The organism is Methylobacterium komagatae (genome assembly GCF_042661665.1).
Classification (GTDB): Bacteria; Pseudomonadota; Alphaproteobacteria; order Rhizobiales; family Beijerinckiaceae; genus Methylobacterium; species Methylobacterium komagatae.
In genome coordinates this window covers 1,809,283-2,034,002 of record NZ_JBHSWN010000001.1, presented here as the reverse complement: position 1 = coordinate 2,034,002, position 224,720 = coordinate 1,809,283, and the positions used below count along the sequence as shown (strand labels likewise).

Below are 224,720 nucleotides of genomic sequence, written 5' to 3'. Positions count from 1 at the left end.
CTGGTCAATTACGCCCGTAACCACCATCTCGACCTGATCGTGTTCACGATCCCGATCTCGGCCGAGGGACGCATTCTCCAGATGCTCGCCAAGCTCTGGGTGCTGCCGATCGACATTCGCCTCTCGGCCCATGCGACCAAGCTGCGTCTGCGGCCCCGGAGCTATTCCTATCTCGGCTCGGTGCCGGTGCTCGACGTGTTCGATAAGCCGATCGCCGATTGGGACGTGGTGGTGAAGGCGGCCTTCGACCGCATCGTCGCCTTCCTCGCGCTGGTGGCGCTGTCCCCCGTGATGCTGGCCATCGCCCTGACGGTGAAGCTCACCTCGCGCGGGCCGATCCTGTTCAAGCAGAAGCGCCTCGGCTTCAACAACGAGGTGATCGAGGTCTACAAGTTCCGCTCGATGTACACCGACCTGTGCGATGTCGCCGGGCAGCGCACCGTGTCGCGCGGCGACCCCCGCGTGACGCCGTTCGGCCGTCTCATCCGCAAATCGTCGATGGACGAACTGCCCCAGCTTCTCAACGTGCTGAAGGGCGACCTCTCCCTCGTCGGCCCGCGCCCGCATGTGCTCCACGCCAAGACGGCCGACACGCTCTATGATCAGGTGGTGGACGGCTACTTCGCCCGGCACCGGGTGAAGCCGGGCATGACCGGCTGGGCGCAGATCAACGGCTGGCGCGGCCAGACCGACACGGAGGAGAAGCTCCAGCGCCGCGTCGAGCACGATCTCTATTACATCGAGAACTGGTCCGTTTTGTTCGACATCCAGATCCTCGCGATGACACCCTTCGCCCTGCTGAAGGCCGAGAACGCGTTCTAGGGCATTTTCCGCCGAAGCGGACGCCGGTTCGGCGGAAGAAAATGCGCCAATAACAATGGCCTAGAACGCTTTCCGACGAGGCGGCCTATTGAGGCGCCGCCGCGAGGCCCGGCTTACCGAGAACCCTCGGAGCCGGGCTCACCACGCTCACGGCGTTGTTGCGGATCTCGTAGACGGCGAGCGCCCGGTCGCTGGTGCCCTCGGCGCCGAACCGGAACGTGCCGTCGATGCCCGCAAAGCCGGACGGGTTGGTCAGGGTCGGCTCGGCGAAGCGCTGCGCGCCGAATTGCCGGGCGAGCGTCGCCGAGAGCATCACCGCATCGTAGGCGAGCGAGGCGACGCGCGGCGGGATGGCGCCGAACCGCGCCTGATATCGCGCGCTGAAATTCGAGAAGCCGCTCCGGTCCGGTGCCGCGAAGCGCCCGCCCTGCAGCGCCGGAAGGGCGAACAGCGACGGCTCGTTCCAGGGCGCGGTGCCGACCGGCCTGACCCGCTCGGGCGAGAACTTCGCCGCGCTCAAAGCCGTCGCCACGGTGGTCAGCCCTTCGGACGTCTCCGGAATGAACAGCACGTCGGCCGTGGCACGGGGTCCGGTGATGACGCCTGCTAAGCGCTTGACAGCCGCGTCGGGCGCGCCGGCAGGGTAACGCTCGACCGCCGCGATGCGCGCACCCCGGTTCGCCACCGCCTCGCGGAACTGCGCCTCGACCGCGTTGCCGTAGGCGGTTTCCGGAATGAGCGCGGCGAAGGAGCGGCGGCCGGAGGCGATCTCCTCCTCGACGATCCGCGCGACCTCGGGCTGCGGCAGGAAGCTCAGGAGATAGACCCCGCGCGAGGCGACGCCGACATCCGTCGAGAAGGCGATGATCGGCTTGCCCGCCGCGCGGGCCGCCACCGAGGCAGAGCGGACATTGGCTGCGAAGAGCGGACCGAGCACGAGGTCCGCCCCCGCCTTCAGGCTGCGCTCGGTGGCCTCCGCCGCCCCGGCCGGGGTGCCGCGGTCATCCTCGACGAGGATCGTGAGGTCGGGCTGCTGCCCCTCATCGAAGGCGAGTTGGGCGGCGTTGCGCAGGGCCGCGCCGATCGACGCCCCCTGCCCCGTCAGCGGGACGACCAGAGCGACCTTCACGCTGCCCTGGCCGATGCGCTCGGCCGCTGCGGCAGGCAGGCCCCCGGATCGGCGGCCGGTTCGGCGGGAGCAGCTACGACGGGCGGCGGCCGGTTGCGGGCCGTGCGCTCGCTGGCGACACAGCCGGCCAGGGCCGTGGCGCCGATGAGCACGACCGGGAGAACGACACCCCGCGCGCGCGTCGTCTGCGCCATCGGAGATCCTTCCTGCAACGATTCCGGGGGAAGCCTGTCGGTCCTGCAACGGCTTGTAAATGCCGGTTGCCCCTCTTCCCCCATTCTCCACCTCCCCGGCGGCGACGTCGGGGCCTCCCTGTGGCAATCTCGTCAGCGATGAACCGTCGAATCGATCCCGCGCGGCCGGCTTCGGCCCGCAGCGCCACTTTCACCGCCTTCGGCCTCGCGAGCGAGGCGGAGCCCCTCTCCCCCGGATTGCATGTGGTGGCCACGCCCATCGGCAACCTGCGCGACGTGACCATCCGCGCCCTGGCGACGCTGGCCGCCGCCGATGCGGTGCTGGCCGAGGATACCCGTGTCACCCGCACGCTCCTCGCCCATTACGGGATCACCACGCCGCTCGTCGCCTACCACGAGCACTCGACCGATGCCGTGCGCGAGCGGATGGTGGCGCGCCTCAAGGCGGGGGAAGCCCTGGCCCTCGTGTCGGATGCGGGCACGCCCCTCGTCTCGGACCCCGGCTACAAGCTGGTGCAGGCGGCGATCGAGGCGGGGATCACCATCGTGCCGGTGCCCGGCCCCTCGGCGGTGACCACCGCCCTCGTTGCGGCCGGCCTGCCCACGGACCGTTTCTTCTTCGAGGGTTTCCTGCCGCAGAAGGCGGGCGCCCGGCGCAATCGGCTCGAGGCGCTGGTGCAGATGCCGGGCACGCTGGTCCTGTTCGAATCTCCGCACCGGCTCATCGAGATGTTGGCCGATGCCGCCGCGGTTCTCGGCGCCGATCGGGCCGCCGCCGTGACCCGCGAACTCACGAAGCTCTACGAGACCGTGCGGCGCGACAGCCTGGGCAGCCTCGCAGAACGCTTCGCCACGGAGGGACCGCCCAAGGGCGAGATCGTGGTGGTGATCGGCCCGGCCTCGGCGCAGGCGGCGGGACCGGAAGACGATGCCGCCCTCGATGCCGCCCTGCGCACCGCCCTTGCCCGGCATTCGATCAAGGATGCGGCGACCCTCGTAGCGGAGGAGACCGGCCAGCCGCGCCGACAGGTCTATGCCCGCGCGCTGGCGCTGTCGCGCGAGGAAGAGGCGTGAGGGCGGCAGCCCCGAGTCCGGAACGGCAGGCCGCCCACCGGCGGGGCCACCGAGCTGAATGGCTGGCGCTGCTGGCCTTGATGCTGCGCGGCTACTGGCCGCTGGCTCGTCGGGTCTCGCTCGCGGGCGGGGAGATCGATCTGATCGTCCGCCGGGGCGGCACGCTGGTCTTCGTGGAGGTGAAGGCGCGGGCGCGGCTGGACGATGCCCGCGAGGCGATCGGCGCGGCCAAGCGGCGGCGCTTCTCGAAGGCCGTGCGGGCCTGGGTGGCCCGCCATCCCTGCGCGGGGGAGCTGACCCTGAGGGCGGATGCGGTCTTCGTCGGACGTGGGCTGTGGCCGGAGCATTGCCCGGCCGCCTTCACCATCGAGGGCCTTTGACGAGCGGCTACCTCAAGTAGCGCCCTGCACCTTCCATACCGGAAGCGCCTCAGCCTTTGACGCTGCGCATGGCCCCGATGAGGGTGCGCTTGAGATCCGCCTGACTGAACGGCTTCTGGACCACCGGCCGGTCGCGGAAGGGCTCGCGGATGCCCGCACCACCGTAACCGGTGGAGAAGACCAATGGCCGGTCACGCGCGACGATGGCCTCGGCCACCGGATAGATCGGCTCGCCCGCCACGTTCACGTCGAGGATGGCGACGTCGAACGTCTCCTGCGCCGCCATTTCGAGGGCCGTCGACAGGCGCGCGGCAGGTCCCACGACCGTGCAGCCGAAGTCGAGCAGCATGTCCTCGAGCAGCATCGAGATCGCGGCTTCGTCCTCGACTACGAGAACACGGACGCCGTTGAGCAGTTCGTCGTTGAGGTCAGCACTCACGCCGGGCCGTCTTCCCTTCGCCGACCCCGACGGGGCCGCTTCCGTGCGATAACGTCGGTCCCCGGTGCGCGACTTGCCGTGGCACACCTTGCAGAACCAATGGGTGGGTCGCCCGTCCGGGCTGACGTGTCAAGCGACAGCACGCCACGCCCGGGCTCAGCCCTCCACCCTATGTTAAGCTCCGATACATTTTCGGCAAGATGCGTCTTGAATGCAACTTACAGGAAGGGCTCGCGAAATCCCGCGACGGGCTTTCTCGATGGCACCTCTGGTATAAGCGTACCACGCATTAGTTGTCGGTGAACGCAACCTTGGCGCCCCGAGCGACATGCTTCGCCAGATCACGTGCGGACCAGTTGGTCAGCCGGATGCAGCCATGCGACTCCGTCTTGCTCACCCGCTCGGGCTCGGGCGTGCCGTGGATGCCGTAGCTTGGGATGGCGAGGTCGATCCAGACGAGGCCAACGGGATTGTTCGGGCCGGGGCGAATGGAGAAGGCGCGCTTCGTCTTCACGCCCTTGAACGCGTATTTCGGGTTGTAGGTGTAGACCGGATCGAAGGCGACGCCCTTCACCGTGGTCTCGCCGCTCGGCGCGGGCTTCTCGCTGCTGCCGATGGATGCGGGATAATAGGCGATAAGCGCCCCGTCCGCCCCGAAGGCGCGGACGTCGCGGTTCGTCTTGTCGACGGCGATGCGCTCGACCTTCGGATCCTGCGGCAGGTCCTTGGCCTTCGGCTTGTCCGTGCCCATGGGCTCGACCCCCGTGACGAGGATCGTCGTGCCAGGCTTGTCGAACGCCTTGCCGGGGTTGAGGGCAATGAGGAGGTCGCGGCTCATGTGGAAGCGCTCGGCCAGCATCTCGCGGGCATTGGTGTAGCTCATCGCGTCGAGTTCGGCCTGTTCCTCCATCTTCGATGGAATGCGCCGCTCGAACGGGCCCTTCGCGTCGTCCTCGGTGATCGTATAGCTTTTGACGGCGGGGGTTGAATCACCGGCTTGCAGCGCGTCCCAGATCTCCTTGGTGAGGTGGTCGGCAGCCGGAAGCTTCCGCTCCGCGGCGAAAGCCGCGATGGCCCGGTGGTAATTGTCGCCCTCCCGTCCATCGATGGCGCCGGGCGAGAAGCGCGCACGGTCGAGGAGCACCTGCGCCCGCACGGTGATGGGCTCGATCGGGGCTCGGCCGCCTTGGCCCGCTTGCCCGTCTTACCTTTCTTGTCTTCGTCCTTGGTCTCGGCCGGTTTCGCGCCCTCGATGAAGGTCGCGGCATTGACGGCGTCTTCGGTCAAAACCGATGCCGCCTTGTCCTTACCTGGCTCCCGGCCCGGTTCCTTGCCCGGCGCGGCGGCGACCAATCCCGGCAAGGTTAAGCCCGCCAGGAGGACGGGCATCGTCAGCCAGGCACGCGTCATCGTCGGTCGCTCCCGGAGCGGAGGGCTCCGACGCCCTCAAGCGCTGGAGGCTCGCGCCCGTTCCGAGCCGATCTGTCGCACCTATTCGCAGAGGCGATGACCGGCTGTCCGCTCGCGCTCATCGAAGTGAAAATGGTTGGCGTGGGTGGCGCTGGATCCAGGTCCGAGGACGGTGCGAAAGACGGTGCAGGCCTTGGCCCGCGTCACCTTCAGGAACCCCGCCTCGGCGGGATCACTGACAGCCTCCCGTACGACAATAGGAGGGCGCCCGGTGAAGGTGAAGCTCATCACGTCAATCGCATCAGCGAAGGCGTGCTCGCTGAGCTTGGCATCGACATCGTGGTTCTGACCCCGGCAGACATAGGTGCCGCCGAGATCCAGGGCGGCCAGCGGTTTGCCGAAGCTTCGCTGCGCCTCGACCTGCACCTCGCTCGCCCAGCGTGCCAGACCCTCGGCTGCGCGGCAGGTCAGCGTCGCGGCGGGCCGCAGGGCGATGCCGTCGGCGAGCGCTGTGACCTTCAAGGGCAGCGGCGCGGTGCATTGGCCCTCGGCGATGGCGGGCAGCGGTTCGAAGCTCGCGCCGAGCCGCTTGAGGCGGACGCGGCACGCTTCGTCGTCGGGAGCTGCGACCTTCAGGGTGAGCGCGGCCTCGCCGGACAGGTCGGCCGGACGGCTCGGCGGAACCGGAGGTGGGATTGGCAGAGCGGGTGTCTCCGGTGCGCTGACATTGGCCGGGGGCGCGGGCGTCAATTCGGGCGGGCGCGGCGGCGGGACCGGGGCGGGCTCCGCCGGGGGCGGCGGCGTCAGTTCGGCCGGGCGCTCGGGCGGGCTCGGCACCACCTCGGGAGCGAGCGGCGCAGCCTGCACGGAGCCGAGCATGAGCCAGAGGGCGCAGCCTCCGGCCGCGCTCGCTAGATGCCTCGTCATAGCCCCTCTGTGCTTCCCCACCTGAGCCATAACGGCCGAGGCGGCGTTCGGATCGCCCGGCACGGTTGCCGCAGGCACCGGAACGGACCAGAACAGGGGCGACGGGCGACGGGCCCGAGATCGTTTCAAGACGGGGCGGGGCGCCCCGACCGAGGATGCGAATGCCGGACACTCTCGCCGCCGGGCTCGACAGCCTTCCGCAGGACAACCCCTTCGCTCCGGCGCAATGGGGCACGCCCTACGAGTTGCCGCCCTTCGAGCAGATCCGGCCGGAGCACTACCTGCCTGCCTTCGAGGCCGCCCTGGCCCAGCACGAGGGGGAAATCGCAGCCATCGCGGCCGATCCCTCCCCCCGAGCTTCACCAATACCGTGGCCGCGATGGAACGGGCGGGCCAGGCGCTCGATCGCGTAGCGGGCGTCTTCTACAACCTCACCGGTAGCCATACGAACGCCGAGCTTCAGGCGATCGAGCGGCAGGTCGGCCCCAGGCTCGCCCGGCACGGCAGCGCCATCTACCTGAACCCGCAGCTCTGGGCGCGCATCTCGGCCGTCGAGGCCGAGGTCGAGGGGCTTGGGCCGGAGGAACGGCGAGTGCTGGAGCGCTACCGCATCCGGTTCCGCCGGGCGGGCGCTGAACTCGCCCCCGAGGCGAAGGAGCGGATGGCGGCCATCGCGGAGCGCCTGTCCGAACTCGCGACCCAGTTCAGCCAGAACCTGCTGGCGGACGAGAGCGGCTTCACCCTTCCGTTGGAGAGCGAGGACGACCTCGCCGGGCTTCCGTCCTTCCTCCGCGCCGCCGCCGCGAGCGCAGCCAAGGAGCGGGGTCTCGACGGCCACGTCATCACGCTCTCGCGCTCGTTGATCGAGCCGTTCCTCGTCTTCTCCACACGCCGCGACCTGCGGGAGAAGGCCTACGAGGCCTGGATCCACCGGGGCGAATCAGGCGGACCGACCGACAACCGCGCCCTCATGGCCGAGATCGTGAAGCTCAGGGCCGAGCGGGCCAGACTGCTCGGCTACGAGAGCTTCGCGCATTTCAAGCTCGCGGACACGATGGCGGCGAGCCCCGACGCGGCGATGGAATTGCTGCGCGACGTGTGGACCCCGGCCCGCACCCGCGCCATCGAGGAGCGCGACCGGCTGCAAGCCATCGTGCAGCAGGAGGGGCACAACTTCGCCCTGCGGGCCCATGATTGGCGCCACTATGCCGAGAAGCTGCGCCGGGCCGAGCACGATCTCGATGAGGGTGAGATCAAGGCCTACCTGCCGCTGGAGCGGATGATCGAGGCCTCCTTCGACACCGCCACGCGCCTGTTCGGCCTGACCTTCGAAGAGTTGCACGAGGTGCCGCGCTACCACCCGGATGTCCGGGTGTGGCGGGTGAACGATGCGGACGGCCGCGAGGTCGGATTGTTCCTGGGCGATTACTTCGCCCGCGCCTCGAAGCGCTCCGGGGCCTGGATGAGCGCCTTCCGCTCGCAGGAGAAGCTGAGCGGGATCGTGACGCCGATCATCGTCAACGTGATGAATTTCGCCAAGGCCCCGGAGGGCCAGCCGACACTTCTTTCCTTCGACGACGCGCGCACCCTGTTCCACGAATTCGGACACGGCCTGCACGGCCTTCTCTCGGACGTGACCTATCCGCTGCTTGCGGGCACCTCCGTCTCGGGGGACTTCGTGGAACTGCCGTCGCAGCTCTACGAGCATTGGCTCGAACAGCCGGAGATCCTGCGCGCCCATGCGCGCCACCACGAGACCGGCGCGCCGATGCCGGAGGATCTGTTGGCCAAACTACTCGCCGCGCGGGCGTTCAACCAGGGTTTTGCCACGGTGGAATACACCGCCTCGGCGCTGGTCGACATGACGATGCACCTCTCCGCCGAGGGCGAGGCCGGGCTCGACGTGCCCGCCTTCGAGGCGGATGCCCTGCGGCGGATCGCGATTCCCGCCGAGATCGGCATGCGCCACCGCTCCCCGCACTTCGCGCACATCTTCGGTGGCGAGAGCTATGCGGCCGGCTACTACAGCTACCTCTGGTCGGAGGTGCTGGATGCGGACGCATTCGACGCGTTCCGCGAAGCGGGGAACATCTTCGATCCCGAGACGGCCAAACGCCTGCGCACCTACGTGTACGGGGCGGGCAACCTCAGGGACCCGCGCGAGGCTTACACCGCCTTCCGTGGGCGGATGCCGAGCATCGCGCCGCTGCTTAAGAAGCGGGGGCTGGCGGCTTGAGCCGCCTCTCCCAGCGGTAAGGATTTCGTAAAGAAACGTCCTTAACGACTGCTTACAGCACAGCCTGGAAGCGGGAGCGACGGACGATGACTGAAGCGAAGCCGACGACATCGACCGACGCGAAGCCGAAGATTGAAGTGGTCGAGAGGGCCCCGAAGAAGGGCCTCAAGGTCGAGATCATCACCGAGAAGCCGCCGTTCTTCTCGGCCCCGCGCCGGTTCGCGCAGACGATGATGCGGGCCGAGGCCCGCCTCGTCGCCGTGGCGGGCGGCGCCCTGGCGCTCGGCGCGATGCTGGGCTTCGGCGCGGCCTCACGGGATCAGGGCTCGGCCACAGCCATTGCCTCCCTCGCCACCGCCATCGAATCCGGGCGCAGCGACACGGCCAAGCTCGCCGCCTCCCTCGCCAAGCTGGATCAGAATGTCGGCGAGCTTCGCACCGTCGCCGACAGCGCCCGCAAGGAGAACGGCGGTAAGAGCCTCAACGAGAAGATCGCGCAGCTCGACCGCAGCCTGACCGCCAAGCTCGCGAGCCTGAACGAGAAGATCGAGCAGGCCGAGAAGGAGCACGCCGCCCGGATCGCGACCCTCACCGCACGCCCCGCCGCGCGGCCTGAGCCGACGCAGACCGGCAGCCTCGCGGAGCCGCGCGAGACCAAGGCCGCCGAACCGAAGGTCGTGGAAGCGAAGCCGACCGAGAAGGTCGCCGAGATTAAGCAGCCGGAGCCGGCAAAGGCGGCCGCGCCCGCGAAATCGCCTGTGCTCGAGCAATATGCCGTGCGCGACGTGTTCGACGGCGCGGCGATCATCGAGAATCGCAGTCGGCGACTGTTTCAGGTGATGCCCGGCGATACGCTGCCGGGGGCGGGCCGTGTCGAGGCGATCGAGCGTAAGGGACGCCAGTGGGTCGTCGTCACCCGTCAGGGCCTCGTCACTCCTCAGGAGTGGTAGAAACCCAACTTCAGGTTGAGGGGACGGTCATCGGTGTGAGGTCGTCCCCCGTCATGGGGAAGCGAGGCTCGATGGCGAAGGGGTCAGCCATCATCGCATTCCGCTCGGCGCGCCGACGCCCCAGGCGAAGGGCGCGCGTGCGGGCGCCGCGCGTCGGATGAAGGATCGCTCCGAGCAGAGCTTGCCCCTCGAATTCCCGATCCAGGTTCTTGGCTTCGAAAACGGGCATGGCGGGCCTGCGGGACGTCGCGGCAAGCTTCTCTCCGGTGAGCTCGACCGCACGTGTGAACAACGGGGATAACGCGGAACGGTTCCGTTAAGCTTTCGCCGTGGAACGTTTTTTCATTCTCCGCGCAACCAGCCCTGGCCGCAGTGCGAAAATGCACAATCTCCGCGGCGCGTTAACTTTTGCGCCGCGAAAACAGTGATCGTAATCAGACGAACTGATTCAAACCAGGAATTGAGCCTACGATCGGGCCCATGACATCTTCGCCGGCTTTTTCACGACCGACGGCGAACAATTCCTGCCCGAGCGGCTGCATCTGGCCCATCGGCACACCTGCCGCCATCAACTTCTGGCCGAGCGCCATGACGCCGCCCCCGCCGCCCAGCATTCCGCCGAGCATACCCATCAATCCACCGCCGCCGCTGCTGCCTTCGCCCGCGTCGGACTGCGCCGCCAGTTCCGCGGAGCCGGGTAGAGCCGCCATGAGCTGGCCAACCTGAGGCTGCGGCCCCTCCTTCTGGAGGAAGGCGAGGATGTGGCCGATCGCGGTCTGCGCCGTCGCGGCATCGAGACCGGTCCGAGTACAGACGCGGGCAAGCAGTTCTTCCATGGGTCAGGAGTCTCGTTTGGAGGAAGTCCAATCTGTCCTTCCCCCGTGGCATCGGGGAAATCAAGCGCGATGGGGAGAGCCCGGAAAAGCGGCGCACGTTCCCCAGCGCGTTCCAGTGGCAGCGCGGGCCGAACGTTGCTCCGTTGCGCAAAAGCCTGTCACATCGGCGATTTTTCGGGCATGGGCCTGCGGAACTGCGGCCAGCCGCCGCGCTTTGCCGAGGCTGGAAGCCACACCGTTCGAGACCATCCGATGCGCTACACGCTGGGTTGCAGCCTCTCCTATAATATCCTCGCGGACACCACGTTCATCTTCAACCTGGAGGTCGCCAAGCTTCAGAGTGTCGAGATTCTGCGCGAGACGCTGACGCTGAGCCCCGATCTGAAGCGGGAGATCTACATCCACCCGGACACGCAGAACCGCTATCTGGGCGTCAACGTGCCGACCGGCCCCTTCTCGCTGGAATACGAGGCCGAGGTTGATCTGACGGTCCACCGGGGAGATCCGGCGCAGATCGGCGAGACGCCGGTCGCCAAATTGCCGATCGACATCCTGCCCTACCTGCTGCCGAGCCGCTTCGTGTCCTCGGACCGGCTGACGCCCTTCGCCCAGGCCGAGTTCAGCGCCCTGCCCCAGGGGCACCAGCGGGTGAACGCGATCTGCAACTGGATCCACGAGCACCTCGCCTATCAGCCGGGCTCCAGCGACGAGCAGACGACGGCGCACGAGACGCTGCTGAAGCGGGCGGGCGTGTGCCGCGACTTCGCGCATCTGGGTACCGCGTTCTGCCGGGCGCTCGGCATCCCGGCGCGCTTCGTCAGTTGCTATGCCCACGGCCTCGTGCCGAGCGACTTCCACGCGGTGTTCGAAGCCTATCTCGACGGGCGCTGGTGGCTGTTCGATGCCACGCGACAGGCCGACCCGGACGGCCTCGTACGGATCGGCGTCGGGCGTGATGCGGCCGAGATCGCCTTCTCAACGCCCTTCGGCAACATGCAACCGGTGAACCAGCAGATCCGCATCCAGCGGTCGGACGGACAGGGCAGCCCGATGCCGCGGACCGTCGACGCCATCTCCACCGAGGTCCCGGCCCCTCATGCCGGGGCGGCGTGAGCCCTACGACCCCGCGTTTTGGCGCGGGGTCTCGTGGCCCTCTTCGAGCAGGCCGAGGATCCGGCGAGGAAGTCGCGGGTCTTGACCTTCAGGGGATCGTCCACGGGGAGAGTGACGACGGAATCGAACAGGCTGCGCAGGCTCGCGGCGAGCTCCGCGGGATCGTCGGATTTATCCGTGTCTCGCATGACCAGCTCTCGCGGGGTCAGTGTCTGCGGTACGCCCCCGCAAATGGACCTCGACCATCCCCAGTCGGGGAGTTGGAAAACCGCACACGATCGGCTCCTACGACCTTTAGCACCGGAGCGCCTGGACATGCGTCGCAGGCTCCCCGACCGCATGGTCGAGAAGAACGGAGCACAAGCCAGCGGGCTCCAAGCCGTCGTGTGAGGGGCTTCCACACCCCAGGGCGACGCGTACCGCCCCGAGGCGATCTAAGCGACGTTTAACCAGCACCGTCAAGGGCTTGGGCGGCCTCCTCGCGAGCCCACCCGCCACATTCAACTCATGCTCGTTTCCGCGCGTCGGGAGAGACAACCCCAGGATGAGATCCGCCGCCAAAGCGTGGCTGTGGCGAGGTCGCAACACCGCAAAAGCATCCCGGTACCGCCCCCGATCCTGCGCGAGCGCGCCGCGATCCCGCCATAGTCCAAGCCCACTTCGGCACCTGCGGTAAACGGCAGTCTTGCCAAAGATTTACCTGACAGAAACGAAAGCCTCGGAGTGAGCGGGCAAAGTATCGGCACATCGCCGTGGGCGACGTGCCGCTCCGCGTCGCACCCTCCGACGGACGAAGCAGGATCGCGGTGCTGGTCATGGACGGGCGTGTGAACGACAAGTCGAAGCTTCCGAGCCGTCACGTCACCGAGGGGCCGGATCGCGCGCCCCACCGTTCGTATCTCTATGCCATGGGCCTCACCCGTGAGCAGATTCACCAGCCGCTCGTGGGCGTCGCCTCGTGCTGGAACGAGGCCGCTCCCTGCAACATCTCGCTGATGCGCCAGGCGCAGGCGGTGAAGAAGGGCGTCGCCGCCGCCAATGGCACGCCGCGCGAATTCTGCACCATCACCGTCACGGACGGCATCGCCATGGGCCATGGCGGCATGCGCGCCTCGCTCCCGTCGCGCGAGGTCATCGCCGACTCGGTCGAGCTGACCATGCGTGGCCATTCCTACGATGCGCTCGTCGGCCTCGCGGGCTGCGACAAGTCCCTGCCCGGCATGATGATGGCCATGGTGCGCCTCAACGTGCCGTCGATCTTCATCTATGGTGGCTCGATCCTGCCCGGTTCGTTCCGGGGCAAGCCGGTTACCGTGCAGGACCTGTTCGAGGCGGTCGGCAAGGTCGCCGTCGGCGACATGAGCCTGGAAGACCTCGATGAGCTGGAGCAGGTCGCCTGCCCCTCCGCCGGTGCCTGCGGCGCGCAGTTCACCGCCAACACGATGGCGACCGTCTCCGAAGCGATCGGCCTCGCCCTGCCCTACTCGGCGGGCGCCCCGGCCCCCTACGAGATCCGCGACAAGTTCTGCGCCACGGCGGGCGAGAAGGTCATGGAGCTTCTCGCCAAGGGTATTCGCCCGCGGGACATCGTGACCCGCAAGGCGCTGGAGAACGCCGCCGCCACCGTGGCGGCCTCCGGCGGCTCGACCAACGCGGCCCTGCACCTGCCGGCCATCGCCCATGAATGCGGCATCGAGTTCACCCTGTTCGACGTGGCCGAGATCTTCCGGCGCACGCCCTACATCGCGGACCTCAAGCCGGGTGGGCGCTACGTCGCGAAGGACATGTTCGAGGTCGGCGGCATTCCGCTGCTGATGAAGACCCTGCTCGACCACGGCTACCTGCACGGCGACTGCCTGACCGTCACCGGCCGGACCATCGCCGAGAACCTTGAGAAGGTGACCTGGAACCCCGATCAGGACGTGGTGCGCCCGGCCAACCAGCCGATCACCCCGACCGGCGGCGTCGTCGGCCTGAAGGGCAACCTCGCCCCCGAGGGCGCCATCGTGAAGGTGGCAGGCATGCCGCCGGAGGCCCAGGTCTTCGCCGGCCCGGCCCGCGTGTTCGACGGTGAGGAAGCCTGCTTCGCCGCCGTGCAGTCGCGCTCCTACAAGGAAGGCGATGTGCTGGTCATCCGCTACGAGGGCCCGCGCGGCGGTCCCGGCATGCGCGAGATGTTGTCCACCACGGCCGCCCTCTACGGCCAGGGCATGGGCTCGAAGGTCGCGCTCATCACCGACGGGCGGTTCTCCGGCGCCACGCGCGGCTTCTGCGTCGGCCATGTCGGGCCCGAGGCTGCCGTGGGCGGGCCGATCGGCCTGGTCAAGGACGGCGACATGATCACCCTCAACGCGATCGACGGCACGCTGTCGGTGGCGGTGAGCGACGAGGAATTGGCCGAGCGCCGCAAGGCGTGGGCGCCGCGCCCCAACGCCGCCACCTCCGGCTACCTCTGGAAGTACGCGCAGGGCGTCGGCCCGGCGGTGTACGGCGCCGTGACCCATCCGGGCGGGGCTCAGGAGACGGAGAGCTATGCTGACGTCTAGGGCTGCACGGAGCCGGTGTGGACCGGCCGGTGCGTCCGCGCGCCGGCGTCGCGTGATCGCCCTGGTGGCCCTGACCGGTGCCCTGCTCCTGCAGGGTCCGGCGGCTCAGGCGCTCGACGCTCTCGTGCGCACCCCCGTTCCGGCCGCCGAGAAGAGCTACCGCTCCGCGCGGGATGCCCTTCGGGCGGGCGTTCGGGAATACAATGCGGGCGACAAGGAAGGCGCCGCCCGCGCGCTCGAATACGCCGCCGGGCAGGGCCACGCCCTGGCCCTGTGGAAGCTTGGGCGGATGTATGCCGAGGGTGACGGCGTCCCCCACGACGACCTGAAGGCGTTCGAGTTCTTCTCGCGCATCGCCGATGCCAGCACGGATGACGGCGGCGATGCGCAGAACGCAGCGGTAACGGGCAGCGCCTTTACGGCGCTGGGCTCGTACTTCCTCGACGGGATCAAGGGCACCTATGTGCGCCCGAATCCCGAGCGCGCCTACGACATGTTCAATTACGCCGCGTCCTACTACGGGGACCCGAACGCGCAGTACAATCTCGCCCGGCTCTATCTCGACGGTAACGGCGTCGAGGCAGATCCGCGGCAGGCGGCACGGTGGTTCAACCTCGCCGCGGAGAAGGGGCACCATCCGGCCCAGGCGTTGCTCGGCGACATGCTCGTCAACGGCGCGGGCGGCCTGCCGCAGCAACGCGTGAAGGGCCTCGTCTGGCTCTCCCTCGCCCGCGACGGCGTGCAGAGCCGCAAGGATGAGTGGATCGTCGCCCTCTACGAGAAGAACTGGGCCGCCGCCTCCCCCGACGACCGGAACGAGGCGCAGACCCAGCTCCAGACCGTCGGGTCGATCAAGCGGAAGAACTGACGGGGAACCCGCTCCCCGTCATCGCGAGCGATAGCGAAGCGACCCGGGCAGGGGGACAGCGACGACGGTGGCGTATCCCCGGCGTGCTTCGCTTCGCTCGCAGAGACGGCGCAGTCTCAGTTCTTCGCCGCCGCGATGGCCTTCACGAAGGAGGGCCGCTCCAGGGTACGGTTGACGAAAGCCGCGAGCTTGGGCCAGCGGCCAGCATCGATCTCGTACTTCGCCAGACGCAGGTTGTGGAAGTTCGTTGCCACGGCGATGTCGGCGATGCTGAACGCGTTCCCGACGAGGTATTCGCCCTCGATCTGGCTTTCGAGGTAGTCCAGCAGCGGCGGGAATTTTTCGTCGATCGTCTTCTGCGCCCGCGCCTCGTCACCTTCCTTGTTCATCAGCTTCGGCTTCAGGAAGCGCTCCACGAAGGGGATGATGAGCACCGGGAAGAGCTCGGTATCGCCATACTTGTCGAACCACACCGCCCGGCCGCGCGCCTTCGCCTCCGCGGGGATCAGCGCCGGCTCCGGGTGCTTGGCCTCAATGTAGTTCAGGATCGCGGTCGAATCGGGCAGCAGGAAGCCGTCATCGTCCAGCGCCGGGATCTTGCCCGTGGGGCTCGCCGCCTGGAAGCCGGGATCGTCCGCATGGAACGGGACGGGCTTGTGATCGAACGAGACGCCCTTCTCAAAGAGCGAAACGAGGACCTTCCGGACGTAGGGCGAAACGCTGGTACCGTAAACGATCATCGAGACCTCAAGTGTCGTATCAGGTGCGGGCGAGTTCGACGGTCACGGGCACATGGTCCGAGGGCTTGTCGAGCCCGCGCAGGTGCTTCTGCACCGAGGCGGAGATAAGTCGGTCGGCGGCCTGCGGCGAGAGCAGGAGATGATCGATGCGGATCCCCTGGTTCCTCGGCCAGCATCCGGCCTGATAGTCCCAGAACGTGTAGAGCCCGTCGCGCGGGTCGCAGGCGCGGATCGCGTCCGTGTAGCCCTCGGCCAGCAGGGCGCGGAAAGCAGCGCGGGAGGGCGCGAGGAACAGCGCGTCGCTGCGCCACGCCTCCGGGTCGGCAGCATCCTCTGGCTCGGGAATGACGTTGTAGTCACCGGCCAGCACGACCGGAATTTCTACCTCCGCCAGGGCGCGGGCATGACGCCGCAGCCGTTCGAGGAAGGCAAGCTTGTAGGGGTATTTCGGGCTGTCGACGGGGTTGCCGTTCGGCAGGTAAATCGAGGCGACGCGCACGGGCGCCAGATCCTCGCCTCCGATCAGCGCCTCGATGTAGCGCGCCTGCACATCCTCCTCGTCGCCGGGCAGCCCCCGGCGGATCTCGGACAGCGCGAGCGGCGAGCGCACCAGCAGGGCGACGCCGTTATAAGCCTTCTGCCCCAGGGTCTCGACGGCGTAGCCCGCCGCCTCGACCTCCGCCCGGGGGAAGGACTCGTCCTGGCATTTCAGCTCCTGCAGGCACACCACGTCGGGCTTCGCCTCGTCGAGGAAGCCGAGCAGGTGCGGCAGCCGCTGCTTGATCGAATTGACGTTCCAGGTGGTGATGCGCATCGGCCTCGTCCGGCAGGCGGCCCGTCATCGGGCCTTCGCGGCCGGGTGACAAGCCGTTTCCGGTCTCGACCGTCGCCTTCTCCCCCGCCGCACCACCCAAGGGACGAGGGTTCAACTCCTTGCGGGCGCGAGGGAAAGGTTGCAGAACTGCGCCGCACGGGCGATGAGCCCAGGATCGCGGGTGGCGCGGCACGGTGGCTGCGAACCGCGACTACGGAAGGTCCCATGTCGCAGTCTCTCCGCATCGGCGTCGCCGGTCTCGGCACCGTCGGCGCGTCCGTCGTCCGCATGATCGCCCGGCGCCGGGAGGCCATGCTCGCTTCGGGCCTCGATCTGACCGTCACGGCGGTCTGCGCCCGCGACCGCTCGCGCGACCGCGGCCTCGACCTTTCGGGCGTCGAGTGGTTCGAGGATCCGGTCGCCATGGCCCGCTCCAGCGCGGTCGACTGCGTCGTGGAGCTGATGGGCGGCGCCGAGGGCGCGGCGAAGGACACGGTCGAGGCGGCGCTCGCCGCCGGAAAGCCGGTCGTGACCGCCAACAAGGCGCTGCTGGCCAAGCACGGCGCGGCGCTCGCTGCCGCTGCGGAGAAGGCCGGCGTGGCCCTGACCTACGAGGCCGCCGTCGCGGGGGGCATTCCGGTCATCAAGGCGCTGCGCGAAGGGCTCGCGGGCAACAAGGTCGAGCGCGTCTACGGGATCCTCAACGGCACCTGCAATTACATCCTCAGCCGGATGGAGCGGGAGGGCCTGACCTTCGAGGCCTGCCTGAAGGACGCGCAGGCTCTGGGCTATGCCGAGGCGGACCCGACCTTCGACGTCGAGGGTTTCGACACGGCTCACAAACTCGCGATCCTCACGAGCCTCGCCTTCGGGACGCAGGTCGATGCCGAGGGCGTCTCGGTGGAAGGCATTTCGCGCGTCCAGCCCCTGGATCTGCGCATGGCCGACGAACTCGGCTACCGCATCAAGCTGCTCGGCGTCGCGCAGGCGACCGCGGCGGGGATCGAGCAGCGCGTCCATCCGACCATGGTGCCAAAATCCTCGGCCATCGCGCAGGTGATGGGCGTAACCAACGCCGTGACCATCGATGCGGACGCGGTGGGCGAGCTGACGTTGATCGGCCCCGGCGCGGGTGGCGAGGCCACCGCTTCGGCTGTGTTCGGCGACATCGCCGACGTGGCCCGCCGTATCCTGCGCCCGACCTTCGGCGTAGCCGCCGCGACCATGGCGCCGCCGCCCCGCGCCGAGATGCAGCGCCACGAGGGCGGCTATTACATCCGCCTCACCGTCCATGACCGGCCGGGCGTCGCGGCGGGCGTCGCGCAGCGCATGGCCGAGCGGGAGATCTCCATCGAGAGCATTCTCCAGCGGCGCGTCGAGGGCGCGGACAGCGATCCGCGCGGACGCTCCGGCCGCCCGGTGCCGCTGGTGCTGATTACCTATGCCGCCACGGAGGGCGCGATCCGCGAGGCCCTCGATGCCATCGCAAAGGATGGGCTGCTGGCGGAATCGCCGCAGTTGATCCGCATCGAGAGAGAGTAGAACGCCAAGCGTGTCGGACAGCGGATGTTCAGGTGTGCTGCGGCTAGCATAGTTTAGCACGCGGCAGGGGCGCCGACGTCATGATGGAACGCACCGGGATTCGGCGAAAAGACCGAGCCCGGGTGAGGGACAGGAAACGATGACCGAGACTGGACTCTCGCGTTCGCAGCCCGTGCCGCGGACGCTTGCCCTCGAACTCGCCCGTGTGACGGAGCGGGCCGCCGTGGCCGCCGCCCGGCTGCGCGGCAAGGGCGACGAGAAGGCGGCGGATCAAGCCGCCGTCGACGCCATGCGCGCCGAACTCGCTGGGTTGCCGATCAGCGGCACCGTCGTCATCGGCGAGGGTGAGCGCGACGAGGCGCCGATGCTGTTCATCGGCGAGAAACTCGGTTCCGGCGAGGGGCCGGAGGTCGATATCGCGGTCGATCCCCTGGAGGGCACCACCCTCTGCGCCAAGGACATGCCCGGCGCCATCGCCGTCATGGCCCTGGCGCAGCGCGGCTCGCTGCTCGCCGCGCCCGACGTCTACATGCAGAAGATCGCCATCGGGCCCGGCTACCCGTCCGGCCTCGTGGATCTCGATGTGAGCCCGATGCAAAACATCCGGGCGCTGGCCCGCGCCAAGGGCTGCCCGACCGACCAGATCACCGCGCTGATCCTCGATCGCCCGCGCCATGCCGCGCTGATCGCGGAGGTCCGCGAGGCGGGTGCCTCGGTGCGGCTGATCACCGATGGCGATGTCGCCGGGATCATCTTCACCGCGAGCCCGGAGGAGACCGGAGTCGATATCTATCTCGGCACCGGAGCGGCCCCCGAGGGCGTGCTTGCCGCCGCCGCCATGCGCTGCATGGGCGGGCAGATGCAGGGACGGCTGATCCTCGACACATCCGAGCGCCGCCGCCGGGCACAGGAGATGGGCATCCGCGACTTCGACAGGAAATACGAGCTGACTGACCTCGCGGGCGGAGACGTGATCGTGGCCGCGACCGGCGTTACCGATGGCTCGCTCCTGAAGGGGGTGCGTTTCCGCCAGGACAGGATCCAGACGGAGACGCTGGTTTTCCGCTCCGAGGCAGGGACGATCCGGCGGATCGTCGGCGAGCATCGGCGGGATTTCGGTCGGCCCTGAGGGCCGAACCGACCTTCGTCATCGAGAGCGAAAGCGAAGCGACCCAGGACTGCGTGACGCTTCCAAGCGTGGCGAATCCCTGGATTGCTTCGCGGCGCTCGCAAGAACGATGACGCTACGGCAGCGCGCCCGCCTTCTCCTTCGCCTTCATGATGGTCTGGCGGCACTCCTCCGCCTTGCCTGCCTTGTCCTCCTCGCGGGCCTGGGCGACGAGCTTCTTCGCCTCCTCGACGCCCGAAGCGGTGGGCTTCACGTCCTTGTCGCTGGGCGTCAGCTTCGGCGGGTTGGCGAGGGCCTTCGGGCTATCGGACGAGGTCGGGCCGCCGGGCGGGGTCGTGCCCGTCACTTCCGCCGCACCCGCGCTGTTGAGGCGGCGCTCCAGCGTGCTCACCTCATCGGCGCAGGGAGTGGCCAGGGCCGGTCCGGCGGTGGCGGTCGCCACGGCGGCGAGGGCGAGAACGAAGCGAAGCGTCATGAAGCATCTCCCATGGCGGCGCGGATCAGACCGGGCCGCCTTCGGGATGGCGACGCGAGACGCCGCGAACACGTTCCCGAGACAGGTCGCCGCGCCACGACACGAAAAAGGGCCGCGCCTCTTTCGAGTCGCGGCCCCCGGACTGATCTCGGTGACGATCAGTACTTGCGGATGATCGGCTCCGGCGACATCGGCACCGGGTCGGCGCCGAAGGCGTACTTGAAGCCGCCATAGACCGAGAACGGCTGCGACAGCGTCGTGGTGCGCGCGTTGTTGATCACGAGGTTCCCTGCTACCGGGCCCGGCTCGGCGAAGGTGCCGAACGTGGCGTAGCGGTTGTTCGTGAGGTTCGTGATCAGGCCGAATATCTCGAGGTTCTTCGTGACCTGATACTTCGTCTGGAAGTTCATCACGTAGTAGGGCGGCAGCTTGCGATTCAGGTTCGACTCGTCGCCACGGTAGAAGGACGAGGAGAAAGCCTGAAGGTAAAGGCCGACTTGCCATTCCGGCGTGATGTAATAGTCGAAGCCCGCCTTGATCTGGTGGTTCGGCACCAGCGGCACGGAGTTGCCCCGCGTCACCTGGATCGCCCCGTCCACCGCGAGCGGGTTGTTGGGCGAGGACAGCGTGCCGTTGAACTGGAAGGTCGCATCGACCAGGGCGTAGTTGGCGTAGACTCGCAGGTAATCGGCCGTGTACTCGCCGCCGACCTCGATGCCCTGCCGCTGGGTGGCGGGCACGTTCACGAAGTAGGCACGGGCCGCGTTGCCGGGGGTGGCGATCGACAGGATGTCGTTCGACAGGTCGGTGCGGAAGGCGCCGATCTTGTAGGTGATGATGCCGCCGTCATAGGTGTTCGGCAGCTGGCCGCGGAAGCCGACCTCGTAGGTCTTGCCCGTCACCTGCTTCAGCGGCGGATCGGCCACCAGGGAGTTCGGCAGCAGGCACGGCCGGTCGGGGTTCGCGCAGGCGAGTTCCAGCGGCGTCGGGGCGCGGTTCGATTCCGAGTAGCTGCCGTAGAGGTTCAGCGCATCGAAGAACCGGTAGGTCAGACCCGCCACCGGGTTGATCTTGTTGAAGTAATGCGTGCCCGTCACGTCCGGCGAGAAGCCGGTGAGATCCTCGCTCTGGATGCGTGCGAAGTTCAGGCGGGCGCCCGCCGTCACCGACAGGCGGTCGGTCAGGTCCAGCGTGTCCTGCGTGTAGAGGCCGAGATAGAGGTTCGAGCCGTTGACGGAGCTCGGTGCGATGCCGAGTGCCCCGGCCGTGCGGATGAACGACGTACCGAGGCCCGGAATTGTGCCGTAGAACGGGTTGTTCGGATCGGTGGTGATCGACAGGTTCGGGTTGATGACGCCGAGCGTGCTCGACGACTTGAACGAGTAATTCGCCGCGTCGATGCTGCCGCCGACGATGAAGGCGTTGTTGAAGCCGAACAGCGTGTCGCGGTTGGCCGCCTGGAGCGAGCCGCCGTAGCCGGTGGCCTGCGTGTTCGTGACGTCCAGGGTGCCGTAGGGGACATTCGCCGTGAACGGGACGGCCCGGTTCTGCTGGCCCAGGATCAGGAACTGGTTGCGGAAGGCGAGCTGCGTCTGGTTCGGCGCACGGGTGAAGCCGTCATCCTCGAAGCAGAGGAATCCGCGGAAGCTGCTCTGGCGGCTGCATTGCTCGAAGTTGCCGTCGTTGCCGTCCACGTAGGTCTGGTGGAAGCGCCGGAAATAGGCGTTGCCCGCGAGATCCCAGGTCGGGGAGATATCGACCCGGCCGGTAAGCTGGATGGTGCCGACCTCGGTCGTCGTGGTCTGCGGGTAGGTGAAGATCGCGCGTGGATCGTTACGGGTGAAGTCCACCGGGGTTGCGGCGGCGGCGCCGAAGTAGCTGCGCGCGGCCATGCCGATCAGGTGAAACTCGGCATCCTGCGAGCGGTAGCCGATGTCGCCGTACATGCGGCCGATCGTGCTCGGGCTCTCGTAGCGCCAGCCGCGATCGTTCAGGCCGTCGCCGGTGAAGTAGAAGCTCCACGGCCCGGAGACCTTGCCGTATTCGAGATAGCCCGCCGTGCGCGCATCCGAGCCGCCCCAGGCGCTGATCTCGGTGCCCTGCCACGTAAAGCCGTTCTTCATCTGGATGTTTACCGCGCCGCCGAGCGCGTTGAGGCCGAAGACCGGGTTGCCCGTCACCACGTCGATCCGCTGGATCGCCTGCGGCGGGATGAGGTCGAAGTTGACGATGTCGCCGAAGGCTTCGTTGATGCGCACGCCGTTCTGGTAGACGGCGAGCCCCTGCGGCACGCCCTGCACGGGCGAGGCGACGAAGCCGCGATAGGTCACGTCGGGGCGGTTCGAATTGCCCTGGCTGTCCGAAATGTTGAGGGCCGGAGTCCGTCGCGCGAGAGTCGCCACGACGTTGTTGGTGCCGAGATCGGCCTGAACGTCCTGGGCTGTCACCGTCTCGACGGTGCTGGGGATCTTGTAGAGCGGCTGCTCGCTGCCGCGCAGGCGCGGAGCGGCCACGACGGTCCCGGCGGGCGCCGTGCTGGCTGCGATGGGAGCCGCTTCGTTAAAGTTCTGCACGCGGCTGGAATTGCCGCCGCCCGAGCCGACCGGAGACGTGGCGACGACGCTGATCTCACCGAGGGTGACCGCCTGCTGGGCGTGGGCCGTGCCGACCGCCATCGAGCCTGCGAGAACCGACGCTGACGCCGTCAAACCCCTCCTGAGCGCCCGCAACGACATTCCCCACTCCCTCGACACTTAAACCGCAGACCCGATTCCGACGGGCTTGCGACCACTAGTGTCCGGGAGCCGGAACGACTTCAATCACCGGGCCGCGACCCGTGCAGGACTTTCGCGCCTCGCGGGTCATTCTAAGGCGCCGCGTGTCCACGCCGCCACAGTTTTGCTTTACAAAATCAAAGACTTAAGGCATTAACGGCAAGCGTAGCCGGGAGGAATCGGCAAGCCTAGAGGTGCGCTTGGATCCGCTTGCCGATTTCGCCGAGCCGCTGTTCGAGGATTTGCGGCACCTCGCAGACATAGGTCAGGGATTGGCTGCGCTCCTGGAAGATGCGCCGGTCCCAGGCGAACTTGGTCTCGAGATCGGTCTGGTCCTTGGGCAACTCGGTCTCGTCGCCCTTGCTCGGCGCGTCCTTGATTTGGCTGATCTTGTCGGCCTCGTCGCGGATGCGCTCGGCCATGCGGCGCTGGCCCTGCGCGTAGCGGGTGATACCGCTCATGATCTTGTTGCGCTCGCCGTTCAGCACCTCGAACACACCGGCATAGACGCGGGTCAGCGCCTTGTCCTTGGCATCCTTGTCGGATCCGAACTTGCCCGCGAACTCGTTGAGGAGCGGGTCGACCTGGGACAGCTCGGTGCGGCGGGAGGCGATCTTCTGCGCCAGCACGGCGGCGTCGTTGTCGCTGCCCCACTCGCCTGCGGCGGCGATGTCGGGCCCGGTCCAGAACTGGCCGGGGCTCAGGGTCTCGACCTTACGTTGCACGCAGGGCCAATCCGGGTCGGGACGAGGCTGCGCCGCGGCGGCGGTCGCGGACAGGAGGAGGATGAGAGCGGACGTTCTGATCATGAGGCTTCTCCGGCCGGCCCGCCGCGCCGGGCCATGAGGCCCCGGCCCGGATCGTAGGCGATCACGGCCATCGCGAAAAAGACGAGGGTCGTCCCGATGACAACGGCACAGGACAGGGGCTCCAGCTGCTCGTAGAGGGCGAAGCGCACCAGTTGCACCGCATGGGTGAAGGGGTTGAGTTCACAGATCCAGTACAGCGTCTCGGACGATTCCCGGATCCGCCAGAGTGGATAGAGAGCCGATGAGGCGAAGAACATCGGGAAGATCACGAAGTTCATCACGCTCGCGAAATTCTCCAGTTGCCGCACCAGCGACGACAGGAACAGGCCGATGGCGCCGAGCATCAGTCCCGAGGCGAGGAAGGCAGGCAAGGCGGCGAGATAACCGAGCGTCGGAATGTCGCTTTCCCAGAAATACGCCACGGCCAGGAAGGCATAGGCCTGGACGATCGACACCGAAACACCGGCGAAAAGCTTGGCGAGCAGCAGCATCCAGCGCGGATAGGGCGAGGTAAGCAACACTTTCATCGATCCGACCTCGCGGTCGTAGACCATCGAAAGCGAAGATTGCATGCCGTTGAACAGCTGGATCATCACCGCCAGCCCCGGCACCACGTAGACCTCGTAGAGCACGTAGGTCTGGTACGGCGGCTCGATGGAGACGCCCAGCGTGTTGCGGAAGCCCGCAGCGAAGATGAACAGCCACACGAGGGGCCGCACCAGCGCCGAGAAGAACCGCTCCTTCTGGTTGAAGAAGCGCAGCAATTCTCGGCGGACGATGCCGCCGAGGCAGATCAGATAGCCGACGGCATCGAGCCGTCCGAGCTCGACGCGAGGGCGTGTGGGTCTTTGCGTCGAGTTCGGCGACGCGGGACGACGAGGTCATGGCTGGTCCACCTTCACGCCGCTTGCCTCCCGCGCTCGGCCACGAGGCGGCGGAAGGCTTCCTCCAAGCTCTCGGACCCTTGAGCGATCGTGCCTGCCGTGCCGCGCGCGACGATGCGGCCGAGATGAAGCACCACGGCGTCGTCCTCAGGCCGGATTTCCTCGAAGATATGCGTGGCCCAGAGGACCGACAGGCCCTCCTCGCGCACCAGCGCGCGGACGATGGCGACGATCCCGGCGCGGGATTCGAGATCGAGCCCCACCGTCGGCTCGTCGAGAAGCAGCAGGTCCGGCCGATGGACGAGGGAGCGGGCGATCTCGATGCGCCGGGATTGGCCGCCCGAAAGGGTGCGCACCTTGTCCCCGCGCCGGTCGGCGAGGCCGACCCGGTCGAGCAACTCGCCGATCCGGATCTTAGCGGCCTTGCGCGGGATACCGTGCAGGCTCGCATGGTAGAGCAGGTTCTGCTCCACGGTGAGGTCGGTATCGAGGGTGCGGGCCTGGAACACCACCCCGAGGCGGGCCAGGGCCCGCGACGGCTCCCGGTCGAGCCCGTGGCCGAAGATCGCGACCCGGCCGCTCTGGTTGTTGTAGAGCCGGGTGATCACGGAGAAGAGCGTGGTCTTGCCCGCACCGTTAGGGCCGAGCAAGGCGGTGAAGCGGCCGTTCTCGACGCGCATCGACACGTCGTCCAGCGCCGCGCGGGCGCCGAAGCGATGGCCGACATTGGCGACCAGGAGGGCGGGCGTGTCCCCGCTCATTGGCCGAGCGCCTTGCGGGCATCCGCGACCGCGTCGAGGCACTCATCGAACTCACCCTCGCGCTGTTCACGCTCAGCGTTCTTCAGCGCCTTCTTGAGCTTCGTCACGGCGGCTTCGGGCGGGTTGTTGGCCATGGCGTCGCGGATCATCGTGATCCCCTCCGCGCAGGACGAGGCGTCGTCCGCCGCGAAGGCAGGCGACGTCAGGCCGATGGTCACGAGGGCGAATGCGATGGCCCTCATCACTTCACCGTCAGGGTGCCGGTCATGCCCTTCGATTCAAGGCCGCGCGCCTCCCACTTGTAGGCGCCGGGCTTGATCGCGACGAACTCGATGGCAATCTCGCCGGGCTCGTCGAACTCCAGGTGATCGGGCGGGCCGCCGCCATGGATCTCCTTGTGCTCGATCACGATCTGGTTGAGCCAGATGTAACGGAAGAACTCGGGCGCGTAGAACTTGTACTCCTGCCCACCCTTGGCAACGATCCGCAGGCGGTAGGCCTTGCCGGATTCGAGTTCGATATCCTTGTTCTCGACCACGAAGTCGTTGCCCTGGTCGTTGCCAAGCACGAGATCGGGGAGGTTCTCCCGCTTCTTGGTGAGGTCGAGGGCCGAGGCCGGGGCGACCAATGCCGTGACTGTGGCGGCGAGCACCGCCATGCGAAACAAACCTGTCATCCGCACTCCGTCGATCGCGAGCGGTGGAAGTCTCAAGAAATCAGTTCGGCGAGATCGCGACGCCCCAGGGCAGAAGACCCACGGGGATGCTCTTCACGACCTTCTCCGCCTCGACATCGATCACCGACACGTCGTTGGAGGTGCCGTTGGTGGTGAAGAGCTGCTTCTGGTCCGGGGTGAAGGCGAGCTGCCAGACCCGCTGGCCGACCGGCAGGTACTTCTGAACCTCGTAGGACTTGGCATCGATCACCGCGACGCGGTTCGCGGGCCCGAGCGCTACGAACGCCTTCGTCCCGTCCTTGGTGATGCGGATGCCGACCGGCTGGATCGCCTCGTCGTTCACGCTCGGGATCTTGAAGGTGATCTTCTTCACCACCCGGCGGGTGGCGACGTCGATCACGCTCACCGTCCCGCCGACCTCGGCCGATACCCAGAGGAACTTGCCGTCGGCCGTGAACTCCGCGAAGCGCGGACGGGCATCGACCAGCACGTTGTCGATCACCTGGAAGGTCTTGGTGTCGATGAAATGGGCCATGTTGGTGGTTTCGGAGGTGTTCACGAGAATCTTCCCGTCAGGCGACAGGCCCATTCCCTCCGGCTCGACGCCCACCGGCACCTCGGCGAGCACCTTGTTTTTCTCGATGTCGATGATCGTGACTTGGCTGTCGTCTTCGTTGGCGACGTAGAGGGGATTGCCCGAGGCATCGAGGATGAACTGCTCCGGATCGGGCCCGGAGCGGAGCGAGCGCACGACCTTACCGTTCGAGGTGTCGAGCACGTCGATGCGGTCGTCGTCGCTGGCGCAGACGAAGAGTTCCTTGCCGTCCTTCGAGACGGTGACGCCGCGCGGTCGCCGCCCGACCTTCCACGTCGCGGTGACGGCGAGCGTGTTGCTGTCGATGACGCTGACCGTATTGGCCTTTTCGTTGGTCACGTAGGCCGTGAAGGCGAAAGCCGGAACGCTCGATGCGAGCCACAGACCGAGGGCGGCGCTGCCCCATCCTGCCAGTTGCTGGCGGCCCATCCGTTCTCCTCCCTTGGGCGCCCTCGTGGGGCGCTTCTCGCGCATGATGATAGTGTCTCCGCCGCCGGATGCGAGACCGGACAGCGCCGCAGGTCAGCCCTTCACGGGAACTTGCAGGTGGTCTCGGGCAGATCGATTCCCAATGTGTCGAGGGGTGTGCGCTGGTGCAGGAAGCCCTGCTCCGGCGCCACCGAGACCATCGATTTCGGCTGCACGACGATGATCGGCTGCCGCATCTGGTGATCCCAGGGGCGGAAGCTCAACTGCACGCCCTTGTAAGCCGGCAGGCCGAAGGCGGGATCAGTGAGAAACGGGGCGATGGTCGCCGGATCGTTGGCCTTCTTGGCCGTCACGGCGTCGCCCACCGTGCGCACCGCCATCCACGCCTGATAATCGAGAGGGCGCATCAGCCGCCCGGCCATGCGCCGGAAGCGATTCTGAGCCTGGGCCGCCCCCCACGTTTCCAGCACGGGAGACCACGTGGTCGGGGTGAGCCCCTGCGTGCCGCCGACAGGGCGGGGATCGACGGTGCGATACGGGACATAATCGCCCCAATCGCCTTCCTCGTCGGCCACCACGGCCATGTCGTAATCGAGCCCCCGCGTGAACACCATCGCCTCGGCGCGGGTCGGCGTGTCGCCGCGCGCCTTGGCCAGCGGGCCGAAGGTCCAGGGTTTGTCGGCCGTGACCTTCAGGGCGAATTTCCGCGCGGAATTGCGCATGGCGTCGGCGTAGGCCTTGTCGGCCTCGGTCGGGCCGACGATGAGGAACACCTTCCGCCAGCGCATCACGGTCAGGTATTGCGCCAGGGCGTCGGTCATCATCGCCCGTGAGGGCAGGACGTGGAACACGTTGGCCCGGCAATCGGCCCCGCGCAGGCGGTCGTCCGGCGCGCCCGCGTTGAACACCACGGCGCCCGTGTCCTTCACCGCGTCGGCGACCTTGAGAACCTGATCCGCCGGAAGGGTCAGGACGAGGTAGCGGATACCCTTGCCGACCAACTCCTTCGCCGCCGCGACCGGGTCAGCGGCGTCATCGGAGAGAGCCTTCTCCTCCAGCACGTAGGTCTGTTTGGTGAAGCGACCGGTGGTGTTGTCGTCGGCGATGCCCATCCGGGCCCCCGCCACGCCCTCATCTTCCGGCACGGCCTCGGCATCGTAGGAGGCGGGTGCCGATTGCGGACGGTAGATCAGGCCGATCTTGGTCTCGATGGGCGCGGGCGCGGGCTGCTGCGCCAGGGCCGGGCTCACGAAGCCGGTGGCGAGCATCAGGGCGGCGAGGGCCGCAGCGGGACCGGAGTGATCTGCACGATCTTGCATGCACGCGGCCTGTATCAGCAACGGAGGGGTCCGCTCAACCTGTCCGGGCAGGAAGGCCGAGGGGAAAAACGCTCACGGATCCGGGAGTTGGGGCGTCCGGGGCCATCCGTCCATTGCCAAAACGTCCCAGCGACCGAATTGTTTGTCATCACGACACGGCCCCCGAGGGCCGGCGACCGGAGGAGACGCAGCATGCGAGCGACGACCCGCCCACCGGCCCTTCCCCGCGCGATCATCGCGGCGGTGGCGGCCTGCGCCTGGATCGGCGCCGCCGAGGCGGGTGCGGAGAAGGCGGCCGTCTTCCCGATCGAAATGAACGATCCCGGTGCCACCTATGGGGCGCGCACCCGCCCGGCGGATGCGAAAAAGCTGACCCTCGTCACCGACGAGTTGCGCAGCGCCCTGAAGGCCCAGAGCGGCGTGGAGGTGATCGACACCGCCCCCGCCGCGAAGGAGGTCGAGCAGAAGGGACCGCTTTACAAGTGCAACGGCTGCGCGGACGACATCGCCAAGGGTCTCGGCGCGGATCTGACGGTGACGGGCTACGCCCAGCGCGGCGCCAACCAGATCTTCAACCTCAACGTCACGATCGCGGAGGCCGCGACGGGCAAGCTCATCCGGGGCGGGCAGGTCACGGTCCGCGCCGACGACGACAACACCTGGGCGCATGCCATGCGCTGGCTGGTGAAGAACCGGCTGCTGGCCGAACCCCTGCCCGCCAAACCGTGAGAAGGGAGTTTTCGCGAAACGTGTTCCCCTCGGGCGGAGTCTGGGCTAGCCCAGGAGCGTGATCCCAGAATGCGTTTCATCGTGAGCCCTGTTTCCCCTCCCCGCCTCCTCGTGAGCGTACGCGACCCGGCCGAGGCCGAAGCCGCCCTGCTCGCGGGCGCCGACCTGATCGACGCCAAGGATCCGGAGCGCGGCGCGCTGGGCGCCCTCGCCCCGGAGACGGTAGCCGAGATCATGGCGCGCCTGCCCGGCGAGGGCGTCGAGACGAGCGCCGTGGCGGATTCGGCCGAGAGCCTCGCGGCCATGGCGGCAAGCGGCGCACGCTGGGTTAAGCACGGCATCACCCGCGCGGAATGGGACGATGCCGCGCGGCTCGCGCAGATCGCCCGCTCGGTCCCCGGACGGGTGATTGCGGTGCTGTTCGCGGAGGACGAGCCGGGGGCCCATTGCGTGCCCGCTCTCGCCGAGGCCGGTTTCGCCGGGGCCATGATCGACACGGCGGGCAAGAGCGGCGGGCGCCTGCCCGACCTGCTGGGCCCCAAGGACTTGGCCGAGTTCGTCGCGGCCTGCCGCGGTGCGTCACTCCTTTGCGGCCTCGCGGGCTCGCTGCGCATCGGCGACATCCCCACTCTGTCGGCCGCCGGGCCGGATTATCTCGGTTTCCGGGGCGGCCTGTGCCGGGGCTTCGACCGGACCAACGGCATCGACCCCCTGCGCATCGCCGAGGCGGTTCGTGCGCTTCGTCCGCAGACGCAGGATGCCGCGTGAGGGTTGTGGTCAAGGTCGGCGGTAGCCTCCTCGGAGACGGCACTCGCCTGCGCGGCGTGCTCGCGGGTCTCGCCGACGGCGACGAAGGGCCCTGCATCGTGGTGCCGGGCGGAGGCCCCGATGCCGATGCCGTCCGCGCGGCTCAACGCGATGAGGGCTTCTCCGACGCGGAGGCGCATCGCCGGGCGCTCGATGCGATGAGCAGCACCGCGTCCCGCTTCCGCGCCATAGAGCCGCGCCTCGCCCCGACGCGATCACCCTGGGACGGCGTGGCCACCGAAACCGCGCTGGTCTGGGACCCTGCCGCCCTGAGAGGGGGACATCCCGACATCCCCGAGACCTGGGACGTCACCTCCGACAGCCTCGCCCTGTGGCTCGCCGCCCGTATGCGGGCCCCCGCCTGCCTCGTGGTGAAATCGGTCGATGCCGCGCCAGGTCTCGATGCCGAGGCTCTGTCATCGAGCGGCCTCGTCGATGCCGCCTTCCCCGCTTTCGCGCGTTGCTTCCCGGGGAGCATCGCGATCCGGGGACCGGGGCGCACCGTCCCGATCCAGCGCAGGAGGGCCGCATGAGCGCCCCTGAGACTGGCACAGCCGAGCATATCGTCTTCATCACCGGCCGCCTCGCCCGGCCGCGCCTGGAGAAGATCGCGGCGAGCCTGCCCGCGCATCTCCGCTGGAGCATCGCGGATGCCGGGGTGAAGGTCGCCGCGCTGATGACCGAGGAGATCATCAAGCGCCGGGTCGAGATCCCGGAGGGCGCGACGCGGATCGTGTTGCCCGGCCGCTGCCGGGCGAACCCGGAGGCGCTGGCTGCCCATTTCGGCTTGCCCGTCGAACGGGGACCGGATGAGATCGTGGATCTCCCCGCTTGGCTCGGCCTCGCCGGGCGCAGCCTCGACCTGTCGGGCCACGACGTGCGGATCTTCTCCGAAATCGTCGATGCCTCGAAGATGACGCCCGATGAGATCCTGGCGCGCGGCCTCGACCTCGCCCGGCGCGGCGCCGACGTGATCGACCTCGGCGGACTGCCGGATACGCCGTTTCCCCATCTCGAAGCCTCGGTGAAGGCCCTGAAGGGCGCGGGGCTGAAGGTCAGCGTCGATTCCTTCTCTCGTGACGAGCTCTCGCGGGGCGCGATGGCCGGGGCCGACTTCCTGCTCAGCCTCAACGAGGACACCCTCGACCTCGCCTTCGAGACCGATGCGGTGCCGATCCTCGTGCCGACCCGGCCCGACGATCTGGACTCCCTCGACCGGGCGATCGAGCGGATGCTCGCGGCGGGCAAGCCGTTCATTGCCGACGCCATCCTAGAGCCGATCCACCACGGGCTCGTCGATTCGGTGGCCCGCTACCGCGACACCCGCGCCCGCTGGCCCGACATCGAGATGATGATGGGCACCGGCAACCTCACCGAACTCACCGAGGCCGACAGCCTCGGCGTCACTGCCCTCCTTATGGGGATGTGCTCCGAACTGGCGATCCGCAACGTGCTGATCGTCCACGTCTCGAACCACACCCGCCGCACGGTGGAGGAGCACGACGCCGCCCGGCGGGTCATGTACGCAGCCAAGGCCGATGCCGCCCTGCCGAAGGGCTATGGCCGGGCACTTCTGGCACTTCACGACAAGCGCCCGTTCGTGCAGAGCCCTGAGGAGATCGCCCAGGCTGCGTCCGAGGTCCGCGACCCGAATTACCGGATCGCCGTGGCCGAGGACGGCATCCACGTCTACAACCGCGACATCCACAAGGTCGGCACCGACGCGATGGCCTTCTTCCCCGATCTCGACGTGAGAAGCGACGGGGCGCACGCCTTCTATCTCGGCGGCGAACTCGCCAAGGCCGAGACGGCTTGGCGGCTCGGCAAGCGCTACGTTCAGGACGAGCCCCTCGATTGGGGTGCTTCGGCCGACAGGCCGGACGAGGATACGACCGCCTTCAAGAAGGCTGGGCACACCAAGCATTCCGGACCCGGCGCCCCTCCACCGGGTACCCGCGACGCACGGCCCGAGGCCGATGCCGAACAGCCGGAAACGGTCTCCGGCACCGGCTCGGAGCCGGGTCGAACGGGCGAGAGGATCGTCTGCGGCCGCCTCGTTCCGTCGGACGAAGCCTGAGCCGATGCCGCTGATCATCGAAACAATCGTCACGACGGTCTCCCCCGAGGGGAAGCTCCACCTCGTGCCGTTCGGGCTGATCCGGGAAGACGACGCGCCGGAGGCGGAAGCCTACGTGCTCGCGCCGTTCCGCCCTTCGCCGACCATCGAGAACCTGCAGGCCCGCCCGTATTTCGCGGCGTCGAGCCCGCGCGACATCCGGGTGATCGCGGGTGCCGTCACCGGTCGCCGCGATTGGCCGACCGAGCCCTGTGAGGCCATTCCCGGCCGACGGCTCGCGGACAGCTTCGGCCATGCCGAATTCGAAGTGGCCTCCGTGCAGGACGACGACCAGCGCCCGCGTTTCCGGGGGCGCATCCGGCACATGGCGGCCCACGCGCCGTTCATCGGCTATAACCGGGCGCAGGCGGCGGTGCTGGAGGCAGCGGTGCTGTCGACGCGGCTGCACATGCTGGAGCCCGCTAAAATTCTCAGCGAGATGACCTACCTCGCCATCGCCATCGCCAAAACGGCGGGGCCGCGCGAGCGTGAGGCCTGGGGTTGGATCGAGGACAAGATCGCGGCGGCCCTCGGGCCGGACGCCCGCATCCTCGGCCGGGAGGACCGCTAAAGGCGGCAGGAGAGAGTAACGATGAAGAAAATCACCCTGGCGACGGCGGCGATGGCCGCCCTCGTCGCCTTTACCGCCCAGGCGCACGGCCCGACCCGGCGGAAGGTCTCGGAGTCGATCGAGATCAACGCTCCGGCCGACAAGGTCTGGGCTGTCGTCGGCAATTGGAAGGACGCGAACTGGCTCGAGAACGTCACCAAGACCGAGACCCTGGGCGACGATCCCGCCAAGTCCAAGCGGACCCTGACGCTCAAGAGCGGCAACACGATGAGCGAGACCGGCGGCAAGTATAAGCCGGAAGACAAGCTGTTCATGTTCTACATCGACAAGGTCGATGTGAAGGACCTGCCGGCCAACGACTATTCCGGCACCATCACCGTCGAACCCGCCGGCGACAGCAAGTCGAAGGTCGAGTGGAAGTCGGCCTTCTACCGCGGCTACATGAACAACGATCCGCCGCCGGACCTGAACGACGAAGCCTCCGAGAAGGGCGTCGGCAACTGGGTCAAGGCGAGCCTTCAGAACCTGAAGAACAAGGTCGAGAAGGGCTCTTGAGCCACCTCAAACTCGGCCCGGCGCTCGTCGCCGGGTTCGCGGCTTTGTGGCTCACCCTCGTGCCGGCCCAGGCCGGGCCGGCGCGGGAGGCGATCGTCACGGCGCAGCTCGCCAACGCGGTGGAGGTGATCGACCTCGCCTCCGGTAAGGTGGTGCGCCGCATCGCCGTCGATGGCGCCCCTGCGGGCATCGCCCTCTCGCCGGATCGTCGCCTCGCCTATGTCACACGCCCGGAAGGCCACGGCCTCGCCGTGCTCGACCTCGATGCCGGGACGGTACGCGCGGAGATCCCCCTTCCCGGCGGGCCGCTCGGCGTCGCGGCCGACCCGCGCGGCGACCGGGTCTATGTGGCCGATTGGTACGGCAGCCGGATCTTCGTCCTTTCCGGGCGGGATGGAGCCTTGAGCCTCGACGGGGAGATCGCGGTCGGAAAATCCCCCTCCGGCATCGCCGTCAGCCCGGATGGGGCGACGCTCTATGTCGCCAACCGCGAGGCGGATACCGTCTCCGTCGTAGATGCAGCGGCGCGGCGGGAGACCGCCGTGATCCCGGTGGGCCAGCATCCCTTCGGCATCACCCTCGATGCGCAAGCCGGGCGCGCCTACACCGCCAACGTCACGGGTGACGACGTGTCGGTGATCGACCTCGCGGCGAACAAAGAGGTCGGCCGCATCCCGACCGGGCGGCGCCCCTACGTCATCGCGCTCCTTAACGGGCGCGGCTTCGTCACGAACCAATACGCAAACAGCGTGACGGCCTTCGACCTGAAGACGCTCAAGCCGATCGACGAGATCGATGTCGGCGATCACCCAGAGGGCATCGCCGCCGATCCCGCGACCGGGCGGCTCTATGTGGCCGATTGGGGCGACAACCGCCTCAGCGTAATCGATGCGAGCACCCTGAAGGCAGCCTCGCCCATCGCCACCGGCAATGGCCCGAGGGCGTTCGGCGACTTCCTGCGATAGAGCATTTTCCGCCGAAGTGGACGCCGGTTCGGCCCAAGAAAATGCGTCAATAACAATGGTTCAGAGCGTTTTCTGTGATCCAAAGATTACAGAAAACGCTCTAGCCAAGTCGCCGCTGCGGCGCCCGGCGATAGGTTGCGCGAGCGGCGACCAAGGCGCCGCCATATTGCAGGAAGCCGTTCTCGCAGAAATCCTGCGGGCCGAGATGCGCTTGCAGGAGAAGCCGCGTCGCGGCGTTGAGCACGAGCAGGGTGAAGCAGAAGGCGGCGGCTGCGAGCAGCGTAGCGACGAATTCCGGCATGGCGCGTCCCCTTGGTTCGGGTCCGCATGGACGGCTCTCGCCGCCATGCCGGCTAAGCTTAGCAAAGCCTGCGCCAGTGGCCAGAGGCGATCAGCGGCGGCCGGTCTCGGCCCCGTTCGCCACGGCGGGCGCCTTGGTCGGCTTCGGGACCTCGACCGAGAGGCGCTTCACCGGCCAACCGTCGCTCCACCGCTCCATGTCGGCGAGCCGGGGATTGGCCTTCAGCGACACCGCGTCGGCGCCTGAGAAGGCAGCGGCAGCGGCGAGGTCGAAGGTCTTCCAGAAGCCGAGATAATCGAGGGCATCGGACCGGGCGAGATTGATCTGCGAGACCAGGGTCTGCTGCTCACCGGTCAGGGCCATCTCCGCCGACCAGCGGAAAGGCGGCGGCTTGGGCGCGTCCTTCGGCTCCGGCGGTAGCTTGATGGCACCCGAATCGTAGGCCGTATCGAGCCCGGCGGGGGAGGCGAGCGTTGCGGTCAAAGCCGGAAAGCCGTGATCGTCCGAGAGCGCGCGCACGAACAGCTTGCGCTCCGGCGGCACGGCGCTGGCCTCACGCAACAGGCGGCGGGACGCCATATCGGCGGCGCGTGCATCCTTGTCACCAACCATGGTGACGATGAGCGTCTCGGGAGCGATCTTCTCCAGATCGTGCAGGGCGATGCCGCGGGACTTCGGGCCGCTAGCGATGCCGCCGGGCGTCACCGCGAAGATCAGCTTCGGAACGGGAAGGCCGTCCTTCACCGCGTCGGCGGCGAGATCCATGGCGAGCGGCGCACCCGCGAGATGACCGATCATCGCGACCCGCGACCGGTCCGGCTTGGCCTCCTTGTCCGAGGCGACCTCGTCCAGGGCAGCCTTCACCAGCGCCCCGGCGATGGCAGGGGCGTCGGACGGCTTGGTGCGGTTCACTTCCTGGAAGCGCGGGAAAAGAATCAGCCAGCCCTGCCGGGCGAGGTGATCGATCCAGGCACCATAGGCCTGTGGGTTCGTTGCACCCCAACCATGCAGGAACACGGCGACAGGGCGCCCAGCCTCTGGGGCAGGACCGGCGGCATGGAAGGCGAAGGTCGGCGCGCTCGGGCGGCCGAGGGCACGCTTGACGATGGTGGCCTTGCGATCCCCGACGCCGCCCGGTCCCTCGTTGGGCTGGCTCGGCGGCGCCGCCGCCTGGGCGGTGGCGGCCACGGCGAGCAGCCCGGCGGCAAGCGTGGCGCGAAGGATCTTCAGACGCATGGCGGTCTCGGGCACGGGTACTTCCAGGCCGGCTCAAACCGGTGGTGGTCCCCATAACAGATTCGGCGCCGATGGCGATGGAGCGACGCCTGACTTCGTCAAGAGATTGCCGCGTGATCCGTCGCCTGATCCCTTCTGACCCTATCGAGGGACAGAACGAGAGCCTTGAGGCTATCCGGCAATTCGATCGGCTCGTGGCCGTAATTCTCTCGCAAGCCCTCGCCGATCACGGCCGCGATCAACGCATCCGAGGAGAGGCATCCCGGTCGTCGCAGTCGTTCGGCGTGATTTTCGGCAACGATCTTCATGGGGAATAATCTGGCAGCGAGGGAGCCTGCTCACGGCAGCGCGATGTGGTGGAGAGCCACGAACGCGAGATCAGATCGAAAGTTTCACCGCTGCCAGGCGTTTCCGGCAGGTCAGGCCTGCTGCTGAAGCTTGCCGTTGGAGCCGATCACCTCGGTTCCGCCTGCCGCAGGAGGCTTGCCCGCCGCCTCCTGAACCCATTCCAGGATGTCCTCGGCGCGCCAGGGCTTGGGGATGAAGGTGGCGGAGACGCGCAAATCGCTCGGCTGGTCACCGGCATCGCCGGAGGTGAGCAGCACGCGGACCTTCGGCCAGGTGACGCCGATGATGCGGGCCAGTTCGAAGCCACCGATCGGGCCGGGGGTCCGGACGTCGGAGAAGACGACGCTCACTTCGTCCGCCCGGTCATTCAGGATGGCGAGGGCCCGGTCGGCCGTCTCGGCTTCGATGACGGTGAAGCCCGTGTCTTCCAGGAGGGTGGCCGCGAGGAATCGCTCGTCGGGCTGGTCCTCCACGACGAGGATGACAGGCTTCCGTCCAGGCTGTCGCGCGTCGCTCATAGAGCCGCCAATCCACTAGGTCTGAACGGCGGACGCGTCGATCGGTTCACGTGAAAGCGTCGTCGCACCCCGCCGGACCCGCGCACCCACAGATCCTGTCTGTTTCATCGCACAACCGGCAGCAAAGGGCCGTGTCATTCCGAACACAGCGCCCGTCTAACGACGGAACAACTTCTGCAGCCGATCAGTGCTCCATGGGTCTGAGCCAGGATAAAAGCAAAGCTTGTGCGCTTGGTCAGACTCCGTGTGCCTTGAGGAACGCTAGCGCGCGGCTCCATCCATCCTCGGCCGCCTCCTTGCGATAGCTCGGCCGGTAATCGGCGTGGAAACCGTGCGGCGCTTCCGGGTAGATCACCAGTTCCACCTCCTTGCCCGCCGCCTTGGCCGCGTCGCGAGCCGCCTCCACGGAGGCAACGGGGATGCCGGTATCGGCTCCGCCATAAAGGGCGAGCAGGGGAGCGTGGATCTCGCCTGCCACGTCACCCGCCGTGCGCGGCTGGATGCCTGTGCGCTCGCCGCCGAGCGGGCCGTACCAAGCCACTGCGGCCTTCAGGTCGGTGCGGTGTGCGTCGTAGAGCCACGCCGCCCGGCCGCCCCGGCACCAGCCCATCACCGCAAGGCGCTTGCCGTCGCCCTTGGCCGCGGAGGTCGCCCAGGCCACCGTCGCGTCGAGGTCGCCGATCCACTGCGCGTCCGGCGTCTTTGAGATCACCTCGGCGATGATCTGCTTCACGTCGGTCATCTTCGAAAGGTCGCCCTGGCGAGCGTAGAGTTCCGGCGCCACGGCGCAGTATCCGGCCTTGGCGAGCCTGCGGCAGATGTCCTTGATGTAATCGTGGACGCCGAAGATCTCCTCGACCACGAGGACCACCGGGAACGGGCCCTCGCCCTTCGGCACCGCCCTGTAGGCGGGCATCGGCCCGTCGGCGGCCGGAATCGCCACCTCGCCCGCCTCGATCCCCTCGGCATCGGTCTTGATCGCCTGCGCCTCGACCCGCGTGGTCGCGAGGGTCAGGCCGCTCATCAGGCTGGTCATCACGAAACCCCGCCGCGACAGGGGGAGGTCACGAGACCGTCGAGACCGGCATTGGCGTCATCGCTCATATCAACTCTCGGTTGTCTTCTTGCGAAAGGGCTAACCGTCTTGGCCGGTGATGGTCAAACCGGCATTCAGCCGCTCTCGGCCTGGCGCTGCGCCTCCAGCGCGGCTGCCTGCCGGGCGCGCATCCGGGCCTGGAGCTGGCTACGGCGGGCGGCGATGGCGGTGCCGTTGATCTCGCCGCCGAACAGGAACATCGCAGCGAGCCAGTAGAGGAAGACGAGGAACACCATCGCCGTCGCGAGACCCCGTAGGTCGAGGCGTAGGCGTTGGAAAAACGCTCCAAATAGAAGCCGAAACCGAGCCCGGCGAGGAACCACAGGACCAGCGTCACGGCGATGCCCGGCAGGACCGAGACGATGGAGCGCCGCCCCGCCGCAACGAACTTGTGAGCGATGACCAGCACGAAGGCGAGGAGCAGCGCCGTGATGCCGATCCGCGCGATGGCGACGGTGAGTCCGAGCGGTTCGAGCCCCGGCGCCACGAGGATCAGGCGGCTCCAGATCAACGGCCCGAGCACGACGAGGAGTGCGAAGGCGAGGATCGCGAAGGCGCCGCAGATGACGTAGCCGATGGATTCGAGGCGGGTCAGCCACCACGGCCTGCTCTCGCGCAGGCCGTAGGCGCGGTTCAGTCCGACCCGCAGGCTCTCGACCCCCGACGAGGAAAAGTAGAGGGCAAAGAGGGCGCCGAGGGTCAGGACGCCGCCCCGCTGGGTGGTGAGCACCCGGTGGACCTCGGACACGATGGGCATCGCGATCTCGCGGGGCCACGCCTCGAAGATCAGCGTGCCAGCTTCGTCGGCGAGGGACGCCGTGCCGAACAGGCCCGCCAGGGCTGCCAGCAGAATCAGGAACGGGAAGAGCGACGTGAGGATCGACAGGGCGATGTGACTCGCGATCGCCCAGCCGTCATGCGAGACGAATCGCTGGGCGGCCAGACCCGCGACGCCGAACCCTTTGCGAAGGAAACTCAACGGTCCGGTCCGTCCTCGCCGTGTCATGCGCCACCGTCGATGACGGCCCGGCGGCCCCCGCGTCAACGCCACCCGTCCAGAGCGGTGCCATTCGCGCCGGCGTGACGCCTTCCGGCAACGCCGGGAGGTGAGAACATGGTTGCCGGAATTGTTGAGCCATGCTTGGCCTTGCGCTTGGTCTGCGTATTCTGAGCACCCGTGAGCCCGTCGCGTTCCCCCTCCCCGTCGCCGGTCGCGACCGCCCTCATCCCGGGACTGTTCGTCCTGATCTGGTCGACGGGATTCATCAGCGCGCGCGGGGCGGTGCCCCATGCCGATCCGCTGGCGTTCACCGCCGTGCGGTTCAGCGCCGTCGCGATCATCCTCGGACTCATCGCCCTGGTGGTGGGCGCGCGGTTCCCCAGCGGCTGGAAGGCGTGGCGCGGTCCGCTCGTCGCGGGCTTCCTGATGCAGGGGGTCTATCTCTCAGGAACGTTCGAAGCGATCAGCCACGGCCTGCCCGCCGGAATCGCGGCCCTGGTCGGGAGCCTCCAGCCCCTGCTGACCGCCTCCCTCGCCGGGCCGCTCCTCGGGGAGCGGGTCAGCCCGCGCCGGGCGGCGGGCATCGCGGTGGGCTTCCTGGGGGCCGGGCTGGTGCTGATGCCGAAGCTCGGCGCCACCGATCCGGCGGGCATCCCGCCCATGGCGCTGGCGATCTCCCTGTGCAGCGTCGTCGCGCTGACGCTCGGCACCCTCTGGCAGAAGCGCACGGGCGGCGGGGGCGATCTGCTCGCGAGTGCCGTGCTGCAATTCCTCGGCGGCACCGCCTGCGCCGTCCCCCTGGCGCTGGCCTTCGGCAGCGGACAATTCGATGCGGTCGCGCCGCTCTGGTTCAGCCTCGGCTGGGCGGTGCTCGTGAACTCCGTGACCGGGGTGCTGCTGTTCCTGTTCCTGATCCGGCGTGGGGCAGTGGCCGGGGTAGCCGCGCTGTTCTTCCTTGTGCCGCCGGTCTCGGCGGGGATGGGCTACCTGCTGTTCGGCGAAACCCTCACGCTGGTGCAGATCGCGGGAATGGCTGTGGCGGCCATCGGCGTCGCTGTGGCGAATCGCGGCTGAGGACGCGACGACTCGGCCCGCAACCGGATCGGCTTCCGCGACTTGTCCGGCGGGCGGATCGGCGCCCGCGAGGAGCCAGCCGCCATGCCCGCCACGGAAATCCGCCTTGCCCTCGACGCGATCCCCATGGGGGGCATGGCCGAGGGCGCGGCCGGGGACGACAAGGCCCTTTTCGTGCGCGACGCCTCGGGCGTGCGGGCCTTCCAGGCCAAGTGCCCGCATCTCGGCGCACCGCTCGCCAAGGGCGAGATCTGCGGCGACCGGATTTACTGCCCCTGGCACAAGGCGGCCTTCGCACTCTCGAACGGCAGCGTGCTGGAGCCCCCGGCCCTCGACGGCCTGACCCGCTATCCCGTGCGGATCGAGGGATCCGAGGCGGTGGCGACCCTCTCGCCCGAACCCGCCGAGACGGCCAAGGCCGAGACCTCCGTCAAAAGTGTGCTGATCGTCGGGGCTGGCGCGGCGGCGGTCGCCTGCGTGAAGACACTCCGCCGGGAGGGTTATGCCGGGGCCATCATCATGGTCGGTCGCGAGGCGCACCCGCCCTACGACCGCACCAAGCTGTCGAAGCAGTTCCTGGCGAAGCCGACCCCGCCGGAGAAGGTGCTGATCGAACCGGATTTCGAGACATCCAACGGCGTCGAGCGGATCACCGGTGAGGTCGAGCGGGTCGATCCGGCTCAGCGGCAGGTCACGCTGAAAGGGGGCCGGACGCTCACCGCCGATGCCGTCCTCATCGCGACCGGGAGCCGGGCGGCGATGCCCGACTTTCCCGGCAAGGACCTGGACGGTGTGCACACCCTCCGCAGCCTAGACGACGCGGTGCGCGTGAGCGAGGCCGCGGGCGAGGCCAAGCATGTCGTGGTGATCGGTGCGGGCTTCATTGGCATGGAGGCCGCCGCGTTCCTGACGAAGCGAGGCCTGTCCGTGACCGTGCTGGCGCGGGAGGAGGTGCCCTTCGCCAAGCGCTTCGGCGAGGCGGTGGGCGCAGCCCTGAAACAGTACCACGCGGGCAACGGCGTCGCGTTCTCGCAGGGCTCCGTCGCCCGGATCGCGGGCGGGTCCCGTGTCGAGGCGATCGAGACCAAGGAAGGACGGCGCCTGCCCGCCGATCTCGTCCTCGTCGGTGCGGGTGCGGAGCCCGAGACGGGGATCGTGGCGGGCGTCGAGCCCGACGAGAGCGGCGGGCTACCGGTCGGCGGCGACCTGCGCCTCGCCGATCGCGTCTGGATCGCAGGCGACATCGCCGCCTTCCCGGAGCGGGCGAGCGGCGAGACGGCGCGGATCGAGCATTGGCGGCTGGCGCAGCAGCACGGCACGCATGTGGCCCGGGCTATCCTGGGCTACGGCGGCGACTTTTCGGGCGCGCCGTTCTTCTGGAGCAACCAGGGGGACAAGCGCCTCGATTATGGCGGCTACGCCAAGGGCTTCGACCGCATCATCATGCAAGGCGATCCGGCCGCACTGGATTTCATCGCGTTCTACGTGAAGGGCGAGCGTGTGACCGCCGCATGCAGCATCGGACGCAACGCGGCCTTCACCGCCTTCCTGCACCTGCTCGATCACGGAAGGCTGCCCTCCGCAGCCGAGATCGAGGCGGGAGCGGACCTTCCCGCATTGGCTAAAAACGCCGCATAACGGAGACGCAGCGGTCCCTGCTGCGTCAGCGAGACGCGGAACCGGCATCCAGGAATAGTGCTTCTCTGCACTCGCGCCGCTCCGGCGCAGGGGAAGCGCCATGAATACCATCATCGTCGTCGCGCTGATCTGCGGCGCGTCTGTTCAAGGGCCGGATTGCTCGCGCGAGACCGCCCTCGACGTCATCACCGCTCCGGCCCACACGCTCCAGGAATGCCTGATGCAGGGGCCGGTTCTGGCCGCGAATTCCGGATTTCGCGGCGAGGACGGTGCCTATGTGAAGACCCGTTGCGAGCGGAAGAAGTGAACGCGTCTTGAACTTTGGTTCAAGCGTGGAGCAATCGAATCTATTTCGACGCACGCCGCGGAGCGGTTAGAAGGGCGTCACAACAAACGCCAGACGCGAGAGAATGCCATGTCCGCATCCCCCGCCATCCAGACCGAGCCTTTCGACACGGTCGCCACGACGAAGGCCGCCGGCCAAGCCGCCAAGCGGCTGAGCGATGAAGCGATTCGCCGGATCCGCGCCCGCGTCATCGGCGCCGACGGCAAGATCGACGCCGCCAAGCTCGAAGCGCAGCAACATGCCGCCCACGGCATCGCGTGGCTCGCCACCTACGCCGAAGCCGTGCGTGAACTCGGCGACTATGCCGAGCGCCTGACCGAATCCGGCCAATTCGGTGAGACCGAGGATCTGCTCGTGCGCATCGGCGCGGGCGAGTACCTCGACCAGATGTTCTCCGGCATCCCGATGAGCCAGGGCGAGATGGTTCGCCCGATCGGCTCGCTGGGCATGACCGCGAAGGAGGTCGCCGAATTCCGCACCGAGGCGGTCGAGACCTTGATCGCCGAGGGCAACACGCCCGAGAATCGGGCCGCCCTGGTGACCCATATGCGCGACGGCAGCGGTGGCGCCACCGTCGGCGCGTCGGGCCTCGACGAGGACATGGAGGCGATCCGCTCCGAGATGCGCCGCTTCGGCAAGGCCGAGGTCGCCGACCATGCCCATGAGTGGCACCTGCAGAACGCCTACATTCCGATGGAGGTCATCGCGAAGATGGCCGAACTCGGCGTGTTCGGCCTGACGATCCCCGAGGAATACGGCGGCATGGGCATGCCGAAGGCCGCCATGTGCGTGGTCTCGGAGGAACTGTCCCGCGCCTATATCGGCGTCGGCTCGCTCGGTACCCGCTCCGAGATCGCCGCCGAGCTGATCCTGTGCGGCGGCACCGAGGAGCAGAAGCACCGCTTCCTGCCGAAGATCGCCAGCGGCGACATTCTGCCGACCGCCGTCTTCACCGAGCCGAACACGGGCTCCGACCTCGCCAGCTTGCGCACCCGCGCGGTGAAGGAGGGCGACACGTGGAAGATCACCGGTAACAAGACCTGGATCACCCACCCGGTCCGCGCCGACATCATGACCGTGCTGGTGCGCACCAAGCCGGAAGAGAAGGGCCACAAGGGCCTCTCGCTCCTCATCGCCGAGAAGCCGCGCGGAACCGACGAGGATCCCTTCCCCGTCGAGGGCCTGTCCGGTGGCGAGATCGAGGTGCTCGGCTATCGCGGCATGAAGGAATACGAGCTCGCCTTCGAGAACTTCTCCGTTCCGGCGGCGAACCTGCTCGGCGAGGTCGAGGGCAAGGGCTTCGCCCAGTTGATGCAGACCTTCGAATCGGCCCGCATCCAGACAGCCGCCCGCGCCATCGGTGTCGCCCAAGCGGCCCTCGACGTCGGCCTGCGCTACGCCGAGGAGCGCGTGCAGTTCGGCAAGGCGCTGGTGAACTTCCCCCGCGTCTCCGACAAGCTCGCGATGATGGCGGTGGAAATCAACATGGCCCGCCAGCTCACCTACTTCTCCGCCCGGCGGAAGGATGAGGACCGGCGCTGCGACCTCGAAGCCGGCATGGCGAAGCTTCTAGGCGCCCGCGTCGCCTGGGCGGCGGCGGACAACGCCCTGCAGATCCACGGCGGCAACGGCTTCGCTCTGGAATACCCGGTGAGCCGCATTCTCTGCGACGCGCGCATCCTCTCGATCTTCGAGGGCGCGGCCGAGATCCAGGCCCAGGTCATTGCTCGCCGTCTGCTCGACGCAGCATAACCGCAAAGTGCCCTTCACCGTCGGGAGGGGCGCCTATACCGAGATAACTGAAACAAAGAAGCGATCCGGGCAGCCCCCGGATCGCTTTTTTCGTTTCCGGAAGCCCTTAGGCCGTGATCACTTCGTGATCTTCACCGAGACCGGATCGCTCGACGGGAACGTCTCCTCAAGGGCTTCGTCGAGACGCTCGTTCATCTTCTCCTGCTTGTTCTCCGGATTGTGCTTGTCGCCGGCCTTGGCGCTGTCCTGCTGGAAACCGGCCTTGTCCTGATTCTTCTGTGCGTCGCCCATCATTCGGGTCCTCTCGTAGTCCGGGCGCACCGCTAAGGGTGCGAGTGCCGGTCAACGCGAGGCGCTGCCGGTGTTTCCGAAATTGCCCCGACTTTGTGAGTCGTCCCGTCGCCGAGAAGTTGAACCGCACAGACCCACTCTCTGGTGCGCCGCACAATAGCAATGGGGCCCCGCCGCACGAATCAGTTGCGCCGAGCGCACCCCATTACTCGGAGCCCGACCAGTCATTCTTTGTGGCCAAGCTTGCAACGCCGTTGCCTGACGGCGTACAGGCGACCTTCGCCTCAGCTTGAATAGAGAATACTGCTTCATGCTGCTTGGGGTCGTTTCGGCATGAACCGCGCCGTGAAGGCCTGAGGTCTGGGGAGGCGCATGAATTCGACGGCCTGGGCTTGCATGAATTCGGCCGAGGTGGCACAATAATTTTGTTCAATAAGCCAATTGACATTTATTGCACCGCAACATAAATCGGTTGCGTCAACGGCGGAGCCCGAGTGCTCCCGCCTGATGTCATTCTGGCTGGAGACTGCCATGCAGACCCCGAACTTCGAGATCCCGAACGAGATGCGCGATTTCGCTGAGAAGAGCGTTGATCAGGCCCGCACCGCCGTCGGCACCATGATGGCCAACGCCATCAAGGCCAGCGAGCAGATGCAGACGGCCGGTCAGACCTTCCAGTCGACCTTCACCGCGGCTGTCTCGAAGGGTTTCGATCACGCCCAGAACAACGCGAACGCCGCGTTCGACTACGCCCAGAAGCTGGTCCGCACCCGCGACATGCGTGAAGCTTTCGAGCTGCAGTCCGAGTTCGTCCGCAGCCAGTTCGCCGCGCTCCAGTCGCAGGCGAAGGATTTCGGCTCGCTGGCACAGAACGTCGCCCGCTAAGTCGGCCGATCCCGGTGCGCCGCTCCTGGGCGGCGCATCCCCTTGCCGTCCGGCTTTTCCAACCGGGAGCCGGACCTGGCGGGCGCGCTGACGCGCAATGTCGCTGAGCGAGCCTGTGACGAGGAGCCCCGCGATGTCCAAGCCGCGTCGACCAAAATATCAGAGACCAGTGGCCAAGCCCGTGACGGTGCAGGACGCGCCTCCGGCCTCTCCCATGACCGAAACGCCTGCTGCCGAGGCGACCCTTGTCGAGCACGTTCTCGACCAAGCCGACGAGCCCGCACCGGCGTTCGAGCAGGCTCCGGAGACCGCCTTCCAGGAAGCCGGCCTTCTGGGAGCCGCTTATGACGAGGTCGCATCCGACGAGGCCGCTCCGGCCATCGAGAGCCTTCCCGCCCCGGTCGCCGACATCATGCCCCCGACGCATGTTCCTGCCGTGTCTTTCGCGGCAACATCCCCCCGCGTCCTGAGCGCCGAGTCCATCGGCACCACGGTGATGAACTACTTCATCGGCGAGGGAGAGGCGTTCGCTGCCCATATGCGGGCACTCGCCGGTGCGCGGACCATGGCCGATTATGTCCGCATCCAGATCGGCGAATTCCAGCGCGCGGCGGATTCGACGCTGACCTGCTGGGGTCTGCTCACCGTGTCGGCGAGCCGGACCTTCTCCGCTCGCTGAAGCGGATTCGGAGCGGGTGGCGCAACCTTGGGTTGCGTACACCTGTCGCATCGCTGCAACGGTTCCAGGCCGATCGAACCTGTGGTGGAAAGCTTCGGTTAACCATCCCGCTCCTATTGCCTATCGAGGCGCATGGGAAACGACATGGTCCGATGCTTGGCCGCGTTCAGCTGATCCGTTCTGCCCTTTTCGGGCTTGCCGCCACCCTGGCCCTCGCCCTGCCGCTCCGCGCGCAGGACAGCGAGCGCGGCTCGGCGGTGGCGATTGCGGCTGACCTGTCGAGCCAGGGCGCCCAGAGCAAGCTGACGCTGACCCTGTCGAAGGTCGTGGAGGCCCGCGCCTTCATCATGGAGCGGCCCGACCGCGTCGTGATCGACCTTCCCGAGGTCAACTTCCAACTGGATTCCGACAGCGGCCGCCGCCGTGACGGCGTGGTGCAATCCTTCCGATACGGATTGTTCGCGCCGGGCCGCTCGCGCATCGTCATCGATCTCGCCTCGCCCGCGACCGTGGGCCGGATCGACACCGTGACCCGCCCCCGCGACGGGGCCGTACTGATGACGATCCCGCTCCAACGCGTCGACCGGGACACCTTCCGCAAGGCGGCGGCCTCGTCCGATCCCCGGCCCGCTCCCGCGCAGGCGGCCAAGACCTCGAACACCGATCCGCGCCCGCTCATCGTCATCGATGCCGGACATGGCGGCACCGATCCCGGCGCCATCGCCAGCACGGGCGTATTCGAGAAGGACATCGTGTTCGGCTTCGCGCAGGATCTCGCCGAGAAGCTCAATGCCGCCGGGCGCTACCGGGTGCAGATGACGCGAGACCGGGATGTGTTCGTGCCCCTGAACGAGCGGGTGCGCATCGCCCGCGAGGCCAAGGCCGACCTTTTCATCTCGATCCACGCGGATTCGATTTCCTCGGCACCGCAGGTGCGCGGCGCGACGATCTACACCGGCTCCGAGAAGGCGACCGACGCCGAATCGGCCAAGCTCGCCGAACGCGAGAACCGGGCCGATGCCGCCGCCGGAGCCGAGGCGGCCGAGGCCACGCCCGACATCGCCGACATCCTTCAGGAACTGACGTTACGCGAAACCCGCGGCTTTTCGTCGAGCTTCGCGCGCAACCTCATGGGGCAGCTCGCCCCCGTGATGGAGATGAGCACCAAGCCCCACCGCGAGGCCCGTTTCGTGGTTCTGCGCTCCCCCGACGTGCCGAGCGTGCTGGTGGAACTCGGCTACCTGTCGAGTAAGCGCGACCTCGAGAAGTTGCAGGCCCCCGAGTGGCGTGCCGGGGTGACGGGTTCGATGGCCAAGGCGGTCGAGCAATTCTTTGCAACCCGCACGAGTATCGGCAAGCCGGGCTCGGGGACGCGCCGCTCGGCGGCCATCGCCCCAGTTTCACCATAGATCCGGTGTGGATACGGGGCGTTCGGACGCCCCGGCACGCGTGGTTGCAAAGTGGCTCCCCGTGGGGCTCCTGAGGGCAGCGTCCGGGAGCCGATTGCGCCGCGATTCGGTGCGGCTCCGGGCTGGCGGCGAGCGGAAAACCGGATGCGTCTGATCCTTCGTTTCTTCGGGATTCTGTTCAGTGCCGGCGCGGTGCTGTTTTGCGTCGGCGCCGTCGTCGCGGGCTATTTCTACTGGAAGTACAGCCAGGATCTTCCGGACCACGCCGCGCTCGCCAATTATGAGCCGCCGGTGATGACCCGCGTCCACGCCGCGGATGGCTCGCTGCTCGCCGAATATGCCCGCGAGCGGCGCCTCTACCTGCCGATCCAGGCCATGCCAAAGATCGTGGTGGCGGCCTTCCTCTCGGCCGAGGACAAGAACTTCTACAAGCATGGCGGCATCGATCCCGAGGGCATCGTGCGCGCCGCCCTGACCAACGCCAAGAGCGGCAAGCGCCAGGGCGCCTCGACCATCACGCAGCAGGTGGCCAAGAACTTCCTGCTCTCCTCCGAGCAGACCTTCGACCGTAAGATCCGCGAGGCGCTGGTCGCGCTGCGCATCGAGGCGGCCTACTCGAAGGACAAGATCCTCGAGCTCTACCTGAACGAGATCTTCCTCGGCACCATCGTCCCGGGCCGCAACCTCCATGGTGTGGCTGCTGCCGCGCTCGATTATTTCGGCAAGTCCGTCCACGAATTGACGATCAACGAGGCGGCTTATCTCGCGGCGCTGCCGAAGGGTCCGAACAACTACCACCCCTATCGCAAGACCCAGGCGGCGCTGGACCGGCGCAACGAGATTATCCGCCTGATGCGGGAGAACGGCTACATCACTCGCGAGGAGGAGGAGAACGCCAAGAAGCAGCCGCTCGGCGTGAACCCCCGCGTGGCCTTCCCGAACGGCACCATCGCCAACTACTTCACCGAGGAGGTCCGCCGCGAGATCTCCGAGCGATACGGCGAGAAGAAGCTCTACGAGGGCGGTCTCTCCGTGCGTACCACCCTCGATCCGAAGATGCAGGCCTGGGCGCGCAAGGCGCTGGTGGACGGCCTCGTACGCTACGATCAGGCGCGCGGCTGGCACGGTCCTGTCAGCCATGTCGAACTGGCCGGGCGTGATTGGGGGCAGGCCGCCTCTGAGGTCCCTGCCCTCGGCGACGTGGCACCCTGGCGGCTTGCGGTAGTGCTCGGCAACACGGCGGGTGGCATCCAGGTCGGGCTTCAGCCCCGTCGCGAAGCCTCCGGCCAGTTCTCCAAGGACCGCGATACCGGCGTGATCCCGCCGGAGGGCATGCGTTGGGCCGGGCGCCCGAACCTCCGGCAGGGCGACATGATCTATGTCGAGTCCATGGAGGGCACGCGCGGCCAGTTCCGCCTGCGCCAGCGTCCCGAGGTGTCTGGCGCCATCGTCGCGATGGACCCCAATACCGGCCGCGTCCACGCGATGGTCGGTGGCTTCTCGTACGACGAATCCGAGTTCAACCGCGCCACCCAGGCGATGCGCCAGCCCGGCTCGTCGTTCAAGCCGATCGTTTATTCGGCGGCGCTGGACAACGGCTACACCCCGTCCTCCATCGTGCTCGATACGCCGATCACCATCGAGGCCGGCCCCGGCCAGGAGGCGTGGACGCCCTCGAACTACGACGGCAAGTCCGGTGGCCCGCACACCCTGCGCTACGGGATCGAGCATTCGAAGAACCTGATGACGGTGCGGCTGGCCAAGGATGTCGGCATGCCGCTCATCGCCGAGTATGCCCGCCGCTTCGGCGTCTACGACGACCTGCTGCCGGTGCTGCCGATGTCCCTCGGCGCGGGTGAGACCACGGTCATGCGCATGACCACGGCCTACTCGATGCTCGCCAACGGCGGACGCCGCATCCGCCCGACGCTGATCGACCGCATCCAGGACCGGATCGGTGAGACGATCTACCGGCACGACAACCGCAAGTGCATCGGCTGCGACGCGGAGAAGTGGTCGGGCCAGGACGAGCCGAAGCTGGTCGACGATTCCGAGCAGGTGCTCGACCCGCTGACCGCCTACCAGATGGTCTCGATCATGGAAGGCGTCGTCCAGCGCGGCACCGCCACGATCCTGAAGCAGCTCAACAAGCCGCTGGCTGGTAAGACCGGCACGACCAACGACGCGAAGGATGCGTGGTTCGTCGGCTTCTCCCCCGATCTCGCGGTGGGCATCTATGTCGGCTACGACAAGCCGCGCTCGCTGGGCGACCGGGCGACTGGTGGCGGCCTCGCCGCGCCCATCGCCCTCGACTTCCTGCGCCAGGCGCTGAAGGACAAGCCGCCGACGCCGTTCCGCGTGCCGGCGGGGATCAAGCTGATCCGCGTGAACCTCGCCTCCGGCACCCGCGCAGGGTCGGGCGAAGGCGCGGGCACGATCCTGGAGGCGTTCAAGCCGGGCACCGCCCCGCCGGATGCCTATGTCGCCCCGGCCACTCCCGCCGCTGCGCCGCAGCCCGCCGCCGACAGCGCGGCCCAGGCCGGAGGGTTGTACTGACGAGTTGACGGGTCGGCGGCGCGCATCGCCGACCCGGTCACGCTTTTCCGAGCACCGTGAGCCAGAACAGCGCCGAGAGCGGCGCCATCAGCGTCGACACAAGCACCGAGGCCGCGATCATGCCCGTCTCGGTCTTGTAGCGTGAGGCCAGCAGGTAGGCGTTGATGCCGACGGGCATGGCCGCGAACAGAGTCGCTACACCCGCATAGGCCGTCGGCATCGCGAAGACGTGGAAAGCGAGCAGCCACACCGCGAGGGGATGCAGCATGTTCTTCAGGAGCGCGATGACCACCGCGCCCTTCAGATCGAACAGCACCCGGTAGCGCTTCAACCCCGCGCCGAGAGCGACGAGGGCGCAGGTCGAGGCGGTGCCCGCGAAGGCATCGATCAGCGCCTTCGGGATGCCGGACGGGGTGATCCCCGCCCCCCTCAGCGCCATGCCGATGATGAGCGCGACGAAGATCGGGTTCTTCAGGAGAACCAGGGCAAGGCCACGCAGCCGCGCGAGGATCGGCTTGTCGGAATCGGATTCGATGAGGAACGTCGCGCTGCCCATCATCAGCGGCAGGTGGACCGCCAGCAGCATGAACAGGGGAAAGGCGCCCTCGTCACCATAGGCCTGCAAGATCATCGGCACACCGACGAACACAGTGTTCGACTGGCTTGCCGCGAAGCCATGCAGGATCGCCCCCCGCCGCTCCACGCCGGCCCGTCGCTTGGCAATCAGCGTCCCCGTCAACCACGACACGGCGGCGCCGCCGAAATACGAGATCCAGTACGACCACGCGATCTCGCCGCTCATGCCCGGCCGGGTCAGCGTCGCGAGGATGAGTGCTGGCACCGCCACCGCGAAGACATATTCCGAAAGTCCGTCGCTCACCTTCTCGGAGAGAAGACCCGCCAGAGCGGCACCCCAGCCGATCAGGACGATCCCGAAGATCGGGGCGATGATGAAGAGGGCGTTCACGGATCCGGCAATCTTGCACGTGGTTCGGCGACGAGCTTTGCCGGCGCATAGCACGGACAGACGTGGCACGGGCGCACGAAGACGCGGGAAAGACTTGGAAAGACGGCCGGGCGAGGTCTTGACCGGCCTCCGGGACCGGCCTCATATTTGCGGAGCGGGCCGAGGCGGCTTTCGCCACCCCGACCCTTCTTGATGTTGTTATCCGAGCTTAACGCGGAGGATCAGGTGCCAACTGGTCCTCCGCACTCGTTTAACAACCACAAGAACGCTGATCCGTGGCAGGAGCCTTATGTCGGCGTCTCCGTATGACCGAGCGATGCCGTCGCCCGCAGGCACCCGGCGGCTCACCGGGCACGGGGTCTGGACACCCTGGCGTTTCCGCTCAATCACGCCGCCCGTCTTGCACGGGAAAGTAATTCTCTCAAGATCGCATGGCCTTTGAGCGGATTTCTCGGTAATTTTTCAAATTCATCTTGTATTGGCGCGCGCAACTCCACTTGGAAGTTGCGCGGCTGCCCAAGCCCTCAGTCCTTGTTGAGAACCTTGATCGGGTCAGTGCGCTGGCTCGGGCTCGGCTCCTTGGTCAGGCTCTGCGACTTTTCCTGCTGAACGCGGGCGGCCTTCGGCGTGCCCTCTCCGCCCACGGCGGTATCGCCCGGGTTCTGGTTCGGGACGACGCCGGTGGCGAGTTCGAGACAGGTGATCATCTCGACATAGGACGGATAACCACCAGCCTTGAATTGCGCCTCGCACTGCTTCTTGGCCGCGGGCGTGAACTTGCCCCAATTCTCCTCGGCCTGACGCTTGGCATCCTTCTCGGAGCGCAGGCAGCCGTCATAGCTCGCCCGGTCATTCACGCTCGACCCGGCGACCTGGGCCGACCGGCAGGTCTTTTCCACGTCGAGGGTGGGTACGGTGTCGGCCAGGGCGGCACCGGCGCCGAGAACGATCAAGAGGGCGGAGGCGGGCAGAAGCGGTCTCATGGGAACTCTCGCGGATGTCGGAGGCATGCCTCGAACGGGATTGTGCGCGACAACGCGCCAGCCCCGCTTTCGGCACCAGCGAGAGTTCTGCTGCCCTACTTCGCGTGTGCGGCCGTCAAGGCGGCATCGAGATCGCGGTAGAGATCGTCCGTGGACTCGATGCCGGTGGACAGGCGCAGCAGGTCGGGCGGACAAGGGCTGTCCGGCCCCTCCACCGAGGCGCGGTGTTCGATGAGGCTCTCGACCCCGCCGAGGGAGGTGGCCCGCTTCCACAATCTGACCCGAGCGGCGGTGGCGATGGCCGCCGCCTCACCGCCCGCGACGCGCAGCGACAGCATGAAGCCGAACCCGTCCTGCATCTGACGGGCGGCGACAGCGTGGCCGGGATCGCCGGGCAGGCCCGGATAGAGCACCTGCGCGACATGCGGATGCCCGTCGAAGCGCTCGGCGAGACGGTGCGCCCCGGCCGATTGCGCCGCCGCGCGCAGAGGGAACGTGCGCAGCGAGCGCAGCAGCAGATAGGCCTCGAACGGCCCGAGGATACCGCCGCTTCCCGCACGGATGCCGCCGATCCGCTCCCAGAACGCATCGGCCTTGGCTGCGGCGAGAGCGCCCGCCACCACGTCGGAATGGCCGTTCAGGATCTTGGTCGCCGAATGCATCACGATGTCGGCGCCGAGCCCAGGGGCCGCGTATGGAAGGGCGAGGCGGCGGTGGAATCGACCGCGAGGCGCGCGCCGGCGGCATGGGCGATCTCCGCTGCGGCGGCGATGTCCGTGACGGTCCAGAGCGGATTGCCGGGCGTCTCGATCCAGACGAGCTTCGTCGCGCCGGGGCGGATCGCGGCCTTCAGGGCGGCGAGATCGTCGGTGCCGACGAAATCGACCGTGACGCCGCGCCGTGGCAGTTCAGCACGCAGCCAGCGCTTGAGCGCCCAGTACATGACCGCCCCGGCCACCACGTGGTCGCCGGGCTCGAGGGCGCCGAACACAGCGGTCGCGGCCGCCATGCCGGATCCGAACAGCATCGCCCCGGCCTGGGCGCCTTCCAGCATCGCCAGCACGGCCTCCGCCTCGCGGACGGTGGCGTTGTCGGGCCGGGCGTAGGAATAGCCGGAGCTATAGCCATTGTCCGGATCGCGAATGAAGGTCGTCGCGACGTGGAGGGGCATCACCACACCGCGCGTAGTGGGATCGATATGACCCATGGCCTGCGCGGCGAGGCTCGTGCGCGAGAAATCCACCGGAGACGTCTCGTCCGGCATGCTACCGGTCCCATCTGGTGCGTTAGTTCCTGACATTCACACGTCCCTCGCCGAACCGCGCCTGCGCTGCCACGGTGGCGGGACGGCCGCAACCCACCGAGCCGACGAGCCGCCATGCCAGCCGCCACTCACGTCCCCGAAGGCCCGGCCCTGAGGCCCTGGCTGCGTCTCGCCTGCGCCATCCTGCCCGTCGCCGCGACGGCGATGATCGGCTCGCTCTCGACCCAAGCCGAGATCGACGGGTGGTATGCCGGGCTTAACAAGCCCTGGTTCAACCCGCCGAACTGGGTGTTCCCCGTCGCCTGGACGCTTCTCTATGCGATGATTGCCGTGTCGCTATGGCGGCTCCTGGGCGCGCGCCCCGTGACGGGGCCGAGCCGCGAGGGCTGGCGGCTCGCCCTCGGCGCCTTCCTCGTTCAACTGGCGCTGAATGCGGCCTGGACACCGGTCTTCTTCAGCGCGCACGCCATCGGCCTCGGGTTGGTCGTGGTCGCGGCGTTGCTGGTGATGGTGTTGTGGACGATCCGTCTGACATGGCGGTTCGACCGGGCCGCCGCGTGGCTGCTCGTGCCCTATGCGGCCTGGGTCGCCTTCGCGACGATCCTCAACGCGGCGGTACTGCGCTTAAACTAGAGGCTTAGCCGCCCGCATGCTCGTCCTTCTCCTCGCCCGCGGGCTTTCCGTCGTCGCGGGCGCGGTGGAGCATGAAGATCGCCGCGACCATGACGATGATCAGTCCGGCGAGGACGCCGAGCTCGATCATCGCCGCCTGGAACAGGGCGTATTTCTCGGGCGGCAGGTCCTTGGCGTGGGTCAGTTCCGAGGATTGCAGGGTGATGACTAACACCCGCCGGATCGAGGCGATGAGCCCGACGATCAGGAACGGCTCGCAGGTCAGTTTGCCCGACCGCATCGAGACCCGCACCGTGTGCAGGATCTCGATGATCATGAGCAGGAACAGCAGCCGGTCCACCACCTCCAGGATCTGGTCCGCGCCGCCGAGTGAGCGCAGGGCCTCCCAGGTGAGGACCACAGCCTCGGTCAGCGCAGCCAGCGCCGTGAGGGCAAGGAGCAGACCGAGCGCCGCGTAGATCGCGTGCTCGGTATGCAGGAAGATGAAGCTTGCGACCCGCGTAAGCCGGCCCTGATCCTCTTGTTCTTGCTCAGCCATGACGTTCCCCCGTTCCAAGACGGTGTAGAGCGCGGCTGAAGGAAGGGAATACCGGTCGCCCGGTCCCGCTGACCTAATGCAGGAACGGGAGAGCGTGCGGTGCGAGGTAGCCGAAGCCCAGCAGCGCCGCTCCCGCGATGCCCAGCGCCCCACCCGCGATGACGAGGGCGGCGATGCCGGTGATCACCTCGGCCGAGGCGAGCACAATACCGATCTGGAAGGCGGCCGAAGCCAGTTCGTAATGGTGGTAGCGCAGCAGCGAGAGATCGCGGCGATCCTCGGCGAGCTTGGCCTTGGCGGCGAGCTCCTTGCGGCCCTCGCCCGTGGCGGGTTCGGAATCGTAGCGCGCGATGGTCTTCGCCCAATCGGCGCGCTTGGCCTGGATGGCGTCCTGGCTGGTGCCCGGCGGCAGCAGGGCGACGGCCTCATCGGCCGTGCGGATGACCGTCATGCGGATCGTCCGCGCCTGGAAGAAGGCCCAAAGATTCGAGGCCTCGACATTGGCGCCGAGCGCCTCTGTCTGCGAGGCTTTGCCCAGGGTCTCGCTGAAGGCCAGGAAGAGCGCCAGCACCGAGATGAGCAGCGCCACGCGCTTGTTCGAACTTCCCCCTGCCCCGTGTCCACCCGACATCGCTCACCGCTCCCCTCGTGAATCCCGCCGGGGAGACACCCTATCCCGGCGGGAAGCGCAAGGGTCCCGCGCGCGCTCCTACTCCGCAGCCACGCGGGGCGGCGGGCGGTGTCCGTCGTTGGAGGCGGACGGATGGGCGTAATCGGGCGCGTCGAGCGGATCGTCGCGCTCGCCCACGAAGCGGCCGAGCAGGCGGCCGATGAAGCGCGAGAGATCGTCCATCAGCACGAAGATCGCGGGCACGAAGACCAGCGACAGGCCGGTGGATACGATGAGGCCGCCGATCACCGCGATGGCCATGGGCGAGCGGAACTCGCCGCCGATGCCGAGCGCCATGGCCGAGGGCACCATGCCCGCCGCCATGGCGATGGTGGTCATCACGATGGGGCGGGCGCGCTTGCGGCCCGCATCGACGATGGCCGTCGTGCGGTCGACGCCCTCGCGGATCTGCTCGACGGCGAAATCCACGAGCATGATCGCGTTCTTCGTCACCACGCCCATCAGCATCAGGATACCGATGACGACGGGCATCGAGATCGGCTTCTGCACGATGAGCAGCGCCAGGATCGCGCCGCCGATGGAGAGCGGTAGCGAGAACAGGATGGTCAGCGGCTGAAGGAAGTTGCCAAACAGCAGGATCAGGACGCCGAACACCATCATCAGGCCCGCGCCCATGGCGAGCGCGAAGCCTTCGAACACTTCGCCCATCACCTCGGCGTCGCCGGTCTGCTTGATGGTGACGCCGGGCGGCAGGTTCGTCGCCGCAGGCAGCTTCATCACCTGCGAGATGAGTTCTCCGAGGGCATCCGAGCCCTGCATGTCGCCTTCGATGGCGACGCGCACGGCGCGGTCGTAGCGGTCGATGGCGGTCGGCCCCTGGCCGAGGCTGATATCGGCGACGGTGGCGAGCGGCACGGCCTGCCCGCCCTTCACCGGAACCTTCATGGCGCCGATCTCCGCGAGGTCGCCGCGCAGGCGCTCGGGCAGTTGCACGCGAATCGGGATCTGCCGGTCCGTGGCGTTGAACTTCGCGAGGTTCAGGCCGATGTCGCCGATCGTGCCGACGCGCACCGTCTCGGCGATGGTGTCGGTCGAGACGCCGAGATCGGCGGCCACCGCCGGCTTGGGGCGAATGCGGATCTCGGTGCGGTCGAGGGGCGCCGTCGACATCACGTTGACGAGGTGGGGCACCTGCGCCGCCTCGCGCTGGAGCCGCGCCGCGACATCGGCCACCACCGCCTTGTCCGGCCCGGCGACGATGAGCGCGAGATCACGCTGGCCGCCCTCGCGCAGGGCCCAGAACCGGATATCCGGCTCCTGACGCAGGATCGCAGCGACCTCGGCATCCACTTGCTTCTGCGTGCGGTGGCGGGTGTTCTTCGGCGTGAGGTTGATCGTGAGGCTCGCGAGCCGCACCTCCTTCTTGCCGGGTAATTGCCGTCCGCCATCGACGAAGACGCTCTTCACCTCCGGCAGGGTCCGGATCCGGTCGACCAGCCGGTCGCTCACCGAGATCGTGTCGTTGAGGCGCGCACCGGGGGGCAGTTCCACCACGAACAAGGTGCGGGCCTGATCCTCGGCGGGCAGGAAGCCTGCGGGCAGCAGGCCCGTCGACATGATCGAGGCGACGAAGCAGGCGAGGCCGAGCACCAGTGTGATGTACTTGTGCCGCACCGACCAGCGCACGAGGCGGGTATAGCCCCGCATCACAGGCCCTTCGTGGCTGTGGTCCGGCCCGTGGTCGCGCAGGAAATAGGCGGCGAGCAGCGGCGTGATGAGCCGCGCCACGAGCAGCGACATGAACACGGCCGCCGCGATGGTGAGGCCGAACTGCTTGAAATACTGCCCGGCGATGCCGCCCATGAAGGAGACGGGCGCGAAGATCGCCATGATCGTCGCGGTGATGGCGATGACGGCGAGGCCGATCTCGTCGGCGGCTTCGAGCGAGGCGCGATAGGGCGATTTGCCCATGCGCATGTGGCGAACGATGTTTTCGATCTCGACGATGGCATCGTCCACGAGGATGCCGGTGACGAGCGTGATGGCCAGCAGGCTGACGGCGTTGAGCGAAAAGCCCATTGCCCCCATCGCCCAGAAGGTCGGGATGACCGAGAGCGGCAGGGCCAGGGCGGCGATCACCGTCGCGCGCCAGTCGCGCAGGAACAGCAGCACCACGACGACCGCGAGCGCCGCGCCCTCGATGAGGCCCAGCATCGCGGAATGGTAGTTGCCGATCGTGTTGGTAACGCTCGTGTCGATCAGGTCGAAGCGCACGTCGGGATTGGCCGCGTGCAGCGCCTCGATCTTCCTGGCGACGCCGACCGAGACGTCCGCGTCGCTCGCACCCGTCGCGCGGGAGATGGCGAAGGCCACCACCGGCTCGCCGTTGAACCGCGCGAAGGTGCGCGGCTCCTCGGCCGTGTCCGAGAGAGTGGCCAGTTCGTCCAGCCGCACCTTGCGGTTGCCCGGCACGACGATCGACGTCGCGGCCAGGGTGTCGAGGCTCGCGGAGGCGGCGAGCGTGCGGATCGATTGCTCCTGCCCGCCGACCTCGGCGCGCCCGCCCGCCATGTCGGCGGAGGTGAGGCGCAGCTCGACGGTTCACGTCGGCTGCCGTGATGCCAAGCGACAGCAACCGGTCGGGCTTGAGGGTGACGCGGACCTCGCGGGCGACGCCGCCGAGGCGCTCGACGCCGCCGACGCCCTTTACGCTCTGGAGCCCGCGCGCGACGACGTCGTCCACGAACCACGACAGGTCCTCGGGCGTCATGGCGGGCGCCGAGGCGCCATAGATCATGATCGGCAGGCCTGCGATCTCCACGCGGGAGATGATCGGCTCATCGATCGTGCGCGGCAGGTTGATGCGAATCTTCGAGATCGCATCCTTCACGTCGTTGACGGCGCGGTCCTGGTTGATCTCCAGCCGGAACTCGATGGTCGTGGTGGAGATGCCCTCGGTGATGGTCGAGAGGACGTGCTTCACGCCTTTCACGCCCGCCACCGAATCCTCGACCCATTTCGTCACCTGGGTCTGCAGTTCGGAGGGCGCCGCACCAGACTGGGTGATCGTCACGGCGACGATCGGGATGTCGATGTTTGGGAAGCGGGTGATCGGCAGCGACCGGAAGGTCACGAGCCCCAGCACCATCAGCACCAGGAACAGCACGATGGAGGGAAGCGGCTTGCGGATCGCCCAGGCGGAAACGTTGAGGCGCATCGTTCGTCCTCAGCGCGCCGCGACCGAGGCGGCGTCGACCGCCCGCACCCGGTCGCCGTCGCGCAGGAAGCTGCCCGCGCGGGCGACGACCCGCTCCCCGGCGGCGACACCGTCGCGGATCTCGGTGAACCCCTCGGCCGAGAGGCCGGGCACGACAATCCGTGCCTCGACGCGGCCGTCCTTCACGATGAGCAGGCTCGCCCGCCCGTCGGCGGCGTAGAGCAGGCTCGAGACGGGGACAGCGATGCCCTCGCGCCGGGCGATCTCGACGCTGCCCCGGGCGAAGGCGCCGATGCGCAGGGCCGGATCGTCCGCAAGGCGGATGCGCACCTTGCCGAGACGCGTCATGCGGTCGACCTCCGGATAGACCCGGCGGACCTTGCCTTCGACGACGCGCCCCTGATCGAGGGTGAGCCGCGCAGGATCGCCCGCCTTCATCCGGGCGAGCCAAGTTTCCGGCACCTCGCCCTCCAACTCGATCTCGCCGCGGGCGATGAGGCGGAACAGAGGTTCCCCGATGGCGGTGGCCGTGGCGCCGATACGGGCGGTGCGGCGATTCACGATGCCCGCCTCCGGCGCCCGGATATCGGTGCGGGCGCGCCGCAGCGCGATCTCGGCGCTTGCCGCCTTCGCCGTGGCGAGGTCGGCCTTGGCCGCCTGCAAGCCGCCGCGGGCGGCAGCAAGGCGGCCGGTGGCGGCTTGTGACGCGGAGGCGCGCTGCTCCAAGACGGCCGCCGTCGCGTTGCCGGTCTTGCTCAGGGTCTGGGCGCGTTCGAGGGAGAGCCGCGCTTCAGTCTCGGCCGCCTCGGCCTGGACGATCTGGCTCTGAGCCTGGACGATGGCCGCCTCGGCCCGGGCGATGGCCGCGACGTTGGAGGCTTCCTGCGTCGCGATCATCTCGCTCGACAGCCGGGCCAGCACCTGCCCCTGGGCAACGCGATCGCCCTCCTCCACCAGCAATTCGGTGATGCGCAGGCCCTCGACCTCCGGCGCGACAAGGATTTCGTCGCGCGGCACCAGAGTGCCGGTGACGACGGCGCGCTCCACGATCTCCCGCCGTGCCGCACTCACTACGGTGACCGCCGGGGCAAGCGCGGCGGGATCCGGCACGGAGGCGGGCTCGACGGCCAGAGCGGGGGCGTTGAGGGCCGGGACGCCGAGCACCGTCAGGGCCAGGATGCACACGGCGTGCGAAGGGCGGATCGTCACGATGAAAGCTCGCTGGCGCCGGGCTGAGGTCACGGGAAGCGTCCTTGCCGATTAGCCCGGCGTTTTGAAGGCAGTGTCTCGCCGCGGCACGACAGTATGGCCAAGCTGCAACCGGGGCCGTCACACCGCGTTGACGGAACAAGAAGCGCGCCCCGCAGGGAGAACACGATGAGCATCTTCCAGATCAGACAGAAGGACAATGGTGCCGTTCTCTGGACCGGCTCTGCCCCGAGCGAAGAGGCTGCTCTCGACGCCATGGCCCGCGAGGCCGGATACCGCGATTTCGCAGCCCTTCCGGACACCCTGCGTGGACTGGGCGTCCAGGCCGACAAGCTCGACCTGATTTCGTAAGTCTTCGATTTCCTTGAACGGCGGTCGCCCGCTTGTCAGCGCGACCGCCGCGTGTCCCCGCTCTCAGCCAGATCATCGAGGAAGCGAGCGCATCGCGCCAAGCCTTCAGGATCGTGCAGGCCCACGATGATCGCCGGGTCCAGTCCCAGAACCTCCTGCAGCAGACCCGGCCAGTCCTCCGCCACAGGCCATTCGGTGCGCACGATGGCCGCACCGAGACGGCGTAGCGCCTCCGCCTTCTCCGTCTGTTCGCCATAGGCCCGAGGCTCGGGCAGGCACAGGAAGCGCTTGCCGTGCGAGGCTGCGAGCGCGACCAGACCGTCCCCCCGCCACCGACGAGAATCGCCCCACCGGGCATGAAGGCGCCAACATCGGTGACCCAGCCGTGCAGCCGAAGGTTCGGCGGGCATTCCGCCTCATCCGTGACGGGGCCGAGCACATGCCACGTCCGCTCAGGGACGGCGCGGGCTGCCGCCGCGAGGGCCGCCTGGGAACCGCCCTCCCCGCCCCGGCCGAACACCACGACGATGTCCTGCCCGTCTCGCGTCGGCGCTGGCGCAGTGCCGCCGAGGAAGCCCGCATAGAAGGTCTTGTCGCGCACCCAGCCCGGCGTGCCCGGCGCATCGAGCACCGCCGGGAACGGAGCCAGCACGCGAGTCGCGCTGCGGAAGGCTTCGAGGTGCGGCTGATCGTTCCGTTCGCCCGCGAGCCGCATGACTACGGTCGGCACCGAGAGGAGGCGCGCGAACAGAGCCACCTCGACGGAGACATCGACGACGATCAGCGCGGGGTCCGTCCGCTCCACCCAGGCGGCGATGCGGGCCATGCGCTGGCGCAGGCGGGGATGGCGCAGGGGCGCGTAATGGAACGCGTCCGGCCGCTCGGCCTCACCGTCCTGCCCGTCGAAGCCCGCGCCCTGCGCAAGGGGCCGGTCGTCCGGCAGGTCGAGGATGTCGAGGCCGCCGGTGTCGAACCCGGCCAGGGTGCCGATGATCGTGCAGGGTCGCCCGAGATGCGCGGCGACGGCGCGGGCGCGCTGAAGATGGCCCGCGCCCTGGTGATGGACGTACCAGCCGATGCCGCGCGTCACGCGGCCTTCCTCGCGGATTTCTTTGTGGCCTTGTCGCGCCGTTCGATCTCCGCCGCGAGCGACGCGAGATCTTCCAGGGCCTTGTCGATGTCGCAGACCGGAGCCGGTGGCGTGCGCGTTCCGATGAGGCGGTCGGCGCGCTCCACGAAGGCGATGACGTTGGGGCATCCTGTGGCGAGCACCGCCGCGAGGTCGCCCGCCCCGAGCCCGATCTCGGCGCAGGCCGCCTCGCGCTCCGCATCGGGAAGCGTGAAGGCCCGGCGCAGCGCCGCCCGACGCAGCACAAGGGCTTCCCAGAAGGCAGCCTCCGGCAGCAGGTAGGCCTCGCCGTCGGCGGCGCGGGCGCGACGTTCCATCTCGGTGGCCATGCCGCCCGAGACCCGGCCATCGCGACGGGCCGAGACCAGCACGCTCACCTCCGGGCAATGGCGTAGCCGGGCACCGCCATCGCGCATCAGGCCAACGAGGGCATTGTCCTCGCCGCAGGGCAGCGGCGGCAGGCCGCCCACCGCGCGGTAGAGCGAGACCGGGAAGGCGAGGCTCGCTCCGGTGTGGTCGCCGTGGCGCGGCGCCGGATCGTGAGGCGCCGGATCAAGCAGTTCCTCAAGCCGTCTCACGCCCGCCCAATAGCGCTCGACGCGCGCATTCAGGTCGGCCACGGCCGGGGCGATCGCCTCGTCGCCGTCGATGATGAGACGGCCGCCGACGATCTCGGCCTTCTCCAGGGCCCGCAGGTTGGCGGAGAGCCAATGGGCCGGAAGGCGCGCATCCGCATCGGTGGTCAGCAGGATGCCGTCCTCACCGCTCTGTTCGAGCCACGTCGCACCCTCATCGAGCGCCATGCGCCGGGCCGTGCCGACATGGGCGTCGGCGCCTTCCAGAACGGCCTCGACGATCCGCAAGTTCAGCCGATCGAGGCGACCGGCCTCCTGGGCGGCGCGTACGGCCTCGACCGTCCCGTCGGTGCAGTTGTTGGCCAGCACGACCACACGAACCTGCCCCTCGACATCCTGACTCGCCAGGGTTTCGAGGAGGAGCGGCAGGCGCGCGGCCTCGTTACGGGCCGGCACGCAGACGACGCAGGGACGCATCATTGTGGGCTCCCCTCAGCCGCGCCCGCCAGCCACCCGGCGCAGGCTCGGCCGGGCGCGCTCGGCGGCCTGGGCAACCACCTCTTCGTAGATCTCGAAATACCGGCCGAACATCTCCTCGGCGTCGTAAAGCGCCTCGGCCCGGTCGCGGCAGGCGCGGCGGGACAGGCCCGCAGCGCCCCGGATCGCCTCGGCGAGGCTCTGCGCGTCGTCGGGCTCGGCGAGACGGCCGCAGGTCTCGTCAAGGATGTCGGGCATGGCGCCCCGGCGGAAGGCGGCGACGGGTGTGCCGCAGGCCAAAGCCTCAGCGACGACGAGGCCGAAGGGCTCCTCCCAGCGCGGCGACACGATCGCCACCCGCGCCCGGCCGAGATGGCGGGCGAGATCGCGGTGAGTGAGATGGCCGAGATGGGTAAGGTCGGGCCCGAGACGGGGGGCGATCTCCTGCTCCCAGTAGCCGGGATTCATTTTCGGCCCGGCGAAGACCAGCGGCAGACCAGCGGCGCGGGCCGCGTCGATGGCGAGGTGCAGGCCCTTTTCCGGCACGATCCGGCCCGACCAGAACGCGTAGGCCGGATCATCCGGCGTGGCGCCATAGGCGAAGGTCGACAGGTCGACGCCGTTGCCGACCACCTGGGCGTGGGGGACGATTTCCCCCATTCCTGGGCCAGCGAGGCGGAGACGGCGAGGAAGGCCATGTCCGGGTCGGCCTCGACAACGCCCTTGGTCAGGCTCTCGAAGGGCGGTGTGTGCAGCACGGTGACCCACGGAATCCCGAGGCGCGCGCTCTCCTGCAGCGGCAGGGCGTGCAGCGAGTTGTTATGGACGAGGTCGAACCCGCCCGCCGCGACCCTATCCATCATCTCGCGGTAGGCCTCGGCCTCGGCGCGGTCGATCTCGTCCTCACGCTCGGGATTGGCGACGGCGCAGCCGGTCGGCTCGCACAGCATTACCGGATCGAGAGCAGGATCAGAACCCTTGCTCGCAAACAGAACGACCTCATGTCCGCGCCGACGCAGGGCGGCCGTGAGGAGATGCGTGTGCATCTCGAGGCCACCGGCATGCGGTTGACCGATCGGATACTTGAGATGGGCGAGGACAGCGATCTTCACGCGCGCACCGATACGGTTGTGGGAGATGACGACGGGCCTGCCGGACGTACGAGACGAGAGGTAGGTCTGTGGCGGGTTCGGCGGTTATCACGCACATGTTGTTATGGACAAACCCGCCAAGCCCGGAGCCGAAGCTCCGCACAGGGCAAGCATGCCGGAACGGTCTAGCCGCCCGGGTCTGAACGATCGATGATCGTACCGGTAAAGCGAACGTTCAGGTGTGGGCGCTGCCACGCCACATCGCCAAATGAGAAAAACCTCGGGCGATCCCAGACCTTGCCGTCATGGCGCGCAACACGAAGCAAGGTCGCCGGAGCACTACCCGAACGCCCCCACCTCATGCTGGATCATCCCCGAAATCTCCCGCACCTGCGCGAACATCCGCCGGATGGGCTGGAACAGGGTGGCGTGCTCGGTCTCGTAGGTACCAGTATCGCGTGGGCCGGCGGGCTCACCGAAGTTGAGGCCTAGCGTCGGATCGGGCTCGTTGGGGAAGATCGCGTCGAGCATCGTCAGGCACCCGTCGATGTCGAGGCGCAGGAACCGCTCCAGCATCTGCTCGCGGGAAAGGCCCGCCTGCGGCCGGAAACCGGGGATGTGCACCGCCAGGAACCAGATCCGGTGGATCAAGGCGAGCCGCAGGGCGTGAAGCAGGGTCAGCCGGGCCGACATGCCGTTCAGGTCCGGTGCGGCGGCACGCAGCGCCAGCCAATCGCGGGTGAGACGCCCGAACAGGCGGCGCAGGTCCGGCGCGAGATCGAGCCGTTCCAGGGCGCCCGCGATCACCACCAGTTCGTCCCGGCGGAAATCCTTCTGGGTCCGGCGGGCGCGCTCCAGCCAGACGGCCGGATCGAGCGTGTCGATATAGGCGCGCAGCACGTCGAGGTCGCCGACGGAAGCGGCATATTGCACGAGCCGGAAGGCGCGGGAGAACCGCAGCGAATCCCGCCGCATCTCGCGGAACAGGTCCGGCCCCCTGCCTGCCGCCCGGCCGAGCCCGTGCAGTGAATTCGCCAGGAAGCCGAGCTGGTGCAGGATTGCGTTGTTGGGAATCGCCCTCATCTGGCGGGGATGGGTGATCCGCGCCGGGCCACCCGAATCGGTCTGGCGGGCCACCGGGCGCGAGCCGGTCCGGTCGAGGAGGCTCGGGCCGAAGGTGCCGAGCAGCGCTGCGTAGCCCGGCTCATCGACCAGCGCCTCCATGTCCTGGCGAACGACGGTGAAGAACTCGAGGGCGAAATCGGGCTCGGAATAGATCGGATCGTCGGCCGGGTCGCCGCCCTCCTTCGCATCGTCCAGGGCATAGCCAGCGAAGGCGTCGTCCTCCGACACATCGAGGGCGTAGACGTGCTCGGCGATGCGCGCGACACTGGCCTGGGCGAGTTCGCGCGTGCCGAACAGCAGATAGCCGTCCGTTCCCTGGAAGCTCGATTCGAGCCGCACCTTCAGCCCCGCCTTGCGAGCGCGGTCGCGGGCATCCTCTGGGGCGAGATAGGCGAGACGGTCGCGCAGCGAGGTCGGGTGCGCGCCCCGGCCGATCGATTCGCCGTGCGTGTCGAAGATCGCGAGCTCGACATCCGACAGGCCGTTCTGCACCAGCATCTCGGTGATGCGCAGGCGCAGGCGCTCGATCCAGAAGGTCGCCGCGAGCTGGCCGACATAGCGGCCCGAATCCGAATAGCCGAACTGCACGGTGAGGCGGCCGATACGCTTGAGATAGGCCCGCCAATGCGGGTTACGCAGAGCATCGTCGAGGACGCGGATCCCCTGCTCCAGGGCGCTCGCCGTCTCGAAGAGCGGCGTGATCTCGACCTTGTCCGCGATGCCGTAATGACGAGCGAGCCAGAGGGCGGCCAGGAGGGTGTAGCCGGTCTCCGTCTCCGCGATGAGGAAGCGCACCGGGTGGGTGCCGTCCACGTGCTTGAGGATCTGCGTGATCGTCATCATCAGCCGGGCGGCGGAGGCTCGCTCGGCGGCGAGCGCGCCGAAATCCACCGCGACGGGCGTCACATCGTTCAGCAGCGTGTGGATCGTGGCGAGGTGCGAACGGCGCTGGGCGGAATCGGTCGGCTCGCCCTCCAGCTCGATCACCCGGCGCACGGCGTTGTGGATCTGCGAGGCGTTCAGCCGGAAATGCGGCAGGGCGTTCGACAGGCCATGGGTCTCGACCCCCGCCCGCAGAACCGCGATGGCCCGCCTGTCGGCCTCGTCCTCCGCACCGGAGAGGGCCGCGTCGAGGGCGGCGACCAGCGGGGCGGCGTCGGTCTGCGCCCGCTCGCGCTCGATGATGAGGGCCAGGGCGAAGCGATGCACTGCTTCGAGGGACGGCTTGTCCCCCAGCCGCGGCGCGACGGCGAGTTGCCGGTTCACCGCGCTCAGAGCGCCCTCCGCGAGACTTCGCGCCTCGTGGGCGGAGAGGATGGCGGGCAGGTCCCGCAGCACCCGGTCGAACTGCATGCGCTTCGAGATCAGGCGGTAGCGCACCGTGTCCCACCAGCCGATATCGGTACGCCCGTCGGTGTCGCAGCCGACCCAACTCGCCACCGCGAAGGGGCGCGGACGAAGGTCGGACCAGCGATCGGGCCAGCGGGCGCGAGCGGCATCAAACAGGGCGGCGTTGAACGCATCGAGGGCGAGGCGCGCATTGTTGGCGGCGGCGCAGGCCTGATCGAATTCGAGATCGAGGCTGACCGGCGAATCCGGTCGCGTGGACAGGGCGGCGGCCTTGGCGATCGGCTCGGCCCGTGCCGTCGCGCCGGGCAGGCACGCTGCCTGCGCGAGCAGTTCTGCCACGGCGCGGGGCATGCCGAAGGTTGGGTGAGCGGTGAACACCACGGCGAAGGCGGTGCGGTGGATGAAGGCCGCGAAGTCCTCGAAGGCGCCGGTCTTGTCGGGCACCGCGGAGACGAGGGCGGCGGCGACACCGGTGTCGGCCCGCTGGCTCAGGCCGACATAGTCACGAAGGCGCTGCGCCCGCGCATCCAGCGCCTCGGCGCGGAGCCGCTCGAACAACCCGTCGAGATCTCCTTCCGCGATCTCTCCCCGGTCGAAGGATCGCGTGATGGCGAGCGTCACGGCCAGGACCGGATTGCGGAACGGATCCTCGCTCGCCTGCTCCCGCGCCGACTCGATCAGTCCGAGCAGATGCGCCTCAAGCTCTTCGGGACCGCGACCGACCTGCTGCATGTTCCGCCCTCGTTGCGCGTCCGCCACCCGGCACCGGTTACGCAAGGAGCGTTCCGGCGTCGTTGTCGGGTGACGGGCACCCCGCATGGCGTTATCACTGGCGCCCTGATGGAGCGACTGCTGATCTTCCTCGCCGTCCTTGTTCTCATCGCGGTGGGGGCGATGGTGGCCGTGATGGCCGCCCGTGGCCGCCGTGCGCCGCTGCAGATGGATAGCGAGTTCCACCATGACGATACGGACCTGCTGATCGGCCCTCTCAGCCGACGCCGGGCGAGTCCGATCGACCGCAATGCGGAGGTCATCGACATCACACCGGAACCGCGCCCCACCGAGCCCGCATCGCGCGGAGGCGAACGGTGAGGGCTGGCATCGGGTCGATCCTGCTCCTCGTGGCAGCGGCGAACGCCGCGCAGGCCGCGCCGGGCGGAGCCGTGCAAGCCTGCGGCACTCAGGCGGCGCGCTACGAGAATGGCCAGGGCTTCACCCTGTCCGTGATCCGTTCGGGCGAGGTGCGGATCGTCAATCCCCTGCGCCCGCTCACGCCCGAGGTCACGCAGGTGCTGGAGGTCGCGATCGGGGGCAAGCGCGCCACCGCCTACGGGCCGGACTTCACCAGCCTGCGCCGGGGCGGGTCGCCCGGGGCGATGCAGGGCAGCCTCGGCGGGCCCATCACCTGGGAGACGAAGCTTCCGCCGCTGCCCGACACCCTCGGCATCGTGGCCGAGGACGGGGCCCCGCTGGCGGACCTGTCGTTCAAGCTGTGCGAGACGCCGCCGGTCCTCGCGCCGGAGCCGCAGGTGGCCAAGAAGAGCGGCAAGACGCAGAAGGCGTCCGGCGAGGGCGGCAAGAAGACCCAGACGAAGGAAGCTCAAGGCAAGAAAGCTCCGGCAAAGCCGGAGAAGACGCCCCAGGGGTTCACCATCCCCCAGGGCGCCGTCAACGAATAGACGTCGCGGTTACTTCTGCTTGGCGATGATCTTGTCCTTGATCCCGTCATAGACACTCTGCGGGATGATCTTCTTCTGCAGGAGCTCGTCCTTGCCCTTGTAGGGCCGCCCCTTGATGATCGCGGCGGAGCGTGCGGCACCGATGCCGGGGAGCTTGTCGAGCTCTTCCGCACTGGCGCTGTTCAGATCGAGCAGGGGCGCCTTGGCGGCGTTCGGCGCACCGGCGACCGGGGCGCTCGGCGCCATCGGCTTGGCGGGAGCGGTCGGCGCGGTGGTGGGGGCGGGCGCAGGCGCCTGGGCCAAGGCTGGCGCGGCCAGCAGTCCCGAGAGCAAGGCGAAGGCGCGGAGGGTGGACGACGTCTTGGAGGAAGCCATGGGGTTACTCCTGGCAGTGACGGCCCGCCCTGCGGAACCGTTGCTCCGCTTGTCGGCCTTTCGATTTGAACCCTCGCTTAACAGATTTGTCGACTTCACCCGTCAGCCGGGCCCTCATCCTACCAAATGATGACGACCGCCATTGCTTGCACTTGTAGAGAGATGGCTCGCTTGTTCGGTAAGGAGGCGGGGCGACGGCATACGCCTCGATCAAAACAGGGAATCGGGAGGATGGTCTACGTCACCGACGCCAAAGGGCACCTCACCCATCTGGGGCGGCATTGGCGCCAACTGACAGGCCAGACCCTGGCCGAGGCACGCAATTTCGGTTGGGTGAGCGCCCTGCACCCGGAGGATCGCGACCCCGTACGAAGCCTCGTCGAGGAGGCAATCAGCACCCTCAGCGGTTTCTGCGTGCGGTTCCGCCTGCGCCGCCCGGATGGCGAATTCCGCTGGGTGATGTCCGGGGCGGTGCCCTCCTTCGGACCGCCGGGCCGGACCTTCCTCGGCTTTCTCGGCTCGCTGACGCCCCTGGACGAACCGCCCGGCGACATCACCAAAGCGGAGGGCCAGCTGCGCCCGCCGGAGCCCCCTGGCAGGATGGCTCGCCCCTGGAACAGGCCGCCGATTATCTGTTGGCTGCCCATAGCCTGATCGCCCGATCGGGTCGCCCGGCGACGCTGCAGGCCGTCGAATCCGCCCTGCGGCGCCTGGGCGAGGATCTGGCCGAGGAAACGCTGACCGACGCCTCGGCCCATGCGGATCTGCATTGACGCATCCGCCGGTGTGCGGCAGCGCCGAGTGCTCTAGCCAGGCGGGGGCGTCATCGCTATAAGCGCCCCCTCATCCGTATCCTGCGGTGTGCATGGCGGCTCCCCGAGGCGGGACTCGCCCGCGCACCGCTTTGTCCGCCGGCATATCTGAAGGATCCCCGCCATGGCCGTTCCGAAGCGAAAGACTTCCCCCTCCCGCCGCGGCATGCGCCGCTCGGCCGACGCCCTCAAGGCGCCGACCTATGTCGAGGACAAGGATTCCGGCGAGCTGCGCCGTCCGCACCACATCGACCTGAAGACCGGCATGTACCGTGGCCGTCAGGTGCTGAAGGTGAAGTCGGCCGAAGCCTGAAACGGCGCTTCGGACACGTTTACGGACGAAGGTTCGAGAAGAATGGGCGCGGCCGACGAGGCCAGCGCCCTTTTTCGTTGTGCGATGCCTTCAGGCCCGGCCGAGAAGGGCTCAAGATAGGGTGGCGCTGGGACCGAGGGCGTTCCGGCCGCCTTCTTAGGCGAGGCGGCGGGCCATCTCGGCGTAGCGGGTCGCGGCGATCTGCGCCCGTGCGCTGCGTGACGGCTGAAGGGTGGGATCCGCCCCGACCAGAAGCTGCGTGACGAAGGCGGATTCGGTACGCCCGTCACGGAAAACGGCCGAGGCGCGCGGGGCCTCCTCTGGGCGCCCGCCCGCGATGAGTGTCAGCGCCCGCGATGGCGGCGTGTCCGCGGCGGACGTGGATGAGACCGGTCGAATCGTCTCGACCCGTCCCATTCTGGCACTTCCGACCGGCCCGATTCGTTCCATCGCAGCACCCTCGCCATCGTCGATGGCTCAAGGAGCAAGCGTGGGGCCGCCGGTAACGTTTCGTCAACCTTTCGAGGTTAACGGCCGCACCCTCATTTGCGGGCGAGCTGTTCGAGGCGCGCCTGCATCTCCAGCATCTGCCGCTTCAGATCGTCGAGTTCGGCGCCCGGCACGGGGGCGGGATTGGTGGCGGGCGGCGTCGGGATGACGCCGGGGGGCCGAAGCCCGTGAACATCTTCATGGCATCGCCGAAGAAGTTCATGTTGGTGCGCACCTGCTGCTCGATGGCATGCTGGAACGCCGAGGGACCGAAGCTCTGCGAGAACTTCTCGCGCAGGCCGTCCTGGTCCTTGGCGAAATTCGCCATCGAGAATTCGAGGAAGCTCGGCACCATGGCGCGCATGCTGTCGCCATAGAATCGGATCAGTTGCCGCAGGAAGGCCACCGGCAGGAGGTTCTCGGCGCCTGCCTTGTTCTCCTGCTCGAAGATGATCTGCGTGAGCACCGAGCGGGTGATGTCGTCGCCGGTGCGGGCGTCGTAGACCACGAAATCCTCGCCGTTCTGGACCATCGTGGCGAGGTCTTCCAGCGTGACGTAGGTCGACGTTCCGGTGTGATAGAGCCGCCGGTTCGCGTATTTCTTGATGACGGTCTGAGGCGTCTTCACAGTATCCGCCATCGCAGAACGGCCTTTCTGAACTCGAACAACTCAGGCGGCGCGGGGCGCGCCGCCGGTTCACATCGCAGTCGCGATATCGCGCCCGCACACAAGCATAAGACCTTCCATAAGCGCAGAAAACAGCAAAGTGCCTCCGTCCAGTGCAGAATATTGCACCTGCGCGAGAACGGGAGCCTCCGCGGTGCCGCATGCACGGTATCGCAGTTGACGAACACCGCCAGGGGCGGGCCTCACCCGGATGACCTGCTTGACTTCAACCGCACGGCGCACTTCATCGCTGGAACGGCTTTCGAAAAGCGCGCGCGAGTGAAGGCGACGCGTGGCCGCGAGAGGAGAACGTCATGGCAGGCAGCGAAGAGATCGTCATCGTCGGGGCGGCACGCACCCCGGTCGGCTCGTTCGGCGGCGCGTTCGGCGCTGTACCGGCCCACGAGCTCGGCGCGACGGCGATCAAGGCCGCGCTGGAGCGCGCGAAGGTTTCGCCGGACGACGTCGATGAGGTAATCTTCGGGCAGGTGCTCACGGCGGGCGCGGGCCAGAACCCGGCGCGTCAGGCCGCCATCAAGGCGGGAATCCCCGAGAAGGCGACCGCCTGGGGCCTCAACCAAGTGTGCGGCTCCGGGCTGCGGACGGTCGCGGTCGGCATGCAGCAGATCCAGAACGGCGACGCCAAGGTGATCGTGGCGGGCGGCCAGGAATCGATGTCCCTCTCACCCCACTGCCAGTACCTGCGCGCTGGCCAGAAGATGGGCGACATCAAGCTCATCGATACGATGATCAAGGACGGCCTGTGGGACGCGTTCAACGGCTACCACATGGGCACCACCGCCGAGAACGTCGCCCAGGCATTCCAGCTGACCCGCGAGCAGCAGGACGAGTTCGCGACCCGCTCGCAGAACAAGGCCGAGGCCGCTCGTAAGGAAGGCCGCTTCAAGGAAGAGATCGTCCCCGTCACCGTGCCGGGCCGCAAGGGCGACACGATCGTCGACACCGACGAGTACATCCGTGACGGCGCGACCATCGAGGCCATGGCCAAGCTGAAGCCCGCCTTCTCGAAGGACGGCACCGTCACCGCCGCCAATGCGTCGGGCCTCAACGACGGCGCCGCCGCCATCGTGCTGATGTCGGCCTCGGAGGCCGAGAAGCGCGGCCTCACCCCGATCGCCAAGATCAAGTCCTGGGCGACGGCGGGCGTCGACCCGAAGATCATGGGCACCGGCCCGATCCCGGCCTCGCGCAAGGCCCTCGACAAGGCGGGCTGGAAGCCCTCCGACCTCGATCTGATCGAGGCCAACGAGGCCTTCGCCGCCCAGGCGCTGGCCGTGAATAAGGACATGGGCTGGGACGACGCGAAGGTGAACGTGAATGGCGGCGCCATCGCCATTGGTCACCCGATCGGCGCCTCCGGCGCCCGCGTGCTCGTCACCCTGCTCCACGAGATGAAGCGCCGCGACGCCAAGAAGGGCCTCGCGACGCTGTGCATCGGCGGCGGCATGGGTGTGGCCATGTGCATCGAGCGGCCCTGATCGTTTTGTAACGGGGCACGCTCGACAGCGTTCGAGCGTGCCCCAAAAGTTGTCTTGAAGATCGGTGCGAAAAAAATGACGTGCGGTTGTCATCCGCACGCAGCACAGATTGTGCGGTTATAGGAGGAAACACATGGCTCAAGGACGCGTCGCCCTCGTCACCGGCGGCACCCGCGGCATCGGCGCGGCGATCTCGAAGCGCCTGAAGGACAAGGGCTACAAGGTGGCCGCCAATTATGGTGGCAATGACGAGGCCGCCCAGAAGTTCAAGGACGAGACCGGCATTCCGGTGTTCAAGTTCGACGTCGGCGACATGGCGAGCTGCGAAGCCGGCATCAAGGCGATCGAGGCCGAAGTCGGGCCGATCGACGTCCTCGTGAACAACGCCGGCATCACCCGCGACGGCGCCTTCCACAAGATGACCTTCGAGAAGTGGCAGGCGGTCATCAAGACCAACCTCGACTCGATGTTCACCTGCACCCGTCCGCTCATCGACGGCATGCGCAGCCGCAACTTCGGCCGCATCATCATCATCTCGTCGATCAACGGCCAGAAGGGTCAGGCCGGGCAGACCAACTACTCCGCCGCGAAGGCGGGCGTGGTCGGCTTCGCCAAGGCGCTGGCGCAGGAAAGCGCCTCGAAGGGCATCACCGTCAACGTCGTGGCGCCGGGCTACATCGCCACCGAGATGGTGATGGCGGTGCCGGAGGACATCCGGAACAAGATCATCTCCACCATCCCGACCGGCCGCCTCGGCGAGGCGGACGAGATCGCCCACGCGGTCGAGTATCTCGCCAGCGACGAGGCGGGCTTCGTCACCGGCTCGACGCTCACGATCAACGGCGGCCAGCACTTCGTGTGAGGCCGATGGGGCGGGGGCGACACGCCTCCGCCCACCCCGGCTGCTACGGCGCTCCGACGCAATTTGCGTAGAAGGTGGCCGTCGCCGGCCAATCCGAGAAGACGCCCATCACGCCGACCTTCCCGTGCAGCGCATCGAGCAGCCGCAGGATGTCGCCGTCGCCCTTCACCAGGGGCTTGATGGACTTGTAGTAATAGCCGCCGCCATCGGCCAGCGTGCCTGAACGCTCCAGCGACCACGCGATGAGCCCGAGCCCGGCCGCCTTCGCCTCCCGCGCGTAGGCTGAGGGCTCGATCTCCCCATCCGGCCCCGGCCGCACCAGCATCCAGAGCGGCGGCGCGAGGATCTTCACGCCCTTGGCGGCCAGCTCCGCCATGCCCGGCTTCCACGTCTCGGGCTTCTCGGAATCGAACGCCTTGTCGCGCTCGTCGCGGTCATCGAGGAAGACCGCCTGCTTTCCGAAAGCAGGCTCCTTTTCCAGCCAATACAGAATGTCGCGAAGCTGGAAACTCTGCGGATAGACGTCGGCGGCCGGGATGCCAGCCTGCTTGTACTCGTCGATCAGCTGCTGGGCGTAGGAATCCTGCGTGTAGGTGCCATCGAAGGGCATCGGCACCTGCGGCGCCTTCAGTTCAGGAGTGAACTTCCGCCCGAGCGACTTCACCAGCGCGATATACTCCTTGTGCGACATCAGCGTGCCGGTGGTGGCATAAAGATCGGTGCGCCAGCGCGGCGTCGCGTCGAGATAGGCTGTGAGGCTCGTGGCGTCCGGATTGGCCGCATCCATCTTGCCGTTGAGGGATTTGAACTCGGCGAGAGTCAGGTCGCTGGTGCAGCACTTGGCCGAGGCCTTGCGGCCGGTCGCGGGATCGGCGGGCTCGAAACCCTTGGTGCATTTGGCCGCGAGATCGGGACGGGTGAGAATGTCCGTCGTCGTGTGCAGATCGCATTGGCTATGACGGCAGACGAGTTGCCGGTCCTTCGTGAAGGCGACATCGCACTCGATGATACCCGCTCCCATCCGGTCGGCGGCCATGATCCCCTCGCGCGTGTGCTCGGGGAACATGAGGGGCGCGCCCCGGTGCGAGATCGAGAAGCTGCGCGGCGTATAGGGCCGGTCGATGCCGCAGGCGGACAGCTTGTCCTTCAGCGGGCCGGGCGCGAGCCGGTCCACGAGGTAGAACGGACGCGGCCCGAGCTGTGCCGTGTCGGCCGCGTGGGCCCATCCCCCGAGCAGGAGGAGAAGGCCGGTCGCGAGGCCTGAGCTGCGCATGGTCGAACCTCCCATGAGGGGAATTGTCTAGCTAGCGGCCGTGACGATGAGGTGAAGGGGCGAGGACTCGGCCGCACATCCATCGCGCCGCCCTTGCATACGGCATCCCACCCGAGCACCATCGCCTTGGAACATTGCCTCAGGCCGTGAGGCCGATTGATCGCGCGAGACCGAGCTTGAGAGATTTTTCCCGCCCCGGCCGTTCCCCCGTCTTCGCGGCCAATGCGGCCGTGGCGACGTCCCATCCGCTCTCGACGCTCGCGGCGATCGAGATGCTGCGCGCGGGCGGCAACGCCGTCGATGCCGGGCTCGCGGCGGTGGCTGTGCAATGCGTGGTCGATCCGTTGATGACCGGGATCGGCGGCGATTGCTTCTGCCTCTATGCCCCGGCGGGCGCGTCCGTGCCGGTGGCGATCGACGGGTCGGGCCGGGCGCCCGCCGCCGCGACGCCGGACTGGTACGCTGAGCACCGCGTGGGCATCGCGCCGGATTCGCCCCATGCCGTCACCGTGCCCGGCGCCGTCGCAGCCTGGGACATGCTGGCGCGGGAGCACGGCACGAAATCCCTCGGCGAAATTCTGCAGCCCGCCATCCGCTACGCGGAGGACGGCTTCGTGGTGCAGCCGCGCGTCGGATGGGATTGGGCGCGCTGCGTGCCGCGCGTCGCGGGCGATGCGGATGCCGCTGCGGTCTATCTCCGTGACGGGCAGGCGCCCCTCGTCGGCAGCGTGATGCGCCTGCCGCGCCTCGCCGACACCCTCAGGCGGATCGCCGAGGAAGGGCCGAAGGGTTTCTATGAGGGACCGGTGGCCCGCGACATGGTCGCCAAGCTCAATCGCCTCGGCGGCCTGCACACGCTGGAGGATTTCGCTCGCGCACGCGCCGACACGGTCACGCCGGTCTCGACGCGCTATCGGGGTTACGACGTCTATGAATGCCCGCCCGCAGGCCAGGGGCTCGCGGCGCTGATGATGCTGAACGTGCTGACGCCCTACGATGTCGGCAGCCTGTCTGACCTCGACCGGATCCATCTCTTCGCCGAGGCGTGCAAGCAGGCCTACCACCACCGTGATGCGCTGTTCGGCGACGCCGACCTTGCCAAGGTGCCGATCTCGCACCTGCTCTCGGATGCGTGGCACGCGGCGGCACGAGGTGACATCGACCTGAGCCGCGCCCGCGAGCCTGTGCTCTACCCCGAAGCCGCCGAGACCGTCGCGCACAAGGACACGGTCTATCTCTGCGTGGTCGATCGCGACGGCAACGCGCTCTCGCTGATCAATTCGATCTTCCAGGGCTTCGGTTCGGGCATCCTGGCGCCGGAGAGCGGCGTGTTGCTGCACAATCGCGGCCTGTCCTTCCGCACCGATCCCGGCCACCCGAACAGCATCGGCCCTGGCAAGCGGCCGATGCACACGATCATCCCCGGCATGGTAATGAAGGAGGGCCAAGCGGTCGCGCCCTTCGGCGTGATGGGCGGCCATTACCAGGCCATGGGCCATGTCGAGCTGCTGAGCGGCCTCCTCGACCGGGGGCTCGACGTGCAGGAAGCCCTCGACGCTCCGCGGAGCTTCGCCTATGGCGGCGGCCTCGAACTGGAAAGCGCCATTCCCGACGCGGTGATGGCGGGGCTTGCGAAGCGCGGCCATCCGGTGCTCCGGGCGCCGCTTCCCCTGGGCGGAGGGCAGGTGATCTGGATCGACCGGCAGGCGGGCACGCTCTCGGCGGGCTCCGACCCGCGCAAGGACGGCAGCGCGCTGGGTTACTGAGACGGGAACTGCGAATGACCCCCTATTCCTCCCTCGAAGCACGTTTCGCCCGCCTCTCGGCCATCGAGGGCGCGGCGGGCATCCTCGGCTGGGACGCGCAGACCCTTATGCCCGAGGGCGCCGCCGAGACGCGTGGCGAGCAGCTGGCGGCCCTGCGCGGGCTCGCCCACGAAATCCTGACCGCCCCCGAGACCGCCGACACCCTGGCCGAAGCCGAGGGGGCGGGCGGGCTCGATGGCTGGCCGGCCGCCAACCTCGCGGAGATGCGCCGGTCCTATATCCACGCGGCGGCCGTGCCCCGCGAGCTGGTGGAAGCGGAATCGCGGGTGCGGTCCCGCTCGGAGATGGTCTGGCGCGAGGCGCGGCGGGATTCCGATTTCGCGCGGCTGGCTCCCCACCTCGCCGAATTGCTGCGGCTCGAGCGCGAGATCGGGCAGGCCAAGGGCGCGGTGCTCGGCCTCGATCCCTACGACGCGCTGCTCGACGGCTACGATCCCGGTATGCGCCGGTCGATCATCGATCCGCTGTTTGCGGACCTCACCTCCTGGCTCCCCGGGCTGATCGCCGAGGCGCGGGCACGGCAGGCGGCGGCGGGCGAACCCCTGCCCCTCGACGGTCCGTTCCCGGTCGAGACGCAACGGCAGCTCGGCCTGACGCTGATGCGGGCGCTCGGCTTCGATGAGGCGCGTGGGCGGCTCGATATCAGCCTGCACCCGTTCTGCGGCGGCGCCACGGACGATGTGCGCATCACGACCCGTTACGACGAGACGGATTTCTCCCGCGCCCTGATGGGCGTGCTGCACGAGACCGGCCACGCCCTCTACGAGCAGGGACGCCCGGCCGCGTGGCGCCACCAGCCGGTGGGCTCGGCGCGGGGCATGAGCCTGCACGAGAGCCAATCGCTGATCGTGGAGATGCAGGCCTGCCGCAGCCGCGAGTTCATGGCCTACCTCGCCCCGCTGCTGCGCGAGGCGTTCGGCCGGTCCGGCCCGGCCTGGGAGCCGGAGAACCTGTTCCGCCTTTATACCCGCGTCGAGCCGGGCTTCATCCGGGTCGATGCCGACGAGGCGACCTATCCGGCGCATATCCTGCTGCGCTACCGGCTGGAGACGGCGATGATCGCGGGCGATCTCGCCATCGCGGACCTGCCGGGCGCGTTCAACGATGGGATGCGGGAGTTGCTCGGGCTCACCGTTCCGGACGACCGTCGCGGTTGCCTCCAGGACATCCACTGGCCGAGCGGCGCCTTCGGATATTTCCCGACCTACACTCTCGGCGCCCTCTCGGCGGCCCAGCTCTTCAAGGCGGCGAAGGCTGCCGAACCTGCCCTGCCGGGCTGTCTGGCGGCGGGAGACTTCGCTCCGTTGCGGACGTGGCTGCGGACCCACATCCACGAGCGCGGGAGCTTGCGCTCCACCGACGCCCTGCTCAGCGATGCGACCGGCGCGCCGCTCGGGACGGCGGCATTCCGGTCGCATCTCCAGGCGCGCTACCTCGGGGCGTGAGCCCCGGCGCGCCCGCTGAATCAGTCGCAGCTCTCCTTGTGGACCGTCTTGCGGTCGCCGAGCTCGTTGGTCTTCGTCACGGTCTTCGAGGAGCAGCCATCGCCATCGTCACGGCGCACGACGGTCTTGCTCTCGGTGGCGGGACGGTCGACCACCACATCGGGGCGGTCGCGCTCGATCACGGTGGTCTGGGCGGCGGCGAAATGCGGGGTCAGGCCGGCCAGCAGGATCGCGGCGGCAGGGGCGATAAGGCGCATCGTGGGCTCCTTGCACTTACAGGTGCCCTGAAACGGGAAGTAACGCCTTACGGTTCCGCTTTATCGGCTTGATCCTTGTCGAAGTAAGTAGTCGATGAATGTCGCGGCCCCGACCTCGGGCGCGCCCGAATTATCGATGGTCAGATCGGGCACCACGCTCCCCCGCCGGGCGAGGCGGGCGGCGAGGTTTCCGTCCTCCGCCCTGGCTCGGGCGGCGAGCCGTTGCGCCAGCACCTCAGGCGGGGCGGTGATCTCCACGACCTGCGTCCGGGCGAAGCGCGAGCGGGCCTCACAGACGATGCGGCGGGACACGTTGCACACCACCACGCTCCCGCTGCGGGCGAGGCGGCCGAGCCGCTTCGGCACGGCATAACCGAGACCGTGCGCCCGCCAGGACAGGGCGAAGCGCCCTTCCGCCTCGGCGCGCGCGAAGGCGTCGGCGTCGATCGGCGCGTTGTCCTCGTCCGCCGAGGGCGGCCGGGTGACGAGGCGCTGCGCGAAGACGATGCCCACTTCGCCGGCGAGGCTGTCCCGCGCCATGCGGATCAGCGTGTCCTTGCCCGCTCCGCTTGGGCCGACGACGAGGACGAAGCCCATCAGACGACCCGGATCCCGGCGCGCCAGACCTCGCGCATCACCGGAACGCCGGAGGCGAGGCGCACGCGCGCCAGATCGGCACGCAGGCCCGGCCGCAACTCCCCACGGTCGGTAAGGCCGGTGGCACGGGCGGGGTTCGAGGTCACCGTAGCGATGGCGGCGGGCAGGCCGATGCCGGGCACCCGCTCTGGGATCATGAAGGCCGCCATGGCGAGGCTCGCGGGCACGTAATCCGAGGAGAGGATGTCGAGCAGCCCGGCCTCTGCCAGATCCTGCGCCGCGACGTTGCCGGAATGGGAGCCGCCGCGCAGCAGGTTCGGCGCTCCCATCATGACGGTAATGCCCTGCCCATGCGCCGCTTCGGCCGCCTCGCGGGTGGTGGGAAATTCGGCCAGGGCCACGCCCTCGTCCGAGGCGAGAGCGACATCGGCAAGCGTCGTGTCGTCATGGCTCGCGAGGGTTATGCCCCTGGACCGGGCGAGGTCCACCAAGGCCGGGCGGTTCACGGCGTTGAGTTCGGTACCCTTCGCGATCTTCCACGCGGTCGCCTCGCGGACTTGATCGATCGAGCGACCGCCCCGCGTGGCGTAGGTCTCGTACTTGCCGATATCGCGGAATTGCCGCTGTCCCGGCGTGTGGTCCATCAGCGAGATCAGGTCGATCGCGTAGCGGGCGGCGAAGGCCTCGACGGTGGGGATCACGTCCTCCGAGGGCAACTCGCAGCGCAGATGGGTGCGGTGTTCCGCTCGGAGCAGATCGCCCGCCCGCGCAGTCTCGATGGCCTCGGCGAGCGCATCGAGTTCGGAGCCGAGGCCGCTCCCATCCGGGTCGCTGCCCGCGCGCAGGGAGTCGAACACGGTGGTGATGCCCGAGGCCGCGATCTGCGAATCGTAGGCGAGCACGGCGCCGAGCGGATGCCAGCGCACCTTCGGCCGAGGCGCGTAGTGGCTTTCCAGATGGTCGGTGTGCAACTCGATCAGGCCGGGGATCAGGTGATCGCCGCCGAGGTCGAGCCCGCGCTCCGGCGCCTGCCCCTCACCGATCTCGGCGATGCGCCCGTCCACCACGGCGAGCCAGCCCTGCTGCACCCTGTCGGGCAGCACGAGGCTGGCATTCTCGATCACGAAATCCTTCATCGGGGTCTCACCCTCGCCTCGTCTTTTCATCACGCCGCCCGTGCCGTGCCGAACCGTGTCACGTCGATGATCCGCCCGCCGATCGCCTCGCGCATGGCGGCGTCGTGGACGATTCCAAGGATGGCGGCGCCCGCCTTGCGGCGCTCCTCCACCAGTTCCGCCACCACGGCGCGGTTCTGCGCGTCGAGCGAGGCGGTGGGTTCGTCCAGAAGCAGGATCGGGCGCGGGGCGATCAGCCCCTTGGCGATGTTCACGCGCTGCTGCTCGCCGCCTGAGAAGGTCGCGGGCGGCAGGCCCCACAGGCGTTCGGGCAGGTTGAGCCGGGCCAGGAGATCGCCCGCGCGCTGCCGCGCCTGATCCTCGCTGAGGCCGCCCTCGCGTCCCGCCACCTCGACCACGTCGCGGGACGAGACACGAGGGATCACCCGTAGGAATTGCGAGACATAGGACATGGTCCGCGCCCGGAGGGCCAGCACATCGCGGGGGGCGGCACGCGCTACGTCCACCACCCGCTCACCGTCGCGGACGATGATGTCGCCCGCATCGCAGCGGTAGTTGCCATAGGCCATGCGCAGGAGAGACGACTTGCCAGCGCCGGAGGGCCCCCAGAGGACGGCGCACTCGCCCGGTGCCACGGAGAAGCTCGCCCCCGCCACCACCGGCAGCACGGTGCCGCCGCGCAGGTGCAGGGTGAAGCTCTTGGCGACGTCGCGGAATTCGAGGGCGGCGATCATGCGGCAAGCACCGATGAGACAAGGAGTTGGGTGTAGGCGTCGGCGGGATCGTCGAGCACCTGATCGGTCAGGCCGGTCTCGACCACCCTCCCTGCCCGCATCACGGCGATGCGGTGGGACAGGAGCCGCGCCACGGCGAGATCGTGGGTGACGATGATCACCGCCAAGCCCAGTTCTCCCGTCAGCCGCCGGATCAAGTCGAGGAGCCGCGCCTGCACCGAGACGTCGAGGCCCGAGGTCGGCTCATCCATGAGGACGAGGCGCGGGGCGGTGACGAGGTTGCGGGCGATCTGCAACCGCTGCCGCATACCGCCGGAAAAGCGCGTCGGCGGATCGTCGATCCGGTCGGCGGCGATCTCGACCCGGCCGAGCCAGTCCAGGGCCTGGGAGCGGATGGTTCCGTAATGGCGCGCACCGAGGCCCATCAGCCGCTCGCCGACATTGCCGCCGGCCGAGACGGCCATGCGCAGGCCCTGAGCCGCGTCCTGGCGGACGAAGCCCCAATCGGTGCGGGCGAGCGCCCTGAGTTCCGCCGGGCCGATCTCGGCCAGCGGCCGTACGCGCCCCTCCCGGTCGCGGTAGCGCACCTCGCCGGAATCGGGGGCGAGTTCGCCCGCCAGCATCGAGAGCAGGGTCGACTTGCCCGATCCCGATTCCCCGACGATCGCAAGGACCTCGCCCTCGGTGACGTCGATATCGACACCCGCGCAGGCCGTGCGGGGGCCGTAGGTCTTGGTGAGCCCGTGGGCCGAGAGCAGCGGGGTCATCGCGCGTCCTCCCGGCGGGTCTCGCAGGCATCGGTGTCGGAGCATATGAACATCCGCCCGCCCGCATCGTCGGTCACCACCTCATCGAGGTAGTGGCCCTTCGCGCCGCAGAGTGCGCAGGGGTCGGTGAAGTGCTGCACCCGGAACGGATGATCCTCGAAATCGAGGCTGCGCACCGTCGTGTAGGGCGGCACGGCGTAGATCCGCCGCTCGCGGCCCGCACCGAAGAGTTGGAGCGCGGGGCAATCGTCCATCTTCGGGTTGTCAAATTTCGGCGTCGGCGACGGGTCCATCACGTAGCGGCCCGCGACCTCCACCGGGTAAGCGTAGGTCGTGGCGATGTGGCCGTGGCGGCTGATGTCCTCGTAGAGCTTCACATGCATCAGCCCGTACTCGGCGAGCGCGTGCATCTGGCGCGTCTCGGTCTCGCGCGGTTCGAGGAAGCGCAGGGGCTCCGGGATCGGGACCTGATAGACCAGAGTCTGGCCCTCGGTGAGCGGCGTCTCCGGGATGCGGTGGCGGGTCTGGATCACCGTGGCCTCGCCCGTTCGGGTCGTGGTGGCGATCCCGGCGGTCTTGGCGAAGAAACGGCGGATGGAGACGGCGTTGGTCGTGTCGTCCGCACCCTGGTCGATGACCTTGAGCACGTCCGACCGGCCGAGGATCGCTGCCGTCACCTGCACGCCACCCGTGCCCCAGCCATAGGGCATCGGCATCTCGCGGGAGGCAAACGGAACCTGATAACCCGGCACCGCCACCGCCTTGAGCAGCGCCCGGCGGATCATCCGCTTCGTGCCCTCGTCCAGATAGGCGAAGTTGTAGGCGTCGCTCATTCCGCAGCCTCCCGCCCAGCCTCGAACTCGGCGCGCATCCGCCGGACCAGTTCCAGCTCGGCCTGGAAATCGACGTAGTGGGGCAGTTTCAGGTGCTCGACGAAGCCCGTCGCCTGCAGGCTGTCGCAATGGGCGAGGACGAATTCCTGGTCCTGCGCCGGGCTCGCCAGCGGCTCGCCGAGTTCGCCCGCCCGGAGGGCCCGGTCCACCAGGGCCATGGCCATGGCCTTGCGCTCGCTCTGGCCAAAGACCAGCCCATAGCCACGGGTGAATTGCGGCGGCGCCTCCCGCGAGCCCTTGAACTGGTTGACCATCTGGCATTCCGTGACCTGCACGGTGCCGAGCGGCACGGGGAAGCCCAGTTCCTCCGGCACGAACTCGACCGCGACCGTGCCGACCCGGACCTCGCCCACGAAGGGATGGGTGCGCCCGTAGCCGCGCTGGGTCGAGTAGCCGAGCGCCAGGATGAAGCCCTCGTCGCCCCGCGCGAGCGCCTGGAGCCTCGTCGCCCGATCGCATGGATAATCGACCGGCTCGCGGGTGATGTCGGGTAACGGCGAGCCGTCATCCTGTGGCGAGGGCTCGATCAGCCCGTCGCGACCGAGGAGATCCGTGACGCGGGGCGTGGCGGCGGCATCCGCGCGGGGCTCGGCCTCGGCGGCAGGCTCAGCAGACCCCTCTTCCGCCAGGGTAAAATCTACGAGGCGGTGGGTGTAGTCGAAGGTCGGCCCGAGCACCTGTCCGCCCGGCAGGTCCTTGAAGGTCGCGGAGATGCGCCGCCGCAACGTCATGGCCCCGGTATCGAGGGGCTCGGAGGCCCCGAAGCGCGGCAGCGTCGTGCGGAAGGCCCGCACGAGAAACACCGCCTCCACCACGTCGCCCCGGGCCTGCTTGAGCGCCAGCGCCGCGAGATCGGGATCGTTGAGCGAGCCCTCCGCCATCACCCTGTCCACCAGCAAGGCCATCTGCTCGCGGATCTGCGCCACGGTCAGTTGCGGCACCGCCGGATCGCCCCGGCGCACCTCCGCAAGGAGCCGGTGGGCATTATCGATGGCGGCCTCGCCGCCCTTCACGGCCACGTACATCGGCTCAAGCCCCCAGGACGGTCGAGCGCGGTAAGCCGGCGAGGCGGCCGGGCGCGGTGAGGATCAGGTCCACCCCGAGGGGGAAGCCGTCGTGGTTCGCCCGCAGGTCCTGCGGCCAGGAGGGCGGCAGCGGCGAGATGGCGAGATCGGCCGTGCCGCGGATGCCCGGCCCGGCGAGGCGAAGGCCCGGCCCGGCCTCGATCGCGTCGAAGGCCAGAACCAGCGTGGTCGAGGTGTCGGGATAGGCGGGTGTTCCTTGCGCAAATTCTGCGAGGGGCGGGCAGCGACCAGCCTCCCGCACCAGGGCGAAAGCCGCCCGCGCGGGATCGTCGGTCAGGGGCGCCCCGGTATGGAAGCGCAGATAGGCGGCGACATCCGGTGCAGCGGCGAGTGCCGGATCGAACCAGACCGGCGTGTCCCCGTCGGTGAGGGCGAGGGCGACCGCCGCGAGTTCGGGCGTCAACGGCGCGGGCGGGTCGAGCTCGGCCGCTATGGATTGGATGGTCCCCGGCCGGGCCAGGGCATCGAGCACCGCGCGGAAGATCCCTTGTGCCTCGTGGACGGGATCGGTGAAGCCGGGACGCAGCATCTCAATCCTCCCCACGGGCGAGCGTCAGGAAATCGACCCGCGTCGCGGCCGTGCGCCGTGCCTCGGCGGCCGCCTCCTCGGCCTGTCGCCGGGCGACGGGGGCCAAGGCCGCCTCGACGCCGAGCCGGTCGCCCTGCCAGAGGGCATCGAGGATCGCGGCCTGCCGGGCGCGGCGGCGGTCGCGGCCGAGGTGGTAGGCGAAGCCCGTCCGCCCATCTGTGAGCCGCACGGCGGCGCGGGTGACGCTGACCTCGCCGAGGTTGAAGGGACGCCCGTCGCCGCCGATCCGGCCGGTCGCCATGACCAAGCCGATCTCCGGCGTGCGCAGATCTTCGGCCTCCGGAGCGCCGAGCCCGGTCAGGGCGCGGCTCAATTCGTCCGTCGTCGCAGCGGCGCAGAGGGCCATCATAGCCCTGCGTGCGTCCGTCTCCGTGTCCCGACTCGTCACCGGCATCGCGGCCTCCGATCTTGTCTATATGTTTAGACAACTGGCGCCAGCCGCGCAAATGAAGTTTGTATGACGCCTCACGAGATGGACGGGTTGGCGGGTGAGCGAGACGGTCGAGGCGTTGAGCCGTGGGGCAGGTCTGGCCGCGTGGCGGCAGATCGCGGATGCGCTGGAAGCGGAGATCGCGGCGGGCAAGCTGGCGCAGGGAACGCAGCTTCCGACCGAGGCGGCCCTGGCGGCACGCTTCGGCGTGAACCGGCACACGGTGCGCCGGGCGCTGGCGACGCTCGCCGAGCGCGGGCTGATCCGCGCGAGCCAGGGACGGGGTACCTTCGTAGAGGCCGCTCCCCTCGCCTACCCGATCGGGCGGCGTACGCGCTTCTCCGAGATCGTAACGGGCGCCGGGCGCGAGCCCTGGGGCGAACTCGTCGCGCAGACCGAGGTGACGGCCGACGCGAACGGCGCGGCGATGCTCGGGGTGAGCGAGGGTGCGCCGCTCCTCGAACTCGTCACCGTCCACCGGGCGGATGGCGTGCCGCTCTCCACCGCGCGGACGTGGCTGCCGCTGCCGCGCTTCTCCGGCTTCGCGGAGGCCTACGCGGCGTCCGGCTCGATCACGCGGGCGCTCTCGGCCTGCGGAGTGCCCGATTATACCCGCCTCTCGACGCGCATCCGCGCCCGCCCGGCCGACCCGGCCGAGGCCGCTCGGCTCGACCTGACGCCGGGGCGCGTGGTGATCGTGGTGTCGAGCGTCAACGTCGATGCGGCGGGCATTCCGATCCAGGCCAACCGCTCGGCCTTCGCCGCCGACCGGGTGGAACTGGTGGTGAGTCCCTAACGGGAGAACCCGGCGCCTCAATGCGCCGGGCCGCCGATGATCGCCCGGCGCAGCCGCCCCGAGATCCAATCGATGGCCGAGACGGTCACGAGGATCATCAGCACGAGGAAGGCGACCTGCTGGAGCTCCAGCACGCGGATCAACTCGGTGAGGTACTGCCCGATGCCGCCCGCGCCGACGATGCCGATGATCGTCGCGGAGCGGGTGTTCGATTCGAAGAAGTACAGTACCTGGCTCGCCAGCACCGGCAGCACGCCGGGGATGAGCCCGAAGCGGATGCGGTGGAGCGACGAGCCCCCCGAGGCGACGACGCCCTCGGAAGGCTTGCGGTCGCAGGTCTCGATCGCCTCGGAAAACAGCTTGCCGAGCGCGCCGATATCCGAGCACGCGATGGCGAGCGCCCCGGCGAAGGGGCCGAGCCCGACCACGTTGATCCAGATGAGCGCCCAGATCAGCACATCGACCGAGCGCATGACATCGAGCCCCCGGCGGACGGCGAAGCGCGCGAAGGGGTTCGGGACGACGTTGCGCGCGGCGAGGAAGGCGATCGGAAACGCGATCAGCGAAGCCGTGAGCGTGCCGAGGAAGGCGATGCCCAACGTCTCTGCCAGGGCATGGAGGAACAGGCTGAACCGCCCGCCTGCGCTCGGCGGCAGCATCTCCAGGGCGAAGCCCGCGAGCCGCCCAAGCCCGCCGAAAATCCGCGCCAACGAGAAATCGAGCGCCCACATTCCGTAGGCGGCCGAGCCGAAAAGGGCCGCGAGCAGCGCCAGCACCCGCAGACGGCCCGCGATGTCGGTGCGGAACTGCTCCGGATGCCGGGCGCGCAGGATGGCGAGTTCCGCGAGCGCCGTCCTGCGGAGGGATGACGGTTCGCGCGCGCTCATCGCCGCTCCTCGTGGCCGATCAGACGATGGCGCAGCTTTTCCGTGCCAAGATCGATGGCGAAGACCGTGAGCACGATCATCAGCAGGATCGCGCTGACATCCGAATAGTAGAAATTGCGGATCGCGATCAGCAATTCCTGCCCGATCCCGCCCGCGCCAACGAAGCCCATCACGCCCGCGCCGCGCACGTTGATCTCGAAGCGCAGCAGCGCATAGGAGGCGAAGTTCGACAGGACCTGTGGCAGCACCGCGAAGCGCACGGTCTCGACCCAGTTCGCCCCCGTGCCGGTGAGCCCCTCGACGGGCTTCATGTCGATATTCTCGACCACCTCGGAGAACAGCTTGCCGAGCGCCCCCGCCGTGTGGATCGACAGCGCCAGCACGCCGACCATCGGCCCGAGGCCGAAGGCGATGACGAAGATCAGCGCGAAGACGATCTCCGGCACGGTGCGGCAGATTTCGAGGAAGCGCTTGGCCCCGAAGCGCAAGGCGGCATTGCGGACGAGGTTTCCGGCGGCCACGAAGCACAGGACGAAGCCGCCGAGCGCCCCGAGCAAGGTGCCGAGATAGGCCATCAGCAGGGTCTCGCCGAGGAGCGCGAGCCATTTCGGCAGGCCCCAATACCATTCGGCGAGATCGCCTCCGAGATGGGCGGGGCGCAAAACCGGCACGATCTGGGCGATGTAGGCGGTGAACTTGTCGATATTCCCGATGAGCACCAGCGGGCGCACCTCGGCCGCGACGGCGGCGAGAACGACGAGCGCCGCCATCACCACAAGTCCGATGAGGATTCGCCGCCGGGTGCCCGCCCGCTCGGCGGCGTAGCGTCCGACGAGCCGGCGGCCCGCTGGGGCGGAAGGGGTGTCAGGCGCTGCAACGGTCGCTCGCCGTTTGGTGAGAAGAAACGCGAAAGTGTCAGACCGTCATTGCGAGCGCAGCGAAGCAATCCAGGGCAGCGGGACGTCTCGGAATGAGGCGTATCCCTGGATTGCTTCGCGTTGCTCGCAATGACGGGTTTGGACGGGGTCCGTTGGGCGCTACGACTTCCGGCGCTGCTCGTCGTTGAACTTCAGCATGTCGATGATCGGCTGGTAATCCTTCATCGTCACCGGGGTCAGGCCCTTGTCCTTCCCGTCGGAAAGACGGTCGAAGGCAGTCTTGTCCTTGGCCTGCAGCTCTTCGAAGGCGGCGCGGAGCTTCGCCTTCAGATCGGCGGGCAGGCTGTCCAGCATCGCGAAGGGGCCTTCGGGCAGGAAGTCCGACTTGAAGACCACGCGGAAATCCGATTGCTTCATCGGGGTGCCGTCGGCGTTCTTCAGAAGTCCCTTGGCCGCCATGCGGGTGACCATGGTGTCGGTCTCGGAGTTCCACAGGTTCGCCGCCGCGTCGGCGGTGCCCTGCGTCAGGGCGAGCACCGCGTTCTCGTGGCTGCCCGCGAAGACCGTCTTGCCGAAGAACTTGTCGACCTCGTAACCCGCCCGCTTCAGGAAGAAGCGCGGCGCTTGGTTGCCGGAGGTGGAGTTCGGATCGACCAGGGCGAGGTTCTTGCCCTTCAGATCCTCGATCGTCTTGTACGGGCTATCGGCCTTTACATAGATCACCGAGTAATAGCCCGAGACGCCGGTCTCGTGCTTCTGGTTGACGATCGGGTCGATCTTCACCCCCGTCAGCACGGCGCGGGCGAAGGAGGCCGGGCCGTAGAAGGCGATCTGGATGTTGCCCGCGCGCTGGCCCTCGATCACCGCCGCGTAATCGTTGGCGACGCGCAGCTTTACCGGCACGCCGAGGGACTTGGTCAGGTATTCGGTGAGCGGAGCATAGCGATCCGTCGTGCCGGAGGCGTTCTCGGCCGGGATCACGGCCAGGGTCAGCTCCGGATACTGCGCTTTCCAGGCTTCGTCCGCATGGGCCGCGCCACCGAAGAGCCCGAGCGCCAGGGCGGCGCCAGCCAGGGTGCGTCTCGTGATCATCGATCGTCTCCGTTCGCAGGTCATCGTTCCGGCTGGTGCCGGGCGAGAGTCGGGCGTTTCCTCAGGTCCGGTCTGTCAGGCGCCGATGGCCGCGTGGTGGGCCGGGCGCGCCGGAATCGTCATGCTCGGAGGCGGCATGGACGCTTCGTCGTCCAGCACCTCGCCAGCCTCCAGGCCGTAGAGGCGACGGGCCACATCCTCGGTGAGGTCGAAGCCGCGCCCGTCGAAGACGACCCGCCCGGCGACGAGACCGATGAGCCGGTCGCAATAGGCGCGGGCCAGATCGAGCGAGTGCAGGTTGCACATCACGGTGATCCCGTAGCGCCGGTTCACCTCGGCCAGGGCGTCCATCACGAGGCGCGTGTTGCGCGGATCGAGGGAGGCGACCGGCTCGTCCGCGAGGATGATCTCGGGCTCCTGTACCAGGGCGCGGGCGATGGCGACGCGCTGTTGCTGGCCGCCGGACAACTGGTCGGCCCGTACACCCGCGAACTGGCCCATATCGAACCCGTCGAGGGCGGCCAGCGCCATGGCCTTGTCCGCCTCCGACCACATCCGCAGGAGCGAGCGGTGGCTCGGCACGTGACTGAGGCGGCCCATCAGCACATTCGTCATCACGTCGAGACGCCCGACGAGATTGAACTGCTGGAAGATCATGGCGCAGCGCGCCCGCCAGTCCCGCAACTGATGGCCGCTCAGGGCAGTGACATCCGTCTCGCCGTGCAGGATGCGGCCGGAACTCGGCTCGGCGAGGCGGTTGATGAGGCGCAGAAGCGTCGACTTGCCCGCGCCGGACCGGCCGATCACCCCGACGAAGCTCCCCGGCTCGATGCGCAGGGACACACCGTCCAAAGCGCGACGGTCACCATAGTGGCGCGTCAGGTTGTCGATGACGAGCATTTACGAACCCACAACTTGTGTAGTTCCGTAGACAGATCTTGCACGACGATTAGATGACGATTGCCGGCGAAGTAATTTTTAGGAAAGCCAACGTCATGGCTGCATTGCGGAGCGATGACGCCGAACTTCTCTCCCGGATTTCCGGCTGGAGACACCCACTTGAGTTTGGCGGCCGTCATTCGAGCGGGGCGCGAACACTCACCTCATCCGAAGTCGCGACGACCTCGTGAAAGGAATGGTGTGGCTCAACCATGCCGCCCGCCGAACGGGATGCGCGCGAGGAGGCGGAACGGCGCCGTCCCGTCCTGGCGCAGGATGTCGATGGACCGGATCGTGAGCGCCTCCGCGCCGCTATCCCGATACGTCTCCGTCAGGCGGGCCTGCCACTCGGCCTGCGCCTCCGGCGGCAGCGCATCGGTGAGGGTCATGTGGAAGCGGAATTCCTCGAAGACGTGGGGATAGCCCCACCTGTCGAGGAGTGCGCGGGCGCGGGGGCTCAGCCGCTCCGGCTTCCGCTTGGCCCGCTCGGCCTCGGTGAGGGAGGCGCGGAGGGGCTCGAAGGACGCCACGCATTCGGCTGCGAGAAGTCCGAGGGCAGGTGGCGGCACTGCGGGGATCAGAGCAACGAATCGGCCGAGGGCGGCCACTTCGAGAGTGCCCACTTCGACCGGCGGGTGGGCGGCGGCAACGCGCGCGGCCTCGCCCAGCAGATCGTCCTCACGGATGCCGGGGGCGAGCCTCATCGGCGCCTTGAGCGTCCCGTGGAAGCCGTAGACGCGGGCTCCGGCCGTCACCTCCGCAAGACCCGGGCTTTGCGGCACGGCCTCGCCGGAGACGTTGTCATAACCGAGCACCGCCCGGCCGAAGGCTTCGAGCGCCGAGCCCGGCTCGGGTAGAGCGTAGATCGCGTAACGGGGTTGGTTCATCGGGAGGCTCCGGGGCTGAGAAGGAGCTGCTCGCCCATGCGCAGCCGCGCGCCCTCAGCCAAACCAGGCACGAGCGTATAACCGGGAGGCGCCAGCACGACGATGGTCGAGCCGTGCTCGAACCAGCCCATCTCCGCGCCCTTCGCCAGAGCGGCACCGCAGGGCAGCGTGCGCCCGCCCGTCTCGCGCAGAGCGTGGCCTTCCGGCAGGAAGCCGAGCTTCAGGCCGGCCACGAGGATCGCGGCCACTGGCACGAGTGTCATGGCCGCGCCATCGGTTAGGCTCACACGAATCACCGCGCGCTCGTTGCGGCAGAACAGGGCCTCGACCCGCTTCAGGGCGATGGGGTTCACGTTCCACGTATCGCCCCAGAGATGACGCACCGAATCGACCCGCAAATCGGCCGGTGCGTGGAAGCGATGGTACATCCCCGCCGTCAGGCGAAGCGTCGCGTAGGCGCAGCCCTCATGCGAGCGAGCCAGGGCTTCGTCCTGCACGAGGTCGGCGAGGCGGTAGGCACTGCCCTTCACCTGCAGAACCTGCCCGGCGGAGACAATGCCGTTCGCCCCGAGGATCGCATCCGAGGGGCTGACGAGCACGGATGGGTCAGGGTCGATTCGTCGGGCGCCGGGGCGAAGTTCGCGGATGAAGGCGTCGTGCAGGCTCCTGAAGCGGGTCTCCTTCGCATCGGACAGGTCGACATCACAGAACAGCCGCCACAGGCCGATGGAGGCGTCCCGTACCAGGGGTTGCTCGATCCGGCTCACCTTGCCCATCACCTGCGTGGCGAGGCGGCGGGGCAGCCGGTTGGTGAGGAGGAAGTTCAGATCCTCTTGCGCGCCGATGCGGCCGAGACCTTCGCGAAGCGTCATCATCCCGTGAACCGTTCCCGTTAGCCGCGATCCGTGATGGATCCGATTCTCACTTCCCTGTCGGCCGCCGCGGCGGTCGCCCTCGCTCTGCCGCCCGCCGTGCGGCGCCTGCAGCTCTCACGGGCGAAGCACCCGTCGCTGACCGGCCATGCCCGGATGGCCCGGCGAATCGCCCGTCAGATCCCCGCCTATGCCTACGATTCGCGACAGTTCTTCCGTGCCGACGATCCGCCGGAGACGGTGGCGCAGGCGCGCGAAGCCGCCTTCGCCCGGCTGTCGGACCTGTTCCGCACGCGATACGCGACGAGCCGGGCGGAGACGGAGGGCGTGCGCTCCGGCCTGTCGGACCTTCAGTTCACCGGTCTCTACCGGGTGCCGTTCCAGTTCGCGGAGCCCGTGCACCGAAACCTCGGCGCGGGCGCCTTCATGGCGGCCTCGGACGGGGTGACGATCACCGATCTCGACGGGAACGCCTTCTACGACCTCGCCGGGTCATACGGCGTGAACCTGTTCGGGGTCGATTTCTACCGCGCCTGCCTGGAGGAAGGCGCCGCCCGCGTCGCCGCCCTGGGGCCGGTGCTCGGGTCGCTCCATCCGGTGGTGGCGCACAACGTGGCCCGGCTGAAAGCGATCTCCGGCCTCGACGAAGTGTCGTTCCACATGTCCGGCACCGAGGCGGTGATGCAGGCCGTGCGGCTGGCCCGCTACCACACCGGCAAGCGGCGGATCATCCGCTTCTGCGGCGCCTATCACGGCTGGTGGGGCGATGTGCAGCCGGGCATCGGCAACCCCGTCGCGGCCAACGACACGCTGACGCTCGCCGAAATATCCGAGCGGACGCTGCACGTGCTCGCCACCCGCAAGGACATCGCCTGCGTTCTCGTGAACCCGCTTCAGGCGCTTCATCCGAATGCGGGCGCGCCGTCCGATTCGTCGCTCGTCGACAGCGCCCGGACAGCGCATTTCGACCGCGCCGCCTATACCGAATGGCTCGCCAAGCTCCGCGAGGTCTGTACGCAGCGGGGCATCGTGCTGATCCTCGATGAGGTCTTCCTGGGCTTTCGCCTCGCGAAGGGTGGCACGCAGGAGTATTTCGGCGTGAAGGCCGACCTCGTGACCTACGGCAAGACGCTGGGCGGCGGGTTGCCGGTCGGCGTGCTCTGCGGCCGTGCGGATCTGATGCGACGCTACCGCGAGGACCGGCCGGTCGACATCTGCTTCGCCCGTGGCACTTTCAACGCGCATCCGCAGGTGATGGGCTCCATGGCCGCCTTCCTCGACAGGCTGGAGACACCGGAGGTGACGGCGCTCTACGCCGATCTCGACACCACCTGGGATGAGCGTGCCGTCGCGCTCAACCGCCGCCTCGAGGGCGCAGGCCTACCGGTGCGGGTCGCCAACCTCTCGACCGTCTGGACCGTGCTCTACACGAAGCCCGCCCGCTACAATTGGATGCTGCAATTCTACCTGCGGGCGGCGGGACTTCACCTGTCCTGGGTCGGCACGGGACGGCTGATCTTCAGCCTCGCCTATGGGGAGGCGGAATTCGCCACGGTGGCAGAGCGGTTCACCGCCGCCTGCGCGGCGATGATGGCCGATGGCTGGTGGGACGGCCCCGAGACTACGAACAAGGCGATCCGCCGCTCGGTGCTGAAGGAAGCCGCGCGGGTGCGGCTTGGGTTGGCGCCGCGATAGGCCAACCCGGCATCGCGAGCGTAAGCGAAGCGATCCAGGGCGGCGCCACATTTGGCAAGCGCCCGCGTCCCTGAATTGCTTCGCTTACGCTCGCAAAGACGGGAAGGTCAGAGGCAAAGCAAAAGCCCTCCCCTTGCGGAGAGGGCTTCCGGTTTAAAGGCGTCGGTCGATCAGGCGTGGTGCTCGGCCTGCTCTTCCTCGTCGATCAACTTGCCCTGGAGCAGGCGCAGGGGCGCCTTGTGGTAGAGCTTGATGTCGTGGAACGGGTCCGTGAGGATCTTCGTCGCCCACACCACGCCGGTCTGCACGCTCTGCTGGATGCAGAGCTGGCCGACGCGGAACAGCAGGCCCGCCAGGGCCAGCCACAGCCAGATCCAGCCGACATTGTGGATGATGCCGCTCAGATCCTGCGCGGGGCTGAGCAGACCGAAGAAGCTCGGATCGAAATACAGCGGCAGCGGCGACAGAACCCAAATCGAGAGCAGCACGATCTTGCGCTGCAAGTTGTAGCCGACCTTGATCTCTTCCTTGTGCTCGTGGGTCGCCTGATTGACGTGGTCATAGCCCTTCGGCTCGAAGAACAGATGCCCCGCCTGACGGCTGGTCATCGCCAGGAGCCAGCCGACAAGGGCGGCCTTGGCCGGGTCCTTGAAGGCCAGCACATAGGCCACCAGGAAGCAGATCGCGCTGACGACATGCAGGCTCTGGTTGATCATGTTGTGGTGATAGTAGCGGTGGTCATCCCAGCGCTGGGTACGCAGCGCCTCCCGGAAGCTGGCCATGCCTCGTCACTCCGTTCAATCGTTGCCGTGGGGATGCTGAGGGCCGATCAGGCCGTCTTGCGCATGCGGATGAGGGAGAAGTGGCCGAGGGGCGGCAGGGCGCGCCGCTCGACGATCTCGATGCCAGGCGCGGTGGCGGCCCAGCTCGTGTATCGGGCGTAGGAAAACTCGGTCCGCCAGCCGAGGCGGCTGGTGATCGGCATCAAGGTGCGCTCGATGACCCGGCGCAGGCCGCGCTCGGCCCCGATGCGAGTCGTGATGATGATCTCGCCGCCGGGCCGGAGCACGCGAGCGAATTCATCAAGGGCGGCCTCGGGGTTGGGCACCGCCGTCACGACATACTGCGCCACCACCACGTCGAAGGATTCGTCAGGCAGTTCGAGACGCTCGGCATCCATCACCGCGAGGCGCTCGACGTTGCGCAGGCCGAGCCGCGCGACACGGGCACGGGCCTTGTCGAGCATCGGCGCCGAGATATCGATGCCGAAGACGCTGCGCGACTTGGCATAGGCCGGGAGCGACAGGCCGGTGCCGACGCCGACTTCCAGCACCCGGCCGCCGACCCGCTCGGCTGCCGAGGCGGCGAGGCTGCGGCCCCGCGCGAAGACCGGCCCGAAGACCAGATCATAGATGGGAGCCCAGCGCCCATAGGCCCGCGCCACGCCGTCACGGTTCAAGGCAGCGCCGAGCGCGCCCGGCCGGGAGGGATCCCGGCTGTCCAATCCGATGGCCAAGTGTCGAAACCTTCTCTCAGGCGGTGGCGTCAGGCTTCGAGCCCGCCCGCCTCGATGCGAAGCCGACAGCAGATGTATGGGTGATTTTTGTATGTTCTGTGACACCGTGCACGGCGAGCGCACTATTGGTCCGGCCGTTGCAAGTTTTGACTAGCCGGCTCATAGCCCAATAGAGTTGGATGAGCCGCTTAAGTCGGCAAACGACTTGCCTCGTTACAGCGTCAGGACATCCACGGCCGAGCCGAGACGGGCGGTAGCGATATCCGCGACGTGGCGGTGATGCGTGAACAGGATCGGCTGCACCGATCCACCAATCTCGGCCAAGGTTTCGAGACCATGGGCGGTGCGCGCATCGTCGAAGGTCGAGAACAGGTCGTCGCCCACGAAGGGCGCAGGCTCCGCCCGGCCCGCGTAATCCTCCAGATGGGCGAGGCGCAGGGCGAGATAGAGCTGGTCGCGCGTGCCCTCGCTCATGGCCTCGATGCCGACGGGCTCGCCCCCGGACGCCCGGCGGCCGACGAGGCGAGGCGTGTCGTCCTCGTCATAGCTCTGAGCGAGACCGGAGAAAGCGTCTCCGGTGAGGCGGCGGAACAGATCGCCCGCGCGGGCGATCATCGGATCCTGCTGGCCTGCCCGATGCTTGGCGACCGCCGCGCCGAGCATCAGCCCGGCAAGGCGCAGCACCGCCCAGGACCGCGCGGCTTCCTGCATCTCGGCCTCGGCGCCTTTGCGGGTGGCGAGCGCCAGTTCGGCGCCCGTGCCGCCTTCGAGTTCAAGCCGCCGGGCGAGGTCCCGTTCCCGGTCGGAATAGACCACACGACTGCGATCCTCGACCTCCTCGGCCTCGGCGGCGAGGGCGGCGAGACCGGCCTCGATCGCTTCCGGCGGCGTCTCCGCGAGACCGGCGCGCAGGTCGGCCTCCGGTACCCCGTCGCCCGCAGCGGCGAGGTCGCGCGACCGCAGCTTCGCGAGGTCCACCCGCAGGCGTTCCCGCGCATCGAGCCGCCCGTGCAGGGCGGCGATGCCGTCGAGGGAATCCGGTCCCGCCTCGGACAGACGCTCGGCCACGAGGGACGACAGACGATCCCGCGCCGCCTCGGCCCCTCGGGCTGCCTCGCCTGCGGCGTGCCCGGCCGCATCCTGCAACCGCGTCAGCTCGGTGCGGCGCACCGCTTCGGCCTGGGCGGCTTCGAGGCGGCCCTGCAGGGTCCGCAGGCCGGCGCCGGGCGACATCTCCGCCAGATCGGGGGAGAGGTCAGCGACGAGCCCGGCGGCGGCGGCGCGGAAGGCTTCCCTGTCGCGGGCGATGCCCGCCGCCCGGCGGGCCAGTTCAGCGTGGCGGTCCAGAGCATCCGGCACCTCGCGCCACGCCGAGAGGGCGCCCTCGGCCTCGTCGAGCCCTGCCCCGGAGGACAGCCCGAGGGCGGACAGGGCCTGTCCCCACGCCTCGCGCCACGCGGCGCGACGTGTCTGCGCCTCGTCCAGGGCGGCGGCAAAACGATCGGCGGCCTGCCGGGCGGCGTCGAGGCGGCCGATCTTCTCGCGCTCGGCCTCCCAGCGGGTCGCCAGGGCCGCGAGCCGCGCCTCGATCCGCTCAAGCACGCCGCCGATCTCAAGGCCGGACAACGGCTCCAGCCCCACACGCTCGCTCAAGGCGGCGAGCGGTGCCCGCGCGGCCTCGATCTGCGCCGTGAGCCTATCGCGGTTGATGCCCTGCTCCAGGATGTCCTGCTCGGCCTCGATGGCGACCTGCGCCTCCGCGAGCCAGCGCACCATCTCGGCGGGCGAAGCGGGAACGAGGCCCACCCCGGCCCATTCCGCGCGCCAAGCGGCCTCGCCCTCATCGAGTTCGTCGGCGATGGCGGTGAGCGCCCTCGCTTCCTCGTCTACCTCGGCCTCCGCCCCCGCGAGCCGGTGAAGGTCGGCGGCATGCGCCGCGACTCGCGCCGCGTCGGCGGCCCGCTCGTCGGCGAGGCGGTCGGCGGCCGCCACAGCCCGCTCATAGGCGCCGAGATCGGCCGGATTCGCGGTGCGGCCCGCAAGTAAGGCATCGCGCAGGGGCGCGAAGGCCTCCTCGCGGGCGGCGCGCAGGGCATCCAGCCGCTCCTGCGTCGCCACGGGGCGCTCGGCCTCGCGCTCGGCGAGGCGGGCGCGGATTTCGGTCACCCGGCGCAGGGCGGCGGCATGCCGGTCGGAGGCGCGCTCGCGCTCGCGTGCCTTGCCGTCGAGGAGCGCCTGATAGGTCGCGACGACCTCGCCCGAGGGAAGCGGGGCGCGGGCGAGAGTCGCCGCATCCGAGACCGGCGGCGAAAGGCGTCCGATGCGGTTGCGCTGAAGGGTGACGGACGTGCGCAGGCCGTCCTCGAACTCGTCGCGCCGGGCCAGAACCTCCCGCAGTCGCGCGAAGGGGCGCAGCATTTCGCGGAGGGGGGCCGGATCGAGGACGGCGCCTGCCGCCTCGCCCTCACGGGTCAGGCGCTCGCATTCGGCCCGGGCGGCGTCCGCCTGCCGGGCGGCCTGGGCTTCGGCGGCGTCGAGGTCGCGGCCCTCGCGCAGGAGTCGTTCGACCCGCGCGCGGGCGGCATCGGTCGGCAGGCTGGCGGCGAGCGCCTCGCGATCCGCGAGGCCGACGCGGGTGCAGAGCCGGTCGAGGATCTGCACCGCCCGGTCGGTATCGGCCGTGACGCGCGGCAGATCGGCCCCGTCCTTCTCGAAGCGACCGATGCCCCGGAACGCCTCAAGGATCTCCTCGGCCCGTTCCGCCAGCGGCGGCACCTGCGGCAGGGCCTCGACCTCGCTGCGCGCCCTGGCGAGGGCGGCGGCGGCGCGGGTCGCCTCGGCCTCCGCCGCGCGACACTCGGCCAGGGCTTCGCCGAGCCGCGCGATCCAGGCGCCATCCGCCTCGACGGTGAGGGGGTCCTCCGCGAGCCGGACTTCCAGCGCGTCGATCTCGGCCAAAACCGGTCCGGCGCGTTTCAGCCGCTCCAACCGGGCGCGGGCGGCGGCAAGGCGGCCCCGCTCGGCACGAAGCGCGTCGAGATCGGCCCCGGCGGCGTCGATGGCTTCGTTCAGTTGCCGCCAATCGGCGGTCGAGAGGCCATTCTCGCGCTCGGCCTTGCGCGAATCCTGCCAGCGATCGAGGGCTTGGTAGAAGGTGCGGTGCCCGGCCTTGCGTGGGGTGAAGATCGTCTCGGCCTGCCCGTCGAGCTCGGCCTGCAATTCGGTGAGACCACGCAGGCCGGACCCCGCCGCGAACAGGCTGGCGCCGACCTCGCCCTCGACAGCGACCATCTCCTTGCCGCCCTTCCGCAGGGCCTCGGCATCCAGGCCGAAGGCGCGGCAGAAGACCGGGCGGGTAAGGCCGCCGAGGAAGGGCGCCAAGGCGTCGTCGGGCAGGGCCGCATCGGCCGCATCGACCAGCGTGCGGGCATTGCCCTTGCGGCGCCGGAAGGCGAGGCGGCGCCCGTCCGCGGCCACGATCTCGGCACCGATCCGCAGCGTGGGCATGTCGTGCAGGAAGGCGTAGGGCGTCGCCTTGCCGAAGCCGAACAGCAGGTCCGTCACCGCGGACAAAGCCGTGCTCTTGCCCGCCTCGTTCGCGCCCAGCACCACGTGCAGCCGCGCATCCGGCCGGAACGTGAGCGTGCGGTCGGTGAAGGCGCCGTAGCGCTCGAAGCTCAGGTTCAACAGGCGCATGATCAGCAGGTCCGGCCGGACAGGCGTCCGAGGACGAGGGCCTGCGCCTCGGCGCAGAGGGCGTCGAACTCGGCCTCGATCCCGGCCTCCTCCGCGACGCCCGAGGGCATCTTGCGTACGATCTCCGCGAGGATGCCCTTCGCGCGCTCGCGGAAATCGGGATCGCGTTCGAGTTCGGCCATGAGTTCGCCGGGGTCCAACCCCGCCGCGAGGGCGGGCGCGGCGGCGCGGGGACGGCGCGTCTCGACCTTCAGGCGCTCCAGCCAGATCTCCTCGTGCACCCGGTGGGCGGCGGCCTGCACCTCGGCGGCGAGGTCGTCGCGGTCGGCGCAGAGCCGGTCATGGGCGGCACTCTCGCCGGTCAGGTGCACACGCACCAGCATCAAGCGCGAGGCGGCGACCGGCGCGAGCGGCCGGAGCGCCGCCTCCACCCGCTCATGCGCCGCCGAAGGCTCGGACACGCCGGAGAGATCGACCGACAGCCGCTCGAAGCGCGCCCGGTCGAAAACCAGCCGCTCGACCTCACGCACCCGCCCCTCCTCGACCGAGACGAGCACGGCGCCGCGCGGGCCGCATTCGCGCACGCTCCGGCCCTGGAGGTTGCCGGGGAAGACGATCCACGGATCGCGCGACAGTTCCTGATACTCGTGGATGTGGCCGAGTGCCCAGTAATCGTAGCCGCGCAGAGCGAGATCCTGCACCGAGCACGGCGCGTAGGTCGCGTGCTGGGTGCTGCCGGTGCAGGAGGTGTGCAACACGCCGAGGTTGAACCATCCCGGCAGAGCCGAGGGGTAGCCGAGGGCGATGTTCTCCTCTACTGCCCGGTTCGGGAAGCTGCGCCCATGCAGGGCGACCTTCCAGGTTTCGAGCTTGTGGGTCGTCGCGCGGTTCGCGGGAAAGACGTGGACCGATGTTGGCAGGGTGATCGAGCGGGTGATGACGCTCTCGGCATCGTGGTTGCCGCGCACCATCACGATGGGGATGCCCGCCCGGTCCAGCCGCCCGACCTGGCGGGCGAAGAACAGGCCGATCGAGGCATCCGCCCAATCGCCGTCGTAGATGTCGCCCGCCACAACGACGAAGGCGACCGCCTTCTCGATGGCGAAGGTCACGAGATCCTCGAACGCCCCCCGCCCCGCCGCCGAGAGCCGCCGCGCGAGGTCCGCGTCGCGCCCGGCAAGCCCAGTCAACGGGCTGCCGAGATGGAGGTCAGCGGCGTGGAGGAACTGAAAATTCGGCATCCGGGACCCGTATGGCGCGGATGTTCTTAGGACGTTCCGGTGCGGTGGCTCAAGGGAGCGAACACGTCGTCCACCGCCCTTCCCCGGCTACGGCACCACTGGCCGGGGGATGATCTCGGCCACCGGCACCTGCGCTGAATCCGGTGGACCGGGCGGGGTCGGCTGCGTCGGGAAGGTGCCCTCCCAGCCGCCGCCCAACGCCTTCGAGAGCGCGACGAAATCGGTCGAGAGCGCGGCATTGGCCTGAGACAGGTTCGTCTCGGCCTGCAACACGACCTGCGCGTTCTGGAGCACGGTGGTGAAGATCTCGACGCCTTGTGTGTAGCGCGCCCGGGCGAGGTCGAGGCCCCTGCGGGCATCGCCCACCTGCCGGGCGAGGCGGGCGCGGCGCCCGGCATCGCCCTGGAGCGAGGCCAGGGCGTTGACGACTTCGTGCCACCCCTGGAGCACCGCCTTCTGGTAAGCGATGGCCGCCTCCTGCTGCTGCGCCTGCCGCAGGACGAGGTTCGACCGGAGCCGCCCGCCCTCGAAGAGCGGGATCGAGATGGACGGGCCGATATTCATGTATTGCAGCGACGAGCCGCGGAAGATCTTGGCCGGATCGATGGCGTTGACCGTCGGGCTCGCGGTGAGCGTGACGCGCGGGAAGAACTCGGCCTCGGCCTCGCCGATCTCGGCGATGGCCGCGTGCAGGCTGGCCTCGGCCTGACGGATATCCGGCCTGCGGCGCAGGAGCCCGAGGGGATGCCCAAAGGTGCCTTCGGGGGCACGGGCGGGATGCCGCGTGCGCCCGTCAGGTCCTGCGCAAGGGCCAGCGGCGGCTCGCCCAGCAGCAGCGAGATCGCGTTGATCTGCTGGATTTCCTGCTGCTGCAAGGGGGGATCTGCGCCTGGATCGATTCGACCTGCGAGGCGGCGCTCGCCACGTCGAGCCCGGTGACGAGGCCCTTCTGCTGGCGGATGCGGACCACGTCGAGGATCTGCTGGTTCACCCGCACATAGGACTGATAGATGCGGATCAGATCCTGTGTGCCGCGCAACTGGATGTAGTCGCGGGCGAGTTCTCCCTGCGCCGAGACCAGGGAAGCCCGACGCCGCTCGGCCGAGGCCTCGGCCTGCGCCTGGGCGGATTCCACCGAGCGCCGCACCCGGCCCCACAGATCGAGCTCCCAGGAGGCGTCGAAACCCAGCGTGTAGCTCTCGAAGCCGTTGGTGAGCGGCGCCGTTGGATCGGTGCCGCCGGTCAGGCCGCCGAGGGAGCCTGAGAGCAGGCCGATCGTGCCGTTCTTGCTGAATTGCTGGCGATAGGCCGAACCCGTGCCGGAGAGCGTCGGCAGGGCGGCCGCCGCGCTGGTGCCGAGTTGCGCGCGGCTCTGGAGAAGCCGGGCGCCCGCCGTCTGCACGTCGAGGTTCTCGGCGGCGATCCGCGCTTCGAGCCCATTGAGGACGGGATCGCGGAAGGCGCGCCACCATTCCACGTCCGGCGGGGCCTCCGTCGTGCCGCGCAGAAGCGGGAGGGAGGTGTGGACCGGCCGCCCCGGCGAAGGCTCGACATAGGTCGCCGACGCCGCGACCGAGGGCACGGGGCGCACGAAATCCGGGCCTACGACGCAGCCGCCGAGGATGTCCGCGAGGCCCAGCGCCGTGACGCCCGCAAGAAGGGTATCGAGGAAGCGGATCGCCATGTCAGTGCCCTCCGCCACCGCCGCCCTGGGCGGTCTTGGCCGAGATCAGGAAGCAGAACGGCACCACGAGGAAGGCGATGATGGCCGTGTATTGGAAGACGTTACCGTAGGCGAGGATCGAGGCCTGCTTCATGTACGTCTGGTAGGTATAGGACACCGCCTGCTGGTGGACGGAATCGGCCGCGCGGCCGAGCGTGCGCAGGGTGTGTTCGCTCTCCTGAACGAAGGTGTTGTAGCCCTGACGCAGCGGCGTCATGAACGACGAGAGATGCGCCTGGTCGGCCTGCCGCCGCTCGGTCACGGCGGCGGTCGAGAGCGAGATTCCGAGCGATCCGAACACGTTGCGGAACATCGAGAACATGGCCGCCCCGTCGCTCCGGTATTTCTGCGGCAGCGTCAGGTAGGTGATCGTCGAGATCGGCACGAACAGGAAGCCAAGCGCCGCCGTCTGCAGCGAACGCATGATCACGAGGGTCTTGAAGTCGATGGTGGGGCTGAGCTTGCTCGAATACATGAGCGCCACGCCCATCAGCGAGAAGCCGAACATCACGATATAGCGGGTCTGGACGACCTTCATCAGTTGCCCGACGAGGGGGATCATCACGATCACCACCATGCCGCCGGGCGAGAGGATCAGGCCCGACTGCAGGGCCGGGTAGCCGAGCACGTTCTGCGCGAATTGCGGGATGATGACGGCGCTGGCGTAGAGGGCGAAACCCATCGCGCCGATCAATATGCAGCCGATGGAGAAGTTCTTGTCTCGAAAGACATCGAGGTCGATGATCGGCTTCTTCGCGATGAGCAGCCAGCAGATCGCGAAGAACACGCCGAGGCCGCCGATGATCGTCATCGTCACGATGAAGGGCGAGCCGAACCAGCCGTCGTCCTCGCCGCGATCCACGGCGATCTGCAGGCAGCCGATGCCGATCACGATGAGTGACAGGCCGATATAGTCGATCCCGCGCTTGCGGTTCTTCTTGGCCTGCTCGTGGGGTGGGTCCTGCACGAGGATGCCGTTCAGGATCACCGCGAGGATGCCCACCGGAACGTTCACGAAGAAGATCCAGCGCCAGTCGAGGTGTTCCACGAGGTAGCCGCCCAGCGTCGGCCCGAGCACGGGCGCGACGATGGTCGCCACCGCCGTCACGCCGAAGGCGGCGCCGCGCTTGGCGGGCGGGAAGGTGTCGAGGATGATCGCCTGCTGGCTCGGCTGGAGACCGCCGCCGAAGAAGCCCTGCATCAGCCGGAACAGGATGATCTGGCCCAGGCTCTGCGCGATGCCGCAGAGGAAGGACGAGACTGTGAACATCGCGATGCAGATCAGGAAGTAGCGCTTGCGCCCGATCGTGTCCGAGAGCCAGCCGGCGATGGTGAGCACGATGCCGTTGGCGACGAGGTAGGCGGTGAGCGTGTAGGTCGCCTCGTCGTTCGAGGCGGCCAGCGAACCGGCGATGTAGGGCAGCGCCACGTTGACGATGGTCGTGTCGAGGATCTCCATGAAGGCCGCCATCGTCACGACGATGGCGATCAACCAAGGATTGTGGGCAGGCTTCCAGGGCTGGTCCGCCGCCGCGCTCATTTGAGCATCACCGTGGGCTCCACGCTGATGCCGAGCGGCAGCGGCTCCTCGGGCTTCAGGCCGGAATCGATCACGATCTTCACCGGTACCCGTTGGACGATCTTGATGAAGTTGCCCGTGGCGTTCTCGGCCGGGAATGCGGAGAATTTCGAGCCGGACCCGCGCTGGATCGAATCCACGTGGCCGTGCAAGTCGAGATCGGGGAAGGCGTCGACGGTGATCGTGACCTTCTGGCCCGGCCGCATGCCGTCGAGTTCGGTTTCCTTGTAGTTCGCCGTCACCCAGACGTCGGTGGTCACGAGGGACATGACCTGCGTGCCCGACGAGACGTAATTGCCGGCATTGACGTTGCGGCGAGTCACCCAGCCATCCTGCGGCGCGCGCACCACCGTCCATTCGACGTTGAGCTTCGCCTGATCGAGGCGCCCCTGCGCCTGCTCGATCTGACCCTCGGTCTGGCTGACCTGCTCCTCGGATTGAGCGATGTTCTGCTTCACCGGCTCGGCCTGGATCAGGCGGGCCTGCGCCTGCTCCACCTGCGCCTTGGCTTGGGCGAAGTTGGCCGCCGTCGTGTCGATCTCCTGCTGTGTCGTGGCGAGCTTCGGCAGGCTCTTCTGCCGGTCGTAATTGGCCTGCTGCAATTGCAGGTTGGCCTTCGCCGCGTCGAGATTGGCCTTGGCCAGTTCGAAGGCGGCGGGGAAGTTCTTGCGGGCGATCTCAACGCCGAGCCGTTGGCTCACGGCCTGCGCCTTGGTGGTGTCGAGCTGGCCCTGCGCCTGCTCCTGGCTGAATTGGTATTGCCGGGGATCGATGTGGAACAGCGGATCGCCCTTGTGGACGAATTGATTGTCCGTGACGTCGAGGCTGACGACCTGTCCCGAGACCTGGGGCGCGATGGTGACGATGTTGCCGTCGGTATAGGCGTCGTCGGTGAAGGCCTTGCCGCGGTTCGCCAGCCAGTAATAGACGCCGCCACCCGCCAGCAGCAGGACCACGAGCGCTGCGATGCCGAGCACCAGCGGCCGACGCTTTTTACGCCGCGCCTGCCCCTCCTCCTCGTCGTCCTGAGCGGGGGAGGAAGCATCCTTCTCGGCAGACTTCTTGTTAGCGGATTCGCCGCCGCCCTTTCCATTCTTGTTGGCGGAAGGGCTCTCGTCGGACGAGGCGTCGCCATCGTCCTCGTCATCCGGGGCGGCACCGAGATCGAGATAGTCCCGACGCCGAGCAGCCGAGCGGCTACGCTCCCGGCGCTGAACACGCTCGTCGTCGTCGCTCTCACGCATGCCCGGAACTCGTCGTGGGATCGGTCCGCAGGCTGATTGCCGCGGCATATCCGAACCGTTAGGTACGCTTATAAGAGGGGCGTCGAAGAGAATGTCAATTGCGGACACGCCGCCTCCAGGGCGGCGCAAAAGCCCCGTGCCGAGGGGGCGGCGGCGGCGGGAAGAGATCCTAGCCGTGGCCGAGCGGCTGATCCTCGATCAGGGGTTTGCCGAGACGACGATGCAGCGCGTGGCGGAAGAAGCAGGCGCCTCGAAGGAGACCCTGTACCGCCACTTCAAGAGCAAGGACGACCTGCTCCTCGAGATCGTGCTCGCCCGCACCAGCGACCTGCGCAAGGCGCTCGATGCGAGTTTCGCGAGCGGGGCGCCCCTGTCGGTGGTGCTGCGCGAGACCGGTCGCAGGTTGCTGGAACGCATGGGCGGGGCGTCGGTGATCCCGCTCCTGCGCATCGTGATCACCGAGACCGTGCGCAATCCGGAACTGGGCCTCGCGCTGTTTACCGCGGGACCCGATCAGACGGCACGGCGGCTCGCGGACTGTCTCGCGGCGGCGAAAGGCCGCGGGGATTTCCACGGCGAAGATCCGGCGATGGCGGCGTCGTTCTACATCGGCTCGGTGATGGGCAACGCCACGCTCATGAACCTGCTGCGGCCTGTGGAACGGCCCATGACCCGGCAGCAGATCGACCAGCGGGTCGATGAGGCGGTCGCCCTGTTCCTGGCGCGCTACGGAAACCCGCCTCAGGGCCTGGGCGGCAAGTAGCCCTTGGCCGCGAGCCATTCGGACAGGCCACGCGTGATGGCCTCCTGCACGGACGGCCGGGGCTCAGGCTGGTCCGCGATCCAGGCGCGCAGACCCTCCGCCACCGAGGCGGGAAGCTCCGAAGCTTTGGCCTGAGCGCCCGCCTCGAGCAAAGCCTCCGCCGCAATCTGTGCGATACTTGCTGCAATCCTCTCCATAGCGCCAATACTAACAACAAACCGAGAACTTTTCATCTATCCGAAAGGCCCAAGTCTCCCTCTGGCCGGACGCGGCGAATCTGCGCACCCGCGAGAGAAAAGCCGCCACCTGACAAGCGCGGCCCGTTGCCCGGCTTGAAACCGCCTGCCGTTCCGGCGACACCCCTTCTCTGGACTTGATCCAAAAGACACGAAGGGCGGGAGACGATGGGCGGCACCGAGCCGGGTACCGAGGCGGAAGCGTGCGAGCGTGTGCGCGCGGCGGCCGCCCGGCCAGAGCGCCTGCGGATCGTCGGCAGCGGCACGAAGGCGGGCCTCGGGCGCCCACCACAGGACGAGGCCAGCCTGTCGGCGCGGGGCCTGACCGGCATCACCCTCTATGAGCCCGCCGAGATGGTGATCGGCGCCCGCGCGGGCACACCCCTCGCCGAAGTCGAGGCCCTGCTCGCCACGAAAGGCCAGATGCTGCCCTTCGAGCCCATGGATTATCGCGGCCTCTACGGCAGCACCGGCGAGCCGACGATCGGCGGCGTGGCGTCGATCAACAATTCCGGCCCCCGCCGCATCAACGCGGGCGCGGCCCGCGACAGCCTGATCGGCGTGCGCTTCGTCAACGGCAAGGGCGAGGCGATCAAGTCGGGCGGCCGGGTGATGAAGAACGTCACCGGGCTCGATCTCGTGAAGCTCATGGCGGGGGCACACGGCACCCTCGGGCTGCTGACCGAAGTGACCTTCAAGGTCTTGCCGGCCAACGAGCGGGTGGCGACCCTGGTCATCCCCGGCCTGGACGATGCCCGCGCGATCGAGGCCCTGGCATCGGCCCTGGGCTCGCCCTTCGAGCCGACCGGCGCGGCCCACCTGCCCGCCGGGATCGGCGGCAGCGAGGCGCGGACGCTCGTGCGGATCGAGGGCTTTTCGGATTCGATCACCTACCGGCTCGGGGAGCTGCGCCGTCTGCTGAGGCGGTTCGGCGCGCCGGAGACCCTCGATGGCGAGGCGGGCGCTGCCCTGTGGCGCGGGGTGCGAGACGCGTTGCCACTGGCCGAGCCGCGCGAGGACGCCCTGTGGCGGATCTCGACGGCGCCCTCGAAGGGCCCTGCCCTCACCGCCGCCATCGCCGCGAAGCGGGAGGCGCGGTGGTTCTTCGATTGGGGCGGCGGGCTCGTGTGGCTCTCGACGTCCGCTGCGGGCGATGCCGGGGCGGAGGCGATCCGCACTGCGGTGCGGGCGCAAGGGGGCCACGCGACGCTGGTTCGCGCCCCCGATGCGGTACGCGCCGCCGTGCCGGTCTTCGAGCCGCTGCCGGACGCCTTGATGCGCGTGACGGCGGGGATCAAGGCGGCGCACGACCCGCATGGCATCTTCAATCCGGGCCGGATGTACGCGGGCGTCTAGGCCGCCCTCCGACCCTCGCGACGACGCGGACGAGACGACGCAGGATCACACCGTGCAAACCAATTTCACCCTCGCCCGCTCGCCGACCCCGCCATGGCTGCGTCGGAGAAGATCCTGCGCACCTGCGTGCATTGCGGCTTCTGCACGGCGACCTGCCCGACCTACCTGCTGCTCGGTGACGAGCTCGATTCCCCGCGCGGCCGCATCTACCTGATCAAGGACATGCTGGAGGGCGGCAAGGCGGCGAGCGCGGAGGTGGTGCGCCATGTCGACCGCTGCCTCTCGTGCCTGTCGTGCATGACGACCTGCCCCTCGGGCGTCCACTACATGCACCTCGTCGATCATGCCCGCGCGCATATCGAGGAGACCTATCCCCGCCCCCTCGGCGACCGGCTCCTGCGAGCCCTGCTCGCCTTCGTGCTGCCCTACCCGGCGCGGTTCCGGGTCGCGCTGTATGCAGCCAAGCTCGGCCAGCCCTTCAAGGGCCTCGTCGCCCGCCTGCCGCAGGTCGGGCGGCGGCTTGCCGCGATGCTGGATCTCGCCCCGGCTGCGATGCCCGCCGCCAACGCCACGAACCGTCCCGGTACCTTCCCGGCACTGGGCGGCACGGCGAGCAAGCGCGTCGCCCTCCTGCGCGGTTGCGCCCAGAGCGTCCTGCGACCCGACTTCAACGAGGCGGCGATCCGCCTGCTGAATCGCCACGGCGTCGAGGTCGTGCACGCGCAGGAAGGCTGCTGCGGGGCGCTGACCCATCACATGGGCAAGGAGGATTCCTCCCACGCCCTCGCCAAGCAGGCGATCGACGCCTGGGACGCCGAGATCGCCAAGGGCCTCGATGCGATCCTGGTGACGGCCTCCGGCTGCGGCACGACGATCAAGGATTACGGCTTCATGTTCCGCGAGGACCCCGCCTATGCCGAGAAGGCGGCGCGGGTGTCGGCCCTGGCCAAGGACGTGACCGAGTTCTGCGCCACCCTGCCCCTGTCGGAGCCGGTGGTGGAGAGCGACCTCGTCGTCGCCTACCACTCGGCCTGCTCAATGCAACACGGCCAGGGTCTGCGCACCGAGCCGAAGGCGCTGCTGGCACGCGTGGGCTTCACGGTGAAGGATGTGCCGGAGGGCCACATCTGCTGCGGCTCGGCGGGCACCTACAACATCCTCCAGCCGGAGATCGCGGAAAAGCTGCGCGAGCGGAAGGTCGCCAATATCGAGCGGATCCGCCCTGATGTGATCGCCACCGGCAATATCGGCTGCGCGACGCAGATCGGGAAGGGAACCGCCATCCCGATCGTTCACACGGTGGAATTGCTCGATTGGGCGACCGGCGGTCCGAAGCCCGCCGCGCTCGTGGCTCACCGCCCGCATCTCGCGGCTGCGGAATGACAAACGCGTGACATGATCGCGCGGGCGGCCCTTGCCAAACCGCTGCCACGGTTTGTAATGGTATGGACCCCTTTCCGGTCTCGCCTGTCGCCAATGCGACCCGCGGACGCGGCCGAGTTTCGATGTGAAGACGGACGCGGCGTCGGGGTGGGCTTTAGCCCGCTCGGTCGATGGCGGACCTTTCAAAGTCCGGATGGGGTCGGACGATGCGGCGATGTTCGCCGCACAGGAATTCACGGCCGGGCACAAGACCGGCCGAGATGCTTTCGTGAGGTCGGGAGAGGATGGAGGGACGCACAGCACCGCTTGCCGCTGCTCGTGCTCCGCGCGCACGCACGTCGCGCCGCGCCGTCGTCTTCATCCACCCGGCCAGTTTCAACCCCAGGCGCCCAGGGCGCCAGAAGGCGGTTGACGGCACAATCCCATCCCTCCTCCCCGCGGCCTCGGTGACGAGGCCGGCACCATGCCGAGCGGCTTTGCCCGCTGGCGAGGCGCCGCCGGGGCTCCGGGCACGGAACGAGACGTCGGCCGCCATGCCGAGAGTTCGTCATGGCCAACAAGATGCTCATCGACGCGATGCACCCGGAAGAGACCCGGGTCGTCACGGTCCAAGGTTCTAAGGTCGAAGAGTTCGACTTCGAATCCGCCAGCCGCAGGCAGCTGCGGGGCAACATCTACCTCGCCAAGGTCACGCGCGTGGAGCCCTCGCTCCAGGCCGCCTTCGTGGAATACGGCGGCAACCGCCACGGCTTCCTGGCCTTCAACGAGATCCACCCCGACTATTACCAGATCCCCCTTGCCGACCGGCAGGCCCTCCTTGAGGAGGAGGCCCGCGAGGCCGAGGAATATCGTGAGCGCGAGGAGCGCCGCCGCCGTTCGCCCCGCCGCTCGCGCGGACGCCGCGCCGAGGCCCGTTCGCGCCGCGACGAGACCGTGAGCGCCGAGGACAACGCCGAGGCCGTTCCGGCCGTCGCGGGCGAGGAGATCCTGGCCGCCGGTCTGCCGGATGCCCTGGCCGACAACGCCGAGGCCGTGCGCGAGGAACTGGCGACCGAGGGTCAGCCGGTCGAGGGCACCGAAGCGCCTGCCGCCACTGAGGAGCCCGCACCGGGCGAGCCCGTGGCCGCCGCCACCGAACTCGATTCCGAGGTTCCCCCGGAGGCGGTGATCGCCGTCACCGAGGAGCTGACCGCTGCCGAGCCGGACGCCGTCGAGACCGACGAAGCGGACGAAGCCGCCGAGGATGAGGACGAGTCCGACGAGGACGACGACGAAGACGAGGCGGACGACGAGGACGAGGACGAGGAAGACGACGAGGAGGACGAGGGCGAGGAGGATTCCGACGATCCGGACGCCGAGCCCAAGATCGCCCAGGTCGGCGGCAACGGCGACGCGCTCGCGGAGATCCCCGAGCGTCCCCGTGCGCCCCGCCGCCATTACAAGATCCAGGAGGTCATCAAGCGCCGCCAGATCATCCTCGTGCAGGTTGTCAAGGAAGAGCGCGGCACCAAGGGCGCGGCCCTGACGACCTACCTGTCGCTCGCCGGGCGCTATTCCGTGCTGATGCCCAATACCGGGCGCGGCGGCGGCATTTCCCGCAAGATCACCTCCGCGGCGGATCGCAAGCGGCTGAAGGAGGTCGTGGCCGATCTCGACGTGCCGGAGGGGATGGGCGTCATCCTGCGCACGGCGGGCGCCTCGCGCTCCAAGCCGGAGATCGCGCGCGACTTCGAGTACCTGATGCGCCTGTGGGAATCGGTGCGGGAACTGACCCTCACCTCCATCGCGCCGACGCTGGTCTACGAGGAGGGCTCGCTGATCAAGCGGGCGATCCGCGACCTGTACAATAAGGAGTTGGACGAAGTCCTCGTCGCGGGCGACGACGCCTACCGCGAAGCCAAGGACTTCATGCGGATGCTGATGCCCGACCAGACGAAGGTCGTGAAGCCCTACCGCGACACCACGCCGATCTTCGCCCGTTTCGGGGTCGAGCAGCAGCTCGACGCGATGTTCTCGACCCACGTCTCCCTGCGCTCGGGCGGCTACCTCGTCATCAACCCGACCGAGGCGCTGGTCTCGATCGACGTGAACTCGGGCCGCGCGACCCGCGAGCACGACATCGAGGATACCGCCCTGAAGACGAACCTGGAGGCCGCCGAGGAGGTGGCCCGCCAGCTTCGCCTGCGCGACCTCGCGGGCCTCATCGTCATCGACTTCATCGACATGGAGGAGAAGCGGAACAACCGCGCCGTCGAGAAGAAGCTGAACGAGTGCCTGAAGAACGACCGCGCCCGCATCCAGGTCGGCCGGATCTCGCCCTTCGGCCTCATGGAAATGAGCCGCCAGCGTATCCGCACCGGCCTGCTCGAATCCTCCTCGATCCCCTGCCCGCATTGCGGCGGCTCGGGCTTCGTGCGCGCTACCGCTTCGGTCGCCCTCCACATCCTGCGCTCCATTGAGGAGGCTCTGCTCAAGTCCGCGAGCCACAACCTCATTCTGCGCACCCGGACCGAGGTGGCGCTCTACATCCTCAACCAGAAGCGCGCGCATCTGCGCGAGCTCGAGGTCCATTTCGGCGTCACGGTCACCATCGCCGCCGACGAGCGCCTGCCCGCGACCTCCGCCTTCCAGGCTCGACCGGGGCGATCCCGCCCAGCGGGCCGAGGGTCCGGTGACGGGCGTGCGTGCCACCGCGATCTCCCCGTCCATGGAGTTCGAGGACGAGATCGAGGCCGACGAGCCCGAGACCGCCGAGGCATCCGAAGCCGCCTCCGGTGAGGCCGGGACCGAGGAAGCGCGCGAGGATGGCGAGGGCCGCCGCCGCCGCCGTCGCCGTCGCCGCCGTGGTGGTCGCACCGATGGCCAGGAGGCCCGGGAAGCGGGCGCCGACGAGGGCGATGACGAGTCCGAGGACGAGGCCGCCTCCGCCGAGGGCGACGAGGAATCGGGCGAGGCATCCGAGGCTGCCGACGCGGCTCCCGCCGAGGGCGAGGAGTCGCATTCCGGGAACGGCGACAAGGGCCGCCGCCGCCGCCGGGGCCGCCGTGGCGGTCGCGGCCGGATGGATCGCAACGGCCAGCGCGAGGACGAGGCCGAGGGCGACAGCGAGTCGTCAGAAGGCTCGGACGAGCCGGTGGCCGCCGTCCTCGCGGCCGAGGAGCCTGTGAGCGCCGAGACCATCGAGGCCGTCGCGGATTCCGCGCCGCCCCGCCCGGCCGAGCAGCCTGTAAGCGCCGATGAGGTCGGGCAGGCCTCCGCCAAGTCGATCCCGGTCGAGGCCGCTCCGGTAGAAGCCGCCCCGGCAGAGCCTGCTCCGGCGGAAGCCGCTTCGGGCGAACCCGCCGCCCCGGCGCCCGTCGAGCCCCCGGCCGAGCCGGTGGCGGTGGTCCTCAGCGCACCTTCCGACCCCAACCGCCCGAAGCGGGCCGGCTGGTGGTCTCGGACGAAGGCCGCCCTCACGGGAGAGTGATCTCTCTGTCCACAAGGCGCCCCGTCCCGGATCAGTCCAGGGCGGGGCGCTCTCATTTGGGGGTGTCGGGCTCTATAGCCCGAGCACGACACGCCTTTCTTGAGCGAAAGCCTCCAACTGCGGTGGCTGGCGGCATGAATGCTTGGCATCCAGTCCACCAGAATGGGCCCCGCGGATTTCACGCGCCGTGAACATTTCCTTCACTGCCATCCAGCATTGTTTCGGGAGAAGCGTATAAATCTGAGGTGAGGCACCGGATGTTCGGTCTCCAGAGAAAATCTCGAACCGCCGAGCTGAGCCCGGTCACAGCACCTGGTTCGATCAGCGAGACCTCCGCCGCAGCCCCGGCCACCCTCGCGCCCGTTCCGGTTGCAGCCCCGGTCGCTGTCATCGTGGACAAGGAACTCGTGGCTCTCCCGGGCCTGCTGTCGGCGGCGGCCTCCGAGGCGGGAACGTCGCTCGGCTGGATGGCCTTCGATTCGTCGGGCATGGCGGAGCAGGCGCGCCTGATGGCCGCCGCGACGGAGGAACTGGCCGCGACGACCCGCGAGATTGCCGCTCGCTCGGCCGATGTGGCCAGCGGCGCCGAGGAGGCGAGCGGCGGCATCGCCGCGTGCGCCGACGATATCCATCGTGCCTCCGACGGCATGCGCCGGATCGAGGGTGGTGCCGACGAGATCGGCCGCCGCCTCGATGGCTTCTCGCAGGCCGCCGCGCGTATCGAGGAGATGGCCGGTGCCATTGCCGCGATCTCCGGCCAGACCAACCTGCTCGCCCTCAACGCGACGATCGAGGCCGCCCGCGCCGGGGCCGCCGGACGGGGCTTCGCCGTCGTCGCCGCCGAGGTGAAGGCTCTTTCGGCCCAGACCGCCCGCGCCACCGACGAGATCCACCAGCGCATCAAGAACCTGCGGGACGAGATGTCCGCCATGCGGGAGGCCGTCAGCGAGAGCCGCGAGGCGGTGAAGTCCGGCGCCCAGGCCATGTCGCAGGCGAGCGCCCGCGTGGAGACTGAAAGCGCCAAGGTCGCGGCTGTCTCGGGCGAGATGCGCGTCGCCGCGAGCCTTCTCGACCAGCAGATCCAGGCGACGAGCGAGATCGCCGAGAGCGTCGGGCGGGTCTCGGCCGGAGCCGAGAAGGCCCGCAAGGAGATCACTGACGCCATCGACCGGATCGACCGGATCGAGTCGCTGAGCCAAGCGCTCCTCGACAAGCAGACCGGCGACACGATGCAATTGCGGCGGGCGCGCCTGCCGGCGGATTGCGCCGCTTGGCGCCGCCGCCTTGCGACCGTGCTGATCGGCATGCGCCGGGCCGATCTCGACCAGGGCGAGATTGCCCCCCACCCAGCCTTCGAGGGCAAGGTGGAGACGGCCCTCGCCAAGGCCCGCACCGAGTGCCGCGCGATGATGTCCCACGTCCAGGGATCTCGCTGGGATCAGGCCAGCGCTGCCTTCCAAGCCTTCGAGGCCGCCCTCACCGAGGCCCAGGCCGCGGCGGCCTAAGCGTCAAAGACCCAAGACCGTCATTCCGGGGCCGCACAGCGGAACCCGGACTCAGAGCCTCGACCTTCACCGGTCGGGGCTCTGTGCTTTCGAAGCCCCCCGTCGCGGTTCAGGAGCCGGTGCTTCGGCCTCCGGCAAGCCCTGGAGCGACGAGCCTCCGCGATCAGCCTGCTTTGGCGTGATCCACAGGGAGGTAATCCTCCACCGGCTGCGCCGGGCCGCCGCGCATCAGCGTATAGAGGAACGGCACGAGCAGCAGGGTCGCGGGCGTCGCGAAGGCGATGCCGCCCATCACGGCGCGGGCGAGCGCCGCGTTCTGCTCGCCGCCCTCCCCCGTCCCAAGGGCCATCGGGATCAGCCCGAGGAACATGGCCGAGGCGGTCATCAGCACCGGCCGCAGCCGCGTCTCCCCCGCAGCGATCGCCGCCTCCCAGGCGCTGCACCCGGTCGCCTCTCGATGCTCCTTCGCGAAGGTGACGAGCAGGATCGAGTTCGCCGACGCAATGCCCACCGACATGATCGCCCCGAAGATCGACGGGATCGAGAAGGTCGTGCCTGTGACGAACAGGCCGGTGGTGATGCCGCAGAAGGCGATGGGCAGCGCAGCGATGACCACGAACGGATCGCCCCAACTCTGATAGTTCACGGCCATCAGCAGGTAGACGGCCACCAGCGCGATGCCTAGGCCGATGCCGAGCCGCAGGAAGGCCGAGCGCATGTTCTCGATCTGGCCGCGCACGGTGATCTTGTCGGGGGCCTGAAGGTTCTTCTGCTCCTCCTGCACGATCCGGTCGATCTCGCGGGCGACCGAACCGAGATCGCGGTCCTGGACCGAGGCGAAGATGTCGTAGGTCGGCTGGATGTTGACGTGGTTGATCACCGTTTGCGTCGGCACCCGGCGGAGATCCGCCACGCTCGACAGTAGGGTGAGTACCCCCGGCCCCGAGCCCGCCGTCACGCCCGCGCGTACGAAGAGCGGCGTGTTGCGCAGATCGGTGAGGGAGGCGTTGCGGTATTCCGGCGTCTGCACCCAGAGCTGGTAGGGAATACCGGTCTTCGGGTCGGGCCAGAAGTTCGGCGTGACCTGATAGCTGCCCGACAGCGAGATGTTCATGTTCTGCGCCACCGATTGCTCGGTGAGGCCCAGTTCCGAGGCGAGGCGGCGGTCGACGTCCACATAGAATTGCGGGACGTCGACGATCTGTTGGAGATGCACGTCCACGAGGCCCTTGGTGTCGCGCAGGCGGCGGACGATGTTCTGCGCCACCTCCAGATCCTTCTCCTTGTGGCGGCCTGAGACCTGCACATCGATCGGCGTGATCACGCCGAAGTTCAGGATCTGTGTGATGATGTCGGCGGGTTGAAAATAGACGATCAGGTCGGGGAAGCGCTGCATCAGCACCTCGCGCAGGCGCTTCTTGTAGCCCGCCACCGAGCCGTGCTCCTCCTTGAGGCTGATGAGCATCTGCCCATCGTTGTACGAGACGAACGACCCGTCCGAGAACGCGAAATTGTAGTTGATCGAGGGCACGCCGATATTGTCGAGGATCTGCTCCAGCTCGTGCTCGGGGATGATCTCGCGCACCACGTCCTCGACCTGCGCGAAGACCTGTTGCGTCGTCTCGATGCGCAGGCCCGCGCGGGCGCGCAGATGCATCGTCATCTGGCGCGATTCGATCTCCGGGAAGTAATCCTGCCCGGTGAAGACGAAGAGCGTCCCGCCGAGCGCCAGCACCACACCCGTCACCGCCAGGGTCGCGAGGCGATGGCGCAGGGTGGCATGAAGCAGCCCGACATAGCCGCGATGGAAACGGTCGAAGCGACGCTCGAAGCTGCGGTGGAAGGCGCCCGCGAAGCGGAGCACGGGGGCTCCCAGCACGCCGGCGACCCGGCCGATCCGCGTCCTGCGCGGTGGCTCGCCGCCGGTCTTGTGGTCCTTCGCGTGCTTGGCCGCGTATTCCGGCGCGACGATCACGTCGATCAGGAGAGGCACCAGGGTCCGCGACAGCAGGTAGGAGGTCAGCATCGCGAACACGACCGCGAGCGCCTGCGGCGTGAACAGGTATTTCGGCGTGTCGGTGAGGGCGAAGACGGCGGTGAAGGCGGCGCAGATCGACAGCGTCGAGATCAGCGCGGGCTTGGCGATGCCCGCCGCCCCGTGAACCACGCTCTCGCGGAACTCCTCGCCCTCCTCGAACAGGCGGTAGGTGTTCTCGATGGCGACCGTCGCGTCATCGACGAGGATGCCCACCGCCAGAGCGAGGCCGCCCAGCGTCATGATGTTGATGGTCTGGCCGAGCGCCGCCAGCACGGCCAGCGAGGTCATCACGCAGAGCGGGATCGAGATCAGCACGACCACCGTCGAGCGCCAGGAGCCGAGGAACAGCAGGATCGCGAGGCCGGTGAGCGCGGCGGCGATGGCCGCTTCATGCAGCACGCCCTCGATGGCGTTCGACACGAAGACCGACTGGTCGAACAGCAGCTTGATGTTCATGCCCTCGGGGGCGGCGGCGTGGATCGTCGGCATCGACGCCTTGACGTTGTTGACGACGCTTAGCGTCGAGGCGTTGCCGTTCTTGATCACCTGCATCAGCACGGCCTGGCTGCCGTCCGCGCGCACCACGTTGATCTGCGGCGGGCCGCCATCGCGGACGAAGGCCACGTCGCGCACCAGCACCGGCTGACCGGCCACCACCTTGATCGGCGCGACGTTCAGCGCCTCGATCGAGGGTGGGGTGGCGTTGAGCTGGATTGGGTATTGCTGCTCGCCGATCTTGGCGAGGCCTGAGGGCACGGTAAGGTTCTGCGCCGTCATGGCGTTGGTGACGTCGAGCGGCGTCAGCCCGAGCGCCTGAAGGGCGTTGAGGTCGAGATCGACCATGATCTGGCGCGGCGCACCGCCGAAGGGCGCGGGCAGCGTGGAGCCCGGCACCTGCGCCAGGGTCTGGCGGATGCGGTACTGCGCGTAATCGTAGATCTCGTTCAGGCTCTGACGCGCCGAGGACAGGGCGAGCTGGATGACCGGCACGGAGGAGGCCGAATAGCGCACGATCACCGGCGGCTGGATGCCAGGCGGCATCGCCGCCCGGATCGAATTCGTGGACGACACCACCTGCGCGATGGCGAGGTCGATGCTGACGCTCGGTTCGAAATAGATCCGCTGGACCGCCGTGCCCTGCAAGGTGGTCGATTCCATGCGGCGGATGTTGTTGACGTTGTTGGAGATGCCGAACTCGGCATAGGTCGTGACGCGGGTTTCCATCTCCGGCGTGGACAGGCCGTTATAGGTCCAGACCACCACGACCACGGGAATGTCGACGACGGGCAGCACGTCCTTTGGCATGACGACGACGGCCCCCAGGCCGCCGAGCATCATGAGCACCGCGAGCACGTAGGTCGTGATGCGGAACTTCAGGGCATAGAGGACGAGGCCCATGCGATCTCCGGGGCCGCCATCCGAACCGGCGCGACGACCAACAGGAGTGAGCTAGCGCAGCCTTTTCCGCAAGCACTGTCCCGCAATGCCGCAGGGATCTTTGAGTTGTTTCTGGCGGAAACACTGTATCGGAACGGCCATTGCCAGCAGCCCGAAGCAATGATGGCGAATGGTCAGCGCAGCAGCGCCGACTTCTCCACATCCAACGAGGTCGCGATCTCATCGAGCGCCGTGTGCTCCACCGCGCTGATGCCGCCGAGATCGGCGACGTCGGCGGCGATCAGGAACACGTCCTGCCGCTGCTCGATCGGCCGCCCGGCGATGGCCGAAGCGGCGCGTAAGTTCTCGATCCGCCCGGCGCGGGTCTTGGCGCGGGCGATGGCCTCGTACAATTCCTGTTCGACGCGCAGGGTGTCGTAGGATTTCTCGAGAATCGGGTTGGCGCGGATGCCGACGATCGCCGCCTCGACCTCTTCCTCGGCCACGTCGCCATCCGCGACGATGACATTGGCTGCCGCCGAGACCGCCGCCTGGAGGAACATCGCATCACCGGCATAGGACATGATCGTCCGGCCGAAGCGAAGGATGGCGTCCTGAAAAATACTCATGCCCCTCTCCCGTTGATTGAAGATGGCGGGAGAAGGGGCACCAGAGTCAAGCTTCCCCTCAGCAGCAGCGGAAGCCGGAGGTGTTGCCGACGCCGAAGCGGGCGTTCTCCCGGTTGCGGAAGAACTCCGTCTCGGTCATCGGCTCCCGGTCGGGATGGGTCCGGCGGATATGCTCGGCATAGGCGGTGTAATCGCCCTGCCCCACCATCAGCCGGGCTCCGTCGCAGACGCATTTCGACAGCGTCTTGAGACGGTCGCGAAATCCAAGCGCCTGCGCCATCGCCTTACTCCGCCGCCACCATGCGGGGCTCGGTCTCCAGCGCGGTCCAGCGGTCGGCCCGCAGGGCCTTCACGCAGGCCATGATGCCGAACACCCCGATCGCCACGACGAGCGCGATGAACAACGCGGCGAGCACCGCGTCGATCCGGTCGTTGAGGATGATCTGGCTCATCTGCCCTGCATTCTTGGCGGGCGGCAGCAGCTTGCCCTCGGCCGCGGCCGTGGCGTAGCGGTCGGCATGGGCCAGGAAGCCGATCTTCGGGTCGGCGGAGAAGATCTTCTGGTAGCCCGCCGTCAGGGTGCAGATGCACAGCCACACGGTCGGGATGATCGTGACGAAGGCGTATTTCTCGCGCTTCATCTTGAAGATCACCACGGTGCAGAGGGTCAGCGCCACGGCCGCGAGCATCTGGTTCGAGATGCCGAAGAGCGGCCACAGGGTGTTGATGCCGCCCAGCGGATCCGTGACGCCCTGATACAGGAAGTAGCCCCACGCGCCGACCGAGATGGCCGTGGCGAGGATGCTCGGCACCCAGGCATCCGTGCGTTTGAAGCCCGGCGCCATCAACCCCACGAGATCCTGCACCATGAAGCGGCAGGCACGGGTGCCCGCATCCACGGCGGTCAGGATGAACAGCGCCTCGAACAGGATGGCGAAGTGATACCAGAAGGCCATCATGGCCTTGCCGCCAATGGCGGAGGAGATGATGTGCGCCATGCCCACCGCCAGCGTCGGGCGCCGCCCGCGCGGGAGATGATGGTGTGCTCACCGACATCGGCGGCGGTCTGGGTGATGACTTCCGGCGTCGTCGCGAAGCCGAGCTTGGTGACGGCGGCGGCAGCGGTCTCCGGCGTGGTGCCGACGAGGGCGGCCGGGGAGTTCATGGTGAAGTAGACGCCCGGATCGATCACGCAGGCCGAGACCAGGGCCATGATCGCCACGAAGGATTCCATCAGCATCGCGCCATAGCCGACGAAGCGGGAATCCGCCTCGTTGGCGATGAGCTTCGGCGTGGTGCCCGATGAGATCAGCGAGTGGAAACCCGAGACCGAGCCACAGGCGATGGTGATGAACAGGAACGGGAACAGGCTGCCCGCCCAGACCGGGCCGGTGCCGTCCACGAACTTGGTCATGGCGGGCATCTGCATGTGCGGCGCGACGACGGCGATCCCCAGCGCGAGGCCGACGATGGTGCCGATCTTGAGGAAGGTCGAGAGGTAGTCGCGCGGGGCGAGCAGCAGCCACACCGGCAGGACCGAGGCGACGAAGCCGTAGCCGATCAGCATCCAGCACAGCTGCGTGCCGGTGAAGGTGAAGGCCGGGCCCCAATACGGGTCCGCCGCGACCTGCCCACCTCCGAAGATGGCGGCCATGAGCAGGACGAAGCCGAGGATCGAGACCTCCCCGATCTTACCGGGGCGGATGTAACGCGTGTACAGGCCCATGAAGATGGCGATCGGGATGGTCGACATGACCGTGAAGGTGCCCCACGGGCTCTCGGCCAATGCCTTCACGACGATCAGCGCCAGCACCGCCAGCAGGATCACCATGATCAGGAAGGTGCCGATGAGGGCGATGACGCCCGGGATCGGGCCGAGCCCGAGCGGATCAACTCGCCGAGCGAGCGCCCGTCCCGGCGCATGGACACGAACAGGACCACGAAATCCTGCACCGCGCCCGCGAGCACGACACCCGCCAGGATCCACAGCATGCCGGGCAGGTAGCCCATCTGCGCGGCGAGCACCGGGCCGACCAGCGGGCCCGCGCCCGCGATGGCCGCGAAGTGATGGCCGAACAGCACGCTCTTGTTGGTGGGCACGTAGTCGAGACCGTCGTTGTGGCGCAGCGCCGGGGTCTCGCGCTTCGGATCGAGGCGCATCACCTTGTCGGCGATGAACTTCGAGTAATAGCGATAGGCGATCAGGTAGACGCAGACCGCCGCGACGACGATCCAGAGGGCGTTGACCGCCTCGCCGCGCTCGGTGGCGACGATGGACAGGGCGGCGGCACCGAGCGCCCCCACGAGGGCCCATGGCCCGTGTTTCTGAATGGCGGTCATGGCGTGGCCTCCCCGGCCCACACTCGCTTGCCCCTGACAGGGCCCGTGATCTGGCCGCGTTCTGCCGGAAATTTTACGCCGTGCAAAGATTTTCACGCATCCCGCCACAGACAAACGGGGGCTCGTTGTTCGCCCGCGGCGGGCTGCTATAGGTCGATTACCCGCCGCCGACCGGCGGGATGGAGACGCGGGCCACTCCAATAAGGCCTGCGGCGTTCGGGTGGAGACGGATGATGGCCAAGGTCGCTTTCCTGGGGCTCGGCGTGATGGGCGGGCCGATGGCCGGGCATCTCGCGAAGAAGGGCCACGACGTCACGGTCTACAACCGCACGGGCGCCAAGGCGGAAGCCTGGGTGAAGGCCCATGGCGGCGCCCATGCCGCGACGCCGCGCGAGGCCGCCAAGGGCGCCTCGATCGTGTTCGCCTGCGTCGGCAACGACGACGACCTGCGCAGCGTCGTCCTGGGTGAGGATGGGGCGCTCGCCGGGATGGAGCCGGGCGCGGTCTTCGTGGACCACACGACCGCCTCGGCGGAAGTCGCCCGCGAACTCGCGGCCGCCGCGCAGGAGAAGGGGCTCGGCTTCATCGACGCCCCCGTCTCGGGCGGACAGGCCGGTGCCGAGAACGGCGTGCTGACGGTGATGTGCGGCGGCGAGCCCGAGACCTACGCGAAGGTCGAAGAGGCGATTTCGAGCTTCGCCCGCGCCTGCCGTCTCATGGGCCCGGCGGGCTCGGGCCAGCTTACCAAGATGGTCAACCAGATCTGCATCGCGGGTCTTGTTCAGGGCCTTTCGGAGGGCGTGCACTTCGCCAAGCGCGCAGGCCTCGACGTCGAGGCCGTGCTCGATGTCATCTCGAAGGGCGCCGCCGGCTCCTGGCAGATGGAGAACCGCGGCAAGACCATGAACCAGGGCAAGTTCGATTTCGGCTTCGCCGTGGACTGGATGCGCAAGGATCTCGGCATCCTGCTCGACGAGGCCCGGCGCAACGGCGCGAAGCTGCCGGTCTCGGCGCTGGTCGATCAGTTCTATTCCGAGGTGCAGTCCATGGGCGGCAACCGCTGGGATACGTCGAGCCTCGTCGCCCGCCTGGAGCGGTAACGGGACCGGGCTCGGCGGCTCAGCTGTCGCTGCCGAGCCCGAGACCGCGAATGATGTCGCCGATCGGGTCGATGCGCTGTTCCTTGGGCGCCGGAGCGGGGGCGGCGGCCACCGGCTGGGCCGGGCGCTCCAGGGCTGCCTGACGGACCGGGGCCGGGCGCTGCGAGACCTTGCGGCGGTGGGCGCCCGCCTTCCGGCGGGGGTCAGGCGAGGCTTCGGCAAGGCGAGCCGGAGCGGATGAAGAGGCGTCCGCCTTGGCCGAGGTCCAGGCCACGGGAGCCGGAGCCTCAACCTTCACAGGCGCCGGAAGCTCGGCCTGCTTGGCAACCGGCTGGAGGGCGGGCGGGTTGGTCCAGGACGTGGCCTGTGACGCCACCGTCGCGACGGGCCGCGACGGGTATGTCGTGCGCTCGAAGTTGCCCGGATGCAGGATATGCGCTGCGGCGACGAGGCCGAAAGCTGCAATCGCTGTCGTGGCGATGGTGGACTTGAAGTGTTCCATGGCGCTTCAACGAGCGGCCAAGCTAATGGTTCCGCTTCGCCCCCGTGAAGACTTGACAAGCTCAGTCTTGGGGAACGCCGGCCGCCGTTAACCTGTCGGGCGCGGGCTGCGGGGCTGTGCGATGGCACAGGTGTGGTCCATGATGTCCTCGGCGCTCGCCCGGCGGGCGCGATAGGCGAGGAGGATGACGCCGGGCTCCGGGTCGTCGGGCCGGGTCGCCACGGCCGCGAAGCTCGTGCGCGTCAGGTCCCGCCGCCCGGGCAGGCTCGCGATGGCGGCGAAGGGATTGAAGGTCTCGACCTCGGCGGCGCGCACCCGCATCGCCTGAAAGCGGTCGCCGGCCAGGGGCACGGGGAACGGCGCCCAGGCCTTGCGCACGTCGCGACCATGGGCACCGAGCGCTTCCAACACCTTCGGACGCAGGCAATCGAGATGGATGTGCAGCTGATCCTGGCTGCGCCCCCAGGCGGAATTCACCGCCAGACCGATATCGGCCACCGGCACGCGGTCCCCGAGGGAGTCGGATACGAGACGCCGGGCCGCCAGCGCCGCGCGCCAATAGGCCAATCCGGACGCTCCGCGCAGACGCGCGGATTCCAGGCCCGAGACCGTATCGGTGGGCATCAGGACGAGATGCGTCGGCTCTCCCGGCGCCCGCAGAACCGCCGTGCCCGGCCGATCTTCGCCCCCGAGATCGACCGAAAGGCAGGGGAAGGTGCGGTTGGCTACCTTCTTCGCCAGCACGCAGGTCTTCAGCGCCATCCAGAGGACATCGCGGGTCGGGTCGGGTCCCGCCGCGGCGGGGAAGGCGAGCACCAGCCCGATCAGCCCCGCCGAGAGTGCGATCCGCCGCCTGCGCGGCCCCTCAGTGCTCATGCCCGTGATGCTTGTGTCCGTGATCGTGCGCGTGATCGTGGTCGTGGCTGTGCGCGTGGCCATGCGAATGACCGTGATCGTGGTCATGGGAATGGCCGTGTGCATGATCGTGCGAATGCTCGTGCCCGTGATGGGCATGATCGTGGTCGTGGTCGTGATGGTGGTGGCCGTGATCGTGCGAATGATCGTGGCCACAGGTGCTGTGATCGTGAGCAGCCTTTTCCGGGCTGAAGGCGCGGCTCACCGGGGTCGCGACGCAGCCGCCGCCACGGACGAGTTCGGCATTGGCGGGCGAGGCGGGGATATAAAGTACATCGGCGCCGACTTCGGCCTGAACGTGGTTGCCGCCAAGCTGCCAGGCAAGTCGCATCAGCCGGGCCGGGTTCTCGGCGCGCACTTCGAGGAGGGGTTCGGCGGCCGCCTTCACGAGGACGAGGCGGCCGTCCTCCAGGCGCAGAGCATCGCCATCTTCCAGGGTTCCGGCCTTGGGCAGGGCCGGAGCGAAGGCGAGGCCGCCCATCGCCGTCAGCGTCTCCGGAAGGGCGGCGCGGGCGCCATGATCGAGTTCGACCGTGTCGGTCACGCGGTCGGCGCGCACGGCCGGGCGGCGGACGATCGTAGTGGCTTTCAGCATGGAGGCCTCGGAATCCGGCGGCGGCGCGGGCGGGCCGCTTCAGACCAGTGGCATAGGGCCGGAGGAACACGAGACGCAACTGCTCTCGCAAAGCGCCAAGCTTCGGCGGAACCTTGGCCTTAGGAAGGCGTTCGGTTCCTGCTAAGCTCGATTCGCATCCACAACGGCAAAACCCGAAAACGGGTGCATAGGGGAGTTGTAGAGATATGAAGAAGACCATTGCGGCCGCCCTCGCTGGGCTCGCGGCGCTCTCTCTCGGCGCCTGCAACACGCCTGAGGATCGCGCCCTCGGCGGCGCTGGCCTCGGCGCCCTCACCGGTGCGGCCATCGGCGCGGCGGCGACCGGCCGGGCCGGCGGCGCCCTCGCGGGTGCGGCCATCGGCGGCGCCGGCGGCGCCATCGTCGGCGCCTCGACCGCGCCGCGCTGCCCCTACGGCACCTACCGCGACGCCTACGGCAACGTGTACTGCCGCTAATCGGCATAGGGCCAGGCGCATCCCGGCCCTTCCACCCCGGACGCCGCCGGTTTATCCGGGGGCGGCCGGGGCATCCCGGCGGATGACCCCACAAGCCGCCCGATGATGCAAGACAGCCGGACGCTCTCGCCCCGCGCCTCCGGAATTTGGGGAAAGCTCGGCGGCGCCGGTATCGGTCTCGCGGTGGGCGGCCCCCTCGGCGCCCTGATCGGCGGCGTAGCCGGACATTTCCTCGTGGACCGGGTCGGCGCGCCCTTCGGCCCCACCCCGCGCGACGTGATCTTCACCACGGGCCTCGTGGCGCTCGCGGCCAAGATGGCCAAGTCGGACGGCGTGGTCGCCCCGTCCGAGGTCGATGCCTTCGCCCGTGTGGTCCATGTCGAGCCGGCCGCCCAGGCAGGCGTGACCCGCCTGTTCGACCTCGCCAAGCGCACCACGGACGGTTTCGAGGCCTATGCCCGGCAGCTTGCCGTGACCTTCGGCGACGAGCCGGGTCTGCTCGAGGATGTGCTCGACGGCCTGTTCCAGATCGCAGGGGCGGACGGCGCCATCCACGCGTCCGAGGAGCAGTATCTGCGCGCCGTCTCGGCCATCTTCGGTTTCGACGAGGCCGCGTTCCGGCGTATCGCCGCCCGGCACGTGCGGCTGCAGGACGATCCCTACGAAGTGCTGGGTCTCGACCGAGACGCCGACGATGCCGCGCTGAAGGCCCGCCACCGCAGCCTCGTCCTGGAGCACCACCCCGACCGCGCCCTCGCCCGGGGCTTGCCGCCCGAGGCGGTCGCCATCGCCAGCACGCGCCTCGCCGCGATCAATGCCGCCTACGACCTCATCGCGGCGGAGCGGGGCCTAAGGTAAGTCAGGCCCGGCACAGGACAGAAGCCGCACCGGATAGTGCACCATGCGCCGGTCGGCGGTCATGAACGCCGCATCCTCGGCGATGGCCTGCGCGACGAGCAGATGATCGAACGGATCGCGATGCGCGGAGTCGACCGGGAGCCGGTCGAGGGCGAGGAGATGATCGACCGCGAGGTCGAGGCGAGCAAACCCGCCCTCCGCCACTGCCGCCGCGATCGCGCGGATATCGGCCTGAAGCTTGCCGATCCGCGTCTTCACGACGATTTCCCACAGTGACACCGTGCTGACGAGCACGTCGTTGGCGGGATCGGCGATCAGGTCTCGCCCGCCGGGCCCGAGGGCCGCATCGTCGTTCAGCCACCAGAGCAGGGCGTGGGTGTCGAGGAGAAGGCGCATGCCCGCCCGATCACTCATCGCCTTCCATCGCGGCCAGCACGTCCGCCGGGAGTGCATCGAAATCGGGCGCAAGCACGATCCGGCCACGCAATGCCCCCGGCCGACGCGGTGGACGAACCTGAGCGGAGGGTGGGCGGATCTCGGCTAGAACCTCGCCGTTCGAGGTCACGAGGAAGGTCTCACCGTCACGGGCTTGGCGCAGATAGCCCGAGAGATGCTCGCGAAAGGCGCGGATCCCTACTTGCTGGGGTGCCATTCTGTTCCCCGTTCAGCCATGCCTCTCGTGTTCGGTGTACGCATGATGCGTACACCGAAGTATCATGTCAATCGCATTCCGGCTCCGACGTGCTAAGGGCTGCGGCACAGGACAGAAGCCACCCATGACCCTCACACCCGACACCCCCCTCGCCCGGAAGGTGGCGCCCTCCCCGAACCAGGGCGAGCGGCGCGGCGGGCTGCGGCCGGATATGCTGGTGCTGCACTACACCGGCATGCAGAGCGGGGCGGCGGCCTTGGCACGGTTGCGCGATCCGCTGAGCGAAGTCTCGGCCCATTACGTCGTGTTCGAGGATGGCGGCACGATGCAGCTCGTAGCCGAAGCCGCGCGGGCTTGGCACGCGGGGGCGGGGTCGTGGAGGGGCGCGGGCGACATCAACTCGCGCTCCATCGGCGTCGAGATCGTTCATCCCGGCCATGCCGGGGGATTGCCGCCCTATCCCGATGCCCAGATCGAGGCGGTCCTCGCGCTCGGCCTCGATATCGTGGGGCGTTGGGGCATCCCGAAGGAGCGGGTGCTCGCCCATTCCGACATCGCGCCGGATCGGAAGGAAGATCCCGGTGAGACCTTTCCGTGGCTGCGCCTCGCCCAAGCCGGACTAGGGCATTGCGTGCCGCCCGCCCCGTTGCGGGACGGACGCTTCTTTGCGGAGGGCGATTTCGGCCAGCCGGTCGAGGCACTCCAGGCCATGTTCGGCCTGTACGGCTACGACCTGAGAGTGAATGGCACCTTCGACGCCCAGACGAAGGCGGTGGTCACCGCCTTCCAGCGGCATTTTCGGCAGGCGAGGGTCGATGGCGTCGCCGATAGCTCCACCATCACCACCCTGCGCGACCTGTTGGCGGCTCTACCTGCCCACTAAGCCTCAGGCCCGGTGCGCGCTGGCCTCGCGTTCCGGCAGAGCCTTGTTCGGCTCCTTGTTCACTTCGCCGCGGGTCCGCCACAGGCTGTAGGCAACGCCGCCGAGGAGGAGCGCCAAGGTGACCACGAGCGACACCCACGGCGGCACCTTCAGGAGGCCGAACGTATCCGCCACCACGATCTTCGCGCCGATGAAGATCAGGATGAAGGCAAGCGCGGTCTTGAGGTAGGCGAAGCGGTCGACCATCGCCGCCAGGGCGAAATACAGGGCGCGCAGCCCCAGAATCGCGAAGATGTTCGAAGTGTAGACGACGAACGTGTCCGTGGTGATCGCGAAGATCGCGGGCACGCTGTCGACGGCGAAGATCACGTCGGCGCCGTTCACCAGAACCAGGGCGAGCGCCAGCGGCGTGAACCACAGGGCCTTGCGGCCGGTCTTCGGATCGGTCTTACGCACGGCGAACTTCTGGCCGTGCAGTTCTTCGGTCACGCGGAAACGGCGCCTGATCCAGCGCACCGTGGCGCTGTTGCCGAAATCGCTTTCTTCCTCTTCGCCGGAGAACAGGATCTTCAGCCCCGCATAGATGAGGAAGGCGGCGAAGAGCGACAGGATCCAGTGCACCTGATGCACCAGGGCCGCGCCGAGGCCGATCATCAGCCCGCGCAGGAGGACCGCCGCCAGGATGCCCCAAAGCAGCACCCGGTGCTGCGCCGTGCGCGGCACGCCGAGGCCGGTGAGGATCATGGCGATGACGAAGACGTTGTCCATGGACAGCGACTTCTCGACCACGAGGCCGGTCACGTATTCCTCGGCCGGTTGCCAGCCGAGTTGCCACCAGACGAAGCCGCCGAAGGCCAGCCCCAGGGTGAGATAGAAGGCGGTGAGCCCAAGGCTCTCGCGCACGCCGATCTCGTGCTCCTTGTCACGGTGCAGAAGCCCGAGATCAAAAGCCAGAAGCGCCGCGATCAAAACGTGGAAGCCGAGCCACATCCAGAGCGGTTTGCCGAGCCATTCGACGAATAGGAAATCGAGCATAGGCGGGACCTGATGTTCCTTCCGGGAGGAAAGCATCGACTCCGACATCACGGACGCTTCAAGGAACGTCCGCCAGAGGGGCCCGCAGTCGATGGCGGCGACCTAAGGAGCAGAAGGCGGCGAATCAAGGGCGCGCCTGCAGATGCCCACCGCAGAGCGCGCCCGCAGCGCCCCGGCTTGACAGGCGCGGACGCGGCGCGCCTCTCGGCGCCATGGTGCAAGGTGTCGATATCGCCGTAGTGGGTGGCGGCCCGTCCGGTCTGGCGGCGGCAGAGGTGCTCGCGGCATCCGGCCGCGCGGTGACGGTCTACGAGCGGATGCCCTCACTCGGCCGGAAATTCCTCATGGCCGGACGGGGCGGCCTGAACCTCACCCATAGCGAGCCCCTGCCCACCTTCCTCGGCCGCTACCATCCGGCCGGGAGTCTCGACGGCCCCATCAGCGCCTTCCCACCCACAGCCCTGAGGGAATGGTGCGATGGCCTCGGCCAGACGACCTTCGTGGGGTCGAGCGGCCGGGTCTTCCCGGAGAGCTTCAAGGCCTCGCCCCTGCTGCGCGCATGGCTCGCGCGCCTCGACGAACGCGGCGTCGCGATCCGCCCGCGCCACCGGCTCACGGGGATCGCCGGACAGGATCTGACCTTCGAGACTCCTGATGGCCCCAAAACCGTCCGCCCCGCCGCAACCTTGCTGGCGCTCGGCGGGGCGAGTTGGCCTCGCCTCGGCTCGGACGGCGCCTGGGTGACACTCCTCGAAGCCCTGGGTGTGACGGTCTCACCCCTGCGCCCGGCCAATGCCGGGTTCGCATGCCCCTGGTCGGCGCCCTTTCGAGAGCGGCACGCCGGCACGCCGCTGAAGCGCGTGGCACTGACCTTCGCCGGCCGTACGGTGCGCGGGGAGGCAATCGTCACGCAGGCGGGGCTCGAAGGCGGGGCTGTCTATGCCCTGTCGCGGGAACTGCGCGAGGCCGTTCTGGCGACGGGCGAGGCGCGTCTCGTCATCGACCTGCGGCCCGATCTCGACGCGGAGGCGCTGGCCAGCCGGCTTTCCGGTGGCCGGAAGGGCGATTCCCTCTCGGCCCGGTTGCGTAAGGCGGCGGGCCTGTCCCCCGTCGCCATCGGCCTCTTGCGCGAGGCGGCGGGCGCCGCCCTGCCGACCGAGCCCACCGCCCTCGCGAGATGGATCAAGGCCGCGCCGCTCACCCTGACCGGAACGATGGGGATGGACCGGGCCATCTCGACAGCGGGTGGCGTCGTCCTCGATTCCCTGGACGGCAACGCCATGCTGAAGGCGCAGCCTGGCCTGTTCCTGGCAGGGGAAATGCTCGATTGGGAGGCGCCGACCGGCGGCTACCTCCTGCAAGGCGCCATCTCCGGCGGCCGGGCGGCCGCCGAGGGCCTGCTGCGGTGGCTCGGGCCGGATCAGGGTTTCAGGCAGAAGCCCACGATGCCGACAGCCTCGGCTGGGCAGGATGCGCCCTCGCCATCATAGGCCGGAGCCCCCACACCGAGGCATCGGGCGGCGACCAGCGCCTCGCCCGGCTCGCAGGTGGCGATGCAGGGACCGTTGCAAGCGGTCTTCCGCAGCATCCTGATCGGAGATGAGGCCGACGTTCCCGGCTGTCCGGCTGGGCCGGTTGCACCCACGGCACCGCGGGGACCGGAAGAGCCCGTATCACCCTTCGGGCCAGGCAGGCCGGGGGTACCGGCCTCACCCTTCGGACCCGCCTCGCCCTTAGGACCAGCCTCTCCCTTGGGACCAGCCTCTCCCTTGGGACCGGCCTCGCCCTTCGCGCCCGTCTCTCCTTGAGGCCCGGCGGGACCCTGCTCGCCACGGGCGCCCGCTTCACCGCGCGGGCCTTGTTCTCCCTGCGGACCGGCTTCGCCCCGCGGACCGGTCTCGCCCTTCTCACCGGCCGGGCCTGGAATGCCCTGCGGACCGGCGGGACCGGGGGCGCCTTCCGGCGCGCAATTGGCTACGACCGCCTCGCGCTCGTCCTCGCCGCTCTTGAGCGTCACGACACAGGTCGAGGGCTTGTAGGGCAGCTTGAACACGAACCGGCCGCGCTTGTCGGCCTGGATCGAGATATCGCCGTCCATCTCCACGATGGCACCGGGCTTCCGCACCGAACCGGACAGGCGCAGGTCGCCGGCTTCGATGCGGGCGTCGTAGACCATGATCGGCTGGGATGGCGCCTGCGGCGGCTACGCGCTGCGCGGCGGGCGGACGTCTGGGCGGGTGCCGAAGGGGCCATGCTCGGATCGGGGGCCGCCTGCTGCGCGGCGGCCGGAGCCGCGAGACCAAACAGGATCGGCAGGACGAGGGCTGCGCGCATGCTCTATCCGGAAGAATGCCGCGCCGGTCGGGCGGCGGGGCGGACATTGGCGTCTCGCCCCGCGCATGGTCAATTGCAAAGTCAGTAGTTCTACCCGCACGAGTTGAAGTGAGCGCTCACTCCACCGTGACGGATTTGGCGAGGTTGCGGGGCTGATCGACGTCTTTCCCCATCACCACGGCGACATGGTAGGCGAGCAGTTGCACCGGCACCGCGTAGACGATGGGTGCGACGACGGGATCGAGGGCGGGCATGGTGAAGGTCGCCAGCGTTTCGAGCCCGTGCTCGGCCGCCCCCTTGGCATCGCCGATCAGCACGATGCGCCCGCCCCGCGCCGCGACCTCCTGCATGTTCGAGACGGTCTTTTCGAACACCGCGTCATGCGGCGCGATGACGATCACCGGAACGCTCTCGTCGATCAACGCGATCGGCCCATGCTTCAGTTCGCCCGCCGCGTAGCCCTCGGCGTGGATGTAGCTGATCTCCTTCAGCTTCAGGGCACCTTCCAGCGCCATCGGGTAGCTCGTCCCGCGCCCGAGGTAGAGCACGTCCCGCGCCTTCGCGACTTCGCGGGCGAGGCCCTCGATGGCGGGCTCGTGCGCCAGCGCGTCGGCCATCAGCCCAGGCGCCTTGATGAGGCTGTCGATCAGCCGCCGCTCGCCCTCGGCGTCGAGGGTGCCCCGCGCCCGGCCCGCCGCGATGGCGAGGCAGAGCAGCACGGTCGAGCTGGCAGGAGAACGCCTTGGTCGAGGCGACGCCGATCTCGGGCCCGGCGAGCGTCGGCATCACGACGGAGGATTCCCGCGCAATGGTCGAGGTCGGCACGTTCACCACGCTGAGCGTGTGCTGGCCCATCGACTTGGCGTAGCGCAGGGAGGCCAGGGTGTCGGCGGTCTCACCCGATTGCGAGATGACGAGGGTCAGCCCGTCCCTTTCCAAGGGCGCCTCGCGGTAGCGCGCCTCCGAGGCGACATCGATCTCCACCGGCAGGCGGGCGATCTGCTCGAACCAGTAGCGGGCGACGAGCCCGGCATAGAAGGCCGTGCCGCAGGCGGTGATGTAGACGCGGCTGAGCTTGGCGAAATCGAAGGGCAGTGCCTCCGGCAGGATCACCCGGCCCTCGGCCATGTCGACGTAATGGGCGAGCGTCCGGCCGACGACCTCCGGCTGCTCGTGGATCTCCTTCGCCATGAAGTGGCGGTACTCGCCCTTGTCGACCCGGAACGCCTGGGTGGCGATGGTCTGGCGGGCACGCTCGACCACGGCGCCGGAGGCGTCGCGGAATTCGACGCTGTCGCGGGTCAGGATCGCCCAGTCGCCCTCATCGAGATAGGCGATCGCATCGGTGAAGGGGGCGAGCGCCAAGGCGTCGGAGCCGAGATAATTCGCGCCATGCCCGTAGCCGACCGCCAGCGGCGCACCGTGCCGTGCGCCGATCAACAGGTTCTCTTCGCCAGAGAAGATGAAGCCCAGGGCGAAGGCACCGCGCAGGCGCGGCAGGGCGGCGGCCACGGCCTCGACTGGTCCCTTCCCGTGATCCATCAAACGGCTGACGAGTTGGACGACGACCTCGGTGTCGGTGTCGCTCTCGAAGCGGATGCCATCCGCCTCAAGCTCCTGCTTCAACTCGCGAAAATTCTCGATGATGCCGTTATGCACGACGGCGAGACGCGCCGTGGCATGGGGATGGGCGTTCACCTCGGTGGGGCGTCCGTGGGTCGCCCAACGGGTATGGCCGATGCCGATCGTGCCGGTAAGCGGCTGCTCGGCGAGCTTGGCTTCGAGGTTCACGAGCTTGCCCGAGGCGCGCCGACGCTGGAGGCTGCCATGCTCCAGGGTGGCGATGCCGGCGGAGTCGTAGCCGCGGTATTCGAGTCGCCGAAGCGCCTCGATCACCTGCCCCGCTACCGCGTCGCGCCCGACGATGCCGACGATGCCGCACATATTCCGACTTCCATTCGCAGGCCCGCCCGGCCGGGGCCCGGCCCTTATATGCGGTCGAGGTTACCGCATCGCACCAGATGGGGACAGTTCCGGCTACCGGACACGATCTGTCATGGCTTCGCTGACGCTCGCCATGACGAGAAAGAGAAACACATCCCTCAGGAGTCGAAGTCTTCCCCGTCGCTGGTGAGCACGCGCTTGATGCTGGCGAGGTGAAGGCGGGCGCTCTCAGGATCGCCCTCGCGCATCTGCGCGGCGGCGGCCTTGGCGATGGCCGGATCGACCGGCAGGAGCTTCCGGCCGGTGGAGAGCGCCTTCACCTGCACTTCGGCAGCGCGCTCGAGATAATAAAGGTCGTCCCAGGCCTCCGCGATCGTCGGGCCGGTGACCATCACCCCGTGGTTGCGCAGGAACACGATGTCGGCGTCGCCCAGGGTCGCGGCGATGCGGTCGCCCTCGGCCTCGTCCAGGGCCAGCCCGTTATAGGCGTCGTCCACCGCCGTGCGGCCGTAGAATTTCAGCGCCGTCTGCCCGGCATAGGCCAGGGGCTCGCCCTCGGTCATGCTGAGCGCCGTGGCATAGGGCATGTGCGTGTGGAACGCCGCCCGCGCGCGGGGCAGGTTCCGGTGCAGGCGGGCATGGATGAAGAAGGCGGTCGCCTCCGGCTGGCCCTCGCCCTCCACCACGCGCCCGTGGAAATCGCAGACGAGCAGGCTCGACGCCGTGACCTCGCAGAAGGCCAAGCCGTAGGGATTCACGAGGAACAGGTCGTTCCGCCCCGGCACCATGGCCGAAAAGTGATTGCAGATGCCCTCTTCCAGGCCGTAGCGCGCAGCCATGCGGAAGCAGGCGGCGAGGTCCACCCGGGCCTGCCAAAGAGCTTCCCGGTCGATGGCGTCGAGGTCGACCTTGCCGCCTTCGACCACGCGGAATTCATGAGCCATGTCGGATCTTCCCCTCGCTCTCCGCGATCACCGGCCCTTGCGGCGTTCCTTGAGCGCCTGAAGCTGCTCGCGCATCGCCACGGCCCGTCCGGGCTTCGTATCCTGCCGAGCGCGCGCCACCGCCAGCGCGCCGTCCGGCACGTCCTTGGTGATCACCGACCCGGCGCCGACCAGCGCGCCCGCTCCCACCGTGACGGGGGCGACGAGGGCCGAGTTCGACCCGATGAAGGCGCCCGCCCCGATCGAGGTGCGATGCTTGAACACGCCATCGTAATTGCAGGTGATGGTGCCCGCGCCGACATTGGCCTTCGCCCCCACCTCGGCATCCCCGAGATAGGTGAGGTGCGCGGCCTTGGCGCCCGGCCCCATGCGGGTGTTTTTGAGTTCCACGAAGTTGCCGATCTCGGCGCCCTGTTCCAGCACCGCGCCGCCGCGCATCCGCACGAACGGGCCGATCTTCACCCCCGCCTCCAGGCGGACATCGGCGAGATGGGCGAAGGCCCGCACCGTGCAGCCGTCAGCCACGCTCACGCCCGGGCCGAACACCACGTTCGGCTCCACGGTCACGTCGCGGCCGAGCACGGTGTCGTGGCTGAAGTACACCGTCTCGGGGGCGACCAGGGTCGCGCCGCCCAGCAGCGCCGCCCGGCGCAGGCGGGCCTGCACCACCGCCTCGGCGGCGGCGAGTTGCACCCGGTCGTTGACGCCCTGCGCCTCGGCCTCGTCTACCGGCACCACCGCGACCGAGAGCCCGTCCGCCACGGCCAGAGCCACGGCGTCGGGGAGATAATATTCGCCCGCCGCGTTGTCGTTGCCGATCCGGTCCAGCAGGGCGAGGGCCTGGGCGCCCGACAGGGCCATGAGCCCTGCATTGCACAGGCGCACCTGCCGCTCGGCCGGAGTCGCATCCTTCTCCTCGCGGATCGCCAGGACCCGATCCCCCTCGGTGAGCACCCGTCCGTATCCGGCCGGGCTTTCGGTCTCGAACGCCAGCACCGCGACGGAGGCGCCCGCCGCCAAGGGCGCGCGCAGGCGGGTGAAGGTCGCAGCGGTGACGAGCGGCGTATCGCCGAAGGCGACGATCACGTCGTCGTCGGCTTCCGCGAGCAGGGCGCGGGCGGCGAGCACCGCATGGGCGGTGCCGAGCCGCTCGGCCTGGGCGAAGACGCCCGCACCCGGCGCCTGCCGCTCGATCTCGGCAGCGACGTCGGCGCGTCCGGGCTCGGCCACGACGCCGACCCGCGTCGCCCCGGCGGCCTGCACGGCGGCGAGGACATGGCCGAGCATGGTCCGCCCGGCGACCTTATGGAGCACCTTCGGCAGGTCGGAGCGCATCCGCGTGCCCTTGCCAGCGGCGAGGACGATGGCGGTGAGGCTGCGCGGCGAGGAAGATGTCGTCATCACGAAGTCCGATCGAAGGCTCGGCCACGCATGGGCCGAACCGGCCGATCAGGCAAGCACCCGGACGGCTTGGGCGGACCGCTCGCGCCGCCGCTCGATGGAGCTGGGAATGCGCAGGGACTCGCGATACTTGGCCACCGTCCGGCGGGCGATGTCGACGCCCTCGTCCCGGAGCTTCTGAACCAGGGCATCGTCCGAGAGCACGTTGTCGGCGGTCTCGCCGTCCACCAGTTGCTTGATCCGGTGGCGCACGGCCTCCGAGGAATGGGCCGCCGCTCCCGCCGCGCCGGGAATGGCGGCGGTGAAGAAGTACTTCATTTCCAGCGTGCCCCGGCTGGTGCCGATGGCCTTGTTCGAGGTCACGCGCGAGACGGTCGATTCGTGCATGCCGATCGCCTCGGCCACCGTCTTCAGGTTGAGCGGGCGCAGATGCGCGACGCCATGGGCGAAGAATCCGTCCTGCTGGCGCACGATCTCGGTAGCGACCTTGAGGATAGTCCGCGCCCGCTGTTCGAGGCTGCGGGTGAGCCAGTTGGCGTTCTGCAACGCCTCCGACAGGAAGGCCTTGTCGCCCTCGGCACGGGCGGTGCGCGAGACGCGGGCGTAATAGCTCTGGTTCACGAGGACGCGGGGGAGCGCCTCGCCGTTGAGTTCGACGAGCCACGAACCGTCCGGCGCGGCGCGGACGAAGACATCCGGCACCAGCACCTCCACCGCGCTGGCCCCGAAGGCCCGGCCGGGCTTGGGATCGAGGCGCCGGATCTCGGCAAGCATGTCCACGAGGTCTTCGTCGTTGACGCCGCAGAGGCGGCGGAGCGCCGCGAAATCGCGTTTGGCCACGAGGTCGAGGCGGGAGACCAGAGCCTCCATCGCCGGATCGAACCGGTTGTTCTCGCGGAGCTGGATGGCAAGGCATTCCGCGAGATCGCGGGCGGCGACGCCCGCCGGGTCGAAGCTCTGAACGACGCCCAGCACCTTCGTGACGAGCGCCGGATCCGCCGCGAGACGCTCGGCCACGGCCTCCACCGTCTCGCGCAGATAGCCTGCCTCATCGACGGCATCGATGAGGAAGCCCCCGATCAGCCGCTCGATGGGATCGCGGGTGGCGAGGTCGAGCTGCGCGGCCAGATGCTCGCGCAGGCTCACTTCGGCGGTGAGCGTCGCCTCGAAATCCGGTGCTTCGGAATCGAAGCTGCCGCCCGTATTGCCGTAAGGGGCGGGCGTGAGGCTCAGCATGTCGCCCGCCTCCGACTCGCGGGTGCGGGTCGGGGTCTCGTCCTGAAAGACGTTGTCGAGCCGGACGTCGCTGTCGCGCTCGATCTCGCCGCGACTCGGGTTCAGCTCCTCCGGAGACCACGAATCGGCTTCCGCGCCGTCGAACCCTTCCTCTCCCGACGGACCGTCACGGGTATCGGGAGCCTCGGTGGCGTCCCGCTCGGCGGGAGCCTCGGCCTCGGCGCGCTCCAGCAGGGGATTCCGCTCAAGCTCCGCCTCGACATAGGCCGCGAGGTCGAGGTGGGAGAGCTGCAGGAGCTTGATCGCCTGCAGGAGCGAGGGGTCATGACCAGGGCCTGGCCCTGACGCACCTCCAGCCTTTGCAGCAGACTCATAACACCGCCCCGATCCGCACGTGCATCTGCATGAGCCAGGCGCGACGCCCCGGCACGGTTCTTGCTTCTATCTTATGCCTAATCTTTAGACCGAATGCCGCGGCGCGTCAAAGCCGGGCAACTGCGTGCGTGGTGCGCAACTTAAAAAGGCTTGCGGCCGAACTCTGGCCCTGTGCCCTTAAGGAAGCCTTGAGCGGACATGAGGCCCGGCCTGGGTGCTCACCGTCAAGTCTCTCAGCTTGTTGCCAAACCGCATCCGGTGTAAGACGCGCCCCATCCCGAAAGAATTCGTTCCGCGAAGGAGCCGTCAGGCATGGCGCGCGTCACCGTCGAAGATTGCATCGAAAAGGTCGAGAACCGCTTCGAGCTCGTCCTGCTGGCGAGCCACCGGGCGCGCCTCCTCGCCGCCGGCGCCCCGCTGACCGTGGACCGTGACCGCGACAAGAACCCGGTCGTCGCCCTGCGCGAGATCGGCGACGGCACCATCACCTCCGAGGATCTGAAGGAGCAGCTGATCCACTCGCTCCAGAAGTACGTCGAGGTGGACGAGCCCGAGGCCGAGGCTGTGCCGCTCCTGTCGAGCTCGCCGGCCGCCGCCGCCCACGCGCCGCAATCGTCCAGCGACGAGGGCGTTCAGTTCGACCGCATGAGCGAGGAAGACCTGCTTCGCGGCCTTGAGAACCTCGCCCCGCCGGTCGAGACCGACGAAGAGGCCGAGTGATCGCCTGAAGCGATTCGCTGAAGGCTTATCTCACACACATCATCGCGAGCGAGAGTGAAGCGATCCAGAGCAGCGTGCCGTCTCAGGGCGGGGCGCCGCCCTGGATCGCTTCGTTGTGTTCGCCCTCAGGCCGCAGCCTCAGAAAAAAGACGATTGGCAGGCCGATTGCGGCGCCTTGCCTCTGGTGTCGGCCACCGCATTGCGGGAGAATTTCCCGGCGGCCGAGGGGGCGTGCTGCGTTCAGGAGGCAACGATTTCCCGGCGGATCATGCGCCAGTACGAACTCGTCGAACGGGTCAAGCGCTATAACCCGGCGGCCGACGAGGATCTGCTGAACCGCGCCTACGTCTATGCGATGCAGGCTCACGGGACGCAGAAGCGGGCTTCCGGCGATCCGTTCTTCGCCCATCCCCTCGAAGTCGCGGCGATCCTCACCGACCTGCATCTCGACGACGCGACGATCATCGCCGCCGTCCTGCACGACACGGTCGAGGACACCGAGGCGACCCTCGATGAGATCCGCCGCCTGTTCGGCGACGAGATCGGCGCGCTGGTCGATGGGCTGACGAAGCTCAAGCGGCTCGACCTCGTGTCGAAGCAGGCCGCACAGGGCGAGAACTTCCGCAAGCTGCTGCTGGCCGTTGCGGCGGATGTGCGCGTGCTTCTCGTGAAGCTCGCCGACCGCCTGCACAACATGCGCACCCTTGAGCACATGCGCGACGACAAGCGCCGCCGCATCGCCAAGGAAACCCTCGACATCTACGCGCCGCTGGCGGCCCGCATGGGTATGCAGGAGTTGCGCGAGGAACTGGAAGATCTCGGCTTCCGCTACCTCGAACCGGAGATCTACGCGACCATTACCGAGCGCCTGTCGCGGCTCACCGCCAAATCCGGCCGGATGGTCGAGGATATCGAGCAGGTCCTGTCCGAAAAGCTCTCGGCACGGGGCATGGAGGCCGACGTCACCGGCCGGCAGAAGCGGCCCTACTCGATCTGGTCGAAGATGGAGCGGAAATCGCTCGCCTTCGAACAATTGTCGGACATCTTCGGCTTCCGGGTGATCGTGAGGACCCTGGAGGATTGCTACGCGGCGCTCGGCATCGTCCACACGAGCTGGCCGATGGTTCCCGGCCGGTACAAGGACTACATCTCGACCCCGAAGCAGAACGATTATCGCTCGATCCATACGACCGTGATCGGGCCGAAGAGCCAGCGCGTCGAACTGCAGATCCGCACCCAGGCGATGGACGACATCGCCGAATACGGCATCGCCGCCCACGCCCACTACAAGGATGTGAGCGGGCGCGATGTCGAGGGCAGTGTCCACCCGAAGCTCGCCACCGAGAGCGGCGCCTACCAATGGCTGCGCCGCACGATCGAACTGCTCGCAGAAGGCGATAGTCCGGAGGAATTCCTCGAGCACACCAAGCTCGAGCTTTTCCAGGATCAGGTGTTCTGCTTCACGCCGAAAGGGCGGCTCATCGCCCTGCCCCGCGGCGCGACACCGATCGACTTCGCTTATGCCGTGCACACCGATGTCGGCAACTCCGCCGTCGGCGCCAAGATCAACGGCCGAATGGTGCCGTTGCTGCACGAACTCTCGAACGGCGACGAGGTCGAAATCAGCCGTTCGGACGGCGCCTCGCCCCCGGCCGCCTGGGAATCGCTGGTGGTGACGGGCAAGGCGCGCTCGGCCATCCGCCGCGCTACCCGCGCGGCGGTGCGGCGGCAATATGCCGGTCTCGGCAAGCAGATCCTGGAACGCGCCTTCGAGCGCGCGGCCAAGAGCTTCTCCGAGGACAAGCTTCGCGGCGCCCTGCCCCGACTCGCCCGGTCGTCCGTCGAGGACGTCTTCGCCGCCGTGGGACGGGGGAGATGTTCTCCGGCGACGTGGTACGCGCGGTCTATCCCGACCACCGGGACGAGCGCCGCCCCACCCCCGGGCAGGCGCCGATCAACGGCGCGGGGCGGCTCGTCCGCTCCCCCGACCAGACCATGCGCCTGACCTTCAACGGGTCGGACGAGGCGTCGATGGATGCGATCCCGATCCGCGGTCTCGCGGGCGACCTGCCGGTGACCTTCGCCCCCAATGGCGGCGCCGTTCCCGGCGACCGGATCGTCGGCATCCTCACCCCCGGCGTCGGCGTGACGGTGTACCCGATCCAGTCGGCGGCACTCGCCGCCTTCGACAACGAGCCGGAGCGGTGGCTCGACGTGCGCTGGGATACGGAAGCCTCGAGCGGCGAGCGCTTCCCCGCGCGGCTCTCGCTGCAATCCATCAACGAGCCCGGCGTGTTCGCACAGATCGCTCAGGTCATCGCCGACCATGACGGCAACATCGACAACATCTCGATGAAGCGCCGGACGCAGGACTTCACCGACATCACCCTCGACCTGTCGGTCTGGGATCTCCAGCATCTCAACGCCATCGTCGCGGAGCTTCGCAGCAAGCGCCCGGTCAGCAGCGTCCAACGGGTGAACGGGTGAACAAAACCAATTCTCGAGGGGATCCTAGGTTGGTTTTAGAGCCAGCTTGACTCATAGGAAGCTGTCCGCGATCTTGAGAAGCGCGTGAACAGCGTGTCGTGCCTCTTATCGTATGTTTGTTCCTTCAATTGCGTGAGAGTCATTTAGCAATCGTTTAGCGATCAGTGAGAATACAAAACCGATCGCCAGATATTCATCATCTCGTTCTTTGGAAAGTTCTTCATGTCATCAGCACAAAGGTGCGCCGTCTTCATTGATGGCGCCAATCTCTATGCGACCACCAAAGCTCTTGGCTTCGATATCGATTACAAGAAGCTTCTTAAAGATTTCCAGACCCGCGAAAACCTGATCCGGGCCTTCTATTACACGGCAATGATCGAGGATCAGGAGTATTCCTCGATCCGGCCGCTGGTCGATTGGCTCGACTACAACGGCTACCGGGTCGTGACCAAGCCCGTGCGGGAATTCACGGATTCCGCAGGCCGCCGCCGCTTCAAGGGCAACATGGATATCGAGCTGGCGATCGACGCCCTCGAACTCGCCCCGCGCCTCGATCACATGGTGCTGTTCTCCGGCGACGGCGATTTTCGCTCGCTGGTGGAGGCGATGCAGCGGCGCGGCGTCCGCGTTACGGTGATCTCCACCATCCAGACGCAGCCCGCGATGATCTCCGACGAGTTGCGCCGTCAGGCCGACGAGTTCGTGGATCTTTCCTCCCTCGCCTCCCGGATCGGGCGCGAGCCGAGCGAGCGTCAGGCTCGCCCCGCCGGCGAGACCCCGACCCGCCACCGGGCGGAGCCGCGGGGCGCGACTCTCGAAAACCGCTACGGCATCCGTCAGCCGGACCAGGACGACGACTGACGAGCGGGGCGGGACCGGGAGAACCGGTTCCGCCTATTTCGCACCCCGGCGAAGGTCGCCGTCGATGAGCAGCGCGCTGCGGCTGTCGAGGCGGGTGCGGTAGACCTGAAGGTTCTCCATCACCCGCTGGACGTAGTTGCGCGTCTCCGTGAAGGGGATGCGCTCCACCCAGTCGATCACGTCGACCTCGCCCTTGCGCGGATCGCCGTAGGCGTCGATCCACTTCTTCACGTTGCCGCCGCCCGCATTGTAGGAGGCGAAGGCGAGGATGTAGGAGCCGCGCCAATCCTCCATCAGCTCGCCGAGATGGGCTTGACCCAGCTTGGCGCAGAAGGCCGGGTCGCTCGTCAGGCGGTCCGGGTCGAAGGCGGTGGAGACGCGCTTGGCCGTCCGCATGGCGGTAGCGGGCATCATCTGCATCAGCCCGCGCGCCCCAACGCCCGAGCGCGCCCGCGGATCGAACTGACTCTCCTGCCTCGCGATGGCATAGACCATCGCCCGCTCGACCTGCGGCACGGCGGTGAAGGTCTCGTAGGTCGGAATCCCGATGGTCGGGAAGGCATGCGCGTCGAGGGGCAGCCCCCGGTGCAGGGCGAGCTTGCCCACTGCCACCAGGGCACGGGCATCCTTGGTCTCGGTGGCGACATCTCCGAGCGCCTGCAACTCGCGGGGGTCGTTCAGGGCCCGCGCGGAATCGATGAAGAGCGGCAGCGCGAGGTCCGTGAGACCGGCCTGCTCCAGCAGGCGCAGGGCACGAACCGACAGCCTGTCTTCGAAGCCCTGCCGCTCGGCACCCTCCAGGGCGGGGGCGGCCCGCAGCGGAAGGCTCGTCTGCCCGAGCTTCGCCCGCGCCACCTGCCCGTAATAGGCGACGGGCTGCGCCGCAGCTTTCTCGAAGAACCGCCGCGCCTCGTCCGCCCGGCCCATCACCTCGGCGGCGCGACCCTGCCAGTAGGCGCCGCGCGCCAGGGAATTCGGGCTCTCGGCCAGGGCCGCGACCTGCGCGAAATGCCCCGACGCCCGCTCGGGATCGTTGAGGAAGCGCAGGGCGATCCAGCCCGCGTGGAACTCGGCCTCGATCTTCTTTTCCGGGGTGCGGGAGCCGTGGCCGCTCACCACCGCATAGGCGGTCTTGGCATCGCCCGCATCGAGCAGCTTGCGGGCGACGATGCGGCGCTCGACCCACCATTCATCGCCATCGACCAGCACGTCCGGATTGGTCGGGGCGGTGGCGAGCACGGCGGCGGCCTCCACCGGCTTGTCGGCCCGGCGGAAGAACTGCGCCTTCGAGAAGATGTAAGAGGTGTCGTTGCGTAGCGACGGCGGCACGGCGGCGAGCGCCGACGCGGCGCCGGAACTCTTGTCCTCCACCGCCCGGCGAGCCCGCACGAGGCTGGCATAGCCACCCCCGGCATAGCCCGCCGCACGGCCCGCCATCTCCCAATCCTCCTTCAGGAGCGCCCGCTCCATCCGGTAGCGATGGTCCTGCTTGGTGAGCACGGCGGGAAAGGCGTCCTGCACCTTCGCTTCGAGATTGCGGCCGAAACTCTCGCTCCGCCACAGGTCGCGCACGAGATCGGCGGCGTCGGCTTCGAGGCCATCGGCGCGCAGCGCCAGCGCCAGGGCGAACTTGCCCGGCGCGCTCGACGGCTTGGCCGTGGCGAAGAAGGCGCGCACGGTGGCAGGCGCCTTGCGCTCGCTGAGAAGGGTCTCCTCCGCCCGGCGGCGCAGGAGCGGGCCGCCCGGCCATTCCGGGTTGGCGCGGGTGAAGGCGACCGTGCGCTCGAAGCCGATTCCGGCGCCGGCGCGAATCGCCACCCATTGCAGCAGGGCGCGCACGGCGGGATCGGAGAAGCCTTCGCTCATCCGGTCGCCATCAGCGACCTTGCCCTTGCGGTAGAGGTCGATCGCGCCACGCAGGAGCGTCAGATCGGTCTCGCCGGATATCTTGGGCCGGGCGATGTCCGGCACGTCCGGCACCGGAGCGGCAGGCGCCACAGCCGCATCCGGCAGGGGGAAGGTGATCGGCGCATCGGGATCGGCGGAGGCATAGGCCGAGGCGGCGGCTGGCTTGTGCTCGGCCTCCTCCGCGACAGCCTTGGGCGTGTCGAGTGCCGACTCGGCGGCTTCCTGCGCGTGCAGGGCGGAGGCCTCCGGCCCCGCCGCCCCGGCGAGGTTCGGCCCTGTCAGGGCCGCCCCGGCTCCCGCCGCAAGGGCGAGAAGCGTGAGGTGTGGGCGCTTCCAGGCGATGGCTCGGATCACGACCTCACCCCTCCGCAACGGCAGCAAGAAGGACACAGCTTGGACAATCAGTGATTAAGAGCCCGTTAACCGTGTCCGGGATCCGTTTGCGAAGGCGCGCGCGAACCCCTATGTCTGCGCGCTCGCGCCGGATGGGCGCGGGTAAATCGCGGCGCCACGACCGCAAGACTCCCCTGGGACGCCTGAGATGACCGAGACGACCGCCCGCTTGCGGGGCTCGATGACCGCGTTGGTGACGCCTTTCCGCGATGGCGCCTTCGACGAGCAGGCTTTCCGAAAGTTCGTGCGCTGGCAGATCGAGCAGGGGACGCACGGCCTCGTACCCACCGGCACGACCGGCGAGAGCCCCACGCTCACCCATGCCGAGCATGACCGTGTGGTCGAGGCTTGCATCGACGAAGCCGGCGGGCGCGTGCCCGTGGTCGCGGGCGCGGGTTCCAATTCGACGGCCGAGGCCATCGAGCGGGCGCAGCACGCCGAGCGGGCGGGCGCCGATGCCGTCCTCGTGGTGACGCCGTACTACAACAAGCCGACGCAAGGCGGTCTCTACGCCCATTTCAAGGCGATCAACGATGCCATCGGCATTCCGATCATCATCTACAATATCCCGCCCAGATCCGTCATCGACATGAGCGTCGAGACGATGGCCCGGCTCTTCGAACTGAAGAACATCGTCGGCGTGAAGGATGCGACCGCGAAGATCGACCGCGTCAGTGCTCAGCGACAGGCCATGGGTGACAGCTTCGTCCAGCTTTCGGGCGAAGATGCGACGGCGCTCGGCTTCAATGCCCAGGGCGGTCATGGCTGCATTTCGGTGGTTTCGAACGTTGCCCCGCGCCTCTGCGCGGACTTGCAGGACGCCTCTCTCTCGGGCGACTACGCCAAGGCCCTGACCATCCAGGACCGGCTGTTCCCGCTCCAGACCAACCTGTTCGCCGAGGCCAATCCCGGTCCGGTCAAGTACGCGCTGTCGCGGCTCGGCTTCATGAGCGAGGAGCTTCGGCTTCCCCTCGTGGCGATCTCGGCGGAAACCCGCCGCGTTGTGGATGCCGCCCTGAGTCATGCCGGCCTGATCGAAGGCTGATCGAGACAGAGAAAGACCGCATCGCATGGCGCCGAAGACGGAGCCCGGACGGCGCGTGGTGGCCGACAACCGCGCCGCCCGCTACCACTATTCCATTGAGGACACGTTCGAGGCCGGCATCGCCCTGACCGGCACCGAGGTGAAATCCCTGCGTAGCGGCAAGGCGACGCTGGGAGAGGCTTATGCTGGCCCCTCCGGCACCGATCTGATGCTCTTCAACGTGTTCATTCCGGAGTATCTGGAGGCGAACCGCTTCAATCACGACACGAAGCGGCCCCGCCGCCTGCTGCTGCACCGCCGCCAGATCAACAAGCTGATCGGGGCCACGCAGCGCCAGGGCTACACGGTCGTCCCGCTGAAGATCTACTTCAACGAGCAGGGCCGGGCGAAGGTCGAACTCGGCCTCGGCAAGGGCAAGCAGGCCCACGACAAGCGCGAGGCGACGAAGGAGCGCGACTGGAAGCGGGATCAGGCCCGCCTGCTGCGCGACCGGGGCTAGCGCCGGGGAGAACGGGATGAGCGCCAATCCGAACACTCTGCCGGACAACCTACCGGTTCCGGAGGACGATGGCGCCGCCGCTCACCTGCGCGGCTCACGCCTGCCGGATGTCGCGCTCCGTGCCACCGATGGCAGCACCATCTCCCTGGCCAAGCTGAAGGGCCGCACGGTGGCCTACGCCTATCCGCGCACGGGTGAACCGGGGAAACCGACCTTCACCCCCGATTGGGACACGATCCCGGGCGCGCGGGGCTGCACCCCGCAATCCTGCGATTTTCGCGATCATTTCGACGAACTGAAGGGTCTTGGGGTCGATCACGTCTACGGGCTGTCGACGCAGACCAGCACCTACCAGGAGGAAGCGGTCGCGCGGCTGCACCTGCCCTTCGCGATCCTCTCCGATGCACACCGTGCCCTGACGATGGCGGCCCGGCTGCCGACCTTCGAGGCCGGCGGTGAGACCCTGCTCAAGCGCCTCACCCTCGTGATCGACGATGGCGTCGTCACGCACCTGTTCTATCCGGTCTTCCCGCCGGATCAGAGCGCCCGGCAGGTCATCGCGTGGCTTGAAGAGAGCCGCCAGGCCTGAGCGGACTCTCATCGGCGCGGTGGCGCCCCTCCTGGCTCAGCAGGAACACGCCCTGCGCGCCGAACAGGTTCCACACCCACCACGGCAGCGCGAAACGCATGGCGCGCCCGCGCGAATCAAGCGCCGCCGCCGTCTCGATCCGCGCGCCCAGCACCCGGCACAGGCCGACGAAGTCGCGGATGGTGCAATGGTGGATGTTGGCGGTCTCGTACCACGCGTCAGGCATGAGATCGGTGACCGGCATCCGCCCGCGCAGGGCGAGCTCGGTCCGCACGCGCCAATGCCCGAAATTCGGGAAGGAGATGATGACGTGCCGCCCGATGCGCAACAGGTGCTCCAGCACCTCGCGCGGCTGGCGCGTCGCCTGGATGGTCTGCGACATCACCACTACGTCGAAGGCACCGTCGGGGTAGTTCGCGAGGTCGGTATCCGCGTCGCCCTGGATCACTGGCAGGCCACGGGCGAGACAGGCATTCACGCCCTCCCGCGACAATTCGATGCCGCGCCCGTCGATGCCCCGCCGGTCGCGCAGCAGCGCGAGCAGGGCGCCGTCGCCGCAGCCGATATCGAGCACCCGCGCCCCGGCGGGCACGAGATCGAGCACCACGAGGTGATCGACGCGGGCGCCCGCGCCCTCGCGGGGCAGCTCCTCCGCCGCCTCCCAGGGGCGAGCCTTCGGTGTCCCGCCGCTCACAGGCCGCGCGCCCTGGCGGCGGCGTCGATGAAACCCTGCGCCGCGGCGAACATCGCCGGCTCATCGAGGAGGAAGGCGTCGTGGCCCTTGTCGGTCTCGACCTCCACGAAGGCGACGGGCGCCGCCGCCGCGTTGAGCGCGTGGACGATGACCCGCGAATCGGCCGTGGGGAACAGCCAGTCCGAGGTGAAAGAGATCACGCAGAAGCGGGTCGTCGTACCCCTGAAGGCGTTGGCGAGCACGCCGCCATGGTCCGCCGCGAGGTCGAAATAGTCCATCGCGCGGGTGAGGTAGAGATAGGCGTTGGCGTCGAACCGCTCCACGAAGCTCAGGCCCTGGTGGCGCAGGTAGCTCTCGATCTGGAAATCGGCGTTGAACGAGAAGGTCGGCGCCGAACCACCCTGGAAGCGGCGGCCGAACTTCCGGTGAAGCGCAGGCTCCGACAGATAGGTGATGTGCGCGCCCATGCGCGCGACGCCGAGCCCCTTGGAAGGCCGTGTGCCCTCTTCGAGGTATCGGCCATCCATCCAGGCGGGATCGGCCATGATCGCCTGCCGCCCGACCTCGTGGAAGGCGATGTTCTGCGCCGAATGGCGCGCGCCCGTGGCGATCGGCATGGCGGCGAACACGCGCTCGGGATAGAGCGCCGCCCATTGCAGGACCTGCATCCCGCCCATCGAGCCGCCGATGCACAGGAACAGCCGATCGATGCCGAGATGGTCGAGCAGCATGGCCTGCGCCCGGACCATGTCGCGGATCGTCACCAGGGGGAAACCAAGCCCGTAGGGCTTGCCGGTCGCGGGATCGATCGAGGCCGGGCCCGTCGTGCCCATGCAGGAGCCGATCACGTTCGAGCAGACGACGAAGTAGCGATCGGTATCGACCGGCTTACCGGGGCCGACCAGGGTTTCCCACCAGCCGGGCTTGCCCGTCACCGGGTGGGTATGCGCGAAATGCTGGTCGCCGGTCAGCGCGTGGCAGATCAGCACGGCGTTCGACCGGTCCGCGTTGAGGGTTCCTGCGGTCTGGTACGCGATCTGGAACGGCGCGAGGCGCACGCCCGCATCCGTCAGGAGCGGCCTGTCCGGACCGAAGCGCGCCACGAGGCTCTTCGGATCGAGGGATTGCGAGGCCTCCGCAGCGGGCGGGGCCATCCGTTCGGGGGCGTCCGGCCGGGGGGCCGTGTCCAATCGGGTATCCATGTCCGGGTCTTCGACGGCGCCGCCGTCAGCGGAACGCCCTGCGGCACAGGCCGGAGGTAATCGCCCACCCCCGCAGCGTCAACGCGCCGCCGCTCCGTCAGCGGATCGCCGTGGCGCAGGCCACGAAGACGAGCCCGACACCGGCCGCCGTGATGAAACCGTTCGACAAGGAGCCCTTGTCGCCCCGTCGCAGACGCAACTCAGCCGCCACGGAGACGAGAATTCCGAGAACGAAGAGCATGCTTGGAAGGCAATCGTCCAGCATCGTTGGCGCACCCCAGGCGGACCCGGCGCCCAACAGGCGAGCGGGAAAAGGGCATTACGGAAAGACAACAGGCCGAAACATGGCCGGTGCCCCGCGACATTTCTTCCGGGTCCCGTGAAGTCTCGCCCTCACAAGGATCCGTCGGAAGCGTCATCGCGGAACGGCCGAGCTTCACCGCCGGGCGAAATGCTGTACAGGGACCGCATCGTCGCATCCGAAACGCCGACCGGCCTCCTGCCATGTTCTCCGACCCGAAGCCCGCCTCCTTGAACCGCCCCGAGCCGCGCCCCGGCGTGATGGCGGTCGACCTCTACGTTCCCGGCAAGAGCGGGCGCCCAGGCCCGGGCAAGGTCTACAAGCTCTCCTCCAACGAGACGCCGCTCGGCCCGAGCCCGGCGGCCGTCGCCGCGCTGCACGACGCCACGACCAAGCTCGAAACCTACCCGGACGGGCAGGCCACCGTGTTGCGCACGGCCATCGGCAAGCGGTTCGGGCTCGACCCGGCGCGGATCGTCTGCGGCGCGGGCTCGGACGAGTTGCTGTCGCTGCTGGCCTACGCCTATTGCGGGCCGGGGGCCGAGGGCATCTACTCCGAGCACGGCTTCCTCGTGTACCGGATCGCGATCCTCGCCTCGGGCGGCACGCCCGTGGTCGCCCCCGAGCGCGACTTGACGGCCGATGTGGATGCGATCCTCGCCCGCGTCACGGAGCGCACGCGGATCGTCTACGTCACCAACCCGAACAACCCGACGGGCACCTACCTGCCCTTCGATGAGATCCGCCGCCTGCACGCGGCCCTGCCGCCGCACGTGCTGCTGGTGATCGATGGCGCCTATGCCGAATACGTGAAGGCGAACGACTACACGGCCGGGCTCGAACTCGCGCTCGAAGCCGAGAACGTCGTGATGACGCGGACCTTCTCGAAGATCTACGGCCTCGCCGCCGTGCGGATCGGCTGGATGCTCGCTCCCGCCCACGTGGCCGACGCGGTGAACCGCATCCGGGGCCCGTTCAACATGTCGAGCCTCGCCATCGCGGCGGGCGCGGCGGCCATCGCGGACGAGGGCCACATGGCCGCCGCCGCCGCCCACAATGCCGAATGGCTCCCCAAGCTCACGGAGGGCGCCCGGGCGCTCGGACTGACCGTGACGCCGAGCGTGGCGAACTTCGTGCTGATTCACTTCCCCGACGAGCCCGGCCGTTCCGCCGCCGATGCCGACGCGTTCCTGACCGAGCGCGGCCTGATCACCCGGCGCGTCACCGCCTACGGCCTGCCCAACGCCCTGCGCGTGACGGTGGCGGGCGCGGAGGCCAACGAAGCCTTCCTCGCCGCGCTCGGGGATTTCGTGCGAGGCGCTCGTGCCTGAGGCCGCGACCGCCACACCGATCTTCGGCCGGATCACCATTGTCGGCCTCGGACTGATCGGCTCCTCCATTGCCCGTGCGGCGCGGCGTTACGGCCTCGCCAGGGAGATCGTCGCCGTCGATGCCGACGAGGCCGTGCGGAACCGTGTCCGCGAACTCGCCATCGCCGATGTCGTCACGGGCGATCCGGCCGAGGGCGCGGCGGGCACCGACCTCGTCGTACTCTGCGTGCCCGTGGGCGCGATGGGCCCGGTCGCGGAGGCCATGGCGCCGCATCTGAAGCCAGGCGCCATCGTGTCCGATGTCGGCTCGGTGAAGGGCTCGGTGGTCGCCGCGATCCAGCCCCACCTGCCGGAAGGCGTCCATCTCGTGCCCGGCCATCCTATCGCGGGCACGGAATATTCCGGGCCGGATGCCGGTTTCTCGACCCTGTTTGCCGGACGTTGGTGCATCCTCACTCCGCCGGAGGGCACGCCCGAGGACGCGGCCGAGCGCGTGCGCGCCCTGTGGGAGGGGATGGGCGCGCTGGTCGAGACCATGAGCCCCGAGCACCACGACCTCGTGCTCGCCATCACCAGCCACGTGCCGCACCTGATCGCCTACAACATCGTCGGGACCGCCGCCGATCTGGAAGCGGTGACGCAATCCGAGGTAATCAAGTTCTCGGCCAGCGGCTTTCGCGACTTCACCCGCATCGCCGCCTCCGACCCGACGATGTGGCGCGACATCTTCCTCAACAACCGCGACGCGGTGCTCGAAATGCTCGGGCGGTTCAACGAGGATCTCGCGGCGCTGGCCAAGGCCGTGCGCTGGGGCGATGGCGAGGCCCTGCACGCCATGTTCACCCGCACCCGCGCCATCCGCCGCAGCATCGTCGCGCTGGGCCAGGACACGGCGGCCCCGGATTTCGGACGCCCACGCCCGGCGGAGGACGGCGCCAAGGCGTGACAATCCCTGAGCCCGATCTCAACCGACCTCGAAGCAGGGTTACGGAAGATACTCTGGGGTTACCGACACTACACTGAATCTCACTCAGTACAGCGGCGGCACCCGCACGTTCGGCAGCGGGAAGCCGCTAAACAGCACCTGTCCGCCCATGAGCTTCAGGGGCGGCAGCGGCTTCAGCGGCGGGCCGGAGCCCTGAGGAGCCTGATCCGGCCGCGCCGCGCCGCGGCCAAGCCCGAGAAGGCCGCCGACCAGTTGGCCCACCAGCGCGCCTTCCTTGGAGCCGAACCGCTGGCCGACCACGTTGCCGATCAGCGCATCGACACCCGCTGCCCGCAGATCGATCTGGCCGGTGGGCCGGTGCGCGTCGTCTAGGGCGATCTCACCCTTGGCTTGTACGCGCTGGTCGCCCTTGGCGAGGGCGAGGGAGGTCAGCTCCAAGACACCGCCGGCTTGGCGCCATGTCTCCAGTTCGCGCGGCACGGCGCGGGTACCGATCACCGTCGCGCGGGTGATCGTGGCATCGAGGGAGGCGTCGACTGGCGCGCTGCTGCCGGTGAGCACGTCGAGGGCCGGGACCGCGGCTTGTGACAGCTGGAGGTTCGTATCGACGGCGCCGTCCGACGCGTAGCGGGCGGGAGAGGGCCGGGCGTGAAGCTCGAGGTGCCGCCCCTGCACAGTGATCGGCTGAGGCTCGGCGCCGGCGACGCTCACCTTCGGTGCGTCGACCACCAGGGAGGCGCGGGTGAAGCCGTCGGCGGTGCCGTGGAAGCTGCCCTGAAGGGCGCTCCATGAGGCGTCACCGGTCAGGTCGCCCTGCTCGGCATGGAACGGTCCCTTGCTCTCGAACACAACGAGGCGGGGTTGATAGATCTGCGACACCACGGTCGTCGGGCCGAGGCGGAAGCTGCCATCCGAACGGCTGAGGGTCAGCCCGGCGCATCGCAGTTCGAGGCGAAAGGGGAAGCCGGTCAGGCTGCGGTCCTGGCATGTCCAGGTTCGGCCTGCCGACGCCTCGCGGGCCATCCAGGCGTCCATCTCGCCCTCGGCCTTTCCGCGGATCCAGAACCACGCCACCGACCACGCCGCCACGATGAGGGCGAGGAGGATGTAGGGTAGGAACAGCCCGAGCCGCCCCCGCCGCCGGGTGCGAGCCTGTAGCTGCGCGGTCCCGTTGCGGCCGTCCATCCCCTGCGTCATGCGCGCCGTCCCTCCCCAGGGCCGTCAGTCCAGGCCGGGGGCCTATCCCGCCAAGCCGCTGCGGCGCAAGGGGCCGTGACGAGCGACCGTGCGTCGCCGGATCAGACCGCCCAATCAGAACTGGCGCGGCTCGGCCGTCTCCGAGCGGAGGTCGTCCACGATGGCGCCGCGCTCACGCTCGTCCTCGGCGAGGCGGTGGATGTGAAGCTCGGTCGCCCCGCCCTTGCGCACACGGTCTAGCCAGACCCGCCGCAGGTGCTCGCGCGGGCTCTCGCCCGAACTCGCCACCGAGACCATCTGCGCGATGCCCGACCCGTCACGCCGCACGGCGATCGCCACCGAATCGGACATGTCCTCAGGGTCGAACTCGACCGCAGGATGCACACCCACGACATAGCGGCGGCCGGAGCGGCCACGCCAGGCTGAAAGGGCCAGGGCCGGAGAGCCCCGCAGGCCTTGAGCCGTCCTCAAGCGTTCCTCACGCACGTCCTGCCTCCGTAAGCGATCGTCCTTCAGGTCGCGGAGCGCGGCCGACCAGGACAGGGCCCGTCTGTTCGTCATTTGTTCTCAATTAGAACGAGTTTTCCCCAGGCGTCAAGGACGCTGAGGCGCTAACGGAGATGTGGTGTCGATAGGAGTTATCCACAAGGCTGGCGGGGGTAGTCCGGCGGGGTTTCAGCGGCGCGATGAGGCGGCCGGAGCCTCCTCTGCCGAGACCTCGTAACCGGCCCCCGAGAGGCCAGAGAGACCGTTCCCGACGAGGGCGTTCGAGGCAGTCTCGATCCGCTCCTGAACCAGCTCCTGGAACTCCATCCGGGGCAGGCCGGGGGCGATGGGCGGCAGGATGTCGATGATCGCCTTGCCCGGCCGACGCATGAAACCGTTGCGCGGCCAGAACAGGCCGGTGTTCAGGGCGATCGGCAGGCAAGGCACGTTCAGCGCCGTGTAGAGATGCGACAGGCCCTGCTTGTAGGCGGGCGGGGCACCCGGCGGACGGCGCGTGCCCTCGGGGAAGACGATGAGCTGCGCGCCCTCGCGGATGGCGTCGGCCGCGGCGGCGTTCATTAGGCTCATGGCCCGCGTGCCCTTCGAGCGGTCGATCGCCACCATGCCACCGCGCCGGAAGAACCAGCCGACCAGCGGGATCGCCAGAAGCTCCTTCTTCAGCACATAGGCGAAGTGCGGGAACACGATGCACAACGCCAGGGTCTCCAGCGCCGATTGGTGCTTGGCCGCCACGAGAATCGGGCCGGGCGGGACGTTCTCGAGCCCCCGGAACTCCACCTCGGTGCCAGCGACGACCCGCATGAACCACAGCGTGGTCCGCGCCCAGACCCGCGCGACGCGCAACACGCCCGGCCTCGACACGAGGAACGGCAGGCCCAGAATGGCGACCACCGTCGTCGTCAGGTAGAAGCAGAGATTGAAGGCGAGGGAGCGCAGGGCGAGCATTAGCTCCCTTTAGCGCGGGGCTTGCCCTGCTTCCAAGGGCGCGTTTCCGGCGCTGCGGCCTGCAATCATCCAATAGACCAGCCCGGCGCAGCCGCCGACCACGAACAGGATGAGCGTCAGCCGCGCCTCAGCCGCCGCGAGTCCGGACGCGGCGGGCCGGGGCGACCCGCGCATCAGCCAGGGCAGAGCCGCCGTGAGCAGGCCGCAGCCGCCGCCATACCAGACGAGACTCCGGGCTCCCGAGAGCCACCCCCCAGCCCCACCAGGGCGGGGGGAATGAACAGCAGCACGAACAGAGCCTTGGCGAGCCCCGCCACGAGGAGGAGGAAGCCTTCGGGCGGCAACCCGGCGGCGAGATCGCCGAGCGCGACATCGAGGCCCGCCAGCGCGCCTTTCGTCAGCCACGCATTCGCCCCCGGATCGAACAGGAGCGCTACACTCAGCGCGATGCCCCCCGCGGGGACCGCGAGGAGCAGGGCGAAGGCGCCGAGGAGGATGCGCCCGAGCAGGCGCATCAGGTGTGAGCGGGCGTGGCCCCTCCCCCACCGTGGTCGGACTTCTTGCGCCGGAAGCTGCCGAGCCAGATCGAGAAGTGGCGGATCACGACGTAGAAGACCGGGGTGAGGAACAGGCCGAAGAAGGTCGCGCCGATCATCCCGAAGAACACCGCCGTGCCCAGCGCCTGACGCATCTCGGCGCCCGGCCCCGTTGCGATCACCAGCGGCAAGGTGCCGAGGATGAAGGCGAAGGCGGTCATCAGGATCGGCCGGAGGCGCAGGCGGCAGGCTTCCACCGCCGCCTCGACCGGCCCTCGCCGCTCACGCTGCTCGATGTCGTGGGCGAATTCCACGATCAGGATCGCGTTCTTGGCCGCGAGGCCGATGAGCACGATCAGGCCGATCTGGGTGAGGATGTTGTTGTCCTGCCCCCGGAGTTGCACGCCGCCCAAGGCCGCGAGCACGCCCGTTGGAACCACCAGCAGAATCGCCAGCGGTAGCGCCCAGGATTCGTACTGCGCGGCCAGCACGAGGAAGACGAGGAGCACGCCAAGGGCGAAAACGAGGCCCGCCGTGCCGCTCGCCGCCTTCTGCTGATAGGCGATCTCGGTCCAATCGTAGGCAAAGCCGTCCGGCAGGGCCTTCTTGGCGATCTCCTCCATCGCCGTGAGCGCCTGGCCGGTCGAGACGCCGGGCTTGGCCACGCCCTGCACCGGCACCGAGTAGTATAGGTTGAAGCGCTGCACGATCTGCGGACCGGAGACGGTGCGCACGCTCGCGAGCGTCCCCATCGGCACCAGCGCCCCGGTCGAGGAGCGGACCTTGATCTGCGAGATGTCCTGTTCGGTGGAGCGGAACTGCGCGTCGCCCTGCAGGCGCACCTGATAGATGCGGCCGAGCGTGTTGAAGTCGTTCACGTAGGTGCCGCCGAGATCGGCCTGCAACGACGAGAAGACGTTGGCCAGCGGCACGTTCAGCATCCGCGCGATGGTGCGGTCGATGTCGAGGTAGAGCTGCGGCGTGTCGTTGCCGAAGGTCGTGAACACGCGGGTCACGTCCGGGCTCTGGTTCGCCTGGGCCAGCATCTCCCCGGTCGCGGCGAGCAACTGGTTGATGTCGGAGGATTGGCGGCTCTCCACCTGCATCTTGAAGCCGCCGCCCTGGCCGAGGCCGCGCACCGGAGGCGGCGGGATGACAATGACCCGCGCCTCCTCGATGTTGGCGGTGGCCTTGATCACGTCGCCGGTGATGACACCCGCGCTGCGCCCGTGCTCGGCCCGCTCCTTCGCGCCCTTCAGGGTGAGGAACATCACCGCCGAATTGGTCGTGTTGGTGAAGGTCGCGCCGTCGAACCCGGCGATGATGACGGCGTTGGTGACGCCGTCGACCTTGCGGGCCTCCGCCGCCGCCCGCAGCACCACCTTCGTGGTGCGGTCGAGGGAGGCACCGGCCGGCAATTGCACGACGCCGATGAGGTAGCCCTGGTCCTGATCCGGGATGAAACCCGTAGGCGTCGTCTGCGCGAGATGGAGCGTGCCCCAGATGACGCCGGCATAGACCAGCAGCATCACGCCGAGACCCACGATGCCTCCCGTGAGCCCGCGGATCACCCGGCCATAGGCATTCGAGGTCGCGTCGAAGGCGCGGTTGAAGCCGTTCGCCAGCCAGTTCACGAACCGCGTCAGGAAGAAGCGCGGCGGCTTATGTTCGTGGTGCGGCTTCAGCAGCAGCTTGCAGAGCGCGGGCGAGAGGGTGAGCGAGTTGAACGCGGAGATCAGCGTCGATGCGGCGATGGTCAGCGCGAACTGCTTGTAGAACTGGCCCGAGATGCCGGGGATGAAGGCGGTGGGGATGAACACCGCCGCCAGCACCAGCGCGATGGCGATGACCGCACCGCCCACCTCATCCATGGTCTTGTGCGCGGCATCGCCGGGGAGAGCCCCTCGGCCATGTTGCGCTCGACGTTCTCCACCACCACGATCGCGTCATCGACCACGATGCCGATGGCGAGCACCAGTCCGAACAGGGTGAGGTTGTTCAGCGAGAACCCGAAGGCCGCCATCGCCGCGAAGGTGCCGATGAGCGAGACCGGGATGGCGATGACCGGGATCAGCGCGGTCCGCCAGCTCTGGAGGAAGACTAGCACCACGATGACCACGAGGCCCACCGCCTCGTAGAGGGTCTTGTAGACCTCCTGGATCGATTCCTCGATGAACTCGGTCGGGTTGTAGGCGATGCGGTACTCGACGTCGGGCGGGAAGTTCTTCTTGACCTGCTCCATCACCTTCTTGACCGACGCGGCGGCGTCGAGGGCGTTGGTGCCGGGCCGCTGGAACGCGCCGATGCCGACGGCGGGCGTGTCGTTCAGGAACGAGTTGGTCGTGTAGTCCTTCTGGCCCATCTCGACGCGGGCGATGTCCTTCACCCGCACGAGGCGTCCATTCTGCGCCTTGATGATGACCTCGGCGAACTCCTCCGGCGTTTTGAATCTCGCCTGGGATTGCACCACGAGCTGGAACGCCGCCGATGATGCGGCAGGCGGCGAATTGAGCGCGCCGGCCGCGACCTGCACGTTCTGCTCCTGAAGCGCAGTGGTCACGTCGGTGACGGACAGGCCGTAGGCGGCGAGCTTGTTCGGATCGACCCAGATGCGCTCGGCGTATTCGTTGCCGCCGAAGATCGTGATGTCGCCCACGCCGTCGAGGCGCAGCAGCTCGTCGCGGATGTTCAGGTAGATGTAATTGGCGAGGTAGTTCTGGTCGTAGGTCTTGTTCGGCGAGAGCAAGTGCACGACCAGCATCAGATCGGGCGAAGCCTTGCGCACGGTGACGCCGAGGTTGCGCACGTCCGGCGGCAGGCGCGGCTGGGCCACCGACAGGCGGTTCTGCACCAGCACGTTCGCGATATCGAGGTTGGTGCCGACCTTGAAGGTCACGGTCAGCAGCATGTTGCCGTCGTTGGTCGACAACGACGTCATGTAGAGCATGTTGTCGACGCCGTTCACCTCCTGCTCGATCGGGGTCGCGATGGTCGCGGCCACGGTCTCGGCATTGGCGCCCGGATAGGAGGCACGCACCGTCACGGTCGGCGGCACGATCTCAGGATACTGAGAGACCGGCAGCGTCTCGTAGGCGACGAAGCCCAGGATCAGGAAGACGATCGACGTGACGGACGCGAAGATCGGCCGGTCGACGAAGAAATGGGCGAAACGCATCGGTCGAACCTCATGGAGTCGCGTCGGCCCTCATGGGCCGGAGGCGCCTCGTCCCGTTTCAGGTCTTGCTCGGCGGGAGTTCGGTGGTCTCAGGGCTGACCTTGACGCCGGGGCGGACGCGGGTCAGCCCGTTCACCACCACCACGTCCTCGGGCTTCACGCCCTCCTGGATCACCCGGTAGCCGTCGACCTTCGGCCCGAGCTTCACGTCCCGCTGCTGGATCACGTTGTCCTGCCCCACGACGTACACGATCCGCTTGTCCTGGTTGGCGGCCACCGCCTCGTCGGGCAGAAGGATGCCCTTGATCGGCTTGGTCGCGGGCATGGAGACGATGCCGAACAGGCCGGGCTTGATGAATTTGTCGGGGTTCTCGACCGTGGCCCGCAGCAGGACCGTGCCGGTCGCGTTGTCGACCCGGTTGTCCACGAAGTCGAGGGTGCCCTTGCGGGTCGGCTTCGCCTCGCCGGACAGGGCGATCAGGATAGGCGCGCCCTTGCCACGCTGGGTCTGACCCATGCCGATGCCCAGCGAGGCTCTGATACTTCAGGAACGACTTCTCATCGACGAAGTAGCTGAAATAGATCGGATCGAGCGAGACGATCGTCGTCAGCATGGTCTGGTCGGCGATGACGATGTTGCCCTCGGTGACGAGACGCTGGCTGATCCGCCCGTCGATCGGTGACTTCACCTCGGTGAAGTTGAAATTGAGCTGCGCGTTGTCGAGGGCGGCCTGGGCGCTGTCGACATCGGCCTGCGCGGTCTGCGACGCCTGCCGACGCTGATCGGTGACCTGCTCGGAGATGTTGCCGCTCTTCGAGAGCGTCTGAGCGCGCTCCAAGTCGGTGACGGAGAAGTTCTGGCGCGCCTTGGCCGAGGCCAGCGCCGCCTGGGCCTGCTCCAACGCAGCCTTGTAAGGCCGCCGGTCGATCACGAAGAGCACGTCGCCCTTCTTCACCGTCTGGCCATCGACGAAGTTGATCTTCTCCAGATATCCGGTGACGCGCGCCCGGACCTCGACATATTCGATCGGGTCGAACCGGCCGGTATACTGGTCCTTCTCCACGAACTCGCGGAACACAGGCTTGGCCACCGTCACCTTCGGCGGCGGACCGCCCGGAGCCTGGGCGTGAGCGGAAGTCGCTGCCGCGGCGAAGCCGACGAGGAGCGTGAGAGTGCGTGCGAGCCGGCTGCGCATCGTTCTTCTGGGGTCCCTTGGCAATAGCGCGCTACTCCCGCGCCGGCCAAAACGCTTGTGCGCGAACACACATGACGGCATTCGCAACACAACCGCTCAGGAAACTCTAGGCGATATCCTCGCCCGCTAAGTACCAATCCTTGAAACCACCCCGGTAGTGCTCGGAGAGATTGAGTCCTGCCCTCTGAGCAAGGGCGAGAGCCTGAACCGAGCGGACGCCGGCGGCACAAGAAAGAATAGGCCTGCGCCCATCCTTCTCGACCAGATCGCCGAGGGCGGCAGGGTCGAATTCCGAGAGGGGATGGGAGACAGCGCCGGGAATATGGCCCGCCTCGAATTCGTGCGCCTCGCGTACGTCGATCACGAGAACCGACCCATCCGCGAGACCTTGCTTGACCGTCTCGCGATCGAGGTCGACCACCTTCATCCGACGTCGCTCCCCCACACGGCCGATCCGTGGTGCTGACGCTTTTTCATATTCGTCAGCGCCGGGGGACGCAACTCACCGGATCACAGGGCCGCGAGGGTCGGCCCCACCGCCGCGAAATGACCAGCCCAGTCCGGCGGTCGGTAGCCGTCGAGACGCGAAGCGAGGTCCGCCCTTTGGGGCGAGCCCGATTCGGACAGCGCTTCGATCGCCGCGAGCCAGCCGGGCCCGTCGAGAGGATGACGGAACAGGGCCAGCCCCTCCGCAATCTCCCGGTGGGCCGGGATATCCGAAGCGACGACCGGAAGACCGGACGCGGCCGCCTCGACCACGGGGATCCCATAGCCCTCGGTGAAGGAGGGCATCAGCAGGGCGGTGCAGGAGCGCATCAAGGCCGCGAGCCCATGGGTCGAGAGACCGGAGGCCTCGACGACATGCGCCTTCACGCCGGGGCACCGCTCCAGCATGTCGATGGCGCTTTCGGCCTCCCAACCCCGTCGCCCGACGACAACGAGGATCGGCGTCGACGCCCCATGCCGCTCGGCCAGTTCCCGCCAGAGCTGGAACAGCAGCAGGTGGTTCTTGCGCGACTCGATGGTGCCGCAGGCGAGGAAGACCGGCCTAGGCGGGGCGAGACGCAAGCCCTCTCGCGCGAAGGCGGGCTCCACCCCCAGATGCCCCACGGCGACGGGCGGGCGCGGGAAACCCCAGGCTTCGAGGAGGCCGAGGGTGCGTCGCCCCGTATCCTGCGAATTGACCAGGATCGCCGCCGCATGCCGCCCTACCGTGCGCATCCGCGTCTCGTGGCGGGCGGCCTCGCCGTCGCGCCCGTATTCCGGATGGCTGATCGGGATGACGTCGTGGACGAAGAAGGCCGCGCGGACGTCGCGGCGGTCGTAGAGCCAGTCGAACCGGCCTGGAATATCGAGCCGTAGGTGCGACGTGTGCAGGTAGAGGCTGTCGCGCGGCAGCGCCGCGATGGGGCGCGAGCGAGCGAGGATGCGCGCCGCCGTCCGGGCCTGGATCAGGCGACGATTTCGTGCGGAGGAAGGAGGAGGCGAGTGGGTCACGCGCTCTCCGGTCAGCGGCGAGCCGAGGCGCGCAGCGAGCCGCTGGAACGTCGGATCCTGCTCGGCCGGGCGATCCTCGACCCACCCCGCCTCCACCGTCGCGACCACAGCCCGCGCTTCCTCGCGCGGAAGCACGCGCGGCCCGAGCACCGTCGAGACCACGCCGACGCTCTCACCCGGCCCGTCGAGGATCGCGTGGGCATAGGCGAGATCCACCCGATCGATCCCCGATGGGCTCGAATGCCGCAAGCGGGTGAGGAGGCGGGTGAGGTCGAAGGCTTTGGGACGCTGGATCGTGAGGGTCAGGGCGCGTGCCTCGCATGCCGGCCGAAGGAGCCTCCTGCCTAGCCGTCCCGGCGGGTCGGGGCCAGATGCACGCCGAGTTGCGTTTCAGGGCTTGCCTTGTGCGCTCCGGAGACGCTAAGAGCCGCGGACCCTTCGGGGCGTCGGAGTGTAGCGCAGCCCGGTTAGCGCACTAGTCTGGGGGACTAGGGGTCGTGGGTTCGAATCCCGCCACTCCGACCATTCTCTTCGAAGGGACAGGGCCCGAATAACCGGCGGGCCCGCCAATCCATCGAGAATCCGCCTGGACGCTTCCTCCGCCCTCTGAGCTTGGCTCGGGCGGGAGATTGGGCTCGGCGTTTCGCGCTGCCCTAAATCAATACAAGTTAGATTTCAGACATTTTGCCTTTCAGGCAATTGGATGCAATTCTATGTATTAACCCATGCGTCTTTTCAAAATGAACATCGGAATTTGCTTCACGTTAGCAGGCATCGCCATCTTCAAGAGGTGATCTCAATGCCGCATTCCATTTTCATTCGAGAGCGGAAGGCCGGGACGAGCCGTCCTCCGGAATTGATCGCCTACGACATCGACAGTGTAACCCTGGCAAACCGTCTGGTTCGTCAGATCGCGAAATCCTTCGGCACGAACGGGCACGACGCGAAAACCGGCGCTCGCTGGTTCAGGCTCAAACAGACCGTCTTCGACATTTACCGCTGGCAGCAATGAGGATCGCGACGCTGCGCGCCTCACCGCAGCCAGTAGCGGTCCGCCGCGACGGGCGGCGGCAGCGGGTCGCCGAGGGCGTCGAGCACAGTCCGCTCGACGGTGCGCAGCATCGCATCGAGGGGAGATCGTTCGGCGCGGTGCCGAACGGCTCCTCCAGTTCGTCGCCCAGGGCGTCGAGCCCGAAGAACGTGTAGGTGACGAGCGCCACGGCGAAGGGTGTCGCCCAGCCGAGCGAGCCCGAGAGCCCGACCGGCAGGAACAGGCAATAGAGCCACGCCGTGCGGTAGACGAGCAGCGTGTAGGCGAAGGGGACCGGGGTATGGCGGATCCGCTCGCAGGCGGTCTGGATCGCGCAGAGATCCGAGACCTTTCGCTCGAGTAGCCCGAACAGCACGTCGGTCAGCGCCCCCGCCTGCATCGCCGCCGCGAGATCCGCAAGCATCGGGCGGAGCGTGGCATCCACGGGGCTCGGCCGTTCACGCAGGGACGCGGCCTCTTTCTCCGGCAGCCATGGGGCGGCCGCCTCTGCCTCGTCGCCGCCGCGCAGGCAGGCATGCAGGGCGCTGGTGAAGGCGAGCACCCTCAGGAGGCAGGCACGGCGCAGGGCGGCATGTTCCTCGCCGGGCAGCAGCGCGGGGATCGTCCGGGCGAGGCCGCGCGTCTCGACGATGAGCGATCCCCAGACCTTCCGCGCCTCCCACCACCGGTCGTAGCAGGCGTTGTTGCGGAAGCTGAGGAAGATCGACAGAGCGAGGCCGATCAAGGTGAAGGGCCCGACCCCGGCGGTGACAGGGAAGGCCCAGGGCCAGCGCTGCTCGGCGGCGACCACCACCACAGAGAAGGCGGTGAGCGTGATCACCGTCGGCGCCACCTGCGGTAGGATGGAGCCGCGCAGGGCGAACATGACAGTGACGAGCGTGGGGCGCGGGCGAACGATCATCCCCGTTCTCTGACACGGGCGCGAGCGCTTGGCAGCCTCCGTGATCATCGCCTCGATTGTGCGCCGCGTTGTTGACAACGCGCCGCAACGGGTGCGACTGCGCCGCCTTCGTTAACGAAGGGGTCTCCGCCGCGCCGGGAGGGGCACCCAGGAGGGGGCGGCGCCGGGCGCCGCGGCAGCGATGCGCGCACTCATCTTTCCGGGTCAGGGTAGCCAAGCCGTCGGCATGGCCAAGGATCTTGCGGCGGAATTCCCGCAGGCACGGGCCGTGCTCGACGAGGTCGACGAGGCCCTGAACCAGAAGCTCTCCCATCTCATGGCCGAGGGTCCGGTGGAGGAGCTGACCCTCACCGCCAACGCCCAGCCCGCCCTGATGGCGGCGAGCCTCGCGGCGTTGCGCGTGCTGGAAGCCGAGAAGGGCCTCGACCTCGCCCGCGACGTCGCCTGCGTCGCCGGGCATTCGCTCGGCGAATACGCGGCGCTTGCCGCCGCAGGCAGCCTGTCCATCACCGACGCCGCGCGCCTGCTGCGCATCCGGGGCGAGGCCATGCAGGCGGCGATGCCCCCGGGTGCGGGCGCCATGGCCGCGCTGATCGGCACCGATCTGACCGGCGCCCACGCCCTGGCCGAAGAGGCCGCGCAGGGCGAGATCTGCGATGTCGCCAACGACAATGGCGGTGGGCAGGTGGTGCTCTCCGGCAGCCGCGCCGCAGTGGAGCGCGCCGTCGCCCTTGCCCCCTCGAAGGGCATCAAGCGCGCGGTGATGCTGAACGTCTCCGCGCCGTTCCATTGCCGCCTGATGGCGCCGGCCGCCATGCGGATGGCACAGGCGCTCGCGGCCGTGACCCTGAACCCCCCGCGCGTGCCGCTCTACGCCAACGTCACCGCTGCGTCGGTCTCCGGACCCGACGAGATTCGCACCACCCTGGTGGAGCAGGTCACCGGAACCGTCCGCTGGCGCGAGAGCATCGCCGCCATGGCCGCGACCGGGGTGGACAGCTTCGTCGAACTCGGCGCGGGCAAGGTCCTTGCGGGCCTCGTCAAGCGCATCGCCCCCGGCGCGACGGCCGTCTCGGTCGGAACTCCGGCCGACGTGGCCGCCTTCGCGCTCTGAACACGAACGGAACCCGACCCATGTTCGATCTGACCGGCCGCAAGGCCCTCGTCACCGGCGCGACCGGCGGCCTCGGCGGGGCCATCGCCCGTAGCCTCCACGCGGCGGGCGCCACCGTCGCCCTCTCGGGCACCCGCGCCGAGGCGCTGGAGGCCCTGGCCGCCGAACTCGGCGAGCGTACGGCGATCGTGCCCGCGAACCTCGCCGACACCGCCTCCGTGGAGGCGTTGGTGCCCTCCGCCGAGGAGGCGATCGGCCCGCTCGACATCCTCGTCAACAATGCGGGCATCACCCGCGACAACCTCTTCATGCGGATGAAGGACGAGGAGTGGGATTCGGTCATCGCCGTGAACCTCACCGCCGCCTTCCGCCTGTCGCGGGCCGCCGTGAAGGGCATGATGCGCCGCCGCTATGGCCGGATCATCGGCATCGGCTCGGTGGTCGGCACCACCGGCAACCCCGGCCAGGGCAACTACGCCGCCGCGAAGGCGGGACTTGTCGGCCTGACCAAGGCGCTGGCAGGCGAAGTGGCTTCGCGCGGAATCACCGTGAATTGCATCGCGCCGGGCTTCATTTCCTCGCCGATGACCGACGCTCTCAACGAGAAGCAGCGTGAGGGCATCCTGACTCGCGTGCCCGCCGGACGCCTCGGCGAGGGCGCGGAAGTGGCCGCCGCCGCGCTCTACCTGGCCTCGTCGGAGGCGGGCTATGTCACCGGTCAGACCCTGCATGTGAACGGCGGCATGGCAATGATCTGAGTGTAAACGGGGTCAAGGCACTGAAAAACCACACCTCTGAACGCTTTGTGAACGGGCTCTCGCCAGGGCCGGAACCCTGTGCTACCACCCGGTTCAGCCGTACAGGGGGTTGACGGTTCAGCGGGTTTTCAGTCCAAGGCCCCTGACTCGGGGATAACCCGGTTCAGCTCGAAACACGCGCGATCGAACACCGGCTCAGAAGCGCCCTCAGGCATGATGAGCCACGGCACACAAAAAGACGCGAACAGAGACCAGCAAGGACGAGGACGCAAGACCGATGAGCGATATCGCTGAGCGCGTGAAGAAGATCGTTGTCGAGCACCTGGGCGTGGAGCCCGAGAAGGTGGTCGAGAGCGCCAACTTCATCGACGACCTCGGTGCCGACAGCCTCGACACCGTCGAGCTGGTGATGGCCTTCGAGGAGGAGTTCAACGTCGAGATTCCGGACGACGCTGCCGAGACCATCCAGACGGTTGGGGACGCGGTGAAGTTCCTGGAGAAGAACTCGGCCGCCTGAGGGGTCGACGCGAGTTTTCACGCGGCGCGGTTGAGGCGGTTTCGCCCCCGCGCCGTTCTTCGTTTTTAAGGGTCAAAACGGGACGGACGCGATGCGGAGGGTTGTGGTCACGGGTCTAGGCATGGTCACGCCGCTCGGGAGCGGAGTGGAACACAGCTGGAGCCGCCTGATCGCGGGGGATAGCGGCGCCGGGACCATCCGGGGCTTCGAGTCCGCCGATCTGCCTTGCCGTATCGCCTGCCAGATCCCCTTCGGCGACGGGACGAACGGCACGTTCAACCCCGATTCCGCGATGGACCCGAAGGAGCAGCGTAAGGTCGATCCGTTCATCGTCTATGCGGTGGCGGCGGCCGACGAGGCCCTGGCCGATGCGAACTGGCACCCGCAGACCGAGGACGAGCGCTGCGCCACGGGCGTGCTGATTGGCTCCGGCATCGGCGGCATCGGCGGCATCTACGACGCCTCGGTGACCCTGCACGACAAGGGGCCGCGCCGCATTTCGCCGTTCTTCATCCCCGGCCGCATCATCAACCTCGCCTCGGGGCAGGTCTCGATCAAGCATGGGCTGAAGGGTCCGAACCATGCGGTGGTCACCGCCTGCTCGACCGGCGCGCACGCCATCGGCGATGCCAGCCGCCTGATCGCGCTGGGCGATGCCGACGTGATGGTCGCGGGCGGCGCCGAATCGCCGGTGAACCGCCTCTCCATCGCGGGCTTCTCGGCCTGCCGCGCCCTGTCCACCGGCTTCAACGACAGCCCGGAAAAGGCCTCCCGCCCCTACGACAAGGACCGCGACGGCTTCGTCATGGGCGAAGGTGCGGGCATCGTGGTGCTGGAAGAGTACGAGCACGCCAAGGCGCGCGGCGCGAAGATCTATGCCGAGGTGATCGGCTACGGCCTTTCGGGCGATGCCTATCACATCACCTCGCCCTCGCCGGATGGCGATGGCGCCTTCCGCTGCATGACGGCGGCCGTGAAGCGTGCCGGGATCAACCCGGCAGATATCGACTACATCAACGCCCACGGCACCTCGACGCCCATGGGCGACGAGTTGGAACTGAAGGCGGTGGAGCGCCTGCTGGGCGACGGGGCGGCCACGGCCACCATGTCCTCCACCAAGAGCTCGGTCGGCCACCTGCTCGGCGCGGCGGGCGCGGTGGAGGCGATCTTCTCCGTCCTGACGATCCGCGATGGCGTGATCCCGCCGACGCTGAACCTCGACAACCCGAGCGTCGAGACGAAGATCGACCTCGTTCCGCACGAGGCCAAGCGCAAGCGCGTGGACATCGCGCTGTCGAACTCGTTCGGCTTCGGCGGCACCAACGCCTCGCTGGTGATGCGGCGGGTCTGAGGCGTCCCCGACAGATCGCGGACAGGTCCGTCTCAGCGAGCGGAGCCATCCAGGGCTGCGGGACGTCTCAGGACATCGCGGGTCCCTGGTTGGCTTCGTTCCGTTCACAGAGACGTCGGAGGGTATGGAACGCCCGTCCGTCCGCGCCGCCCTTACATCCGTCGCGTCGGCCCCTCGGCGTGCCGGGCGAGCAGCGTCATGATGTGTGCCAGCATCAACCGCATGCGGCAGCGGGTCGGATCCTGCGGCCAGGAGGCAGGCAAGGCCTCGACGGCAGCGCGGAGCAGCGCGAGGCGTTGCGTGGATTCGATAAGATTCGTCATCCCCAGTATCCGAAAGGCCCGTGTCCGCGGTGCGCCCCCGCAAACGAGCCTCGAACCACCCATAGTCGGGGAGTGGGAAAACCGCACAAGACCGGCTCCTACGACCTTTAGCACCGGAGCGCCTGGACATGCGTCGCAGGCTCCCCGACCGTAAGGGTCAAGGACAACGGAACCCAAGCCAGCGGGCTCCAAGCCGTCTTGTGAGGGGCTTCCCAACCCCAGGGCGGCGCGTACCGCCCCACCCGCCAAGAGGCCCCCGGACCGGGGGACGGTCAAGGGGAAACGGGTATCCGTTCCCAAGGGGAGGCTGATGTCTCACGTCTGTAGGAGGGGCAAGGCACGCTGATCCCGCTCCTCACCCCAGAGACCGGCCGGAAAGGCGCGAGTTCCCCTCTCCCTGCAAGCGGGGCGAGGGGAATGCAGACCTTCTCGGCCAGCCCCTAGGTTAAGGTGGAGGACTGCAAGAGCGAACTTTATCCCGTGCGATGCATCTAGCGCGGCACCCGCCCGTCGGGCGTCAGGCGGTGCACCACTTCAGGCAGCACCTGCGCCAACTCGCTGAGTAGCGCGGAGCGATCCATGCCGGTTTCGCGCTCCAGGGTCGAGACCGTATCGCCGCCGAGCGCCTGTTCGAGTTGGTTGGGGTCGATCGCGTGGTTCGCGCCGTGGCCGATCCATGAGCCGATCACGTCGCCCAGGCCGGCATTGCGGAAGCGATCCACCAGGGGGCCGAGGCCGCCGACCTCCTCCGCCTGCGGCCGGCCGGGACCGTCGCCACCGAGCATGCCCGACAGGTCATCGAAGCCGCTGCCGGGCAGCGAATCGTCCTGAGGCGCCTGAGAGGCCGGGCCGGTGTCGCGGCGCCCGCCATATTGATCGAACCCGCCGATATCGCCCGAATCGTCTCGCGGCAGCGGCGCGCGCTGCGGTCCACCGGAACGGTCCGCCTCGGGGCCGGGCTCGCCGCCCTGGTGCCCACGGCCGAAAATATCGCCGAAGCCACCACTGGCGCCCTTCGCGAGGAGCAGCATCAGCAGCGCCTTCACCAGCGGCGACATCCCCCCGCCCTGGCGACTTCCGCCGAAGACTTGGCCGAGTACGCCGCCGATCACCGATTCCAGCATGCCCATGGCACTCTCCCGTTCCTGTGCGCGCGGAGCCTCTTCAACGGCCCGTGCCGGTGGTTCGGTTCCCCAGGGCGCCCAGGGCGCAGCCTGCGAGATAGAGCGGCATCATCAACGCCGCGCCTTCGAGCCAGAGCCCGACCGCCCCCGGCACGACCCGGAAGACAGCGAGCAGCATCAGCAACACAGTGAGGCTGAGAAGGCCGAGGGGCACCGTCTTGCCCGTGGGCCAGCCGGAGAGAAAGCCCACGAAGACGCCAAGCGCCGCTGCCCCGGCAAGGCCGGGCCAGAACGCGGAAAGGAGGAGCGTCACGGCGCCAGCGCCACCGTAGCGGGCCCCGCGCCTTTATCGGGTCCGGCTGCGATCTGGCCCGGCCGCATCCCCGCCTGAAGCAGGTATTCCACCAGGGCGAGCGCGCGCTGCCGGGCGAGACCGGACGTCTCGTCCTCCGGCGGCTTGGCCTCGGCGACGGGCTCGGCAGGCTTTTCCTTTTCCGCCTTGCCCTTCTCCGCCTTGGCTTTGGCAGCCGTCTTCTTCTCCGGCGGCTTCGGATCATCGGAGGGCGGCGGCTTGGCACCCGGCGGGTCGGCGGGGCCGGACACCGCCACCTTCAGGTCCGGGCAGGTCTTGGCCAGGGCGGCCAGGGCATCGAGGGCCGGGTAGAAGGCGGGCGTGAGGGCCGTGCTGCCGACGGGGAAGCGCAGATCCGCCGTAGCAGTGGCGGCGGCTACGCCCTGACGGCACGAATCTCCGTCGCGTCGCGCCTCCGGCTCCTTCGCATCGACGGCGACCTCACCCGTCCAGCCGGGCGGAAGGACGGCGGCGACCTTCTCGGGCGCGCGGGCGGCAGCCTCGGGGTAGAGGCTCTCACCCGACAAATTGAGGGTCCGGTCGATCACCGTCGCCTCGCCCGTGGCCAGCGTCGACAGCAGGCCGACGCCCGCTTCCAGCGCGGGAGCGAGCCCGGCGGGGGCGCCCTCCGCGATACGGGTCCGGTCGATCACAGGCTCGCGGAAGATCTTCTGGCGCAGGGCGGCGAGGACCCTCCGGCGGGTTTCCTCATCCGGCAGGTGGCCGCTCACCGTCACCGCCTCGGCCGTGCGGCGCAGGCTGACCCGGTATGGCGAGAGAGGCTTCGCCACCAGCGATACGGTGCCCGCGCCGATCCCGGCGGGGCGGGCCTCACGCATCAGCGCCTGTGCGTCGGGGATCGCCTGCGGGTCGATGGCATCGCCGCGCACGGAGACGGCGCCTCCCTCGTAGGCAACCTCGCCCGCCTGGATCAGCGCGGCGAACTTGCCCATGAAGTCGATCAACACCAGCGGATCGACCCCCGAGGGCAGGCCGCGTGCGGCCTGGAGACGATCCTCCACTCGGCCGCCCTCGGTCGTCAGACGAGCCAGGGCCAGGGCCGCCTGGCGGACGGCTTCGGACGGGACGAAACCGGAGAGCGTCACGCCCGCTCCCGTACGGGCCAGGGCAAAGCGGTACTCGGTGATGCGCGGCGGCAGGACGTCGATCCGGCCGAGGCTGAAACCCTCCGGTGGGCGTGCCAGGGCGCTGCGCAGGGCATCGTAGGCCGCGAGATCCAGGGCCTCGCCGGAGAGGCTGAGCACCGTGTCGGTGAGCACGGCCTTACCGCCGGGAGCGAGGCTCGGCAGGCGCGCGGCGAGGAAGGCGGCGGCGGCGGCGAAATCCGGCGGGGCGCCCTTGGCGGCGCGGGCGGCATCGCGCAACGGCGTGCCCGCGCCGATAGCTCCGGTCACTTCGACCTCCAGGGCGCGGCGGCCGATCTCCACAGGGCGGCTGCCCTCCAGGGTCACGCCGGTATGCCCGGTCCAGGTGGCGGCCCATTGGAACGGCGCGGCGGTCTCCACGAGGCCGATTTCGGGAACGATGCGGCGGGGGCTTTCGAGGGCATTGAGCCGGGCGAGCGCGATGGCGCGCGACGCCTCGTCGGGCGCCTCACCCAGGGCGACGAGGTCCCGTCCCCGCGCGGTGATGCGCAGCCAGGGCTCGCCGTTCCCCGCCGCCGTGGCGGCGGCGATCCCCTCGCCCTCGCCGGTGACCCGCGTGGCGATGCCGGGCGCGGCCCAGAAGGCGACACCGGCCCAGAGGCCGGCGAGCGGCACCAGGCCGACCAGCCAGCCGACGCGGCGCAGGGCTCGGGCGGACGTCTCGGTCTGCGGCACGGATGGGGTCCGACTGAAAGGCTCGCCCCTATAGCACAGACCGTTTCCGGCAGCATGAGGGCGAGCGCGGGTTTCACCCCTCGCGCAGCATTTCCAGTTCCAGCCAGCGGTCCTCGGCGGCGGCGAGTTCCGTCTCCGCCTGGGCGAGCATCGTACTCGCCTTCTCGAACCGCGCCGGGTCGCGGGCATAGAGGCCGGAATCGTCGAGGATGCCCTTAAGCTGCGTGATCGCGGCCTCGAGCTTGGCGATGCGGTCCGGCAGGGTCTTCAGCTCGTGCTGGTCCTTAAAGCCGAGCTTCGCCTTGCCCGCTGGCGGGGCGGCGCGCTCACGCGGCTCGCCCTTTTCGGCCTTCTCGGGTTTCTTGCCCGCCACGGCCCGCGCCTCGACGCCCTTGCCGCGCTGGGTGAGCATGTCCGTATAGCCGCCGGCATATTCGACCCACCGCCCCTCCCCTTCCGAGACGAGGACGCTGCCAACGACTCGGTCGAGGAAGTCGCGGTCGTGGCTCACGAGGAGCAGGGTGCCCTCGTAATCGTCCAGCATCTCCTGAAGCAGATCGAGGGTTTCGAGATCGAGATCGTTGGTCGGCTCATCGAGCACCAGCAGGTTCGACGGCTGCGCCAGGGCCTTGGCGATCAGCAGTCGGTTGCGCTCGCCGCCCGAGAGAACCGAGACCGGCGTGCGGGCCTGCTCCGGCGAGAACAGGAAGTCCTTCAGGTAGCCGATCACATGTCGGCTTCGACCGTTCACGACGACGCTGTCGCCCCGCCCCCCGTGAGCACATCGGTGACGGTCATGCCCGGTTCGAGGGCGGCGCGGCCCTGGTCGAGGATCACCGGCTTGAGGTTGGTGCCGAGCACGATGTCCCCCGAATCAGGGCTGGGCTCGCCGGTCAGCATCTTGATCAGGGTGGACTTGCCCGCGCCGTTCGCGCCCACGATGCCGAGGCGATCGCCGCGCATTACCCGGAGCGACAGGGTGTCGACGATTCGGCGCTCGCCATAGGATTTCGAGACACCCCGCCCCTCCATCACCAGCGCACCGGAGGATTCCGCCTCGCCCGCCTGCATGCTCACCGAGCCGACCGGACGGCGATGATCACGCCGGTCCTTGCGGAGGGCGTGGAGGTTGCCGAGACGCCGCACGTTGCGCTTGCGCCGGGCGGTGACGCCGTAGCGGAGCCAATGCTCCTCGTCGGCGATCTTGCGCTCGAGCTTGTGCTGATTGCGTTCCTCCTCCTCGAGGAAGGCATCGCGCCAAGCCTCGAAGCTGGAGAAGCCCTGCTCGATCCGCCGCGTCTCGCCCCGGTCGAGCCAGATCGTCGACCGCGACAGGGACGAGAGGAAGCGCCGGTCGTGGCTGATCAGGACGAGGGCGGCGCGGATGCCCCTCAACTCGGATTCGAGCCACTCGATGGCTGGGAGGTCGAGGTGGTTGGTCGGCTCATCAAGGAGCAGCACGTCGGGCTCGGGCGCGAGCGCACGGGCGAGCGCCACGCGGCGACCCTCGCCGCCCGAGAGTTTGGTGGGGTCCTCCTCGCCGGTCATGCCGAGGCTTTCGAGGAGATAGCGGGCACGGTGGACCGGATCGCCGGGCGCGAGGCCCGCTTCCACGAAGTCGAGGGTGGTGGAGAAGCCCGAAAAATCCGGCTCCTGCGCGAGGTAGCGGATCGTCGTGCCCGGCTGGACGAAGAGGTGCCCCTTGTCCGGCTCGACGAGCCCGGCGGCGATCTTCATCAGCGTCGACTTGCCCGAGCCGTTGCGGCCGACGAGGCAGGTCCGGTCGCCGGGGGCGATGGTGAGGTCGGCGCGGGTGATCAGCGGCGTACCGCCGAAGGTCAGCGCGGCATCCTGAAGGGTGAGAAGCGGGGGTGCGGCCATGGCGAGCTTATGGCAGCGCCGCGCTGGCTCTTCAAACACTCACCGTCATTGCGAGCCTCGCGAAGCCATCCAGGGGCGGAGGCGTCCTCACCCAACGGGGCGTCGCCCTGGATTGCTTCACTGCGTTCGCAATGACGGCGGGACTCACGCCGTCGGATTGGCCGGGCCGGGCGGGCTGATCGGCTGGCTGCCGGGATCGTTCACCGGAATCTCCGGCGGGTGGATGCCCGGTGCCTCGGCCGGGGTGTTGCCGGGGATTTCCGGCGCGGGGCTGGGCGTCGGCACCTGCGGCGGATCGTAGGGCGTGTCCGGCGCCGGGGTCGGCGCGGGCTGCGGCACCTCGGGGATGGTGCCGGGATTCGACGGATTCGCCATGGCGGGCCTCCTCGCTGCGGGCCCCTTCACGCGGGGCCGACTTGGACCAGCGAACGGCCCGCGAATGCCGGATGTTCCGCCTATTTCTTGGTGAGAAGCAGGTTTCCTTCCTTGCTCGCGACCTTCTGGATCTTCTCCGCGAACAGGGCGAGCAGGAACGGCAGCTTGACCTCCAGGCGGACGCTCTCGGGCCCGACATCGATGGTCCCCGCCACCTTCTGGGCGACGGCCGAGACGCCGAAATCGAGCCGGTCGCCGCTCCAGCCGAGCTGATCGATGGTAATACCGCTCTTATGGAGCATGGCACGGGCCTGTTCGGTACCTTCCACGAGGCGGCGCTTGGCCTCGGCCTGTCCGAGATCGTGCGGAATGTCGACGATGAGGGGCTTCGGCATCGGGGCAACCGGAGTTGGGCGCTGGGAGCGCGTGACGGGGAACGCGTCCCACACATGGGGTCGCCCCGCTTCCCCGGCAACGAAGGCGGCGAAAACGAAAAACGGGATGGCTCGCGCCACCCCGTTGAGTCGTGTTCCGTCGGGGCCTTCGGCCCAACCCTGAAACGCCCCGGGCGGAGCACCGCCCGGACCACGCTGTCACCCTCACGGGCGTCAGCGTGTCCTTGTTTTCCTCAGCATCGCTCAGCGAAAAACCGGATCCCGGTCTCTCGCGTCACGCCTTAACGGCCGAGGAAGATCGAAGCCAGCCGCTGGAGCAGACCCCGCGGTGCGGGCGGAGGTGCGCTCTGCCCAGGGCCGTCCCCGATCTAAGCGTTGGCGGCGAAGGGGTGCTTGGCCGAGTTGCGCTGCTCGGTGACCACGGAAGCCTTCGGCTCGCCGTTTACAGCGCGCTGGATCGACAGCTTGGTGGCCTCGTAGTTGTACTGCTGGATCTTGGCGTCGTCGGCCGCTTCCCAGTGGATGAACACGCCGACCAGCACGTACAGGTCGTCGGCCTCGTCCGCCGGGATGATGCCCTCGGCCACGCAATCCTGCACAGCCTTGGCAACGCCGTGCTGGGCCGGGCCGAACATCTGGACGGCCTGACGGGCGTCGTTGATGGTGACCTTGTTGAACATCAGCGTGTTCGGCTTGCACGGCAGGTTCGGCGCGATCACGGCGAGCAGGCTGGTGAAGCCGTGCTTGTTGTTGATCAGGCCGTTGCAGAAGGCCGTCTCGGCCGGCGAGTTGCGCGGTCCGATGATGAGGTCGATGTGGGCGACTTCGTTGCCATCGCCGACGAGAGCCTCGCCGACCAGGACCTTGTTGATCTTCGCCATTCGGTGTCTCTCCCTGAATCCGTTAAAGAGGCTGCGGCGCCGGGCTGAGCCGCTGCCGAAAAGCCATCCTTGTTATCGGCGCCCCGCAGGCCCCCGGGGGAGCTGGCTGGGCCGGTTGGGCCGGATAGCGCGGCGGACCCTACAGCGGGGCCCCTGCTGTCACAAGGCGCGCAACGCCCTGATTTTGAGGAATATCTTTATGCCGGCGTAGGAACGGCGCGAACCGGGAGGGGTTCAGGCCAGCCGAGCGCCTGCCTCGATCAGCGCCTGCCAGAACAGCGTGGCGACGGTGAAGTCGGCGCTGGTCCCCGGATTGATGCCTCGCTCCTTCAGAACCGCGTCGAATGCGAGCAGCTGCGCGACCGGCTTCGCCACCATGTCGATCCCCGCCTTGAGACGCTGGGCCTCGGCGCGAACCTCCTCGGCGATGGCCTCCCCGTGCTTCCGAAGGATGTGGCTGTCGGGGAAGGCGCTGACATAGTCGAGATGAACGGTGCTCGCGCGCCAGGACTCGTCGAGCCCCGCGGCTTCGGCTGCGGCCAAAGCCGGCAAACCGACGATTCGCACGTCTTCGTAGCCGGTGACGTAGGCGCGGGCGATCCGGTCGCGTGGGGCCGCCTCGGCCATGGCGGCGAGAAGCGGTGGCGTTTCGGCCGTCTCGGTGGTCACGTCGTAGCGCGCGGCCTGCCCGAGCCCTCCCGGCGAGGCGAGGCGGATGGCGGCGAAGACATCGCGCGCATCCTCCGACCCGAGCCTATCGAGGGCTTGGACCAGGGTCACGCCGTGCTCGGCAGCGAAAGCCAGAGGGGCGCAGAGAAGCAGGATACCGAGATTGGTGTTCTGCCCCACCGCTTCGCGTGTGGCGGCGACGCCCGCGAAAACCCGCGCTCCGATCCCAGCATCCGCCCGGGCGAGCGCCGGGGCCGAAACCTCGGCGCTGCGGGCGAAGTCGGCCACCTCCATCCGGTGCCCGGCGGCATAGGAATGGACGTTGCCGACCTTCAGCGCATCGAGCTCCGCAAGGCAGGCCGACCGGTAGAGATCGGCGATCCGGGCTGGATCCAAGTCTGATGGCAAGTCAGGCGACCTGTCAGGCAACCACGAGGCGCGGACGCATCTGCCCCCGCACCGCCGCGAGGAAGCCGCGCACCACGCTCGCCGCGATATCGGTCTCGCAGACGGTCTGGAGACCGGACCATGCGGGCATGGAGTTCACTTCGAGTACGGCATAGCCGCCCTCCCCGTCCTCCACGAGGTCGACGCCGGAATAGGCGACACCCACGGCGGCGGCGGCGGCCTCAGCCAGTTCGGCGGCGGCGGCGGGCATGGCCCAGGGCAGCGGGCGGCCGCCCCGGTGAACGTTGGTGATCCAGCCATCACCTTCGCGAATCATCCCCGCGATGGCCCGCCCGTCGCACACGAACACGCGGTAGTCGCGCCACAGCCCGTCCCGCCGGGGGACGTAGCGTTGCAGGTAATAGACCCGCGAGACCGCTTCTTCCTCCGGGAGATCCTCCGGCCGCTCGATCAAGGCGAGCCCTTCCCCCTGCGAGCCGAACAGCGGCTTGAGCACGAGGGGATTGCCGGGCCTTGCCTCCCGCGCGGCGACACCTGAGGCCGCCTCGCGGGTGGAAACCACCCAGGTCTGCGGCGTCGGCAGGCCCGCGCGGGCGATGAGCAGAGACGTCGCCGCCTTGTCCACCGAGCGTTCGATGGCGGAGGGCGAGTTCCACACCACGCAGCCCGCCGCAACCAGGGCGTGAAGCACCCCGAGCCGCATGGTCGTGGCCTCGAAGGTGCCCCCCGCAATGGTCCGCAGGAGTACCCCGTCCGGCAGGGCGCCGTCGAAGCCCGGCACCCGCAGGGGCTCTCCGGCGCCGGTCTCGATGGTGACGTCGGCCAGCGAGAACAACACCGGTTCGACGCCCTGCGCCCGCAGCGCCGCCAGGAGCCGGGACTTGTGCCAGTTGCCGTTATCGGCCGCGAGGGCGATCCTCATCGCGGCTCAGGCGAAGGACGCTTCGACCAGGGACGGCTCCAGGCGACCGCCGCGGAAGGTCGCGCCTGTGCGCACCGAGGTAACGATGGCCTCGGCCGGGGAGAACAGGGCGCCGTCGATCTTGTAGAAATCGCCGTTCACCCGCGAGAAAATCTCCGCGAAGGGCGCGCCGTGATCGGCCGAGCCGGTGGAGGGAAGCTGCTCGGCGAGTTGCTTCGCATCGGCATCGTCCGCATCCACGAAGAGCTGCACCCGCCCGCCATAGATGATGGCGTCGTTGGTGCGGCCCATGGCCTTGATGAAGTCCGGATGCGGGGGCGAGAGCGGCGCCGAGCCGATGCCGTCGAGGATGGCGTGCAGGTCGAACCCGACCGTGTGCGCCTTGTGCAGGGCCACTTCGAGCACGCGGGCGACGACCTGGGTGGAGCCCGCAAGGCTCTGGGTCGGGGCGAAGATGAAGGTCAGGTCCTCGGGGCGCACGTTCGACGCCTCGGCGACCTTGGCGACCACGCTCTCGGGCGGCCCACCGGCCGATTCGAGCACGAGGGCGGTCTTGGTGGCGGTGTCGCGGTAGCCGAGTTCGCCGTAAAGCTCCTCGACGGCGGCGACGGCGCGGCCGGGACCGGAGCCCAGGGCGAAGAAGCCCGTGCCGCCGGTCTCGTCCGCGAGGCTCCAACCCGCATACTGGCTCCCGAGGCAGGCGAGCACCGGATCGGCCGAGTGGACCGTGAGCGTGTAGGGCCAGGAAGCGACCGGGCCGGTGGGCACCACCGTGACGGTGCCGAGACCGCCCATGCAGATCTCCGCGATCCGCCGTCCGGCCTCGATCGAGCCTCGCGCGGTCGAACCCGCATCCACCATCCGCGCACCGCCCGGCGCCTGCGAGACGGCAAGCCGCAGGGCCTGCGCATCGGCGACAAGGCGCTCGACCAGGGGGCCGCTCAGGGCGTTGAGGCTCGGGTGGCTCTGGCTGTCGCTCATACTCGGGCTTCCTCGGTTCTCGTGTTCTCGTTCAGGGCCGACCGCAGCCGCTCCGTCCTCAGGGCGAGGGCGGCGCGGGCCGATTCGCCGTCGGCACCGGTGGCGAAGACGGTGCAGAGCGGCGTGTCTCGCCGCACGGTGCTTCCGGCGGCGGGCCGGTCGCGGATATGGGCGGGCCACGCGACGGCCGGGACCGGCGCATGGTCCGCGAGGGCGTAACAGATCGCTGAGGCTGCCGCATCCTCCGGCGGCGAGCCAATTGACAGCGGCGCGCCCTCGCAAACGCATGCCTCGACATGGGCGGCGAGCAGGGGCACGGCGCGGCGGTCGAGCAGGTCAAGGGTCGCACCCGGGCGCGGGTTGATCTCGGTGAGCCACCACGTGGCCCCGTTGCTGAGGAAATCCGCGCTGGCGAGGCCGGTCAAACCGGTCGCCCTAGCGATCCGCCGGGCTGCCTCGATCACCGAATCACGGAGAGGGCCCGGCAGCGGATGCGGCTCGCCCGCCGCGAAGGCCAGCGCGCCGCCGTAGCGGAACGGGCGATCCGGCGCGGGCGCGGCCCATTGTGCCGTCACCGCCAGCACCTCGATCCGTCCCACCCCGGCGAGAAAGTTCACCGCGTACGGCCGACCGGCGACGCGGGCCTGATGGTAATGGCCGGGCTCCGGCGGCGCCTCGCTCGCGGCGCGGATATGGCCGCCGCCCGAACCGCCCATGGCCTTCATCACCCAGTTCGCCGGATCCGCGACCGCCTCCGTGGTGACGGCGGGATGGGGGATGCCGAGCCGGGCGCAGAGGGCGGCCAAGGCGAAGGGGTCCTTCAGCAGCGCCACCGATTCGGCCGAAGCGCCGAGGAGACGGTGCCGCCGCGAGAGTTCCGCGATGAGGCCGGGATCGTCCTCGAAGCCACTCCCCAGAACGAGCCCGAGGCTCGCCCCCGCCTCGTCCGCCAGGGCGTCGATGGCGTGCAGCGCGGCCTCCGGCACCATGCCCCGGCCGAACCGGCCGGGCATCACCCGGACTGATTCGGCGAGTTCGCAGGTGTCGTCGTCCCCGAACAGATCGGCCACGTAGGGGCGCAGGCCCGCCCGCCGCGCCGCCTGAGCGAGGGCACGGCCGGACTGCGCCGCGATCAGGATCGCATCCCCCATCCGGGCCCGGATCAGCCGGCGATCTCGACGGCGAGAGGATAGGCGTCGCGGAAATCGAGGCAGAGCGGCGTGTCCGATTCGAGCATCCGCTGAAACAGGCGACGCTGCGTCTGGTACTTCACGTTGCCCACCGCCAGGGCGCCGATGCCAAAGCCGCGGCCGCCGGGCAGTTCGACATCCACCGCGTTCACGTCGATCCCGGCGATGCCGGCGGGCGGCACCGCGTTGACGTCCGAAGCGACGAGGAGCTTTGGCGCGTGGGCCAGATCGTCCGCCGTGAGGATCGGGATGCCGGCGGGACCGGCCGAGAGAATCACGTCGGCATCCTGGATCGCCTTGCGCCGGTCGGCCGGGGTGGTGCCGTCCACGGCGCCGACCTCGACCCCGAAACGCCACTTCATGGTGAAGGCGATCTTGGACACGCGCTCCTCGCCGTCATGCCCGACGAGGACGGTCTGGGCACCTTCCAGCGCGCCGATCACCGCCGCCACGTAGGCGACCACGCCCGCGCCGCCGAAGATCACGATCCGCTTGCCCTTCAGATCGGTGCCGAACTTCACACGGAGTGCGCGGGAGACCTGGGCCACCATGGCCGCGCCGGTGGTGAAGGACCCCGCCGGGTCGGCGAAGACGTGGTTCACGAAAGGCGGCACGAAGGCCTTCTTCGCGCGGTCGACCATGTCGAGGGCGTCCTCGGCGTTCTTGCCGCCGATGAAGATGCCGGTGCGGGTGCCGTCCTGCGGCGAGCGGGAGAAGATTGAATCCTGGGTCAGCGAGACCACGTCGGACAGGCTCACCTCGGTATAGGTGACCAGGGTCTCGAAGCCGGCATCGACGGCCATGTTCACGTCGAACGGGCTCATGTGCCGGAGCGGCGTGAGCATATGCAGGATCGAGCGGGCCATTCGACCTCTCCCTTTTGTCGTGCTTCAGCCCTTTTACAGGCGTTTCCCTCAAGGAAGTCTTCCACCGGCGCCCCGGTCAAGCGAAGCGGACCCGCGTCAGGCGCGGATCCCCCCGGCGACCGTTGCACCCGTGTTGCGACCGCGCGCGATGAGGAACCGCAACGGGCCGCCCCTGTCGAGGGAGGTGACGAGATGATGCGCCTCCTCCTCGGAGCGCGCCAGCAGGAAGCCCGTCGGGCCCCATGAACTCTGCCCGTAGCCCGCGACGCCCCGGCGCGCAGCCTCTTCCAGCACCCCGGCCACCGCCGCGCTGGCATAGCGTCCGCCCTGGTGCGGAGCGAAATGATCTCCCACCAGATCCTGCATCCGGGTGATGCCCGCGCCGAAGGCGTCGGCATCGCCGGTCACGCAGGCTGGAAGCACCTGCATCAGGACGATGCGGCAGATCTCGGCGGCCTGCGCCTCGGGGAAGCGCGGCAAATCGCGGAACGCCTCGACCTCCCGCGTGCCGTGGACGCCCGCCATCGAGGTGTCGAGAATCAGGACCAGCCGCCACGCCTCCGGGAAGGCCAAGCGCGCGATGACCGGCGGCGGAGCGGAATCGGCCCCGCGCCCGCCATCCACGATGAGCCCGCCCTCGGTGAAGGCCCGCAATCCCACGCCCGAGCGGTTGCCGCGATCGAGGGCGTTGGAGAAATCCTCCGGCGAGAACGGCTTTCCGGCGAGCCGCGCCAGGGCCGCCGCGACGGCCAGCGCGAGCTGCGTGCCCGAACCGAACCCCGCATGGGCGGGAATGGCGCGTTCGAGGCGCAGCGACACCTCCGTGCCGATGCCGAGATGGTCGGCTGCCGCGATGGCGTAGCGCCGGACGCGCTCGGCTTCCTCTCCCTCGACGTGAAGGGAGGCGGCACGGCGCGCCGTCAGCGACAGGGAGGGCGAATCGATGGCGAGCCCGACGCTGCCGAAGCGGCGGCCGAGGCCGCCATGCAGGTCGAGGAAGCCGAAATGCAGCCGCGCGGGCGCCTCGATGCGCACGGTGCCGGTATCGGGATCGGGGGCGTCGGTCACGGCGATCCCCTTCCTCCCGGTCCTCGCGGCGAATCCGGCGCGCTTCTCACACGGTAGCTCCGGCGGGGCAACCGCTCCCGGCGAGTGGGGGTTTCCCGGCGAAGAGCCCTTGCCGGATGCGTTCGATGAAGGCAAACCTACGGCCGCGACGGCGCGCCGAGTTTGCCGTTCGCCCCGCACCACGGGGCGGGCAGGCCATTCCGAGCCGGCGGGATTTCCCAAGGGAGCCCGCTCATCCGGTCTTACGGCCGTCGCCCGCCCGACAGACATTCACGATTCCTCGGGCCCTCCGGTCCCCGGATCGAAAGAAAGATCGAGCGAGGGGAGCTATGCCAGCCTGGGTCAAAGGCGCGGCGACAGATATCGAGGCCGCTATCGCAGCGGCCGCCGATCTGTTGGGCGCGGCCAGGACGCCGGTCATCGCCGGCCTCAACGCCGAAGTCTCCGCGATCCGCGCGGCCTTCGATCTCGCCGGGCGCGTGGGCGCCTCCCTCGACACCGATGGCGCGGCGGGCACCTATGCCGGGCTCGGCGCGCTGAGCCGCGTCGGCGCCATGACCTCGACCCCCGCCGAGGTGGTCGGACGGGCCGATGCCGTGCTGGTGCTCGGGACCTCCCCTGCGAAGAGCGAGCTTCTCGGCCGCATCGAGGCCACCGCACCGACGCGGGGCCGTGCTGCGGGCGCCGCTCGCCAGCTGCTGCGGCTGGACAGCACCAACGAAGGCGGCGTGCTCACCGAGCTGGCGCGCTTGCGGGCCTATCTCCGGGGGCATCTCGCCGAGGAATCGCCCATCGGCGCGCTGGCGGCCACGCTCGCCGCCGCGCAATACGTGGCGGTGCTCTACGACCCCGCCGAGATTGGCGAGATGGGCGTCGAGACCGTGCAGGGTCTCGTGGTCGATCTGAACGACAGGACGCGCGCCTTCTCCCTCGCTGTGTCCGGCGGGCGGAACCAGGATCGGGCCGTGGTGCCCGTGTCGGCCTGGACCACGGGTCAGGCGCCGCGCGTCGGCCTCGGCCGCCGTGTGCCCGAACACGATCCCTGGCGTTTCGACGCCGCGCGGCAGGTGGCCTCCGGCGAGGCCGATGCCGCCCTGTGGATCGCCTCCCTGCCCACCGACCGGCCGGATTGGTTGGGCCAGGTGCCGTCGATCGCGCTGGTGGGCGAAGCCAACCCCGATGCCGCCGAGGTGGTGATCGCAGTGGGCGTGCCCGGCCGCGACATCGGCGGGGTGCTGTGGAACGAGACCCGGGGCGCCCTGACCTACTGGCCGGCCCAGACGGGGGATCCGCCCCGGCGGACCTGCCCTCGGCCGCCTCCGTTCTGGGGCGGCTGAACGAGCGTCTTGCGGCGAGGAGTGGCACCGCATGCTGAGTGTGATCCGGGGCGGGCGCGTCGTCGATCCGACCGCGTCCCGCGACGCCGTCGGCGATGTCTGGATCGAGGACGGCACGGTGATCGATGCGCCGGGGCGCGAGCCCGACAGGGTGATCGACGCGGCGGGCTGCGTCGTGATGGCGGGCGGCGTCGAGGTGCATTCGCACATCGCAGGCGGCAACGTGATCACCTCGCGGCTGCTGCTGCCCGAGCTCTACGTGAGCGAGGCCGCGCCCGACGGGCATCCCTTCGCCCATGCGGGCGGGGCCGCCGCCTGGATCGGCTCGACCTATGCGCGGATGGGCTACACCACCGCCGTCGAGCCGGCCATGCCGCCGACCCATGCGCTCGCCACGCAGCTCGAACTGGCCGACATCCCGCTCCTCGACCGGGGCGCGCTCTCGGTGCTCGGCAACGACGATCAGTTGCTGCAGATCCTGCGCGAGGGCGAGGGCAGGAATGCCGTTCGCGACCTCGTGGCCCTCAACGTCGCGACCTCGCGCGGGCTCGGGGTGAAGTGCATCAATGCGGGCGGCGCCTCGGCCTTCAAGGACGGCGCGCTGAAGCTCTCCCTCGATGACGAGATTCCCTGCTACGGGCTCACGACCCGGAAGATCATGGGCGCGCTCCTCGACGCCGTGGAGGAGATCGGCGTGCCGCATCCGCTGCACGTCCACTGCAACAATCTCGGCCTGCCGGGCGCGGACGATTCGTTCATGGCGACGCTGGACGCCGCCGAGGGGCGGCGCATCCACTTCGCCCATGCGCAATTCTACGCCTACGGCGCCACCGATGACGGCAAGGGCTTCCGCTCGGCCGCCGAGCGGATTGCCCGAGCCATCGGCGACAACAAGCAGGCCACGCTCGATATCGGGCAGGTGGTGTTCGGCCAGACGGTGACGGTGTCCCTCGACATTCTGCGCCAGTTCGCAGGGAGGAAGGGTGCCAACCCGAAGAAGTGGGTGGTGAACGCGGGCGATGCCGAAGGCGGCGGCGTGGTGCCGTTCCTGTACCGGCCGAAGGGCCCGACCTCGTCGCTGCAATGGGCGATCGGCCTGGAGATCATGCTCCTGTCGCCGGATCCGGAGCGGACGATCCTGACCACGGACCATCCGAACGGTGGCCCGTTCACGCAGTATCCGCGCATCATCCATCTCCTGATGGACAAGGGCGAACGCGAGCGCGAGATCGCGGCACTTCCGGGCATCGTCGGCGAGCGCAGCGGGCTGCCGGGAATCGATCGGGAATACTCACTCTCCGAGATCGCGCAGCTGACCCGCTCGGGTCCGGCCAAGCTCCTCGGCCTGACCGATCGCGGCCACCTGCGGGCCGGGGCGCGGGCGGATGTGGCGGTCTACCGGGACGATCCGAACCGCACGGCGATGTTCACCGCCGCCAAGCTGGTGCTGAAGGACGGCGTGCCGATCATCGAGGACGGCGAGGTCGTGGAATGGCGGGCGGGTCGCACCCTCTCCCTCACGGTCGAGTCGGACAAGGCGATGGAAAAGCGCACCGACACCTACCTCACCGAACGATTCGGCACGGGGCTCGACAGCTTCACGGTGCCGGATGCCGCCTTCGACGGCCCGACTTTCGAGGCCGTGCCATGCCGGGCGTGATGCGCACGACCCTCCCCCTCCCCGTCAGTGCGAGCGCAGCGACGGCGGGGCTGTGGGGCCAAGGTATCGCCCCGCGGGGAACCGAAGTCTGATGTCCAGTGACCTCACCCTCAACGGCATCCGCGTCATCGACACCTTTGCCGAGGCGTTCGACGTAGCCGGCACGGCCATCGTCGTCACCAACGACACGGCGAAGTGGGCGATGATCGCCGCCACGACCATGACCGGCTTCGCCACTTCGGTGATCGGCTGCGGCGCCGAGGCGGGCATCGACGCCATCCTCTCGCCGGAGGACACGCCGGACGGTCGGCCGGGCGTGCGCATCCTGCTGTTCGGCTTCGAGCCGAACGGCCTGAAGGATCGAGCTCATCAAGCGGGTCGGGCAGTGCATCCTCACCTGCCCCGGCACGGCCTGCTACGCGGGCGTCGACGGTCCGAACAAGATCAAGCTCGGCGGCGCGATCCGCTATTTCGGCGACGGCTTCGCCATCGCCAAGCGCGTGCCCGACGCCACGGGCAAGGAGCGCCGCTATTGGCGCATCCCGGTGATGGACGGCGAATTCCTCTGCGAGGATTCGGTCCGCGCCGTCGAGGGCGCCGTGGGTGGCGGCAACCTGCTGTTCCTCGGCCGCACCCACGCGGAGACGCTGAAGGTGGCCGAGATCGCGGTGGAGGCAGCCTCGTCGATTCCCGGCGCGATCCTGCCCTTCCCCGGCGGCATCGTCCGCTCCGGCTCGAAGGTCGGCGGTCGCACCAAGGGGATGATGGCCTCCACCAACGACGCCTATTGCCCGACCCTGAAGGGCCGGGCCGGATCGGCGCTGCCGCCCGAATGCGGCGTGGTGCTGGAGATCGTCATCGACGCTCTGACCTCGCAAGCCGTATCCGATTCGATGCGCGCGGGGCTTCACGCCGCCACCGAAGTGGGCGAACGGCACGGGCTGATCGCCGTCACGGCGGGCAATTACGGCGGCAATCTCGGCCGCCACCACTACCATCTGCGCGATCTTCTCGCGCCGACCGGCGGCCAGGAGGGCTGAGCCTTGAGCACCCTCTCCTTACGTGAGGCGCCCCCGGAGCGCCTCGACTTCCTCTCCATCTCCCCCCTGTCGCTCAGCGGCCTGTCCCAGGCCGAGGCCGAGCGCCTCGAGATCGGAACCAGCCGCAAGAGCGTGAAGCTCGGCGACTGCTTCTCCGTCTCCCTCGACGGATCGGACAGCCTGACCATCGAGGGCGGTCATGAGCGGCTCGACCGTGTCGGCGCCTCCCTCTCGGGTGGCACGATCCGCGTCGTCGGCGATGTCGGCCAGCGCCTCGGCGCGGGCATGGCGAGCGGCACCCTCACCGTCACCGGCAATGCCGGTCCCTATGCGGGCTCGGGCGCCACGGGCGGCACCATCACCATCGAGGGTGACGCAGGCGATTATGCGGGCGGCGCGGTCTACGCCGCCAAGGCCGGGCTCGACGGGGCGACCCTCGTGATCCGGGGCCGGGCGGGCGCGCATCTGGGCGACCGGATGCGCCGGGGGCTGATCCTCGCGGGTCGGGCGGGCGCCCATGCCGGATCGCGCATGATCGCGGGTACGATCGCGGCTCTCGAAGTGGGCGATCTGCCGGGCTACGGCATGCGCCGGGGCACCCTGGTCGTCGGCAAGCACGGCGCCCTGTCGCCGACCTTCGTCGAGACCGGCAGCCATGACCTCGTGTTCCTGCGTCTCCTCGCCAAGCAGCTCGGCAGCCTCAGCGAGGCCCATGCGGCCCTGCTGGCCAAGCCCCTGCGGCGCTATTCCGGCGACCTCGCGACGATCGCCAAGGGCGAGATCTGGGCCTCGGCCTGAGGGCCCTCGTGGTGCCTGCGCCGCCGGAGCGCGGGCACCGGGCCTGTCCAGGACGGGACGGGCCGGATTATGCTGCGCCTCAAGCCGGCCCGAGACGATGGCCGGCATCCGGGAGGTCTCGCGTTGCTACTCTTGTTGTCCGCCTGCCTTATTGCCCAGCCTGCCACCTGCCGCGACGAGCAGATCCCGGTGGGCGGGGGTGCGGCGAACGCCTTCATCTGTCTCCGCAATTCGCAGAGCGTCCTCGCCCAATGGCAGGACGAGCATCCCTGCTGGCACGTCGAGAAGTGGCGCTGCGCGGCCCGCGGCGCACCCGCGCCGAAGCCGTGACCTCAGCCATGGCACCGTGACGCCATGGGCTCCCTGAAGGCCCGGTTCGCGATCCTGTTCGCCGGCAGCGCCGTCCTCGTGCTGCTGGCGGCGGCGGCCGTGCTGGCCTCGATCGGCGTGGCCGAGCGCACGGTCGACCGGACGCTCGCCGCCCAGGGACGCCTGGAACTCCTGGCCGAACTCTCCGGCCGCCTGACCCAGTTCGGCCTTGCCGCCGTGGAGACGGTGGGCAACCCGGACGGGCAGCCCGAGGCGATGGCCATTGCCCGCGTGAACGTCGACAAGGCGCTCGTCGCTGTCGATGAGGCCATGGCTCGCAGCTTTCCGCCGAGCGCCGATCCGAGTGACCGGATGCAATACGCCATGCGCTCGCGACCGATGTCGCAATTGCGCGGGGCACGGGCGGTGCTCGACCGGCAGGTGTCGCTGATCAGCCGCCAGACCGACCCCGAGAAGCGGCAGGACTCGATCAAGGGCGCCCTCAACGGTTTCGGCGCCATGACCGGACAGCCGCTCTCTTTCCTGATCGAGGCCGAGCGCCGGAGCATGACGCAGAGCTCCGAGGCCGCGCGGGACCTATCGAGCCGCCTGCGGCTCGCATCGGTGGTGGCCGTAGCGGTCGCCCTGGCCCTGCTGGTGATCCTCTACCGCACCCTCACGCGGCCGATCCTGGCGCGGATCAACGAGGTGCGGCTTGCCGCCAGCGCCATCGGGCGCGGCGCCCTCGACACGCGCCTGCCCGTGCAATCCCGCGACGAGCTCGGCCTCCTGATGGCCAACGTCAACCGCATGGCCGCCCGCCTGTCCCGGCGCGAAGACCATGTCGCCGCCGACCGGGCCGCCCTCGAATCGACCATCGCCGCCCGCACCGCCGACCTGCGGGCCGCCAATGCCCGCTTGGAGGCCGTGGATCAGTCCCGCCGCCGTTTCTTCGCCGATGTCAGTCACGAGTTGCGCACACCGCTCACCGTGATCCTGGGCGAATGCGACATCGCCATGCGCGGCGCCGCCCGCGCCAGCGATCCGGTTCCCGCCTTCACCACCATCCGCAAGCGCGCCCAGCGGCTGAAGCGCCGTGTGGAGGATCTGCTACGGGTCGCCCGCTCCGAATCGGGCGAGATCGAACTCGACCGCCGCCCGCTCAGCGTCGGCGCCGTACTGGCCGAGGCGGTCGACACGATGAGTTCGGAGGCGGCGCGGCGGCGCGTCGCCCTCACGTTGCTTCCCGGCGCAGAGGACGTGGAATGCGTCGCCGACGGAGAATGGTTGCGCCAGACGATCGAGAGCCTGATCGACAACGCCCTGCGCCACGCGACCGGGCTCACCCGCGTCGAGGTCGCGCTGGCGCGGGTGGAGGCGCGGACGGCGCGCATCACGATCAGCGACGACGGTCCCGGCTTCGGCGCGGACGAGGCGGAACTGACCGAGCGGTTCAAGCGGGGCAAGCGCGTGGACGGGGCGCCCACTCCCGACGAGACCGGCTTCGGCATCGGCCTCGCCCTGGCGCGCTGGGTGGTGGAACAGCATGGCGGCGCGATGCGGCTCGGTCAGGCCGAGACGGGACGGGGTGCGCGTGTCGACCTCGACATGCCCACCGCGGAGACTTCGTGGATGGAACACGCATCCGGGCACCCGGATATCCGTGGGCAGCTGAGGGAGCCGGCCGCATGACGCGGATCCTCATCGTCGAGGACGATATCGACATCCGGGGGCTTCTGGCCCGAGGGCTTGAGGCGGAGGGGTTCGAGGTCGGCACCGCCGACAGCGTCGGGGATGCGCTGAAGGCCGCGCGCGATCCCGCCCCGAGCGCCGTGCTGCTCGATGTCGGCCTGCCCGATGGGTCGGGCCACGATGTTTGCCGGTCCCTGCGCGAGGGCGGCTTCGCGGGGCCGATCCTGTTCCTGTCCGCCCGCGACGAGATCCGCGACCGGGCCGAGGGCCTGGCCATCGGCGCCGACGACTACATCGTGAAGCCGTTCGAGTTCGACGAGTTGGTGGCGCGGCTGCGCACGCACCTGATGCGTCGCCAGCAGGCGGAGGCGCCGCGCTCGCGCCTCGTCGCCGGAAAGCTGCATTTCGACCTCGACACCCGGCTCGTAACCTGCGGCGAGGCCAATGCCCGGCTGACCCCGCGCGAGGCCGAATTGCTGGCCATGCTCATGGAAAGCCTCGGCAAGCCGGTGTCCCGCGCCGAAATCTTCGACCGGCTCTGGGCCAGCCAGGGTGGGCTCTCGCTGAACGTGGTCGACGTCTATATCGGCTATCTCCGCTCGAAGATGTCCGACTTCGTCCGCTATGGCGGGCCGGTCCTCACCACCGTGCGCGGCAAGGGCTTCATGCTCGAGTCGAGGGGGCCGGATTTCCGGCAATGATGTCCCCATTCTCGAACTTTGGTCCAAGACGTGGCGGCCACGCAGAATTATGCCGATGGATCAAGCCTTTCCTGCCTTCCGTCACGAAAAATTTGGGATGATCCGGCAATTTGGTGCTTGAATACGACTGGCAAATGGACAATATCGGTCCTGCGCCTGAAACGAGAGCGCCATCAGTGTCTTAGGGTCTTCTTAGGAACGATCTTTCGATGGTGGTGAACTAATTACTAAGGAGAAACACCATGGCCTGGGCTGCCCCCGTCGTGTCCGAGATCTGCGTCGGCATGGAAGTGACGAGCTACGAGTCGGCCGAGATCGACACGTTCAACTGAGTTCAAGCGGACCGGGAACACGGGAGACGCATCATGCGCGTCGTAGTTCTCGGCTCCGCCGCGGGCGGCGGCCTTCCTCAATGGAATTGCCGCTGCCCCATCTGCTCCCTCGCCCGCAGCGAGCCTGAGCGCGTCCGGCCCCGGACACAGTCGAGCATCGCGGTCTCGGCCGATGGCGGCGATTGGCTGCTGATCAACGCTTCGCCCGATATCCGACAGCAATTGTTCGACAATCCGGCGATGCACCCGCGCGAGGGGCTTCGCCATTCTCCGATCCGTGCGGTTCTGCTGACGAATGGCGATGTGGACCACGTGGCCGGGCTCCTGACCCTGCGCGAGGGCCAGCCCTACACGCTCTACGCTACGTCCGGCATCCTTGAATCCGTGAACGCCAACCGCGTCTTCGACGTGATGGCGGAGGGCGTCGTCGCCCGCCGAAACGTGGCGTTGGAAACCCCCTTCGAACCTCTGCCCGGCCTCACGGTGACGTTGTTTGCCGTACCGGGCAAGGTGCCGCTCTGGCTCGAAGGGGCCGAAGTGGAGATCGGGGCGGCGACCGAGACGACGGTCGGGGCGATGATCGAGGCGGGCGGCAAGCGCCTCGCCTACGTGCCGGGCTGTGCCCTGGTGAACGACGAGCTGCGAGGCCGCCTGGCCGGCGTCGATGCCCTGCTGTTCGACGGGACGGTTCTGCACGACGACGACATGATCCGCGCCGGAGTCGGCACCAAGACCGGCTGGCGCATGGGCCATGTCCCGATGCGCGGCGGGAACGGCTCGATCGAGGCCCTGTCGGGCGTGGCGATCGGGCGGAGGGTGTTCGTCCACATCAACAACACCAACCCGGTCCTCGTGGAGGGCTCGGCCGAGCGGGCCGACGTGGAAGCCGCGGGTTGGACGGTCGCCCATGACGGGCTGAGCCTGGATCTGTAGCTCCCCTCGCGCGAGCGACGGGGTGAGTACGAAAGCCGCGCCGGTTTGAGTCTGCGCGAGGCATTCCTACATTGTGCAACAAGGCATCGGTGGTCCCGCAAGGGGCCGGACAAAGAACCTCATCGGGCACGAGCCGAGAACGGACGCCGGAAACGCCATGAACGCCATTTTCCCGACCCCGGATGCCGCCGAGAGCGAACGCCTCCTGACCCCGGAGGAACTGGAAGCGGCCCTGCGCGACATCGGCGCCCGGCGGTACCACATCCTCCATCCGTTCCACCGGCTGCTTCACGACGGCAAGCTGTCGAAGGATCAGGTCCGGGCATGGGCGCTCAACCGCTACTATTATCAGGCGATGATCCCGGTGAAGGACGCCGCCGTCCTCGCCCGGATGCACGATGCCGAGCTGCGCCGGATCTGGCGGCAGCGGATCGTGGACCATGACGGCGACGCCCCCGGCGACGGCGGAATCGAACGCTGGCTGAAGCTGGCGGAAGGCGTCGGCTTCTCGCGCGATTATGTGCTCTCCACGGACGGCATCCTGTCGGCGACGAAGTTCGCCGTGGAAGCCTACGTCCATTTCGTGTCCGAGCGGACGCTGCTCGAGGCGATCGCGTCCTCACTCACCGAGATGTTCTCGCCGACCATCATCTCCGAGCGCGTCGCCGGGATGCTGAAGAACTACGACTTCATTACGAAGGAGACGCTGGCTTATTTCGATAAGCGTCTCACCCAGGCGCCGCGGGATGCCGATTTCGCCCTCGACTACGTGAAGCGGCACGCGACGACGCCGGAATTGCAGCGCCAGGCGATGGCCGCGCTGACCTTCAAATGCAACGTGCTCTGGGTGCAGCTCGACGCGCTCTACTTCGCCTACGTGTCCCCCGGCATGATCCCGCCGGATGCGTGGCAGCCGGGCGTCGGCCTCGTGGCCGGGGCCGATGGCGCGCCGCAGCCCGCCGGGGCGAAGAAGACGCAGGGAACGGACGTCCCGCGCCTGCCGCGCGGCGTGCGCCTGCGCAACGACGAGACCCGCGGGAAATACGTGCTGCTCGCCCCCGAGCGCACCTTCGACCTCGATGACAACGCCGTTGCCGTCCTGAAGCTGGTGGACGGGTCGCGGAACGTGGCCCAGATCGCCGACGAGTTGGGCAAGATCTACGCCGCCGATCCGCGCGCGATCGAGGCGGATATCTGCACCATGCTCGACGGCCTCGCCGAGAAGCGAGTGTTGGAGCGATGAACGCAGACACGCCGATCCGCCCGGATGTGCCGGCACCGGTGGGGCTCCTCGCGGAGCTGACCCACCGCTGCCCCCTGCGCTGCCCCTATTGCTCGAACCCGCTCGAACTCGACCGGCGTTCTGGCGAGCTCGACACGGCGACGTGGCAACGGGTGCTGACGGAGGCGGCCGGGCTTGGCGTGCTGCACGTCCACCTGTCGGGCGGTGAGCCGACCGCCCGCAACGACATCGTCGAGATCACAAAGACCTGCGCCGATCTCGGCCTGTATTCGAACCTGATCACCTCCGGTGTCGGAGGGGCCCTGGAGAAGCTCCAGGCGCTCTACGATGTCGGGCTCGACCACGTCCAGCTCTCGGTGCAGGGCGTCGACGCGGCCAATGCCGAGAAGATCGGCGGGCTGAAGAACGCCCAGCCGCAGAAGATGATCTTCGCCGAGAAAGTGGTGCAACTCGGCCTGCCGCTGACGCTGAACTCGGTGATCCACCGGGGCAACATCCACGAGGTTCAGGGCTTCATCGACCTCGCGGTGAAGCTCGGCGCCAAGCGCCTCGAAGTGGCGCACACGCAGTATTACGGCTGGGCCTATGTGAACCGTGCCGCGCTGATGCCGAACAAGGCCCAGGTGGACGAGTCGATCCGGATCGTCGAAGCGGCGCGCGAACGGCTGAAGGGCCAGCTGGTCATCGACCTCGTGGTGCCGGATTACTACGCGAAATACCCGAAGGCCTGCGCAGGCGGCTGGGGCCGCAAGCTCATGAACGTCACGCCGCAGGGCAAGGTGCTGCCCTGCCATGCGGCGGAGACCATCCCCGGCCTCGAATTCTGGCACGTGACGGATCATTCCCTCGGGGAGATCTGGCGCGAGTCACCGGCCTTCACCGCCTATCGCGGGACGGACTGGATGAAGGAGCCCTGCCGCTCCTGTGATCGCCGGGAGAAGGATTGGGGCGGCTGCCGGTGCCAAGCGCTCGCGCTCGCGGGCGATGCGGCGGCGACCGATCCGGCCTGCTCCCTCTCCCCGCTGCACGCCAAGGTGCGTTCCCTCGCCGTCGAAGAGGCCGCCGAAACGCCTCCCGACTATGTCTACCGCACGATCGGCAGCAACATCCGCTCGCCGCTGAAAGAAGGTGCCCCTTCGTGAGACTGACGCACGTCGCGACCGCCCTCGCCGTGATCCTCTGCGCGCCGACCCTGGTCTCGGCCACGGAGACGGCCGCCCCGGCGCAAGCCAACGCCACGACACCGGCTGTGGTCAACGCGCCGAAGACGGGCTCGCCCAATGCCGGCGACCTGCTGTTCGAGCAACCGCAGATGAAGAACGCGCCTCCCGGCAGCACCATCACCTACGATTACCTGCGCCGCTCCGGCATCGCGAAGGGCCCCTTCGGCGCCCCGCTGCAGGACACGATCACGATCAAGGTCGAGAAGGGCAAGCAGCCCGACGCCCGAGACATGGACGTGACGATGTTCTCCGGCCTGAACCGCCGCCCGGCGGGTCCGTTCGAGGATATGACCGGCAACCCGATCGTGCCGCTCTTCCTCGAGAACCACATCATGGCGCTCTCGAAGGTGCTGGAAGCGAATCCGCGCTACCTGAAGCTCGCAATCCGTAAAGGACTGCGCGAGAAGGCCACCGTGACGCCGATCAAGGTGAGCTTCGGCGACAAGGACGTCGATGCTTGGCGCATCGAGATGAGGCCCTTCGAGGGCGATGCGCAGAGCCAGCGCATGCGCGGCCTCGACACCCTCACCTACACCTTCGTGACCTCGCCCTCCGTGCCGGGCGAGATCGTGTCCATGGAAGCCGCCTCGAAGAACGGCGAAGGCGGCGAGTTGCTGGAGGAGAAGCTCGGCTATGAGCAGAAGGCTGGCTAGTCTCGCGATCCTCGCCGCCCTTGGCTTCGGCGTCGCCGCCGTGCCGGGCCAGGCTGCCGAGGAGAACGATTACCCGACGAATGCGCGGGTGGATTACGTGTTCGGCTGCATGGCCGCCAACGGGCAGACCCGCGACAGCCTGGAGAAGTGCTCCTGCTCGGTCGATCAGCTCGCGGCGATCCTGCCTTACGACAAGTACGTCCAGGCGAGCACGATCCTGTCCATGCGCCAGGGCATCGGCCAGCGGGCGAACGAGTTCAAATCGACCAAGGTGTTCGACGACAAGGTCGCCGACCTGCGCCGCGCCCAGGCCGAGGCGGAGATCCGCTGCTACCGGGGCTGATGCGCCCTTCTTCGGGGGTGCCCGCCCGTTGCGCGGCGCCCCCGTTTCCCTCACACCGGTCCCGTGACCGACCCTACGCCCCGCTCCCCCGCCCTGCCCATGCTCCTGCCCGATCTGGGGCGGCGCAGCCTCGTAATGGGCATCCTCAACGTCACGCCCGATTCCTTCTCCGATGGCGGCCGCTTCACTGGAGAGGCGGAGGCTCTGGCCCAGGCCCAGCAACTGGCCGACGAGGGCGCGGCGATCCTCGATATCGGGGGTGAATCGACCCGGCCGGGCCATACGCCCGTTCCCGCCGAGGAGGAACAGGCGCGCGTCCTTCCGGTGATCCGCGCGCTCGACGGGCGCCTGCCGATCCCGATCTCCATCGACACCTACAAGGCCTCCACCGCCGAGCTCGCCCTCGCGGCCGGAGCCAAGATCGTCAACGACGTCTGGGGCCTTCAGCGCGAGCCGGACATCGCCACCGTCGCCGCCGCACACGGGGCGCCGGTCATGATCATGCATAACCGCGAGTCGATCGATCCCGCGATCGACATCGTCGCCGACATGCTCGCCTTCTTCGAGCGATCGCTGACCATCGCCCGGAAGGCGGGTATCCCCGACGGGGATATCGTGCTCGATCCAGGCGTCGGCTTCGGCAAGACCTGGGAGCAGCATCTCGAGGCCCTGCGCCGCCTTCCCGAGATCCGCGCCCTGGGCTTCCCACTGCTCGTGGGCGTCTCGCGGAAATCCCTTCTCGGGCGGCTGCACGACAAGGAGACCAAGCCCGCCGACCGGCTCTACGGCTCGCTCGCCGCCCATGCCGTGGCGGGAACGCTCGGCGCCGACATCGTGCGCGTCCATGACGTCGCTGCCCATGTCGATGCGATGCGCGTCGTCGATGCGGTGATGCGGCCGGAGAGCCGCCGATGAGCGATCATGTTCGCGTCGAGGGGATCGCCGTCTTCGGGCGGCATGGCGTGCTACCGGAGGAGGAGGTGCTGGGTCAGCGCTTCTATCTCGGCCTCGACGCCGAGCTCGACCTCGCCCCCGCCGGCCGGGCGGACGACGTGACCCTGACGGTGAGCTACGCCGACCTCACGGCCATCGCGGTGTCGGTGGCAACCGAGCGTCGGTTCAAGCTGATCGAAGCCCTGGCCGAGACCATCGCGCAGGAGATCCTGGCGGGCTTCCCCGCGATCACCGCAATTACGGTACGGGTCGACAAGCCGAGCGCGCCGATCCCGGCGATCCTGGACCGTGCGGGCGTCACCATCACCCGCCGCCGGGAGGGGGCGCGGTGAAGGCGTGGCTCGGGATCGGCAGCAATATCGGCGACATGGCCGCCACCCTCGGCAAGGCGGTCGAATTGCTCGCCTCTGTGCCCGGCATCCGGGTCGTGGCCCGTTCGCCGGATTACCGCACCCCGCCCTGGGGCAAGACAGATCAGCCGTGGTTCCTCAACGGCGCGGTCGCCATCGAGACCGACCTCCCTCCCCACGCCCTGCTCGACGCCTGCCAGACCATCGAGCGGGATCTGGGCCGGGTGCGCGAGGAGCGCTGGGGACCCCGGATCATCGACATCGACATCCTGGCCTATGAGGGTGCTTCGGTGGAGGACGAGCGCCTCGTCCTGCCGCATCGCTACGTGCGCGAGCGGGCCTTCGTGCTGGTGCCGCTCGCCGACCTCGCCCCCGACCTGACGATCGGCGGCGAGCAGGTGCGCGACGCGCTCGCCAAGCTCGACCGGACGGGGATCGAGCGGGCCTGAGGCGTTTGCTTTTGTGAGCGTCCCCTCGCCCCGCTTGCGGGGAGAGGGGTACAACCCCCTACCGGGTCGAGCTCAGCAGCAGGTCCGGCAGCCACATCGCGATGCCCGGCACGAGGCAGAGGATCAGGATCGCCACCGCCATCAGCAGCACGAAGGGCAGCGTGCCCCAGATGATGTCCGAGAGCGGGATGTCCGGCGCGATGTTCTTGATGACGAAGATGTTAAGGCCGACCGGCGGGTGGATGAGCCCCATCTCCATGGTGATGGTCATCACCACGCCGAACCACACCAGATCGAACCCGGCCGCCTTGAGCGGCGGAAGGATGATCGGGGCGGTCATCAGGATGATCGAGACCGGCGGCAGGAAGAAGCCGAGCACGATCACGAGGCCGAGGATCGTCACCAACAGCAGCCAGGGCGAGAGCTGCATCGCCACGATCGCGGCCGCCGCCGATTGCGAGATGTGCAGGTAGCTCATCACGTAGGCGTAGAGCAGCGACATGCCGATGATCAGCATCAGCATGGTGGATTCCCGCAGCGTCGCGGTCAGGATCGGGTTCACGTCCTTCGCCCGCCACACGCCGTAGATCGCCGCGATCAGGGCGAGCGCCAGCAGGCCGCCGAGACCCGCCGTCTCGGAGGGGTGGCGTAGCCGCCGTAGAGGGCGACCATGACGCCGGTCAGCAGGACGACGAAGGGCAGCACGCGCGGCAGCGTCGAGAAACGCTGGGCCATGCTGTAATTCTCGTCGGCCAGGATCGGCGAGGCCGGGCCGCCGCGCTCCAGCACCTCCTTGGCGGTCGCGTATTCCTTGCGGAAGCGGAACATCGCCCAGGTGGCGAACAGGGCGACGAGCAGGAGACCCGGCCCGATGCCCGCCAGGAACAGCCGCCCGAGGGATTGCTCAGCGGCGACCGCGTAGAGGATCATGGTGATCGAGGGCGGCAGCAGGATGCCGAGCGTACCGCCCGCCGCGATGATGCCCGCCGCGAAGCCCGGCGAGTAGCCGCGCTTCCTCATCTCCGGGATGCCCGCCGAGCCGATGGCGGAGCAGGTGGCCGGGCTCGAGCCCGCCATGGCCGCGAACAAGGCGCAGGCGAAGACGTTGGCAATGCCCAGCCCGCCGGGGATGCGGTGCATCCAGGCATGCATGGCCGAGTAGAGATCCTGCCCCGCTCGCGAGCGGCCGATCGCGGCGCCCTTCAGGATGAAGAGCGGGATCGAGAGCAGGGTGATGGAGGCCATCTCCTCGTAGACGTTCTGCGCCACCGTATCGAGGGAGGCGGCGGGCATGAAGGCCAGCATGAAGGCGAGGGCCACCGCGCCCAGCGCGAAGGCGATGGGGATGCCCGAGAGCATCGCCCCGAGGGTTGCCCCCGCGTAGAGGAAGCCGATCGTTGCGACGCTCACCGCTTCACTCCTGATTGGGTCCGGGCCTTGGCGGCCTGCGTGCCGGGGCGGACGGCGTTGCCCATCGGATCGGGACCGGCGGGCGTCACGTCGGGCCGCCCCTTCATATCGCGGTTGATGTCGGCGCCGAGGCCGACCTTCGGGCGGGCCCAACCCGCGCCGCTCGGGCCCAAGCGGATCGCCTCGGCGATCTGGAGCGCGAGCTGAAGGCAGAGCAGGCTCATGCCGAGCGCCATGAGGGTGTAAGGGATCCACAGCGGAGGACCCCAGGTCGATTGCGAAACCTGCCCATCGACCCAGGCCTCATGGTCGAGGGACCAGGCTCTTCCACGTGAAGAACAGGCAGAAGGCGAGGCTGACGCAATCCACGAGGATGAGGCGCACCCGGTTGACCGAGGCGGGCAGCAGCCCGGTCAGCGCCTCGATGGCAACGTGCCCGCGCTTGGCCTGCACCGCCGCCGCCGAGCCGAAGGTGGCGCCGACGATGAGGAACACCGCCATCTCGTCCTGCCACTCGGTGGGCTCGTGGAAGACGTAGCGGACGACGACGCTGTAGCTGAGGACGAGGCAGGCCCCGAACAGCGCCAGCCCGCCGAGCCCCATGATGAGACGGTTGATCCCCTTCGACGCGCGGTCGAGAACGCCGAGCGCCCCCGGAATGCGCGGCTCGGGCGCGGCATGGACCTCGGATGCGGCGGTGGCCGCGTCGAAACCGTGGCTCACGAAACCTGCTCCGCCAGTTTGAGGAGTTCGGCGCAACGCGCGCTCTTGCCCGCGAAGTCTTTCCAGGCCGTACCCCGGGCAAGGTCGCGCCACTTGTCGATGTTGGCGTCGGTGAGATCGTGGATCTGCACGCCACGCGCGCCGTAGATCTTCACGAGCTCCTCGTCGTCGGCCTTGGCGGCGGCGAAGGAGAAGGACTCCAGCTCCCGGCCCACGTCGCGGACCGCCTTCTGCTGCTCCGGGCTGAGGCTGTCGAAGACGATCTTCGACATGATCAGCGGCTCCAGCACGAACCAGAACGAGCGGCCACGGCCGGCGGTGAGATTCTTCGTCATCTCGTCCAGGCGGAACGAGATCAGGCTGGTGGAGGAGCTGATCGCCGCCTCCAGGGCGCCGGTCTGCATGCCGATATACATCTCGCTCGACGGCATGGTGGAGACGATGCCGCCCATCGCCTGGAACATCATGTCGATCTCGCGCCCGCCACCGCGGATCTTCACGCCCTTCACGTCCTCGGGCGCGAGGATCGGCTTCACCTTCGAGGCGACGGAGCCCGACTGCCAAACCCAGGTGATGATGACGACGCCCTTCTCGGCGAGCGTCTTCGAGAACTCCTCACCGATCTTGGCATCGCGCCACTTGGCGGCCTGACCATAGCTCGCCACGACGGCGGGCATGAGGGCGAGGTTGGTCTCGGGCACCTCGCCGCCCGCGTAGGAGAGCGGTACGAGGCTCATGTCCAGCGCGCCCTTCCGCACGGCGCTGAACTGCGCAAGCGTCTTCATCAGCGAGGAGGTCGGGTAGACCTGCACCTTGAGCCCGCCGCTGGTGCGCTTCTCGACCTCCGCGGCGAACCGGCGGGCGATGCGGTCGCGGGCATCGCCCTCTTCCAGCGTGCCGCCCGGAAACTGGTGCGACAGCTTCAGGACCTTCGCGTCCTGCGCGCGCAGAACCGCCGGGCAGGCGACGAGGCCGCCGACGGCCGAGGCCGCGCCAAGGATATGGCGTCGTGTGATCACCGGCTTCCCCCTGTATTGGACGCGACGCTATCTCGCCGTCGGCCGACGTTGCGGCAGACCCTCAAACGGCCACGCGACGGCGTTTCATCCCCGTTCGCGCGGCCGATCGCTGACAATGACGATCAGGCCACCTGTTCGGCGAGCTTCAGGAGTTCGGCGCAATTGGCGTTCTTGCCCGCGTAGTCCTTCCAGGCGGTGCTGCGGGCGAGGTCGCGCCATTTGCCGAGCGTCGCCTCGTCGAGCTGATCGACCTTGGCACCCGCCTTGCCGAACAGTTCCTCGACGCGGATGTCGTCCGCCTTGGCACCGGACTGGCCGAACGCCTCCAGCTCGGCGCCGGTCGCCATGATGGCGTCCTGCTGGTCCTTCGGAAGCCCGTCGAAGACGATCTTCGACATCATGATCGGCTCCAGCATGAACCAGTAGGAATGCTTCCGGCCCGAGGTGAGCGCCTTGGACAGCTCCTCCAGGCGGAAGGAGATCAGGCTGGTCGAGGAGGTGATCACCGCATCGCACGCGCCGGTCTGCATGGCGGCGTAGGATTCGTTCGACGGGATGGAGAGGGTGGCGGCGCCCGCCTCCTTCATCATCATGTCCATCTCGCGGGATCCGCCACGCACCTTCATGCCCTTGGCATCGGCAGGGCCGACCAGCGGACGCTCGCGGCTGGCGACGCCGCCCGCCTGCCACACCCAGGACACGAGCACGATGCCCTTGGCCGCCAGGATCTCCGTGAGCTTGCGGCCCACGGGGGCGTTCTTCCAGGCGACGGCCTGCTCGTAGGAGGTCACCAGCGCCGGCATCAGCCCGATATTCATCTCCGGCACTTCGCCGCCCGCGTAGGGCGCCGGGTAGAGCGACATGTCGAGGGCGCCCTTCCGCATGGCGCCGAACTGGGCGTTCGTCTTCATCAGCGACGAGCCGGGATAGACCTGCACGTCGAGCGCGCCCTTGGTCTTCTCACCGACCTGCTTGGCGAACATCCGGCACATGCGGTCGCGGAAATCGCCCTCGTCGATTGTGCCGCCGGGGAACTGGTGCGACAGCTTGAGGGTGGTGGCCGCCTGGGCGGCGCCGAGGCCGAACCGCAGGAGCGCGGGTGCGGCGAGGGTCGCGGCGACGAAGTTGCGTCGTGTCGGCGTCATCTGCATCTCCCGCGCCGCACAATATTGCGGCGATTATTTTTGCGGTGCGGTATTCATCTGTACCGCTCAAGTATGCAGAAAACGGGCTCTTGTATATTTTGTCAACCGGCTCGCATAATGCTGGAACGAATCCGGGCGTCGACGAACCCGGGCGAACGTACGGGAGGGAGATGAGCCGCGCTCGCGATCTCCGGCAGACGATCGAGGACGAGATCGTCGAGGGGCGGTTAGCCCTGGGGGCAAGGCTGGACGAGGTCCAGCTCGCCACGCGTTTCGGCGTCTCACGCACGCCGATCCGGGAGGCGTTGCTGCAACTCGCGGTCAGCGGCCTCGTGGAGACGAAGCCCCGGCGCGGCACGATCGTGAGCGCGCCGGAGCCGCATCATCTCATCGCGATGTTCGAGACCATGGCGGAGATCGAGGCCGCCTGCGGTCGGCTGGCAGCGAGGCGCCTCAGCGCGGCGGATCGGACGGCCCTGGAGGCGGCGCTCGCCGCCTGCGCGGCAGCCTCGGACGATTGCGAGACCTATTACGCCGAGAACTACGTGTTCCACAGCCTGATCTACCGGGCGAGCCACAACGCCTTCCTGGCCGAGCAGGCGCTGAGCCTGCACCGCCGCCTCGCGCCCTACCGGCGGCTGCAGTTGCGGGTGCGCCAGCGATTGCCGCAATCGCTGGCCGAGCACAGGGCCATCGTCGAGGCGATCCTGGCGGGCGACGACGCGACGGCGGCCGAGCGCCTGCGGACCCACGTCCTCGTGCAAGGCGACCGCTTCGCCGACCTGATCTCCGGCCTGCGGGCGTCAGACGCGGCGTGAGAGGCCCCCGAGAGACCTACACGGAAATGGGTATAGCCAACCCCTAAGCGGCGCTGTGGTCCACGTAATTGGCGGCAATCACGCGCTTCTTGCCGCGGATATGCTCGCGCAGCAGGCTGCCCAGGGCGACGCCGTCGCGGGCGCGCAGGAACACGATCATCTGCTCGTGCTCCGACATCGCCCTCTGCCATTGCTCCTCGGTCTGGTGGGCACGGTAGCGCGAGCGCTGCACCCGGCCCGACAGGCTCTGATAGACGTTCGAGAGTGTGGCGTTGCGCGCCGCCGCCATGATCGCCTCGTGGATCAGGCGGTTATGGGCGAAGTAGCCCGCCTCGTCGTTTCCGTTGAAGGCCGCGACCATGGCGTCGTGGTCCACTTGGATCGCGTCGATCTCGGAATCGGTGATCGTGCGGCATGCAAGGTCGCCCGCCGTCGCCTCGAGTCCGGCGATGACCTCGATGACGTCCTCCAGCTCGTCCTGCGAGATGCTCGCGACGCGTGCACCCCGGTTCGGGAGGAGTTCGAGCAGCCCCTCGGTGGCGAGGATCTTGATCGCCTCGCGGAGCGGCGTGCGCGAGATGCCGAACCGTTCGGTCAGTTCGCTCTCGTTGATCCGTTCCTTCGGCTCCATGTCGCCGGACTGGATCAATTCGCGCAGACGGTCCGCAACCTCGTCGTGCAGGTAGCGGCGGCTGATGCCGAAGCCGGATTCAATCTTGTTCATGCACACACACAGAACCGGCGGCCAGAAATGGCCGGGCAGGTAGAACAATATGTGTAGGTGCAGCGTGATTCAGTGTCGAGGCGTAAGTGCCTCGTCGAGCACACTGATCACATGTCGCGCGCCGAGCCCCAGCCCGTCGTGGATCTGGTGGCGGCAGGAGGTGCCGTCGGCCACGACGAGATCGTCCGGCCCCGCTTTCCGCAAAGCCGGGAACAGGGACAGGCTCCGCCATGGCGAAGGACGTATCCACCGTCTCCTTGCCGTAGCCGAACGCCCCGGCCATGCCGCAGCAACTCGACTCGATGACGCGCACGTCGAGCCCCGGCACCGCCCGCAGCAGCGTCTCTACCGAGCCCATCAGGCCGAAGGATTTCTGGTGGCAATGGCCGTGGACATGCGCGACCCGCCCGCCCTGGTGGGCGAAGGGCAGGCTGATCCGCCCAGCCCCGAGGTCGCGCATCAGCAACTCCTCGATCAGGAGGGACTGCTCCGCCAGCGCCTTCGCCTCGTCGCCCGGCAACAGAGACAGGAACTCGTCGCGGAAGGTGAGCAGGCAGGAGGGCTCCAGCCCGACGATCCGCGCCCCGGCGCGGACGTATGGCAGCAGCGCGTCGAGCGTCCGCTTCGCTTCTGCCCGCGCCCGGTCGGTCTGGCCCGAGGCGAGCCAAGTCCGGCCGCAGCACAGGGGGCGGCGGCCCTTGGCCGGGAAGACCCGGTGCAGGCGGTAGCCCGCCGCCACCAGCACCCGCTCGGCGGCCTCCAGGTTCTCACGCTCGAAAGCGCGGTTGAACGTGTCGCCGAACAGCACGATGTCGCGGAACGCGCCCGTGACGTCCGACGGGTGGGCAGGCTCGCCGGTCTCCTTCCACGGCCGCCGCCAGCGCGGTAGGCTGCGACGGGCCGAGAACCCTGCGATACGCTCGGACAGCCCCGCCAGGGCGGGGTGACGGTCGCGCAGGTTGAGGAGCGGCGCGAGACGCGCGGCCACGCCGGCATAATGCGGCATCAGCCCGATCAGCCGGTCCTTCAGGGGCAGGCCGTGCCGGGCATGGTAATGGTGCAGGAACTCGACCTTCATCTTGGCCATGTCCACGCCGGTCGGGCATTCCCGGCGGCAGGCCTTGCATGACACGCAGAGGTCCATGGTCCGCTTCATCTCGGGGCTGGTGAAGGCCTCGGTTCCGAGTTGGCCGGAGATGGCGAGCCGCAGGGAATTCGCCCGGCCGCGGGTGAGATGCTGCTCCTCCTTGGTCACCCGGTAGGAGGGGCACATGGCCCCGCCCGCGAGCTTCCGGCAGGTGCCGTTGTTGTTGCACATCTCGACAGCCGCGCCGAAGCCGCCCCAATCCGACCAGTCGAGGGCGGTCCCGGCCGGGGTCGTCACCGCATAATCCGGCTTGAAGCGGAAGAGGCTACGGTCGTCCATGCGCAGGGGGCGCACGATCTTGCCGGGGTTGAGCCGGTTCTCAGGGTCGAACCCGTCCTTCACCGTCTCGAAGGCGCGGGCCAGCGTCGCGCCGAACAGCGGCTCCACGAATTCCGAGCGCGAGATGCCGTCGCCATGCTCGCCGGAATACGAGCCCTTGTAGCGGCGCACGAGCCCGAGGTCTCCTCAGCGATGGCGCGCATCTTGGCGACATCGCCGCCGAGCTTCATGTCGAGGATCGGGCGGACATGCAGGCAGCCCACCGAGGCGTGGGCGTACCACGTGCCCCGCGTGCCATGCTTGGAGAACACCTCCGTCACCGCATCGGTGTAGTCGGCGAGGTGTTCGAGGGGGACGGCGCAATCCTCGATGAAGGAGACCGGCTTCGCGTCGCCCTTCATCGACATCATGATGTTGAGGCAGGCCTCGCGCACCTCCCAGACCGGTTTCTGCCGGGCGGGCTCGATGACTTCGACCACCGCGTTCGGGAAGCCGTGATCGGCCATGCAGGCATCGAGGCGCTTCAGGTCGCGCTTAAGAGCATCGAGGTCGTCGCCCGCGAACTCCGCCAGCAGCAGGCAGTTCGGCTTGCCGCGGGTGATGTCCGCGAGCGTCGTGCGGAACAGGGGGATGTCGGCCCCAAGCACGAGGACGTTGTTGTCCACGAGCTCCACCGCCACCGGATCGAGGGCGACGAGGTGCTGCGTTGTCTCCATCGCCGCACGGAACGAGGGAAAGTGGCATACGCCCATCACCCGGTGGATCGGCAGACGCGAGAGCTTCAGCGTCACCGCCGTGGTCGCGGCCAGCGTCCCCTCGGAGCCCACCAACAGATGGGCGAGGTTCGGCCGGTCCATGACCAGCGCGTCGAGATTGTAGCCGCCGACCCGGCGCTGGACCTTGGGGTAGCGTGCCTCGATCTCGTCCCGGTGGGCGTGGGCGAGGCGCAGCATCCGCGCCGCGAGGTCTTCGGCCCGCGCCGAACCGGACACGCCGCTGGCATCGTTGCCGGTGAGCGAGAAGGCGAAGGGCTCGCCGTCATGAAGCAGGGCACGCATCGCCAGCACGTTGTCGCGCATCGTGCCGTAGCGCAGCGAGCGGGCGCCGCAGGAATTGTTGCCCGCCATGCCGCCGATGGTGCAGCGGGTCGCGGTTGAGGGCTCGACGGGGAAGAACCAGCCATCGGCCTTCAGCCGCGCGTTCAGCCGTTCAAGCACCACGCCCGGCTCAACCGTGACGGTGCCCGCCTCGGCATCGTAATCGAGCACGTGGTTGAAGTGGCGCGAGCAATCGACCACCAGCCCGGTGCCGATCGGCTGGCCGTTCTGCGAGGTGCCGCCGCCCCGCATGATGACGGGCACGCCGTGCTCGGCGGCGATCTGCAGGGTCGCGACGATATCCGCTTCCGAGCGCGGCAGAACTACGCCCGCGGGAGTGATCTGGTAGATCGAGGCGTCGGTGGCGTAGCGTCCGCGTGTGAACGCGTCGAAGCGCGCTTCGCCTTGAAGCCGTTCGGCCAGCCGCCGCGCCAGCCCGGCTCCCTTGCGCGCCGCCGCGCAAGGTGTCTCGACCGTCCCTGCCGCCACGCTTCCCCCCTTACGAGCCTCGCCCGGGCTCTGCGACGAGAATTGTATTCAAGATTCAGTCGAACGGAAGTCCGTCGGAGTCCGACAGGCTGCGTTACGTGGCAGCGGGGGGATTCGCGCCCGGGAAAGGGCGGCGCCCCATTCACAAATGGCAAGAAAGAAAAGTGGTGTCCCCGGCAGGGCTCGAACCTGCGACCCCAGGTTTCTTACCACTTCGGCTTTCGCCGCCGACCGGCCGGTGCCGGTGCGTTCGTGGTCTGGACTATCCCTTCACCATGGGCCTTTCGGCCTGTAGGTGCCGCCCGTCTAGTCTCTACACCTTCCCGCCAGGGCGGGCTTGGCTCGGGATCGGCAGGGCCGTGGTGCCGGAGCACCGGGCCGGGAGCTTTCCCCGACTTTGAGCGGATCCGCCGCGCGGTTTCCCGGCGCGACGCCCAATTTGAACCTCTAGGAAACCTGTGCTCTGTCCAGCTGAGCTACGGAGACAACCGCGCGTCCTTAGCATCTCCACGGGGCGCGGCCAACACCGCCGGAGGCCGGGACCATGGGGCTGAGACGGCGATTCGCGCCTGTCGCGCTCGTAGCCCTCTCCGTTCCTGCCGGAGCCGAGCCTGCGCCTCACCCGGATTGCGCCCTCGCCCCGGCCCGGATGGAGACCCTGGAGGGCATCGGGCCACGCGGCGAACTCCGCTTCGCCTCGGGCGGGCGGGCCGTGCTCGATTCGCTGCGTTGGCCCGAGGACGATACGGCGGCGCGGGAGCGGATCGGCGCGCGGGCGGGCCAGCGCCTCGCGGTCAGCCCGCGCGGAGGGCCCGACCGTTGGGGCAGGGAGCGCGTCGGCGCCGAATCCCTGACGGATGGCGCCGACCTCGCCGGGGACCTCGTCGCGGCGGGTCTGCCCCCGTCGATCCGGGCGAGGCGGACGAACTCTGCCGTCCGGCGCTCCGCCTGCTCGAACAATCGGCCCGGCGGCGGCGGCTCGGCCTGTGGCGGGACGATCCCATCGACGCGCAGGACGGCCCGGCCCTGCGGCGTCTCGCCGGGCGTTACGCCGTGGTCGAAGGCCAGGTGCGCCATGTCGGCGAGCGCAGCACGCGCACCTACCTCGATTTCGTCCCTCGCGGCGGCGACGGGCTTACTGTCACGGTAACGAAACGCACTTGGCGAAGGATGGCCGCCCATGGTTTGACTGCCGACTCGCTGCACGACACACGCGTGCGGGTCCGCGGCGTCATCGATGTGCGGCGTGGCCCCGTTCTCGTGGCGGCGACGCCCGATGCCATCGAGATGCTGGACGGGCGGGACGATTCTGGGGTGCGGCGCTGAGCGCGATGGACGTGATGCGGGGGGAGTCGGTTTCCGGCGGGCGGCCTGTCTGGGCCTTGCCGCCCTGGTGCTGGGCGCCTGCGTGGCCGACCAGACCGGCTCGGTGAGCGCGCCCGCCGCCGTGCGCGTTCCCGCCGAGGCACCGAAGGTGACGGGCCGCGAGCGCGCGACCGATTCCGACCATCTGAAGCTCGTGGCTTCCTTCGGCGGCGAGGCCAAGGCCCCGGCCGTCACGCGCCTGCTGACCGAAGTGACCGACCGCCTCGTGCGGACGAGCGACCGGCCGGACCAGACCTACGTCGTCACCCTGCTCGATTCGCCGGTGGTGAACGCCTTCGCCCTGCCGAACGGGCGCCTCTACGCCACGCGCGGCCTCGTGGCGCTCGCCAACGACACCTCCGAGGTGGCGGCGGTGCTGGCCCACGAGATCGCCCACGTCACCCTGAACCACGCCACGGCCCGCAGCGAGCTGGAACTGCGCTCCGCCCTGGTGAGCAAGGTGGTGGCAGACGTGCTGAACGACCCCGATACCGGCGCGCAGCTGAAGAACCAGTCCCGCTTCGCCCTGGCCCGCTTCTCCCGCGAGCAGGAACTCGAAGCCGATGCCGCCGGGGTGAAGACCCTTGCGGCAGCGGGCTACGATCCCTTCGCGGCGGCCCGCTTCCTCACCGCGCTGAACCGCACCGTGCAGCTCAAGCAGGGGGCCGGAAGCGCGAGCACGCCGGACATGCTCGCCACCCATCCTGGCACGGCCGAGCGCGTGGCGCTGGCCACCCGCGCCGCCCGCAAGGTCGGCGCGCCGGGCATCGGCACCGACGACCGCAGCCGGTTCCTCGCCGCCATCGACGGCTTGGCCTATGGCGACAGCCCCCGCGACGGCGTGGTGCGCGGCGGGCGCTTCCTGCATTCGGGCCTCGGCATCGCCTTCGCGGTGCCGGAGGGCTTCAACCTGGAGAACACGCGCTCGGCCGTACTGGGCACCACGGCGGATGGCGGGCGGCGCCTGCTGTTCGACCAGATCGAGGCGAAGGAAGGCCAGGGCCTCGACGCGATGCTCAAGGCCACGTGGAACGACAGCCTCGATCCAGCCGGCTTCGAGACCCGCGAGGTCAACGGCCACCCGGCGGCCTTCGCCCTGTCCCGGGGCAAGGATTGGACGTTCCGCCTCGCCGCCATCCGCCTCGGCGGCGCGACCTACCGCATGATCATGGCGGGCAAGGGCAGCGCCGACCCGGAGGCCGCCTTTCAACGCTGGGTGTCGAGCCTGGAGGAGGTCTCCGCCGAGGAGATCGCCGCCCTGCGGCCGACCCATATCCAGATCGTCCAGGCGGCGGGCGCCAATGCCGAAGAACTCGCCCGGCGGATGATCGTGGCCGACCGTCCGCTCGACCGGTTCCTCGTGCTCAACGGGCTGGAACGCAGCACCGCGCTGGTGCCCGGCCGCAGCTACAAGATCGTCACCGAATAGGCGTCGCCGGAGACCCTGCCGTGATCCGCTTCTACTACAACCTCTCGCCGAACCCGATGAAGGTCGCCCTCTGCCTGGAGGAGCTCGGCCTGCCCTACGAGCCGGTTCCGGTGGACACCCGCAAGGGCGAGCAGTTCGACGCGGCCTACGCGGCGGTGAACCCGAACGCGAAGGTGCCCGCGATCGTGGACGGCGAGGCGACGGTGTTCGATTCGAACGCCATCCTCCTCTACCTCGCCGAGAAGGAGGGACGCTTCCTGCCGCAGGGCGCGACGGCGCGGGGCGAGATGCTCTCCTGGCTGATGTTCGTGGCGACCGGCATTGGCCCGTTCTCCGGGCAATGTGTCCATTTCCGCCATTTCGCCCCGAAGGATGCGGGCGCCTACGCGATGGATCGCTACATCTTCGAAGCGAATCGCCACTGGACCGTGCTGGAGGCGCACCTCGAGGGACGGGCCTTCATGCTCGGCGACACGTATTCCATCGTCGACATGGCCGTGTGGGGCTGGGCCCGCATGGTGCCGTTCGTGCTGGGCGAAGAGGCCTTCGGCACCCTGCCGAACGTCAAGCGCCTGCTCGATTCGATCAATGCCCGCCCCGCGGCCTCGCGCGCGGAGGGGCTGAGGGCGCGCCACGCCTTCAAGGCAGAAATGGACGACGAGGCCCGGCGAAACATGTTCCGCTTCATCAAGCCCGCCGCCTGAGGCGAGAAAGGGACCAGGGCAGCCTCAGGCCCCGGTCCCGCCCCCGGATCTCTCCTTGCGGCGCTCGCGCTCGGCGCGCAATTCCCGCTCGGCGATCAGCCAGAACTCGATTTCGAGACCCTCGGGCCGGTGGTTGCGCTCCCACAATTCGTAGGCGCGCTCCCGGATCTGCTCGAAGGTGATGACGTCGCGGTTGCGGGTGTCCCCGTCCGTCTTCCGTTCGTCGATCATGGTGCCCAACCGAACCGGCTTGCCCTTCGGCTCAGGATCCCGGCCGGTGCAGATAGGCCGTGAGGCTGGTCACGCGCGTGCCGACCATGGAGACAGCCTTGCGCAGCCGCGCTTCGGTCACCCCGAAATGCTGTGCCCAGGCGAGGCGGCTGCTGCGGTCGAAAATGGTGACGTGGCTCTTGCCTTCGGTACCCGTCGTCATGCGCCCGATCCCGATCTGAGGAGTGCCCGGCAGGACCGGGCTCTTTCCGGGTCAACCGGAGGCTTCAGATTCGGTTTCACTACCCGGTGTGGATCCGGTGCGCCTGTCACTCCCAGCGGAACGGGGGCGAGCGGAAAGGCAGGTCTGTGCGGGGACGGGGCAAGGGCTCCGGTTCCCGCTCCCGCTCCGGTTCGGGCTCCTCGACCGCGTCGCAGAAGAGCAGCGAGCCCTCCGGCAGGGGCGGCGCCTCGACCCCGCGCCAGCGTCCGTAGGACCAGGGCCGATACCAAGCCGCGCCCTCCGGCAGACGGCCGGGCACGAGGTCGATGCCATGCGTACCGAAGGGACCGCAGCGGCAGAACCGGGCGAAGCCCATCCACGCCCCGTGCCAGACACCGTAGTTCGCGATGGCTTGGTCCATATAGGCCGAACAGCTCGGCCAGTGACGACACTGTCGCCCGATCAGGGACGACAGGCTGAGCTGATAAGTGCGCAGCGCCAAACGCGCGGCGCGACGCGGCACGCTCACGCGGCGGCCCGCCGCTTGGCCTCGATCTGGTCGAGGGCATCCACCACGGCGTCGAAGGCGAGGAGTGTCGAGGCGTGGCGCGCCTTGAAGTCCCTCACCGGTTCCAGCACCGCGAAATCCGCGAACGCGCCGGAGGGCGGGGCCGCGCCGTCCTTCAGCATGGCGCGCATTCCCTCGCGCAGGGCGCGTAGATCGTCCGCCGACGTGCCGACCACGTGGCGACCCATCAATGATGAGGAGGCCTGACCGAGGGCGCAGGCTTTGACATCCTGCGCGAAATCAGTCACCCGCCCGTCCTCGCCGAGGGTGAGATCGACGGTCACTGTCGATCCGCACAGGCGAGAATGGGCGGTGGCACTCGCGTCCGGCGCGTCGAGACGCCCGAGCCGTGGGATGTCGGCGGCGAGTTCGAGGATGCGTCGGTTGTATATGTCGTCCAGCATTAAAGCCTCAGTTGAGCAAGCATAACGGCATTGGGACCGCCTGCGCAGCCGCTCTCGGATTGCGCGTTTGCTCAGGACACACGATATAGGCGATGTGCCGCTGCTTCGCGAGGAGTCGGCCGATCGACCGAGGTCGCGCCCAAGGCCGAGGTCGGGCTCATTGGCCCAAACGTAACCGGGGCACCGGCCCGTGCGCGAGAAGCGGGCGCGGGTCCCACCCACGAGCCTGAGCCTGACTTCATGTATGCCAAGCCCGACAGCACCACGATGAAGACCCGTGTGGCGCGGGCCGGAGATGCCATGGACGCCGCCCTCAAATCCCTCTCCTACCGCGTCGACGGCCAGCCCCTGAACGGTATGCGCAACGATAATCTGCCTCTTCGTGACGGCACCGCCCCCGTGGCTGAAATCGCGCCGGAGCCTGCCTCCGCGACACGCGTGCCCGAGGGTATCGAGACCGGTCGCCCCAGCCGCGAGGAGGCCGAGGCCGCCGTGCGCACCCTGCTGCGCTGGGCCGGTGACGATCCAACCCGCGAGGGGCTCCTCGACACCCCCGCCCGCGTAGCCAAGGCCTACGAGCAGATCTTCTCGGGGTACCGGGTCGATGCCGATTCGCTGCTGGAGCGGGTGTTCGAGGAGGTCGAGGGTTATTCGGATGTCGTCCTCGTGCGGGACATCCCGTTCCACTCCCATTGCGAGCACCACATGGTGCCGTTCATGGGGCTGGCGCATATCGCCTATTACCCGTCCAAGGGCGTCGTGGGCCTGTCGAAGCTCGCCCGCGTGGTCGATGCCTTCGCCAAGCGCCTGCAGACCCAGGAGACGATGACGGCGCAGATCGCCGACGTCATCGAGAGCATCCTCAAGCCGCGCGGCGTCGCCGTGATGGTGGAAGCCGAACATCTCTGCATGGCCATGCGCGGTGTGCAGAAGGCGGGCGTCTCAACCCTGACGACCCAGTTCCGCGGCGTGTTCAAGGATTCGGCGGACGAGCAGGTCCGCTTTCTCACCCTCGTTCGCGGCGGAGCCAAATAGGCCCTCGCGGCTTTCTCGAGCGCCATGTCCGCGACCGACTCTTCCGCCTCCACCGGCGTCTCCTTTCCCCCGCCCGGCAGCAAGGCCGAGATCGAGGAAGGGGAGGTCTTCATGCCCCGCTTCGACCGGGACGGGCTCGTGACCTGCATCACCATCGATGCCGGGGATGGGCGCGTGCTGATGCTGGCGCATATGAATGCGCAATCGCTGGCGCGGACGCTCGAGACCGGCGAAGCTTGGTACTGGTCGCGCTCACGGCAGGAATTGTGGCGCAAGGGCGCGACGAGCGGCCAGATCCAGCGCGTCGTGGAGATGCGCACCGATTGCGACCAGGACGCCGTGATGATCACCGTCGAGGTCGGCGGCGATGGCGGCTGCTGCCATACGGGCCGCCGCGCCTGCTTCTACCGCACCGTCGCCTACGACCGTGAGACCGGCCAGGTGCGGTTGCGGCCCGCCGGGGAATGAGCCGCCTCCCGGAGCGGCGCGAGCTTCCTCATCGCCCCCCTCCCTCCTTGTCTCGGGCCGAGGCGCCGCGCGCCCGGGCCGCCGAGGCGGTGCGCCGGGCGGCGCGGGGCGAACCGGAATTCCCGCCCGGCACCGTCGAACCCATCCGCCCGGCGGCAGCCGCGCCACGCCTCGGCCTTGCGCTTGGCGGCGGATCGGCCCGGGGCTGGGCGCATATCGGCGTCATCCGCGCCCTGGAAGAGGCAGGCCTCGTCCCCACCGTGGTGGCGGGCTGCTCCATCGGCGCCGTGGTTGGGGCGTGCTACGCGGCGGGACGGCTCGACCGGCTCGAGACCTTCGCCCGCTCCCTCACGCGGGGACGGGTGGTGCGCCTTGTGGATCCGCGCCTGCCCGGCTCCGGACTGATCGCGGGCAACCGCCTGCGGCGGCGGCTGATGTCCGATCTGGGCGACGGCCGGATCGAGACCTTGCGGATCGCCTTCGGCTGCGTCGCCACGGAGTTCGGTACTGGCAGCGAAGTCGCCCTGACCGAGGGTCCGCTCGTGGAAGCCGTTCGGGCCTCCTACGCCATTCCCGGCTTGTTTCCCCCGGTCGATCTGGACGGGCGGTTCCTGATGGACGGCACCCTCGTCAATCCGGTGCCCGTCGCCTTGGCCCGCGCCCTTGGGGCGGATGTCGTCGTCTGCGTCAACCTGAACGGCGATACCGGCGGCCCCGTCACCCACGAGGTGACGGCCCCCGCTCCGCGCAGGGGCGTGTTCCACGCCCTGCGCGGGCGCCTGCCCGGCTTGTCGCGCACGCCGCCGGAACCGCAAGTGCCCGGCATCGCCCGCGTCGTGCTCGACGCCTTCAACATCACCCAGGACCGCATCTCCCGCGCCCGCCTGGAGCGCGACCCACCGGACGTCGCCATCGGTCCCGACGTGGCGGCCTTCGGCCTGTTCGATTTCCACCGCGCGGAGGACGGTATCGCCCTCGGCTACCGCGCCGCCCGCACCGCCCTGCCGAAGATCCGCGCCGCGCTGGATGGAGCGGCCGCGCGGGTGTGAGGTGGGCGGGGGACTCCGAGCCGGGCCGAAGAGCCAACGGTCCCATCCCCGACCTTATCCTGAGCTTTCCGCCTTGGTGGGCCTCGAAGGATGAGGGGGGAGAGCGAGAGGTCGATCCCCTAAATCAACTCAGCCGGTGACGGCTCTCTGCCAGAGCTCGAATGATCCCTTTTCCTGCATCAGGATCATAAAGTCTCGCCATGCCATTGAGGTGAGGCGACCGCTGATCCGCCGCAAGCAGCGCGCGGTTGAAGAGCCTGTCCCAAGCCGCCAGACCGCAGAAACGACGAAGCCGCCCGAAGGCGGCTTATCGTTAGTCTGACGTATGGTTGGGAAAACTGGAGCGGGCGAAGGGATTCGAACCCTCGACCCCAACCTTGGCAAGGATGTATGAAGTCGTTTCCCTGTGTTTCCGCCGATTTCAAAAGTTTTCATTCATCATTGCAAGTCGTTGCAGTATTGACTGCATTCGCTTTGCGCCGTTTCATGGCGTAGCCGCCCGTTTCCGACACGGTGCTGCCTGCGTGCGTCCTGAAGGAGCAAGACCATGAAGCGAAGGAACGCCGTTCGCCTGACGCTCAGGACCATCGAAAAGGCGGCCGCAAAGCCCACCTCCTATTTCATCTGGGATCTCGATCAGCCCGGGTTCGGGTTGCGGATCGAGCCGACCGGCGCGAAATCCTTCTACATCCACTATCGTCTCGGAGGCCGCGGCTTTCCTTCCAAGAAGATGAAGCTCGGCGACGTGCGCAGCATGAGTGTGAGCCAAGCGCGGAGCGAAGCGGCGGAGAAGCTCGTGCTTGCCCGGAAGGGCGAGGATCCGGCAGCCGAGCGGGTCGCGGCGAAGAACTGCCTGTTCGTGCACGAACTGATCGACCTATACGGGTCGGAAGGCCTCGTCCGCTTGAAAGGACGCCGCAAGGGCGAGGACATGACGGAGGAGACCGCAAAGTACACAATGGCGCGGCTGCGCAACCACGTCGTACCGGTCCTGGGCCAGCTCCGGCTCGTCGAACTCGACAAGACGCACGTCGAGTCGCTCTTCAGGAAGGTCGGCTCCGGAGCGACAGCCGCGAAGACTGAGGAGCGGACCGGCAGGGGAGCGGTCGTCCGCGGCGGACGCGGTGCCGCGCGAAAGGTGGTCCGCGATCTATCGGCGGTCTGCACGTTCGCAGTCGACAACAATCTCATGAAGGCGAATCCCGTCGCGAACGCGCGGGTCAACAAGGTGGACAACGAGCGCAAGGACTACCTGACGACTGCGCACGTGCAGCGCCTCGGGCGAGCACTCGTCGAGGCGGAGACGAGTCACGGCGTCCCGCGCGTCGCAACGGACCAGATCCGTCTCTGGCTGCTGACCGGCCTGAGGAGGAACGAAGGAGCCGCGTTGAAATGGAGCGAGGTCAGGCTGGAACATGAAAGCCTGGAACTCGAGACTTCCAAGAGCGAGACCAAACGGCCTCTCACGCCCCCGGCGGTGGCGTTCCTGCGGAAGCTGAAGGAGACAGCCGACTCCGCCTACGTCTTCCCGGCGAAAAGAGGCGACGGCTGGTTTACGGGTACGAAAAGGTACCTGCCACTGATCATGCGCCTCGCCGGACTCGACAGGCTGTTCCCGCACCTCCTGCGGCACACCTTCGGATCGAACGCGATCTCCCAGGGATTGAGCATCCCCCTGGCCGGAGCCCTGCTGGGACACGCCAACCTTCGGTCCACGCTGATCTACGCCCACGTCCAGCACGACGTCGCGGCCAGAGCGGCCGGCCCATGCATGACCGACTTCGCAGCGGCGCTGGGCGCGCCGACACGCGACGCGTTCGGTGGAGAACGGTCGAACGCGGCCGATGGCGGAGAACGGTCGTGAGATACCCGACCAAGATTCGTCCGCACTGGATCCCGCTGCATCTCGCTCCGTTCACTCTGCGCCGGATGCAGGAGCCGTGCGCTCGCGATCTCGAGCTGGATGCGGAGTTGGAGCGCGCGTTGGCGGTCGACGCGCCGGATCACATGCTCGTTCGGGCGGACTGGTCCGCCGGACTGATCGAGGTGCTCGCCCGGGATCCGGTCGACGACGACATGGGGCCGGGTGACGGCTACCGCGTGTGCGTGAGCTCGCATCCCGCACTTTTCCGATCCGCGGCATCGCGAACGTCGCCGTCCGCATCGGCGATGCTGTGCGCCGGCCTCGTCGACGCCTTCTGGTCGGCGCTGATCAGCCGCCATTCGGCTCTGATCGTCGGCGACGTCCTGGCCGTCCATGCAAGGGGCGGTCCCAGACCGGTCGACGGCTTCAGGGAGGTGCCTGCCGACGTATGGGCATCCTCGTCCATCGATTGGGCCGCCGGAACGTGCACGTCGCCGGACGGCCATGTGTACTTCTCGATCCACGTCGCCCGGTCGGAACCGCCCTCGCCGCGCCCCGGCGACGAGGGCGGCCCGACAGCGACCGGCAGGCAGACGCCGTGCGACGTCGGTGCGCCGGGGGTCGTTTCGACCGGCGACGTGGAAGGCATGGACGTCCGCGCGGCAAGTCGCTTCCTGGGTGTCAGCAAAAGCTCCTTGGACAAGTGGCGGCTGACGGGCAACGGCCCGCCGTTCCACAGGATCGGAGCCCGCGTGCGCTATCTCAAGTCCGAACTCGAGGGATGGCGGAACCGACGTCGGGACCCGGGTCGTTCGATTTGAACGAACGCTCGTTTACAGATCTCCGTTGTATGATGGCGTTGAACCGGTCTGGTCGGAATGTCGGTCCGGACCAGCTGAGCGCGATCGAGACGATGACGGAAACCGAAGTCGGGCAGGAGCAAGTGGGTCTATGTGAATCAGCGCGGCTTCGGGCGCCAACGTCGGGCGTAAGTCCAATTCAACACCAAAGCGTGCCCCTGGCGGAGTCGATCCCCGATCTCCTACAAGTTCAACGAATCCGGGTTTTCGGTGGGGTCAGGATCGGCGCCGATCGCGACCGCAACCTTCATGGGATTCCGGTCGAGCCCGCAACCGCTTAGGCAGTGTCGCCCAAGGCGCGTGCTTCGGCGCCGATTCGCAAGCGGTCGCCTCTTCGTTTTGTCCACTCTCATACGGACGATCCGGACGTGATCGCCGACAGGTGGATTGGGACGTCGACTGGGCGGGCGGGGCGGCGGCCGGCCACGGCCCTTTTGCGTAATGGCCTTGAACATTCAGCCGAGTTTCGGCGTCCTGCGCTGCGGCTCAAACGTGCCGGTGTGCCACAGGGGCGAACGACGCGCGCCTTCCCGCCGTCCGGTCGCCTCCAGTCTTCGGCGACCTGAGACGCGACCGTGTGGGTTATCGCTCCGGCCCCGCGCAGGACTCTCGGTTTGCGAGAAGCGAAGCCCGCATCGGCGCTTGCTGCGAACCCGGCTGTCACGAATGCGCGGTGCTCGGCCGCTACCGGGTCGGGCGTCATTCGCCAGTCCTCGTCTGACCGTGCCCCGCAATCTTCGACTGCACCGTCGGTGTCCGGGCGCTCGGGCCACTCTAAGCGTCGACGATATGATCGCCTATCGTTCTCGGCCGAGCCAACTACCGGCGACCGCTGCCGAGACTCGCGCTTGACCGCGGCCTCCTTTCGCAATCCGCTTACGGAGGCTGGCGACCTCCGTCGAACCGGAGCCTGCGCGCACTGGTTCGGTTGCAACGGGCTTGCATCGACGAGTCGGCACGACGACTCTATCTGAACCCGGGACGATGAGTGCATCCGACCGGTTCGTTCCCGACACCGATCTTTCGCCGACCGCCTGCCGGAAGGCTCAGGAGCCGATATCGTGACAACGGATCAGAGACGAGATGCCGTGGCGTCGTCGAAGGGCAAAGCACCTAAGACGCTTTCGTCGGACACCAAGCTGGCCGCGATCAGAACTGCCATGGCCGCGGACGACTGGGATACAGCCTTGAAGCTCGCTTCGCGCTTCCAGCGTTTGGGCGAGCAGGCCAGCGTCATCCGGCGGGCTGCGGATTTCCAACTCCGGCCCAACTTCTACCGCCAGTTGGGATACGACGGCGAGAGGGTGCGGGCGGAGGGGATCGCCGCTCTCAAGGAGCGGTTCAGCGTTTCCTGGTCTCAGACGAGCAGCCGGGACTGATCGCTTGACGAAAACCACGACGCTCATCGCGACGAACGTCGACCGGCTCGCTTCGACAGGCGGCCTCTCGAACATCCAAGACTCTCCGGTCGGGGCGAGCGGATTCGGCTCGTTCTCTTGGCCCTTGCCGGAACAAGTCTCGTCCATGCTCCAGGCTTGGCAAAGCGCGGAACGTGCGTCGCCGATGGAGCTCGGTCGTCAGCTCTACGACCTGCTCCTTGCAGGCCGACCTGGAAGGACAATGCCGACCGCGCTCGAACGCGCGCGAGCCGCAAGTCGTGTTCTTCTGGCGTTCAGTACGGCTTCCCCGGAAATGCACTTGCTTCCGTTCGAGATTTTGCACGACGGGGATCGGTACCTCGCCGGAGGCGAGAGGATCCCATTTCGCTGGATCAACGACGGTTCGACCCAGGATGCCAGATCGCACGGCTTCCGGCATTTCCTGGTCGCGGTCGCGAACCCGACCGATCACCCCGATTTCGACCACGATCGGGTAGTCGGCGAACTGCGGAAGGCGATCGACGCGATACCTCAGGCGACCTGCAACATGGTTCCGCATGCCACACGCGGCTCGCTGAGGCGCGCTCTCGGCGAGCGGGATGCCTATGACGCAGTGGTGATCGTCGCCCACGGCGGCAGCGCCACCGCCGAAAGGGACGGTTTCATGGTGCTCGAGGACGAGAGCGGCGCCGCAAGCAGATGGGTCGGCGAGGACTGATCCGCCCCCAATGAAGTGGTCCGCCCTTTGGTATGGCTTTGAGCCTGGAGGACGGATCGATGTCGAGGAAGCGACCCAAGCCTGAGGAGATCGTCGCCAAGCTGCGGCAGGCGGACGTGCTGGTCGGGCAAGGCCAGAGCGTGGCGGAGGCGATCCGCGCGATCGGCGTGAGTGAGGTGACCTACTACCGCTGGCGGCGTGAGTACGGCGGCCTGAAGTCGGATCAGGTCCGGCGGATGAAGGATCTGGAGACGGAGAACCAGCGGCTCAGAAAAGCCATCGCCGATCTCACCCTGGACAAGCTGATCCTGCAGGAAGCCGCCCGGGGAAACTGACCAGCCCCGCGCGCCGACGCGCCTGCATCGAGCATGTCCGGACCGTGCTGAAGGTCTCCGAGCGTCGGGCCTGCAAGGCACTCGGGCAGCATCGCTCGACACAGCGCAAGGCGCCGCGGGGCAAAGATGACGAGGCGGCGCTCGTCGCCGAGCTGATCGAATTTGCCCGTAGCTACGGGCGCTACGGCTATCGGAAGGTCGCCGCCCTACTGCGGGCGGACGGCTGGCTGGTCAACGACAAGCGGGTCGAGCGCCTATGGCGGCAGGAGGGGCTGAAGGTCCCGGCCCGCCAGCCCAAGCGCGCACGGCTGTGGGACGGGGATGGTTCCTGTATCCGGCTGCGCCCGGAGCACCGCAATCACGTCTGGTCCTACGACTTCGTCGAGACGCGCACCCACGACGGGCGCAAGTTCCGGATGCTCAACGTCCTCGACGAGTTCAGCCGCGAGTGCCTGGCCATCCGAGTGGATCGCAAGCTCAAGGCGGCCGACGTGATCGATGTGCTGTCCGACCTGTTCATCCTGCGCGGCGTGCCGGCGCACATTCGGTCAGACAATGGTCCGGAGTTCATCGCCAAGTCGGTGCAGTCCTGGATTGCGGCCGTTGGCGCAAGGACGGCCTACATCACCCCTGGTTCGCCGTGGGAGAACGGATATGTCGAGAGCTTCAACGCACAGATACGCAACGAGCTGCTGAATGGCGAGATTTTTTACACGCTCAAGGAGGCGCAGATCATGATCGAGGGCTGGCGACGGCACTACAATACGGTTCGGCCGCATGGCGCATTGGGCTACCGGCCGCCAGCGCCAGAGGTGTTCGTGCCAGCTATAGCCGCTAGGCCGGCTGCACCGGCCAAGCTCGCCGTGGTCCAGCGACCAACCCTGCACTAACTTTGACCTTGGACCACCTCGTGGGGGCCGATCAATAGGCGATGAACTCCTTCACTGCGAGGTCGAGCTTGCGCTTGCGCTCGGGCGAGAGTTGCGCGTCCATGGCAGTGAGAAAGGGACCGCGCGCCTGTTCCACATCGGTGAGGGCGCTCTGGAGCCCGGCGAGCCGGGCTTTGGCCTCCTGGGTGTCTTCGGCGGTGTAGACCGCGGTGGCCTGCACCACTGCGTGCTCGATGGCCTGGGCCAAGGTCCGCGCCTGCAGGCCGGCGTTCCAGGCCGCTTCGGTCGCTGCTGCGCGCTGCTGCTCCTGATCGGCTTGGCGGAGGGCAAAGCCGGAGATGCCGGCGGCGACGAGGCCGAGCAGGCTGATCACGGCCACGAGTTTATGGGCCAGGGAGATACGCATCAGGAACTGCCAAATACCGAGTTGATGCGCCGGTCCCTGCACCGGCATCCGTTGCGCTACCCTTAAGGATAGCTGGCAAAATCGCCTCGACACATTATGAATTAAAACGCCCATATCGTTATGATTGCCAAACAGCGATTGCAAAGAATGAATATTAAAGTCAATATTAAGAGCCATCATACTCAAGGTACCGAGCAATATCCTTCAATCGCATAGGGCTGCTTCGGATTTGCACTTGGCGCGCAGGCCATCCAAACCAGATCAGGCGGAAACATACTGCCCAGACTCATTATGGATCAGCGAGGCGGTCGGCTGAGCAGCGGCAAACGTCCACCTCCGCGATGCAGCGCTTCGGAGCGAGCCGGTCTACTGCCACAATCAAGACATGCTATACTGATAGTTGAAGCGGAGCGTCAGCGATCTCATCGGCTCGGAAGTGAAATGAAGTGCATAGACGCGCACCTGTTCAGACTAAGTGTTGGCGACTTCCATGTACCTTGATCCGGCCACCTTGCTGATCGCCAGCTCTGCGACAACTTTCCTGGTTGGCACGTTACTTCTGGTAGCGGGGCGTGAGTCGCAGGGATCCCGCTCTCTGAGCCTCTGGGGAGCGGCACATCTCATTGGCGCCATCGGTTCCGTCGGCATCGCTCTACGCGACCAAGTCCCTGACCTGCTTTCCATCGGGCTGGCCAACGTGCTCGTTCAGGCCGCTTATGGATTGATCTGGAGCGGCGTCCGCTCCTTCGAGGGTCGTTCGATCCGCCTAGGCGTTGCGTTCGTCGGCGCGATATTCTGGTGTGTCCTCTGCCTGGTTCCGGCCTTCTACGCGTCAGTTACGCTGCGGATCCTATATGGTTCGGCCGTGGCGACACTCTACTGCAGTTCGGCCGCCGTGGAGATCTGGCGCGGCCGCGCGGAGCGGCTCGCCTCCCGAGTTCCGGCTTTCACTGTGCTAGCCCGTCTTATTCATGAGGGCAGTGGATCTGAGGTGGCGAGCGTAGCGTAGGCCATTGATATGGCTTAGGGATTGGGTGCTGTTGCCAAGCCTTCAGACCGCATCGAGCCCGCCACGCCCGCCATGTCCGATCCTACGTGTCTCCCGTTCGCGTTTCCATCCGTCTGGGGCAAGAAGCTCACAGCTGCGTTTGACGGCGGACGCCTGACCTCGGACGGCGGCGTCCTGCTGCTCGCCCAGGCTGCCCGACGGTTGGGCATCGCCGAGAAGCTCGCCGCGGTGATCCCGGACCGGCGTGATCCGAGCCGGGTTCTGCATCCGTTGCCCGAGATCCTGCTGGCACGCATCCTGGCCATCGCCTGCGGGTACGAGGATGCCGATGACCTCGACCATCTGCGCGCCGATCCAGCCTTCAAGCTCGCCTGCGGCCGCCTGCCCGACAGCGGCGCGGACCTGATGAGCCAACCCACCGTCTCGCGGCTGGAGAACACGCCGGGCCTGCGCGACCTCATCCGGCTCGGGCGGGTGCTGGTCGACCTCTACTGCGCCAGTTACGCCGTGCCGCCAGCCGCCGTTACTCTCGACATCGACGACACCTGTGATGTGGTGCACGGCCAGCAGCAACTGTCGCTGTTCAACGCTCATCACGCTGAGCGCTGCTTTCTGCCGATCCACGTCTACGACACCGCCACCAGCCGTCCCGTCGCGATGATCCTGCGCCCGGGCAAGACGCCCTCGGGTCGCGAGGTGCGGGGCCATCTGCGTCGGCTCGTCCGGGCGATCCGCCGCCACTGGCCGAACACCGCGATCACCATCCGGGGTGACGGCCATTACGGCCGGCCGGAGGCGATGGACTGGTGCGAGGATAATGGGGTCACCTACGTCTTCGGCCTGACCGGCACCAAGGCGCTCGCCGCCAAGGTCGAGGACACCGCCGACCCTATCCGGGTGGCGCGGGCCATCGACGACAAGGATGCGGTGCGCGGCTTTGCCGAGACCACGCACGCGGCCAAGTCCTGGCGACAGCAACGCCGCGTCGCTGCCCGCATCGAGGCCACGCGGCTCGGCCTCGACATCCGCTACGTGGTCACGAACATCACCACCGGCACGCCCGAATGGCTCTACGCCGACCTCTACTGCGCCCGCGGTCAGGCCGAGAACCTGATCAAACTCCACAAAACGCAGTTGGCCTCCGACCGCACCTCCTGCCGGAACCCTGCCGCCAACCAGATGCGGCTCGTGCTGCACACGGCGGCTTACTGGCTGATGCTGACCGTCCGCGACGCCATCCCGAAGACCCATCGTCTCGCCAGAGCCGAGTTCGCGACGATCCGGCTGCGGTTACTCAAGCTCGGGGCCCGCATCCGCGAGACCGCTGCCCGTGTCCGTCTTGCCTTCGCTGCCGCCTGTCCCGAGGCCGACCTGCTACGCCACCTCGCGACCGCGTTTGCTCCGGCCCCGGCCTGAACCACGGGGCTGTGACGCCCCGACGAACCCGCTTCCATCCCTCCAGCGCCGACAGAACACTCCAGATCCACACGCGTCAGAACAGACGTGCGATCCCGCTCGCCATCAGCCCAAAACGCACCGTCCGCCGAAGCCCAATGAATAAGTCGGGCTAGGTACGGAGAATTGAAAGTTCCTATTGTGCCAGCTACGATTTCACGACACACCGTCGATGCGGCCATCGACGTACTTGAAGTGAGCTTCGTCAAGTTGGTGGAGTGCCTCGTCGCATCCGGCTGGCGCCTCGAGTTGGCCGGCACCGATGCACCGAGCATCCATTACAACATAGCCGGTCGAGGCACGCTCATCACGAGCAGGAGTGCGCCCATCGATCTTCGGCCGCACACCCTCGTCATTCTTCCGAGGCACACGGCGTTCGCCCTCGAAACCCCCGGCGCATTACCCATGCGAACCGTCAACCGGGGGCCTCTGAGTTCGGCGCCCGGATCGGTCCGACGCTTCACAGCCGGCCCGAGTGCGGCCCACCTCGTCCTCGTCTGCGGTTACTTTCGGGCGCTGTATGGCACATCGATCGACGTCTTCGACACGCTTCGGGTGCCCATCGTCGAATACTTCGACGAAATCGATCAAATCGACCACAAATTTCGTGAGGCGGTCGACGAGCTCGCCGCACAGGAGGTCGGCACCGGAGCAATGGCCGCAGGCCTGCTCAAGCTTGTTCTCATTGCGATATTCCGGAGATCGCTCGTCTCGCAGCAAGTTTGGGCGGAGCGGTTCTCGTTGCTCAGCGATCCGCAGATCTCGCGGGCCTTCTCCGAAATGGCCGCGCGACCAGCGGCGGACCATACCGTATCGTCCCTCGCCCATGTCGCCGGTCTGAGCAGATCCGCCTTCCTGGCTCGCTTCACCAAGGCCTTCGGCACTTCGCCGATGTCGACGCTCAGGCAGCTGCGCATACGACACGCGGCGGCACTTCTGTCCACGAACGTACTGCCGATCGATCAGATCGCTCAAGCTGTCGGGTATCGGAACCGCAGCAGCTTCTCGAGAGCCTTCAAGAAGACGTACCTGATCGATCCGAGCGAGTATCGAAATCGAAAGGCGATACAAGAAGGCGAAGTTTACAACCCCGATCCATAAGATCGGGGTTGGACAGTAGATCTGTGCGGGGGCAACCGTAGCGAGGCTGCCCCCTATCGTCTGTCGTTTCACCGATCCGACGATCGTAAGGTGGATCGAGATCGTGACGTCAGCCGCGCGGCCGACCGTCGGGCCGTCGCACGGATGCCAGCAGCAGCGTTATCGACGCCGCCAGCAGGACGAGATCCTTGAGGAGGAACTGTCCGGGCATCGCGGAGATTGCGGGAAATCCACCGGCGGTGTGCTCGGCCACGCCGGGGGTGGTCACAAAGAACGTCAGTGTTATCAGGTACGTCGTGATCGACATCGCGGCACCCAGGGCCGAAACCACTGGAACGAAGGCGCCGACTGCGAGCGCGATCGCGGTCGACAGCTCCAAGATGCCGATCACACGGCTTGTTCCCTGAATGCCGAAGACGTCGTGCAACCAGCCCATGATGGGGCTATTCGCCACGAACGGGGCAATCCCGCCAGCCTCATAGGCCGTGAACTTCATGAAGCCGAACCAGAGAAAGATGACGACCAGCGACCAGCGCAGCGGCGAGAGACTGGATCTCAATCCGGCGGGGCCTTCGGCGGTCACGAACCAGGACTGATGCGGAGTGGTGGTAGTCATGGCGAAATCCTTTCGGGTCATGTTGCACGAGACAGGTGTGCGGGAACGCAGCGCGCGATTGCTGTCGTCGGTCGGACCTGTTCGACAGGTGGAGGGGTGATGGAGTGACTAGGCTGATCGGCCCCCACGAGGTGGTCCAAGGTCAAAGTTAGTGCAGGGTTGGTCGCTGGACCACGGCGAGCTTGGCCGGTGCAGCCGGCCTAGCGGCTATAGCTGGCACGAACACCTCTGGCGCTGGCGGCCGGTAGCCCAATGCGCCATGCGGCCGAACCGTATTGTAGTGCCGTCGCCAGCCCTCGATCATGATCTGCGCCTCCTTGAGCGTGTAAAAAATCTCGCCATTCAGCAGCTCGTTGCGTATCTGTGCGTTGAAGCTCTCGACATATCCGTTCTCCCACGGCGAACCAGGGGTGATGTAGGCCGTCCTTGCGCCAACGGCCGCAATCCAGGACTGCACCGACTTGGCGATGAACTCCGGACCATTGTCTGACCGAATGTGCGCCGGCACGCCGCGCAGGATGAACAGGTCGGACAGCACATCGATCACGTCGGCCGCCTTGAGCTTGCGATCCACTCGGATGGCCAGGCACTCGCGGCTGAACTCGTCGAGGACGTTGAGCATCCGGAACTTGCGCCCGTCGTGGGTGCGCGTCTCGACGAAGTCGTAGGACCAGACGTGATTGCGGTGCTCCGGGCGCAGCCGGATACAGGAACCATCCCCGTCCCACAGCCGTGCGCGCTTGGGCTGGCGGGCCGGGACCTTCAGCCCCTCCTGCCGCCATAGGCGCTCGACCCGCTTGTCGTTGACCAGCCAGCCGTCCGCCCGCAGTAGGGCGGCGACCTTCCGATAGCCGTAGCGCCCGTAGCTACGGGCAAATTCGATCAGCTCGGCGACGAGCGCCGCCTCGTCATCTTTGCCCCGCGGCGCCTTGCGCTGTGTCGAGCGATGCTGCCCGAGTGCCTTGCAGGCCCGACGCTCGGAGACCTTCAGCACGGTCCGGACATGCTCGATGCAGGCGCGTCGGCGCGCGGGGCTGGTCAGTTTCCCCGGGCGGCTTCCTGCAGGATCAGCTTGTCCAGGGTGAGATCGGCGATGGCTTTTCTGAGCCGCTGGTTCTCCGTCTCCAGATCCTTCATCCGCCGGACCTGATCCGACTTCAGGCCGCCGTACTCACGCCGCCAGCGGTAGTAGGTCACCTCACTCACGCCGATCGCGCGGATCGCCTCCGCCACGCTCTGGCCTTGCCCGACCAGCACGTCCGCCTGCCGCAGCTTGGCGACGATCTCCTCAGGCTTGGGTCGCTTCCTCGACATCGATCCGTCCTCCAGGCTCAAAGCCATACCAAAGGGCGGACCACTTCATTGGGGGCGGATCAGTGTGAGGTCGAGACGGAAGACGTGGGCATTCTGGATCGCGTCCGTGAGACCTTCGGGGACGTGCGGATCGGCCCTTAAGGATCCGCTGCCGACCCAAACCGGTCACCCAGGCTCGTGCTTCATCCGGCTAAAAGCGGACTTCGGAATCTATGGCCGCGGATGACTGCGATTGCTCGAATGCAGAATAGCAGATTTCGAGCGATCAGGTGGCGGGAGCATCCTTCGTGGTGCGTCAATGTTAGATCGACTCAGGCCTTACGCTCTGCAATTTTATGGGCCGACCAACCAGTAGGATCCCTATAGCGACCCACTTCAGCACGACGAGTCGTGGCTGACTCCACCTTCAAACCGTCGGATCTACGGTTCGGACCCAAGAGGCTTCACCCGAGCCTGCTCTCCTCAGCTTGTCGCAGGGGCTTGCAATCACGTTAGCTTGGCACGTCCGTCCTGCCTTCGGCCAAAGGCTCGGACGCCAGTGGCCAGCGCAGGCTCCTCAACCTTCAGGTCGGCTACAGGAGGCTTGCTTGTCCGCGAGATTGAAAAGCCGGATCGGATGATCGTCAGCAGGAAGGCGGTCAGCATCAACACAAAAGCGCCAAACGAGATGATCCGCTGCTGCATGTGCTCTATCCCGAGCGTGGTCCCGATCCGACTAGGATCCATGGTCGCGCGCAGCAGGCGTGCACGTTCACCGGACCAACTGCCAAACACGAGATAGTTGAGCGTCCCGCCGACGCGGCTTGGATCACGTCGAGCAACGTACTCGATGTGGCACGTCGACACGAGATAGTACCAGCGCGTGCATTTCGACTCCTTGATCGCCAGGTCGTCGACCAGTACCCAGCGTCCGCCGACTTGCAGATCGCTCGCGAGCTGTGGTCCTGCGTACACCAGAGGACCTACGAGCGTGAACGTTAGGGCGGCAAGGAACAGGAGGGTCCGAACCATCTGTCTGCCTCCGATAGCTGTGCGATGCGTGCAGCTGTGGTGCGTAAGCGGGACTTAAACATTTCAGCGAGGACGGGACGTTAGCCCCGCGCTTTAGCGAACAACTGTACCGCCCGCGGATTGTGAGACACCGATCTGAAGCCTACGCGGCCAAGGCCGCGGGTGGAAGCTGCGCGGCACGAACGGCGGCTGGGGGTCGGAACCCGTGCCGCTCGATCAGCCACGTCTCATTGTAGAGGTCGCGAAACGCCAGCAGCGCGCGACGCAGGTCCTCGACCGTGTCGAAGTGCTCCACCCACAGCAGGTTCTCCTTGAGCGTGCGGATGAAGCGCTCGGCGCAGCCGTTTCCTTCCGGTGCGCGCACGAAGGCGGGCGAACTCGCGATACCCAGGAACGCCAGCTCCGCCTGGAAATCGTCCGACATGTACTGGCTGCCGTGGTCGTGCCGGACACTCAGGCCGGAGGCGATCTCGGCCGTAAAGCCGCCGAAGCGCTGCCGCACACCCTGGCGGATCGGCTCCAGCGCCTCGAACCGTGTGGCCCGACGCGCCGCATGGATGCCCACGCACTCGGCCGAGCAGTGGTCGACGGCCACGAACACCGCGACCTGTCCCTCAGCCGTCCAGGTGGTGGTCAAGTCCGTGCCCCACATCGTGTCCACCCTCTCCGGGATGATGGTGCCGTCGTGATTGCGCGGGCCGCGCGGTGTGCCGACGCGAGAGGGGGCGAGCAGATCATGGGCGCGCATCAGGCGCAGCACGCGGCGTTTGGAGGTGCGCACGCCCTTGAGGCGCAGCCGCGCCCAGACCTTGCGGTGACCCTCGCCGTGGAAGGGGCAGTCCGTGATGATGGCGCGGATCTGCGTGAGCAGCGCCGCATCCGGCATCGGCCCGACTGGGCCGGGACGCCGCGACGGCACGAGCCGGGCGGGTGAGAGGTGCCGGTGGACGGTAGCGCGCGACACGCGCCAGATCCGGCACACCCGGGCCAGTCCGTAAACTTTGCCGCTGGCAGGCGAGACGGCCCGGCTCATGGCCGCGACCGCCTGCGGGCCAAAGGGCCGGGGCCGCGCGCCTCCAGGGCGGCGATCTTGGCCTCCAGCAACTCGCGCTCGATCAGCATCTCACCGAGCTTGGCCTTCAGCCGCCCGCTCTCCAGCGCGTCCGCATCAAGGGGCCGGGTCGCCAAGCTCGCTTCGCCCGCCGTCAGGAACGCGTCGCGCCAGCCCGACAGGGTCGCGGCGGTCACGCCCAGACTGCGCGAGACGCTCTCCAGGTCCTCGCCGCGTAGCAGCCGCAGCACTGCATCCCGTTTGCGCTGCCGGGACATGCGCCCGCCGCGACCAGGACCGACTGCGCCTGCATCTGCCCTCGTATCCGTGCTCATCATCCTCACCCCTGTCGCGGCGACCGTCCGCTAACGGGGTGTCTCAAGCAACCGGGAGGCGGAGGACAACCGTTTGCCGGACCAAGCCATGAAGGCTGCCATGGCGCCGACGCCGAGCAACGTCGGCAGGCTGCCAGCGAGGAGGCCGCCGGCTAGCGCCGCGAAGCCCCAAAGCAGGGCAAAACTCCAGCAGATCAGGCCGCGCATATAGTACGTGCCAGCTCTGGCCGCCGCAGCACCGGCGACGGCCGCGGATCGTGCCCCGGTGACGACTGCGCTCTCGCGTCCCCAGACTTCGGTCGGCTTGCGGATCATCAGGCTGCCCGCCCTGCCTTGAGCGCAGCCAGCCGCTGGGCGACGGCCGCGCTCTTCTGCAATGCGTCGATCTCCGCAACCCGGTGGATCGTCCCTGCTTCAGCCGGTGTGAAGCCGACGCCGCCCACACCCTTCATGGCGCGCTCGAACGCCTTCTCCGCAACGTCGAGCCGCTGACCGGGCGTGTGTTCACGACGCATGGAACCGGAGCCATTCCCCGCCTCGCCTTTGGAGACCTCGAAGGCGGCAAGCGCTTCCTCCATCTGCCCCTTGCGCGCCACCAGTGCCGCGAGGCCGGCCTCCAGTTCTGCCTCCTCAACCCGAACCTGCGCCTGCACATCATCGAGCGCCCTGGCTTGGGTCTCAAAGTCGATCTGCCGGGACAGGGCCGCCTCGGCGAGATCCTCTCGGCCCTCATCGACGGCGAAGGCGGCTTTACCACCCAGATCCTCGATGCGTTTCGCGAGCAGCTGTTGCTGGCGCGCTGCCTGCAGCCGACGCACCGTGATGCTTTCGAGTTCCGCCTTCGCCTGATCGATGGCCCGCTCCGCTTCACGGACGGCTTCGCGCATCACAGCCGGGCCACCTGCGGCTTCCAGCCTGTCGATCGCGTCCTCGACAGAGGCCGATAAAATCCGCGATATCCGTGAAAAGATGGATTCAGACATGGCTCACCTCAACAGCATCCATGAAGCAGGATCGCCTGTCGCCCATTGAATTTAAATTAATACCGAACAGTAATTATCGGTGAGATAAACAGTTTCTATACCCGGCGCCTCTATCCTGGCACGTGTGTTGGGGAGAGGCTTGCCCTTATGATTGATACCAGTCTCGTCCTGCTGGCCATCGCGCTGGCCGCCGCTCCGTTCTACATCGTCGTAGCGACACGGAACCGGCTCGTGGCGCTTGATCAGCGTTGCGAGACGGCTTTCGCCGACATCGATGCGCACCTCAAGCACCGGCAGAACCTGATCCCCGGGCTGGTCGAGACGGTCAGAGGCTATGCCAAGCACGAGCACGATGTCCTGCTCAGCGTCATCCAGGCCCGCACCGCCGCCCTCGCGGCGATCCAGCCCGAGGCACGCCTTGAGGCTGAGAAGAACCTAACACAGACCATCAATGCCCTGATCGGGGCGGCCGAGCGCTATCCCGAGTTGAAGGCATCGAGCCACTTCACGGCGCTGCGCGACGAGTTTGTCGCCGCCGAGAACCGCATCACGGCGTCGCGCCGCTTCTACAACCTCTCTGTCGGCGAGTATGGGGCGACGCTGCGTCAGTTCCCCGGCAGCCTCATCGCGCGGCTCTGGAAGATGCAGCTGCGCAAGCCATTCGACCTTGGCATCGAGCGCGTCCTCATCGACGAACCTGTCGCCTTCAAGTTCTGACTTGCCTGCGAGATCCATATGCTGCGCGTCAACGGCCTGTTCGGCTGGATCGCCGCGAATGACCGGCGTTCGCTGGTCCTGTTCGCCGGCTTTCTCGCCGCTTTCCATGTTGGAGCCGTACTAGCGCTCTACTTGCCGCTTGCCGCCCTCGATCCAGAGCATGCGCCGGTCTTCACCTGGGTCGGCTACGCGAGCCGCTACCTGGTTCTGGTGACGCTCGCCGGCATCATCCTGTTCGTTGCGCTACTGCTCTGGCACGTTCACGCAGTGCGCAGGGTCATGGCGTTCACGTTCGTCGACGAGCAGGACGAGCCGCGCCTGTGCCGCATCGTCGAACCGCTGGCGCTCAGTATGGGATTGCCGGTACCTTATGTCGGCGTGATCCGTTCAAGTGCGCTGAATGCGTTCGCCTGCGGCATCCGACGCAAGGACGCGGTCGTCGTGGTGACCCGTGGGCTCATCGATGGTCTCGACGACGACGAACTGGCGGGAGTGGTCGCGCACGAACTCGCGCACATCCGCAATGGCGACATCCGCCTGATGGCGGCCGCCAACGTGTGCCTGCGCCTGCTCGATCTGTTGATTACGCCGCGGATGAAGGAAACCACTCCGCTTAAGGAACTCGTGGGTCTCCCGATCCTGACGTTGTGGTTTCCGCCGATCCTCGTGTTCGTGCTGATCGTCAGCTTCGTCGCCCAGTCGGCGCTGAAGGCGGGCCGGCTCGTTCGGCTTCTGATCTCCTCATCCCGGGAGTTTATCGCCGACGCAGTCGCCGTGGAGGCTACGCAAAACCCGGCCGCCCTCATCTCGGCCTTGCGGAAGGTGCACGGCCACAGCGCGATTGCTGGGCTTCCGTCCGGTCAAGACGCGATGATGATCGACGGCGCGGCCGAGGGCGGACTGGCGACACACCCGAGGATGGATGAGCGCGTGAATGCGATCATCGCGATGACCGGGTCGATGGCACTCATTGCACCTGCGCGGCGCGACACGCGCCCGGATGCACTGCGCCGACCGGCCGACCATCTGTGCGACGCATTTGTCAGCCCCGGCCGGCGCGAGGCGTTCCGAGCGATGAGCGCCCTCCGTCGCGTTGCCACCGACGACACAAGGAATTGGCTCGGCCTGACCCGCAACATGAGCTACGGCGTCATCTTGGCGGTGGCAGCAATCCTGTGTTGCAACGCCAAGCGCCTCGACCGCCCAGCCGTATTGATCGAGATCTTCGATCCGCAGCCCTTCAACGTGTTCCTCGCGGCTGCAGCCAAGGGTATGGCCTGCAATATTGGGGCGATCGCCTCAATGGCTAACGTTCCACATCTGGCTCGAAAGTGCGATCCGAAAGAGTTGAGCGCGTTCCTCTCCGTACAAAGCGAGCATGCTGGGCCGTTTGGCGCGATGTTGACTATGATGGCCGACGCACCGGATGGCACCTTTGCATCGACTAAGATCATTCGGAACAAAGAAGTTGGTCGTTAACTCATCCAGCACGGTCGAGCGCACGACCAGCCAAACAGCACGATCTGTTTGCAGGTCCGGTTTGGTTGCGTCGGTCCTCGTAAGCGGACAGGCAGGAAACCACCCGGAGCGGTCATTCAGCTGTTTCGACCGTTATGTACAAAAAACGAACGTTTTCCCGACGATCACTGACCACGCATGCTCGGTCGACCAAAACGATTGCAACCGCGTCGGAGAACCGTGTCGGCTATTCAAACGTCGGCAAAACGCGCGTCACAGACGCCTGTAGCAAGAATGCTGCGATGTCCGGTTTAGCGCCTCGCGGTGCCGAAATCAGCCAGTCGGCTTTCGTGAAGAGTTTCGGGCGCCGGCAGGCGTACGAAAGTCTCCGAGGAACGAACCCGCGGAGACCGAGGCAGTCGGCTATGGGGATTGAGCGATCCGGCCTGATGGCGCGGGCGAGCGCGATGGCCGGCGAGGGGCTCGGCGGAGATGGCGGGGTGATCCGCCGGGACAGGCCGACGGCCAGCACGGGGTGGTCGGAGCGATGGCCGGCGGGTCTCGGTCTGGATCGGGCGGCCGGAAGTGCGGGTCGAGGCGGTCGGGGCGCAACGCTCCTCCGGCCGCGGCTCGAAGGCCGGCGGCATGATGGTGGCTGACGACGTGCCGGGTCACGGTGCTCTCATCCCGGTCAGGGCGGACGCGGTCGGCGGACCGCGCGGTTGCAGGAAGCGGCCGAAGGTCTCGACGACCGTCATGCGGCCGCCGCAGCACCGGCAGGGTGAGCGCCAGTCGGGCGGCGCCGTGGGCTCGGGCGGGATGACCGGCGGCGGGACGGCGAGCAGCGCTCGGATACGGGTGAGGTTGGCCCGGCGGCCGGCGCTGGCGAGCAGACCGTAGTGGCGGATGCGGTGGAAGCCCTTGGGTAGGACGTGCAGCAGGAAGCGCCGGATAAACTCGTGCGGGCCCAGCGTCAGGGTGCCGTAGCGCTCAGGCCCGTCGCGACGGTAGTCCTTGATGCGGAAGGTGACGCCGGCCTCATCGAAGCTCATCAGCCGGCTGTTCGAGATCGCCACACGGTGGGTGTAGCGCGACAGGTAGGCCAGCACCGCCGCGGGACCGGCGAACGGGGCTTTGGCGTAGACGACCCAGCGCTTCGTCCGGGCCGGGGACAGATGGCGCAGGAAGGCGCGGCGCTCGGCCAGGGGCGCTAGGCCGCCAAAGAAGACGAGCCGTCCGGCCGCGTGCAGCGCGCTCAGCCCGACCAGGAACAGGCGGCGGAACAGCTTGCCCAGCACCCGCACCGGCAGGAGGAAGGCCGGCCGCGACGACACCCACCGTGCACCATCAGGCGAGAGGCCGCCGCCGGGCACGATCATGTGGACGTGGGGATGATGCGTCAGCGCCGAGCCCCAGGTGTGCAGCACGGCGGTCAGGCCGATGCGGGCGCCGAGGTGCCTGGGATCGGCAGCGATGGTCAGCATCGTCTCCGACGCCGCGCGGAACAGCAGGTCGTAGACGGCGGCCTTGTTCTGGAGGGCGATGTCGGCGACCTGCGTCGGCAGGGTGAACACGACGTGGAAGTAGCCCACCGGCAGCAGGTCGGCCTCGCGCTCGGCCAGCCATGTGCGGGCCGCCGCCCCTTGGCATTTGGGGCAGTGCCGGTTGCGGCAGGAGTTGTAGGCGATCCGCCGGTGGCCGCAGTCGCCGCAGCCCTCGACGTGGCCGCCGAGCGCGGCGGTGCGGCAGTGCTCGATCGCCGCCATGACCTTGAGCTGCCGCAGGCTCAGGTGGCCGGCCTGGGCCGCCCGGTAGGCCGGCCCAGCAGCGCGGAAGACGTCGGCGACCTCGATCGCGGCGCGCACCGTCTCAGCCGGGCGCGATCTCTCCCGTCTTGAACAGACCCAGCTTGTCCAGCGGACTGGTCACGGTGCGTACCGTGCGGGTGGCGACCTTGGTGTAGAACGCCGTGTTCTCCAGCTTGGCGTGCCCGAGCAAGACCTGGATCACCCGGATGTCGATGCCGTCCTCCAAGAGGTGGGTGGCGAAGCTGTGGCGCAGGGTGTGCGGGCCGACCCGCTTGGCGATATCGGCCGCCCGGGCCGCCTCGACCACGATGCGGTGGAGGTGGCGGGTGCTGATCGGCTTCATCGGATGCTGGCCCGGGAACAGCCAGCCGTCACGCTGCATGACGCCCTGCTGGCGTCCGACCTTCCACCACTGGCGCAGCAGGGTGAGCAGGTCCGCCGGGAGCAGCGCGTTGCGGTATCGTCCGCCCTTGCCGCGCTCGACCCGGATGAGCATGCGCGCGCTGTCGATGTCGATGACTTTGAGCGCTGCGACCTCGGCCACGCGCAGGCCGGCGCCATAGGCCACCGACAGAGCAGCCTGATGCTTGAGGCAGGTGGTGGCGTCGAGCAGCCGGGTGACCTCGTCGCGGCTGAGCACCACCGGCAGCGTGCGCGGATAGGCGAGCCGGACGAGCTGGCGCGCGAGGTCGGGCCGGTCGAGGGTGTGGGTGAAGAAGAAGCGCAATGCCGAGACGATGGCGTTGAGGGTCGGCACCGGCACGCCGGCCTCGCGCTGCTCGACCTGGAAGCGGCGCAGGTCCTGCGCGGTGGCCGTGTCGGGCCGGCGCCCGAGGAAGGTGGCGAGGCGGCCGACGTCGCGGATGTAGTTGCGCTGGGTCTCGTGCGAGAACCGGCGCAGGCTCATGTCGTCGATCAGGCGCTGGCGCAGGGGGCTGACCGCGCTGGCGGGGAGAAGATCGTGCATCGTGGGGCTCCTCGGATGAAGGAGCCTCGATGCTCGACCCGCCTCCGACGGGCCTCAAACGATGCGCGACGGTCCCGACCCTACCGCGCCCTCACCACACGCACCCTCCCGCGCAGCGGGTTCGTTCTTCGGCCAACTCCGGCCGTCTGCTTCGCGACCATCCCGGTCATTCAGCCATTCTTGCTTGTATCCTGGAAGCAGACGTCGAGGGGTGAGGCTTGGTCATTTAGCGAGGGGTATCCCTCACGAACGATAGCGCGCCGGATCGTCGAGCGGGCCGCGTCGATGGCCAGCGTGGCGGCGCCTAGCGTCCGCGCCTCGGTTGGCCTGTTTAGTGCGTGGCGCGCTATGCTGCCCGCGAGGTCTTCCACCTCACCGGCCATGTTCTCCAGGCGCTCGGGGTCGGTCTCGCGGCGTGCGTCGGACCGGAGCTCCAGCAGCCGCGCGGTGGCCACTTCGATCCTCTCCCGGCGGATGCGCCCGAGGCGCTGCCTCACCCAGGCCGCCGTCGAGCCCAGGCCGCCACCCAGGATGGCCACGAGGTAGATCCAGCTCTCGTAGCGCTCGATGAAGGTCTCCTGCTCGCGTTCGTAGTAGTCGATGGCGCCTGGGTGGATGGGCAAGCGGGCGCTGGTAGCGTCCGCCGTATCCTCATAATCCGGATGGCTGACGTCTTCCGCTGCCGGGACGGTCTCGGCTAGGGCCGCGCGCATCTCGAACAGGTGCTGCGTCACCTCCGCGGCGAGGCTGCGCGACAGGTCGGCCCGCGCCATCAGGCGGTAAGACGAGCCGACTGTCGCCACGTCCTCCGCCGGAAGGCGCGGATGGCCGCCGAACAGGGCGGCCGGCACTGTGACCGGCTGCACGCGCGGCCAGCGCGCCAGCACCGCGGCGGTGTCGGGTACGCCGAACAGTGCGACCTCGCCATCGGCGCTCGCCTCTCGAACCAGCCCGACAACCCGCCGCGCGGCCGAGGACGTAGGCGTCGTCAACAGCACCATCGCGTCGATACGGCCGTCCCCAAGCGCGGCCGCCACATCGGTCTCCTCTACCGGCACGAGGGCGACAGCCTTCTGCGGTAGGGGGCCGCCTGGAGCGCCGGTCAGAAGCTCCATTTCGTAATGGGCGACCAAGGTGCCGACCAGCGCCCTATCGGCGGTCCTGTTCGACAGCACGCCTAGTCGCCTGGCCGCCAAATCCGGGAAATCCTTGATACCGGATTGCGCGGGGGCGACAACGAACGCCGCCAGCCTTCGCAAGACGGCTAGGGTAAGGCCGTTCCCCGGCATCGAGACGTCCGGACGGACTACCGCGAGGTCGGCCTTCGGTCTTGAGCGCCTCTGCACTCTCGCGCACCCCGTCGAAAGCCGACACCGTCAGCCGGATGCCGAGCTTCCTGCGGGCGAGTTCGTCGGCGTAGGCCCGTAACAGGGCCGGCTCGGGGCCGCCTTTCGGGGCGACCGCGATGGTCAGCGCCGTAGGCCGCATCAGGTGGAGCGCGGCGGCGATCCCGAGGACGACAAGGAACGCCAGACCGAGAAGAAGCCATGCTTCCCGGCCAACCGGAAATGCCAACTTACGCACGCACGCTCCTCGCCCGCCGCGGCCCTGCCAGATAGTGTTGCCCAGGTGGGCGACGTGATGCCTGTTTTCGAGTGGGCGAGGAGTAGGCCGCCGAGCAATCGGCCGCTCCTGCTTGGACGCGTGCGAGCATGTGGGGG

Annotated in this window: 198 protein-coding genes, 1 tRNA gene and 23 pseudogenes (1 of these 222 running past the window's edge); 96 read left to right on the top strand and 126 right to left on the bottom strand. The window is 68.3% G+C overall.

Annotated elements, in window-relative coordinates:
• Positions 1-822 carry the 3' portion of an undecaprenyl-phosphate glucose phosphotransferase gene (locus ACFQE0_RS09940; protein ID WP_378969244.1) on the top strand. The gene continues 687 nt to the left of window position 1, outside the view, so the window shows 822 of its 1,509 coding nt (coding positions 688-1,509); the start codon falls outside the window, past its left edge; it ends in the stop codon at positions 820-822.
• An 85-nt stretch (positions 823-907) separates the two neighbouring features.
• Here ACFQE0_RS09940 and ACFQE0_RS09935 read toward each other — a convergent pair.
• Positions 908-2,145, bottom strand: a pseudogene (locus ACFQE0_RS09935) (penicillin-binding protein activator).
• A 138-nt stretch (positions 2,146-2,283) separates the two neighbouring features.
• Between ACFQE0_RS09935 and rsmI the strand changes: the two are divergent.
• The gene (gene rsmI / locus ACFQE0_RS09930; RefSeq protein WP_378969242.1) at positions 2,284-3,219 is read left to right on the top strand and encodes a 16S rRNA (cytidine(1402)-2'-O)-methyltransferase; all 936 of its coding nucleotides are present in this window, start codon (positions 2,284-2,286) and stop codon (positions 3,217-3,219) included.
• Positions 3,216-3,599: a YraN family protein gene (locus tag ACFQE0_RS09925; protein ID WP_378969240.1), complete on the top strand. Its 384-nt coding sequence runs from the start codon at positions 3,216-3,218 to the stop codon at positions 3,597-3,599. The genes rsmI and ACFQE0_RS09925 overlap by 4 nt, the downstream gene beginning before the upstream one ends.
• A gap of 49 nt (positions 3,600-3,648) precedes the next feature.
• Here ACFQE0_RS09925 and ACFQE0_RS09920 read toward each other — a convergent pair whose 3' ends face one another.
• The 3 genes and pseudogenes from ACFQE0_RS09920 to ACFQE0_RS09910 all read right to left on the bottom strand — a co-directional run bounded on the left by ACFQE0_RS09920 (position 3,649) and on the right by ACFQE0_RS09910 (position 6,375).
• Positions 3,649-4,038 (bottom strand): response regulator, encoded by a 390-nt coding sequence (locus ACFQE0_RS09920; protein WP_378969238.1) that lies wholly within the window; start codon positions 4,036-4,038, stop codon positions 3,649-3,651.
• Positions 4,039-4,327: 289 nt separating this feature from the next.
• A pseudogene (locus ACFQE0_RS09915) lies at positions 4,328-5,448 on the bottom strand (L,D-transpeptidase family protein).
• A gap of 81 nt (positions 5,449-5,529) precedes the next feature.
• The gene (locus tag ACFQE0_RS09910; RefSeq protein ID WP_378969236.1) at positions 5,530-6,375 is read right to left on the bottom strand and encodes an extensin family protein; all 846 of its coding nucleotides are present in this window, start codon (positions 6,373-6,375) and stop codon (positions 5,530-5,532) included.
• A 161-nt stretch (positions 6,376-6,536) separates the two neighbouring features.
• On the opposite strand from ACFQE0_RS09910, the pseudogene ACFQE0_RS09905 reads away from it, so the two are divergent.
• Both ACFQE0_RS09905 and ACFQE0_RS09900 read left to right on the top strand, forming a co-directional pair.
• Positions 6,537-8,611, top strand: a pseudogene (locus tag ACFQE0_RS09905) (M3 family metallopeptidase).
• An 86-nt stretch (positions 8,612-8,697) separates the two neighbouring features.
• On the top strand, positions 8,698-9,561 hold the full coding sequence (locus ACFQE0_RS09900) for a hypothetical protein (protein WP_378969234.1): 864 nt from the start codon (positions 8,698-8,700) through the stop codon (positions 9,559-9,561).
• Between the two features lie 10 nt (positions 9,562-9,571).
• Here ACFQE0_RS09900 and ACFQE0_RS09895 read toward each other — a convergent pair whose 3' ends face one another.
• Both ACFQE0_RS09895 and ACFQE0_RS09890 read right to left on the bottom strand, forming a co-directional pair.
• The gene (locus tag ACFQE0_RS09895; protein WP_378969232.1) at positions 9,572-9,790 is read right to left on the bottom strand and encodes a hypothetical protein; all 219 of its coding nucleotides are present in this window, start codon (positions 9,788-9,790) and stop codon (positions 9,572-9,574) included.
• A gap of 205 nt (positions 9,791-9,995) precedes the next feature.
• On the bottom strand, positions 9,996-10,397 hold the full coding sequence (locus ACFQE0_RS09890) for a DUF2267 domain-containing protein (protein ID WP_378969230.1): 402 nt from the start codon (positions 10,395-10,397) through the stop codon (positions 9,996-9,998).
• Positions 10,398-10,649: 252 nt separating this feature from the next.
• Here ACFQE0_RS09890 and ACFQE0_RS09885 point away from each other — a divergent pair, with 252 nt between their 5' ends.
• Entirely contained in the window at positions 10,650-11,510 is an 861-nt protein-coding gene (locus ACFQE0_RS09885; RefSeq protein ID WP_378975408.1) for a transglutaminase-like domain-containing protein, read from the top strand.
• On the opposite strand, the gene ACFQE0_RS09880 is transcribed toward ACFQE0_RS09885, so the two are convergent.
• A complete protein-coding gene (locus ACFQE0_RS09880) occupies positions 11,492-11,698 on the bottom strand; it encodes a hypothetical protein (RefSeq protein ID WP_378969228.1) in 207 nt (68 codons plus the stop codon). The genes ACFQE0_RS09885 and ACFQE0_RS09880 overlap by 19 nt on opposite strands.
• A 627-nt stretch (positions 11,699-12,325) precedes the next feature.
• Between ACFQE0_RS09880 and ilvD the strand changes: the two genes are divergently transcribed.
• Positions 12,326-14,056: a dihydroxy-acid dehydratase gene (ilvD, locus tag ACFQE0_RS09875; RefSeq protein WP_378975406.1), complete on the top strand. Its 1,731-nt coding sequence runs from the start codon at positions 12,326-12,328 to the stop codon at positions 14,054-14,056.
• The gene (locus tag ACFQE0_RS09870) at positions 14,043-14,924 is read left to right on the top strand and encodes a tetratricopeptide repeat protein (RefSeq protein ID WP_378969226.1); all 882 of its coding nucleotides are present in this window, start codon (positions 14,043-14,045) and stop codon (positions 14,922-14,924) included. Before ilvD ends, ACFQE0_RS09870 begins: the two co-directional genes overlap by 14 nt.
• 116 nt (positions 14,925-15,040) lie before the next feature.
• Here ACFQE0_RS09870 and ACFQE0_RS09865 read toward each other — a convergent pair whose 3' ends face one another.
• Both ACFQE0_RS09865 and xth read right to left on the bottom strand, forming a co-directional pair.
• A complete protein-coding gene (locus tag ACFQE0_RS09865) occupies positions 15,041-15,664 on the bottom strand; it encodes a glutathione S-transferase family protein (protein ID WP_378969224.1) in 624 nt (207 codons plus the stop codon).
• 19 nt (positions 15,665-15,683) lie between these two features.
• The gene (gene xth / locus ACFQE0_RS09860) at positions 15,684-16,478 is read right to left on the bottom strand and encodes an exodeoxyribonuclease III (protein WP_378969222.1); all 795 of its coding nucleotides are present in this window, start codon (positions 16,476-16,478) and stop codon (positions 15,684-15,686) included.
• Positions 16,479-16,703: 225 nt separating this feature from the next.
• Between xth and ACFQE0_RS09855 the strand changes: the two genes are divergently transcribed.
• Together ACFQE0_RS09855 and glpX are read left to right on the top strand one after the other, a co-directional pair.
• Positions 16,704-18,020, top strand: coding sequence for a homoserine dehydrogenase (locus ACFQE0_RS09855; protein ID WP_378969220.1), 1,317 nt, complete (start codon positions 16,704-16,706; stop codon positions 18,018-18,020).
• Between the two features lie 139 nt (positions 18,021-18,159).
• Positions 18,160-19,149, top strand: coding sequence for a class II fructose-bisphosphatase (gene glpX, locus ACFQE0_RS09850; RefSeq protein WP_378969218.1), 990 nt, complete (start codon positions 18,160-18,162; stop codon positions 19,147-19,149).
• Positions 19,150-19,264: 115 nt separating this feature from the next.
• On the opposite strand, the gene ACFQE0_RS09845 is transcribed toward glpX, so the two are convergent.
• The 9 genes from ACFQE0_RS09845 to ACFQE0_RS09805 all read right to left on the bottom strand — a co-directional run bounded on the left by ACFQE0_RS09845 (position 19,265) and on the right by ACFQE0_RS09805 (position 27,871).
• Positions 19,265-19,624: a hypothetical protein gene (locus ACFQE0_RS09845; RefSeq protein WP_378969216.1), complete on the bottom strand. Its 360-nt coding sequence runs from the start codon at positions 19,622-19,624 to the stop codon at positions 19,265-19,267.
• A gap of 158 nt (positions 19,625-19,782) precedes the next feature.
• Complete coding sequence (locus ACFQE0_RS09840; RefSeq protein WP_378969214.1) at positions 19,783-22,359, bottom strand: TonB-dependent receptor domain-containing protein; 2,577 nt, start codon at positions 22,357-22,359, stop codon at positions 19,783-19,785.
• A 227-nt stretch (positions 22,360-22,586) separates the two neighbouring features.
• Positions 22,587-23,207, bottom strand: a complete 621-nt coding sequence (locus ACFQE0_RS09835) for a hypothetical protein (protein ID WP_378969212.1) — start codon at positions 23,205-23,207, stop codon at positions 22,587-22,589.
• Positions 23,204-24,004, bottom strand: coding sequence for an ABC transporter permease (locus ACFQE0_RS09830; protein WP_378975404.1), 801 nt, complete (start codon positions 24,002-24,004; stop codon positions 23,204-23,206). Before ACFQE0_RS09830 ends, ACFQE0_RS09835 begins: the two co-directional genes overlap by 4 nt.
• 101 nt (positions 24,005-24,105) lie before the next feature.
• Positions 24,106-24,852 (bottom strand): ABC transporter ATP-binding protein, encoded by a 747-nt coding sequence (locus ACFQE0_RS09825; RefSeq protein ID WP_378969210.1) that lies wholly within the window; start codon positions 24,850-24,852, stop codon positions 24,106-24,108.
• The gene (locus ACFQE0_RS09820) at positions 24,849-25,094 is read right to left on the bottom strand and encodes a hypothetical protein (protein ID WP_378969208.1); all 246 of its coding nucleotides are present in this window, start codon (positions 25,092-25,094) and stop codon (positions 24,849-24,851) included. The genes ACFQE0_RS09825 and ACFQE0_RS09820 overlap by 4 nt, the downstream gene beginning before the upstream one ends.
• Positions 25,094-25,528 (bottom strand): cupredoxin domain-containing protein, encoded by a 435-nt coding sequence (locus tag ACFQE0_RS09815; RefSeq protein WP_378969206.1) that lies wholly within the window; start codon positions 25,526-25,528, stop codon positions 25,094-25,096. The genes ACFQE0_RS09820 and ACFQE0_RS09815 overlap by 1 nt, the downstream gene beginning before the upstream one ends.
• Before the next feature lie 40 nt (positions 25,529-25,568).
• Complete coding sequence (locus tag ACFQE0_RS09810; protein WP_378969204.1) at positions 25,569-26,552, bottom strand: YVTN family beta-propeller repeat protein; 984 nt, start codon at positions 26,550-26,552, stop codon at positions 25,569-25,571.
• A 101-nt stretch (positions 26,553-26,653) separates the two neighbouring features.
• Positions 26,654-27,871 (bottom strand): ABC transporter substrate-binding protein, encoded by a 1,218-nt coding sequence (locus ACFQE0_RS09805; RefSeq protein ID WP_378969202.1) that lies wholly within the window; start codon positions 27,869-27,871, stop codon positions 26,654-26,656.
• A 192-nt stretch (positions 27,872-28,063) separates the two neighbouring features.
• On the opposite strand from ACFQE0_RS09805, the gene ACFQE0_RS09800 reads away from it, so the two are divergent.
• The 7 genes from ACFQE0_RS09800 (at position 28,064) to ACFQE0_RS09770 (ending at position 33,614) form a co-directional block, all read left to right on the top strand.
• Entirely contained in the window at positions 28,064-28,600 is a 537-nt protein-coding gene (locus ACFQE0_RS09800; protein ID WP_378969200.1) for a DUF3280 domain-containing protein, read from the top strand.
• 69 nt (positions 28,601-28,669) lie between these two features.
• Positions 28,670-29,368, top strand: coding sequence for a (5-formylfuran-3-yl)methyl phosphate synthase (locus tag ACFQE0_RS09795; RefSeq protein WP_378969198.1), 699 nt, complete (start codon positions 28,670-28,672; stop codon positions 29,366-29,368).
• A complete protein-coding gene (locus tag ACFQE0_RS09790) occupies positions 29,365-29,940 on the top strand; it encodes an amino acid kinase family protein (protein ID WP_378969196.1) in 576 nt (191 codons plus the stop codon). Before ACFQE0_RS09795 ends, ACFQE0_RS09790 begins: the two co-directional genes overlap by 4 nt.
• A complete protein-coding gene (locus tag ACFQE0_RS09785; protein WP_378969193.1) occupies positions 29,937-31,484 on the top strand; it encodes a DUF6513 domain-containing protein in 1,548 nt (515 codons plus the stop codon). Before ACFQE0_RS09790 ends, ACFQE0_RS09785 begins: the two co-directional genes overlap by 4 nt.
• A 4-nt stretch (positions 31,485-31,488) precedes the next feature.
• The gene (locus ACFQE0_RS09780; protein ID WP_378969191.1) at positions 31,489-32,094 is read left to right on the top strand and encodes a DUF447 domain-containing protein; all 606 of its coding nucleotides are present in this window, start codon (positions 31,489-31,491) and stop codon (positions 32,092-32,094) included.
• Between the two features lie 21 nt (positions 32,095-32,115).
• A complete protein-coding gene (locus ACFQE0_RS09775) occupies positions 32,116-32,649 on the top strand; it encodes an SRPBCC family protein (protein WP_378969189.1) in 534 nt (177 codons plus the stop codon).
• Positions 32,646-33,614: a YncE family protein gene (locus tag ACFQE0_RS09770; RefSeq protein WP_378969186.1), complete on the top strand. Its 969-nt coding sequence runs from the start codon at positions 32,646-32,648 to the stop codon at positions 33,612-33,614. Before ACFQE0_RS09775 ends, ACFQE0_RS09770 begins: the two co-directional genes overlap by 4 nt.
• Positions 33,615-33,714: 100 nt before the next feature.
• Here ACFQE0_RS09770 and ACFQE0_RS09765 read toward each other — a convergent pair whose 3' ends face one another.
• A complete protein-coding gene (locus tag ACFQE0_RS09765; RefSeq protein ID WP_378969184.1) occupies positions 33,715-33,915 on the bottom strand; it encodes a hypothetical protein in 201 nt (66 codons plus the stop codon).
• Between the two features lie 90 nt (positions 33,916-34,005).
• On the bottom strand, positions 34,006-35,151 hold the full coding sequence (locus tag ACFQE0_RS09760; protein WP_378969181.1) for a dienelactone hydrolase family protein: 1,146 nt from the start codon (positions 35,149-35,151) through the stop codon (positions 34,006-34,008).
• Positions 35,152-35,264: 113 nt separating this feature from the next.
• Here ACFQE0_RS09760 and ACFQE0_RS09755 point away from each other — a divergent pair, with 113 nt between their 5' ends.
• Positions 35,265-35,468, top strand: coding sequence for a hypothetical protein (locus tag ACFQE0_RS09755; RefSeq protein WP_378969179.1), 204 nt, complete (start codon positions 35,265-35,267; stop codon positions 35,466-35,468).
• A 102-nt stretch (positions 35,469-35,570) separates the two neighbouring features.
• Here ACFQE0_RS09755 and ACFQE0_RS09750 read toward each other — a convergent pair whose 3' ends face one another.
• The 3 genes and pseudogenes from ACFQE0_RS09750 to ACFQE0_RS09740 all read right to left on the bottom strand — a co-directional run bounded on the left by ACFQE0_RS09750 (position 35,571) and on the right by ACFQE0_RS09740 (position 38,119).
• A complete protein-coding gene (locus tag ACFQE0_RS09750) occupies positions 35,571-36,017 on the bottom strand; it encodes a response regulator (RefSeq protein WP_378969176.1) in 447 nt (148 codons plus the stop codon).
• A gap of 235 nt (positions 36,018-36,252) precedes the next feature.
• Positions 36,253-37,053, bottom strand: coding sequence for a dienelactone hydrolase family protein (locus ACFQE0_RS09745; RefSeq protein WP_378969174.1), 801 nt, complete (start codon positions 37,051-37,053; stop codon positions 36,253-36,255).
• A gap of 134 nt (positions 37,054-37,187) precedes the next feature.
• A pseudogene (locus ACFQE0_RS09740) lies at positions 37,188-38,119 on the bottom strand (YihY/virulence factor BrkB family protein).
• Positions 38,120-38,290: 171 nt separating this feature from the next.
• On the opposite strand from ACFQE0_RS09740, the gene ACFQE0_RS09735 reads away from it, so the two are divergent.
• From ACFQE0_RS09735 to ACFQE0_RS09720, 4 genes are all read left to right on the top strand, one after another.
• The gene (locus ACFQE0_RS09735) at positions 38,291-39,187 is read left to right on the top strand and encodes a DMT family transporter (RefSeq protein ID WP_378969171.1); all 897 of its coding nucleotides are present in this window, start codon (positions 38,291-38,293) and stop codon (positions 39,185-39,187) included.
• An 84-nt stretch (positions 39,188-39,271) separates the two neighbouring features.
• Positions 39,272-40,825, top strand: coding sequence for an FAD-dependent oxidoreductase (locus ACFQE0_RS09730; protein WP_378969168.1), 1,554 nt, complete (start codon positions 39,272-39,274; stop codon positions 40,823-40,825).
• A gap of 100 nt (positions 40,826-40,925) precedes the next feature.
• Positions 40,926-41,132 carry a hypothetical protein gene (locus tag ACFQE0_RS09725; protein WP_378969166.1) on the top strand — a complete coding sequence of 69 codons (207 nt, stop codon included), beginning with the start codon at positions 40,926-40,928 and terminating at the stop codon, positions 41,130-41,132.
• 108 nt (positions 41,133-41,240) lie between these two features.
• Positions 41,241-42,923, top strand: coding sequence for an acyl-CoA dehydrogenase family protein (locus ACFQE0_RS09720; RefSeq protein ID WP_378969164.1), 1,683 nt, complete (start codon positions 41,241-41,243; stop codon positions 42,921-42,923).
• A gap of 117 nt (positions 42,924-43,040) precedes the next feature.
• On the opposite strand, the gene ACFQE0_RS09715 is transcribed toward ACFQE0_RS09720, so the two are convergent.
• Complete coding sequence (locus tag ACFQE0_RS09715) at positions 43,041-43,217, bottom strand: hypothetical protein (RefSeq protein ID WP_378969162.1); 177 nt, start codon at positions 43,215-43,217, stop codon at positions 43,041-43,043.
• Positions 43,218-43,745: 528 nt separating this feature from the next.
• Between ACFQE0_RS09715 and ACFQE0_RS09710 the strand changes: the two genes are divergently transcribed.
• The 4 genes from ACFQE0_RS09710 (at position 43,746) to ACFQE0_RS09695 (ending at position 48,743) form a co-directional block, all read left to right on the top strand.
• Positions 43,746-44,099 carry a phasin gene (locus tag ACFQE0_RS09710; RefSeq protein ID WP_378969160.1) on the top strand — a complete coding sequence of 118 codons (354 nt, stop codon included), beginning with the start codon at positions 43,746-43,748 and terminating at the stop codon, positions 44,097-44,099.
• A gap of 133 nt (positions 44,100-44,232) precedes the next feature.
• On the top strand, positions 44,233-44,778 hold the full coding sequence (locus ACFQE0_RS09705; protein ID WP_378969158.1) for a hypothetical protein: 546 nt from the start codon (positions 44,233-44,235) through the stop codon (positions 44,776-44,778).
• Positions 44,779-44,930: 152 nt separating this feature from the next.
• Positions 44,931-46,187 (top strand): N-acetylmuramoyl-L-alanine amidase, encoded by a 1,257-nt coding sequence (locus ACFQE0_RS09700; protein ID WP_378969155.1) that lies wholly within the window; start codon positions 44,931-44,933, stop codon positions 46,185-46,187.
• Positions 46,188-46,331: 144 nt separating this feature from the next.
• Positions 46,332-48,743 carry a penicillin-binding protein 1A gene (locus tag ACFQE0_RS09695; protein WP_378969153.1) on the top strand — a complete coding sequence of 804 codons (2,412 nt, stop codon included), beginning with the start codon at positions 46,332-46,334 and terminating at the stop codon, positions 48,741-48,743.
• Between the two features lie 37 nt (positions 48,744-48,780).
• Here ACFQE0_RS09695 and ACFQE0_RS09690 read toward each other — a convergent pair whose 3' ends face one another.
• The 3 genes and pseudogenes from ACFQE0_RS09690 to ACFQE0_RS09680 all read right to left on the bottom strand — a co-directional run bounded on the left by ACFQE0_RS09690 (position 48,781) and on the right by ACFQE0_RS09680 (position 51,993).
• Complete coding sequence (locus ACFQE0_RS09690) at positions 48,781-49,710, bottom strand: AEC family transporter (RefSeq protein WP_378969151.1); 930 nt, start codon at positions 49,708-49,710, stop codon at positions 48,781-48,783.
• Between the two features lie 524 nt (positions 49,711-50,234).
• Positions 50,235-50,693, bottom strand: a complete 459-nt coding sequence (locus ACFQE0_RS09685) for a hypothetical protein (RefSeq protein ID WP_378969148.1) — start codon at positions 50,691-50,693, stop codon at positions 50,235-50,237.
• A 95-nt stretch (positions 50,694-50,788) separates the two neighbouring features.
• Positions 50,789-51,993 (bottom strand): annotated as a pseudogene (locus ACFQE0_RS09680) (trans-sulfuration enzyme family protein).
• A gap of 78 nt (positions 51,994-52,071) precedes the next feature.
• On the opposite strand from ACFQE0_RS09680, the gene ACFQE0_RS09675 reads away from it, so the two are divergent.
• Positions 52,072-52,590: a TspO/MBR family protein gene (locus ACFQE0_RS09675; RefSeq protein WP_378969146.1), complete on the top strand. Its 519-nt coding sequence runs from the start codon at positions 52,072-52,074 to the stop codon at positions 52,588-52,590.
• Positions 52,591-52,594: 4 nt separating this feature from the next.
• Here the strand turns inward: ACFQE0_RS09675 and ACFQE0_RS09670 are convergent, their stop codons facing one another.
• The 4 genes and pseudogenes from ACFQE0_RS09670 to ACFQE0_RS09655 all read right to left on the bottom strand — a co-directional run bounded on the left by ACFQE0_RS09670 (position 52,595) and on the right by ACFQE0_RS09655 (position 58,152).
• Positions 52,595-53,128 carry a phosphate-starvation-inducible PsiE family protein gene (locus ACFQE0_RS09670; RefSeq protein ID WP_378969143.1) on the bottom strand — a complete coding sequence of 178 codons (534 nt, stop codon included), beginning with the start codon at positions 53,126-53,128 and terminating at the stop codon, positions 52,595-52,597.
• A gap of 73 nt (positions 53,129-53,201) precedes the next feature.
• Entirely contained in the window at positions 53,202-53,759 is a 558-nt protein-coding gene (locus ACFQE0_RS09665; RefSeq protein WP_378969141.1) for a DUF4337 domain-containing protein, read from the bottom strand.
• Between the two features lie 78 nt (positions 53,760-53,837).
• Positions 53,838-56,976, bottom strand: a pseudogene (locus ACFQE0_RS09660) (efflux RND transporter permease subunit).
• A 9-nt stretch (positions 56,977-56,985) separates the two neighbouring features.
• A complete protein-coding gene (locus tag ACFQE0_RS09655) occupies positions 56,986-58,152 on the bottom strand; it encodes an efflux RND transporter periplasmic adaptor subunit (protein ID WP_378975402.1) in 1,167 nt (388 codons plus the stop codon).
• Between the two features lie 201 nt (positions 58,153-58,353).
• Between ACFQE0_RS09655 and ACFQE0_RS09650 the strand changes: the two genes are divergently transcribed.
• Complete coding sequence (locus ACFQE0_RS09650) at positions 58,354-58,536, top strand: hypothetical protein (RefSeq protein ID WP_378969139.1); 183 nt, start codon at positions 58,354-58,356, stop codon at positions 58,534-58,536.
• 35 nt (positions 58,537-58,571) lie between these two features.
• Here the strand turns inward: ACFQE0_RS09650 and ACFQE0_RS09645 are convergent.
• The 4 genes and pseudogenes from ACFQE0_RS09645 to ACFQE0_RS09630 all read right to left on the bottom strand — a co-directional run bounded on the left by ACFQE0_RS09645 (position 58,572) and on the right by ACFQE0_RS09630 (position 65,015).
• A pseudogene (locus tag ACFQE0_RS09645) lies at positions 58,572-59,626 on the bottom strand (glycosyltransferase).
• Complete coding sequence (locus tag ACFQE0_RS09640; protein ID WP_378969136.1) at positions 59,623-60,720, bottom strand: glycosyltransferase family 2 protein; 1,098 nt, start codon at positions 60,718-60,720, stop codon at positions 59,623-59,625. The pseudogene ACFQE0_RS09645 and the gene ACFQE0_RS09640 overlap by 4 nt, the downstream one beginning before the upstream one ends.
• A gap of 12 nt (positions 60,721-60,732) precedes the next feature.
• A pseudogene (locus tag ACFQE0_RS09635) lies at positions 60,733-61,829 on the bottom strand (glycosyltransferase family 4 protein).
• A 318-nt stretch (positions 61,830-62,147) separates the two neighbouring features.
• Positions 62,148-65,015: a phosphoenolpyruvate carboxylase gene (locus tag ACFQE0_RS09630; protein ID WP_378969134.1), complete on the bottom strand. Its 2,868-nt coding sequence runs from the start codon at positions 65,013-65,015 to the stop codon at positions 62,148-62,150.
• Between the two features lie 108 nt (positions 65,016-65,123).
• On the opposite strand from ACFQE0_RS09630, the gene ACFQE0_RS09625 reads away from it, so the two are divergent.
• Together ACFQE0_RS09625 and ACFQE0_RS09620 are read left to right on the top strand one after the other, a co-directional pair.
• Entirely contained in the window at positions 65,124-65,375 is a 252-nt protein-coding gene (locus ACFQE0_RS09625) for a hypothetical protein (protein ID WP_378969131.1), read from the top strand.
• Positions 65,372-65,962 (top strand): hypothetical protein, encoded by a 591-nt coding sequence (locus ACFQE0_RS09620; RefSeq protein ID WP_378969129.1) that lies wholly within the window; start codon positions 65,372-65,374, stop codon positions 65,960-65,962. Before ACFQE0_RS09625 ends, ACFQE0_RS09620 begins: the two co-directional genes overlap by 4 nt.
• Positions 65,963-65,971: 9 nt before the next feature.
• Here ACFQE0_RS09620 and ACFQE0_RS09615 read toward each other — a convergent pair whose 3' ends face one another.
• Positions 65,972-66,337, bottom strand: a complete 366-nt coding sequence (locus ACFQE0_RS09615; RefSeq protein ID WP_378969128.1) for a ComEA family DNA-binding protein — start codon at positions 66,335-66,337, stop codon at positions 65,972-65,974.
• 231 nt (positions 66,338-66,568) lie between these two features.
• On the opposite strand from ACFQE0_RS09615, the gene ACFQE0_RS09610 reads away from it, so the two are divergent.
• From ACFQE0_RS09610 to rpmF, 3 genes are all read left to right on the top strand, one after another.
• Entirely contained in the window at positions 66,569-66,991 is a 423-nt protein-coding gene (locus ACFQE0_RS09610; protein ID WP_378969126.1) for a PAS domain-containing protein, read from the top strand.
• Positions 66,973-67,110 carry a hypothetical protein gene (locus tag ACFQE0_RS09605; protein ID WP_378969123.1) on the top strand — a complete coding sequence of 46 codons (138 nt, stop codon included), beginning with the start codon at positions 66,973-66,975 and terminating at the stop codon, positions 67,108-67,110. Before ACFQE0_RS09610 ends, ACFQE0_RS09605 begins: the two co-directional genes overlap by 19 nt.
• Positions 67,111-67,273: 163 nt before the next feature.
• Entirely contained in the window at positions 67,274-67,462 is a 189-nt protein-coding gene (gene rpmF / locus ACFQE0_RS09600) for a 50S ribosomal protein L32 (protein WP_003601373.1), read from the top strand.
• A 156-nt stretch (positions 67,463-67,618) separates the two neighbouring features.
• On the opposite strand, the gene ACFQE0_RS09595 is transcribed toward rpmF, so the two are convergent.
• Positions 67,619-67,879: a hypothetical protein gene (locus ACFQE0_RS09595; RefSeq protein WP_378969121.1), complete on the bottom strand. Its 261-nt coding sequence runs from the start codon at positions 67,877-67,879 to the stop codon at positions 67,619-67,621.
• 125 nt (positions 67,880-68,004) lie between these two features.
• Positions 68,005-68,591: pseudogene (phaR, locus tag ACFQE0_RS09590) on the bottom strand (polyhydroxyalkanoate synthesis repressor PhaR).
• 341 nt (positions 68,592-68,932) lie between these two features.
• On the opposite strand from phaR, the gene ACFQE0_RS09585 reads away from it, so the two are divergent.
• Positions 68,933-70,117: an acetyl-CoA C-acetyltransferase gene (locus ACFQE0_RS09585; protein WP_378969118.1), complete on the top strand. Its 1,185-nt coding sequence runs from the start codon at positions 68,933-68,935 to the stop codon at positions 70,115-70,117.
• Between the two features lie 133 nt (positions 70,118-70,250).
• Positions 70,251-70,979, top strand: coding sequence for an acetoacetyl-CoA reductase (gene phbB, locus ACFQE0_RS09580; RefSeq protein ID WP_378969116.1), 729 nt, complete (start codon positions 70,251-70,253; stop codon positions 70,977-70,979).
• A gap of 43 nt (positions 70,980-71,022) precedes the next feature.
• Here phbB and ACFQE0_RS09575 read toward each other — a convergent pair whose 3' ends face one another.
• The gene (locus ACFQE0_RS09575) at positions 71,023-72,252 is read right to left on the bottom strand and encodes a glycerophosphodiester phosphodiesterase family protein (RefSeq protein ID WP_378969114.1); all 1,230 of its coding nucleotides are present in this window, start codon (positions 72,250-72,252) and stop codon (positions 71,023-71,025) included.
• A 176-nt stretch (positions 72,253-72,428) separates the two neighbouring features.
• Between ACFQE0_RS09575 and ggt the strand changes: the two genes are divergently transcribed.
• Positions 72,429-74,018 (top strand): gamma-glutamyltransferase, encoded by a 1,590-nt coding sequence (ggt, locus tag ACFQE0_RS09570; RefSeq protein WP_378969112.1) that lies wholly within the window; start codon positions 72,429-72,431, stop codon positions 74,016-74,018.
• A gap of 14 nt (positions 74,019-74,032) precedes the next feature.
• Positions 74,033-75,523 carry a carboxypeptidase M32 gene (locus ACFQE0_RS09565; protein WP_378969109.1) on the top strand — a complete coding sequence of 497 codons (1,491 nt, stop codon included), beginning with the start codon at positions 74,033-74,035 and terminating at the stop codon, positions 75,521-75,523.
• A 20-nt stretch (positions 75,524-75,543) separates the two neighbouring features.
• Here ACFQE0_RS09565 and ACFQE0_RS09560 read toward each other — a convergent pair whose 3' ends face one another.
• Genes ACFQE0_RS09560 through phnG form a run of 9 tightly spaced genes read right to left on the bottom strand, consistent with a single transcriptional unit; the run spans position 75,544 to position 81,975 of the window.
• Positions 75,544-75,780: a hypothetical protein gene (locus tag ACFQE0_RS09560; protein ID WP_378969107.1), complete on the bottom strand. Its 237-nt coding sequence runs from the start codon at positions 75,778-75,780 to the stop codon at positions 75,544-75,546.
• A 60-nt stretch (positions 75,781-75,840) separates the two neighbouring features.
• Entirely contained in the window at positions 75,841-76,377 is a 537-nt protein-coding gene (phnN, locus tag ACFQE0_RS09555) for a phosphonate metabolism protein/1,5-bisphosphokinase (PRPP-forming) PhnN (protein WP_378969104.1), read from the bottom strand.
• Entirely contained in the window at positions 76,377-77,513 is a 1,137-nt protein-coding gene (locus tag ACFQE0_RS09550; RefSeq protein ID WP_378969101.1) for an alpha-D-ribose 1-methylphosphonate 5-triphosphate diphosphatase, read from the bottom strand. Before ACFQE0_RS09550 ends, phnN begins: the two co-directional genes overlap by 1 nt.
• Before the next feature lie 29 nt (positions 77,514-77,542).
• Positions 77,543-78,247: a phosphonate C-P lyase system protein PhnL gene (gene phnL, locus ACFQE0_RS09545; protein ID WP_378969099.1), complete on the bottom strand. Its 705-nt coding sequence runs from the start codon at positions 78,245-78,247 to the stop codon at positions 77,543-77,545.
• Entirely contained in the window at positions 78,244-79,014 is a 771-nt protein-coding gene (phnK, locus tag ACFQE0_RS09540; RefSeq protein WP_378969096.1) for a phosphonate C-P lyase system protein PhnK, read from the bottom strand. The genes phnL and phnK overlap by 4 nt, the downstream gene beginning before the upstream one ends.
• Positions 79,011-79,847: an alpha-D-ribose 1-methylphosphonate 5-phosphate C-P-lyase PhnJ gene (locus ACFQE0_RS09535; protein ID WP_378969094.1), complete on the bottom strand. Its 837-nt coding sequence runs from the start codon at positions 79,845-79,847 to the stop codon at positions 79,011-79,013. Before ACFQE0_RS09535 ends, phnK begins: the two co-directional genes overlap by 4 nt.
• Positions 79,844-80,932, bottom strand: coding sequence for a carbon-phosphorus lyase complex subunit (locus ACFQE0_RS09530; protein WP_378969091.1), 1,089 nt, complete (start codon positions 80,930-80,932; stop codon positions 79,844-79,846). Before ACFQE0_RS09530 ends, ACFQE0_RS09535 begins: the two co-directional genes overlap by 4 nt.
• A gap of 4 nt (positions 80,933-80,936) precedes the next feature.
• A complete protein-coding gene (gene phnH, locus ACFQE0_RS09525) occupies positions 80,937-81,521 on the bottom strand; it encodes a phosphonate C-P lyase system protein PhnH (protein WP_378969088.1) in 585 nt (194 codons plus the stop codon).
• 1 nt (position 81,522) lies between these two features.
• Complete coding sequence (phnG, locus tag ACFQE0_RS09520) at positions 81,523-81,975, bottom strand: phosphonate C-P lyase system protein PhnG (RefSeq protein WP_378969086.1); 453 nt, start codon at positions 81,973-81,975, stop codon at positions 81,523-81,525.
• A 94-nt stretch (positions 81,976-82,069) separates the two neighbouring features.
• On the opposite strand from phnG, the gene phnF reads away from it, so the two are divergent.
• Positions 82,070-82,807, top strand: coding sequence for a phosphonate metabolism transcriptional regulator PhnF (gene phnF / locus ACFQE0_RS09515; protein WP_378969083.1), 738 nt, complete (start codon positions 82,070-82,072; stop codon positions 82,805-82,807).
• A gap of 17 nt (positions 82,808-82,824) precedes the next feature.
• Here phnF and phnE (ACFQE0_RS09510) read toward each other — a convergent pair whose 3' ends face one another.
• From phnE (ACFQE0_RS09510) to asd, 6 genes are all read right to left on the bottom strand, one after another.
• A complete protein-coding gene (gene phnE, locus ACFQE0_RS09510) occupies positions 82,825-83,694 on the bottom strand; it encodes a phosphonate ABC transporter, permease protein PhnE (RefSeq protein ID WP_378969081.1) in 870 nt (289 codons plus the stop codon).
• Positions 83,691-84,464 carry a phosphonate ABC transporter, permease protein PhnE gene (gene phnE / locus ACFQE0_RS09505; RefSeq protein WP_378969078.1) on the bottom strand — a complete coding sequence of 258 codons (774 nt, stop codon included), beginning with the start codon at positions 84,462-84,464 and terminating at the stop codon, positions 83,691-83,693. The genes phnE (ACFQE0_RS09510) and phnE (ACFQE0_RS09505) overlap by 4 nt, the downstream gene beginning before the upstream one ends.
• A gap of 267 nt (positions 84,465-84,731) precedes the next feature.
• A complete protein-coding gene (gene phnD, locus ACFQE0_RS09500) occupies positions 84,732-85,664 on the bottom strand; it encodes a phosphonate ABC transporter substrate-binding protein (protein WP_378969076.1) in 933 nt (310 codons plus the stop codon).
• A gap of 75 nt (positions 85,665-85,739) precedes the next feature.
• Positions 85,740-86,564 (bottom strand): phosphonate ABC transporter ATP-binding protein, encoded by an 825-nt coding sequence (gene phnC / locus ACFQE0_RS09495; RefSeq protein ID WP_378969074.1) that lies wholly within the window; start codon positions 86,562-86,564, stop codon positions 85,740-85,742.
• Between the two features lie 245 nt (positions 86,565-86,809).
• Positions 86,810-87,490, bottom strand: coding sequence for a DUF1045 domain-containing protein (locus ACFQE0_RS09490; RefSeq protein WP_378969071.1), 681 nt, complete (start codon positions 87,488-87,490; stop codon positions 86,810-86,812).
• A complete protein-coding gene (gene asd / locus ACFQE0_RS09485; protein WP_378975400.1) occupies positions 87,487-88,362 on the bottom strand; it encodes an archaetidylserine decarboxylase in 876 nt (291 codons plus the stop codon). Before asd ends, ACFQE0_RS09490 begins: the two co-directional genes overlap by 4 nt.
• A 36-nt stretch (positions 88,363-88,398) precedes the next feature.
• On the opposite strand from asd, the gene ACFQE0_RS09480 reads away from it, so the two are divergent.
• On the top strand, positions 88,399-90,057 hold the full coding sequence (locus ACFQE0_RS09480) for an aminotransferase class III-fold pyridoxal phosphate-dependent enzyme (protein WP_378969068.1): 1,659 nt from the start codon (positions 88,399-88,401) through the stop codon (positions 90,055-90,057).
• Between the two features lie 170 nt (positions 90,058-90,227).
• Here the strand turns inward: ACFQE0_RS09480 and ACFQE0_RS09475 are convergent, their stop codons facing one another.
• The 8 genes from ACFQE0_RS09475 to ACFQE0_RS09440 form a co-directional block, all read right to left on the bottom strand.
• Positions 90,228-90,839, bottom strand: coding sequence for a hypothetical protein (locus ACFQE0_RS09475; RefSeq protein ID WP_378969066.1), 612 nt, complete (start codon positions 90,837-90,839; stop codon positions 90,228-90,230).
• A 47-nt stretch (positions 90,840-90,886) separates the two neighbouring features.
• A complete protein-coding gene (locus tag ACFQE0_RS09470) occupies positions 90,887-91,561 on the bottom strand; it encodes a class I SAM-dependent methyltransferase (protein ID WP_378975398.1) in 675 nt (224 codons plus the stop codon).
• Between the two features lie 225 nt (positions 91,562-91,786).
• On the bottom strand, positions 91,787-95,269 hold the full coding sequence (locus tag ACFQE0_RS09465) for an AAA family ATPase (RefSeq protein WP_378969063.1): 3,483 nt from the start codon (positions 95,267-95,269) through the stop codon (positions 91,787-91,789).
• A 2-nt stretch (positions 95,270-95,271) separates the two neighbouring features.
• Positions 95,272-96,510 (bottom strand): metallophosphoesterase family protein, encoded by a 1,239-nt coding sequence (locus ACFQE0_RS09460; RefSeq protein WP_378969061.1) that lies wholly within the window; start codon positions 96,508-96,510, stop codon positions 95,272-95,274.
• Between the two features lie 87 nt (positions 96,511-96,597).
• Entirely contained in the window at positions 96,598-97,191 is a 594-nt protein-coding gene (locus tag ACFQE0_RS09455) for a TolC family protein (protein ID WP_465264087.1), read from the bottom strand.
• 112 nt (positions 97,192-97,303) lie between these two features.
• On the bottom strand, positions 97,304-98,194 hold the full coding sequence (locus ACFQE0_RS09450; RefSeq protein WP_378969058.1) for a TolC family protein: 891 nt from the start codon (positions 98,192-98,194) through the stop codon (positions 97,304-97,306).
• A gap of 1 nt (position 98,195) precedes the next feature.
• Entirely contained in the window at positions 98,196-99,773 is a 1,578-nt protein-coding gene (locus ACFQE0_RS09445; protein ID WP_378969056.1) for a DHA2 family efflux MFS transporter permease subunit, read from the bottom strand.
• Positions 99,770-101,056 carry an HlyD family secretion protein gene (locus tag ACFQE0_RS09440; RefSeq protein WP_378969053.1) on the bottom strand — a complete coding sequence of 429 codons (1,287 nt, stop codon included), beginning with the start codon at positions 101,054-101,056 and terminating at the stop codon, positions 99,770-99,772. The genes ACFQE0_RS09445 and ACFQE0_RS09440 overlap by 4 nt, the downstream gene beginning before the upstream one ends.
• Before the next feature lie 175 nt (positions 101,057-101,231).
• On the opposite strand from ACFQE0_RS09440, the gene ACFQE0_RS09435 reads away from it, so the two are divergent.
• Positions 101,232-101,819: a TetR/AcrR family transcriptional regulator gene (locus tag ACFQE0_RS09435; protein WP_378969051.1), complete on the top strand. Its 588-nt coding sequence runs from the start codon at positions 101,232-101,234 to the stop codon at positions 101,817-101,819.
• On the opposite strand, the gene ACFQE0_RS09430 is transcribed toward ACFQE0_RS09435, so the two are convergent.
• Positions 101,798-101,971 carry a hypothetical protein gene (locus ACFQE0_RS09430; protein WP_378969049.1) on the bottom strand — a complete coding sequence of 58 codons (174 nt, stop codon included), beginning with the start codon at positions 101,969-101,971 and terminating at the stop codon, positions 101,798-101,800. The two genes, ACFQE0_RS09435 and ACFQE0_RS09430, sit on opposite strands and share 22 nt — an antisense overlap.
• A gap of 252 nt (positions 101,972-102,223) precedes the next feature.
• Between ACFQE0_RS09430 and glcE the strand changes: the two genes are divergently transcribed.
• From glcE to ACFQE0_RS09410, 4 genes and pseudogenes are all read left to right on the top strand, one after another.
• Positions 102,224-103,411 carry a glycolate oxidase subunit GlcE gene (gene glcE / locus ACFQE0_RS09425; protein WP_378969047.1) on the top strand — a complete coding sequence of 396 codons (1,188 nt, stop codon included), beginning with the start codon at positions 102,224-102,226 and terminating at the stop codon, positions 103,409-103,411.
• 93 nt (positions 103,412-103,504) lie between these two features.
• On the top strand, positions 103,505-104,794 hold the full coding sequence (gene glcF, locus ACFQE0_RS09420) for a glycolate oxidase subunit GlcF (RefSeq protein WP_378969045.1): 1,290 nt from the start codon (positions 103,505-103,507) through the stop codon (positions 104,792-104,794).
• A 549-nt stretch (positions 104,795-105,343) separates the two neighbouring features.
• Positions 105,344-108,263 (top strand): annotated as a pseudogene (locus tag ACFQE0_RS09415) (Rne/Rng family ribonuclease).
• 257 nt (positions 108,264-108,520) lie between these two features.
• Positions 108,521-109,768 (top strand): methyl-accepting chemotaxis protein, encoded by a 1,248-nt coding sequence (locus tag ACFQE0_RS09410; protein ID WP_378969042.1) that lies wholly within the window; start codon positions 108,521-108,523, stop codon positions 109,766-109,768.
• 163 nt (positions 109,769-109,931) lie between these two features.
• Here the strand turns inward: ACFQE0_RS09410 and ACFQE0_RS09405 are convergent, their stop codons facing one another.
• From ACFQE0_RS09405 to ACFQE0_RS09390, 4 genes and pseudogenes are all read right to left on the bottom strand, one after another.
• Positions 109,932-113,204, bottom strand: coding sequence for an efflux RND transporter permease subunit (locus ACFQE0_RS09405; RefSeq protein WP_378969040.1), 3,273 nt, complete (start codon positions 113,202-113,204; stop codon positions 109,932-109,934).
• A gap of 173 nt (positions 113,205-113,377) precedes the next feature.
• On the bottom strand, positions 113,378-113,812 hold the full coding sequence (locus tag ACFQE0_RS09400; protein ID WP_378969038.1) for a tellurite resistance TerB family protein: 435 nt from the start codon (positions 113,810-113,812) through the stop codon (positions 113,378-113,380).
• A 58-nt stretch (positions 113,813-113,870) separates the two neighbouring features.
• Positions 113,871-114,092: a YbdD/YjiX family protein gene (locus ACFQE0_RS09395; RefSeq protein WP_378969036.1), complete on the bottom strand. Its 222-nt coding sequence runs from the start codon at positions 114,090-114,092 to the stop codon at positions 113,871-113,873.
• A 4-nt stretch (positions 114,093-114,096) separates the two neighbouring features.
• Positions 114,097-116,152, bottom strand: a pseudogene (locus ACFQE0_RS09390) (carbon starvation CstA family protein).
• Between the two features lie 233 nt (positions 116,153-116,385).
• On the opposite strand from ACFQE0_RS09390, the gene ACFQE0_RS09385 reads away from it, so the two are divergent.
• Positions 116,386-117,252, top strand: a complete 867-nt coding sequence (locus tag ACFQE0_RS09385) for an NAD(P)-dependent oxidoreductase (RefSeq protein ID WP_378975394.1) — start codon at positions 116,386-116,388, stop codon at positions 117,250-117,252.
• A 19-nt stretch (positions 117,253-117,271) separates the two neighbouring features.
• On the opposite strand, the gene ACFQE0_RS09380 is transcribed toward ACFQE0_RS09385, so the two are convergent.
• The 3 genes from ACFQE0_RS09380 to ACFQE0_RS09370 all read right to left on the bottom strand — a co-directional run bounded on the left by ACFQE0_RS09380 (position 117,272) and on the right by ACFQE0_RS09370 (position 119,264).
• Complete coding sequence (locus ACFQE0_RS09380) at positions 117,272-117,754, bottom strand: hypothetical protein (RefSeq protein ID WP_378969034.1); 483 nt, start codon at positions 117,752-117,754, stop codon at positions 117,272-117,274.
• Positions 117,755-117,841: 87 nt separating this feature from the next.
• The gene (locus tag ACFQE0_RS09375; RefSeq protein ID WP_378969032.1) at positions 117,842-118,630 is read right to left on the bottom strand and encodes a CDP-diacylglycerol diphosphatase; all 789 of its coding nucleotides are present in this window, start codon (positions 118,628-118,630) and stop codon (positions 117,842-117,844) included.
• Entirely contained in the window at positions 118,620-119,264 is a 645-nt protein-coding gene (locus ACFQE0_RS09370) for an urease accessory protein UreE (RefSeq protein ID WP_378969029.1), read from the bottom strand. The genes ACFQE0_RS09375 and ACFQE0_RS09370 overlap by 11 nt, the downstream gene beginning before the upstream one ends.
• A 206-nt stretch (positions 119,265-119,470) precedes the next feature.
• Here ACFQE0_RS09370 and ACFQE0_RS09365 point away from each other — a divergent pair, with 206 nt between their 5' ends.
• Both ACFQE0_RS09365 and ACFQE0_RS09360 read left to right on the top strand, forming a co-directional pair.
• Positions 119,471-119,740 carry a hypothetical protein gene (locus tag ACFQE0_RS09365; protein WP_378969027.1) on the top strand — a complete coding sequence of 90 codons (270 nt, stop codon included), beginning with the start codon at positions 119,471-119,473 and terminating at the stop codon, positions 119,738-119,740.
• Between the two features lie 102 nt (positions 119,741-119,842).
• Positions 119,843-120,598, top strand: coding sequence for a TerB family tellurite resistance protein (locus tag ACFQE0_RS09360; RefSeq protein WP_378969024.1), 756 nt, complete (start codon positions 119,843-119,845; stop codon positions 120,596-120,598).
• Here ACFQE0_RS09360 and ACFQE0_RS09355 read toward each other — a convergent pair.
• Positions 120,590-120,994, bottom strand: coding sequence for a type II toxin-antitoxin system VapC family toxin (locus ACFQE0_RS09355; protein ID WP_378975392.1), 405 nt, complete (start codon positions 120,992-120,994; stop codon positions 120,590-120,592). The genes ACFQE0_RS09360 and ACFQE0_RS09355 overlap by 9 nt on opposite strands.
• A gap of 10 nt (positions 120,995-121,004) precedes the next feature.
• On the bottom strand, positions 121,005-121,250 hold the full coding sequence (locus ACFQE0_RS09350; RefSeq protein ID WP_378969022.1) for a type II toxin-antitoxin system Phd/YefM family antitoxin: 246 nt from the start codon (positions 121,248-121,250) through the stop codon (positions 121,005-121,007).
• A gap of 124 nt (positions 121,251-121,374) precedes the next feature.
• Between ACFQE0_RS09350 and ACFQE0_RS09345 the strand changes: the two genes are divergently transcribed.
• Complete coding sequence (locus tag ACFQE0_RS09345) at positions 121,375-122,133, top strand: N-acetylmuramoyl-L-alanine amidase (protein WP_378969019.1); 759 nt, start codon at positions 121,375-121,377, stop codon at positions 122,131-122,133.
• A 3-nt stretch (positions 122,134-122,136) separates the two neighbouring features.
• On the opposite strand, the gene ACFQE0_RS09340 is transcribed toward ACFQE0_RS09345, so the two are convergent.
• Positions 122,137-123,168, bottom strand: a complete 1,032-nt coding sequence (locus ACFQE0_RS09340; RefSeq protein WP_378969017.1) for a TerC family protein — start codon at positions 123,166-123,168, stop codon at positions 122,137-122,139.
• Between the two features lie 212 nt (positions 123,169-123,380).
• Between ACFQE0_RS09340 and ACFQE0_RS09335 the strand changes: the two genes are divergently transcribed.
• A complete protein-coding gene (locus ACFQE0_RS09335) occupies positions 123,381-124,658 on the top strand; it encodes a BaiN/RdsA family NAD(P)/FAD-dependent oxidoreductase (protein WP_378969015.1) in 1,278 nt (425 codons plus the stop codon).
• Here ACFQE0_RS09335 and ACFQE0_RS09330 read toward each other — a convergent pair.
• The 5 genes and pseudogenes from ACFQE0_RS09330 to rpoN all read right to left on the bottom strand — a co-directional run bounded on the left by ACFQE0_RS09330 (position 124,589) and on the right by rpoN (position 131,401).
• Positions 124,589-125,344, bottom strand: a complete 756-nt coding sequence (locus ACFQE0_RS09330) for a collagen-like domain-containing protein (protein ID WP_378969012.1) — start codon at positions 125,342-125,344, stop codon at positions 124,589-124,591. The genes ACFQE0_RS09335 and ACFQE0_RS09330 overlap by 70 nt on opposite strands.
• Positions 125,345-125,618: 274 nt before the next feature.
• Positions 125,619-127,446, bottom strand: a pseudogene (gene glmS, locus ACFQE0_RS09325) (glutamine--fructose-6-phosphate transaminase (isomerizing)).
• 158 nt (positions 127,447-127,604) lie between these two features.
• A complete protein-coding gene (locus ACFQE0_RS09320) occupies positions 127,605-128,390 on the bottom strand; it encodes an aldolase (protein ID WP_378969010.1) in 786 nt (261 codons plus the stop codon).
• A gap of 27 nt (positions 128,391-128,417) precedes the next feature.
• Positions 128,418-129,791, bottom strand: a complete 1,374-nt coding sequence (gene glmU / locus ACFQE0_RS09315) for a bifunctional UDP-N-acetylglucosamine diphosphorylase/glucosamine-1-phosphate N-acetyltransferase GlmU (RefSeq protein WP_378969008.1) — start codon at positions 129,789-129,791, stop codon at positions 128,418-128,420.
• Between the two features lie 48 nt (positions 129,792-129,839).
• Positions 129,840-131,401 (bottom strand): annotated as a pseudogene (gene rpoN, locus ACFQE0_RS09310) (RNA polymerase factor sigma-54).
• Positions 131,402-131,714: 313 nt separating this feature from the next.
• On the opposite strand from rpoN, the gene rpoZ reads away from it, so the two are divergent.
• The 4 genes and pseudogenes from rpoZ (at position 131,715) to ACFQE0_RS09290 (ending at position 135,470) form a co-directional block, all read left to right on the top strand.
• Entirely contained in the window at positions 131,715-132,122 is a 408-nt protein-coding gene (rpoZ, locus tag ACFQE0_RS09305) for a DNA-directed RNA polymerase subunit omega (RefSeq protein WP_378969006.1), read from the top strand.
• A gap of 268 nt (positions 132,123-132,390) precedes the next feature.
• Positions 132,391-134,270 (top strand): annotated as a pseudogene (locus tag ACFQE0_RS09300) (RelA/SpoT family protein); the annotation flags it as partial.
• Positions 134,268-134,609 (top strand): ACT domain-containing protein, encoded by a 342-nt coding sequence (locus ACFQE0_RS09295; RefSeq protein ID WP_378975390.1) that lies wholly within the window; start codon positions 134,268-134,270, stop codon positions 134,607-134,609. The pseudogene ACFQE0_RS09300 and the gene ACFQE0_RS09295, both read left to right, overlap by 3 nt.
• A gap of 222 nt (positions 134,610-134,831) precedes the next feature.
• Positions 134,832-135,470 carry a LabA-like NYN domain-containing protein gene (locus ACFQE0_RS09290; RefSeq protein WP_378969004.1) on the top strand — a complete coding sequence of 213 codons (639 nt, stop codon included), beginning with the start codon at positions 134,832-134,834 and terminating at the stop codon, positions 135,468-135,470.
• Positions 135,471-135,503: 33 nt separating this feature from the next.
• Here ACFQE0_RS09290 and ACFQE0_RS09285 read toward each other — a convergent pair whose 3' ends face one another.
• On the bottom strand, positions 135,504-137,732 hold the full coding sequence (locus ACFQE0_RS09285; RefSeq protein ID WP_378969001.1) for a lytic transglycosylase domain-containing protein: 2,229 nt from the start codon (positions 137,730-137,732) through the stop codon (positions 135,504-135,506).
• A 187-nt stretch (positions 137,733-137,919) separates the two neighbouring features.
• Here ACFQE0_RS09285 and dapA point away from each other — a divergent pair, with 187 nt between their 5' ends.
• Genes dapA through ACFQE0_RS09270 form a run of 3 tightly spaced genes read left to right on the top strand, consistent with a single transcriptional unit; the run spans position 137,920 to position 139,904 of the window.
• Positions 137,920-138,816 carry a 4-hydroxy-tetrahydrodipicolinate synthase gene (gene dapA / locus ACFQE0_RS09280; RefSeq protein ID WP_378968999.1) on the top strand — a complete coding sequence of 299 codons (897 nt, stop codon included), beginning with the start codon at positions 137,920-137,922 and terminating at the stop codon, positions 138,814-138,816.
• 25 nt (positions 138,817-138,841) lie between these two features.
• Entirely contained in the window at positions 138,842-139,315 is a 474-nt protein-coding gene (gene smpB, locus ACFQE0_RS09275) for an SsrA-binding protein SmpB (protein ID WP_378968996.1), read from the top strand.
• Positions 139,316-139,331: 16 nt separating this feature from the next.
• Positions 139,332-139,904 (top strand): peroxiredoxin, encoded by a 573-nt coding sequence (locus ACFQE0_RS09270; RefSeq protein ID WP_378968994.1) that lies wholly within the window; start codon positions 139,332-139,334, stop codon positions 139,902-139,904.
• Here the strand turns inward: ACFQE0_RS09270 and metW are convergent.
• The 3 genes from metW to ACFQE0_RS09255 all read right to left on the bottom strand — a co-directional run bounded on the left by metW (position 139,870) and on the right by ACFQE0_RS09255 (position 142,041).
• Entirely contained in the window at positions 139,870-140,598 is a 729-nt protein-coding gene (gene metW / locus ACFQE0_RS09265; protein ID WP_378968991.1) for a methionine biosynthesis protein MetW, read from the bottom strand. The two genes, ACFQE0_RS09270 and metW, sit on opposite strands and share 35 nt — an antisense overlap.
• Positions 140,595-141,800, bottom strand: coding sequence for a homoserine O-acetyltransferase MetX (gene metX, locus ACFQE0_RS09260; RefSeq protein ID WP_378968989.1), 1,206 nt, complete (start codon positions 141,798-141,800; stop codon positions 140,595-140,597). Before metX ends, metW begins: the two co-directional genes overlap by 4 nt.
• A 97-nt stretch (positions 141,801-141,897) precedes the next feature.
• The gene (locus ACFQE0_RS09255; protein ID WP_378968986.1) at positions 141,898-142,041 is read right to left on the bottom strand and encodes a hypothetical protein; all 144 of its coding nucleotides are present in this window, start codon (positions 142,039-142,041) and stop codon (positions 141,898-141,900) included.
• 263 nt (positions 142,042-142,304) lie between these two features.
• Between ACFQE0_RS09255 and ACFQE0_RS09250 the strand changes: the two genes are divergently transcribed.
• Together ACFQE0_RS09250 and ACFQE0_RS09245 are read left to right on the top strand one after the other, a co-directional pair.
• Complete coding sequence (locus ACFQE0_RS09250) at positions 142,305-143,432, top strand: pyridoxal phosphate-dependent aminotransferase (RefSeq protein WP_378968984.1); 1,128 nt, start codon at positions 142,305-142,307, stop codon at positions 143,430-143,432.
• Entirely contained in the window at positions 143,425-144,378 is a 954-nt protein-coding gene (locus ACFQE0_RS09245; protein ID WP_378968982.1) for a prephenate/arogenate dehydrogenase family protein, read from the top strand. The genes ACFQE0_RS09250 and ACFQE0_RS09245 overlap by 8 nt, the downstream gene beginning before the upstream one ends.
• 84 nt (positions 144,379-144,462) lie before the next feature.
• On the opposite strand, the gene ACFQE0_RS09240 is transcribed toward ACFQE0_RS09245, so the two are convergent.
• The 9 genes and pseudogenes from ACFQE0_RS09240 to ACFQE0_RS09200 all read right to left on the bottom strand — a co-directional run bounded on the left by ACFQE0_RS09240 (position 144,463) and on the right by ACFQE0_RS09200 (position 153,737).
• Entirely contained in the window at positions 144,463-145,575 is a 1,113-nt protein-coding gene (locus tag ACFQE0_RS09240) for a DUF2125 domain-containing protein (protein ID WP_378968979.1), read from the bottom strand.
• A gap of 114 nt (positions 145,576-145,689) precedes the next feature.
• Positions 145,690-146,136 (bottom strand): hypothetical protein, encoded by a 447-nt coding sequence (locus tag ACFQE0_RS09235; RefSeq protein WP_378968977.1) that lies wholly within the window; start codon positions 146,134-146,136, stop codon positions 145,690-145,692.
• 114 nt (positions 146,137-146,250) lie between these two features.
• The gene (locus tag ACFQE0_RS09230) at positions 146,251-147,027 is read right to left on the bottom strand and encodes a lysophospholipid acyltransferase family protein (protein ID WP_378968975.1); all 777 of its coding nucleotides are present in this window, start codon (positions 147,025-147,027) and stop codon (positions 146,251-146,253) included.
• Positions 147,028-147,036: 9 nt separating this feature from the next.
• Positions 147,037-147,201, bottom strand: a complete 165-nt coding sequence (locus ACFQE0_RS09225) for a hypothetical protein (RefSeq protein ID WP_378968972.1) — start codon at positions 147,199-147,201, stop codon at positions 147,037-147,039.
• Positions 147,201-147,542 carry a hypothetical protein gene (locus ACFQE0_RS09220; RefSeq protein ID WP_378968969.1) on the bottom strand — a complete coding sequence of 114 codons (342 nt, stop codon included), beginning with the start codon at positions 147,540-147,542 and terminating at the stop codon, positions 147,201-147,203. The genes ACFQE0_RS09225 and ACFQE0_RS09220 overlap by 1 nt, the downstream gene beginning before the upstream one ends.
• Positions 147,542-150,738: pseudogene (locus tag ACFQE0_RS09215) on the bottom strand (efflux RND transporter permease subunit). Before ACFQE0_RS09215 ends, ACFQE0_RS09220 begins: the two are co-directional and overlap by 1 nt.
• Positions 150,739-150,796: 58 nt before the next feature.
• Positions 150,797-151,934 (bottom strand): annotated as a pseudogene (locus ACFQE0_RS09210) (efflux RND transporter periplasmic adaptor subunit).
• A 106-nt stretch (positions 151,935-152,040) separates the two neighbouring features.
• Positions 152,041-152,361 carry a rhodanese-like domain-containing protein gene (locus tag ACFQE0_RS09205; RefSeq protein WP_378968967.1) on the bottom strand — a complete coding sequence of 107 codons (321 nt, stop codon included), beginning with the start codon at positions 152,359-152,361 and terminating at the stop codon, positions 152,041-152,043.
• An 83-nt stretch (positions 152,362-152,444) separates the two neighbouring features.
• Positions 152,445-153,737 (bottom strand): glycosyltransferase family 4 protein, encoded by a 1,293-nt coding sequence (locus ACFQE0_RS09200; protein WP_378975388.1) that lies wholly within the window; start codon positions 153,735-153,737, stop codon positions 152,445-152,447.
• A 141-nt stretch (positions 153,738-153,878) separates the two neighbouring features.
• Between ACFQE0_RS09200 and ACFQE0_RS09195 the strand changes: the two genes are divergently transcribed.
• Positions 153,879-153,956, top strand: a tRNA-Pro gene (locus ACFQE0_RS09195).
• A gap of 274 nt (positions 153,957-154,230) precedes the next feature.
• Positions 154,231-154,443 carry a hypothetical protein gene (locus tag ACFQE0_RS09190; RefSeq protein WP_378968964.1) on the top strand — a complete coding sequence of 71 codons (213 nt, stop codon included), beginning with the start codon at positions 154,231-154,233 and terminating at the stop codon, positions 154,441-154,443.
• Here the strand turns inward: ACFQE0_RS09190 and ACFQE0_RS09185 are convergent.
• Entirely contained in the window at positions 154,403-155,383 is a 981-nt protein-coding gene (locus ACFQE0_RS09185; protein ID WP_378968962.1) for a bestrophin family protein, read from the bottom strand. The genes ACFQE0_RS09190 and ACFQE0_RS09185 overlap by 41 nt on opposite strands.
• 181 nt (positions 155,384-155,564) lie before the next feature.
• Here ACFQE0_RS09185 and fabD point away from each other — a divergent pair, with 181 nt between their 5' ends.
• The 4 genes from fabD (at position 155,565) to fabF (ending at position 159,123) form a co-directional block, all read left to right on the top strand.
• Positions 155,565-156,497, top strand: a complete 933-nt coding sequence (fabD, locus tag ACFQE0_RS09180; RefSeq protein WP_378968960.1) for an ACP S-malonyltransferase — start codon at positions 155,565-155,567, stop codon at positions 156,495-156,497.
• A gap of 20 nt (positions 156,498-156,517) precedes the next feature.
• Positions 156,518-157,255 (top strand): 3-oxoacyl-[acyl-carrier-protein] reductase, encoded by a 738-nt coding sequence (gene fabG, locus ACFQE0_RS09175; protein ID WP_378968957.1) that lies wholly within the window; start codon positions 156,518-156,520, stop codon positions 157,253-157,255.
• Positions 157,256-157,532: 277 nt separating this feature from the next.
• Complete coding sequence (locus ACFQE0_RS09170) at positions 157,533-157,772, top strand: acyl carrier protein (protein ID WP_007559070.1); 240 nt, start codon at positions 157,533-157,535, stop codon at positions 157,770-157,772.
• Positions 157,773-157,863: 91 nt separating this feature from the next.
• Entirely contained in the window at positions 157,864-159,123 is a 1,260-nt protein-coding gene (gene fabF, locus ACFQE0_RS09165; RefSeq protein ID WP_378968953.1) for a beta-ketoacyl-ACP synthase II, read from the top strand.
• A 152-nt stretch (positions 159,124-159,275) separates the two neighbouring features.
• Here fabF and ACFQE0_RS09160 read toward each other — a convergent pair whose 3' ends face one another.
• The 14 genes and pseudogenes from ACFQE0_RS09160 to ACFQE0_RS09095 form a co-directional block, all read right to left on the bottom strand.
• A complete protein-coding gene (locus ACFQE0_RS09160) occupies positions 159,276-159,446 on the bottom strand; it encodes a hypothetical protein (RefSeq protein ID WP_378968950.1) in 171 nt (56 codons plus the stop codon).
• A 491-nt stretch (positions 159,447-159,937) separates the two neighbouring features.
• A complete protein-coding gene (locus ACFQE0_RS09155; RefSeq protein WP_378968948.1) occupies positions 159,938-160,576 on the bottom strand; it encodes a YidB family protein in 639 nt (212 codons plus the stop codon).
• A 34-nt stretch (positions 160,577-160,610) separates the two neighbouring features.
• Complete coding sequence (locus ACFQE0_RS09150; protein ID WP_378968946.1) at positions 160,611-160,883, bottom strand: hypothetical protein; 273 nt, start codon at positions 160,881-160,883, stop codon at positions 160,611-160,613.
• Positions 160,880-162,763, bottom strand: a complete 1,884-nt coding sequence (locus ACFQE0_RS09145; protein WP_378968943.1) for a BON domain-containing protein — start codon at positions 162,761-162,763, stop codon at positions 160,880-160,882. Before ACFQE0_RS09145 ends, ACFQE0_RS09150 begins: the two co-directional genes overlap by 4 nt.
• Positions 162,764-162,836: 73 nt before the next feature.
• A pseudogene (locus tag ACFQE0_RS09140) lies at positions 162,837-164,644 on the bottom strand (ATP-binding cassette domain-containing protein).
• Between the two features lie 144 nt (positions 164,645-164,788).
• On the bottom strand, positions 164,789-165,019 hold the full coding sequence (locus tag ACFQE0_RS09135; RefSeq protein WP_378968941.1) for a hypothetical protein: 231 nt from the start codon (positions 165,017-165,019) through the stop codon (positions 164,789-164,791).
• Positions 165,020-165,099: 80 nt separating this feature from the next.
• The gene (locus ACFQE0_RS09130) at positions 165,100-165,414 is read right to left on the bottom strand and encodes a polyhydroxyalkanoic acid system family protein (protein WP_378968939.1); all 315 of its coding nucleotides are present in this window, start codon (positions 165,412-165,414) and stop codon (positions 165,100-165,102) included.
• Positions 165,415-165,782: 368 nt separating this feature from the next.
• A complete protein-coding gene (gene fae, locus ACFQE0_RS09125; RefSeq protein ID WP_378968937.1) occupies positions 165,783-166,295 on the bottom strand; it encodes a 5,6,7,8-tetrahydromethanopterin hydro-lyase in 513 nt (170 codons plus the stop codon).
• Positions 166,296-166,529: 234 nt separating this feature from the next.
• A complete protein-coding gene (locus tag ACFQE0_RS09120) occupies positions 166,530-167,372 on the bottom strand; it encodes a triphosphoribosyl-dephospho-CoA synthase (RefSeq protein ID WP_378968934.1) in 843 nt (280 codons plus the stop codon).
• A 13-nt stretch (positions 167,373-167,385) separates the two neighbouring features.
• Positions 167,386-168,294 (bottom strand): ATP-grasp domain-containing protein, encoded by a 909-nt coding sequence (locus ACFQE0_RS09115; RefSeq protein WP_378968932.1) that lies wholly within the window; start codon positions 168,292-168,294, stop codon positions 167,386-167,388.
• Positions 168,295-168,300: 6 nt separating this feature from the next.
• Complete coding sequence (gene mch / locus ACFQE0_RS09110; protein ID WP_378968929.1) at positions 168,301-169,275, bottom strand: methenyltetrahydromethanopterin cyclohydrolase; 975 nt, start codon at positions 169,273-169,275, stop codon at positions 168,301-168,303.
• Positions 169,272-170,426, bottom strand: coding sequence for an ATP-grasp domain-containing protein (locus ACFQE0_RS09105; RefSeq protein ID WP_378968927.1), 1,155 nt, complete (start codon positions 170,424-170,426; stop codon positions 169,272-169,274). Before ACFQE0_RS09105 ends, mch begins: the two co-directional genes overlap by 4 nt.
• A gap of 11 nt (positions 170,427-170,437) precedes the next feature.
• Positions 170,438-171,331 (bottom strand): NADP-dependent methylenetetrahydromethanopterin/methylenetetrahydrofolate dehydrogenase, encoded by an 894-nt coding sequence (locus ACFQE0_RS09100; protein WP_378968925.1) that lies wholly within the window; start codon positions 171,329-171,331, stop codon positions 170,438-170,440.
• Between the two features lie 96 nt (positions 171,332-171,427).
• On the bottom strand, positions 171,428-172,399 hold the full coding sequence (locus tag ACFQE0_RS09095; protein ID WP_378968923.1) for a beta-ribofuranosylaminobenzene 5'-phosphate synthase family protein: 972 nt from the start codon (positions 172,397-172,399) through the stop codon (positions 171,428-171,430).
• A gap of 329 nt (positions 172,400-172,728) precedes the next feature.
• On the opposite strand from ACFQE0_RS09095, the gene ACFQE0_RS09090 reads away from it, so the two are divergent.
• The 16 genes and pseudogenes from ACFQE0_RS09090 to folK all read left to right on the top strand — a co-directional run bounded on the left by ACFQE0_RS09090 (position 172,729) and on the right by folK (position 186,416).
• Entirely contained in the window at positions 172,729-173,736 is a 1,008-nt protein-coding gene (locus ACFQE0_RS09090; RefSeq protein WP_417568580.1) for a formyltransferase, read from the top strand.
• 31 nt (positions 173,737-173,767) lie between these two features.
• On the top strand, positions 173,768-175,396 hold the full coding sequence (locus tag ACFQE0_RS09085; RefSeq protein ID WP_378968920.1) for a formylmethanofuran dehydrogenase subunit A: 1,629 nt from the start codon (positions 173,768-173,770) through the stop codon (positions 175,394-175,396).
• 91 nt (positions 175,397-175,487) lie between these two features.
• Positions 175,488-176,436: pseudogene (fhcD, locus tag ACFQE0_RS09080) on the top strand (formylmethanofuran--tetrahydromethanopterin N-formyltransferase).
• 3 nt (positions 176,437-176,439) lie between these two features.
• The gene (locus ACFQE0_RS09075) at positions 176,440-177,234 is read left to right on the top strand and encodes a formylmethanofuran dehydrogenase subunit C (protein ID WP_378968918.1); all 795 of its coding nucleotides are present in this window, start codon (positions 176,440-176,442) and stop codon (positions 177,232-177,234) included.
• A gap of 123 nt (positions 177,235-177,357) precedes the next feature.
• Complete coding sequence (locus ACFQE0_RS09070; RefSeq protein WP_378968916.1) at positions 177,358-177,564, top strand: hypothetical protein; 207 nt, start codon at positions 177,358-177,360, stop codon at positions 177,562-177,564.
• A 24-nt stretch (positions 177,565-177,588) separates the two neighbouring features.
• Positions 177,589-179,235: a sensor histidine kinase gene (locus ACFQE0_RS09065; RefSeq protein ID WP_378968913.1), complete on the top strand. Its 1,647-nt coding sequence runs from the start codon at positions 177,589-177,591 to the stop codon at positions 179,233-179,235.
• The gene (locus tag ACFQE0_RS09060) at positions 179,232-179,936 is read left to right on the top strand and encodes a response regulator transcription factor (RefSeq protein WP_378968911.1); all 705 of its coding nucleotides are present in this window, start codon (positions 179,232-179,234) and stop codon (positions 179,934-179,936) included. The genes ACFQE0_RS09065 and ACFQE0_RS09060 overlap by 4 nt, the downstream gene beginning before the upstream one ends.
• Before the next feature lie 242 nt (positions 179,937-180,178).
• Positions 180,179-180,268 carry a pyrroloquinoline quinone precursor peptide PqqA gene (pqqA, locus tag ACFQE0_RS09055; RefSeq protein ID WP_238204934.1) on the top strand — a complete coding sequence of 30 codons (90 nt, stop codon included), beginning with the start codon at positions 180,179-180,181 and terminating at the stop codon, positions 180,266-180,268.
• Between the two features lie 33 nt (positions 180,269-180,301).
• Positions 180,302-181,201 (top strand): pyrroloquinoline quinone biosynthesis protein PqqB, encoded by a 900-nt coding sequence (gene pqqB / locus ACFQE0_RS09050; protein ID WP_378968909.1) that lies wholly within the window; start codon positions 180,302-180,304, stop codon positions 181,199-181,201.
• A 157-nt stretch (positions 181,202-181,358) separates the two neighbouring features.
• On the top strand, positions 181,359-182,444 hold the full coding sequence (gene pqqC, locus ACFQE0_RS09045) for a pyrroloquinoline-quinone synthase PqqC (protein WP_378968907.1): 1,086 nt from the start codon (positions 181,359-181,361) through the stop codon (positions 182,442-182,444).
• The gene (pqqE, locus tag ACFQE0_RS09040) at positions 182,441-183,586 is read left to right on the top strand and encodes a pyrroloquinoline quinone biosynthesis protein PqqE (RefSeq protein ID WP_378968904.1); all 1,146 of its coding nucleotides are present in this window, start codon (positions 182,441-182,443) and stop codon (positions 183,584-183,586) included. Before pqqC ends, pqqE begins: the two co-directional genes overlap by 4 nt.
• Positions 183,583-184,320, top strand: a complete 738-nt coding sequence (locus ACFQE0_RS09035) for a hypothetical protein (RefSeq protein ID WP_378968902.1) — start codon at positions 183,583-183,585, stop codon at positions 184,318-184,320. The genes pqqE and ACFQE0_RS09035 overlap by 4 nt, the downstream gene beginning before the upstream one ends.
• Positions 184,301-184,663, top strand: a complete 363-nt coding sequence (locus ACFQE0_RS09030; protein ID WP_378968899.1) for a hypothetical protein — start codon at positions 184,301-184,303, stop codon at positions 184,661-184,663. Before ACFQE0_RS09035 ends, ACFQE0_RS09030 begins: the two co-directional genes overlap by 20 nt.
• Before the next feature lie 99 nt (positions 184,664-184,762).
• The gene (gene folP, locus ACFQE0_RS09025; RefSeq protein ID WP_378975386.1) at positions 184,763-185,578 is read left to right on the top strand and encodes a dihydropteroate synthase; all 816 of its coding nucleotides are present in this window, start codon (positions 184,763-184,765) and stop codon (positions 185,576-185,578) included.
• Positions 185,575-185,949, top strand: a complete 375-nt coding sequence (gene folB / locus ACFQE0_RS09020) for a dihydroneopterin aldolase (RefSeq protein WP_378968897.1) — start codon at positions 185,575-185,577, stop codon at positions 185,947-185,949. Before folP ends, folB begins: the two co-directional genes overlap by 4 nt.
• The gene (gene folK, locus ACFQE0_RS09015; RefSeq protein WP_378968895.1) at positions 185,946-186,416 is read left to right on the top strand and encodes a 2-amino-4-hydroxy-6-hydroxymethyldihydropteridine diphosphokinase; all 471 of its coding nucleotides are present in this window, start codon (positions 185,946-185,948) and stop codon (positions 186,414-186,416) included. Before folB ends, folK begins: the two co-directional genes overlap by 4 nt.
• Positions 186,417-186,474: 58 nt before the next feature.
• Here the strand turns inward: folK and ACFQE0_RS09010 are convergent.
• The 4 genes and pseudogenes from ACFQE0_RS09010 to dctP (ACFQE0_RS08995) form a co-directional block, all read right to left on the bottom strand.
• Positions 186,475-187,826: pseudogene (locus ACFQE0_RS09010) on the bottom strand (TRAP transporter large permease).
• Positions 187,823-188,549: pseudogene (locus ACFQE0_RS09005) on the bottom strand (TRAP transporter small permease). The pseudogenes ACFQE0_RS09010 and ACFQE0_RS09005 overlap by 4 nt, the downstream one beginning before the upstream one ends.
• A complete protein-coding gene (gene dctP / locus ACFQE0_RS09000) occupies positions 188,546-189,568 on the bottom strand; it encodes a TRAP transporter substrate-binding protein DctP (protein ID WP_378968892.1) in 1,023 nt (340 codons plus the stop codon). The pseudogene ACFQE0_RS09005 and the gene dctP (ACFQE0_RS09000) overlap by 4 nt, the downstream one beginning before the upstream one ends.
• Positions 189,569-189,690: 122 nt before the next feature.
• The gene (dctP, locus tag ACFQE0_RS08995) at positions 189,691-190,713 is read right to left on the bottom strand and encodes a TRAP transporter substrate-binding protein DctP (RefSeq protein WP_378968889.1); all 1,023 of its coding nucleotides are present in this window, start codon (positions 190,711-190,713) and stop codon (positions 189,691-189,693) included.
• Positions 190,714-190,883: 170 nt separating this feature from the next.
• Here dctP (ACFQE0_RS08995) and ACFQE0_RS08990 point away from each other — a divergent pair, with 170 nt between their 5' ends.
• Entirely contained in the window at positions 190,884-191,531 is a 648-nt protein-coding gene (locus ACFQE0_RS08990) for a GntR family transcriptional regulator (protein ID WP_378968887.1), read from the top strand.
• Positions 191,532-191,574: 43 nt separating this feature from the next.
• On the opposite strand, the gene ACFQE0_RS08985 is transcribed toward ACFQE0_RS08990, so the two are convergent.
• Together ACFQE0_RS08985 and ACFQE0_RS08980 are read right to left on the bottom strand one after the other, a co-directional pair.
• A complete protein-coding gene (locus ACFQE0_RS08985; protein WP_378968885.1) occupies positions 191,575-192,255 on the bottom strand; it encodes a GntR family transcriptional regulator in 681 nt (226 codons plus the stop codon).
• 69 nt (positions 192,256-192,324) lie between these two features.
• Positions 192,325-195,267 (bottom strand): annotated as a pseudogene (locus ACFQE0_RS08980) (FAD-binding and (Fe-S)-binding domain-containing protein).
• A gap of 544 nt (positions 195,268-195,811) precedes the next feature.
• Between ACFQE0_RS08980 and ACFQE0_RS08975 the strand changes: the two are divergent.
• From ACFQE0_RS08975 to ACFQE0_RS08965, 3 genes are all read left to right on the top strand, one after another.
• Positions 195,812-196,417 (top strand): hypothetical protein, encoded by a 606-nt coding sequence (locus tag ACFQE0_RS08975; protein ID WP_378968882.1) that lies wholly within the window; start codon positions 195,812-195,814, stop codon positions 196,415-196,417.
• Positions 196,418-196,543: 126 nt separating this feature from the next.
• Positions 196,544-198,061 carry a M48 family metalloprotease gene (locus ACFQE0_RS08970; RefSeq protein WP_378968880.1) on the top strand — a complete coding sequence of 506 codons (1,518 nt, stop codon included), beginning with the start codon at positions 196,544-196,546 and terminating at the stop codon, positions 198,059-198,061.
• Between the two features lie 20 nt (positions 198,062-198,081).
• A complete protein-coding gene (locus ACFQE0_RS08965) occupies positions 198,082-198,765 on the top strand; it encodes a glutathione S-transferase family protein (RefSeq protein WP_378968878.1) in 684 nt (227 codons plus the stop codon).
• Positions 198,766-198,789: 24 nt separating this feature from the next.
• Here the strand turns inward: ACFQE0_RS08965 and ACFQE0_RS08960 are convergent, their stop codons facing one another.
• The 4 genes and pseudogenes from ACFQE0_RS08960 to ACFQE0_RS08945 all read right to left on the bottom strand — a co-directional run bounded on the left by ACFQE0_RS08960 (position 198,790) and on the right by ACFQE0_RS08945 (position 200,170).
• Positions 198,790-198,996 (bottom strand): DUF2934 domain-containing protein, encoded by a 207-nt coding sequence (locus ACFQE0_RS08960; RefSeq protein WP_378968876.1) that lies wholly within the window; start codon positions 198,994-198,996, stop codon positions 198,790-198,792.
• Positions 198,997-199,027: 31 nt separating this feature from the next.
• A complete protein-coding gene (locus ACFQE0_RS08955) occupies positions 199,028-199,198 on the bottom strand; it encodes a DUF3606 domain-containing protein (RefSeq protein WP_378968874.1) in 171 nt (56 codons plus the stop codon).
• 229 nt (positions 199,199-199,427) lie between these two features.
• Positions 199,428-199,727: pseudogene (gene yidD, locus ACFQE0_RS08950) on the bottom strand (membrane protein insertion efficiency factor YidD); the annotation flags it as partial.
• Positions 199,724-200,170 (bottom strand): iron-sulfur cluster assembly scaffold protein, encoded by a 447-nt coding sequence (locus ACFQE0_RS08945; RefSeq protein ID WP_378968872.1) that lies wholly within the window; start codon positions 200,168-200,170, stop codon positions 199,724-199,726. The pseudogene yidD and the gene ACFQE0_RS08945, both read right to left, overlap by 4 nt.
• Positions 200,171-200,410: 240 nt before the next feature.
• On the opposite strand from ACFQE0_RS08945, the gene folE reads away from it, so the two are divergent.
• The 8 genes from folE (at position 200,411) to ACFQE0_RS08905 (ending at position 208,768) form a co-directional block, all read left to right on the top strand.
• Positions 200,411-201,205 (top strand): GTP cyclohydrolase I FolE, encoded by a 795-nt coding sequence (gene folE / locus ACFQE0_RS08940; RefSeq protein ID WP_378968870.1) that lies wholly within the window; start codon positions 200,411-200,413, stop codon positions 201,203-201,205.
• 24 nt (positions 201,206-201,229) lie between these two features.
• Positions 201,230-201,673, top strand: a complete 444-nt coding sequence (gene hisI / locus ACFQE0_RS08935; RefSeq protein WP_378968868.1) for a phosphoribosyl-AMP cyclohydrolase — start codon at positions 201,230-201,232, stop codon at positions 201,671-201,673.
• A gap of 47 nt (positions 201,674-201,720) precedes the next feature.
• Entirely contained in the window at positions 201,721-202,722 is a 1,002-nt protein-coding gene (locus ACFQE0_RS08930) for a patatin-like phospholipase family protein (protein ID WP_378968866.1), read from the top strand.
• A gap of 547 nt (positions 202,723-203,269) precedes the next feature.
• Positions 203,270-204,586 carry a tyrosine-type recombinase/integrase gene (locus ACFQE0_RS08925; protein ID WP_059409799.1) on the top strand — a complete coding sequence of 439 codons (1,317 nt, stop codon included), beginning with the start codon at positions 203,270-203,272 and terminating at the stop codon, positions 204,584-204,586.
• Positions 204,583-205,407: a helix-turn-helix transcriptional regulator gene (locus tag ACFQE0_RS08920; protein WP_043388016.1), complete on the top strand. Its 825-nt coding sequence runs from the start codon at positions 204,583-204,585 to the stop codon at positions 205,405-205,407. Before ACFQE0_RS08925 ends, ACFQE0_RS08920 begins: the two co-directional genes overlap by 4 nt.
• 1,127 nt (positions 205,408-206,534) lie before the next feature.
• The gene (locus ACFQE0_RS08915; RefSeq protein ID WP_139239598.1) at positions 206,535-206,825 is read left to right on the top strand and encodes a hypothetical protein; all 291 of its coding nucleotides are present in this window, start codon (positions 206,535-206,537) and stop codon (positions 206,823-206,825) included.
• Between the two features lie 145 nt (positions 206,826-206,970).
• Positions 206,971-207,543, top strand: a complete 573-nt coding sequence (locus ACFQE0_RS08910) for a CHAT domain-containing protein (protein WP_378968862.1) — start codon at positions 206,971-206,973, stop codon at positions 207,541-207,543.
• A gap of 59 nt (positions 207,544-207,602) precedes the next feature.
• A protein-coding gene (locus ACFQE0_RS08905) for an IS3 family transposase (RefSeq protein WP_089231777.1) occupies positions 207,603-208,768 on the top strand; the annotation gives its coding sequence in 2 pieces (ribosomal slippage) (positions 207,603-207,867 and positions 207,867-208,768; 1,167 coding nt in all).
• Positions 208,769-208,799: 31 nt separating this feature from the next.
• Here ACFQE0_RS08905 and ACFQE0_RS08900 read toward each other — a convergent pair.
• Positions 208,800-209,174: a hypothetical protein gene (locus ACFQE0_RS08900; RefSeq protein WP_378968860.1), complete on the bottom strand. Its 375-nt coding sequence runs from the start codon at positions 209,172-209,174 to the stop codon at positions 208,800-208,802.
• A gap of 1,081 nt (positions 209,175-210,255) precedes the next feature.
• Here ACFQE0_RS08900 and ACFQE0_RS08895 point away from each other — a divergent pair.
• Together ACFQE0_RS08895 and ACFQE0_RS08890 are read left to right on the top strand one after the other, a co-directional pair.
• Complete coding sequence (locus tag ACFQE0_RS08895) at positions 210,256-211,599, top strand: IS1380 family transposase (protein WP_378968723.1); 1,344 nt, start codon at positions 210,256-210,258, stop codon at positions 211,597-211,599.
• Between the two features lie 165 nt (positions 211,600-211,764).
• Complete coding sequence (locus ACFQE0_RS08890; protein ID WP_043388181.1) at positions 211,765-212,739, top strand: helix-turn-helix domain-containing protein; 975 nt, start codon at positions 211,765-211,767, stop codon at positions 212,737-212,739.
• Positions 212,740-212,848: 109 nt separating this feature from the next.
• On the opposite strand, the gene ACFQE0_RS08885 is transcribed toward ACFQE0_RS08890, so the two are convergent.
• From ACFQE0_RS08885 to ACFQE0_RS08860, 6 genes are all read right to left on the bottom strand, one after another.
• Entirely contained in the window at positions 212,849-213,355 is a 507-nt protein-coding gene (locus tag ACFQE0_RS08885) for a YkgB family protein (protein ID WP_043388180.1), read from the bottom strand.
• 148 nt (positions 213,356-213,503) lie between these two features.
• Positions 213,504-214,669 (bottom strand): IS3 family transposase gene (locus ACFQE0_RS08880; RefSeq protein WP_089231777.1). Its coding sequence is split into 2 segments (ribosomal slippage): positions 213,504-214,405 and positions 214,405-214,669, totalling 1,167 coding nucleotides; the frame shifts between segments, so codons are not numbered across the junction.
• 486 nt (positions 214,670-215,155) lie between these two features.
• Positions 215,156-215,680, bottom strand: a complete 525-nt coding sequence (locus ACFQE0_RS08875; RefSeq protein ID WP_059410302.1) for a hypothetical protein — start codon at positions 215,678-215,680, stop codon at positions 215,156-215,158.
• Between the two features lie 142 nt (positions 215,681-215,822).
• A protein-coding gene (locus ACFQE0_RS08870) for an IS3 family transposase (RefSeq protein WP_091994892.1) occupies positions 215,823-217,066 on the bottom strand; the annotation gives its coding sequence in 2 pieces (ribosomal slippage) (positions 215,823-216,742 and positions 216,742-217,066; 1,245 coding nt in all).
• Between the two features lie 30 nt (positions 217,067-217,096).
• Entirely contained in the window at positions 217,097-217,381 is a 285-nt protein-coding gene (locus ACFQE0_RS08865; protein ID WP_378968857.1) for a hypothetical protein, read from the bottom strand.
• On the bottom strand, positions 217,381-218,049 hold the full coding sequence (locus tag ACFQE0_RS08860) for a PspA/IM30 family protein (protein WP_059410301.1): 669 nt from the start codon (positions 218,047-218,049) through the stop codon (positions 217,381-217,383). Before ACFQE0_RS08860 ends, ACFQE0_RS08865 begins: the two co-directional genes overlap by 1 nt.
• A gap of 147 nt (positions 218,050-218,196) precedes the next feature.
• Between ACFQE0_RS08860 and ACFQE0_RS08855 the strand changes: the two genes are divergently transcribed.
• A complete protein-coding gene (locus ACFQE0_RS08855) occupies positions 218,197-218,766 on the top strand; it encodes a LemA family protein (protein ID WP_059410300.1) in 570 nt (189 codons plus the stop codon).
• 18 nt (positions 218,767-218,784) lie between these two features.
• Positions 218,785-220,245, top strand: a complete 1,461-nt coding sequence (locus ACFQE0_RS08850; RefSeq protein WP_059410299.1) for a M48 family metalloprotease — start codon at positions 218,785-218,787, stop codon at positions 220,243-220,245.
• A 650-nt stretch (positions 220,246-220,895) separates the two neighbouring features.
• On the opposite strand, the gene ACFQE0_RS08845 is transcribed toward ACFQE0_RS08850, so the two are convergent.
• From ACFQE0_RS08845 to ACFQE0_RS08835, 3 genes and pseudogenes are all read right to left on the bottom strand, one after another.
• Entirely contained in the window at positions 220,896-222,089 is a 1,194-nt protein-coding gene (locus ACFQE0_RS08845; RefSeq protein WP_043388075.1) for an IS91 family transposase, read from the bottom strand.
• 4 nt (positions 222,090-222,093) lie between these two features.
• Positions 222,094-222,999, bottom strand: coding sequence for a tyrosine-type recombinase/integrase (locus ACFQE0_RS08840; protein WP_179696864.1), 906 nt, complete (start codon positions 222,997-222,999; stop codon positions 222,094-222,096).
• A gap of 170 nt (positions 223,000-223,169) precedes the next feature.
• Positions 223,170-224,583 (bottom strand): annotated as a pseudogene (locus tag ACFQE0_RS08835) (TAXI family TRAP transporter solute-binding subunit).
• Positions 224,584-224,720 lie beyond the last annotated feature (137 nt).

What these genes read in the sequence shown, in the direction of transcription:
- rsmI (WP_378969242.1), top strand. Translation starts at nt 2,284, where the DNA reads ATGAACCGTCGAATCGATCCCGCGCGGCCGGCTTCGGCCCGCAGCGCC.
- ACFQE0_RS09910 (WP_378969236.1), bottom strand. Translation starts at nt 6,375, where the DNA reads ATGACGAGGCATCTAGCGAGCGCGGCCGGAGGCTGCGCCCTCTGGCTC.
- ACFQE0_RS09900 (WP_378969234.1), top strand. Translation starts at nt 8,698, where the DNA reads ATGACTGAAGCGAAGCCGACGACATCGACCGACGCGAAGCCGAAGATT.
- ACFQE0_RS09895 (WP_378969232.1), bottom strand. Translation starts at nt 9,790, where the DNA reads ATGCCCGTTTTCGAAGCCAAGAACCTGGATCGGGAATTCGAGGGGCAA.
- ACFQE0_RS09890 (WP_378969230.1), bottom strand. Translation starts at nt 10,397, where the DNA reads ATGGAAGAACTGCTTGCCCGCGTCTGTACTCGGACCGGTCTCGATGCC.
- ACFQE0_RS09885 (WP_378975408.1), top strand. Translation starts at nt 10,650, where the DNA reads ATGCGCTACACGCTGGGTTGCAGCCTCTCCTATAATATCCTCGCGGAC.
- ACFQE0_RS09880 (WP_378969228.1), bottom strand. Translation starts at nt 11,698, where the DNA reads ATGCGAGACACGGATAAATCCGACGATCCCGCGGAGCTCGCCGCGAGC.
- ilvD (WP_378975406.1), top strand. Translation starts at nt 12,326, where the DNA reads ATGGACGGGCGTGTGAACGACAAGTCGAAGCTTCCGAGCCGTCACGTC.
- ACFQE0_RS09870 (WP_378969226.1), top strand. Translation starts at nt 14,043, where the DNA reads ATGCTGACGTCTAGGGCTGCACGGAGCCGGTGTGGACCGGCCGGTGCG.
- ACFQE0_RS09865 (WP_378969224.1), bottom strand. Translation starts at nt 15,664, where the DNA reads ATGATCGTTTACGGTACCAGCGTTTCGCCCTACGTCCGGAAGGTCCTC.
- xth (WP_378969222.1), bottom strand. Translation starts at nt 16,478, where the DNA reads ATGCGCATCACCACCTGGAACGTCAATTCGATCAAGCAGCGGCTGCCG.
- ACFQE0_RS09855 (WP_378969220.1), top strand. Translation starts at nt 16,704, where the DNA reads ATGTCGCAGTCTCTCCGCATCGGCGTCGCCGGTCTCGGCACCGTCGGC.
- glpX (WP_378969218.1), top strand. Translation starts at nt 18,160, where the DNA reads ATGACCGAGACTGGACTCTCGCGTTCGCAGCCCGTGCCGCGGACGCTT.
- ACFQE0_RS09845 (WP_378969216.1), bottom strand. Translation starts at nt 19,624, where the DNA reads ATGACGCTTCGCTTCGTTCTCGCCCTCGCCGCCGTGGCGACCGCCACC.
- ACFQE0_RS09840 (WP_378969214.1), bottom strand. Translation starts at nt 22,359, where the DNA reads ATGTCGTTGCGGGCGCTCAGGAGGGGTTTGACGGCGTCAGCGTCGGTT.
- ACFQE0_RS09835 (WP_378969212.1), bottom strand. Translation starts at nt 23,207, where the DNA reads ATGATCAGAACGTCCGCTCTCATCCTCCTCCTGTCCGCGACCGCCGCC.
- ACFQE0_RS09825 (WP_378969210.1), bottom strand. Translation starts at nt 24,852, where the DNA reads ATGAGCGGGGACACGCCCGCCCTCCTGGTCGCCAATGTCGGCCATCGC.
- ACFQE0_RS09820 (WP_378969208.1), bottom strand. Translation starts at nt 25,094, where the DNA reads ATGAGGGCCATCGCATTCGCCCTCGTGACCATCGGCCTGACGTCGCCT.
- ACFQE0_RS09815 (WP_378969206.1), bottom strand. Translation starts at nt 25,528, where the DNA reads ATGACAGGTTTGTTTCGCATGGCGGTGCTCGCCGCCACAGTCACGGCA.
- ACFQE0_RS09810 (WP_378969204.1), bottom strand. Translation starts at nt 26,552, where the DNA reads ATGGGCCGCCAGCAACTGGCAGGATGGGGCAGCGCCGCCCTCGGTCTG.
- ACFQE0_RS09805 (WP_378969202.1), bottom strand. Translation starts at nt 27,871, where the DNA reads ATGCAAGATCGTGCAGATCACTCCGGTCCCGCTGCGGCCCTCGCCGCC.
- ACFQE0_RS09800 (WP_378969200.1), top strand. Translation starts at nt 28,064, where the DNA reads ATGCGAGCGACGACCCGCCCACCGGCCCTTCCCCGCGCGATCATCGCG.
- ACFQE0_RS09795 (WP_378969198.1), top strand. Translation starts at nt 28,670, where the DNA reads ATGCGTTTCATCGTGAGCCCTGTTTCCCCTCCCCGCCTCCTCGTGAGC.
- ACFQE0_RS09785 (WP_378969193.1), top strand. Translation starts at nt 29,937, where the DNA reads ATGAGCGCCCCTGAGACTGGCACAGCCGAGCATATCGTCTTCATCACC.
- ACFQE0_RS09780 (WP_378969191.1), top strand. Translation starts at nt 31,489, where the DNA reads ATGCCGCTGATCATCGAAACAATCGTCACGACGGTCTCCCCCGAGGGG.
- ACFQE0_RS09775 (WP_378969189.1), top strand. Translation starts at nt 32,116, where the DNA reads ATGAAGAAAATCACCCTGGCGACGGCGGCGATGGCCGCCCTCGTCGCC.
- ACFQE0_RS09765 (WP_378969184.1), bottom strand. Translation starts at nt 33,915, where the DNA reads ATGCCGGAATTCGTCGCTACGCTGCTCGCAGCCGCCGCCTTCTGCTTC.
- ACFQE0_RS09760 (WP_378969181.1), bottom strand. Translation starts at nt 35,151, where the DNA reads ATGCGTCTGAAGATCCTTCGCGCCACGCTTGCCGCCGGGCTGCTCGCC.
- ACFQE0_RS09750 (WP_378969176.1), bottom strand. Translation starts at nt 36,017, where the DNA reads ATGAGCGACGCGCGACAGCCTGGACGGAAGCCTGTCATCCTCGTCGTG.
- ACFQE0_RS09745 (WP_378969174.1), bottom strand. Translation starts at nt 37,053, where the DNA reads ATGACCAGCCTGATGAGCGGCCTGACCCTCGCGACCACGCGGGTCGAG.
- ACFQE0_RS09730 (WP_378969168.1), top strand. Translation starts at nt 39,272, where the DNA reads ATGCCCGCCACGGAAATCCGCCTTGCCCTCGACGCGATCCCCATGGGG.
- ACFQE0_RS09725 (WP_378969166.1), top strand. Translation starts at nt 40,926, where the DNA reads ATGAATACCATCATCGTCGTCGCGCTGATCTGCGGCGCGTCTGTTCAA.
- ACFQE0_RS09720 (WP_378969164.1), top strand. Translation starts at nt 41,241, where the DNA reads ATGTCCGCATCCCCCGCCATCCAGACCGAGCCTTTCGACACGGTCGCC.
- ACFQE0_RS09715 (WP_378969162.1), bottom strand. Translation starts at nt 43,217, where the DNA reads ATGATGGGCGACGCACAGAAGAATCAGGACAAGGCCGGTTTCCAGCAG.
- ACFQE0_RS09710 (WP_378969160.1), top strand. Translation starts at nt 43,746, where the DNA reads ATGCAGACCCCGAACTTCGAGATCCCGAACGAGATGCGCGATTTCGCT.
- ACFQE0_RS09705 (WP_378969158.1), top strand. Translation starts at nt 44,233, where the DNA reads ATGTCCAAGCCGCGTCGACCAAAATATCAGAGACCAGTGGCCAAGCCC.
- ACFQE0_RS09700 (WP_378969155.1), top strand. Translation starts at nt 44,931, where the DNA reads ATGCTTGGCCGCGTTCAGCTGATCCGTTCTGCCCTTTTCGGGCTTGCC.
- ACFQE0_RS09695 (WP_378969153.1), top strand. Translation starts at nt 46,332, where the DNA reads ATGCGTCTGATCCTTCGTTTCTTCGGGATTCTGTTCAGTGCCGGCGCG.
- ACFQE0_RS09685 (WP_378969148.1), bottom strand. Translation starts at nt 50,693, where the DNA reads ATGAGACCGCTTCTGCCCGCCTCCGCCCTCTTGATCGTTCTCGGCGCC.
- ACFQE0_RS09675 (WP_378969146.1), top strand. Translation starts at nt 52,072, where the DNA reads ATGCCAGCCGCCACTCACGTCCCCGAAGGCCCGGCCCTGAGGCCCTGG.
- ACFQE0_RS09670 (WP_378969143.1), bottom strand. Translation starts at nt 53,128, where the DNA reads ATGGCTGAGCAAGAACAAGAGGATCAGGGCCGGCTTACGCGGGTCGCA.
- ACFQE0_RS09665 (WP_378969141.1), bottom strand. Translation starts at nt 53,759, where the DNA reads ATGTCGGGTGGACACGGGGCAGGGGGAAGTTCGAACAAGCGCGTGGCG.
- ACFQE0_RS09650 (WP_378969139.1), top strand. Translation starts at nt 58,354, where the DNA reads ATGAGCATCTTCCAGATCAGACAGAAGGACAATGGTGCCGTTCTCTGG.
- ACFQE0_RS09640 (WP_378969136.1), bottom strand. Translation starts at nt 60,720, where the DNA reads ATGATGCGTCCCTGCGTCGTCTGCGTGCCGGCCCGTAACGAGGCCGCG.
- ACFQE0_RS09630 (WP_378969134.1), bottom strand. Translation starts at nt 65,015, where the DNA reads ATGCAGCAGGTCGGTCGCGGTCCCGAAGAGCTTGAGGCGCATCTGCTC.
- ACFQE0_RS09625 (WP_378969131.1), top strand. Translation starts at nt 65,124, where the DNA reads ATGGAGCGACTGCTGATCTTCCTCGCCGTCCTTGTTCTCATCGCGGTG.
- ACFQE0_RS09615 (WP_378969128.1), bottom strand. Translation starts at nt 66,337, where the DNA reads ATGGCTTCCTCCAAGACGTCGTCCACCCTCCGCGCCTTCGCCTTGCTC.
- ACFQE0_RS09610 (WP_378969126.1), top strand. Translation starts at nt 66,569, where the DNA reads ATGGTCTACGTCACCGACGCCAAAGGGCACCTCACCCATCTGGGGCGG.
- rpmF (WP_003601373.1), top strand. Translation starts at nt 67,274, where the DNA reads ATGGCCGTTCCGAAGCGAAAGACTTCCCCCTCCCGCCGCGGCATGCGC.
- ACFQE0_RS09595 (WP_378969121.1), bottom strand. Translation starts at nt 67,879, where the DNA reads ATGGGACGGGTCGAGACGATTCGACCGGTCTCATCCACGTCCGCCGCG.
- ACFQE0_RS09585 (WP_378969118.1), top strand. Translation starts at nt 68,933, where the DNA reads ATGGCAGGCAGCGAAGAGATCGTCATCGTCGGGGCGGCACGCACCCCG.
- phbB (WP_378969116.1), top strand. Translation starts at nt 70,251, where the DNA reads ATGGCTCAAGGACGCGTCGCCCTCGTCACCGGCGGCACCCGCGGCATC.
- ACFQE0_RS09575 (WP_378969114.1), bottom strand. Translation starts at nt 72,252, where the DNA reads ATGCGCAGCTCAGGCCTCGCGACCGGCCTTCTCCTCCTGCTCGGGGGA.
- ACFQE0_RS09565 (WP_378969109.1), top strand. Translation starts at nt 74,033, where the DNA reads ATGACCCCCTATTCCTCCCTCGAAGCACGTTTCGCCCGCCTCTCGGCC.
- ACFQE0_RS09560 (WP_378969107.1), bottom strand. Translation starts at nt 75,780, where the DNA reads ATGCGCCTTATCGCCCCTGCCGCCGCGATCCTGCTGGCCGGCCTGACC.
- phnN (WP_378969104.1), bottom strand. Translation starts at nt 76,377, where the DNA reads ATGGGCTTCGTCCTCGTCGTCGGCCCAAGCGGAGCGGGCAAGGACACG.
- ACFQE0_RS09550 (WP_378969101.1), bottom strand. Translation starts at nt 77,513, where the DNA reads ATGAAGGATTTCGTGATCGAGAATGCCAGCCTCGTGCTGCCCGACAGG.
- phnL (WP_378969099.1), bottom strand. Translation starts at nt 78,247, where the DNA reads ATGATCGCCGCCCTCGAATTCCGCGACGTCGCCAAGAGCTTCACCCTG.
- phnK (WP_378969096.1), bottom strand. Translation starts at nt 79,014, where the DNA reads ATGACCCCGCTGCTCTCGGCCCACGGGCTCACCAAGACCTACGGCCCC.
- ACFQE0_RS09535 (WP_378969094.1), bottom strand. Translation starts at nt 79,847, where the DNA reads ATGAGCGACGCCTACAACTTCGCCTATCTGGACGAGGGCACGAAGCGG.
- ACFQE0_RS09530 (WP_378969091.1), bottom strand. Translation starts at nt 80,932, where the DNA reads ATGTACGTGGCCGTGAAGGGCGGCGAGGCCGCCATCGATAATGCCCAC.
- phnH (WP_378969088.1), bottom strand. Translation starts at nt 81,521, where the DNA reads ATGCTGCGTCCCGGCTTCACCGATCCCGTCCACGAGGCACAAGGGATC.
- phnG (WP_378969086.1), bottom strand. Translation starts at nt 81,975, where the DNA reads ATGCCGGTGACGAGTCGGGACACGGAGACGGACGCACGCAGGGCTATG.
- phnE (WP_378969081.1), bottom strand. Translation starts at nt 83,694, where the DNA reads ATGAGCGCGCGCGAACCGTCATCCCTCCGCAGGACGGCGCTCGCGGAA.
- phnE (WP_378969078.1), bottom strand. Translation starts at nt 84,464, where the DNA reads ATGGCGGCGCTCGTCGTTCTCGCCGCCGTCGCGGCCGAGGTGCGCCCG.
- phnD (WP_378969076.1), bottom strand. Translation starts at nt 85,664, where the DNA reads ATGATCACGAGACGCACCCTGGCTGGCGCCGCCCTGGCGCTCGGGCTC.
- phnC (WP_378969074.1), bottom strand. Translation starts at nt 86,564, where the DNA reads ATGCTCGTCATCGACAACCTGACGCGCCACTATGGTGACCGTCGCGCT.
- ACFQE0_RS09490 (WP_378969071.1), bottom strand. Translation starts at nt 87,490, where the DNA reads ATGAACCAACCCCGTTACGCGATCTACGCTCTACCCGAGCCGGGCTCG.
- asd (WP_378975400.1), bottom strand. Translation starts at nt 88,362, where the DNA reads ATGACGCTTCGCGAAGGTCTCGGCCGCATCGGCGCGCAAGAGGATCTG.
- ACFQE0_RS09480 (WP_378969068.1), top strand. Translation starts at nt 88,399, where the DNA reads ATGGATCCGATTCTCACTTCCCTGTCGGCCGCCGCGGCGGTCGCCCTC.
- ACFQE0_RS09475 (WP_378969066.1), bottom strand. Translation starts at nt 90,839, where the DNA reads ATGGCCAGCTTCCGGGAGGCGCTGCGTACCCAGCGCTGGGATGACCAC.
- ACFQE0_RS09465 (WP_378969063.1), bottom strand. Translation starts at nt 95,269, where the DNA reads ATGCGCCTGTTGAACCTGAGCTTCGAGCGCTACGGCGCCTTCACCGAC.
- ACFQE0_RS09460 (WP_378969061.1), bottom strand. Translation starts at nt 96,510, where the DNA reads ATGCCGAATTTTCAGTTCCTCCACGCCGCTGACCTCCATCTCGGCAGC.
- ACFQE0_RS09450 (WP_378969058.1), bottom strand. Translation starts at nt 98,194, where the DNA reads ATGGCGATCCGCTTCCTCGATACCCTTCTTGCGGGCGTCACGGCGCTG.
- ACFQE0_RS09445 (WP_378969056.1), bottom strand. Translation starts at nt 99,773, where the DNA reads ATGAGCGCGGCGGCGGACCAGCCCTGGAAGCCTGCCCACAATCCTTGG.
- ACFQE0_RS09440 (WP_378969053.1), bottom strand. Translation starts at nt 101,056, where the DNA reads ATGCGTGAGAGCGACGACGACGAGCGTGTTCAGCGCCGGGAGCGTAGC.
- glcE (WP_378969047.1), top strand. Translation starts at nt 102,224, where the DNA reads ATGGGCGGCACCGAGCCGGGTACCGAGGCGGAAGCGTGCGAGCGTGTG.
- glcF (WP_378969045.1), top strand. Translation starts at nt 103,505, where the DNA reads ATGGCTGCGTCGGAGAAGATCCTGCGCACCTGCGTGCATTGCGGCTTC.
- ACFQE0_RS09410 (WP_378969042.1), top strand. Translation starts at nt 108,521, where the DNA reads ATGTTCGGTCTCCAGAGAAAATCTCGAACCGCCGAGCTGAGCCCGGTC.
- ACFQE0_RS09405 (WP_378969040.1), bottom strand. Translation starts at nt 113,204, where the DNA reads ATGGGCCTCGTCCTCTATGCCCTGAAGTTCCGCATCACGACCTACGTG.
- ACFQE0_RS09400 (WP_378969038.1), bottom strand. Translation starts at nt 113,812, where the DNA reads ATGAGTATTTTTCAGGACGCCATCCTTCGCTTCGGCCGGACGATCATG.
- ACFQE0_RS09395 (WP_378969036.1), bottom strand. Translation starts at nt 114,092, where the DNA reads ATGGCGCAGGCGCTTGGATTTCGCGACCGTCTCAAGACGCTGTCGAAA.
- ACFQE0_RS09385 (WP_378975394.1), top strand. Translation starts at nt 116,386, where the DNA reads ATGGCCAAGGTCGCTTTCCTGGGGCTCGGCGTGATGGGCGGGCCGATG.
- ACFQE0_RS09380 (WP_378969034.1), bottom strand. Translation starts at nt 117,754, where the DNA reads ATGGAACACTTCAAGTCCACCATCGCCACGACAGCGATTGCAGCTTTC.
- ACFQE0_RS09375 (WP_378969032.1), bottom strand. Translation starts at nt 118,630, where the DNA reads ATGAGCACTGAGGGGCCGCGCAGGCGGCGGATCGCACTCTCGGCGGGG.
- ACFQE0_RS09370 (WP_378969029.1), bottom strand. Translation starts at nt 119,264, where the DNA reads ATGCTGAAAGCCACTACGATCGTCCGCCGCCCGGCCGTGCGCGCCGAC.
- ACFQE0_RS09365 (WP_378969027.1), top strand. Translation starts at nt 119,471, where the DNA reads ATGAAGAAGACCATTGCGGCCGCCCTCGCTGGGCTCGCGGCGCTCTCT.
- ACFQE0_RS09360 (WP_378969024.1), top strand. Translation starts at nt 119,843, where the DNA reads ATGATGCAAGACAGCCGGACGCTCTCGCCCCGCGCCTCCGGAATTTGG.
- ACFQE0_RS09355 (WP_378975392.1), bottom strand. Translation starts at nt 120,994, where the DNA reads ATGCGCCTTCTCCTCGACACCCACGCCCTGCTCTGGTGGCTGAACGAC.
- ACFQE0_RS09350 (WP_378969022.1), bottom strand. Translation starts at nt 121,250, where the DNA reads ATGGCACCCCAGCAAGTAGGGATCCGCGCCTTTCGCGAGCATCTCTCG.
- ACFQE0_RS09345 (WP_378969019.1), top strand. Translation starts at nt 121,375, where the DNA reads ATGACCCTCACACCCGACACCCCCCTCGCCCGGAAGGTGGCGCCCTCC.
- ACFQE0_RS09340 (WP_378969017.1), bottom strand. Translation starts at nt 123,168, where the DNA reads ATGCTCGATTTCCTATTCGTCGAATGGCTCGGCAAACCGCTCTGGATG.
- ACFQE0_RS09335 (WP_378969015.1), top strand. Translation starts at nt 123,381, where the DNA reads ATGGTGCAAGGTGTCGATATCGCCGTAGTGGGTGGCGGCCCGTCCGGT.
- ACFQE0_RS09330 (WP_378969012.1), bottom strand. Translation starts at nt 125,344, where the DNA reads ATGGTCTACGACGCCCGCATCGAAGCCGGCGACCTGCGCCTGTCCGGT.
- ACFQE0_RS09320 (WP_378969010.1), bottom strand. Translation starts at nt 128,390, where the DNA reads ATGGCTCATGAATTCCGCGTGGTCGAAGGCGGCAAGGTCGACCTCGAC.
- glmU (WP_378969008.1), bottom strand. Translation starts at nt 129,791, where the DNA reads ATGACGACATCTTCCTCGCCGCGCAGCCTCACCGCCATCGTCCTCGCC.
- rpoZ (WP_378969006.1), top strand. Translation starts at nt 131,715, where the DNA reads ATGGCGCGCGTCACCGTCGAAGATTGCATCGAAAAGGTCGAGAACCGC.
- ACFQE0_RS09290 (WP_378969004.1), top strand. Translation starts at nt 134,832, where the DNA reads ATGTCATCAGCACAAAGGTGCGCCGTCTTCATTGATGGCGCCAATCTC.
- dapA (WP_378968999.1), top strand. Translation starts at nt 137,920, where the DNA reads ATGACCGAGACGACCGCCCGCTTGCGGGGCTCGATGACCGCGTTGGTG.
- smpB (WP_378968996.1), top strand. Translation starts at nt 138,842, where the DNA reads ATGGCGCCGAAGACGGAGCCCGGACGGCGCGTGGTGGCCGACAACCGC.
- ACFQE0_RS09270 (WP_378968994.1), top strand. Translation starts at nt 139,332, where the DNA reads ATGAGCGCCAATCCGAACACTCTGCCGGACAACCTACCGGTTCCGGAG.
- metX (WP_378968989.1), bottom strand. Translation starts at nt 141,800, where the DNA reads ATGGATACCCGATTGGACACGGCCCCCCGGCCGGACGCCCCCGAACGG.
- ACFQE0_RS09255 (WP_378968986.1), bottom strand. Translation starts at nt 142,041, where the DNA reads ATGCTCTTCGTTCTCGGAATTCTCGTCTCCGTGGCGGCTGAGTTGCGT.
- ACFQE0_RS09250 (WP_378968984.1), top strand. Translation starts at nt 142,305, where the DNA reads ATGTTCTCCGACCCGAAGCCCGCCTCCTTGAACCGCCCCGAGCCGCGC.
- ACFQE0_RS09240 (WP_378968979.1), bottom strand. Translation starts at nt 145,575, where the DNA reads ATGACGCAGGGGATGGACGGCCGCAACGGGACCGCGCAGCTACAGGCT.
- ACFQE0_RS09235 (WP_378968977.1), bottom strand. Translation starts at nt 146,136, where the DNA reads ATGACGAACAGACGGGCCCTGTCCTGGTCGGCCGCGCTCCGCGACCTG.
- ACFQE0_RS09230 (WP_378968975.1), bottom strand. Translation starts at nt 147,027, where the DNA reads ATGCTCGCCCTGCGCTCCCTCGCCTTCAATCTCTGCTTCTACCTGACG.
- ACFQE0_RS09225 (WP_378968972.1), bottom strand. Translation starts at nt 147,201, where the DNA reads ATGCGCGGGTCGCCCCGGCCCGCCGCGTCCGGACTCGCGGCGGCTGAG.
- ACFQE0_RS09220 (WP_378968969.1), bottom strand. Translation starts at nt 147,542, where the DNA reads ATGCGCCTGCTCGGGCGCATCCTCCTCGGCGCCTTCGCCCTGCTCCTC.
- ACFQE0_RS09205 (WP_378968967.1), bottom strand. Translation starts at nt 152,361, where the DNA reads ATGAAGGTGGTCGACCTCGATCGCGAGACGGTCAAGCAAGGTCTCGCG.
- ACFQE0_RS09190 (WP_378968964.1), top strand. Translation starts at nt 154,231, where the DNA reads ATGCCGCATTCCATTTTCATTCGAGAGCGGAAGGCCGGGACGAGCCGT.
- ACFQE0_RS09185 (WP_378968962.1), bottom strand. Translation starts at nt 155,383, where the DNA reads ATGATCGTTCGCCCGCGCCCCACGCTCGTCACTGTCATGTTCGCCCTG.
- fabD (WP_378968960.1), top strand. Translation starts at nt 155,565, where the DNA reads ATGCGCGCACTCATCTTTCCGGGTCAGGGTAGCCAAGCCGTCGGCATG.
- fabG (WP_378968957.1), top strand. Translation starts at nt 156,518, where the DNA reads ATGTTCGATCTGACCGGCCGCAAGGCCCTCGTCACCGGCGCGACCGGC.
- ACFQE0_RS09170 (WP_007559070.1), top strand. Translation starts at nt 157,533, where the DNA reads ATGAGCGATATCGCTGAGCGCGTGAAGAAGATCGTTGTCGAGCACCTG.
- fabF (WP_378968953.1), top strand. Translation starts at nt 157,864, where the DNA reads ATGCGGAGGGTTGTGGTCACGGGTCTAGGCATGGTCACGCCGCTCGGG.
- ACFQE0_RS09160 (WP_378968950.1), bottom strand. Translation starts at nt 159,446, where the DNA reads ATGACGAATCTTATCGAATCCACGCAACGCCTCGCGCTGCTCCGCGCT.
- ACFQE0_RS09155 (WP_378968948.1), bottom strand. Translation starts at nt 160,576, where the DNA reads ATGGGCATGCTGGAATCGGTGATCGGCGGCGTACTCGGCCAAGTCTTC.
- ACFQE0_RS09135 (WP_378968941.1), bottom strand. Translation starts at nt 165,019, where the DNA reads ATGGCGAATCCGTCGAATCCCGGCACCATCCCCGAGGTGCCGCAGCCC.
- ACFQE0_RS09130 (WP_378968939.1), bottom strand. Translation starts at nt 165,414, where the DNA reads ATGCCGAAGCCCCTCATCGTCGACATTCCGCACGATCTCGGACAGGCC.
- fae (WP_378968937.1), bottom strand. Translation starts at nt 166,295, where the DNA reads ATGGCGAAGATCAACAAGGTCCTGGTCGGCGAGGCTCTCGTCGGCGAT.
- ACFQE0_RS09115 (WP_378968932.1), bottom strand. Translation starts at nt 168,294, where the DNA reads ATGAGGATCGCCCTCGCGGCCGATAACGGCAACTGGCACAAGTCCCGG.
- mch (WP_378968929.1), bottom strand. Translation starts at nt 169,275, where the DNA reads ATGAGCGACAGCCAGAGCCACCCGAGCCTCAACGCCCTGAGCGGCCCC.
- ACFQE0_RS09105 (WP_378968927.1), bottom strand. Translation starts at nt 170,426, where the DNA reads ATGGGGGATGCGATCCTGATCGCGGCGCAGTCCGGCCGTGCCCTCGCT.
- ACFQE0_RS09100 (WP_378968925.1), bottom strand. Translation starts at nt 171,331, where the DNA reads ATGGCCCGCTCGATCCTGCATATGCTCACGCCGCTCCGGCACATGAGC.
- ACFQE0_RS09090 (WP_417568580.1), top strand. Translation starts at nt 172,729, where the DNA reads ATGCCAGCCTGGGTCAAAGGCGCGGCGACAGATATCGAGGCCGCTATC.
- ACFQE0_RS09085 (WP_378968920.1), top strand. Translation starts at nt 173,768, where the DNA reads ATGCTGAGTGTGATCCGGGGCGGGCGCGTCGTCGATCCGACCGCGTCC.
- ACFQE0_RS09065 (WP_378968913.1), top strand. Translation starts at nt 177,589, where the DNA reads ATGGGCTCCCTGAAGGCCCGGTTCGCGATCCTGTTCGCCGGCAGCGCC.
- ACFQE0_RS09060 (WP_378968911.1), top strand. Translation starts at nt 179,232, where the DNA reads ATGACGCGGATCCTCATCGTCGAGGACGATATCGACATCCGGGGGCTT.
- pqqA (WP_238204934.1), top strand. Translation starts at nt 180,179, where the DNA reads ATGGCCTGGGCTGCCCCCGTCGTGTCCGAGATCTGCGTCGGCATGGAA.
- pqqB (WP_378968909.1), top strand. Translation starts at nt 180,302, where the DNA reads ATGCGCGTCGTAGTTCTCGGCTCCGCCGCGGGCGGCGGCCTTCCTCAA.
- pqqC (WP_378968907.1), top strand. Translation starts at nt 181,359, where the DNA reads ATGAACGCCATTTTCCCGACCCCGGATGCCGCCGAGAGCGAACGCCTC.
- pqqE (WP_378968904.1), top strand. Translation starts at nt 182,441, where the DNA reads ATGAACGCAGACACGCCGATCCGCCCGGATGTGCCGGCACCGGTGGGG.
- ACFQE0_RS09030 (WP_378968899.1), top strand. Translation starts at nt 184,301, where the DNA reads ATGAGCAGAAGGCTGGCTAGTCTCGCGATCCTCGCCGCCCTTGGCTTC.
- folP (WP_378975386.1), top strand. Translation starts at nt 184,763, where the DNA reads ATGCTCCTGCCCGATCTGGGGCGGCGCAGCCTCGTAATGGGCATCCTC.
- folB (WP_378968897.1), top strand. Translation starts at nt 185,575, where the DNA reads ATGAGCGATCATGTTCGCGTCGAGGGGATCGCCGTCTTCGGGCGGCAT.
- dctP (WP_378968889.1), bottom strand. Translation starts at nt 190,713, where the DNA reads ATGACGCCGACACGACGCAACTTCGTCGCCGCGACCCTCGCCGCACCC.
- ACFQE0_RS08990 (WP_378968887.1), top strand. Translation starts at nt 190,884, where the DNA reads ATGAGCCGCGCTCGCGATCTCCGGCAGACGATCGAGGACGAGATCGTC.
- ACFQE0_RS08985 (WP_378968885.1), bottom strand. Translation starts at nt 192,255, where the DNA reads ATGAACAAGATTGAATCCGGCTTCGGCATCAGCCGCCGCTACCTGCAC.
- ACFQE0_RS08975 (WP_378968882.1), top strand. Translation starts at nt 195,812, where the DNA reads ATGGGGCTGAGACGGCGATTCGCGCCTGTCGCGCTCGTAGCCCTCTCC.
- ACFQE0_RS08970 (WP_378968880.1), top strand. Translation starts at nt 196,544, where the DNA reads ATGCCATCGAGATGCTGGACGGGCGGGACGATTCTGGGGTGCGGCGCT.
- ACFQE0_RS08960 (WP_378968876.1), bottom strand. Translation starts at nt 198,996, where the DNA reads ATGATCGACGAACGGAAGACGGACGGGGACACCCGCAACCGCGACGTC.
- ACFQE0_RS08955 (WP_378968874.1), bottom strand. Translation starts at nt 199,198, where the DNA reads ATGACGACGGGTACCGAAGGCAAGAGCCACGTCACCATTTTCGACCGC.
- ACFQE0_RS08945 (WP_378968872.1), bottom strand. Translation starts at nt 200,170, where the DNA reads ATGCTGGACGACATATACAACCGACGCATCCTCGAACTCGCCGCCGAC.
- folE (WP_378968870.1), top strand. Translation starts at nt 200,411, where the DNA reads ATGTATGCCAAGCCCGACAGCACCACGATGAAGACCCGTGTGGCGCGG.
- hisI (WP_378968868.1), top strand. Translation starts at nt 201,230, where the DNA reads ATGTCCGCGACCGACTCTTCCGCCTCCACCGGCGTCTCCTTTCCCCCG.
- ACFQE0_RS08925 (WP_059409799.1), top strand. Translation starts at nt 203,270, where the DNA reads ATGAAGCGAAGGAACGCCGTTCGCCTGACGCTCAGGACCATCGAAAAG.
- ACFQE0_RS08910 (WP_378968862.1), top strand. Translation starts at nt 206,971, where the DNA reads ATGCTCCAGGCTTGGCAAAGCGCGGAACGTGCGTCGCCGATGGAGCTC.
- ACFQE0_RS08900 (WP_378968860.1), bottom strand. Translation starts at nt 209,174, where the DNA reads ATGCGTATCTCCCTGGCCCATAAACTCGTGGCCGTGATCAGCCTGCTC.
- ACFQE0_RS08895 (WP_378968723.1), top strand. Translation starts at nt 210,256, where the DNA reads ATGTCCGATCCTACGTGTCTCCCGTTCGCGTTTCCATCCGTCTGGGGC.
- ACFQE0_RS08885 (WP_043388180.1), bottom strand. Translation starts at nt 213,355, where the DNA reads ATGACTACCACCACTCCGCATCAGTCCTGGTTCGTGACCGCCGAAGGC.
- ACFQE0_RS08875 (WP_059410302.1), bottom strand. Translation starts at nt 215,680, where the DNA reads ATGGTTCGGACCCTCCTGTTCCTTGCCGCCCTAACGTTCACGCTCGTA.
- ACFQE0_RS08865 (WP_378968857.1), bottom strand. Translation starts at nt 217,381, where the DNA reads ATGATCCGCAAGCCGACCGAAGTCTGGGGACGCGAGAGCGCAGTCGTC.
- ACFQE0_RS08860 (WP_059410301.1), bottom strand. Translation starts at nt 218,049, where the DNA reads ATGTCTGAATCCATCTTTTCACGGATATCGCGGATTTTATCGGCCTCT.
- ACFQE0_RS08855 (WP_059410300.1), top strand. Translation starts at nt 218,197, where the DNA reads ATGATTGATACCAGTCTCGTCCTGCTGGCCATCGCGCTGGCCGCCGCT.
- ACFQE0_RS08850 (WP_059410299.1), top strand. Translation starts at nt 218,785, where the DNA reads ATGCTGCGCGTCAACGGCCTGTTCGGCTGGATCGCCGCGAATGACCGG.
- ACFQE0_RS08840 (WP_179696864.1), bottom strand. Translation starts at nt 222,999, where the DNA reads ATGCACGATCTTCTCCCCGCCAGCGCGGTCAGCCCCCTGCGCCAGCGC.